Raw genomic sequence first — 197160 nt, forward strand, 5'->3', positions numbered from 1 at the left:
AAGATCACCGAACAGGGCGACCACCACACCCTGATGTCCCTCAACGGCCTCTACGCCGACCTCTACACCCTCCAGGCCACCGCCTACCGCTGACCTTCATCGCAGGGCGGCCTCGATGACCGCGCGGGCGATCGCCGTCACGGTGTCGGCCCGCGTCCCGGGGTGCTCCAGCACGACCCCGACCGCCACCTCGGGCGCGTCCGCGGGCGCGAAGGCGGTGACGAGCGCGTGGTCGTCCGTCCCCGGGACGATCTCCGACATGACGATCGCGGCGGCCGCCCTGGGATGAGTTGCCGTTGGGTGGGCCGTTTTGGGGCGATTTGTAATAGAGCGGCCCGTTTTGGGGTGGCCCGCCTTGGGGCCGGCGCGCGGCGCCATCGTCATCATCGACGCCAGGCTCTTGGCCAGCGTCGGCGACACGGCCTTGCGGTACACGGAGGGTCCGGCGCGGTCGATGACCGACCCGTCCGCCAGCCGTACCTCCTCGACCAGGTACGGCTTCATCAAGATCCCGTTGTTGGCCACGGCGGCCGACAGCATGGCCACCATCAGCGGCGTCACCCGGCTGTCATAGTGCCCGATGGCCGACAGCGCGGTCTGCGCCCGGTCCATGGCCAGCGGATACCGGCTGGCCGTGGCGACGAGCGGGATCGACAGGTTCGGCGCGTTGAACCCGAACGCCTCCGCCTGATCCCTGAGCAGGTCCTGCCCGAGCTGCAGCCCGAGGTTGGCGAACACGGTGTTGCAGGACACATGGAACGCGTCCGTCAGCGTCGGCCGCTCCTTCCCGCACCCGCCGCCGCCCGCGTTCTGCAGGACCATGGGCGTCCCGGGCAGCCGCAGCCGGACGGGCGCGTCCACCAGGGTGGTCGGGGTGTACTCGCCGGAGGCCAGCGCCGCGGCCGCCGTCACCAGCTTGAACGTGGACCCGGGCGGATAGAGCCGGTTCAGCGCGCGGTTCAGCAGGGGCCGCGACGGATCCCGCCTGAGCAGGCGCGAGGTCTCGATGAGCCGCCCGGAGTCGAAGGTGGTGAGGGTGTTCGGGTCGTAGGTCGGATAGGTGGCCAGCGCCTGGATCGCCCCGGTCGCCGGATTGATGGCCACCACCGCTCCCGGGAGCCCCGTCGTCCTGAGCTCCTGGTACGCGGCCCGCTGCACCCGTTCGCTGATCGTCAGCCGGACGTCGGCCCCCTCCACGGCGCCGTCCCTGACCAGCGAGCGCACCTTGACCTTCGGGTCCTCCCCGGACAGCACCTCGTCCTGCGCCTGCTCGATCCCGGTGGAGCGGTAGAGCGACATGTGCCCGGTGACCGCGGCGTACAACTCGCCGGCCGGGTAGACCCGCCGGTAGACGTACGGGCCGCCGCCGGTGGAGCGGCTCACGGCGATCGGGGTGCCCTCATAGGTGAGGATGTCGCCGCGCGGATGCTCGAACCTGGCGATCAGCGGCCGCACGTTCCGATGGTCGGCGTTGAGCTCCCGCGAGCCGAACGCCTGGACGACCGTGACATGCGCCAGCAGCAGGAACAGCATCGCCGCGCACAACCTGGCGACGCGGAGCAGCGGCTCGTCGATCCGCTCCGCCCTCGTTCCGGCCATGGATCTTGGTTTAACAGCCGGAGCGCAAAGGCAAGGGTCTAACCCGTTCCTCATATTCGCTATGAAAACCTCAGTTGTGCCGTGATCCCTTATCAGCTTTGCTGAGTCTGAGGTTGGCGAGGACCGCTGAGCGTGTGGGGAGGCACCCGGCCGCGCTGCGGGTCGGCCGGGACCCAGGGGTACCGGGGTTACGAAGGTCCGCCATACGGTGTCCGGCGAGCGTGTTTCGCTCAAATGTTCTACCTAAGCACACAAACCATTGGTAGTGTTTCGGTCACACATTGTAGAGGCGGGTGGCCGAGACAGGAGGTGGGCGGGGTGCAGGTCGAGCGGCACACGCATCGATGCCGCCTCCGGGCAGGGGGCGGTGCATGAGCAAGCTCACCGCGACCGCGACCTGCATCACCCACTGCGCCACGGTGGAAGAGACCGGCGAGACCGTCTCTCACACCCTGCTGGTGCGGCGAGTCGCCTGGCTGTGCGGCCTGGCACGGGAGCTGGCCGCCCAACTGGTCACCGCCCGGTGGAACCCCGATGATCTGGACGCGCTCGTCTCCGGGGTCGGGCCGGACGGGCGCGCGCTGCCGTCAAAGGGATGGATGGCCCTGCGCCGACTCGGCTGGGGCGCGAGCCTGGAGCCAGGCGTGTACGCCTGCGATCGGGTGCTGCGGTGTGCGCAGGAGCAGGTCGCCCGCACCTTGCGGCTCGCGCTGCACCGGCGCCGCCTAGTGGCGGCGATCGTGGCGGCCTGGCCGCACAACCCGCGCGCCCGCACCCGCGCCGAATGGGACATGTTGCGCACGGCGCTGCCGGACGGGGTGAGCGCAGCGGCCATCCGCCACCGGACCCGGCAAATCCGCGCCTACCGCGACGAGCACGGCGGCGTGTTGCCGGGTGATCTGACCGAGTTGGAGGAGCCCCCGGACGTCGCGGCGCAGATCGTGCTGGCGGCGGCCGACCGGCAACTGGTCACCCTGGAGCGCACCGACCAGCGCAATGCCCACCTGCGGGTACGGCTCCCTCTGGTCGAAGCTCCTGCCTGCCGCAGGGACTGGGCCTGGCACCTGCTGCCGATCACGTTGCCACCCACCGTCCCACCGGAGGCGGCGCTGTGCACCCCCACCCTGCGGGTCAAAGGCGGCCAGGTGCGCGTCGATCTGCCGTTCCAGATCCCGATCGCCTTCGCGCCCGCCACCGGTCACGTGATCACATGCGGCTTCGACTGGGGCGTCAACACGCTACTGACCGGTACGGTCGCGCGGCTGGCCGATGGCCGGGTGCTCTCGGATGGGCGTCGGCTGGCCTACGACGCGAGCGGCGTGTCGGCCAAGCTACAGCGGCTGCGGGCCGAGCGCGAACACCTCGCCACCAAGCACAAGCATCAGGAAACGCTCCTGGCGGGCATCACCGTCGCCGATTCCCGCTACGCCCAGCTGGCCGCAGCCTGCCAGGTGATCAGGGTCGAACACGAGCGGCTGTGCACACGCATCCGTAACCTGAACAAGGCGCTGACCTGGTCGGCCGCACGCTGGGCGGTCGACCAGGCCGTCGCCGCAGGGGCGACGGTCATCTATCTGGAAGACCTGGCCACCCTGGAAGCACGCAGACGCCGCGGACGAGCGAACGCGCGGTTGTCGGGGCAGGTGCGCGGGCGGCTCTCTGAGGCGATCCGGCACCTGGCGGCCAAGCACACCATCGCCGTGGTCACCGTCCCGGCCCGCGGCACCTCCAAGTACTGCCCCCGCTGCGGCGAAGGCGCCTCGCCGCTAACGCATTGCCCGGCCCCGGACCGGCTCGCCGAGCGGGGCTGGACGTGGGCGTACTGCCCGGCCTGCGGCCTATCGTGTGACCGGGACCAGGCCGCGGCCGAGCGGATCGTCGCGCGCGGCCTGCTCGGCCAGCACGCCACCCGCACTCACCGCACCACCGGCACCCGCACCATCGGCAAGGGCGTAGAAGGCAACGTAGCCCGCGCCCGCCGACCACGCAAGGCGACCCGGGCCGCCCGGCGTTCCCGCCGCACCCGAACCGACCTGCACCCGCGACCGGCAGCACGGGACCGATCCAAGGACCGTCCCACCTCGAAACGGCTCACCCGCACCCCGAGGAACACGTTCATGATCTCCAGCCGTGTGCCCGACCGGCGTACGGTGCCCGCCCCACTCCCCCCACGGAGTGGCCAGCGTCCGGCGGGCCATGCACCCAAGCCGGGACGGCACCAGCCGAACCGGACAGGGCATGTCAGGAATTCTCACCATCGGACCGGCTTCCACCACGCCCAAGCCACTCCCGTACTCACGCTCACCGAGCGCGGGAGCAGCCCCGGCCACGCCACGCCCACCCGAGTTGCCTGACTCCTTCAGGAAACTACAGAGAATTCAAGACGCTAGAGCTGGCTGCGGTAGTAGGAGATCTTGTTGTGGATGTAGCTCTGCCGCTCGGCCAGCTTCTCGATCTGCGACCTGACCTGCTGGTCGTGCTCCTCCAGCAGCCTGATCCGGTCGGGGATCGTATCGTCTCCGGCGCGTACGAGCTCGGCGAAGCGGAGCATCTTGGCGATGGGCATTCCCGTGTCACGCAGGCAGCGCAACGTCCCGAGCCAGCCGACGTCCTCCTGGCTGAACCTGCGCTGCCCTGCCGCGTTCCGTCCGATGCGCTCCAGCAGGCCGATCTTCTCGTAGTAGCGCAGCGTGTCGATGCTGAAGCCGGTCTCCTCGACAACTTCCGCCGGTGTGTAAACGCTCACGCGCCCTCCTTCGTCGGTCGCATGAGCGTGACGCTGCTGTGTTCGATTGTTCGCTCGCTCTGCTCGCTCACGTTCTTCAGGATCCCACCTGGAGCCCACTCCAGGTCAATCGACTTGACATGGAGTGCGCTCCAGCTCCCAAAGTCGGCCCCATGAACATCGCACTCGGCACGATTCCGTTCGGCACGACCGTCGACCTGCGGGACACGTTCGCCATCCTGGACCGGTTCCACGAGGCCGGCGGCACGATGCTCGACACGGCCAACAACTACCCGTTCTGGGTGGAGGGCCGGTCGGGCGACGAGAGCGAGCAGGCCATCGGCGCGTGGCTGGCGGCCCGCGGCAACCGCGACGAGATCTTCATCAGCACGAAGGGCGGCGCCCGGCCCACCGTCCCCGGCGACACCACCCTGGCCTCCGCCGAGGGCCTGTCGGCCTCCGCGATCGCCAAGGCCGCCGAGGGCAGCCTGCGGCGACTGGGCACGGACCACATCGACCTGTACTGGTCGCACATCGAAGACCGCTCCGTGCCGCTGGAGGAGACTCTGGGGGCACTGAACGCGCTCGCCGAGGCCGGCAAGATCCGCAGCGCGGGGGCGAGCAACATGGCGACCTGGCGCCTCGAACGGGCCAGGAACGTCTCGGCCGCCCACGGCTGGGTCCCTTATACCTACCTCCAGCTCCGCCACACCTACCTGCGCCCGCGCCCGCTCACCGAGCTCGCGGAGTCCGGGCACACGCTCGCCACGGACGAGACCTTCGACTACCTGGCCGCTGAGCCGGATCTGACGCTGTGGGCGTACAACACGCTGATGTTCGGCAGCTACACGCGCCCTGACCGGCCCGTCCCCGAGATCTACGACCACCCGGGAACCACGCGGCGGCTCACGGTGCTGCGGGAGGTCGCGAACGAGCTGGGCGCCACGCCGAACCAGGTGGTGCTGGCCTGGCTGCTGGCCGACGGCATCGTCCCGATCGTGGGCGTCTCGACGCAGGCCCAGTTGGAGGAGGCCATCGCCGCCACCGACCTCAAACTGGACCCAGACCTCCACACCCGCCTCACCACCACCACCTGAACTTCGGACTCGCACCCCCAACCAGAAGGTCAGGGCGAGGCAGGCCGCCGGGAGGGCCAGGCCGAGTAAGGGGGTGGGAGGGGCGGTCAGGCGAGGTGGTCGGCCAGGTAGCGGCGGACGAGGTGTTTGCATTCGGCGATCAGCGCCGCATCGCCCGAAGGGTTGACGCGGAACGCCAGCTTGAGCACCGCGTCCGTAGCCTCCACCGCCACCACCAGCGCGCGATCCAGCCCCGGCCCCACCGGCGCGTCCAGGAGTTCGAGGGTGAGGGTGCGCAGCCGATCCGCCACCACCGTGTTGTTCTCCTGCGTCCCGTCCAGCGCCGTCTTGCTCCCGCCGACCGCCGGGCCGCCCGGGGCGAGGAGGACCTCGCCGAAGTCCAGCACCGCGAACCCCGGCGTCGTGCGCTTCATGGCGACGAACTCGTCGATGGCCAGGTCCACCAGGTCCGTCCAGTGCCCGAGGTCGGCCTTGGGGATGCGGTCGATGACGCGGGACAGGAACGCCTCGAGGTTGCGCCGGGCCAGCGCCCGCACCAACCCTTGCTTGTCGCGGAAGAACTGGTAGAAGGTGCCGATCGGGACCTCGGCCCGGCGGGCGACCTCTTTGGTGGTCATGGCCTCGTAGCCGACCTCATCGAGCAGGAGCGCGCACTCGTCGAGCATCCGCTCCACCCGCTCCACGCTCCGGCGCTGGGCGGGACGGCGGCGCAAGGTACTCGTCATGACCCCATCCTGACTTATTACCGCCAGTAAAGTTCCCGTAGATGAAAGGAGCCCGGGATGTTCCTGTGGGGGACGGCCACGGCCGCGTACCAGATCGAGGGGGCGGTCGAGGAGGACGGCAGGGGCGTCTCCATCTGGGACACCTTCGCCCACGAGCCGGGCCGCGTCAGGGACGGGCACACCGGGGACGTCGCGTGCGACCACTATCACCGGTGGCGCGAGGACGTCGATCTCATGTCCGGCCTCGGCGTGAACGCCTACCGTTTCTCCATAGCGTGGCCGCGCGTCCAGCCGCAGGGGGACGGGCGGGTCAACGCGGAAGGGCTCGACTTCTACGAGCGGCTGGTGGACGCGCTGCTGGAGAAGGGCATCCAGCCGGTGCCGACGCTGTTCCACTGGGATCTGCCGCAGGCGCTGCAAGATCGCGGCGGGTGGATTAATCGCGATATTTCGGGAAATTTCGCCGAGTACGCCGCCACCGTCGCCGACCGCCTGGCCGACCGCGTCCCCCTCTGGATCACCCTGAACGAGCCGTTCGTCCACATGGCCTTCGGGTACGCCATGGGCATCCACGCCCCGGGCCAGGTCCTCCTCACCGACGCGCTCCCCGCCGCCCACCACCAGTTCCTGGCCCACGGTCTGGCCGTGGAGGCCCTGAGGGCGGCCGGCGCCCGCCAGGTCGCCATCACCAACAACTGCACCCCGGTCTGGCCCGCGTCCCAGGAAGAGGCCGATCTGAAGGCGGTGGAGGCGTACGACATCCTGCACAACCGCCTCTTCAACGACCCCATACTTATCGGCAAATATCCGGACCTGTCGGCGTATACCCAGAGCCTCGACTTCATCCGGGACGGCGACCTCGACGTCATCGCGGCCCCGCTGGACGCCCTGGGCATCAACTACTACAACCCCACCCGCATAGCCGCCCCCATCGACGAGGGGCTCCCCTTCACGGACGCGGGCGTCACCGGCTACCCCACCACCGCGTTCGGCTGGCCGGTCGTCCCCAACGGCCTGCGCGAGCTCCTGACCGGCCTCAAGTCCAGGTACGGCAGCGCGCTCCCGCCCATCCTCATCACGGAGAACGGCTGCTCGACCGACGACACGCTCGAAGACGGGCCGCGCATCGAGTTCCTGGAGGGCCACATCGCGGCGATGCGCCGGGCCATGGCCGAGGGCGTGGACGTACGGGGCTACTTCGTCTGGTCCCTGCTGGACAACTTCGAGTGGGCCGAGGGCTACCACCAGCGCTTCGGCCTCGTACACGTGGACTTCGAGACCCAGCGCCGCACCCCGAAGGCCTCCTACCGCTGGCTGCGGGAGCACCTCCGGGCTCAGAACACCGACACGTGAACGTGGTCGTAATGGTTGGCCGTGACCCCGCCGCGGTCCGACATAGGGTCCCAGCCGCCGCCTGAGCGGATGTCGTAGTAGCGCTGCTTCCAGATGATGTACATGACGCCGATCCGGGCGCCGTTCTTGATCAGGTAGTCGGCCAGCGCGTCTCCGCGGGCCTCGTCGGACCCGCCGGCCATGGTGCCGCCACGCGACATCATGAAGTCGCAGGCCCGGCCCTTGCCGTGCTCGCCGGGGTCGCCGGGGCGCAGGCAGCCCACGCCGTACTTCATGGGGAAGTTCCGCATGATGTCGGCGCGTACGTCGATCATGCGCTGGGTCAGGCCCTCGGCGCCGCCGGGCTGCTGGAAGCCGTACTTGGCGAGCAGCTTGTCGATGTCTCGCTGCTTGCTCTGGAGGTTCTTGATCTCCTTGCGCAGCTTCTCGATCCTGTCGTTGGCGGCGAGCTTCGCCTCCTTGGACTTCGCGATCAGCTTCTGGACGCTCTGGACGCGCCTGGTGCGCTCGTCGGCCATGTAGGTCATGTTGGCCGCCTGCCCCAGCATCACGTGCGGGTCTACGTTGGGGGTCAGGAGCTGGAAGGTGTCGAGGGGGCCCACCATGTAGGCGGTCTGCGCGATGTTCGCCACGTCCGCCTGCGCGGCCTTCAGCTGGGCCTGCAGGGCGCCGGAGGTGGTGGCGGTCCGTTTCACCTGGAGCTTGATCTCCTCCAGGCTCTGGATCTGGCCGCGGTAGCGCTTTTCGAGCAGCTCAGCCTGCTTGGTGAGTTTGCGCAGGTCACCAGGGCTGGGATCGGCCACGGCCGGGGACGGCCCGGGGAGGCCGAGCAGCCCGGCGAGGACGGCGACAAGAACGGCGATCCGCCCGATTCTCACACCCGCCCCCTCCCCTCATAGACGGACCGAAACTATAGAAGATGATCTTGATCCCTGTCATCCGAACGGCCGAACTGCCGCACCATTGGCGACTTTTCTGATGATTTGTCCGAATTAAGGCGGACCTAAAGATTGGGCCTTGTCTAGATCGCTCCAACGGTCTGAGATGGCGATCGAACTCGTCTCTGCGAAGGGGCAGATCGTGTCTCGAACGTTGACTTTCGCCACCGCCGTCATCCTCGCCTTAGGCACCTCCATCGTGGCCACGACCGCGCGGGCGTCCGTGGATCCGTTACCGCCCCGGGACCGCATCGAGCTCTACCAGCTCGACAGCGCCCCGGGCACCGCGCAGACGCTCAGGGAAAAGGGCTTCGACGTCGTCCAGCAGCAGAACAAGGGCGCCCAGGAACACATCGAGCTCACCGCCGCGCAGGCCGACCTCGACGCGCTGCGCAAGCTCGGCCACAAACCCGAGCCCGTACGCAACCCGCAGGGCCAGACCCAGCTGGAGGCCGCCAAGGCGCAGGCGGCCGGCGGCTACACCGTGTGGAAGTCCTATTCCGCGCCGGGCGGCATCGCCGACCAGCTCAAGGCCATCGCGAACGCCAACAAGGACCTCGTCAAGCTCCAGTCGATCGGCAGGACGCTGAAGGGCCAGGACATCCTGGCCGTCAAGGTCACCACGGGCGCCCGGCTGCTGCCCGACGGCATCAAGCCCTCGACGCTCTACTCCGCCACGCAGCACGCCCGCGAGTGGATCGCCACCGAGGTGGACCTGCGGCTGCTGAAGCACGTGATCGCGAACAGGGCCGCGCTGAAGGACCTGCTCAACAAGACCGAGCTGTGGTTCGTGCCGGTGGCCAACCCCGACGGGTACGACTTCACGTTCACCGAGGGCAACCGCCTGTGGCGCAAGAACCTGCGCGACGTCAACGGCGACGGCAAGATCACGGTCGGTGACGGCGTCGACCCGAACCGGAACTTCCCGACGAACTTCCACTACGACGAGGAAGGCTCGTCGAGCATCCCGAGCAGCGAGACCTACCGCGGCACGGGCCCGGCCAGCGAGCCGGAGACCAGGGCCATGGACGGCCTGCTCAGACGCATCGGGTTCGAGATGCAGCTCAACTACCACTCCTACGGCCCGCTGCTGCTCTACCCGAGCGGCTTCCAGATCGCCACGGAGACGGCCGACAACCCGATCTACGAGGCCATCACCGGCAACGACGCCAAGCCGGCCGTCCCCGGCTTCGACCCCGACCTCGGGGCCGAGCTGTACACCACGAACGGCGACACCAACGACCACGCCCACCGCCAGTACGGCACGCTGTCGTGGACGCCGGAGCTGGACGAGGGCTGCGACGGCTGCGGGTTCGTCTTCCCCGACGACGAGGCGCTGGTGCAGGGCGAGTTCGAGAAGGGCCTGCCGTTCGCGCTCGACGTGGCCAAGTCCGCGGTCAACCCCGCCGAGCCGGTGAACCACCTGGGCAACACGGCCCCGGACTTCGAGATCGACCCGTTCGAGGTCAGCTGCGGCAAGGACCAGGTCGTCCAGGTCAACGCCAAGCGCAAGCTCGGCCCGGTCCTCCTGAACTACCAGGTCAACGGCGGCCGTACCAAGACCGTCCCGACGGGCGAGTGGAAGGGCGGCGAGCGGTACGGCAGCGGCTACGACCGCTACTACCACCGGCTGCGCGGCAAGATCACCGGTACCAAACCCGGCGACAAGGTGAAGGTCTGGTTCGCCTCGATCGGCAGGAAGAGCGCCGACTTCACCTACACCGTGGCGGCCGACATCGGCGGCAAGGTGCTGATCCTGGCCACGGAGGACGTCACGGGCCTCAGCCCGGCGCAGGGCGTGACCGAGGCCAAGTACGCCGACGAGTACGCCGCGGCGCTCACGGCGGCCGGCTACACCTCGGACGTGTACGACATGGACAAGATGGGCCGCAGGGCCCCGCACCCGCTGGGCGTGCTCAGCCACTACAAGGCCGTCGTGTGGGAGACCGGCGACGACATCATCCCGAGGTCGCCCGGCCAGGTGGGCGGCACGACCTCCAAGGGCGGCGTGGACACCGAGCTGGCGGTCCGCAACTACCTGAACGAGGGCGGCAAGCTACTGCACGCCGGCAAGTACCCGTCGTTCGCGGCCAACAACAACGGCGCCTACTACTACCAGCCCGACCAGCCGGCGCAGCCGGAGTGCACGGTCCCGGACGACCCGCCGTGCATCCCGGTGTTCAACGACTTCCAGCAGTACTGGCTGGGCGCGTACGTCTTCTTCGACGACGCCGGCACCGACCAGAACACCGGTCAGCCGTTCGCGCTGACCGGCAACGGCGGCAGGTTCCAGGGCTTCAACGCGACGATCGAGCCGGGTCACACCAACTCGTTCGTGGCCACCTCGGCCATCCTGCCCGCGCAGCAGTTCCCGCTGTTCGCGAGCTCGGCGCAGGTCAAGTGGGCGCGTCCTGGCGGCCCGTTCGACCCGCACTCCGGGGCGTGGGACGTCTACAGCGGCATCGCCGACGTCTCGTGGAAGCGGCTGACCAAGACGATCGACCTGACCGGCAGGACCGGCGGCGAGCTGACGTTCTGGACGTCGTACGACACCGAGAACACCTGGGACTACCTGGCGGTCGAGGCGCACACGGCGGGCGGCGACGACTGGACCACGCTGCCGGACGCCAACGGGCACACCACCCAGGAGACCGGCAGCAGCTGCGACCCGCCCAGCGGCGGCGACGGCTGGCGGACGATCCACCCGTTCACCGAGCGCTACCAGGGGCCCAACTGCGAGTCCACCGGCACCACCGGCGCCTGGAACGCCGCCACCGGCAACTCGGCCGGCTGGCAGCAGTGGAAGATCGACCTGACCCCGTACGCGGGCAAGCAGGTCGAGCTGTCGGTCTCCTACATCAGCGACTGGGGCACCCAGGGCGCGGGCGTCTTCCTGGACGACTTCGCGGTCACCCTGGACGGCGTGACGACGGAGCAGACCTCGTTCGAGTCGGACCTGGGCGGCTGGACCGTCGGGGCGCCTCCAGAGGGCACCTCGCCGTCGATCAACAACTGGTTCAGGACGGACCAGGTCTTCGAGGAGGGTGCGGGAATCGTCACCAAGGACACCGTCTACCTGGGCTTCGGCGCTGAGAGCGTGACCGACGCGGCCACGCGTGCCGACCTCGTCAAGAGATCCATGAAGCACCTGCTCGGGTAGGCCCGCGGAGGGGTGCGGCCGCGCGTGCCGCGCCCCTCTTGCGTGTCCGGACAGAACATGGTTCGGTCACCTTGAGGAAGTCCGGAAACAAGCAAGCATTCGGTCAAACAGGAGGGTCACGACATGCGCCGGCACGACACGCTGTTCATCGGGGGCGAATGGGTGGCCCCCGCGGGCACCGGAACGATAGACGTCGTCTCCCCGCACACCGAGGAGGTGGTCGGCCAGGTGCCCGACGGCACGGCCGAGGACATGGAGCGCGCGGTCGCGGCCGCCAGGGAGGCGTTCGACCACGGGCCGTGGCCGCGGATGACGTTCGCCGAGCGGGCCGAGGTCATCGGCCGGCTGGCCGCGATCTACAACGAGCGGCAGGGCGAGATGGCCCAGCTCATCACGGAGGAGATGGGCTCGCCGATCACGTTCTCGAACCTCGCCCAGGCGCCCCAGCCGCTGGGCATGCTGCAGTACTACGCCGAGCTGGGCAAGACGTTCGCGCAGGAGGAGCAGCGGCCGGGGCTGTTCGGCCCGCTGACCGTGCGCAGGGAGCCGGTGGGCGTGGTGGCGGCCGTGGTGCCGTGGAACGTGCCCCAGTTCGTCACGATGACCAAGGTCGCGCCCGCGCTGCTGGCCGGTTGCACGATCGTGCTCAAGCCGGCGCCGGAGACGCCGCTGGACGCGTACCTGCTGGCCGAGTGGGCGATCGAGGCGGGCATCCCCGCGGGCGTGCTCAACATCGTGGCCGCGGGCCGCGAGGCCGGCGAGTACCTGGTCTCCCACCCCGGCGTGGACAAGGTGGCCTTCACCGGCTCGACGGCGGCCGGCCGGCGCATCGGCTCCATCTGCGGCGAGCAGCTCAAGAGGGTCAGCCTGGAGCTGGGCGGCAAGTCCGCCGCGATCGTCCTGGACGACGCCGACCTGGCCGCCAGCATGGGCTTCCTGTCCATCGCCTCGCTCATGAACAACGGCCAGGCCTGCGTGGCGCAGACCCGCATCCTGGCCTCGCGCAACCGCTACGACGAGGTCGTCGAGGCCGTCGCGAACATGGTCAACTCCCAGCCCGTCGGCGACCCCGCCGACCCGGCGACCGGCATCGGCCCGCTGGTGGCCAAGCGGCAGCAGGACCGGGTGGAGGGCTACATCAAGATCGGCATGGACGAGGGGGCCAAGATCGTCGTCGGCGGCCTCGACCGTCCCTTCGACCGCGGCTGGTACGTCTCCCCCACCGTCTTCGCCGGCGTCACCAACGAGATGCGCATCGCCCGCGAGGAGATCTTCGGCCCGGTCCTGGCCGTGATCCCGTACGAGGACGAGGCGGACGCCGTCCGCATCGCCAACGACAGCGACTACGGGCTGGCCGGCACGGTGTGGACGGCCGACGCCGAGCACGGCATGGACGTGGCCCGCCAGGTCCGCACCGGCACGTACGGCGTCAACTGCTTCATGCTGGAGACCAACGCGCCCTTCGGCGGCTACAAGGCCAGCGGCATCGGCCGCGAGCTGGGCCCCGAGGGCCTGAACGGCTACCTGGAGTACAAGACGATCGCGCGGCTCGGCTAGCACCGGCGAGAAGGGCCTCGCGGCGTTCCGCGAGGCCCTTCGTCGTGCCACGGGACGTGCACCCAGCGCGCCCCCGCAACGCTAGGTACAGATCCCGCTACCAGCAGTATGTCCCACGTCCACCGCAACGGCGGTTTCCTTCCCCAGGGACTTTCTCCCGGCGGTTTCTTTCCTTACGCCCTAGGTAGACGTGAATTACTCACGAAAAGTTCGAGGAGATCCATTTGCCGATTCGTCGGATGAGTTCGGGGGTCGCGGCGGTCTCCGCGTGGCCGTACCCGGGCTCGACCCAGAGCTCCTTGGGCTCGCGGGCCCCGGCGTAGAGCTGGTGCGCGTGGTCGAGCGGGAAGAACGTGTCGCGGTCGCCGTGCACGATCAGCAGCGGGGTCGGCGAGATGAGCGCGGCGGCCTCGTGGGGCGGCATCGGGATCGGGTCCCACTCGCCGCGGGCGATCCTCGTCCGCTTGACCACCCGCGCCGCCAGGCGCCCGAACGGCCGCTCGATGGCCCAGTGGACCTGCCGCATCGGCTTGGTGCCGCGGTAGTACCAGCGTGCCGGGGCGCTCACCGCCACCACGGCGTCCACGCCGCCGCGCAGGGCCGCGTGCCGTACGGCCACCGCCGCCCCCATGGAGAAGCCCACGACCGCGATCTTGGAGTAGCCGACCACGCGGGCGTGCCGGACGGCGGCCTCCAGGTCGAGGACCTCCAGGTCGCCCACCGTGGACTCGCCGCCGGAGCGCCCGTGGCCGCGGAAGTCGAAGGCGATCACGCCGCCGTACCCGCTCAGCACGTGCACGATCCGCCGCGCGGTCCGATCCCGCCACGACCCGGTAAACCCGTGCGCCATCACTATCCCTAGGTCGGTGCGGGTGGAGGGGGTGTGGGCGGCGTTGATGCGTACCCCGTCGTCGGTTCTGAGCATGACGGGGAAATGAGGCGCGTAGGGCATGAAGACGAGCTTATGTTCGCGATGTGCTGAGGTCTGCGACGCTCATCACGATCCGTACGCGTGATTCGTCCGCCGCGTCGAGCGCCATCGGCACGTTGGAGATCATCACGCGGGCCCCGCTGGCGTGGATCCGATCCCTGAAGGCGCCCACGTCGAGGTCGCACGGCAGCGGCCAGGCCACGCCGCCCGCGGCGATCACCGCGTCGGTCGCCACCAGCAGGTCGGCGCCCACGGGCAGGCAGATGAGCACGGTGTCGCCCGCGCGCACGCCTCTGCGCCGCAGCTGGACGGCCGCGACGGCGGACCTCTCGTCCAGCTGCTCCTCGGTGAGCCTCAGGCCGGTGCCCGAGTCCACCATGACGATGCGCTCATCCATGTGGCCCACGGTAGGGAGGGCCCCTCATGCGTACATGGGGCGGAATATGCAGATCCCTATGCAGAACCGCGCAGCGCTCAGGGGGCGACCGCCGGGTGCTCGGCGGCCCAGACCGCGATCTGGGCCCGTGACGTGTAGCCCAGTTTCTCCATGATGTTGGCGATATGCCGGGCGACCGTGGCGGGGCTGATCACCAGCTCCGTCGCGATGGCGCGGTTGGACAGCCCGCGGGTGAGCAGGCCCGCGATCTCCTGCTCGCGGGCCGTCAGCAGCGAGTGTTTGACCCGTTCGGCCGCCACCGGCGCCCGCTGCGCCAGCCGCTCGCCCTCCAGCACGTGCCGGGCGGCGTCGTCGGGGCTCATCGCCTGCCCCCGCGACCACAGCGAGGTGGCGCGGCCGTCGCCCAGCTTGGTGCGGGCCCGGCCGAGCAGCTCCTCGGCCTTGATCGCGGGCAGATGTTGCCCGATCGACTCGCGCAGCCGGGTCGCCGCGCCCGCGGCCAGCACCGCGCCCTCCAGGTCGCCCTCGCACTCCGCCAGCACCGACAGCCCCACCAGGCACAGGGCCACACCGTGGCGCTGCCCGGTCTCCCTGCCCAGGGCGAGGCTGGCGGCCAGCCACTCCCGCGACACGGTGAACTCGTGCAGCATCGCCGTCACCCTGCCGACCCTGGCCAGGGCGCGCGACAGATCGAGGTCGCTGCCCAGCTCGCGCAGCCACGGGACGACCATCTCGTACTGGGCCTTGGCGGTCTCCAGGTCGCCGCGGAACTCGGCCACCGCGCCGAGCTGGGTGGCGGTCCTGGCCATGATCCACCGGTGGCCGTGCTCGCGGGCCCGGGCGAGCGCCTCCTCGCCGTGCCGCTGGGCCTCGCGCAGCCGCCCGCGCGTCAGCGCCACGGCCGACAGCCCGGCCAGCGCCGCCGCCTGGTTCCACGCGTCGCCCGAGCGCAGGGCCTGGGCCAGGCCCTCCTCCGCGTGGTGCACCGCGTCCTCGGGCCGGCCCATGCGCAGCAGCACGACGACGATGAGGCTGTGGATGACGCAGCGCGCGAACATGTTGGTCGCGGGGAGCCCGGCCAGGCTCTCCTCGGCCAGCGCCAGGGAGCGGCTCAGCTCGTCCCTGGCCTCCAGGCCGTAGGCGAGGTATCCCTTGGCCTGCGCGATCTGCTCGTCGGGCACCTGGCTCAGGTCGAGCGAGAGCAGCCGCTCGATCCAGGTGACGGTCTCCGTCAGGTTTCCGCAGAGCGGCAGCAGGCCGCTGCTGGCGGTGCAGAGGCGCAGGCCCAGCGGCACGTTGCCGGACTCCACGGACCAGTCGAGCGCCATCCGCTGGTCGACGACGAGGTGCTTGCTCATGGTCAGCGCACCGAGGCGGCGCGCCCACGGGACGCCGCGCTCGACCAGCTCGGTGGTGAAGTGGCGCTCCTGCAGCTCGCAGACCACGCGCAGGTGACGCTCGCGCAGGACCTCGCGCTCGCCGGCCTGCCGGAGGCACCCCACCGCGTAGCGCTTGATGGTCTCCAGCAGCCAGTAGCGCCTGCGGCTCTCGTCGCACAGCACGAGGGACTTGTCGACCAGCCCGCCGAGCAGGTCGACGATCTCCGCCTCCGAGATGGGCCGCTCGGCGCAGACCTGCTCGGCCAGGTCGAGGTCGAAGTCTCCGGCGAACACCGACAGCCGGCGAAGCAGCACCTGCTCCTTCGCCGACAGCAGGTCATAGCTCCACTCGACGGCCGCGAGCAGCGTGCGCTGCCTGGCGGGGGCGGTGCGGCCGCCGGTGGTGAGCAGCGAGAACCGGTCGTCGATGCGGTCGGCGATCTGCCCCGGGCTGAGCAGGCTGGTGCGGGCCGCGGCCAGCTCCAGCGCCAGCGGCAGCCCGTCGAGCGCCCGGCACAGCCGCACCACGTCGGGCAGGCTGCCGGGGCCCAGCTTGGTGCCGGCGGCCGCCGCCCGGTCGACGAAGAGCTGCACGGAATCGGCCTCGGGGCTGCCCTCGTGGGGCACGTCGAGCGGCGGGACCCGCCAGATCAGCTCGCCGGCGATGCGCAGCGGCTCCCGGCTGGTGGCCAGGACGCTCAGGCGCGGGCAGGCCGCGATCAGCGCCGCGGCGACCTCGGCGCACCTGTCGATGAGGTGCTCGCAGTTGTCGAACAGCAGCAGGCAGTGCAGGCGGCGCAGCCGGTCGAGGACGGTGCCGAGCACCGGGCGGCCCGCCTCCTCCCGCACGCCGAGCACCCGGCCGATCTCCTGATCGACCAGCTCGGGGTGGCTCAGCCGGGCCAGCTCGACCAGCCAGACGCCATCGGGGTACGCGGACACCAGCCCGGCCGCGACGCGCAGGGCCAGCCGGGTCTTGCCGATGCCGCCCACCCCGCACAACGTGACGACGCGCGTCTCGCGGAACAGCCCGCGCAGCTCGTCGAGATCGCGCTCGCGACCCACGAATCGGTTGGGCTCCGCCGGAAGGTTGTGCCTGGGGGGATCTGGCATGTGGTCACCCTGCGTCGCTGAAGGATCACACTCTCCCACAGTGTCGCACTTTTCACAGCCCAAGCGAGCTCACGATCGCCCTTTCGTCGACGACACGCAGGATGGGGTCGCCGAGCAGCCGTCTGGCCAGGTCGTACGGCGCGACGACCATGGTGGCCCGGCGCTCGTGGGCCAGCACGCGGCAGCCCACCAGGCTCGGCTCGTGGGCGATGACGACGTGCGCCCCCACCGTCATCGCCAGGTCGATCACCCGCAGGCCCCGGAACGGCTCGCTCACCGCGCTGATCACCACGTCGTCCTTGCCGATCACCAGCCGGGTCGCGAGCCTGCGCAGGTCGCCCGCCAGCGAATGGTTGTCGAACACCTGCCCGCCGTAGACGGCGACCGCGGGCCCGGCCAGCGGACCGTACTCGAGGGCGCGGTCGCCGATCAGCGCGGTGAACGGCTTGGCCCCCGGGACGGACTCGAAGGAGAAGACCCGGTCGACCTTCACCGCGGCGGGGTCGTAGCGGCGCTGGGTGATCATGAAGCGCCCCGTGCCCGAGGCCGCGAGCACCGCCACCCCGCCCGCCCAGGCCACGGCATGGACCGCGACGGGCAACGTCGTGCCCTGCGGGACGTCGACGATCACCTCGTCGCCGAAACGCAGGCCCTGGCGCTGCAGACCGGCCGCGGCGCGGGTGACGCGCCGGGCGAACGCGGCGTATGACAGCACCTCGCCGGTCCTGACTTCGCTGACCGCCGGTTGGTCCCCCTGGGTCGGCGCCGCGGCCATAACCAGCTCTGTCCAGGTCATGCCGACAATCTAGGGACGCGGGCCCCGGTTGCCATGCGCACAATTGTGCAACCGGCTATGTACGTAAGGTTTTCCCCGCGCGAGACGTCCGGTTACGCAAGCGTTCCCTCTATGTAGGCGAAGCTTTCACCTCGCCTCGCGCCCGTTCCTCGGGAGATCCGCTCAGGTCGCGCTTGTCATCAGAGGGGATCAACTAGACTTATAAGGCCGCGACTTCGCGCGGCCGCCCCCACGACACAGAGCGAGACGTCATCATGCCTTTGAACAGCCGCGACGACCTGCGGAACATCGCGATCATCGCGCACGTCGACCATGGCAAGACCACGCTGGTCGACGCCATGCTCTGGCAGTCCGGGGCCTTCCGCGCGAACCAGGACGTCGACGACCGGGTCATGGACTCCAACGACCTCGAGCGCGAGAAGGGCATCACCATTCTCGCGAAGAACACCGCGGTCCAGCACGGCGGCATGACCATCAACATCATCGACACCCCCGGCCACGCCGACTTCGGCGGTGAGGTCGAGCGCGGCCTGTCGATGGTCGACGGCGTGGTGCTGCTGGTCGACGCCTCCGAGGGCCCGCTGCCGCAGACCCGCTTCGTGCTGCGCAAGGCGCTGTCCGCCAAGATGCCGGTCATCCTGTGCATCAACAAGGTCGACCGCCCCGACGCCCGCATCAAGGACGTGGTGGACGAGGTCTACGAGCTGTTCATGGACCTCGACGCCACGGAGGAGCAGATCGACTTCCCGATCGTGTACGCCTCCGCCAAGGCGGGCCGGGCCTCCATGGAGCGCCCCGAGGACGGTGGCATGCCCGACTCGACGGACCTCGAGCCACTGTTCGACATCATCAAGTCGACCATCCCCGCGCCGACGTACGACCCCAACGCGCCGCTCCAGGCCCACGTCACCAACCTCGACGCCTCCTCCTACCTCGGCCGCATCGCTCTGTGCCGCATCCACCAGGGCATCATGCGCAAGGGCCAGCAGGTGGCCTGGTGCCGCACCGACGGCACGATCCAGCGCGTCAAGGTGACCGAGCTGCTCATGACCGAGGCCCTGGAGCGCAAGCCGGCCGAGGAGGCGGGCCCCGGCGACATCATCGCCATCGCCGGCATCCCCGAGATCATGATCGGTGAGACGCTGGCCGACCCCGAGGACCCGCGCCCGCTGCCGCTGATCACGGTCGACGAGCCGGCCATCTCGATGACCATCGGCACCAACACCTCGCCCCTGGTCGGCAAGGTCAAGGGGGCCAAGGTCACCGCCCGCATGGTGAAGGACCGCCTCGAGAAGGAGCTGGTCGGCAACGTGTCGCTGCGCGTGCTGCCCACCGACCGGCCCGACGCCTGGGAGGTGCAGGGCCGCGGCGAGCTGGCGCTGGCCATCCTGGTCGAGCAGATGCGCCGCGAGGGCTACGAGCTGACCGTCGGCAAGCCGCAGGTCGTCACCAAGACCGTCGACGGCAAGGTGCACGAGCCGGTCGAGCGGCTGACGGTCGACTGCCCCGAGGAGTACCTCGGCGCGGTCACCCAGCTCCTGGCCGTGCGCAAGGGCCGCATGGAGCACATGACCAACCACGGCACCGGCTGGATCCGGATGGAGTTCGTGGTCCCGGCGCGCGGCCTGATCGGCTTCCGCACGGAGTTCCTCACCGAGACGCGCGGCACCGGCCTGGTGCACCACGTGTTCGACTCGTACGAGCCCTGGTTCGGCGAGCTGCGCACCCGTAACAACGGCTCCCTGGTGGCCGACAGGTCCGGCCCCGTGACCGCGTTCGCGATGCTCAACCTGCAGGAGCGCGGCACGCTGTTCGTCTCGCCGACGACCGAGGTCTACGAAGGCATGATCGTCGGCGAGAACTCCCGGTCCGACGACATGGACGTGAACATCACCAAGGAGAAGAAGCTCACCAACATGCGCTCCTCCACCAGCGAGGAGACGGAAAAGGTGATCCCGCCGCGCGTCCTTTCGCTGGAGCAGGCGCTGGAGTTCATCCGCGAGGACGAGTGCGTGGAGATCACTCCGGAACACGTGCGCATCCGCAAGGTCGTGCTCGACGCCGCCACGCGCGGCCGCGCCGCGGCCCGCGCCAAGCGCGCCTGAGGTATTCCTGACGGCTTTTTCCGGCGTAAGCGCGCATGGTAAGGCTTCCGGCCCTGCCATGGGCGATGAATGAGCCCGCCGGTCAAGAAATGGGGTCATGGGGAAAAGCTGTAATCACACCGTGACCCCGTGACATAGAACATTCCGCCATTCCGGAGAATCATCCAATTTGTGGGATGGCTCCGGATGGCAACTGCGTTCGGGCTGGCTCTGGTGTCGTTGGGGGCGATCGTTTGGTGCACCGTCGCAGCCAGACCGGTGGCGGGACCCGCGCCGCTCAAAAGCACCGCGGTTCCCAACCCGTGGGTGGCGGCCGCCGCCCGCGCCGACCCCACCGTCGGCTGGGCCCGCAAGGCCACCAGCGAGGTGCTGATCACCAGGGCGACTAGGAGCGACCTGGAACCGGTGCCCGAGGGGCGGCTCGATCCCCGCCAGCGGCAGGTCAAGGTGACCGTCGTGCACCGGCTCCAGATGGCACCCAAGGACCCGCTCACGGAGTCGCTGCGCCAGGGCAGCGGGTTCCCCGGCACGCTTCAGCAGGTCACCGACGCCGCGTTCGGCGCCATCAAGGTGGAAGGGCCCGGGCTGGCGCCCACGACGCGCCTGGCGCCGATCCTGACCTCCGACTCCGGCGGCACCACGGCCAGGTTCACCGTGACGCTGCTGCGGCAGGTCAAGAGGGACGAACTGCTCAAGCTCGACTTCACCGCGCCCAGCGCGCTCCCGCTGATCGTCACCTCTCGCTCGATCGCGGTGCTGCCCGGCGAATGGACGGTGCTGCGGCTGGCGGGGATCACGCCGGATCGGGAGCAGGAGGAGCGGCTGGAGTTCACCATCGGGGCGTATCCGGTGAGCATGACGCTGGCGCCGGACTCGTTCGGGTTCGCCGACACGGTCGTGGAGGACGACTTCTCGTGGGCCACCGCGCTCGGCGTGCTCACCGCGCTCGCGCTCGTCGCCTTCCTGGCGCGCTCGCTCGGGCGCGGGTGGTGGGATCGGCTGCCCAACAGGGAGCTGTTCGTCGGGCTCGCCGTGGCGGCCCCCACGCTGCTGATCCCGCTGGTCGCCGAGGACTGGTCGGCGGTGGCGTACGTGATCCTGTTCGTCGCGGTGCCCGCGCTCGCGCTGCGGCACGCGGGACGGGTGCTGCCCACCAGCCCTCCGTGGAACACGCGCGACCTGCTGGTCGTGACCGGGCTGGGCGTGGTGGTCGGGGTCGGCATGCTGGCCTGGTCGTGGTTGCACGGGCAGCTGGCGGGGCAGACGCTGCTGGCCGGAGGGGCGGTGGCGGCCGTGGCCGCGGCCGGGTCCGCGGTGGCGTTCAGCGTGGACCTGGGGGTCAGGCCGGTGATCGTACGGCTGGCCGTGCTGTCGGCCGAGGCCGCGATCGGGCTGCTGGCGCTGGCGCTGTGGATGCGGGCGCTGCTGGCCGGGGTCTATCCGCCGGACAGCATCCGGCTGGTGCTGGCGCTGAGCTGGGCCATGATCCCGGTCGCCGCCATCGCCGTGGCCACCAAGCAGTGGACGCGCGGCGCGGTGATCGGCGCGGTCGTCGTGAGCCTGCTGGTCCAGGGCTGGCCGACCGAATGGCTGGACTCCGGGTCGTGGAGCCTGGCGGCGTCGCAACCCGAGCCGCGGATCGGCAGCCTGGTGCTCACCCCGCTCGTGCGCGGGGTGCTCGGGTTGCTGCTGCTGGGGTTCCTGATGCTGGTGCTGCGGCTGCGGCGGCTCGGTGACGAACTCGCCGCGATCGACAACCCGGTCGCCGAGTCGACCATGTTCGCCGTACTGATGGTGCTTTACATCACGCCCGGCGGCAGCACGACCCTCGCGGACATCGACGTGCCGCTGCCGCTGCTGGCGATCACCTCGATCGTCGCCTGGGCGAGCGCGCGCTGGCTGCTCTCCGGGCCGCGACCCGTACTCACCGAGCCCGCTTCGCCGGAGGAGCACCGCCTGCTCATCAGGGCCGCCCTGCACAAGCGGCTGCTGCTCGTCGCCGAGCAGGAGCTGTACCGCATCGGACGGGGCAGCATCGGCTCCGGCGAGATGTCGATGGCCGACTTCGACGAGCGGCGGGACGCCCTGGAGAAGGCGATGCGGCAGCACGGCCGCCACCCCGAGACCGCCTTCGCCACCTCCGCCGGATGCACGCCCTGGCACAACGGCGTGCACGCCTTCGCCGTGAGCCTGCTGCTGAGCCTGCCCTTCGCGATCGTGTACGGGTGGCCGGACGGGGCCGACCTGACCAGCTTCATCTTCGACGCGCGCTACCTGATCACGCTGCCGGCCTTCGGCTTCCTGTACGGCTACTTCTACCCACGCCTGCGCGGCACCCAGCCGATGACCAAGGCCCTCCAGCTGACCGCCGCGGCCCTGCTCACCGAGCTGTCGGGCTACCTGTCCACCCTGGTGGAGCCGGACATCGGGGCCGTCGACAAGGTGCAGGTGGTGGGGATCGTGGTGGGGCAGGTGACGATGGTGTGCGTGGGGCTGGGGCTGTACTGGGAGTGGCGGCTCATGCACCTGGCCGGGGAGCCGTGGGCCCGGGTCCGCAACCTGCGCAGCATCCGCAGCCTGGCCGCCCCCGCCCTGGCCATCCTCGTGGCCGCCGGCACCACCGCCGCCACCTCAGCGGCCGGCCAAACCGTCGACCGCATCCTCAAGGGCGACCAGATCACCACCACCGCCCCCCGCTGACCACCCCCACCTGCGGAACCGGGGCCTGAGCACCGACCGCGTTGCGCCGAGCACCACCGGACAACGCCTCGCCGACCCGGCGCCGGGTGACCAGCGCTCAACGCGGGGGCGGCGAGCGCCTGGCCGGTGCCGCGTCGACCGGGAGCACGCCGCGCCGCCAACGCCCGCCACGGGGCGCACGACGCCTGGGGGCCAAGGTTGGGGTTAGCGGCGGGGGAGTTCGCTGGCGCGGACGTGGGCGCAGAGCCAGTCGAGCAAGGGCCCGTAGGCGCGCCACGTACGGGACACCCGCTCCCGCACCTCCGCCGTGTGCACCCACGGCTCCGGCTCCCAGCGCACCCCCGCGTACAGCGACTTGTGCCGCAGCAGCTCGATCCGCGGGTGGTCCTCCGAGAAGCCCCGCGGTTTGGTCTTGAGGCGCTCCCCGCCCAGCGCGTAGCCATCGCCCACGAGCGCCCCCGTGATCGACTCCAGAGGCTTGCCCGTCAGGTCCTCGTCCACCGCCGCCCGGTAGCGGGCCACCTGGTCGGGAGCCTGCGTGTAGAAGCCTCCGGCCGTGAACAACCCGGCCGCGCTCAGCTCCACGTAGAGCCCGATCCCCGGCTGGAGGTCCACGAAGGCACCCTGATGGGTCTTGTACGGCGACTTGTCCTTGGCGAAGCGCACGTCGCGATAGGGCCGGAAGAGCTGCGCCGCCCCGAACTCGGAAGCCAGCTCGTCCGTGAGCGCGAGCATCGGCTCCCGCACCGCCTCCTCGTAGAGGTGCTTGTGCCGCGTGAAGTAGGTCTTCGAGTTGTCCGCCTCGAGCCCCTCGTAGAACAGGAACGCCTCATCAGGGAAGCCGCTGAAACCCATGCCCCAAGGGTGCCACGCCGCACCGACAGCTCGGTCACCGCTCCGTGTACGTGCGCCCCGGCGACGGCGTCCTGCCGTAGAGCTCCGAAACCGTGACGAACGTGAAGCCCTTCCGCCCCAGGATGTCGAGAATGGCCGGCACGGCCTCCACCGTCGTGCGGTGGATGTCGTGCATGAGGATGATCGATCCGGGTTTGGCCTCACCGGCCCGCCGGGCCACGATCGTGGGGACCCGGTTCAGCCAGTCGAGGGTGTCGACGTTCCAGAGGATCTGCGCCAGCCCTTCGCGGCGCGACTCCTCGGCGACGGCCTCGTTGGTCGACCCGTACGGCGGCCGCATGACGTGCATCCGCACCCCGGTCAGCTTGAACACGAGGTCGTCGGTGTGCCTGAGCTGCCGTTCGACCCCGTCGCGCGACAGCCCGGTGAGGGCGGGGTGGCTCCAGGAGTGGTTGCCGATCTCGTGGCCGTCCTCGACGATGCGCCGGACGAGGTGGCCGCCCTTGTCGGCCGCCACCATCTGCCCGATGACGAAGAACGTGGCCTTGACGTCACGCCTGTGCAGCAGGTCGAGCAGCCGCGCGGTGTACTCGCCGGGCCCGTCGTCGAAGGTCAGGGCCACGCACTTGAGCTTCGAGCAGTCGAACTTGCGGCTGCGTGGCCAGCCGGACCCGTACTGCATCGACACCAGCCGCTTGGCCAGCGCCGCCGGATCGACGACGGCCGCCTTGTACGGCACGATCGGCGTCGCAGGCGGCGCGGTCTGATGGCGGCGCGCCACCGAATAGGTGACACAGATCGCCAAAGCGAGCAGGGCCAGCGGCAAAGCCCATACGCGCATGGTTCCCCCCGAAACGCCGCGCGCGGGGGCCTATGGATAGTCCTGGACCGGTTTCCCCCGCAATTCCCTGGCCAGGTCGTCCCACCAGAGTGGGATATCGGCCTGCAGTTCCTTGTAGCGGCGCGCCACGCGCATGGCACATCCGACCGGATCCGTACCCAGATGCCGACGTTTCACCGCTCCTTCCTGCCAACGGTAAAAACCATCTCTATACCGAACGACCAGGCCTATCCATACCGAGATTGTCGCTCCGTCCCCTACCTCGTACGCGCTGGTGACGCCCAGAGCGCGAAGCTCCGCCTGGAGCTTCTCTGTCGCCGCGGGGGCCTCACTCACACGCCACTCCCTGCCCACATTCCGCCACACCAAGGATGTACCCAACAACGGGCAACAGCCGTCCAACGCATGGATTGACCTGCTCCCGCCCGGATGAACGGGGATTCCCGTGCCTCTTACGCGGCAGCTCGCGGCGCGGAGCGCGCGGCGAGCCTTGGAACGGGGTGCTTGACGCTTCACGGACCCGGCCGGAGCACCTAGATTACTGGCTGTTACCGATCTTTTCCACAGTGTTCCAAGGTCATTGGTCGTGGGCCTCGTGCGGCTCCGCGACCACCATCACGAACCTGAGGTCCTCGGTGCCCCGGTTGGCATAACGATGGGGCCGATCGGCGGTGAAGAGCACCGCGTCGTCCTTGCCGATCACGTGGCTCTTGCCGTACACGGTGAGCGTCAGCTCCCCGTCCAGGACGGTCAGCATCTCGCGGGTGCCCGGCGGGTGGGCGTCGCCGTCGTGGTGGCCGCCGGGCGGCAGCAGCCAGTCCCACAGCTCCAGGATCATCGGCACGTCGGCGCCGACCAGCAGCCGCGCCCGCACGTCCCCCTGGTCGAACGTGACCACGTCGGCCTTGCTCACGATCCGCACCGTCGGCACGTCGGCGACCTCGACGAGCCGGGCCACGGTGACGCCCAGGGCCGAGGCGATCCGGGTGAGCGTGGAGACGCTCGGGTTGGTCCTGCCCTGCTCCACCTGCACCAGCATGCCCCTGCTCACCCCCGACCTGGCGGCGAGGGCGTCCAGCGTCAGCCCCCGGTGCGCCCGCTGGGCCCGGACGTTGTTCGCGATGGCCTGGTTGATCAGATCGGGATCTTCCACGCAGTGCAGTCTAGTGAATCCCATTTGCAGTGGAATGTACTCTATGTGTTGTACTAACAGTGCAACCTGTTGAACCGAAGGAGGTGCACCGGTGACGGTGATCCTGGCGACCGCCTGCGCCGTGGTCTACGGCACGGCCGACTTCTTCGGCGGCCTGGCCACCCGGCGCTCCCAAGTGCTGTCGGTCGTCGTGCTGTCGCAGATCGCGGGCCTGGTGCTGATCCTCGCCCTGCTTCCGCTGCTGCCCGGCACGCCGAGCGCCGCCGCCCTGTCGTGGGGCCTGGCGGCGGGGCTGTCGGGCGCGGCCGGGCTGGTGCTGTTCTACCGGGCGCTGGCCACGGGGGTCATGTCGGTGGTCGCCCCGACGACCGCGGTCACCTCGGCGGCGCTGCCCGTGGTGTTCGGGCTGGCGACGGGCGAGCGGCCCGAGTTCTGGGCGCTGGTGGGCGTGGCGCTGGCGCTCTGCGCGGTGCTGCTGATCAGCCAGGACAGGTCCACGGACCGGCGGGGCTCGCTCGCGTCCGTGCTGACCGCGCTGGCCGCCGGGGCCGGGTTCGGCGGCTTCTTCATCCTGCTGGCCATGGCCCCGGACGAGGCGGGCCTGTGGCCGCTGGTCGGCGCCAGAGTGTCGTCCATCACGACGGTGGCGCTGCTGGCCCTGGTCACGCGGCGCGCTCTCAGGCCGGCCCCGGGCTCCCTGCACATCATCGTGGCGGCGGGCGTGCTCGACATGGCGGCCAACGTGCTCTACCTGCTGGCCCAGCGGGACGGCCTGCTCAGCCTGGTCGCCGTGCTCGTCTCGCTCTACCCCGCGAGCACCCTGCTGCTGGCCAGGCAGGTGCTGGGAGAGCGCCTGCGGGCCATCCAGGTGACCGGTGTGGCCTGCGCGCTCGGGGCGGTGGCGTTGATAGCCGTTGCGCAGCACCTCTAGCGCTTGCTACGTTTCGCCCGTGCGCCCCGACCGGGCACGTTCCGACGGCGAGTCGCTGCGCCACATCGCGGTGCCGCACGACTCGGACGAGGCCTTTGTGAGGCTCGCCACGCCGCGCGTGCGCTCCGCCCTCGACGAGGGCAGGCACGTGCTGGTGATCACGTGCGCGGACAAGCTCGACCTGCTGCACGACGCCCTCGGCCGCGACGCCGGGCGCATCGACAGCCGGGTCTCCACCGGCTGGTACGCGCACCCGTACCGCACCCTGGCCGCCTATCACGAGTACACCCGCGACCGCCGCACCCTCGTCATCGGCGAACCCGACTGGGAGGGCCGGAGCGAGCGCGACATCAGGGAGCTGATCCGCTACGAGTCCCTGGTCAACGCCGCGCTCCGCCCGGCCGCGACGATCATGCTCTGCCTGTACGACGCGCGCCGCGCCCCCGCGACGGCGCTCGACTTCGGCCCCGTCAGCCACCCCTACCTGCTGGGCGCGGACGGCGAGACGGCCAGCACCCGCTTCGTCGAGCCCCACGAGCTGGTCCTGAACGGCGACCTCGCGCCCCTGCCCGCGCCGCCCGACGACGCCGAGGCCATCCCCTTCACCGCCCGCGAGCTGAAGCGGCTGCGCCAGAGCGTGGGCGACTACGCCAGAGCGGCCGGCATGGACCGCAACCTGATCACTTCGCTCGTGATCAGCGTGTCCGAGATCGCCGCGAACAGCATCGAGCACGGCGCCGGGCACGGCCTGGTCACGATGTGGGTGAGCGAAGGGGAGGTGGTCTGCGAGATCGCCGACCCCGGCGGCGCCCTGGACGACCCGTTACCCGGCTACATACCACCTGAGCCCGAATCCCCACGGGGATACGGGCTCTGGATCAGCCGGCAGCTCTGCGATCTCGTGCAGCTGCGCAATGAAGGCGGCGTGTTACGCGTCCGCCTTCATCTCATGATGGGGTCGTAGGGGTCTTCAGGCGGCCCGCTGGGCGGGGAGCCGTACGGCGCCTTCCTCGCGGGCGTACTCCTCCAGCATGCCGCGCAGCTGGCGGCGGCCACGGTGGAGGCGGGACATGACGGTGCCGATGGGCGTGCCCATGCGGTCGGCGATCTCCTTGTACGCGAACCCCTCCACGTCGGCCAGGTAGACCGCGACGCGGAAGTCCTCGGGCAGCGAGCGCAGGGCGTTCATCACCACGTTGTCGGGCAGCCGGTCGAGCGCCTCGGTCTCGGCCGAGCGCAGGCCGGTCGAGCTGTGCGACTCGGCGGCGTGCAGCTGCCAGTCCTCGATGTCCTCGGCGGCCGACAGCTTGGGCGAACGCTGCTTCTTGCGGTAGTCGTTGATGAAGTTGTTGGTGAGGATCCGGTGCAGCCACGCCTTGAGGTTGGTGCCCTCCCGGAACTGGTGGTACGACGTGTACGCCTTCGCCACCGTCTCCTGCACCAGATCCTCCGCGTCAGCGGCGTTGCGGGTCAGGCGCATGGCGGAGGCGAACAGCTGCGACGTCACGGGCACGACATCGCGCTCGAACCAGTCCTGACGCTGCTCATCGGTCATAGTGATCAATTCATTCCCCCTTGCGCTATCCCCCGTTTCGGCACAAGCCGCCTGCGGGCGGTTTCCATCATGGCAAGTCCCAAGTAAGGGACGCGTTAGAGGTTCCGCCTTGGTCAGAGGGGGGTTCCGTCCATCTGCTCGCGGCGTGTGTGGTCACGTCCACGGCCGGACAAGTCTCAGTATCATAACACTAACCACCCAATTTCGCAGTAATAGTGGCAAGAGTCACATGGGATAGCGTATGGCCATGAGTTTCGTGGACCGTCACGACCCTGCCGCGCGCCGCTGGGTGACAGACGCCATACGCAAGGTCGAGGCCGATGCCAACCGTAGTTGCGACACACATCTGCACGTCTTTCCGCTTCCCTCGCACTGGGGTGTAAACCTCTACTTGAAAGACGAGTCGGTGCACCCGACAGGTTCACTGAAACATCGACTTGCCCGGTCCTTGTTCCTCTACGGCCTGGCCAACGGCTGGATCGGACCCACCACGACGATCGTGGAGGCGTCGAGCGGATCCACGGCCGTGAGCGAGGCGTACTTCGCCCGGCTGCTGGGCCTGCCGTTCATCGCGGTCATGCCCGCGTCCACGTCGCCGGAGAAGTGTCATCTCATCGAGTTCTACGGCGGGAAGTGTCACCTCGTGACCGACCCGGGCGCGATCTATGACGAATCTCACCGTCTGGCCACCGAGACCGGCGGCCACTTCATGGACCAGTTCACCTACGCGGAGCGGGCGACCGACTGGCGTGGGAACAACAACATCGCCGAGTCCATCTATTCCCAGATGTCCATGGAGCCCCATCCGGAGCCGTCGTGGATCGTGGTGGGCGCCGGCACCGGCGGCACGTCCTCGACCATCGGCCGCTACATCCGCTACCGCCGCCACCCCACCCGCCTGGCCGTCGTCGACCCGGAGGGCTCGGCCTTCTACCCGAGCTGGGTCTACGGCGACGCGTCGGTCACCGCGCGGGGCTCCCGCATCGAGGGCATCGGCCGCCCGCGCGTGGAGCCCTCGTTCCAGCCGTCCGTCATCGACCGCATGATCGCTGTCCCCGACGCCCGCTCGATCGCCGCCATGCACTGGACCCGCGAGGTCACGGGTCTGGACGTCGGCGGCTCCACCGGCACGAACCTGGCGGCCTGCGCGGACCTCATCCAGGAGATGCGCTCGGCGGGCGAGCGGGGCAGCATCGTCACGCTGATCTGCGACAGCGGCGACCGCTATCGGGGCACGTACGGCAACCCGAACTGGCTCGCGGACCAGGGCCTGGACGTCGATCCCCACCTGGCGGAGCTCCGCGCGTTCCTCAGCGCCCCGTAGCCGGATCAGGCCCTCGCCGGGTCCACGGAGAAGAGCTTGGCCACGTCGTCCAGGATCGCGTGAGCCCCCTGGATGCCCACCGCGGTCATCCAGGTCAGGTCGCTGACGTCGTGCTTCTCGCCCTTGAGCTTGCCCCAGAGCGGGTTGTTCACGAACTTCTCCTTGGGCCCCTCGGCCGACGCGTCCTGATATGTCGAGACGAAGATGTGGTCGGCGTCCAGGTCCGCGATCCGCTCCTGGCTGACGTCCACCGCGATGGCGTCCTGCTCGGTCGGCTGCCCCTCCGGCCGCGGGAACCCGACGTCCTTCAGCACCAGCCCGGAATAGGACCTCTCAACATAAAGCCGGACCGTGGGCTCGCCGGCGAACCGCACGACCGAGATCGTCGGCAGCTCGCCGTCCTTCGCTTTGACGGCCGCGCCGATCTTGGCCGCCCGTCCCTCGTACTCCTTGATCCTGGTGTCGGCGAGCTCCTCCTTGCCCAGGGCCTGTCCCATGAGCCGGATGTTCTCCTTCCAGATGGCCCCGGTGGTCTCGCTGAAGACGGTCGGCGCGATCTTGGACAGCTTGTCGTACAGGGCCTCGTGCCGGACCTTCGCCGAGACGATCAGGTCGGGCTTGAGCGCCATGATCTTCTCCAGGCTCGGCTGCTCCAGCGAGCCGACCGGGGTGGCCTCCTTGCCGTACTGCTCGGCGACGGCCCCCAGGTAGGCGGGCAGCTTGTCGTCGAGCGACCGGTACGTCGTGTACCCCACCACCGGCGTCTCCAGCGTGAGCACCGCGTCGACGAAGCTCTGGTCGAGCGCCACCACCCGCTTCGGCTGGGCCGGGATCACGGTCTCGCCCATCGCGTGCTTGACCGTTCTGAACGGAGCGCCGGAGGCGGGAGCGGCCCCGGCGCCCCCGCCGGAAGAGCCGGAAGTCCCGCAGGCCGCGAGCCCTGCCACGAGCAGAGCGCCGACCAGCACGCGCAACGGTCTCATCAGATCCCTTTCCCGAATCCCAAAATAAGGTAACCCTAAATTAGGTTAGCCCTGCCTAAGCTGGCATACTTCAGCGAGATCGGGCAACGTTGAGGAGGACGTGGGTGAGTACGACCGCCGTGGCCCCGCGTCTCCATGGCATCCGGCACAGGCGGCTCACGGCTCTCCTCGTCCTGCTGGCCGCCGTGCTGGTCGCGATCGTGCTGAGCATCACGATCGGCTCCAAGTCCGTGCCGCTGACGGACGCCTGGCACGCCCTCACCGCCCCTACCGGCACCGACAACGACATCGTCATCCGCTCGCTCCGCGTCCCCAGGACCGTTCTGGGCGTCCTCGCCGGGGTCGCGCTCGGCGTGGCGGGCGCGCTCATGCAGGGTCACACCCGCAACCCGCTCGCCGACCCGGGCCTGCTCGGCGTCACGCAGGGGGCGGCGTTCGCGATGGTGTCCTCGATCATCCTGCTGGGCACGTCGAGCCTGCTCGCCTACATCTGGTTCGGCCTGGCGGGCGCGCTCATCGCCAGCGTCGGGGTGTTCGCGCTGGGCATGGTGGGCGGCAGGGGCGGCCCGACCCCGGTCACGCTGGCGCTGGCGGGCACCGCCGTGAGCGCCCTGCTGTACGCGCTGACCTCGGCCATCGTGCTGCTGGACGAGCAGGCGATGGACGTCTTCCGGTTCTGGCAGGCCGGCTCGATCGCGGCCAGGGGCGCGGACGTGGTCTGGCAGGTGCTGCCCTTCATCCTCGTGGGCCTGGTGCTCGCGATGGCCAACGCGACGGGCCTGAACGCGCTCTCCCTCGGCGAGGACGTGGCCAGGAGCCTCGGCCAGAACATCTCCAGGACCCGCGTCATCGGCGTCGCCGCGGTCACCCTGCTGACGGGCGCGTCCGTCGCGGCCTGCGGCTCGCTGGCGTTCGTGGGCCTGATCGTGCCCCACCTGGTCCGCCCGCTGTCGGGCACCGACCATCGGTGGCTGCTGCCGTTCTCGGGGCTGGTCGGCGCGGCGCTGCTGCTGTTCGCCGACGTGATCGGCCGCGTGGTGGCCCCGCCGGGAGAGCTGGAGGTGGGCGTGGTGCTCGCGCTGCTCGGCGCGCCGTTCTTCGTCGCGCTCGTCAGGCGCAGGAAGCCGGTGCGACTGTGATGACCGCCCTCTCCCTCCGCGTCGGCACCGTGTCCTGGCGGGTACGGCTGCGCGGCGTCGCCGTCACCCTGACCGGCCTCGTCCTGATCGCCCTGCTCATGGCCATGAACATGCGCATCGGCGAGATCCGGATGACGCTGTCGGAGGTGATCTCGGGCACGTTCGACGTCGACAGCGCCGCCCACTTCGTCATCATGGAGCTGCGCCTGCCGCGCGCCCTCACCGGCGCCCTCGTCGGCGCCGCGCTCGCGCTGTCCGGCGCGATCATCCAGTCGATCGCGCGCAACCCGCTGGCCAGCCCCGAGATCCTCGGCGTCACCACCGGCGCCTCCGTCACGGTCGTGGCCGGCGTCGTGGCCAGCGGCACCGCGTACGGCGGCACCAGCGGCCTGCTGGCCACCGTCGGCATCCCCGCGCTGGCCCTGCTCGGCGGCCTGGTCGGCGCGGCGGTCGTGTACGGGCTGGCGTGGCGGCGCGGCCTGGACGGCTACCGGCTGGTCCTGGTCGGCATCGGCGTGGCCGCCGTGTTCACGAACGTCAAGTTCTGGCTGCTGACCGTCGGCGACGTCAACGACACCGGCCGCGCCATGGTCTGGATCAGCGGCTCGCTCAACGGCCGCGGCTGGGAGCACGTGCTGCCCACCGCTCTGGCCCTGGCCGTGCTGGTGCCGCTGACCCTGCTCGGCACCCGCTCCCTCGACGCCCTGCGCTTCGGTGACGACACGGTCGCCGCGCTCGGCGTCCGCACCAACCTGGCCCGCGCCCTGATGATCCTGGCGGCCGTGCTGCTGGCCGCCGTGGCCACCGCCTCCGCCGGCCCGATCGCGTTCGTGGCCCTGGCCTCGCCGCAGATCGCGCTCCGGCTCACCCGCTCCGCCCAGCCGCCGCTGCTGTGCTCGGCGGTCGTGGGCGCCGTGCTCACCACCGCCGCCGACCTGATCGCCAGGACCGCGTTCTCCCCGCTGGAGCTCCCGGTCGGCATCGTCACGGCGGTGCTGGGCGCCCCTTACCTGATCCACCTGATCTGGAGGTCACGCAAATGAGGCTGCAGGCCGCCGGCGTCAAGCTCGGATACGGCGAACGGCTGGTGGTCGACGGGCTCGACCTCGGCATCGAGGCGGGCACGGTGACCACGATCATCGGCCCCAACGGCTGCGGCAAGTCCACGCTGCTGCGCGCGCTCGGCCGCCTGCTCAAGCCCCAGGGCGGCGAGGTGCTGCTGGACGGCAAGCGCATCGACAAGATCCCCACCCGCGAGGTGGCCAAGATCCTCGGCGTGCTCCCCCAGGCGCCCAGCGCCCCCGAAGGGCTGACCGTGGCCGACCTGGTGGCCAGGGGCAGGCATCCGCACCAGACCTGGTACCGGCAGTGGTCCTCCGACGACGAGGGTGCGGTGGCCGCCGCCCTGGACATGACGGGCCTGGCCGACCTGGCCGAACGGCCGCTGGACGAGCTGTCGGGCGGGCAGCGGCAGCGGGCGTGGATCTCCATGGCCCTGGCCCAGGGCACAGACCTGCTGCTGCTCGACGAGCCGACCACGTTCCTGGACCTGGCGCACCAGGTGGAGGTGCTGGAGCTCGTACGGCACCTGCACCAGGAGGCGGGCCGCACGGTCGTCATGGTCCTGCACGACCTCAACCTGGCCGCCCGCTACGCCGACCGGCTGGTGGCCATGCGCGCCGGGCGGGTTGTCGCCGCGGGCGCCCCGCACGAGGTGCTGACCGAGGACCTGCTGGGCGAGGTGTTCGAGCTGGACGCCAAGGTCATCGAGGACCCGGTGGCGGGGACTCCGCTGGTGGTGCCGATCCGGCCGCGTTCGCATCCCGCGCAACCGCGCGCCTGAGTCACAGCGTCTGAGTCACAGCTCAGCCAGCGCGCGCCCGACCTCCTCGTCCCCGGGAGCCAGCTCCGCGGCCCGGAGCAGGTCGTCCCTGGCCTGGTCCGCCCGCCCCGCGGCCCGGTAGACCACGGACCTGTTGAACAGCAGCTCGGCCGTCTCCCCCAGCTTGAGCGCGTGCGTCAGGTCGGCCAGGGCCGCGTCGTGCTCGCCGCGCTCGAAGGCCAGCTCGGCCCGGCCCGCCCAGGCCGCCACCAGCTCGGGGGCGGCTTCCAGCGCCCCGTCGAACGCGGTCCGCGCCTCCGGGTGCCTGCCCTCGGCCAGCTCCACCTGCCCGAGCACGCACATCAGGTGGGGGTCGCGCGGCGTCAGCCCCAGCCCGTGCAGCACGTCGTCCCTGGCCCGCGCGTAGTCCCCCATCGCCACGTCGATCCCGCTGCGGTTCACGTACGCGGGCGCGAACTCGGGGTCCAGCTCCAGCGTGTGGTCCAGGTCGGCGCGGGCCCCTTCGAGGTCGCCCGCCGCGAACCGGACCTCGGCCCGGTTGTAGTACGCCTCGGGGAAGGGCGGGCTGAGCCGCATGACCGCCTCGTAGTCGGCCAGCGCCTCGTCCGAACGGCCGAGCCGGTGCAGGAGGTTGCCGCGTTCGAGGTAGTAGTCGGGATAGCCGGGATCCGCCTCGACGGCCCGCGTGTAGCCGGCCAGCGCCTCCTCGGTCCTGCCCGCCATGGCCAGGAGCTGGGCCCTGTTGGCGTGCAGCACGAGCCGGTGGATCGGGTGCTCGCCGGCCAGATCCGTCTCGGCCAGGTCGACGGCCTGCCGGACCAGCTCCGCCGCCGCCTCGTAGCGCCCCCTGCGCACCTCGACCAGGGCCTTGCCGTTGAGGTCGAACCCGAGGTGGAAGGCCCGCTCGCGGCGGTCCGGCAGCAGCGACGTGATCGTGATCGCCTCGTTGATCCAGGCCAGGGCCTGCTCGGGGTCGCGCCGGGCGGGGTCGTGGTGGCGGACGAGGATCATGGCGGTGGCGTACGCGACGGTCGCGCGGTGCTTGGGGTCGGTGCTCACGCGCCTGGCCCGGTCGTAGAGCTCGCGGGCCTCGTCCTCGCGCTCGATGGCCTCCAGAGCGCCGGCGACGCGCTGCAGGAGCTGCTGCCAGCCCTCCGGGTCGTCCTCGTACGCCATCCCGCGCAGCACCGCCAGGCCCGACTCGGCCATGGCGTGGTGGAAGCCCTCGTCGCGGTATCGGTCGAAGTCGGTGCGCAGCGGCCCGGCGCTCGGGGCCGACGGGCCCTCGTCGATGCGGAGCAGCCCTGGGTCGAGCCTGCGCCGCAGCACGGCCACCAGCTCGGCGTCGGTGTGGTCGGCCTCGCCCAGGTTCGTCACGGTGAGCGCGAGCGGGCCCGCGTCCCGCAGGTGGTCGCGGACGAACTCGGCCAGCCCGTTCGCGATCCGGAGACTGCGCCGGGCGCCGGGCACGAGGATGCGCTGCCCCATGGGCAGGCTGCCGGCCAGCGAGATCCTGCGCTCGGGGACGGACTCGCGTAACCGCGGCGCGGCGGCGCGGATCTCGATGTCATGCGCGGCGACCAGCTCGGGCCGGCGCTCCAGCGCCTGGGGGACGAGGTGGCCGAGGAGCCCGGCCGCGAAAGTGTAGGGGCCGCCGATCCGGCGGTCGGCGTCAACGGAGATCGTGTCCACGAAAGAGCCTTTCCGTGCTGGCCGGCGCCCCACGAGACGCCGGCCGTGCGGCTCAGGCGCTGTGCCTCGGCGCGGCCGCGGCGGTCGGCTTCACGGTTCCTGGCCGATGAACGACGATCTTCTTCATGGCGCCCCTTTGCGCGGAACGAGCGATCACTGATGACCGCTACATGTCAGCACATAGAAAAGCCTTCGAACAATTGTTTATCTGGTAAGGGCTATTTCTCGAACAATTACCGCGTGCCCGGAATCATCAGTCGCCCAGGATCGCGTCCACGAACACCTCGGGGTCGAACGGCGCCAGGTCGTCGGGCCCCTCGCCCAGCCCCGCGAGCTTGACCGGCACCCCCAGCTCCCGCTGCACGGAGATCACGATGCCGCCCTTGGCGGTGCCGTCGAGCTTGGTCAGCGCGATGCCGGTGATGTTGACCACCTCGGCGAACACCTGGGCCTGGCGCATGCCGTTCTGGCCCGTGGTGGCGTCGAGGACGAGCAGCACCTCGTCGACCGTGGCCTTCTTCTCGATGACCCGCTTGACCTTGCCCAGCTCGTCCATGAGGCCGGTCTTGGTGTGGAGGCGGCCCGCGGTGTCGACGATGACGACGTCGACCTTCTCCTCGATGCCCCTGGCGACGGCGTCGAACGCCACCGAGGCGGGGTCGCCGCCCTCGGGGCCGCGCACGACGTCGGCGCCCACCCGCTCGCCCCAGGTCTGGAGCTGGTCGGCCGCGGCGGCGCGGAACGTGTCGGCCGCGCCGAGCACGACCTTCTTCCCGTCGCCGACGAGCGAACGGGCGAGCTTGCCGGTGGTGGTGGTCTTGCCGGTGCCGTTGACGCCCACGATGAGGGCCACCGCGGGCCGCTCGCCGTGCTTCTGGATCTGGAGCGTGCGGTCGAGGTCGGGGTTGATCTGGGCCAGCAGCTCCGCGCGCAGCAGACCGCGCAGCTCCTCGGGGGTGCGGCTGCCCAGCACCTTGACCTTGGTGCGCAGGTCGTCGACGATCACGCGGGTCGGCGCGACGCCGACGTCGGCGGTGATCAGCTTCTCCTCGACCTCGTCCCACACGTCGTCGTCGAGGCGGTCGCGGGACAGCAGCTCCAGCAGCCCGCGCCCGAGGGCGCTCTGCGAGCGCGCCAGCCGCGAGCGCAGCCGCACCATCCGGCCCGCGGACGGCGGCGGCACCTCGATCTCCGGCTTGACGACGGCCGGCTCGGCGGGCTTGACCGGTGGCGGCAGCGTGGTGGTCGCGCCCTCGCCCTCCTCGCCCGCCGCTCCCGCGGGCCGTTCCTCCTGCTCGGGAAGCACGGGCGTCTCTGGCGGGGCGACCGGCGGGGCCGCTCCGCGACCCGGCTTGAAGTACAGCAGAAGGCCGCCGGCCGCCAGCAGGGCGACGACGGCCACGATCACTATGACGCCGAGGTAACCATCCACAAGATGTCAGTTTTCCAGATCGACCGGCATGGTCATGCCCAAGGCGCGCCCTGACCCGGTCCTTTGGGGCGGGAGGAGGGCAAATACGGCCGAACCGCGCGCCCCCTTGGCGGGTTCAGGCCGGTTCGCGTTCGCGGAGGCGCTGGCTGACCACCTGCGTCACGCCGTCGCCGCGCATCGAGACGCCGTAGAGCGCGTCGGCGATCTCCATCGTGCGCTTGTTGTGCGTGATGACGATCAGCTGCGAGCTCTGCCGCAACTCCTCGAACAACATCAGCAACCGCTGCGTGTTGGTGTCGTCGAGCGCCGCCTCGACCTCGTCCATCACGTAGAACGGCGACGGCCGCGCCTTGAAGATGGAGATCAGGAACGCCACGGCGGTCAGCGACCGCTCCCCGCCCGACAGCAGCGACAGCCGCTTGACCTTCTTACCCGGCGGCCTGGCCTCCACCTCGATGCCGGTGGTCAGCATGTCGGCCGGCTCGGTCAGCACCAGCCGCCCGTCGCCGCCAGGGAACACCCTGCCGAAGATCTGCTCGAACTCCCGGGCCACGTCCTCGTACGCCGAGGCGAACATCTGCTCCACCCGGTCGTCGACCTCCTTGACCACGGTCAGCAGGTCGCGCCTGGTCTTCTTGAGGTCCTCTAGCTGCGAGGTGAGGAACGCGTGCCGCTCCTCCAGCGCCGCGAACTCCTCCAGGGCAAGGGGGTTGACCTTGCCGAGCTGGTTCATCTGCCGCTCGGCGGCCCTGGCCCGCTTCTCCTGCTCCTCGCGCACGAACGGCACGGGCGGGTCGCCGGGGACCGGGGCCTCGGGCCCGTACTCGGAGATCAGGGTCTCGGTCTCGACCCCGAACTCCTCCAGCGCCCGCTGCTCCATCTGCTCCAGCCGCAGCCGCTGCTCGGTGCGGGCGACCTCGCTGCCGTGCACGCGGTTGACCAGCTTGTCCAGCTCCTGGCCGAGCTCGCGGACGCGCAGGCGTACCTGCTTGAGCTCGGCGTCGACGGCGACCCTGGCGAGGTCGGCCTCGTCGCGCTCCCGCTGCGCGAGCCGGATGGAGGACTCCAGCGCCCCGAGCACCTGCTTGGCGCCCTTGCTGACGGCCTCGGCCACGACGGCCTGCTGGCGGCGCCTGGCGCGCTGGGCGGCGGCCTGGGCGCGCTCCTGGCGCTCGCGCTGGGCGGCCCGGACGAGCCCGTCAGCGCGGCCCTCGATGCCCTTGACGCGTTCCTCGGCGGTGCGGACCTGGAGCCGGGTGTCCATCTCGCGCTGCCTGGCGGCCTCGCAGGCGCCGGCCAGGTCGTCGCGCAGGTCGGTGGTGGGCTCGGACTCCAGCTCCTGGGCGTATTCGGCCTCGGCCAGGCGGATCTCCAGCTCGGCCAGCTCCTCCAGCCCTTCCGCGCGGGACTCCTCCGCCCTGGTGACGCTCCCGGCCAGGCGCTCGGCCTCGTCGTGGGCGGCGTTGGCGGCGGCCTCCAGCTGGGCCAGGCGCTTGGCGGCGGCGGCGTTACGCTGGTCGGCCTCCCGCTGGCGGCCCCTGACCTGGTCGAGGGTCCCCTGGGCCGCGCTCACGCCCGCCTGGGCGGTGGTGACGGCGGTCTGGGCCTCGTTGACCTTCGCCTGGGCGGCCTCCAGCGCCGCCTGGGCCGCCTGCTCCTGCTCGATCGCCTGGTCGAGGGCGGCGGCGGTCTCCTCCGCGCGGCTCTCGGCCGCCTCCAGGTCTCGTACGGCCTCGTCGAACGCGGCCCGCACCTGGAGCACGGAGGTGCCGCCCTCGGAGCCGCCGCTGGCCAGGTGCGCGCCCACCAGGTCGCCCGCCTTGGTGACCGCTCTCAGCTCGGGGTGGCTCTCGACGACCGCTCGGGCGGCCTCGAGGTCCTCCACGACCACGACGTCCGCGAGCACGTGATCGAGGGCGGGCCGCAGGTGGTCGGGGACCGTGACGAGGTCGGCGGCCCATCTGCCGCCCTCGGGAGCCGTCGAGCGGGAGCGCCGGGCCCCGTCCTCCGTCCCGACCAAGAGGGTCGCCCGGCCCGAGCCCTGGGTGCGCAGCAGGTCGAGGGCCTCGACGGCCGAGTCGAGGGTCTTGACCGCGACGGCCTCGGCGACCGGGCCCAGCACGGCCGCCACCGCCGGCTCCGCGCCGGGCGTGACCTGCATCGAGGCGGCCAGCGGCCCCAGCACCCCGGCCAGGTCCGCGTCCAGCAGGGCCGCGCCTCCGTCGCCCTTGGCCAGCCCCAGCTCCAGGGCGTCCCGGCGGGCGATCAGGGCGGCCACGGACCGCTGGGCGTCCTGGTCGGCGGCGCGCGCGGTGGACATCCCGGACTTGGCGGCCTGCAGGGCGGCGCGCGGCGCGTCGAGGGACGACTTGGCCTCATCGGCCGCCGCCCGCGCCTCGTCGGCGACCGCCTTGGCCTCCTCCACCACGGCCTGCGCCGTGGCCAGCTCCTCCGCGAGCGCCGGATCGACCGCGGGCTCCTCCAGCCGCTGCGCCTCCAGGTCCTCCCTGGCCCGCCGCTCGCGGTCGGCCGCGCCGGCCACGGACTGCTGGAGCCGCCCGATCTCCTCCTCGGCGGCCCGCGTCCGGCTCCGTACGGAATCGACCTGACCGCGCAGCTTGGCCAGCCCTTCACGGCGGTCGGCGGCGGCGCGGGCGGCCAGGGCGAGGCGATGCTCCTCGGCGCTCAGCTCGGCCTCGGCCTCCGCCCGCCGCTGGACGGCGTCCTCCAGCAGCTCCTGAGCCTGCTCCAGCTCGGCACTGAGGATCAGCTCCCGCTCGCGCACCTCGGCCGCCTCGCGTTCGAGGTCTTCGGGGTCGCGGCCGCGGCGGTCGATGGCGGCGGCGTCGAGCGCGTGCCGGTGGCGCTCGGCGGCGAGCTGCGCCAGGCCGGTGATGCGCTCGCGCAGCGACGAGAGCCGGAAGTACGTCTCCTGCGCCGCGCTCAGCCGGGGCTGCGTCTCGGCCTCGGCCGTCTCCAGGGCCGCCTCGCGCTGCTGGCCCTCGGCCAGCTCGGACTCGACCTGGTTGCGCCTGGCCGTGATCGCGGCCTCGTCGGCGGCCTCGCGCGCCAGCGTCGTACGCAGGACGCACACGTCGTCGGCCAGCAGCCGCAGCCGGGCGTCACGCAGGTCGGCCTGGATCACGGCGGCCTTGCGGGCGATCTCCGCCTGCCGGCCCAGCGGCTTGAGCTGGCGGCGCAGCTCGGTGGTGAGGTCTTGCACGCGGGTCAGGTTGGCCTGCATGGAGTCGAGCTTGCGCAGCGCCTTTTCCTTGCGCTTGCGGTGCTTGAGCACGCCGGCGGCCTCTTCGATGAAGGCCCGCCGGTCCTCGGGCCCCGCGTGCAGGACGGCGTCGAGCTGGCCCTGGCCGACGATCACGTGCATCTCGCGGCCGATGCCGGAGTCGGACAGCAGCTCCTGGATGTCGAGCAGGCGGCAGGTGTCGCCGTTGATCGCGTATTCGCTCTGCCCCGACCTGAACATCAGCCGGCTGATCGTGACCTCGGTGTAGTCGATCGGCAGCGCGCCGTCGGTGTTGTCGATGGTCAGCGTCACCTCGGCGCGCCCGAGCGGCGCCCTGGAGGAGGTGCCGGCGAAGATGACGTCCTCCATCTTGCCGCCGCGCAGCGACTTGGCGCTGTGCTCGCCCATGACCCAGGCCAGGGCGTCGACGACGTTGGACTTTCCCGAGCCGTTGGGGCCGACGACGCAGGTGATGCCCGGCTCGAAACGCAGAGCGGTCGCGGAGGCGAAAGACTTGAAGCCGCGCAGGGTGAGGGTCTTCAAATACAAGCGCGACCCCCTTCTCCCTGATGCGGACTCCGGAAAGCCTACTGGTCCTCACTGCCCCATGCGGGGCCGTACAGTCCGGATAGAGCCGACCTGGGCAAAGGAAGCTTTCCGAAAGTGCGCAAATAACAAGGGACGCCTCTCCGAGACGTCCCTGGGGTCTTGCGCTCCGATCACTCTCAGGTGAGTGCCGGCTCGCGCTCTTGCATGCGGCTTAGCGCCTCGTCGCGGGTTTGCGCCGCAAGAGCGTCATTGGTGGCCTGAAGTCGGATGAGTTCTGCCTCAAGATCCCGGATACGCTGCTGCAGGCGGCGCATCTCCGAGACCATTCGAGGGTCAGGACCGCCGACGTGGCCGAGTAGAGCCTTCGCCATGGTAAAGGGTCCTCCACGCTGAGTGACCAGACTGGTTCGCGCACTTCTATTCCGCGGGAGGGGTGCGCGTGGTACCTAACAAGAGTCGCACCGGCAGTGTGGGCGGTCAAGTCGAACGAACCGCTGAGCCCTACTGATGGGCACTCCCGACATACAACTATACCCTATTTGGGCGGTTTAACGGAAGTCGCTAGCGCTCCACAAACCCACCCAAACTACCTCGGGGTTCACTCCAACGTTCTACTACTCCATCGACCCTGCCCGGCGTGTCGCAACCTCTGAGCAGCGCCAGCAGCTTGACGCACGCCTCGCGCGGGCCCTCTGCGACCACCTCCACCCTCCCGTCCTCGGTGTTGCGCGCCCATCCCTCGAGCCCCAGCTCGAGTGCGCGTGCCCGGGTCCACCAGCGGAACCCCACACCTTGGACCCTGCCCCGTACCCAGGCGGTCAGCCGTGATTTCTCACTGTTTTCCTGCATTTCCTCTCCCGTTAGGCCACGAGGGACTCCACCCCGTGCGCGTGCCCGACGGCCGCCTCGTTGAACGCCAGGACGGCCGCGGTCTCTGCCGCCTTCACCCAGGTCAGACCCATGATCGACGGGCTCAGGCCGGCGACGGGGACGAAGCTGACGTCGGGCCGCCGGTGGTGGGCCGCCGTGGGCGTGCAGAACAGCATGCCACCCCGGTCGAGCGCCACCTGGGTCAGGCCCTCCTGGCTGGTGGCCACCGTAGCGGCCAGGGGAATCGGACGTCCGGAAGGGGTTACGGACGGTGCGATCCGCTCACGCCAGGCGCGCGGAGCGGGGCCGTCCAGGCCGATGAGGGGGACGCCGGCCAGCTCCTCCGCGGCGATGCCCGCGCGGGCGGCCAGCGGGTGGCGGACGGAGACGCCCAGCTGGTAGGAGACCTCGTTCAGCCCTTCGCCTGTCGCCAGGTCCGGCTCGCTCACCGGGAGTAGCGTGAACGCGAGATCCACCTGCCCGGCCCGCAGCTTGCCGAACGGGTCGGAGAGCGGGATCTCGACCAGCTCCACCTCGCACCCCGGATACCGGCGCTCGAAGGCGAGCACGCTGCCGGTGACGACCTCCGTGGGCGTGGCCAAAAAGCCGACCCTGAGCTCGCCGGTCACCTCGCGGGCGGCCGCCTTGGCCCGGTGCACCGCGTTCGCCAGGCCGTCGTACGAGGGGCGCAGGTCGGCCAGGAAGCGCTCGCCCAGGGGCGTGAGGCGCACCCTGCGGCTGGTGCGCTCGAACAGCCTGCCGCCGATCCTGGTCTCCAGCGAGCGCATGAGCTGGCTCACCCTGCCCGGCGAGAGATAGAGGCGCTCGGCCGTACGCGCGAAGTGCAACTCCTCGCTGAGCACCACGAAGCACTCCAGCTCCCTGAACTCCATCCTCATCACCCCGGATCGCTTAGCCTGCCTAAACCAAGCCTTCGGACTTCGTCATTGTTCCCGCCCGCGGCGGAACCCGAGGCTGGGTGGCATGACCATGACTGATGTCTCCCCCGCCACCCGGGCGCGCTGGCTCGCCGTGTCGTCGGTGGCCGTGGGCACCTTCACCGTCGTGACCAGCGAGATGCTGCCCGTCGGACTGCTGACCTCGATCGCCGACACCCTTGAGGTGTCCGACGGGACGGCCGGGCTGATGATGTCGGCGCCGGGGCTGGTCGCCGCGGTGTCCGCGCCGGTGCTGGCGGTCACCGCCCGCCGGCTCGACCGGCGGGCCATCCTGATCGGGCTGATGGCGCTGCTGGCGGTGGCCAACCTGGCGGGCGCCCTGGCGCCGGGCTACCCCGTCATCCTGGCCGCCCGGGTGCTGACGGGGGTGAGCATCGGCGGGTTCTGGGCGTTCGCGGCCGGTCTCGGGACGCGGCTGGTGCCGGAACGGTCCGTCGGGCGGGCCACGTCGATCATCCTGGCCGGGGTCTCGGTGGCGTCGGTGCTGGGGGTGCCCGCGGCGACAATCGTGTCGTCGTTCGCGGGATGGCGCAGCGCGTTCGCCGCGATGGGGGCGGTGGCGCTGGTCCTGGCCGTCGTCCTGTACGCGACCCTGCCGCCCCTGCCGGGCGAGGCCCCTGCCCGCACACCGGGAGCCCGGCGCGGATGGCTCTCGGGGCCGCTCAAGACCGTCCTCGTCATGACCGTGCTCGTCGTGTCCGGCCACTTCGCGGCCTACACCTACGTCCGGCCGTTCCTGGAGCAGGTCTCGCACGCCGGCCCGGCCCTCGTCAGCACCGTCCTGCTCCTGTACGGCGCCGCGGGCGTCGCGGGCAACTTCGCCGCCGGGGCATGGGCGGCCAGGAACCCCAGGCCGGTCCTGATCGCGCTGGCCGCCCTCATCGCGCTCGCCACGGCGGCCCTGGCCTCGATCGGCCTCCCGCCGGTCGTGCTGCTGGTGTGGGGCTTCGGCTACGGGGGCGTCGGGGTGACCCTGCAGCTGTGGATCATGCGCGCGGGCGGCGGGGAGCTCGGCACGGCGCTGTTCGTCGGCGCCTTCAACGTCTCCATCGCGCTCGGCGCGTTCGCCGGCGGCCGGATCGTGGACGGGGTCTCGACCTCCGCGGTGATGTGGCTGGGCTCCGGGCTCGCCGTGCTCACCGCGGTCGTCGCTGGCACCTGGGGCAGGAGTAGGACGAGCGGTTCATGAACGGCTCCCGCCTGATCGCGGTGCCGCAGCGGGAGCAGGGCAGGTCGCGCCGGCCGTACGCCTCCAGCGAGCGCTCGAAGTAGCCGCTCTCGCCGTTGACGTTCACGTACAGGCTGTCGAACGAGGTGCCGCCCTGCTCCAGCGCGGAGGCCATGACGGTGCGCACCGCGGCCAGCAGCTCGGCGATCTTGGGGCGCGTGAGCGTCTGCGTCTGCCGGGCCCAGTGCAGCCGGGCGATCCACAGGGCCTCGTCGGCGTAGATGTTGCCGACGCCGCTGATCAGTGACTGGTCGAGCAGGGCGCGCTTGATCTCCGTGTGCTTGGCCCTGAGCCTGAGGGCGAACTCCTCGTCGTCGAAGGCCGGCTCGAACGGGTCGGGGGCGATGTGGGCGATCGGCTCGGGCACGCCTTCGGCCAGGCCGGTCAGCATGACGTGGCCGAACGTGCGCTGGTCGACGAAGCGCAGGTCGGGGCCGCCGTCCTCGAAGCGGACGCGTACCCGCAGATGCTTCTCCGGCGGCGAGTCGGGGGCGACGACCAGCAGCTGGCCGCTCATCCCCAGGTGGGCCAGGAGGGCTTCTTCGGCGCCCGACAGCGGGAGCCACAGATATTTGCCGCGCCGCTCGGCGGACAGCACCGAACGGCCCTTGAGGCGCGCGGTGAACTCGTCGGCGCCGGGCTCGTGCCGCCTGATGGCGCGGGGGTGCAGCACCTCCGCCGAGGCGATCTCGCGGCCGGTGACCCACTGCGCGAGGCCGCGCCTGACGACCTCGACCTCCGGTAGCTCAGGCACCTCAGAACCTTTCCGGCAGCAACCTAAATCTCGCCCTCCGGATACATCCGGAGGGCCTTTCAGCCCGCTGGCTGGCTCTCGCGCTGCTCGCGCCGGGCCCGGATCCGGGTCCAGGCCGCCTCGGCCGCCTGCTGCTCGGCCTCCTTCTTGCTGCGCCCGGTGCCCGACCCGTACGACTCGCCGCCGACCCGCACCATGGCGGTGAACGACTTGGCGTGGTCGGGGCCGCTCTCCTCGACGTGGTATTCGGGCACGCCGAGCGCCTCGGAGGCCGTCAGCTCCTGCAGGGAGGTCTTCCAGTCGAGCCCGGCGCCGAGCGAGGCCGAGCGGACGATCAGCGGGTCGAACAGCAGGTGCACCACCCGGAACGCCTCGTCGAGGCCCTTGTCGACGTAGATCGCGCCGATCAGCGCCTCGAGGGTGTCGGCCAGGATGGACGACTTGTCGCGCCCGCCGGTGCCCTCCTCGCCCCGGCCGAGCCGCAGGAACCGGCCCAGGCCCAGGTTGCGGGCCACGTCGGCCAGCGCGCGCATGTTGACCACCGCGGCACGCAGCTTCGCCAGCTGGCCCTCGGGCAGGTCGGGGTGGTTGCGATAGAGCGTGTCGGTGACCACCAGGCCCAGCACCGAGTCGCCCAGGAACTCCAGGCGCTCGTTGGTGGGCAGGCCACCGTTCTCGTACGCGTAGGAGCGGTGGGTCAGCGCCCGCTCCAGGATGTCGGGGTCGAGGCCGACCGCCAGAACCCGCTCCAGCTCGTCTCGCGCGACCTCTACTGCCACCGGCTTAGGACCTGTGCCCACGTGCTTTCCTCCTCGGACATCTTCGCATGGTGCGCGGACTGCGGAAGATGCCCGAAAACGTGGTGGGCGTCGGGGTAACACGTAGCCCCGGCGTCCACCACGACCGCGGGCGGACCGCCGCCGCACGCATCATCTGAGACGGTAACGCCGACCGAGGCACAATGGCACCCGGTCGGCATCACGTCAAGAATCAGGCGGACGGCTCGATGACCTGACGACGGTTGTAGGTGCCGCAGGTGGGGCACGCGATGTGCGGCTGCTTGGGCGAACGGCACTGCGGGCAGCTCACCAGGGCGACAGCAGTCGTCTTCCACTGGGAGCGACGGTGGCGGGTGTTACTCCGCGACATCTTTCGCTTCGGGACGGCCACGTCACTTCTCCTGATCGTTATCTTTGTCGGTAATCAGACCTTGCAACGACGCCCAGCGGGCATCGACCTTCTCGTGCCGGTGATCCTCGCCGGCCTCGGCCAGCTTGATCCCGCACTCCGTGCAGAGCCCCTCGCAGTCCTCGCTGCAGACGGGGCTCAACGGCAGTGCGAGCACCACCGCGTCGCGGAACGTCGGCTCGAGGTCGAGCAGCTCGCCGTCGAGCAGCGAGTCCTCCTCCGAGGCGTCCTCGTCGGAGTAGAAGAACAGCTCCTGCAGGTCGACCTCGATGTCCGAGGTGACCTGGTCGAGACAGCGCGAGCACTCCCCGGCGAGCGGGGCCTGCGCCGTGCCCGACACGAGCACGCCTTCCATCACTGCTTCAAGCCGGAGGTCCAGCTCGACTTCGGCGTCTTTGGGGACACCGATCATGTCGACGCCGAGATTCGCCGGTGCCGGGAGGGTCAGAGTCATCTGCCGCATCGAGCCCGGCCGCCTTCCCAGGTCGTGGGTCGAGATCACCCACGGGGAGCGGGGGTCGAGGTGCTGAGTCATCCTGCTCTCGCTAGGCATGGCGACACGATCGCCGTCGTACAAGGCCGAAATGAAAGGATAGCAGGTCGCGCTCAGCCCCTGAGCCGCTCGATGAGCAGCTTGTGCACCAGATCGGGTACGAGGCCCGAGACGTCCCCACCGTACCTGGCGATCTCCTTCACCCGGCTGGAGGACAGGAACGAGTATTCGGGGTTCGTCGGCATGAACAGCGTCTCGACCCCCGACAGGCGGTAGTTGAGCTGCGCCATCTGCAACTCGTAGTCGAAGTCGCTGACCACCCTGATGCCTTTGACGATGGCGGGGATGTCGTTGTGCTTGCAGAAGTCGACCAGCAGCCCGTGGAATTTCCGCACCTTGACGTTCGGATAATCCTTCGTCACTGTCTGCAGGGTCTCAATTCGCTCGTCGACCGTGAACAGGCTGCTTTTCTCGACGTTGATGAGGACTGCCACGGTCACCTCGTCATAGAGCCGGACAGCCCGGCCGATGATGTCGAGGTGACCGTTGGTGATGGGGTCGAACGACCCCGGGCAGACTACGCGGCGCAAGACGCCTCCCAGGTTTACGGGTTCCCGGCGGCGCGACCGTACCAAACGGACGCTTCGCCATATCGACGGACCCTCTCCTCCACGTAGCCTTCCGGCCACATAAGGGCCTTTCCCCTGCTTTCCCTCTCAAATGCCACCAACGCCTCATCCAGCAGCCAGCCGTTGTCGCGCAACGACGCGAGCGTCCGCTGGACCTCTTCGTCGGACACGGCGTAGGGCGGGTCGGCGAAGACGATGTCGTACGGCTCGTCGGGCGCCTTGCCGAGCACGCGCTCGACCTTGTCCGCGATCACCTGGGCGCCTGCGAGGCCCAGTGCCTGGACGTTCGCCTTGATCGTCCTGACGGCCTTGGGGTCGGACTCCACCAGGACGGCCTCCTTGGCGCCCCTGGACAGCGCCTCCAGGCCGATCGCCCCGGACCCGGCGTACAGGTCGAGCACGCGGGCGCCGGTGAGGCCGTACAGCGAGTCGAGCGTCAAGAAGATGCCTTCTCTGGCCCTGTCGCTGGTCGGTCTCGTCCCCCGCCCCGGCGGCACCGCCAACTGCCTGCCACCTGCGCTGCCTGCGATGATCCGCGTCATGTGACCCATTGTTCCGCATGTTCGCGCAGGTCAAGAGTGGACAAGTGTCTGCCTCGAGTACGCAAGGGTGATTCACATCGGTGCGGCGGGCCCGCATGATGAGTTCTGCGGCCTTCAAGGTGACCCACATGAAGGCCGACCGGCGTGATCGTGAGCCCTTCCGCACGCCGGTTCCCTCGGCACCTGACCCGAGGGTGGGCCCAGCCGGGGACGGCATTCGGGGGGAGGCCGTCCCCGCGGCTGGGCCTTTTACTTCTCCACTCCCCTTCCGCGCTGCGTTATCGCCCCGCGACCCACCGCTCCGGGTACACGCCACACGACCCCGCGCCCACCCCACCCGCCGCACGCGTCGCGCCGAACACCACCGCACACCACCTCGCCGCACCGTCGGATGGCCGCAACCGTCCCGTTCTCCCCGGTCCCGCGATCGCGCCACGCGGCCCCGGGTGGGGTGGTCAGGTTTTTTCCAAGTACTCCGCGCGTTCGTCCTCCAAGAGCCGGGCGATCTCCGCCCGCAGGCCGTCGTGCGACCTCAGGTCAGGGTCGGACGCCAGGAGGGCGGCGGCCTCGTCGCGGGCCGTGGCGATCACGTCCTCGTCCCGCAGAAGCTGCAGCAGCTTCAGCGACGACCGCTTGCCCGACTGCGCCGCCCCCAGCACGTCGCCCTCCCGCCGTTGCTCCAGGTCCACGCGCGACAGCTCGAAGCCGTCCAGGGTGGCGGCCACCGCGTCGAGGCGCCCACGGGCCGGGGTGCCCTCGGCGAAGTCGGAGACCAGGAGGCACAGCCCCGGGAGGCCGCCGCGGCCGACGCGGCCGCGGAGCTGGTGGAGCTGGGAGACGCCGAAGCGGTCGGCGTCCATGATGATCATGACGGAGGAGTTGGGGACGTCGACCCCGACCTCGATGACCGTGGTGGCCACCAGGACGTCGAGCTCGCCCCGCGTGAAGGAGCGCATGATCGCGTCCTTCTCCTCGGGCGGGAGCTTGCCGTGGAGGGTGCCGACCCGCAGGTCGTGGAAGGGGCCGCCCTTCAGGAGCTCGGCCACGTCGAGGACCGCCAGCGGCGGGCGGCGGTCGTCGTCGCCGGCCGCAGCCAGATCGCCCTCGTCGCCCTCCAGATCGCCGATGCGCGGGCACACGATGTACGCCTGCCGCCCCAGCCCCACCTCCTCCCGCACCCGCTCCCAGGTGCGTTCGAGGTAGTGGGGCTTCTCGGCGGCCGGGACGACGTGCGTGGTGATCGGGGCGCGGCCGGACGGGAGCTGGGACAGCGTCGAGACCTCCAGGTCGCCGAAGACGGTCATGGCGACCGTGCGCGGGATCGGGGTGGCCGTCATGACCAGGACGTGCGGCCGGCCGCCGCCCGCCTTCTCGCGCAGGGCGTCGCGCTGCTCCACCCCGAACCGGTGCTGCTCGTCCACCACGACCAGCCCCAGGTCGGCGAACTGCACGTGCTCCTGCAGCAGCGCGTGCGTGCCCACGACGATCCCCGCCGTGCCGGAGGCGGCGTCCAGCAGGGCCGCGCGGCGGGCGGCGGCGCCCATGGAGCCGGTCAGCAGCGTCACCGCCGTGCCCCCGAACATGCCCCCCTGCGCCAGATCCCCGAGCATGCCGGTGATCGAGCGGTGGTGCTGCTGGGCCAGCACCTCCGTGGGGGCCAGCAGCGCCGCCTGGCCGCCCGCGTCGACCACCTGGAGCATCGCCCGCAGCGCCACCACCGTCTTGCCCGCGCCGACCTCGCCCTGCAGCAGCCGGTGCATCGGGTGCTCGAGCGCGAGGTCGGCGGCGATCTCCTCGCCGACCTTGGCCTGCCCCTCCGTCAGCGAGAACGGCAGCCGCGCGTCGAAGTCGGTCAGCAGGCCGTCGCTGCGCCCGGGCCTGGCCTTGGCGGGCAGCGCCATGGCGGCCTGGCGCCGCCGCAGCAGCACGGCCTGCAGCACGAACGCCTCGTCGAACTTCAGCCGCTTGCGCGCCCGCCCCACCTCGGCGAAGTCCTTCGGCCGGTGGATGGCCTCCAGCGCCTCGCCCAGATCCTGCAGCCCGTGGCGGGCCCGCAGGTCGGCGGGCAGCGGGTCGTCGAGGGGGCCCAGCGTGTCGAGCACGACGCCGATCGCGCGCCTGATCGCCCACGGCGTGACGTCCTTGCCCGCGGGATAGATCGGCACCGGCGCCGCCGCGAACTCCTCCGCGCTCGCCTCGCCCTCCTCGAACAGCTCGAACTCCGGGTGCGCGAGCTGCCAGCGCGGCTTCGAACGCGCCCCGAACAGCCCCACCTTGCCCGCGAACATGCCCCGCAGCCCCGGCTTGAGCCGCGACTCGGCCACGTGGGAGCCCTTGCCGAAGAACGACAGGTAGAGCTTGTTGCCGTTTCCGTCGACGACCTCGACCTCCAGCCAGGTGCCGCCGCGGTTGCGCATGGGCTTGCGCATCAGCCTGGTCACCTCGCCGACCACGGTGGCGTGCTCGTCGACCTCCAGCGCGTCGAGCGTGGTCAGCTCGCCGCGCTCGGCGTAGCGCCGGGGATAGTGGCGCAGCAGGTCGCCGACCGTCTCCAGGTCGAGCACGCTGTGCAGCAACTTGGCGGTCTTCGGGTCGAGCGCCTTCGTCAGAGGCTCGTCGAAACGGCTCACGGCATTAAGTTCTACCGCTTCCGCCCGACAAGAATCCCGTCTGACGCCAGTTCACTCCACGCCGATCAGGAGCGGGTAGCCGCCCTGCTCGCCGTCGTACACGACCAGGTCCACGTCGGGCCGCGTACCCCGCAGCTGCTCCTCCAGCCGCGCGGCGAGCCCCGATGGCGCCTCCGCGCCCGTGACCAGGGTCACCAGCTCGCCGCCGCCCGCCACCATCCGGTCCACGACCAGGGTGGCCACGCGGTCGAGCGAGCCTCCGATCACCGCGACGTCCCCGTCGATCATGCCGAGCACGTCGCCGGGGCGGCACAGCCCCGCGCTCGTCATCGCCTCCCGGTCCGCCACCGTGACATGTCCGTACCGCGTGTGCCCCGCCGCGTCCGTCATCGCCACCACGTCGTCGTCGAAGCGGCGCAGCGGATCGTGTACGGCCAGCGCCGCCAGCCCCTGCACGGTCGCCTTCGTCGGCAGCACGCTGACCGCGACCCCGTCCTCGCGGGCGATCTCCGCGGCCGCGGCGGCGACCGACCTGACGCCCTCGTCGTTGGGCAGGACCGCGACCTCGCTGCCCGCCTGCCTGATCGCGGCCAGCATCGCGGGAAGGGCAGGGCGGGTGCCGGGCTCGCGCCGCACCACGACCGCGCCACTCTCCTCGAACAGCGCCGCGATCCCGTCCCCCGCGGCCACCGCCACCACGCCCCGGCCCGCGCTGCCGCGGTGGGTGCGTTCGGCCAGGTACGTGATCCTGATCCGGTGCGGCCGCCCGGCCCGCAGCCCGGCCTCGACGGCGGGACCGGCCTCGGCCACGTGGACGTGCACGTTCCACAGCCCGCCGCCGCCGACCACGACCAGCGAGTCGCCCATGGCGTCGAGCTCCTCGCGCAGCGCGGCCACCGCGGCGTCGCCGGCGTCCAGCAGGTACATCACCTCGTACCCCGCCCCCACCTCGGCCATCGGCGCGACCCGCGAGGTCGGCGCGGGCACGTCGTAGTGGTCGCTGTAGGAGTCGGTGATCACGGAGGCCAGCGTCTCCAGCACGATCGCCGCGCCCGCGCCGCCCGCGTCCACCACGCCGCTGCGGGCCAGCACGTCCAGCTGGGACGGCGTACGGCGCAGCGCCGCACGGGCCTCGCCCGCCGCCTGCCGCGCCACCTCCCGCAGATCGCCCCCGTCGACCTCCTGCACGGCCCGCGCGGCGGACTCCAGCACGCTCAGCACCGTGCCCTCCACCGGCCTGGCCACCGCCTCCCTGGCGAGCACGGCGGCCCTGAGCAGCCCGGCCCGCAGGTCGGGGCCGTCCTTCAGCACCTCGGCGAGGCCGCGTAACGCCTGGCTGACGATCACCCCGGAGTTGCCCCGGGCCCCGACGAGCGCGCCGTACGAGAGCGTCTGCCACACCACGGCCGCGTCCACGTCGTCGGGCAGCGACTCGACGGCCTCGGCCGCGGACAGCATGGTCAGGTGCAGGTTCGTGCCGGTGTCGCCGTCGGCCACGGGGAACACGTTCAGCGCGTCGATCTCCGTCCGGGCCCGGCCGAGCGCGTCGGCGGCCAGGCGGGCCCAGCGGCGCACCGCGGGCGGGTCGAGGATCTTCATCTGCACCCTCCCGGCTCCCGGCGTGGCCCGGATGCGCTACGGTTGTCGATGGAGAATATCGCCGCCGGACCTCCGGTCCAGTGCTCCAGTTCGCGCCCATAGGTGTGGATCGGATATTCTCGTCTGGCTGGCCGGTTGTCCCGGCATGCCCTCCGCCCGGAAAGCATCCGCGGACAGGGCTACATCGACTGTTTTAAGGAGCGAACCGTGGCTTCCGTCTGCGATGTCTGCCGCAAGGGCCCGACCTTCGGCAACAACGTGTCCCACTCCCACCGCCGTACCCGTCGTCGTTGGAACCCCAACATCCAGACGGTGCGCGCGGTCGTCGGCGGCACGCCGAAGAAGCTGAACGTGTGCACCTCGTGCATCAAGGCGGGCAAGGTCACCCGCTAGTCCCACGCTTTCGCGCAAGCCCGTCGCTCCCGAGGGAGCCGCGGGCTTGCGTGTTTTCCGGCCCCTGAGGTCAGCGCCAGCGCCAGGCGTGGTCCACCGGGCCGATGCCGCTGCCCAGGGGGAAGCCGCGGGCGATCGCGCCCGTCACGTACTCCTTCGCCTTCCCCACCGCCTCCGGCACGTCGTCGCCCAGCGCGAGCCGGGAGGCGATGGCCGAGGCCAGCGTGCAGCCCGTGCCGTGGGTGTGGCGGTTGTCGAGGCGCTCGGCGGCGAAGCGGTATTCGTCCGTGCCGTCCGTGAGCAGGTCGACGGGCGCGCCCGGCAGATGGCCGCCCTTGATCAGCGCCCAGGTGGGCCCGAGCTCCAGAATTGCCTCGGCCGCCGTCCGCAGCCCGTCCTCGTCCTCCACCTTGACGGAGGTGAGCTGCTCCACCTCCCACAGGTTGGGCGTCACCACGGTGGCCACCGGCAGCAGCCGCGTCCGCAGCGTGTCGACTGCCTCGGGCGCGAGCAGGGAGTCGCCGTGCTTCGAGACCCCCACGGGATCCACGATCACCGGCGCGGCGTACGAGCCGAGCGCGTCCGCCACGACCTCGACCAGCGCGGGCGAGGCCAGCATGCCGGTCTTCACCGCCTGGGCGCCGATGTCGCCCAGGACCGAGTCGAGCTGCGCGCGCACGGCCTCGGGCGGCAGCTCCCAGTAGCCCTGGACGCCCAGGGAGTTCTGGGCGGTCACCGCCGCGATGACGCTCATGCCGTGGACGCCCATGGCCAGCATGGTCTTCAGGTCGGCCTGGATGCCCGCGCCGCCTCCGGAGTCGGAGCCGGCGACGGTCAGGACGCGTGGAGGGGTCATAGCCCCATCCAACCACTCAGCTGACGGCGCAATCCCCGCTGACCAGCCCGCAGTTCGCGGCCTTCTCACCCTTGCCCGTGGCGGTGAACGTGACGTTCACCGAGTCACCGGCCGTCAGCGACGCCGACAGGTCGAGGATCAGCAGGTCGCCGTCCTGCGTCCACTGGGCGCCGGTCACGGTCATGACCTCGCCCTCGACGGGGACGGAGACCGTCGGGTTCTCCAGCGTCTCGCGGGAGGCGTTCGAGAGCGTCATGTCGGCCTGGTAGCTGAGCAGGCGCTGCTTGATGGTCTGCTTGATGTTCATCGCGCCGCCCTGGCCGGACCCGAAGGTTCCCGTGCCGGTCGGGAGCGGGGTGCTGCCGCCGCTGGTCGGCGCGCCACCGGTGTCGGAGTCGTCCAGCGTCGAGGGCTCCTCCTCCGCGGTCGGCGTCTCGGAGGCGAGCTCCTCGACGGGCGGCGTCGGATCCTTCGTCGGCTTCGCGGACGTCTTCACCTTGGTCTTGCTGGGCGTCGGCGTCGCGGACGCGGTACGTCGCGGCGTACGGGCGCTGTAGGAGGCCGTCGGCGACGGGGTCTGGGACGTCGTCGGCTCGTCCGCCGACTCCTCCTCGGACGGCTCCTCCTCCGGCGTGCTCTCCTCCTCGGTCGGCTGGGAGGCCTCCGGGCCCGGCCGGTTGGTCGACGCCTGTACGGCGGCGCAGGTCGCGCCCGAGCACTTGGCGGGCTCGCCCGAGCTCATGAACTTGACGCCCGCCACAGTGCCGCCGAGCACGACGGCGACCGCCGCGACCGACAGCAGCGCGACCCGGCCCTTGCCGGCGCCCGACGGGGCCGGGGCGAGCATGTCGTCGCCGCCACCACCACCGCCACGGCCGCCCTTACGGCGCCCACGGCGGCCCTTGGGCTCGTCCGGCTCGTCGATGCCGGAGTCGGCGGCCCAGTCGGAGGCGAGGAAGCCGGTCTCGGCGTTCGCCCAGGCGGGCGCATGCACGGCCGTGGGCTCGCCGGCCACCTTGATGTCCCCGGGCTCGGGCGGAACGGACGGCGGCATGGGTGGCATGGGCGGCCTGCCGGTGCCGTCGAACGGCCCGTTGTCGGCAGGCGGTCCGCCGAAGGCGCCGCCCGGCACGTCGGGGCCGTCGAAGAAGGCCGTACGCTCCATGGGCCCGTCAAAGGGCCCAGGCGTCTCGAACGGGCCTCGACCCGGGCCTCCCGGGCCGGGCGGCCCGTCAGGGCCGCCGAAGAAAGCCGTGCGCTCGGCGGGACCCGGCGTGTCGAAAGGGCCCCGCCCGGGGGGCGGGCCCGGATTGCCGGGGCCGCCGAACCCGTCGGAAGGCCCCGGACCGCCGAAAACGGCCGTCCGGTCGGCAGGCCCGTCAAAGGGACGATCGGCGGGCCCGTCGAAAGGGCCGGGACGATCGGCGTCAAAAGGGCGGTCGCCCGCTGGGCCCCACTCCGGCGGCCGGGCGAAGGCGCCCGTCGTCTCGAACGGCCCGGCCTCCCCTGGACCCGGCTGCGGGAAGCCACGCGCGGTGTCGTTGGCCGGGGGGAAGCCGCCGACGGGGTCCTTGGGCAGCGCGAAGGCACCGGTGGTCTCGAACGGCTCGGACTGCGGCCCGCGCGGAGGCGGTCCGTCAGTGCGCCGCGGCATGGGAGCCCACTGGCCTGTCACCTCGGGTTCGTCCGGCAGCGAGGGCCAGCCCGGCGGCTCGGCCTGCTCGTCAGGACCCCAGAATGCGCTGTTGCTCCCCCCTTCATCCCCGTCTTCGGATCCACCTGTGCCGTGGCGGCCCATGGCTGCCCTTTCTCGCGGTTACAGTGGCCGCCAATCTTCATAACACCTTCGCCACACCCTTGTCACAGCAATCCCCGGAGTCCCACCACAAATCCGGAAAATGTCACTCAAATCGTGACAAGTCGTCACCGAAAGTGATCCCAGCCGCGCCGGCCTATCTCGCGCCCCCGCACCACTACACCTTCACCCGCCGTCACCTGGCCCACGACCTGCCACGACGGCGGCAGACGCACCTCCGCGGGGAAGACCGCGGCGAGCGCGTGATCCTCGCCGCCCGTGAGCACCCACTCCAACGGATCGACCCCCAGCTCCTTGGCCGCGACCGCCACCGGCTCCCCCACGGCGAACGCCCGCGGGTCCAGCTCGATCCGCACGCCGCTGGCCTCGGCGACGTGGCCGAGGTCCTGCAGCAGCCCGTCGCTGACGTCCAGCATGGCGCTTGCGCCCAGCCCGGCCGCCCGCGGCCCCATCGCGTACGGAGGGCTGGGCCGCCGATGCGCGACCACGACCTCCTCCAGTACGGGGTTCTCCGGCACGCCCGCCTCCAGCAGCGCCCACCCGGCGGCGGCGTACCCCAGCCGCCCGGCCACCGCCACCACCTGCCCCGGCCGGGCGCCCGAACGCGTCACGGGAGCCCGCCCGCCCAGGTCGCCCAGCGCGGTCACGCCGATGACCACCAGGTCGCACCTGGTGATGTCGCCCCCGGCGACGCTCGCCCCGACCACCGCGCACTCGTCGCGGAACCCGTCGGTCAGCGCGTCCAGCCACTCCAGAGGCAGGTCGGCGGGCACGCCCAGACCGACCACCAGAGCCGTCGGCTCGGCGCCCATGGCGGCCACGTCGGCCAGATTTTGGGCGGCGGCCTTACGGCCCACGTCGTAACCGGTGGACCAATCCCGGCGAAAATGTCTACCCTCGATCAGCAAATCCGTTGAAACCACGACCCGGCCGTCAGGCGCGCCGACCACGGCGGCGTCGTCACCCGGGCCGAGCATTACCGCCGCACCCTGGGGCAGACGTCCGGTAATCCGATTTATCACTCCGAATTCGCCGAGATCTCCGACTGTGATGACGCACCTCCTGACGCACACAGGGTACGGTGGCCCTTCGGCGTGATCCAATCGCCCGGGAGGACGTGATGGTGCAGGCCTACATCCTTATTCAGACCGAGGTCGGCAAGGCCGCTGCCGTGGCTCGCGAGATTGCCGGGATTCCCGGGGTCACTCAGGCGGAAGACGTGACGGGGCCCTACGACGTGATCGTGCGCGCGGAGGCCAACAACGTCGACGAGCTGGGCAAGCTCGTCGTGGCGCAGATTCAGGCGGTGGAAGGGATCACGCGTACCCTTACGTGTCCGATCGTCCACATCTGAAGGTAGTCGTCGCATGCGTGCCGCCGCCGTCCTGCTCGTTCTCCTAGCGCTCGCCGGTTGCGGCGGCACCGTACAGGTCGAGCCGCCCAAGCCGACGGGTGAGGCGGTCGCGGCCTGCGGCAAGCTGGCGACGTTGCTGCCCGAGACGCTCGACGGCGACCGGCGTGGCACGTCCACGCCCGAGTCGCCGTACGTGGCCGTCTGGGGCGAGGGGGTCATCGCGCTGCGCTGCGGCGTGCCCAGGCCCGCCAGGATGGCGGCCACGGACCAGCTCCAGGTGATCGGCGGGGTGGGCTGGTTCGCCGATCCGGACCGGCCCACCCTGTTCACGGCGGTCACGGACCTGGCCTACGTGGAGGTCACGGTCGGCGGCGAGCACGTGGCCGCCGAGGTGCTCGCGGACCTGTCGAAGCCGATCGCCCAGGTCGCGCCCTCGTCCGGATGACCGTCTCTCAACGCAGGCCCGTTTCTCAACACAGGCCCGCTTCTCAACGCAGGCCCGCGGACCGCGCCAGCGCGAGCTGGATGAGCCGGTCGACCAGCGCCGGGTAGTCCAGCCCCGAGGCGGCCCAGAGCTGCGGCGCCACCGACAGGGACGTGAACCCGGGCATGGTGTTGATCTCGTTGAAGATCAGCTCGCCGTCGGGCGTGTAGAAGAAGTCGACCCGCGCGAGCCCCTCGCAGTCGAGCGCCTCGAACGCGCGCACCGCCATGGCCCGCAGCTGCTCGGCCGTCTCCTCGGGGAGGTCGGCGGGCACGGTGAGCGACATCTGGTCCGGGTAGTACTTCGCCGCGAAGTCGAAGAACTCCTGGCCGCCCTCGACCTTCACCTCGCCGGGCTGCGACGCGACCGCGGGCTCGTCGCCGAACGACTCCAGCACCGCGCACTCGATCTCGCGGCCCATGATGGCGGCCTCGATGATCACCTTGGGGTCGTGCTGCCTGGCGAGCTCCACGGCCGCCTCCAGCTCGCCCGGATCGTGGGCCTTGGAGATGCCTTGGGAGGACCCGGCCCTGGCGGGCTTGACGAACACCGGCCAGCCGAGCGACTCGGCCTCCTTCAGCACGCGGTCGCGGTCGAGCCGCCAGTCGCGGTCGCGTACGACGACGTGGCGGCCGGTCGGCAGCCCGGCGGCGGCCATCACGGTCTTCATGTGGGCCTTGTCCATGCCCACGGCGCTGGCCAGCACGCCGGAGCCGACATAGCGCACCCCGGCCATCTCGAGCAGGCCCTGGATGGTGCCGTCCTCGGCGAACGGCCCGTGCATCACGGGGAACACCACGTCCACGGCGCCGAGCTCCACGGGGATGCTGCCGGGGTCGTACGCCACCAGCGAACTCCCGCCGGACGGCAGCGCCAGCGCCGCGCCCGTGGTGTCGACGACCGGCAGCTCGCCAGACTCGATGGCGAACCGCTGGTCGGAAGCTGCCAGCACCCACCGGCCGTCCTGGGCGATCCCGATGGGGATCACCTCGTACTTGCTCCTGTCGATCGCATCCAGGACACTGCCCGCGCCCATCAGGGACACGGCGTGCTCAGAATTGCGGCCTCCGAAAACAACGGCGACGCGTGGCTTGCTCATGGTGTCCGAATCTACCGGGGTGTCCGGGGCACAGCGAGCCAAGCACGCCGTAATCAGGTCTTTCTCACTCACGTCTTACACGCCGTAACGCTCCGGTTTGGGGGAGCGTGACATGAGCAGCGTGCCCGCCTCGGCCGGTGACATGCCGTCGTGCACCACCCCGACCACGACCTCGGTGATCGGCATCTCGACGTCGTGTTTCCTGGCCAGCTCCAGCACCGACTCGCAGGACTTCACGCCCTCGGCGGTCTGCTTAGTGGCGGCCACGACCTCGGCGAAGGTCATGCCCCTGCCCAGGTTCTCGCCGAAGGTGCGGTTGCGCGACAGCGGCGACGTGCAGGTCGCCACGAGGTCTCCCATGCCCGCGAGCCCCGCGAACGTGTGCTGGTCGGCCCCCAGGGCCGCGCCCAGGCGGGAGATCTCGGCCAGCCCCCTGGTGATGAGCATGGCGCTGACGTTGTCGCCCATGCCCATGCCCGCGGAGACGCCCACGGCCAGCGCGATCACGTTCTTCACCGCGCCGCCCAGCTCGACGCCGACCACGTCGGTGTTGGTGTACGGGCGGAACCACGGCGGCAGGTGGCAGATCGACTGCAGCCGGGCGGCGACCGACTCGTCGGTGCAGGCGACGACGGTGGCGGCGGGCTGGCGGTGGGCGATCTCGGGGGCCAGGTTGGGCCCGGAGACGACCGCGACCCGCTCCTCGGGCACCTCGGCGACCTCGCGGATCACCTCGCTCATGCGCTTGGACGTGCCCAGCTCGATGCCCTTCATCAGGCTCACCAGGACCGCGTTCGGGGGGATGTGCTCGCGCCAGACGGCCAGGTTGGGCCGCAGCTGCTGCGACGGGACGGCCAGCACCACGAACTCGGCCCCGTCGAGCGCCCGGGCCGGGTCGGTCGTGGCGCGCAGCTTCTCCGGGAGGGGGATGCCCGGCAGATAGTCGGGGTTGACGTGGTCGCGGTCGATCGCGTCGACCAGCTCCCGCCTGCGCCCCCAGAGCGTGACCTCGTTGCCGGCCTCCGCCAGGATCATCGCGAACGTGGTGCCCCATGAGCCCGTCCCGAAAACGGCCACCTTTGTCATGCCATCACCGCCTGGTCGGATCGTAAGGGGTCTCGGGGGCCTTCTCGCCACGCAGCTCGGCGAGCTGCTGGGTGATCGCGGCCGTGATGTCGGCCGTCGCCTCACGCAACACGTCCGCCTGGATCGGCAGGCCCGCGTACTTCGACAGGTCCACCGGCGGGCCCACCGCCACGTGGAACGTCTTGCGCGGGAACAGCCGGAGCTTCTTCTCCCCGTACGGCAGCAGCTCGTGCGCGCCCCAGTGGGCCACCGGGATGACCGGCGCGCCGCTCTCCAGCGCCAGCCGGGCCGCGCCCGTCTTGCCCACCATCGGCCACAGGTCGGGATCGCGGGTGCAGGTGCCCTCGGGGTAGAACAGGATCGCGCCACCGTCCTTGAGCCGCTGAGCCGAAATGTGCAGAGACTTGGCCGCCTCGGCGCTGCCCCGGTCGACGGGGACGGCCAGCAGCCCCGTCACCGCCTTCCCCAGAACTGGCACTTTGAACAGAGCGGCCTTGGCCAGGATTACCGGCCAGCGCCCGTTGTTGTAGAGGAAGTGCGAGAGCAGGACCGGATCAGTCCAGGAGAGATGGTTTGTCGCGATGATCACGCCGCCGGTGCGCGGGATGCGCTCCCCACGACGCCAGTCCCTCTTGACCAGGAGCCAGGACAGCGGTTTCACGACGACGACTGCCAGGGTTTCCCAGAAACGCGACGGTCGCGCGGGGCGGCTCATGGTCTCCTCCAACACATGCGGGATGCGCCCCAAGTCTCCCGGTTGGCCGCGCGGGATGTCGAGGCGGGATGCTTAAGACTATGAGCATCCGCTGGTCACTCGTGGTCCCGGTGAAGACGCTGGTCGCGGCGAAGACGAGGCTGGCGGCGGCCACGGGCCCGCACCGGACCAGACTGGCCGTGGCGGTGGCCAGTGACACGGTGTCGGCGGCGCTCGCGTGCGCGTGGGTCGCCCGGGTGATCGTGGTGACGGCCGACCCCGCCGCCGCCGGCCCCCTCGGCGCGCTGGGGGCCGAGGTGGTGCCCGACCCGGACCGCGGCCTGAACACCGCCCTGCGCACCGGGGCCGCCCATGCCGTACGCGTCGCGCCCGGCGACCCGGTGGGGGCGCTCCAGGCGGACCTGCCCGCCCTGCGGCCGGCGGAGCTGGGGACGGTGCTGGCGGCCGCCGCCGAGTTCGACCAGGCCTTCGTGCCGGACGCGCTCGACGTCGGGACGACCTTCTACGGGGTGCGGCCGGGGATGCCGTTCACGCCGAGGTTCGGCGGGGAGTCGCGGGCCAAGCACCTGGCGGGCGGGGCGAAGGAGCTGTGCGTGCCGGGGATCGACTCGGTGCGGCGGGACGTGGACACGCCCGACGACCTGCGCGCGGCCGTGGCTCTGGGCCTGGGCCGCCACACGGCCGCGGTGGTCGCCGAGCTGTGGCCCGGCTCATGAGCTCGTGGGCGGGGCTCATGAGACGGTCGCGGGTGTCTTCATGATGGCGGGCGCGGTCGCCACCGCCAGGTGCGACAGGCCCATCAGTGCCACGCCCGCGGCGAAGGCGGCGTAGCCGCCGAGCCACTCCCCCAGTGCGCCGCCGGCCACCCCGCCCAGCGGGTACGCCCCCCACATCAGGAAGCGCATGCTGGCGTTGACCCGGCCCATCAGGTGGTCGGGCGTGATGCGCTGGCGGTAGCTGAGCTGGGCCACACCGAAGATCGAAGTCACCACGCCGAACAACGACGAGGCCACCGGGAAGATCAGCAGCCCCCAGCCGGGGCCGGTCGCCAGCGCGGGCAGGTAGAGCACGGTCGCCAGGACGGCGGAGCCGTACAGGGTGGGGCCGCTGCCGAAGCGCGCGGTGACGCGGGCCACCAGCGCGGCGCCCACGAGGGAGCCGGCGGCGGCGGCCGACAGCAGCAGCCCGTACTGGGCGGAGCCGACTCCCAGCTCCTTGACCAGGTAGAGCGGCAAGCCGACCGTGGAGATGCCGTTGGCCGTCATGACGAGCGCGCCCCCGACCGCGACCCTGCGCAGCACCCGCTCTCCCGCGACGAACCTGATGCCCTCCGCCACCTCCTGGCGCAGCCTCCGTTCGCTTCGCCGCGGGCTCTCCTCGGCCCGCACGCGTGACAGCAGGAGCGCGGAGAGGAGATAGCTGACGGCGTCGGCGAGCAGCGCGATCGGCGCGGTGAACACGGCCACCGCCCAGCCTCCGACGCCCGGTCCCGCGAGCAGCGAGGTGTTCCTGGTGACCTCCAGAACGCCGTTGCCGCGTTCGAGGCGCTCTTTGGTCACGATGGCGGGCAGGAAACTCAAGTGGGCGACGTCGAAGAAGACCGTGCCCACGCCCAGCACGAGGGCGACCGCGTACAGCTGCGGCAGCGTCAGCACGTCGAACCAGGCCGCCACCGGGACGGAGAGCAGCGCCACGCCACGCGCGACGTCGGACCAGATGAGGATCGGGCGGCGCCGCGACCGGTCCACCCACACGCCCGCGGGCAGCCCGATCAGCAGGAAGGCGAGCATCTGGGCCGCCGACAGCAGGCCGAGCTGGAAGGCCCCGGCGTCCAGGGCGAGGAGCGCCGTCAGGGGAAGGGCCACCACCGTGACCTGCGTGCCCAGTTGCGTGATGGCGTTCGCCCATGCAAACCGCCAGAAGTCGCCCATACGCCCCATATCTCTCGATCTTTACGGCCTGGCCGGGCATGGGGCAAACGAATTACGCTGATCAGTGTGCAGGGAACGGTACGCAGCTTCGACGAGGCCACGCGCTCGGGGACGGTGTTCCTCGACGACGGGACCGTGCTGGAGTTCGGCACGCCCGCCTTCGACGCGGGGCCGCTGCGGTTGTTGCGCACGGGGCAGCGGGTCAATCTCGGGATGTCCGGCGGGCAGATCGCCTACGTCACGCTCTCGACCTTCCCGGTCCCCGACGCCTTCGGCGGCCGGCCGCCGGCGGGCGATTCCGAGTAACGGGATTGCCGGCTGAAAATGCAAACGCCCGGGCCGACGGCCCGGGCGTGCTCGTGCTATGGGTTTACCTCTTCTTGCCGATTTTCTTGCCGCCCTGGTTGACCAGCTCCTTGAAGTCGGAGCCCGGACGGAACTTCGGTCCCCAGCTCTCCGCGACGTTGATTTCCGCGCCCGTCGACGGGTTCCTGGCCGTGCGGGCGGGCTTGTTCACCATCTCGAATGCGCCGAAGCCCGTGATCGAGACCTTGTCGCCGCTGGCCACGGCCTTCTGGATGGTGTCGATGACCGCGTTCACGGCCTCGGTGGCCGTCTTCCTGTCGCCCACCCGATCAGAGATGGCCTCGACGAGTTCTCGCTTGTTCATGAAAGTCCTGCTCCCCCAGTTACGGCTCGGGGTTCCAGCTCACGAGTTCGCCGTAGAAACCCCTTACGGGCTTTGAAAGTAGGCGGGATCGCGGATGAACTCAATCACCTAGCGCGTTTTCCTCACTACGTGGCGTGTCGAGAGAGGCCAGAAAGGCGTCGAGCCGGGCGGCGGCCCTTTCCGGATCCCGCTTCGCCAGGTCGCAAATCGCGAGGTAGCGGCGGGCCAGCCGGTCCTTCTCGGCGGCGGGAAGCATGCGGACGCGGCGGTGCGCCTCGCGCAACCGCCGCGCCAGTTCGTCGTCTTCTAGACGGTCGTCGGCAGCCATGGCTGCCGACCATTCTCGTACGCCGCCACTTCGTCGGCGTGACGCAGGGTCAGCCCGATGTCGTCGAGGCCCTCCATCAGCCGCCAGCGGGTGTAGTCGTCGATCTCGAACGCGACGACCTCATCGGCCCAGCGGACCTGGCGTTCGGCCAGGTCGACGGTGATCTCGAGCTTCGGGTCCGCCTCGACGGCCGCCTGCAGCGCCTCGACCTTGTCGCCCGGCAGGATGACCGGCAGCAGGCCCATCTTCGTGGAGTTGTTGCGGAAGATGTCGCCGAAGCGGGCGGCGATCACGACGCGGAACCCGTACTGCTGCAGCGCCCAGACCGCGTGCTCACGCGAGGAGCCGGTGCCGAAGTCGGGGCCGGAGACGAGGATCGAGCCGCCCTCGTAGGACGGGTCGTTCAGCACGAACGTCGGGTCCTCGCGCCAGGCCGCGAACAGGCCCCTCTCGAAGCCGGTGCGGCTGACCTGCTTGAGCCAGACGGCCGGGATGATCTGGTCGGTGTCGACGTTGCTGCGGCGCAGCGGCACCGCCGTACCGGTGTGGGTGGTGAATGCTTCCATCGGTCCAGGTCTCCTTTACAGGTCGGCGGGCGCGGTGAGACGGCCGGTGACGGCGGTCGCGGCGGCGACCTGCGGCGACACCAGGTGGGTGCGGCCACCCTTGCCCTGGCGGCCCTCGAAGTTGCGGTTGGAGGTGGAGGCGCTGCGCTCGCCGGGCTGGAGCGTGTCGGGGTTCATGCCCAGGCACATCGAGCAGCCGGCCTCGCGCCACTCGGCGCCGGCGGCCTTGAACACCTCGTGCAGGCCCTCCTGCTCGGCCTGCAGCTTGACCAGCATCGAGCCGGGGACGATCAGCGTGCGGGTCTTCACCTTGCGGCCGCGCAGGATCTCGGCGGCCGAGCGCAGGTCCTCGATGCGGCCGTTGGTGCACGAGCCGACGAAGACCGTGTCGACCTCGATCTCACGCAGCGGCGTGCCGGCGGTCAGGCCCATGTACTCCAGCGCCCGCTCGGCGGCGGAGCGCTCGACGGGGTCGGAGAAGCTCTCCGGGGACGGGACGGCCTCGCCCAGCGGCAGGCCCTGGCCCGGGTTGGTGCCCCACGTGACGTACGGGGTCAGCGTCGAGGCGTCGATCTCGACGACCTTGTCGAACACGGCGTCGTCGTCGGTGCGCAGCGTCTTCCAGTATTCGACGGCCTGGTCCCACGCCTCGCCCTCGGGCGCGTGCGGGCGGCCCTTCAGGTACTCGAACGTGGTCTCGTCCGGCGCGATCATGCCGGCGCGGGCGCCCGCCTCGATGGACATGTTGCAGACCGTCATGCGGCCCTCCATCGAGAGCTTGCGGACGGCCTCGCCGCGGTACTCGACGATGTAGCCCTGGCCGCCGCCGGTGCCGATCTTGGCGATGATGGCCAGGATCAGGTCCTTGGCGGTCACGCCCGCGGGCAGCTCGCCGGAGACCTCGATCGCCATCGTCTTCGGCCGGTAGGCGGGCAGCGTCTGCGTGGCCAGCACGTGCTCGACCTCGGAGGTGCCGATGCCGAACGCGATGCCGCCGAACGCGCCGTGCGTCGAGGTGTGGGAGTCGCCGCACACGATCGTCATGCCCGGCTGCGTCAGCCCGAACTGCGGGCCGATGATGTGCACCACGCCCTGACCGGCGTCGCCCATCGGATGGAGCCTGATGCCGAACTCGGCGGCGTTCTTGCGCAGCGTCTCGACCTGCGTCTTGGACACCGGGTCGGAGATCGGGCCGAGCACGGTCGGCACGTTGTGGTCCTCGGTGGCGATCGTGAGATCAGGCCGCCGCACCTTCCGGCCGGCGAGACGAAGCCCGTCGAACGCCTGCGGGCTGGTCACCTCGTGAATGAGGTGCAGGTCGATGTAGAGCAGGTCCGGTTCGCCCTCGGCGCGCCGGACTACGTGTTGCTCCCAGACCTTCTCGGCCAATGTGCGGCCCATGATCTCCTCCTGTTTGTTCGCGACGCGCCATCGCACCGCTTGCTCAGGCCCGGTCCCGCCGGTCGCCGCTCCGGGGGACCAGCGCTCCCACCTGCCTGTCGCTCGGGTCCGGTCTCTTCCCTCGTCACTCCGGTCGCTACGCTCCCATCGTTCCTCGGTCCCGAGACCGGCGCTCCTCGCGGCGGCGGGAGTTTGCCTCCGACTTGCCTTCTCATATGTCGAGACGGCAGTATCGGTGTATGGACAACTCTAGCGGAGTCGGAGTACTCGACAAGGCAGTTCTTGTACTCAATGCCCTCGAAGCGGGACCCGCTTCACTGGCGCAGCTCGTCCAGGCCACCGGTCTGGCCCGCCCCACGGCCCACCGGCTGGCCGTCGCACTTGAGCATCACCGCATTGTGAGTCGTGACACACAGGGCAGGTTCGTACTGGGCCCCCGGCTTTCCGAGTTGTCCACCGCAGCCGGCGAGGACCGGCTGCTGGCGGTGGCCGCCCCCGTGCTCATGCAACTCAGGGATCTCACCGGGGAGAGCGCGCAACTCTACCGCCGCCAGGGCGACGAACGCGTCTGCGTCGCCGCCGCCGAACGCGCGAGCGGCCTGCGGGACACCGTACCCGTGGGCTCCGCGCTGCCCATGACGGCGGGCTCGGCGGCGCAGATACTGCTGGCGTGGGAGGAGCCTGACCGGCTGCACCGCGGCCTGCGCGGCGCCAAGTTCAGCGCCGCCACCCTCGCCTCCGTACGGCGCCGTGGCTGGGCCCACAGCGTCGGCGAGCGCGAGCAGGGGGTGGCCAGCGTGTCGGCGCCCATAAGGGGCAGCGGCGGCAAGGTGATCGCGTCCGTTTCGGTCTCCGGCCCCATCGAACGCCTCACGAGGGCGCCGGGGCGGCTCCACGCGGTGCCCGTCATGGCCGCGGCCGAACGTATAACAGAGGCAATGCGTCGCACGTCATGATCGGCGAAACCAGGTATTTGGGGAGCCGAGTGCCTCGTGGGCGCACTAGCCTGAGTGCGTGACAGATCGCATCGAGGTAGCCGCCACTGAGCTGCGACCCCTGCTCGAAGAGTTCATCATGTGGGCGCGTGCGAACGCCCCCGGAAGCGACCCCGAGCTCGTGGGGCCCGCCGCACTGTGGCACCGTCTCGCCTTCTCGCAGGACCTCGGCACGTGGAAGCGCGCCGACCTGCGCAACCTGCTGCTCGACCGCATGCCCAAGGTCGTGGAGGATCCCGACGCAGCCGCCGACGGGATGCTCCCGGCCGTGGACGCGTACCTGACCTTCCTCTCCCAGACCGGCAGGCTGGGCAAGGACTCCGACTCCCTCGCCGATCTGCAGGAGGAGCTCGACGACGTCGAAGACGAGTTCGTCGACCTGATGGAAGAGCTGCTTGACGACACCGAGGGCGACGACGGGGAGGACGAGGTCGGCGATCTGGGCGATTTCGAGCCGTTCGCGGACGACCTCGCCGAGCTCGACACGATCCGGCTGCGGCCCGACTCGGAGCTCGCCGAGGCGGCCCGGCAGGCGCCGCTGGTGGCCAAGGCCCGCGACCTCGCCCTCTGGGTGGGATCCGGCCGCCGGGTGGGCGAGGACACGCTCCTCTCCGACACCGAGGTGGAGGAGGCGCTGGCCGCCGTCGGGCTGCCCAGGCCCGACGCCGACGGCCCCATCGCCGAGGCCGTCCCGCAGCTCTGGAACATCTGGAACCTGGCCGTGGACCTGGAGTTCCTCCAGCCCGGCGAGGGCAACACGGTCGCGGTGCAGGACGACACCTCGGAGTGGCCGTTCGACGACGACGAGGACGTGCTCGACGCCTGGATGCTCGGGCTCCACTCCGTCGACTACGGCGACCCGGAGCTGAGCGACGAAGACCTCACGATGGCGCTGGCGGGCCTGACCCGGGGCCTGCTGGTCAGGCTGCTGCTGGCGGGCGGCTCACGCGACCTCGAGGAGCTGGCCCAGGACCTGGCCGAGTCGGCCGCCGACCTCGACGAGCTGGGCTCCGACGCGTGGCAGGCGGCCGGCGACCCGCTGGCCCCCGCGATCGACTGGCTCGTCGGGTACGGCATGGTCGAGGTCGACGGCAGCACCCTCCGCCTCACGCCGCTCGGCACCGAGGGCGTCGTCCACCTGGTGGACGACGCCGACATCGAGGTGGACGCGCGGCCCGCGATCGAGTCCATGAGCGCCCACGAGCTGCTGGCCCTCAGCGCCGAGCTGCCCGAGGACGAGGCGGACGCGGAGTTCGCGGCCTGGATGCGGCTCCGGGAGCCGGGCAAGGCGGCCGAGGAGCTGCTGGACGCGGCGGCCGAGGACGAGAGCGACGCGCTGATCAGGGTGCAGGCGGCCAGCGTGGTCGGCACCCTCGGCGAGGCCGCCATCCCGGCCTGGCAGGCGGCGCTCAAACAGCCCTCGCTCCGGCCGTACGCGGCCACGCACCTGAGCCAGCTGGAGGTCCCGGGGGCACCCGAGCCCACCCAGGACGACACCCACTGGCTGATCCTGGACATGTGGACGATCTCGGCCGGGCTGGGGCGCTCGGAGTTCGTGAGCAGCCTGCGGGACATCGGGCCCGAGATGGTCAACAGCCTGCTCGAGGTGATCTGGCGGATTCCGCACGCGCACGTGGAGGAGCTGCTGGACCTGATCTCCCAGGTCCACCCGGACAAGCAGGTCGCCAAGGCGGCCCGCCGCGCCCTCTTCAAGGCCCGCTCGGTGTGACATCCCGCTCTTCGGAGGCCCCCGCCGCGAACTGCGACGGGGGCCTCCGCCGTTCCTGGCACCCCCACGCCCGACACCCGGGTCCTGTCACATCCCGGGCCACGGCCAAGCTCCTCGGGGCGTGCACACTCACAGCGAGCAACCCACCCACCGCCGCAGAGCCGAACCCCTCAGGCCCCCGCACACACCACGCCGAGCCAGACATCTCAGGGCCCACATACACCGCGTAGACCCAAGCACCCCAGCGGCCCGCACACACCACGCCAAGCCAGACGCCTCAGGAACCACCCGAAAGCACCGCACCTCGCCCCCACCTCAAGGACCCGCACAAACCGCGCAGCCCCCCACCTCAGGGACCCACACGCGCCGCGCAACGCCAGACACCTCAGGGAGCCGCACGCATCACGCAGGGCCGACCCCTTGGGGCCTCACGACGTCACGGGCAGGCAACCCACCACGCGCGGCCCAGCCCCTCGGAGCCCTCCACGCCCGCAGCAAGCACCACCGCCGCAGAGGACCTGCCACCTCGGGACCAGCAGACCTCGGGACCAGCAGAGCTCGGGCGAGCGTCTCAGCGCTTGTGGCCGGGCCTGTTGAGTCTCGCGCGCTCACGGCGGGCAGCCCCCACACGCCCGGGGCCGGACATCTCGGGTATCGCGGGTATCTCGGGTCTCTCCGGTCCTTCGCTCCCCGGGCCGACCCACCGCACGTGGCGGGGCTCCTTCGGGCTCACGCTTTCGTGCGTCGACCACTCGCCGCAAACGGCAAGGCTCTCTGATCGGAGAGACGACCGTGAGGTGCGGTCGGCTGCCGCCGGTACGGGTGCCCGCTTGCGAGGTCGTCAGCCGTCGGAAAAGCAAAACGCCCCGGGGCTGTGCGCTCCGGAGCGAGTGGGGTGAACGTAGTCCCGACCGGATTCGAACCGGCGCTACCGCCTTGAGAGGGCGGCGTCCTGGGCCACTAGACGACGGGACCTTCGTGGGCTTGTAACAGTGGTAGTCCCGACCGGATTCGAACCGGCGCTACCGCCTTGAGAGGGCGGCGTCCTGGGCCACTAGACGACGGGACCCTGTCCACAAGCTGCTGGTGCCGGGATCTCCCCCGGCAACGCAGGTAACTCTACCGCACCCCGGAGACCACTCCAAACTGCTTAACGGCCCATCAGATCGGGCCTGTGGCGGCGAACCCAGTCCCCCATCGCCCCGCCTTCCCAAAGCGGGTCGAACTCCCCAAGCGGGATCGCCACCTCCGGCCGACCGGTGACCGGGTCCACGGGAACCCGGGCCAGCCGCTCGCGCATCCAGCCCGGCGCACGCGGCGGCAGTGTCCGCTCGCCCCACCCGACGAGCCCCACCGAACGCAACGGCTCCACCCGTACCCGCACACCGCCCGGACGCCCGAGGCGCCTGGGGCTGCCCAGCTGGGTGTCCACGACGTCGATCCTGGTGAGGTCGGGCCAGCGGAGGCGGACACGGAAGCCGTACGAGTCGGTCAGCTCCACGCCGTCGGCGGAGAAGCGGACGACGGTGCCCGTGGTCAGGCGGCGGTGCTTGGCCACGAGCACGGCCAGCAGGGCAGCGGTGGCCAGCGCCCCGATGACGGCGCCCAGCGGGGTGCTGCCGGTGAAGATGGCGCCGAGGAGGAGGCAGACGGCGAAGAAGAGGGCGAGGGGAGCGACGAACGGGGCGACGAAGCGCGGGAAGTTGCCCGCGCGAATGCGAAACTCATCCATAAGTCGGGCGGACTCTACCCAAACCACTGCCACGACTCCACCCCATCACCACCACACGCCCCTCACCCACCAACTCGGGTAAGGCGAGTGGGTCAGCCGGTGAGGAGGCCGCGGCGGTAGGCCTCGGCCACGGCTGAGGCGCGGTCGCGGACGTCGAGTTTGGCGTAGATGTGCAGAAGGTGGGTCTTGACGCTGGCCTCGCTGATGAACAGGCTGGCCGCCGCCTCCTTGTTCGTGGATCCTCCCGCCACCAGGCGTAGGACCTCCAACTCCCGCTTGCTGAGCTTCCCCCTGGCGGGCCTGCGAAGGGCCTCCGCGAGGCGTCCGGCCACAGCGGGGGCGAGGACGGTCTCGCCTCGGTGGGTGGCGCGGACGGCGCGTACGAGTTCCTCCGGCGGAGCGTCCTTCAGCAGGTAGCCGGTGGCGCCCGCTTCGAGGGCGGGCACTACGTCGGTGTCGAACGTGGTCAGGACCAGCACCCGCGGACCCGTGCCGCTGAGGCGGCGGATCGCGGTGACGCCGTCCATCCCCGGCATGCGCAGGTCCATGAGGACGATGTCGGGCCCGAGCTCGGCGGCCAGGCGTACGGCCTCCGCGCCGTCGGCCGCCTCACCGACGATCTCCAGGTCGGGCTCACCACCGAGTGCGGCGCGCAGGCCGTCGCGCACGATGGGGTGATCGTCCGCTATCAGCAGCCTCAGCCGCATCTCTCCCCCTCCGGCCGACACTCGTCCCTCCCCCGTCAGCGTCTCATCCATCGCCCCTCCAGGTCGGCTCGGGCCAAGGCCGATCGACCACGTGTCAGGCACGCCCCCACCGAAGACCCCGCCACCGGCTCACCGATCAAACCGGCCCAGCCGTCCCATGCCACGGCACTCCAGCGCCCCATGCTGCGCCACAAGGGTGCCTTCATGGCTTGCCGCCTCAGCGCAGCGCCGGGTCCTCGTGCAACATCCCGTGCCACGTCGCAAGGGCACCGCGGCGCTGCTGCCCACCGGCGCGTCTGCGCGGGTGGAGGAAGCCTCGTGAGTGGCTTCCGTCGAGGGGCGGGATGGGCGGGCGTTGAGACGACGCACGGCTGGAGCGGCCTCGCTGATGGCCTCGGTCGAGGGGCGGGGTGAGCGGGGCGTTGAGGGGACACGCAGCGGGGGCGGCCTCGTGGGGCTCCGATCAGGGGAGGGCGTTGAGAGGGCGTGTGGCGGGGGTGGCCTCAGTGGTGGCTTCGGTCAAGGGGTGTTGAGGGCGGGGGTGGGGTTTGCTGGTCGTCTCGCGGGTCGCCTTCGGCGGGGATGGCGGGGATCTCGGCGGCGATGGTGGTGCCTTGGTTCGGGGCGGCTTCGAGGTGGAGGGTGCCGCCGACGGCGTGGGTGCGCTGGCGCATGCCGTCCAGGCCGAAGCCGTCAGCGGGCTTCTGCGGGTCGAAACCGGCGCCGTCGTCGCGAATGTCGAGGAGGATGGTTTCGTCCGTGTACGACAGAGTCAGGCCCGTCCTGGTGGCTCTGGCGTGCTTGGCGACGTTCGCCAGTGCCTCCTGGGCCACGCGGTACAGGGTGTCCTCGATGGGGGCGGCCAGGGCGACCGGGGTGCCGGTGATCTCGAGGGTCAGGTGTACGCCGGCCGACCGCGACCACGACTCGGCCAGGTCCGTGATCGCGTCGGGGAGCCTTGAAGTCTCCAGCGGCTCCGGGCGCAGGGCGCGTACGGATCGGCGGGCCTCGGAGAGGCTGCGGCGGGCCAGCTCGGCGGCCTGGTCGAGGTGGCGGCGGCGGGACTCGGTCTGGGAGGCGCGGTCGGCGGCGTTGAGCTGGCCGATCAGGGCGACGAGGTCCTGGGCGACCGTGTCGTGGATCTCGCCCGCCACGCGGTGCCGCTCGTCGCGCACGCCCGCCCGCCTGGCCTGGTCGAGGAGCCGGGTGTTGAGGGAGGCGTTCTCGGCCATGGCGGCGCGCAGGCGCTCGACCAGGCGGCGGCGCTTGTCGTGCTCGCCGGAGACGTACCAGCCGGCCGCGACCAGCGGCAGCGCCACGCCCGCGATCACGGTGAACAGGGTGCCCTGGGCGCCCGGGCCCGCCTGGGCCGTCACGACGACGACGGCGGTGAGCGTCACGCCCGCCATGATCAGCCGGGGCGGGAGCAGGGCGATGGCCAGCGGGTAGCCGATCGAGGCGAAGACGACGAAGACGGGGCTCGCGGCCGTCAGCGCGCAGGCGAGGGCGATCAGCACGAGGTAGTGACCCACGACGAGCGCGCGGTGCGTGTCGCGGCGGGGGTGGAGCCAGCCGATCGGCGCCAGCCACACCGCGGCGGCCAGCGCGACCGCCGGCCACCACGGCGCGTACGACGCCGGGCCGGAGCCCAAGTCCGCGACCGACCCGCCAAGCCACGAACCGCCCGTCGCGAGACCGGCACTGGACCACGGGCCGTCCGTCGCGAAACCACCGCCGAACCACGAACCAGCCGTCGCGAAGCCGTCACCGGACCACGGACCGGCGGTCGCGAGAGCGTCGGTGGTCGCCGCCCAGCCTGGGCCCGCTGTTTCGGCGAGCCAGACCGCGAAGGGGCCGGCCAGCCAGCGCAGGAGCGGCCAGGGTGCGCCGCTGGACGGCGCGTCCGCGAGGGCGGCCGCGGTCGAGGAGATCCCGAGCAGCCCGTAGGCCAGGCACAGGAAGGCCCAGCGTTCGCGCCCGTCGAGCCAGCTCATGAGATCGGGCCCGGGCACGTCGTCAACCGATCGGTGGATGCCGGGCGTCCACCGCACGACGAGCCGGCCAGGCGATGCGCATCCGCTCTGAGCTGGGCGAACATCGAGACATGAGTATTCCGACCCGTAGGGACATGTTCCAGTACGCCGCCGTCGCGGGCGCGGGCGCCGTGGGCGTCTCGGCCGCCGGGCGCAAGAGGGAAGTGACCACGTACGTCTTCGTGACCGGCTCGAACGGCGTGGCCAGCGGCGACTCCGAGCTGACGCTGCGCGGCCACCGCACCGTCGGCGTGAACCTGCCGGGGCACGGCCCCGAGGAGCAGTTTCACCTCGCCTACCAGGCCCCGCAGGACCTGGGGAAGCTGGCCACGCTGCCGTCGCCGGTGGCGGGCATCACGCTGGACGACTATGTCGAGGCCACGGTGGACGTCGTGCGCCGGGTCGCCAAGCACGGCCCGGTGATCCTGGTGGGCGGCAGCCTGGGCGGCGCGACCATCACGAAGGCGGCCGACGCGGTGCCCGACCTGATCGACCTGCTCGTCTACGACACCGCGTTCTGCTGCACGAAGCTGAGCTCGCCCAACGACTATCTGGCGACGCCGGAGGGCAAGGAGAGCCTGGCGGCCGGCGTGGCGTCGGGCATCATCGCCGACCCGAGGGTGATCGGCGCGATCCGCATGAACTGGCGCACGAACGACAGGAAGTTCTTGGACGCGGTGAGGGCGGCGTTCATGGCGGAGGCGAGCGAGGGCGAGCTCCTGGCCATGCTGAACACGTTGCTGCCGGATGAGAGTCTCCAGGTGGGGAGCGCCGACGCCCGGGGGCGCAAGGAAGCGTGGGGGCGGGTGCCGCGCGTCTACATCAGGCACACGCGGGACAAGGTGATCCCGCTCGCACTGCAGGACCGGATGATCAAGGAAGCGGACGCGACCACGCCAGGCAACAAGTTCAAGGTTTACTCGGTGGAGGCTTCGCATGCGCCGACGGCTAGAACGTACCGGCTGATTACCGACATCCTGCACAAAGTGGCGAAATGATAATGCTGGGGTACCAGGACTCGAACCTAGACTAACTGAACCAGAATCAGTCGTGCTGCCAATTACACCATACCCCACCGCTTGCGAACCTCTGGGAGGTGCGCTTCGGCGACGTCCGAAAGAATAGCCCAGCTCCGGGGTTAAGACCAAAACGAATAGCCAACGTGCCGTCCACCGCCCACAGCACAGGCCCTCACGTGCCAAGCTGAAGAGGACAAAACACCACGTGGAGGAGCCCCACCGTTGGCCGGTAACCCGTTCTTCACCGCTAGCAACCTGCCGTACGAGCTGCCGCCCTTCGCCGACGTCCGCGAGGAGCACTACCTGCCCGCGTTCAAGCGCGGCATGGCGGAGCAGCTGGCGGAGGTCGGCGCCATCGCAGACAGCAGCGAGACGCCGACGTTCGACAACACGATCGCCGCGCTCGAGCGGTCGGGACGGATTCTCGACCGCACGGCCACGGTCTTCTTCACCATCGCCGCCTCCAACACCTCCGACGGCGTCATGGAGATCGAGAAGGCGATCTCTCCCCAGCTGACCAGACACGGCGACGCGATCCGGCTCAACCGGGCACTGTGGGCGCGCATCAAACAGGTGACCACGGAGGACCCCGAGGAGGCCTGGCTGCTGGAGAAGTACCGGGAGGACTTCATCAGGGCCGGCGCCGACCTGTCGGAGCCGGACCAGGACCGGCTCCGGCAGCTCAACGAGGAGCTGTCGAAGCTCTCGACGGAGTTCGCGCAGACGCTGCTGAAGGCCTCGACGGAGTCGGCGCTGGTGGTGGCGGACCCCAAGGAGCTCGACGGCTTCGACCAGGCCAAGATCGAGTCGCTGCTCAAGGACGGCGAGTACGTCCTGCCGCTGCTCAACTTCACCGCGCAGCCGGGCCTGGCCCAGCTCACCGACCGCGACGTGCGCCGCAGGCTGTACGAGCTGAGCGTCGGCCGGGCGCCGGGCAACTTCGGGCTGGCGGCCACGATGGCGGGGCTGCGGGCCGAGCGGGCGGCGCTGCTGGGCTTCCCCAGCCACGCGGCGTACGTGGTGGCCGACCAGACGGCCAAGACCGTCGAGGCGGTCGAGGAGATGCTCGGCCAGCTCGTCGCCCCCGCCGTGCGCAACGCGCGGAAGGAGGCCGAGGCGCTGTCGGAGCAGGCCGGGTTCGACATCGAGCCGTGGGACTGGTCGTACTACTCCGAGAAGGTGCGCCAGGCCCGCTACGACTTCGACGCCGACGAGATGCGGCCGTACTTCGAGCTCGACCGGGTCTACCGTGACGGCATCTACTTCGCGGCGGAGAAGCTGTACGGCCTCACCTTCGCCGAGCGGCCCGACCTGGGCGGATACCACTCCGACGTGACGGTGTACGAGGTGTCCAACGAGGACGGGAGCCGGTTGGGGCTGTTCGTGCTCGACCCGTACGCGCGGGCGACCAAGCGCGGCGGCGCGTGGATGAACAACCTGGTCGACCAGTCGTTCCTGTTCGGGCAGCTGCCGGTGGTCATCAACAACCTCAACGTCACCAAGCCGGCCTCGGGGCCGACGCTGCTGACGTACGACGAGGTGAACACGGCCTTCCACGAGTTCGGGCACGCGCTGCACGGGCTGTTCTCCCAGGTGCGCTTCCCGCGCGTGTCGGGCACCCACGTGCCGCGCGACTTCGTCGAGTACCCGTCACAGGTCAACGAGATGTGGGCGACCTGGCCCGAGGTGCTGGCCAACTACGCCAGGCACCACGAGACGGGCGAGCCGATGCCCGCCGAGCTGGTGGAGAAGCTGACGGCGGCGGAGAAGTTCAACCAGGGCTTCAAGACCGTCGAATATCTCGCCGCCACCCTGCTCGACTGGGCCTGGCACAAGCTGGCGCCCGGGGAGACGGTGGCCGACGCCGAGGCGTTCGAGTCCGCGGCCCTGGAGGCCGCCCAGATCGCCATGCCACAGGTCGGGCCGCGCTACCGGACCAACTACTTCGCGCACATCTTCTCCGGCGGCTACAGCGCCGGCTACTACTCCTACATCTGGAGCGAGGTGCTCGACGCGGAGAGCGTGGAGTGGTTCAAGGAGAACGGCGGTCTCACCCGGGCCAACGGCGACCACTTCCGCCGCGAGTTGCTCTCCCGCGGCGGCAGCCTCGACCCGCTGACCGCGTTCCGCAATTTCCGCGGGCGCGAGCCCAGCATCCAGCCGCTGCTCGTCCGCCGCGGCCTCGACTGAGCCTGTGCTCCGGCGGCCCGCCCTGCGGGCCGCCGGGCATCAGATCAGCCCTTCAGCCGCTCCAGGGCGGCGCGCAGGCGCTCCTGCACCCGCGCACGGCCGAGCACCTCGATCGACTCGAACAGCGGCAGGCCCACCGTCCGGCCGGTGATCGCCACGCGGACCGGCGCCTGCGCCTTGCCGAGCTTGAGCCCGTACGCGGTGCCGACCTCCTCCAGCGCCTCCTTGAGCGACTCGGGGTCCCAGCTGACCGTCTCCAGCCGCGCCAGGTAGTCGGTGAGGATCTCCACCGGGGAGTTCTTCATCGCCTTGTCCCAGGACGCCTGGTCGAAGACCGGCTCCTCGAGGAAGAGGAAGTCGACGTTCTGCCGGATCTCCGACAGCACCCCGATGCGGGTCTGGGCCAGCGCCGCGACCTTGCTGAACAGCTCGCGGTCCCAGGAGAGGTCGAGGTAGGGCGCGCAGCGCTCCTCGAACGTCTCCAGCGGCAGCGCCCGGATGTACTCGCCGTTGAACGCGCGCAGCTTCTTCTCGTCGAAGAACGCGCTGGCGGAGTTGACGTCCTCCAGCTTGAACAGCGGCATCATCTCGGACCACGGCATGATCTCGCGGTCCTCGCCCGGCCCCCAGCCCAGCAGCATCAGGTAGTTGACCATGGCCTCCGCGAGGTAGCCCTCCGCGCGGTAGTCCTCCAGGGCCACCTTGTCGCGGCGCTTGGACAGCTTCTTGCGCTGCTCGTTGACGATCACCGGCAGGTGCGCCCAGACCGGCGGCGTGGCGCCCAGCGCCGGCCACAGCAGCATCTGCTTGGCCGCGTTGCCCAGGTGCTCCTCGCCGCGGACGACGTGGGTGACGTTCTGGGTGATGTCGTCGACCGCGTTGGCCAGCACGTAGAGGGGCGAGCCGTCGGTGCGGGCGATGACGAAGTCCTCCTGCGCCTCGTTGGGGAACTCCACGTTGCCCCGGATGAGGTCCTCGACGACCGTGACGCCCTCGTCGGGGGTGCGGAAGCGGACCGCGCCCTCGGTCAGGCCCCGGCCGCGGCAGTGGCCGTCGTAGCCCCGGTGCTCGGAGCCGGTGCGGGCCACCAGCGACTCGCGCGTGCAGTCGCAGTAGTAGGCCCGGCCGTCGGCCAGCAGCTTCGCCACCGCCTCGCGGTGCTGCGCCTCGTACGCCGACTGGAAGTAGGGGCCCTCGAACGCCGGGTTGCCGCCGTTGATGCCGATCCAGTCGAGGGCGGAGATGATGCCCTCGGTCCACTCCGGACGGTTTCGCGACGCGTCGGTGTCTTCGATGCGCAGCACGAAGCGGCCGCCGGACTGCTCGGCCAGCGCCCAGTTGAACAGCGCCGTGCGGGCGCCGCCCACATGGAACATGCCGGTTGGGGACGGGGCGAACCGCACCCGTACTTCAGTCACGGGAGACCACCTTGTTCGTGAGTGTGCCGATGCCTTCGATGCCGATGCTGACCTCGTCGCCGATCTCGAGCGGGCCGACGCCCGCCGGGGTGCCGGTCAGGATGACGTCACCGGGGATCAGGGTCATGACCGCGCTGACGTAGGCCACCAGCGCGGGGATGTCGTTGATGAGCTGGCTGGTGCGGCCGCTCTGCCGGATCTCGCCGTTGACCGTGGTGGTCAGCGCCAGGTCGCTCGCGTCGAGGTCGGTCTGGATCCACGGCCCCAGCGGGCAGAACGTGTCGAACCCCTTGGCCCGGGTGAACTGCACGTCCTTCTTCTGCAGGTCGCGGGCGGTGACGTCGTTGGCGCAGGTGTAGCCGAAGATGACGTCCTTGACCCGCTCGACCGGCACCTCGCGGCACAGCCTGCCGATCACCACGGCCAGCTCCCCCTCGTAGTCGACGCGGTCGGACAGCGTCGTGGGGTACGCGATGTTCTCGCCGTGGCCGATCACCGACGTCGACGGCTTCATGAAGATCAGCGGCTCCTCGGGCACCTCGTTGCCCAGCTCGGCCGCGTGCTCGGCGTAGTTTCTGCCGATGGCGATCACCTTGCTCGGCAGCATCGGGGCCAGCAGCTTCACCTGGGACAGCGGGTGTCGCTCGCCGGTGAACTGCACCTGGCCGAACGGGTGACCGGCGACCGCGGAGACGAACTCCTCGCCCGGGCCGCCCTCGACCACGCCGAACGACACGCCTTCGCCTGTGGAGAACCTCGCTATACGCACCTGACAAGGCTATCGCCGCCACCGCCAGGCTCCGCCCAACACGTACCCCGTGCCGCGCCGACGGGATCATGCCCGCGTTAGCCTGGACCTTTCACCTGCTCCGCACCGGGTGGTGCGCCGACGAGAGGGGTCCCGTTGTCCGTCGTGAAGATCAACGTCCTGAACGTGCCCGCCGACATGCGCGAAGAGCTCGAACGGCGCTTCGCCAACCGGGCGGGGATGGTGGAGTCGGCCGACGGATTCGAGTGGTTCGAGCTGCTCAGGCCGGTGGAGGGCACCGAGCGTTACCTCGTCTACACGCGCTGGCGCAGCGAGGAGGACTTCCAGAACTGGCAGCAGGGTGAGGCCTTCCGGCGCGGGCACGCCCAGGCGGCGCAGGCCGCCCAGGAGCAGGGCCACGGGCAGGGTCACGGCCACGGGCAGGGGCCTGCGGCGACCGGCTCGGAGGTGTGGACCTTCGAGGTCGCCGAGAGCACCGGCCCCAAGTCGTAGCGGCACCGGCCCCCGCGGCCCGGCTCTTCGGGGCCGGGCCTCTTGGATCGGGCTTTTCGGGCCGCGCTTTTCGGGCCGCGTTTTGGCCCGGCTTTGGGGCCTGGCTTTTGGGGCCGGGGACCGGGCGGGACCGTCAGGCGTCCAGCGGGTTGCGGGCGATGCGGTCCACGATGCCGGCGCGGACGAACTGGCCGGCGAGGCTGGACGGCTTGCGCGCGCCCTGCTCCGAGACGCACGCCCCGAACTCCTTGGCGATCTCCAGCCTCGGGTGGCGCTCCAGGACCTCGCGCCGGATCGCCTCGGGGATCTCCTCCGTACGGCGGCCCGAGATGTCCATGCCGGTCGAGAGCTCCAGCAGGTGCCCCTCCGGGTCCTCCTCCACCGGCACCTCGTCCCACATGTGCCGGATGATCACCTCGCGGGCACGCGTCCGACGCTCGGGCGACCAGCCGGCGCCGGCGCAGAAGACCCAGGCCACGTCGCCGCCCGCCTCCTCGAACGGCACCGAGTGGCTGTCGAACTCGGCCACCAGCCCCAGGTCGTGCAGCATGGCCGACACGTAGAGCAGCTCCGCGTCGAACGCGATGCCGTGCCCGCGCGCGTACGCCGCCGCCCACAGGTAGGCCCGGATCGAGTGGTTGAGCAGCGAGGGCGTGTGGTAGCGGGTGGCCACCTCAAGCGCCCCGCGGCAGGCGGGTGTGTCCGGGATCACGAGGTCGTCGAATGTCACCGCACCAGCATGTCGCGCCAGGTACGGCTTTGCCATCCGGGACACCGGGGGCGCATCGAGCATCTAACGAATCCGCCACTCAACTTGACCCATTGATCGCGATTCGGAAAGCATGTTCCGCCCTCACTTTTTGTCCCGAAAGGAACTGGCGTGCGCCGCCTCGCGATACCTCTTGCCCTTTTTCTGGCGCTCGGCGGGTTATCGAGCCCCGCGCATGCCGACAAAGTGACCAGGACCGCGGAGTGTCAGGGCGACTGGCTGCCCGGCACGCCCACGGCCGACGACGTCATGAAGGGCGAGATCTCGCTGGTCGGGCTGCCCGCGTACAAGCTCGGCAAGAAGATCAACTGGGGTGCGAGCCCGTACCGGAACCGTTCGTGGGAGTTCGTGTTCCAGTCGCTGCGCTGGATGGGCGGGCTGGTCGTCGCGTACGAGAACAGCGGTGACAAGGACTACCTGAACCGGGCCACCGAGATCGCCAAGGACTGGGTCGCGAACAACAAGCCCGGAGCGCGCGGCACCAAGCCGTACGTGTGGAAGGACCACCCCGTCTCGCTGCGCACGCAGCCGCTGCTCTGCCTGAGCATGCACGTCAAGGAGAGCTGGCTGAAGGACAGCCTGGCCGACCACGCCAAGCTCCTGTCGGACTCGCGGCTCTACAAGAAGGGCCACAACCACGGCATCGACCAGGACATCGCGCTCATGGGCATCGGCTGCAGGTACGGCCGCAAGGACTGGGCGGCCCTGGCCTCCCGCCGGCTGACCGGCACGGTGAAGCTCGACGTCGACGCGCAGGGCGCGCTGATGGAGCAGGCGCCCCGCTACGCGGTGTACGTCTACAGCCGGCTGCAGGTCGCGATGACCAACATGAAGGCGTGCGGCAGGACGGTGCCCGGCGAGATCGCCAAGCGGGCCGACGCGATGAAGGACTTCATCGCCCACGCCACCATGCCGACCGGCTACATGGTGCCCATCGGCGACGGCACCGCCGAGACCGAGCCGAAGATCGAGACGGGGACGCCCAAGCAGGAGGTCAAGGCGTACCGGGCCGGCTACGTCTTCGGCCGCACGGCCTGGGGCAAGCCCGAGTCGGCGTACTACTCGATCAGGTACGGGCCCGGGCTGAAGTTCCACGGCCACGAGGACCACCTGGGCGTCACGTACTATGCCGAGGGCCGCAACCTGCTGGTGGACGGCGGCTTCCACTCCTACGAGAAGAGCGCCTACCGCTACTGGACGCTCTCGCCCGAGGCGCACAACGTGCCGACCGTGGTCGGGTCCCGCTTCAAGCCGCGTACCCCCTCCAAGCTCGTGGCGGCGAAGTACGGCAAGGACCGGCAGTCGTTCAAGCTGACCGACAAGGCGTACGGGGTGAGCCGCACCAGGTCGGTCCTGGTGAACCACGGCGAGGACCTGATGGCGGTGCTGGACACGGCGTCGGGCGGCAAGAAGATCAAGAACCTCTGGCGGTTCGACCCGTCGCTCAAGCTCGTGTCCAACGGCGGGGGCAAGGTCGTGCTCGGTGACGGCAAGTTCAAGGTCACCCTGCTGCAGTTCTCGTCGTCGTGCGACCGGGTCGGCGGGCAGAAGGTCGAGCGTGGGGGCAAGGTGGGCTGGGTCTCGCCCACGTACCTGTCGAAGCTCCCGACCAACGTGGTGGTGTCGCCGGCGGCGCAGTCGCTGCTGACGGTGATCGTGCCGGGGACGGACTCGCCCAAGGTGTCCTGCTCGGGCGGGAAGGTCACGGTGGACGGAGTCTCGTTCTCCGCCAAGGCGTTCTAGCGATGAGGGACGGGCACCGGCCGGTGCCCGTCCACCCGTCAGCCCAGGAAAGAACCGCCGCCGTCCACCATGATCGAGCAGCCGGTGATGAACGAGGCGTCCGGCCCGGCCAGGAAGACGGCCGCGCGGCCGATGTCGGCCTCCGCGTCACCGGTGCGCCGCAGTGACAGACCGGACAGCGCCGCGTCCAGCTCGTCCGGCCGCGTGTCGAAGTAGGACTTCGCCCCTTCGCTCAGCGCGAAGGGGCAGATCGCGTTCACCGTGATGTCGTGGGCGCCCCACTCGCGGGCCGCGGTCCTGGTGAGCCCGCCGACGGCGGCCTTCGCCGAGACGTACGCGCCGTAGCCGACCAGCCCCTGGATCTCCGATCCCGACCGCAGGTTGATCACCCGGCCCCCGCCCTTGAGGTGGGGGAAGCAGGCCCGCATGAAGTACACGGAGGCCATGGGGCCGGTGCGGAACGCCAGCTCGAGATCCTCGTCGGTGATCTCCTCCAGCGGCACCCCGACGCGTGCGGCCATCGCGTTGTTGACCAGGATGTCCACGGTGCCGAACCGCTCGATCCCGCGGACATCCCTCATGACGTTCCGGCGGCGTTCATCGCGGGAGCGCTGCTGTCGGTGGCCGCGGACTGGGTGCGGCGAGGTTGCCCCGGCACGCCCGAGGAGCTCGCGGCGACGGTCTGGCCCCTGCTGGTCGGCGCCTCGTCGTGAGCCGTACCCGGATCAGGGTGAGCCCGCGTCGAAGTTCCAGCGTTCGGGGAGCTCCCCCTCGCATATGGCGCAGAAGAAGTGGTCGTCCCTGACCACGTTGCGCTCCCCGCACCGCGGACAGCGGCGGAAGACGATCTCGACCGTGAACCGGCCGGGATGGGGCACACCGGCCCGGTCCAGCGCGGCGCCGACCGCCGGCCAGGAGCCGCCCTCCGGGCAGTAGCCCGTCGACTGGTTACTGGCCTCCTCGACCGCCCAGCCGGTCGGCCCCTCGGCGAAAAGGATCTCCCCCGCGCTCAGGACCGGCTCACCACCGGCGCACGCCACGTGCTCGCTGCGGCGCGGCGCCAGTCTGAGGTCGCCCTCCAGGTCGACGACGAACGTGAAGGGCTCGCCCAGCTCGGCGCGCCCGCGTTCGCCCAGCCAGGCGGCGAGGCCCTCCCGCGTCCTGATCACCTGGCCGACGGTATCCGCGCGTACCGCCGCCAGCACCTCGGCCGGGCCGACATAGCGACAGCGCCGCACTCCCTCCGCCACCACGCGACGGTAGCACCGCGTCAGAACATCCCGTTCGGGATCTCGCCGGGGTCGGGCACCGGCTGCACCACGTCCCAGTGCTCGGCGATCTGCCCGTCCACCATCCGCCAGATGTCCACGACCGCGATCCCGTGCCCCTCTCCCTGCGGGACCATGTGATAGTGCAGCACCACGTGGTCGCCCTCGGCGACGACCCGCTTGAGGTCGAGCCTCGCCCCGGCCACCGGGGAGCTCTTGATGAACTCGACGAACGCGTCCCTGCCTGACGGGTTCCCCGGGCTGTGCTCGACGAAGTCCTCCCGGAGCAGGCCGCGAAGTATCTCCACGTTGCCCGCCGCGAACTCCGAGAAGCCGCGCAGGACGATTTCCTTGTTGCGTTCGGCGATGTCGTTCTCACTCATGCGAACCACCATCCCGGCCCCCGGCCAGGACGGTCGATTACATCCCTGGTAATTGCCACCCGATAGAACTGGAGGATGGATGGGGATCGCGCCGTCGGCGAGTTGTTGCGGGAATGGCGCCGGCGTCGCCGCCTGAGTCAGCTCGACCTGGCCATCCGGGCGGACGTGTCCAGCCGGCACGTCAGCTTCGTCGAGACAGGGCGTACGATCCCCAGCCGCCGGATGCTCCTGCACCTGGCCCAGCACCTGGACGTCCCCCTGCGTGAGCGCAACCGGCTGCTGGTCGCCGCCGGGTACGCCCCCGCCTACCGGCGGCGTCCGCTGGAGGACCCGGAGCTGGCCCAGGCGTACGAGGCCATCCAGGGGGTGCTGCGCGGGCACGAGCCGTTCCCGGCCGTCGCCGTGGACCACCACTGGAACGTGCTGCTCAGCAACTCGGCCATGGAGATCTTCCTGGACGGCGTCGACCCGGCGCTCCTGAGGTCGCCGGTCAACATGATGCGGCTGGGCCTGGACCCGCGCGGGTTCGCGCCACGGCTGCGGAACCTGGGGCAGGTGCGGGCGTACCTGCTGCCCCGCCTCGCCCGCCAGGCCGCCCGCACGGGGGATCCCGAGCTGAGCTCGCTGTACGAGGAGCTGCGGTCCTACGGCACCGAGGACGACCCGCCCACCGCCGGGCCCGCCGACATCGCCATGCCCATCCGGCTCGGGCACGACGGGGTCGAGTTGTCGTTCTTCAGCACGATCACGACGTTCGGCGCGGCATTCGACATCACGCTCGAAGAGATCGCCATCGAGACCCTCTTCCCCGCCGACGCCACGACCGCCGCCTACCTGCGGCGCTCGGCTCTGCCCGAGATGAACAGGTAGTTGCGCCGGCGCGGGCTCACCCGGTCGGCCCGGTTCCAGCGGCCGTGGCGCCAGACGTGCATGCGGTAGCCGCGCGCGAGCAGCGAGCCCGCGACCTCGGCGGAGTCCCTGCCGTACTTGCCGAGGTGGCGGTCCTCGATCTCCAGCAGCAGCGCGGGCCGGTGCTGCTCGATGGTCCGCTCCGCACCCTTCAGCACCTCCGCCTCGCACCCCTCGACGTCCATCTTGATGAAGTCGACGCGCGGGAGCTCGCGCAGCTCGCACACCCGATCCACGGTGTACACGGGGACCTCGAACGTCCTGGTGCCGGCGAAGCGGCCGGGATGCTTCAGCCCCTCCTCCAGGTGTGCCCAGCCGTGGATGGGCAGGCCGAACCGGTACGGCAGCCGCAGCCGCCGGTATCCGGTGGACGAGCTCAGCGCGGCGTTGGTCACCCGCACGTTGCGCGCCCCGGTCGCCCGCCACCCGGCCTCCAGGATCCGGTACGGCACCGGCAGCGGCTCGAAACTGTGCACCTGCCCGGCCGGCCCGGCGAGCCTGGCCAGCGGATAGGTGTACATCCCGTAGGCGGCCCCGACGTCGAAGCAGACCGCACCCGGCCGGACGAACTCGGCCAGGCCCAGCAGCTCCGGCTCGCCGAGCGAGACCGCCGCCCCCGCCCGCAGCATCGTGGCCACGGCTTCCACTCTCCTCATGCCGGCGACGGTAGGGACCGTACGGGGAGCGGCGAATCCCTCTCAGGAGCGCAGTCGCGGGCCCCTGCGTGCCCCCGGAGTGGGATTGCCGGGCACGACCAGGCCGCTCTCGTAGGCGAGCACGACCGCCTGCGCCCGATCGCGCAGGCCCAGCTTGGTGAAGATCCGGCCGACGTGCGACTTCACGGTCTCCTCCGCGATCGTCAGCTCTCCGGCGATCTCGGTGTTGGCCAGCCCGGACGCCACCAGCCTGAGCACGTCCAGCTCGCGCGGGGTCAGCGCGTTCAGCCGCAGCGCCTCCCGCTCGTCGATGGGCAGCCGGGCCGCGAACTCCTCGATGAGCCTGCGGGTGACCGAGGGCGCGAGCAGCGCCTCGCCGGCGGCGATCACGCGTACGGCGGTGATGAGGTCGGCCGGCGGCGCGTCCTTGAGCAGGAAGCCGCTGGCCCCGCCGCGCAGGGCGGCGTAGACGTAGTCGTCGATGTCGAAGGTGGTGAGGATGATCACCTTGGAGTCGCCGCCCGCTCCGGTGATGCGCCGGGTCGCCTCCAGGCCGTCGAGGTTGGGCATGCGCACGTCCATGAGGACGACGTCCGGTCGCAGGTCGCGCGCCGCCGCCACCGCCTGCAGGCCGTCCGCGGCCTCTCCCACCACCTGCAGGTCGGGCTGCGCGGCGAGCAGGGCCGCGAACCCGGCCCTGATCATCGCCTGGTCGTCGGCGACCAGCACCGTGATCATTCGGCTCCTCCTTCGGCAATGTCGTGGGTCACTCGTCCACCCGCCGTGGCAGCCGCGCCCGTACGGCGAAGCCGCCCGCGTCCGTCGCCGCCGCAGTGAGGTCGCCGCCGAGCACCGCCACGCGTTCGCGCATCCCGATCAGCCCGAGTCCCGAGCCCGGCTGCGCCGTGCCGGACGGGCTCGCGGGGGGTTCGTTGTCCACGGCGAGCGACACCGCCTCCGCCCCGGCGCGCACCGACACGGTGGTCCTGGCTCCCGGCGCGTGCCGTACGACGTTGCTCAGCGCCTCCTGGACGATCCGGTAGACGGTGACGGACTCGACGGGAGAAAGGGGCGGGGCGGGATCGGGGACGGTGAGCTCGACGGGCACGCCCGCCCGGCGCACCGATTCGGCGAGCGCGCCGAGATCCTCCAGCCCGGGTTGCGGGGCGGTCCCCGGTTCGACGTCCGAGCCCCGCAGCGCGCCGAGCAGGTGCCGCATGTCGCGCAGGGACTCGCGGGCGGCCGCGTTGATGGCCGCGAACTCCTCCGCGACCTCCTCGCTCACCCCGTCGCCGACCCGGTAGGGCGCGCTGGCGGCCTGTACGGCGATCACCGACATGTGGTGGGCCACCACGTCGTGCAGTTCCCTGGCGATCCGCGCCCGCTCCTCGAGGATCCGGCGCCGCCCGAGCTCGTCGGCGACGCGTAAGGTGGCCAGCCGCCTCAGCTGCCTCGCGCGGCCGAGGACCACGGCCAGCAGCAGCGCCAGTGTCCAGGCCAGCAGCCCTCTGGACACGCGGTCCGGCGCCATGTCCTGCGGCACGGACGTGGCGACCCCGACCGCGAGCATGACGACGACGGCGACGATCGTCACGCGCCGGGAGGACGACAACGCCAGTGCGTACATGACGGGGAGCTGGGCCAGCGTCTGATCGAGCAGCCACGGCTGCGGCACGATCGGGCTGTGCAGCGCGAGCCCGAGGCCGGTGATCACCGGCATGGCCGCCACCATGGCCGTCCAGGCGGGCAGCGGCCGGTACCACGCCATGAACACCGGTCCGGCGAGCAGGACGGCGGCCGGGACGGCGAGCACCCCGAACCCGGCGCTCACGACGAAGAACAGCAGGCTGAAGATCAGCAGCGCCCCGGTCAGCACGACGAAAGGCAGGCGGCGGAGCATCGGCCGGCTCGTACCGGGTGATGGGGGCACCCGGGCGTACCACGCGTCCCGGAGCACCCCCATGAATCCCACCTTATGAGGTATCGGTGGCCGTGGCCCGTCTTAGTCCTGCGGCGCGGGCTCGGTCGCCGGCTTCCCGTGCGGGCTGAACAGGAAGCAGAACAGGGCGGCGGCCACCAGGACCACGGCGCACGCCACGAGGGTGGTGTGCATGGCCTGGACGAAGCCGCTGGCGAACGTGTCGGCGGTGACGCGTTCGTACAGGCCGGCCGTGGCGAGGTCCAGGCCGTCGGGCGGCGCGGGCGGGCTGTAGTGCCGCGCGGCGGCGGCGCTGCCGTCGACGAACTGCCTGCGCAGACTCTCCGGCAGCTGACCGGCGCGCCGCTCGGCCTCGACCCGCAGGGCCGACGACAGGCGGGCCGACAGCAGGGCGCCCAGCACGGCGGTGCCGAGGACGCCGCCGATCTGCCGGATGGTGCCGGAGACGCCGGAGGCCGCCCCGGCCAGCCGTGGGTCGACGCCGTCCATGGTGGCCTGCTGCAGCGGTGCGAACGTGGCGCCGCCGGCGATCCCGACGATGGTCAGACCGGGCAGCAGGCTCCACGCGCCGCCGTCGGGGCCGACCATGGCCACGAGCACCAGCAGGCCGGCGGCCAGCGACGTCAGGCTGACCACCAACACGTACTTGCCGCCGAACCTGTCCGACAGCCGTCCGGCGTACGCCGAGCCGGCCATGGTGAGCACGGCGCCCGGCAGCACCACCAGCCCGGTCTCCAGCGCCGAGTATCCCCGCGCCAGCTGCAGGTACAGCACGACCACGAACATGATGCCGATCATGCCGAGCTGGAAGACGAACCCGACCCAGTTGCCGACCGCGAAGTTGCGCGCGCGGAACAGGGCGGGCGGCATCAGGGGCTCCTCGCGCCGCCGGTGCTGCCAGAGGACGAACACGACCAGCAGCGCGACGCCCGCCACGATGACCGAGGTGATGTCGATCGGGCCGGCGATCGTGCCCCAGTCGTAGCGTTCGCCCTCGATCAGGCCGAACACGACGCCGCTCAGCCCGGCGGTGGCCAGCGCGACGCCGACCAGGTCGAGCCGGTGGGTACGGCCCGAGCGCATGGGCGGCACGAAGGTCAGCGCCAGCACGGCGGCGATGATCCCGATCGGGACGTTGACGAAGAAGATCCAGCGCCAGCTGAGATGGGCGAGCAGGAAGCCGCCGACGACCGGGCCGGCGACCGGCGCGAAGCCGACGATCGCGCCGAACAGGCCGAACGCGCGGCCGCGCAGTCGCGGCGGGAAGATCGTCAGGATCGACGAGATGACCTGCGGGAACAGCAGTGCCCCGCCCAGGCCCTGCAAAGCCCGGGCGGCCAGGAGCTGGGTCGCCGAGCCGGCCAGCCCGCACAGCGCCGAGGCGACGGTGAAGACGACGATGCCGATCACGTACAGCCGGCGGTATCCGTAGATGTCCCCCAGCCGCCCCGTGGTGATCAGCAGCACCGAGAAGACGAGCAGGTAGCCGTCGATGACCCACAGCACCTGGTCGTACGAGGCGCCGATGCCGTGGATCAGCGTGGGGACGGCGACGTTGACGATGGATCCGTCGAGCAGCGACATGAAGAAGCCGATGCACATGATCGCGAGAACCGGCCACGGACGTCGCGTGGCCTGTCGTTCGGTGGATTTGACTTCCGGCACTCCGGAGACCTCCCTGCGGGAATCCGGCGCTGCTGGGCGGTGACGCGGATCGGGCCGCAGCCGACAGAGCGGCGCCGACGCAGGAAGACGGTCCCGGGCAGACCCTCCGGACTCGGGGAGAACACGCTTCGCCACCACAACAGAACACCCTTTTCCCAGGATGCGTTGAGTGGCTTCCACCTTCCCCGCGTCATCTGGACCCGGGTGAAGCTGGTTGGCGAGGCGGAAAGCCCAACGGTGAGAAGCCGAATCTGAGATTAGCACGGTGTGCCGGAGATCCTTATGATCCTCTAACATGTAGGTATCTATAGTGCTAGCAAGCTAGATAAATGGAGAAGCTGGTGATCGAGTTCCATCTGGATGCCAAGTCCGGCCTCTCGCCGTACCAGCAGCTGGTCCAGCAGGTACGGCACGCGCTACGGCTCGGGCTCCTGCGCGAGGGCGACCAGCTGCCGACCGTCAAGGAGGTCGTGGCGCATCTGGCGATCAACGCCAACACCGTCCTGAAGGCCTACCGGGAGCTCGAACACGAGGGCCTGGTCGCCGCCCGGCCGGGGGTGGGGACGTTCGTGACGGCGACGCTGACCGACACCTCGCTGGCCGCGCACGGTCCGCTGCGGCTGGAGCTGCGGCGCTGGCTGACCAAGGCCCGCAGGGCCGGCCTCGACGACGAGAGCATCGAGGCCCTGTTCATGGCCACCTTTCGGACCACCGCACAGGAGGACATAGCGTGAGCTCTGTCTTGGAGGCCCAGGCACTGGGCAAGAAGTACGGCAGGCGCTGGGCGCTGCGCGAGTGCACCATCGACATCCCGGCGGGCCACGTCGTGGGGTTGGTGGGTCCCAACGGGGCCGGCAAGACCACGCTGCTGAAGCTGGCCGGCGGCCAGCTGGAGCCCACGGCGGGCGGCATCACCGTGCTGGGCGGCCGGCCGGGGAGCACGCCCGCGCAGCTGGCCAGGGTCGGGTTCGTCGCCCAGGACACGCCCGTCTACGCGGGCCTGACCGTCGCCGATCACCTGCGGTTGGGAGCCCGGCTCAACCCCCGCTGGGACTCCGTGGTGGCGCGGGAGCGCATCGCGCGACTCGGACTCCTCCCCGCCCAGCGGGCGGGCAAGCTGTCGGGCGGCCAGCGCGCCCAGCTCGCCCTCACCCTCGGCCTGGCCAAACGGCCCGAGCTGCTGATCCTGGACGAGCCGGTCGCCTCGCTCGACCCGCTGGCCCGCCGCGAGTTCCTGCAAGGGCTGATGGAGGCCACGGTCGAGCACAAGCTGAGCGTGCTGCTCTCCTCCCACCTGGTCTCCGACCTGGAACGGGTCTGCGACTTCCTGATCGTGCTCGTGGACTCCCGCGTCCAGGTCGCCGGGGAGGTCGACCAGTTGCTGGCCACCCATCACCGGCTCACCGGCCCGCGCCGCGATCCCGACCGGCTCCCCGCCGACCAGCAGGTGATCTCCGCGCGGCACACCGAGCGGCAGAGCACGTTCGTGATCCGTACGGACGGCCCGATCCACGACCCAGCCTGGACGGTCAGCCGGCTCAGCCTGGAGGACGTCGTCCTGGCCTACATGGACAAGCGCACCGCCGAGAACCGGGTCGCCCTGGAGGTGCAGCGATGATCTGGCTGACCTGGCGCCAGCTCCGCGGCTCGGCCGCGATGACGGCCGCCCTGCTCGTCATCCTCGCCACCGCCCTGGCCCTGACCGGCCCGGACCTGGCCTCCGACTACTCCACCGGCATCGCCGCCTGCACTCAGGACGACACCTGCGGCCGCTTCTACGACCGGTTCTTCGGCGCGCACGACATGCCCTTCATGGCCGTCAGCCTCATCGTGCTGCTCCTGCCCGCTGTCGTCGGGCTCTTCTGGGGAGCACCGTTGATCACCCGCGAGCTGGAGACCGGCACGCACCTGCTGGTGTGGAACCAGAGCATCACCCGCGGCCGCTGGCTGGCGGTCAAGCTCGGGTTCACCGGCCTGGTCGCCATGGCCGCCGCCGGCCTGTGCGGCCTCGTGGTGACCTGGTGGTCCGATCCCCTGGACAAGTCGGCCCCTGGCGACCTGGCCCTGATGGCTCCCCTGGTGTTCGGCGCGCGCGGCATCGCCCCGATGGGGTATGCGGCGTTCGCCTTCGTCCTTGGCGTGACCGTGGGCATGCTGGTGCGCCGCACCCTGCCCGCCATGGCCCTCACGCTGGCCGTCTTCGCCGCGATCCAGCTCGCCATGCCGCTGCTGGTCCGGCCCCACCTGATGGCCCCGGTCACCTCGGCCTTCGAGCTCAGCGAGACGAACGTGGACGGTATCGGCATAAACCGGGACCAAGGCGGACGCGTGGAGATTCGCCTGAATGCGGCTGTTCCCGGCGACGCGGGCGCCTGGGTCCTGTCCAACGACCTCGTCGATCCGTCCGGACGTCCGGTCGCCGGCCCCGAGCCCGGAATCGGGATCGTCCAGATCTCGACGACGTCGGGGCCCTGCGCACCGTCGCCGTCGGCGGCGATGGGCGCGTGCCCGGCGGAGATCAACCGGCTCGGCTACCGGCAGAAGGCGACCTACCAGCCCCTTGAGCGATTCTGGCCCTTCCAGTGGATCGAGACCGGGATCTACGCCCTGCTCACCCTCGGCCTCACGTGGTTGTCCTTCTGGTGGATCCGGAGGCGCCTGTCATGACCGTGATCAGGACCGCGGCCGCCGGGCTCACCCTCCTCCTCGTGGCCGCCTGCACGGCGCCGACCCCGCCGCGCAGCCAGGCGAGCACGGCGGCCAGCACGGCCTGCGCACGGCCCCAAGGAGCGCCCGGGGCGGAGACTCCCACCACGATCGACGTCATCGAGCAGGCGTACTTCTGCATCCTCGGCAACTACTACAGCGGCGCCACCCTGGACGCCCGCGCCCTGCTGTCCACCGGATTCACCGCCCTGACCCAGGAGCTCAACCGCGACGGGCGCGACGTGCCCGAGGCGACCATGCCGGCGCTGACCGGCGACCGGAAGGCCGACTGGGCCGCCTTCGAGGCGGTCTATCGCAAGACCACCGACCAGGTCCCCGACCTTCGGGACAAGCTGGCCGTCGTCACCCTCGAAGCGATGGTGGCCGCCCTCGGTGACAACCACGCCCGCTGGGCGCACGACGTCAAGCGACCCCCCGACTACTACGACGGCGACGGCTACGGTCTGGGGCTCCAGGCGAACGTCAACGGCCCGCAGGTCGAGGGCAACCCCGGCGTCGCCCTCGCCCCGCTGTTCGTCACCACCGTGCCGGGCGGCGCGGCGCAGGCCGCCGGGCTGCGACCGGGCGACGTCATCGAATCGGTCAACGGATCGGCGCCCTTCATCGACGGGCAGGCCACCCCCGCGATCGCCGCCCTCTACCCGCAGTATCCGGAGGCGCACCCGGTCCGGCTGCGGCTGCTGCGGCAGAGCACCGGCCGCCGCTGGAGCGTGACGCTCAAACCCGGCCTCTACCAGCAGGACCTGGCCACCCTGCAAGTAGTGCAGTCGAAGCTGCTCGACGACGACATCGCCTACGTACGGCTGCGCGGCTTCGCCCCCGACTCCGCGGACCGGGCCCTGCGGGCGATCTCCAGGCTGCGCACCGGCCGGACGCTCACCGGCATCGTGCTGGACCTGCGCGGCAACGGCGGCGGCAGCCCCACGGAGGCGATCCGGCTGGTGAGCGCGTTCGGCCACGGCAAGATCACCGCCTACCAGTGCACCGCGGACAACAGATGCGAGGCCATGCGGACCGACGACACCGTCGAACTGCTCGGCCTGCCGCTGATGGTGCTCACCGACCGCAGCTGCGCCTCGGCCTGCGAACACTTCAGCTCCGCGGTCAAGGACCTGCGCCTCGGCCGGCTGATCGGCACCAGGACCGCCGGGGTCATCTCCGGCCCGGCGCAGGCGTACCTGCTCGGCAACAACACCCTCCTCAGCTTCCCGACGAGGCACCACCTGGGGCCCGACCGCGAGGTGATCGACCGGATCGGCGTGCCACCCGACCACTACGTGCCCCTGACCCCCGAGGACGCGGCCACCGGGCGTGACCCCGCCCTGGCCAAGGCCCTGACCCTGCTGCACAAGTGAGGTTGGACGCTCATGAGACAGATCCTGGCAGTCGCCGCGGGACTGGCCGTCCTCGTCGCATCCGCCTGCTCCGCACCCACGCCGCCCCGGTCCGCGGCTCCGTCACCCACCCCCGCCGGCCCGGCCGCCCTGCCCGCCCCGACGGGCGCCCACCCGGTCGGCACCACCGCTCTGTACCTGAAGGACACCTCCCGCCCCGACCCCTGGAACCTCGACGTCGACGCCAGGGAGCTCAAGGTCACCCTGTGGTACCCGACCAAGCAGAAGGACGGTGAGCGGGCGCCGTACATGACGCCGAAGGAATCGGAGCTCCTGCTGAAGGGCTTGAGGATCGCGGGCGTCCCGTACGACACGCTGAGCAGGACCCGTACGAACGCCGTCAAGGACGCCGAACCCACAGGCGAGAAGCTGCCGCTGGTGGTGCTCTCCCCCGGCTTCACCAAGCCGATGAGCACGCTCACCTCCCTGGCCGAGGACCTGGCCGGCCGCGGGTACGTCGTGGCCGGGATCGACCACACCTACGAGAGCTACGTCACGGCCTTCCCCGACGGTCGGGTCGCCGAATGCCTCGCCTGCGACAGCGACACCGACCCCGGCTTCGGCACGGGGGTGGTCGCGGGCCGGGCGGCCGACGTCTCCTTCGTGCTCGACCAACTGCCCTCGAAATGGGATGGTTCCGACCGGATCGACCGCTCCCGCATCGCCATGGTCGGCCAGTCGATCGGCGGGGCCGGCGCCATGGCGACCATGGTGAAGGACCCCCGGGTGCGAGCCGGGATCGACCTGGACGGCACCACCTACGCCCGGATCCCCAAGAGCGGGTTCTCCCGGCCGTTCATGTTCCTGGGCTCGGCGGAGCACGTCCCCGGAGGCCGCGACACTTCGTGGGACCGCGACTGGAAACTGCTCACCGGGTGGAAGCGCTGGCTCGTGGTGTCAGGCGCGGACCACCAGTCCTTCACCGACGGCCCGCTGCTGACAGGTTCGCTCGGCATCAAGCCCGCCTACGGCGTCCTGCCCGCGGCGCGCGGCGCCGAGCTCACCCGCACGTACGTGGCGGCCTTCCTCGACCAGCACCTGAAAGGGCAGCGGCAGCCCCTTCTGGACAAGCCGTCATCACGCTACCCCGAGGTCGAATTCTGCTCCGCGACCTGCGGTCGATCCTGACGTGCAGCTCGGTACACCACGGAAGTGGGTCTAGCTCCACCCACCTGTACGTCCTGCCCCATACCGCGCCCGTCGTCCGCTTCCTAACGTCGACACCACGACCGACGACGTGAAGGAAGAGCGAGACATGGCAACCACCGATCACCCGGCCGCAGCGGCGCATTCCGGCGCGTCGCCCGGCCAGAGCACCGGGTCGCCGCCGCGGCTGTGGTTCGTGGACAACCTGCGGATCCTGCTGACCGCGCTGGTGGTCCTGCACCACACCGCGATCATCTACAGCGGCCTCCCGCTCTGGTACTACACCGAACAGCCGACCAGCGGAGCCGTCGGGCTCGGGCTGCTGGTCTTCCTGCAGATCGACCAGGCGTGGTTCATGGGCGCGTTCTTCCTGCTCTCCGGCTACTTCGCGCCCGGGTCGTACGACCGCAAGGGCCCGCGCGCCTTCCTCCGCGACCGGCTGATCCGCCTGGGGATCCCGCTGCTGGTGTTCTACTTCGTGCTCAACCCGATCCTGGGCCTGGCCTCCTACCAGGGCGGCTCGCCGCTCGACACCTACCTGAACACCATCGGCACCGGGCCCCTGTGGTTCGTGCTCGCGCTGCTCGTCTTCGACGGGACCTACGCCGCCTGGCGCCTGGCGACCCGGAGGCGTGTGCCGCGCGGCCGGGACCCCCGGTCGCCCGCGTTCCCGGCGGTGATCGGGTTCGTGCTGGTGCTGGCCCTGGCGACGTACGCGCTGCGGATCGTGATCCCGCAGGGCTTCTGGGTGCCGGTCGTCGACTTCCCGACCAGCGCCTACCTTCCGCAGTACGTCAGCTTCTTCATCCTGGGGACCGTGGCGTACCGGCGCGGCTGGTTCCACGCCACCACCGCCCGCATGGGCTGGGCCGGGCTCGCCATGGCCGTCGGCGCCACCGTGGTGTTCCTCCCGCTCGCGCTGGCCGGCGGGGCGGACGCGTGGCTCGGGCACGGGACCGCGAGCTCGCTGTTCTTCGCGCTGTGGGACTCCACGTTCGCGGTCGGCGTCGTTCTCGCGCTGCTCACCCTGTTCCGGAGCCGGCTGAACGCCCAGGGGCGGCTGCGCCGGTACCTGTCCGGTCACGCGTTCACCGTGTACGTGATCCACGCGTTCGTGGTGACGGCGGCGGGTTACGCCCTCGGCGCACTGGCCCTGCCGACCCTGGCGAAGTTCGCGATCGCGGCCGTCGTGGCGCTCCCTGCGTGTTTCGCCCTCGCCGGCCCGATCCGCCGGCTCCCCGGCGTCCGCCGCGTGCTCTGAGACCTGGGGCGAGGGGATGGGGCGAAGCTTGTCAGCCGGGACGCCCTCGGGGAAGTACGCGTGGAGCATCGCGCGCCGCAAACCGGGCTCACGCAGCTCCATCCTGGCCAGGTCCAGCCATGGGCCGGCGGCGGCGACAGGGTCAAGCCGATCCGCCGGCCCCGCCCATGACCCCTCACCGGCGCACGGCGGTGAGCTGGACGCCTCCTTGAAAAAGCCCGCCTCCTCGACGGGAACGGCGCGCACAGCGCGCAGCAGCCGTCCCACCTCGGCCGCCGCCTTGAGCGTCGCGACCCCCGGCTCACCCGAGACGAGTCGCGTCACCAGGTACGGGATCTCCGCGTCCGGCGCTCCGGCGATGAGCTCGGGGACCGGAATGCCCCTCTCCGACATGGACCGCAGGGCCCACAGCTCCACCTCGACCGCACGCGCGGCGGCGGCCTTGAAGACAACGCGCGAACCGGACTCCAGGGTCACTACGGCGACCGTGTTGGCCGCGAACCCGGACAGCGGCTCATACCCCGTCACGCGTCGGGACAGCAGTCACTGGACCACCTCTCCATCGATGCGCCCGGCATCGCTCACGCCTGTCGGGACGTCTTCGTCGCGGCCATCGATGAGTGGCTGTGACCAGCGTCATCGAGAGCGATCCAATAGCGGCGCTTGATCCCGATCTCGGTGCCGCGCACATCTTCCAGGACGCCGCCGTTGCTTTCGATGGTGCGCGCCGAACCGACGTTGCCCTCGTCACAGGTGAGAAGGACTCGGTCCAGGCCAAGCGCCGGCGCCTTGACCAGAACCGCTCCCAGCGCCCACGTGGCCAGCCCTCGTCTTCTGGCGGAGGGACGAATGCTGTAGCCGATATGTCCGCCGCCTTCCAGCAGAAAGGCGTTCAGATAGTGTCGGAGGTCGATGGCTCCGAGATAGGTCTCGCCGTCGACGATCCACCAGTGGGTGGCGTGGACGCGTCCTTCCCCGACGGGCAGCGACCGGTCTGACTGCCGGCGCAGTCGCTCGACCCACGAGGCGAACCCTTCCGGGCTGTTGAGGTCATCGTCGGCAACCAGCCGCAGGCCGGCACCGTCCTGGTGAGCACCGGGCGGCCACTCGTCACGGGCTGCGAGCCACGAGGAATGCAGCCGTGCCGCGGGGGCGATCAGTTCGGTCATGCGATGGACGATAACACCCGCATCTCCTACGTGATCAGGCACTTTGTGCTGGATCGTCGGGTGCGAGGCAGCAGGCGTGGATCTCCATACCGAGGATGAACGACAGGCCCGCCTCCTCGATGGCCGCTTTGGGTCGGTTTTGTTAGGGTGCCGAGATGCCTTCTCAGCGCGCCCTGCTGCCGCGGTCGACACCGGCCGCGTCAGGGATGTCGTCCCGCGCGGTTGCCGCGCTGCTGGACCGGCTCGAAGCTCAATCCGTCGAGTGTCACTCCATCATGGTCGTACGCCACGGTCACGTCGTCGCCGAAGGCTGGTGGGCACCGTACTCGGCCGAACGCCCGCACCTTCTCTACTCGCTGACCAAGTCGTTCACCTCGGTCGCCGTGGGGCTCGCGATCGCCGACGGGCTGCTTTCGCTGGACGATCGGGTGGTGGACGTGTTGCCCGACCACGTTCCGGCCGACATCTCGGAGCAGGGACGCCGCCTCACCGTTCACCACTTGCTGTCCATGACGGCCGGACACCGTACGGACAGCCTCGCCGAGGCCTGGCAGCTGGAACCGGACGACCTGGTGAAGGGCTTCCTGCGCGTACCGTTTCCCGAGGCCGAGGGAACACGGCACGCCTACGACAATCCGACCACCTTCGTCCTGGCCCGGATGGTGGAACGAGTCACGGGCCGCGGCCTCCCGGAGCTGCTCGACGAGCGCCTCCTCAAGCCGATGGGCGTCGACCACGCCGAATGGGACCGGGTGGCCAGCGGTGCCGCCTTCGGATTCCACGGACTGCACCTCACGACCGAGGCCGTCGCCGCCTTCGGTGAGCTGCTGCTGCGCGAAGGCCGTTGGGGCGACCGGCGGCTCGTCCCGCGCGAATGGGTGGAGCTCGCGACCAGACGGCACATCGATACCCTGCCGTTCGAGGACGGATCGGGGGACGCCGACTACCTTTGCGGTTACGGTTACCAGTTCTGGATGTCGCGTCACGGTTACCACGGTAACGGCGCCTTCGGCCAGCAATGCGTGGTCGTCCCGTCGCACGATCTCGTGGTCGCCGTGACCGGCGCCCATTCGCAGGCACAGGCAATGCTCGACGCAATATGGGAGTGCCTGCTGCCCGGTATGGACCACGCGGGAAGCACCCGGGACGACGAGATCCTCGCCGATCGGCTGCGGCGGCTGTCATTCGCGCCGGTGCCGGGTTCGGCCGCCCCGGGGCGTTCCACCAAGGCGAGACTCGCCGCCGCCGCCGAGGATTCGGCTCTGCCCGACGGCACCACGGTGATCGTCGATCCCGTGGACGGTGGGTGGCTCCTGCGATTCGGGTCGTTCCTCAACGTCGAGGTCGGCCATGGCGAATGGCGGGAAAGTTCGCCGCTCGGCCGCCCTGTCGTCGCGGCCGGCGCCTGGCAGGGCAGCACGTTCGTCGCCGAGCTTTACGTCATCACCACCCCGCACCGGGTTCGGCTGGTGGTCGACGCCGAGGCGGGGACAGCGGTGGCGACGTGGAACACCGTGCCCCTGACCAGCCCCAGTCTGGCGTTGCATGTGCGGTCGCCGCTGATGACACGGCCCGACGTCGCGTAGGTGTCGGCTACGGGATGTCCCGTCACCCGACGTGGCGGTGACACCGTCGCCGACGGCCGACCGGGACGCCTGTGGGCACTCATCCGAGTTGGCCCAATGTGGTGCGCACCTGCGCGGGTTTGGGGTGGGCTCCAGCGAACCCACCGGGTAACCGGGCAACGGACGGGGGTTTCGGGGGGTCGAAGGGGGGCGCGAGCCCCCCTGGGAAACGCTGTCTGGAACCCCTTGGCGCGGAGCGCCCCCATCGTGGAAGGCCATGCCTTTCGGGGGTCGGGAAACCCCGCTCAGGCGGTTTCGTGGCCGGCGCGGAGGAGGCCGTACGTGACCGCCTGCTCGAGTGCCTGCCAGGACGCGTCGATGATGTTCTCCGCCACCCCGACCGTGGCCCACTCGGACGTGTCGTCGCTGGAGGTGATGAGGACGCGGGTGATGGCGCCCGTCCCGTGGGTGCCCTCGAGGATGCGGACCTTGTAGTCCACCAGCTCCAGCTTGGCCAGCTCGGGGTACAGCTTCTCAAGGGCCAGCCGCACGGCCTTGTCCAGGGCGTTGACGGGGCCGTTGCCCTCGCCCGTGGCGACGATGCGCTCGCCCTTGGCGTGGAGCTTGACGGTGGCCTCGCTGACCAGTTCGCCGCCCTTCGTGCGCTCCACGATCACGCGCCACGACTCGACCTCGAAGTGGCGCTTGCGCTCCCCGTGCACGGTGTCGCGCAGCAGCAGCTCGAACGACGCGTCCGCGGCCTCGAAGGTGAACCCGCGCGACTCCAGGTCCTTGACCCGCGAGACCAGGGTCTTGGTGTGGTCGGGGGTGAGGTCGTAGCCGAGTTCGCGGCCCTTGAGCTCGACCGAGGCGCGGCCGGCCATGTCGGAGACGAGCATGCGCATGTCGTTGCCGACGGCTGCGGGGTCGATGTGCTGGTAGAGGTTGGGGTCGACCTTGATGGCGCTGGCGTGCAGGCCGGCCTTGTGGGCGAAGGCGGAGGTGCCGACGTACGGGGCGTGGGAGTTGGGGGTGACGTTGGTGACCTCGGTGATCGCGTGGGCGATGCGGGTCATGTCGGCCAGCGCCGCCTCGGGGACGAGGTCGAAGCCGCGCTTGAGCTGGAGGTTCGCCACGACCGTGAAGAGGTTGGCGTTGCCGGAGCGCTCACCGTAGCCGTTCGCGCAGCCCTGGACGTGCGTGGCCCCGGCCCTGACGGCGGCCAGGGTGTTGGCGACGGCGCAGCCGGTGTCGTCGTGGCAGTGGATGCCGACGCGGGCGCTGGTCTGGACGGCCTCGTGGACGATCTCGGCGAGTTCGTCGGGGAGCATGCCGCCGTTCGTGTCGCACAGGGCGATGACGTCGGCCCCGGCCTCGGCGGCGGTCCGCAGGACTTCGAGCGCGTAGGCTGGGTTGGACTTGTAACCGTCGAAGAAGTGCTCGGCGTCGAGGAAGACTCGCTGTCCCCCCGCACGAAGGTGAGAGACCGTGTCGCGGATCATCGCGAGGTTCTCCTGGAGAGTCGTGCGGAGGGCCAGCTCCACGTGCCGGTCGTGACTCTTGGCGACAAGGGTCACGACCGGCGCGCCGGATTCGCGCAATGCGGCCACCAATGGGTCGTCGGCTGCCTTCACACCGGCCCGGCGGGTCGCACCGAACGCGGCGAGTTGCGCATGCTTCAGGTCGAGCTCCGTTCGAGCACGCCTGAAGAACTCTGTGTCCTTGGGGTTGGCGCCCGGCCAGCCCCCCTCGATGAAACCGACGCCCAGGCCGTCCAAGTGACGCGCGACAGCGAGCTTGTCGGCGACGGTGAGGTTGAGCCCCTCCTGCTGAGCGCCGTCACGCAGCGTCGTGTCGTATACGTGGAAGCGGTCGTCGGCCATGAGTCTCTCTTCTCTGGAAGTCCTCTGGAAAGCAAAAAGACCCCTCACGGACGTGAGAGGTCTGCGCGCTGGCGGTGTCCTTTGTCAGCCAGCGCGCCTGCTGATAATGAGCAGACCGTAGAACATGGTGCCGCCCAGTCTGCCACATGCTTTCACCATCTGGCACATCGATCTCAGCTTCTGGGACAAGCCTTTACACGGTGACACCGTCTCCACCTGTGATGACGCGCTCGAGCGTGGCCGGGTCGAACACCTCGTCGCCCAGCAGCTGCCCGTTGAGCAGCACCGTGGGCGTGCCCTGGAGCCGTACCTTCGCGGTCTCCTCCAGATGGGCCTGAGCGTACGACTGCGACCTGACGCACTCGTCCACCGACGCCCCCGCCTGCCGGGCGGCCTTGACCAGGTCCTCGACGGCGAATCCGGACGCCTTGCCGTGCGGCGCGGGCTGCATGGCGTACAGCTCGTCCCTGAAGGTGAGCCAGTTCTCCTCGGGGACGCAGCGGGCGGCAGCGGCGGCGCGGACGGAGTTCGAGCGCATGGGCTCGTCCTGGAAGATCGTCACCGGGTGGAAGACGACCTTGACCTTGCCCTCCATGGCGAGTTTCCTGATGGTGCCGTCTACCTTGGCGTGCAGGTCCCTGCAGACCGGGCAGTCGAAGTCCTCGTACAGGTCCAGCACGGGGGCGTCGCCGCCCCGGTCGGCGAGGACCATCGAACCGTCCACCTGCCGGGTCAGCCGCACCCCCTCGGACGACCGGCCCGGCTCCGAGAACGACAGCACCCCGAGTACGGCGATGGCCACGCACGCGAGCGCCACCGCCAGCAACCGCTTCATCATCAGCCCACTCTCACCTCGTTGATCGCGCAGACCCTATCCGATGTCGGAAGAATGGACATATGAAGGCATACCTCCTCGATCCCGCTGTAGCACGATACGTCTCTGCCCACACCACGCCGCCCGACCCCCTGCTGGACGAGCTGGCCAAGGAGACGGCCCAGGCCACCGGGGACGCCGCCGGGATGCAGATCTCCCCCGACCAGGGCACCTTCCTGACCATGATCACCCAGCTCGTGGCGCCGCAGGTGGTCGTCGAGGTGGGGACGTTCACCGGCTACTCGTCCGTCTGCATCGCCAGGGGCCTGTCCGGCGGGCGGCTGCACTGCTTCGACGTGAGCGAGGAGTGGACCTCCATCGCCCGCCGCTACTGGCGCGCGGCCGGGGTGGACGACCGCGTGACGCTCACGCTCGGGCCCGCGCTGGAGACGCTCGCCGCCTTCGACCAGACCGTCGACCTGGCCTTCCTCGACGCCGACAAGGGCAACTACCCCGGCTACTACGAGCTGCTCATGGAGCGCCTGCGGCCCGGCGGGCTGATCGTGGCGGACAACACCCTGCGCAGGGGCCACGTGGCGGACCCGGCGCACGAGGAGCAGACCACCGTGGAGATCCGGCAGTTCAACGACCTGGTGATGGACGATCCGCGGGTGACCGTGCTCATGCTGCCGGTCGCGGACGGGATGACCCTGATCAGGAAGAACTAGGCGGGGCGGCCGGGCCCTCGCGGACCCGGCCGGCCCTACTAGACGATCTTGTGGATCCAGTTGTGGGTGTCGGGGCGGGCGCCGTACTGGATGCCCACCAGCTCCTCGCGCACCCGCAGCGTCACCGGGCCGGGGTTGCCGTCGGCGACGCTCCAGGCGCGGTCGGCGCCCTTCACCGTGCCCACCGGCGTGACCACGGCCGCCGTCCCGCACGCGAACACCTCGGTGAGCTCCCCGGACTCGCACCCGGCCTGCCACTCGTCGACCGAGATGAGGCGCTCCTCGGCCTCCAGGCCCAGGTCACCGGCCAGCGCCAGGATGGAGTCCCTGGTGATGCCGGGCAGCAGGGTGCCGGTCAGCGCGGGGGTGACGAGCTTGTCGCCGAAGACGAAGAACAGGTTCATCCCGCCCATCTCCTCGACGTACTTGTGCTCGTGGGCGTCCAGCCACACCACCTGGTCGCAGCCGTTCTCCACCGCCTGCCGCTGCGCGACGAACGCGGCCGCGTAGTTCCCGCCGCACTTGGCGAAGCCCGTGCCGCCGGGGGCGGCCCGCGTGTACTCGGTGGACAGCCAGACGGAGACGGGCTTGAGCCCACCCGTGAAGTACGAGGCCGCCGGGGAGGCGATGACCATGTACTTGTACGACTTCGACGGGTAGTTGACCCCGAGCCCCGCCTGGGTGGCGATCATGAAGGGGCGCAGGTAGAGGCTGTGCCCCTCGGTCGTGGGCACCCAGTCCTTGTCGGTCTCCACGAGGAGTTCGAGCGACTCGACGAACGCCTCCTCCGGCAGCTCCGGCATGGCCATCCGGGCCGCGGACTGGTTGAAGCGGGCGGCGTTCGCGTACGGGCGGAACGTCACGATCGAGCCGTTGGTCTGGCGATAGGCCTTCAGCCCCTCGAACAGCTCCTGCGCGTAGTGGAAGACCGAGGTGGCCGGGTCGAGCGAGAGCGGGCCGTACGGCACCAGCCTGGCGTCGTGCCAGCCCTGCCCGTCGGTGTAGTCGATCGAGATCATGTGATCCGTGAAGGTCTGCCCGAAGCCGGGGTTCGCCAGTACCTGCTCCCGCTCGGCCGCGGTGCGAGCGTGGTCGGATAGCTGCACGTCGAAGCTGAGCTTCTGAGCGATGGTCATGACGTCGGTCCTTCTCTCTGCGAATCTGCCCAAATCTACAGAAATCTGTGGATCGGTGCTGATGGGCGGGACTGCCCGGAGGACAGTCCCGTACTTCCTATTGTCTCGCCATATGGGATGGCAAGCGGCCAATGGGGCGGTCGGCCCTTTTGGGCGCAAAAAAGCGCCTGGCGGCCCTCTTCGGACCACCAGGCGCGCAGGAGGCTAGGCGGTCCTAGCCGGATACTCGCGCGGTGATGTCGTCACCGATCTCGTGAGTGGTGCGACCCGCCCAGCCGGCCAGCCGCTCGAGGATGTCCTCGGCGACCGCCTGCTCGACCTTGGCCGCCTCGGCGTGCAGGCCGAGGTGGTCGAGGAGCATGGCGACGGACAGGATGGTCGCGGTCGGGTCGGCCTTGCCCTGGCCGGCGATGTCGGGCGCGCTGCCGTGCACCGGCTCGAACATGCTCGGCGCGGACCGCTCGGGGTTGATGTTGCCGCTGGCGGCCAGGCCGATGCCGCCGGCGATGGCGGCGCCCAGGTCGGTGATGATGTCGCCGAACAGGTTGTCGGTGACGACCACGTCGAACCGCTCCGGCTGGGACACGAAGAACATCGAGGCCGCGTCGATGTGGCAGTAGTCGGTCGTGACGTCGGGGTATTCCGCCGCGAGGCGGTTGACCGTGCGCTGCCACAGGTCACCGGCGTAGGTGAGGACGTTGGTCTTGTGGACGAGCGTCAGCTTCTTGCGCGGCCGCGCGGCGGCCTTCTCGAACGCGTACCGCACCACGCGCTCGACGCCGTAGGCGGTGTTGAGCGACTCCTGGGTGGCGATCTCATGCGGCGTGCCGCGCCGCATGGCGCCGCCGGTGCCCGCGTAGAGGCCCTCGGTGCCCTCGCGGACGACGATCATGTCGATGTCGTCGGCCGTCGTGTCGGCCAGCGGGGTGGCCACGCCGGGGAACAGCTTGACCGGGCGCAGGTTGACGTAGTGGTCGAACTCGAAGCGGATCCGGAGCAGCAGGTCGCGCTCCAGGATGCCCGGCGGCACACTGGGGTCGCCCACGGCGCCGAGCAGGATCGCGTCGTAGCCGCGCAGCTCTTCGAGCACGCTGTCGGGCAGCGTCTCACCGGTACGGTGATAGCGTGCGGCGCCCAGGTCGTAGTGGGTGGGCTCGAACTTCGTGCCAACTGCCTCCAGGACCTTGAGCCCTTCGGCCACGACCTCGGTGCCGATCCCATCGCCGGGGATGACGGCCAGACGGATGTTACGCGACTCCATGGGCGGTACCTTACCGCGTCGTCTCGCCTGACGAACACTTCATCTCATTTTTCGGACGCCCACTTTGTCCGTATTGCGGTTTTTTGACCGTTTCGTTAAAGTCACCGACCAGCCTAATCCGCGCAACCGTTGCGTGGAGTCGGGGACCCACTTCCCCCTGGGGCGAGTCGGCATCCCCATGCCGTAGGGCTACTTCCAGGCCCGAGCCCGTCAGCTAACCCGGCCGGCCGCATGGAAGGACAGTCCCCTGTCTCGAATCGCCATCGTCCTGGCGGCGGGCACCGCCGGGCTCATTCTGGCCACCCCAGCCCACGCCACAGCCGCCCCCGAGAACCCCACCACTCTGACCGGCGCCGAGATCAAGAAGATCCAGGAGAAGCAGGCGCCGAAGCCCGCCTGGAAGATCGCCCTCAAGTTCGCCATGAGCAAGCGCGGCACACCGTACGTGTGGGGCGGCGCCAGCCCGAGCGGATACGACTGCTCCGGGCTCATGCTCAGGGCGTACGAGCACGCCGGGATCGAACTGCCCCGCACCGCGGCCGAACAGTACTCCGCGTTCGGCCGGAAGATCTCCTGGAAGCACCTCAAACCCGGCGATCTCGTCTTCTTCCACGACCTCGGGCACGTCGGGATGATCTCCCGGCCCGGCTACATGGTCCACTCGCCGCACACGGGTGACGTGGTCAAGGAAGAACGCCTGAGTCAATGGCGCCGGGACTCCTTCGTGGGCGGCGTCCGCCCCGACCCCAAGGGCGTACGGCTCTGGTCCAAGCTCCAGAAGCAGCGCGAAGACACGCCCACCACGCTCACGGCCACCCTGTAGCGGGCGCCGGCGTCCGCCTCCCCACGGGCGGTCAGGGGAGGCGGGCGTCGAAGATGAGGTCCCAGGCGCGGGTCCTGGCGTGGGCCACCGCGCCCAGCAGGACGCCGCTGTCGCCCAGCGTGCTGGCCACCACCGACGGCCGCAGCGGGCCGAGCTCGGCGATGCGGCTCTCGATGGCCGCCCCCAGGAGGTCGAGGTTGCGGCCCACGCCGCCGCTGAGCACGATCACCTCCGGATCCAGCACGGCCGCGACCGCCACCAGCAGGCCGCCGATGCGACGCCCCTCGGCCTCCACCACCGAGCGGGCCACGCGGTCGCCGGAGGCCGCCGCGGCGAAGACCTCCTTGGCCGTGCCCAGGGTCAGGCCGGCGGCACGGGCGGCGCGGACCACGCCGGGCGCGGCGGCCACCGCCTCCGTGGCGCCGTGGGCCAGGGCGTCGTCGGCCGGTGGCGCCGGGTCCTCGGCCGCGGGCACGTACGAGACCTCCCCCGCCGCTCCCCTGGCGCCCACGTACAGCTCGCCGTTGATCACGATGCCCATCCCGACGCCGGTCCCGATGGACACCAGCGCGAAGTTCGACTTGCCGCGCCCCTCCCCGTGCACGTGCTCGCCGACGGCGGCCAGGTTGATGTCGTTCTCGATGACGAGGTCGACCTCCAGCGCGGCGCGCAGGCGCTCGGCCAGGTCGGGGCCGGGCAGGTTGGGGGCGAACTCCAGGCGGCCGAGCGCCGGGTCGTACACGCCGGGCGACCCGACGACGGCGCAGGCGATGGCGGGCCAGTCGGCCTCGGCCTCGCGGGCGGCGGCCCGGCACAGCTCCCCGACCAGGACGGCCAGCTCGGCGGAGGTGCGGGCGGTGTTGCGCAGGTCCGTACGGCCGGCGAAGGTCCCGCGCAGGTCGGCGACGGCGACCCGGATCCAGTCGCGCCCGATGTCGACGCCGGCGACGTGGGTGGCGGCGGCGTTGACGTCGTACAGGGACGTGACCGGCCCTGGGCGGCCGGAGACCTCGCCGACGAGGTGAACCAGCCCGTCCTCCTCCAGCCCGGCCAGGGCCGCGGACACCGTGGGCTTCGACAGGCCGGTGATCTTGGCGAGGTCGGCGCGCGAGGCGGGGCCGTGCTCCTGAAGATGGTCGAGCAGGCGGCGCTCGTTCAGCACTCGCAGCAGCCGCGGATTACCCAGGTCGCCCCGCATCTCACCCTCCCTTGAAGAAGCAAACCCTAGCCAACTCGCCTGATAGTAAATTACCTTTCTTACCAAGCACAGGGGCGGCACATCCGGAAGGACGAAGTGCGATGCACCGAGCATGGCGATCAATCCCTGTCGCGGCGGTCCTCCTGACCGCCGCCTGTGGGAACACCGGCGGCAGCACCGGCGCCACCACCACGACCACGCAGGGCCAGGGCCAGGGCGGCAAGACGATCGCGCTGTTCCTGCCCGAGTCCAAGACCACCCGGTACGAGGCGTTCGACCGCCCGCTGTTCGAGGCGAAGGTCAAGTCGCTCTGCCCCGACTGCAAGATCCTCTACAGCAACGCCGAGCAGGACGCCCCCAAGCAGCAGCAACAGGTCGAGGCCGCGCTCACCCAGCAGGCCGACGTGCTGGTGCTCGACGCCGTGGACGCCAACGCCGTGGCCCCGCTGGTGAACCAGGCCAAGCAGAAGAAGGTCCCGGTCATCGCCTACGACCGGCTGATCTCGGGCATCGACTACGCGTACTACGTCTCGTTCAACAACGTACGGGTGGGCGAGATGCAGGGCCAGGCGCTGCTCGACGCCATGACCGCCAGGGGCACGGCGGCCAAGGGCCAGATCGTGATGATCCACGGCTCCCCCACCGACCCCAGCTCCGCCGACTACAAGAAGGGCGCCAAGAGCGTGCTGGACGGGAAGGTGAAGGTCGGCAGGGAGTTCGACACGCCGGACTGGAGCCCCGACAAGGCGCAGCAGGAGATGGAGCAGGCCATCACCGCGCTGGGCAAGGACACCGTCACGGGCGTGCTGTCCGCGAACGACGGCATGGCGGGCGGCGCGATCGCGGCCATGAAGCGCGCGGGCTACAAGCAGCTCCCGCCGATCACCGGCCAGGACGCCGAGCTGGCCGCCGTGCAGCGCATCCTCACCGGCGAGCAGTACATGACCATATATCTGGACATCAGGGCGGAGGCGGAGAAGTCCGCCGAACTCGCCGTCGCCGTCGCCAAGGGCGAGCAGCCCGTCGCCCCCGTCAAGGTCAACAACGGCGCGGCCGACATCCCGGCGTTCCTCCTCGATCCCATCCCCGTCACGGCGGACAAGGTCAAGGACACGATCGTGAAGGACGGCTTCTACACCGCCGCCCAGCTCTGCACGGGCGAGGTCAAGGCCGCCTGCGAGAAGCAGGGCATCCAGTAGATGCTCTCGGCGACAGGGATCTCCAAACGGTACGGCGCGGTCCAGGCCCTCGACGGGGCCGGCCTGGACCTGCGCGCCAGCGAGGTCGTGGCCCTCATGGGCGACAACGGCGCCGGCAAGTCCACGCTGGTCAAGGCCATCTCGGGGGTCGTGACGCCGGACACCGGCACGATCACCGTGGACGGCTCGCCGGTCAGGATCGCCAACCCGCACGACGCGCAGGCCCTCGGCGTCTCGACCGTCTACCAGGACCTCGCGCTCTGCGAGAACCTCGACGTCGTGGCCAACCTCTTCCTGGGCACCGAGCGCCGCCGCGGCTCGCTGCTGCGCCACATCGCCATGGAACGCGCGACCCGCGACCTCCTCGGCCAGCTCGACGTGCGCATCAGGGACATCAGGGTGCCGGTCGCCATGCTGTCGGGCGGCCAGCGGCAGTCGGTGGCCATCGCGAGAGCGCTCATCGGCGAGCCCCGGCTGGTCATCCTCGACGAGCCCACGGCGGCCCTGGGGGTCGAGCAGACGGCGCAGGTGCTGGCGCTGATCGGGCGGCTGCGCGAGCGCGGGCTCGCGGTGCTGGTCATCTCGCACAACCTCGCCGACGTGCGCGCGGTGAGCGACCGCGTGGTGGTGCTGCGGCTGGGCCGCAACGCCGGTGAGTTCCGTACGGCCGACGCCTCCCAGGAGGAGATCGTGGCCGCGATCACGGGGGCAGGGGCATGACCGACACGCTGGTACGCAGGCCGTACACGCCGAAGGTCGCGGTCGAGCGGCTGCGGCAGGGGGACGTCGGCGCGTGGCCGGTCGTCGGCGGGCTGATCGCGATCGCGATCGTGTTCAGCACGCTCAACGACCGCTTCCTGTCCCCCGAGAACCTCACCAACCTCGTGCTCCAGATGGCCGCCACCGGCACGATCGCGCTCGGCATCATCATGGTGCTGCTGCTCGGCGAGATCGACCTGTCGGCGGGCTCGGTCAGCGGCCTGTGCGCCACGATCATGACGATCGTCCACGTCAAGCAGGGCTGGAACCCGCTGCTCGCCATCCTCCTGGCGCTCGCCGTCGGGGCGGCGATCGGGTTCCTGCACGGCGTGATGCTGACCAAGCTGCGGATGCCGTCGTTCGTCGTGACGCTGGCCGGGCTGATGGGCTGGCTCGGCCTGCTGCTCTACCTGCTGCGCCAGGGCGGGACGATCAACCTGCCGTTCACCGGGTTCATCTCGAAGCTGAGCGACACCTGGCTGCCGGGCTGGCTGGCGTGGACGGTCGCGGCGGGCCTGGTGGCCGTGTCGGCGGGCGCGTCGCTCGCGGTCAGGAGGCTGCGGCTGGCCGCCGGGCTGCCGGTGGGGCCGCTGTGGTGGTCGCTGGCGAAGGCGGGCGGGCTCGCGGTGCTGCTCGCCGCGGCGGTGCTCGTCATGTCGGCGGACCGCGGCGTGCCGCTCCTGCTGATCATCTTCGGGGCGCTGGTGGTGCTGCTCGACCTCATGCTGAGGCACACCACGTTCGGCCGGCACCTGTACGCCGTCGGCGGCAACGCCGAGGCCGCCAGGCGTGCCGGCATCAACGTCACCAGGATCAGGATCCTCGCGTTCATGCTGGCCTCCACGCTGGCGACGGCCGGGGGCATCCTGGCCGCCAGCCGCCTGTCCGCCGTCAACCAGGGCTCGGGCGGCAGCGACATCCTCCTCATGGCGATCGCCACCGCGGTCATCGGCGGCACCTCGCTGTTCGGCGGGCGCGGCCGGGCCTACGACGCGCTGCTCGGCGTCCTGGTCATCCAGGCCATCTCCAACGGCATGTACCTGCTCAGCGTGGACTCCTCCGTGCGGTTCATGGTGACCGCCGCGGTGCTGGCGCTGGCCGTGGCCATCGACTCGCTCGCCCGCAGGGGCGCGGCCCGATGACCCGGGTCCTGGGCATCGACGTGGGCGGGACGAAGGTGGCCATCGGGGTGTCCACGGCCGACGGACCCTCGCTGTCCGCCCACGTCCGCCTGGACACCGGCCCCGAAACGCTGGCGCGGGCGCTGGCCGCGGCCCGGGCCCTGGACGGCGCGCCCGCCGCGGTGGGCTTCTCGACGTGCGGGGTGGTCCGCGACGGCGTGGTCCGGCTCGCCCCGAACGTCCCCGGCTGGGAGGGCCTCGAACTGCCGCGGCTGCTGGAGGAGGCGTACGGCGCCACCCCGGTGACCATCGACAACGACGTGAACGCGGCGGCGGCGGCCGAGCTGCGCTGGGGCGCCCTGCGCGGGGTCACCACGGGCCTCTACCTGAACCTGGGCACCGGCCTGGCGGCGGCCCTTATCGTGGACGGCCGGGTGGTGCCGGGCGCCCACGGCGCGGCCGGCGAGATCGGCTACCTGCAGGTGACGCCGGGCGAACCCGCCTTCGCCGACGGCCGGGTGCCCCTGGAGGAGCGCGTCTCGGGCGGCGCGCTGGCCGCCCGCGGCGCCGCCGTCCTGGGCCGCCCCGTCACGGCGGCCGAGCTCCTGGGCGAGGGTCAGGCGCGGGAGCTGGTGGACGAGGCGCTGCGGACGCTGGCCATGAGCGTGGCGAACCTGTGCGTGATGCTCGATCCCGAGCGCCTGGTGGTCGGCGGCGGCATGATGGGCGCGGCGGACCTGATCCTGCCGAGGCTGGCGGCCGAGATAGGCCGGGCGGTGCCGTTCCCGCCGGAGGTGCGCCCGGCCCACTTCACCGACGACGCGCCGCTGCTGGGCGCGCTGGCGCTGGCCCGCGCGGCGGTAGCGTAGAGGTATGGCACCGGAGAAGGTGCACCTCACCGGGGAGAAGGCCACACTGCTCGCCACCCTGTACGGGCGGGCGCTGGACGCGCGGTCCCCGCGGCCGATCCTCGGCGACGACCTGGCCGCCGAGACGGTCGGGCGCATCGACCACGACTTCACCCGGACCGGGATGAACGCCGTCCTCGCGACCTCCGTCGCGCTCAGGGCGCGTTTCATCGACCGCTGGGCGGCCGAATACCTGGCCACCCATCCCGAGGCCACCGTGCTCCACCTGGGCTGCGGCCTCGACACCCGCGTCCACCGGCTGGACCCGCCGCCCACCGTCCGCTGGTACGACGTGGACTACCCCGACGTCATCGAGCTGCGGCGACGACTGTTCCCCGAGCGGCCCGGATATCGCCTGATCGGCTCGTCGGTCACCGACCTGGGGTGGCTGGAGCAGGTCCCGGGCCACGCCCCTGTGCTGGTCGTGGCCGAGGGCCTGCTCTACTATCTCGACCCCGGCGAGGGCCGGGCCCTCATCAGGGCGATCGTCGAGCGCTTCCCCGGCGGCCAGTTCGTCTTCGACGCGGTGAGCCCGCTCGGGCTCAGGACGCAGAAGTTCAACGGGCCGGTACGCAAGGCCGACGCCAGGCTGGTCTGGGGCATCGACGGCACCCGCGAGCTACTGGCGATCCATCCGGATCTGCGCTGCCTGAGCGCGGTGAGCGCCTTCGACATCGAGGGGTTCGACCGCCTGCCGGCGCCGTACCGCGTCGCGGCCCGGGTCGCCGGGCTGCTGCCGGGGGTGAAGCGGGCGGCGGTGTTCTACCGGCTCGGGTTCTGAGGGGCGCCGCCGTTGTCCCTGCGGTCCAGGGCGGTCTGCAGGGCCTGCGCGGCCTCGTCCTCATGCTCCTCGGCACGGTTCCAGGCATACATCTCGTACATGTGACTCATCTCTTTTCGCGAGCGCGTTCCAGAGGGGGCCGGATCCCGGTCGCGAACCCGACCGGGCCTGTCTCTCGTGGGGTCCGGGTCACGGACCGGACGAACGGGACTTATTGGCCGACACACCACGACGCACCGCGGCGAGTCGTCGACCTGCCCTAACAGGCCCCGCCGCGGCAGGTAATAAGTACGAGCACCTGGCGCATTACCAGCAACAGTACCCCAGCAATCTCATTGGATGTCCTACTATCTCGCATGCTAAGACGAGAAAGGCCGCCACCCGAATCCGGGTGGCGGCCTTCAGACGGGGCAGGAGGCTCAGCCCTCCAGGTCCACGGAGCGGCCGCTCTCGGCGCCGATCTCGTTCCCGATCTGGTCGATCACGTCGGCCGGGATCGCCGAGTCGACGGTCAGCGCGATGAGCGCGTTGCCGCCCTTGGTGGAACGGGCCACCTGCATCGAGGCGATGTTGACGCTGTGCTCGCCGAGGAGGCGGCCGACCACGCCGACGATGCCGGGACGGTCGGTGTAGGTGAAGAACGCCAGGTGGGCCGTCGGCTCGATCTCCATCTCGTAGCCGTTGACCTCGACGATCTTCGTGATCTGCCGCGGGCCGGAGAGCGTGCCGGACACCGAGACCTGGCGGCCGTCGGCGAGCACGCCGCGCACGGTCACCACGTTGCGCCAGTCGGGGCTCTCCGAGCTGGTCACCAGCTCCACGTTGAGACCGCGGTCCTTGGCCAGCAGCGGCGCGTTGACGTAGGTGACCTGCTCCTCGATCACGTCGGTGAACACGCCCTTGAGGGCGGCCAGCTCGATCACCCGCACGTCCTCGGAGGCGATCTCGCCGCGCACCTCGACGTCGAGCTTGGTGGCCACCTCGCCGGCCAGCGCGGTGAACACGCGGCCGAGCTTCTCGGCCAGCGGCAGGCCCGGCTTGACGTCCTCGGCCACCACGCCGCCCTGGACGTTGACCGCGTCCGGCACGAACTCGCCCGCGAGCGCCAGCTTCACGCTCCGCGCGACCTGGGTGCCGGCCTTCTCCTGGGCCTCGTGCGTGGAGGCGCCCAGGTGCGGCGTGATGACGACCTGGTCGAGCTCGAACAGCGGGCTGTCGGTGCAGGGCTCCTTGGAGAACACGTCAAGGCCGGCGCCGGCGACGCGGCCCTCCTTGATCGCGGCGTACAGCGCGCCCTCGTCGATGATGCCGCCGCGGGCGACGTTGATGATGCGCACGGACGGCTTGACCTGGTGCAGCTCCCGCTCACCGATGAGACCGACGGTCTCCTTGGTCTTCGGCGGGTGCAGCGTGATGAAGTCGGACCGCTTGAGCAGGTCCTCGAAGCTGACCAGCTGGGCGCCGAGCTGGGCGGCGCGGGCCGGAGGCAGGTACGGGTCGAAGGCGATGATCTCGACGCCGAACGGCTGCAGCCGCTGGGCCACGAGCTGACCGATCTTGCCGAAGCCGACGATGCCGACGACCTTCTCGTCGAGCTCGACGCCGGTGTACTTGGAGCGCTTCCACTCACCGTTCTTCAGCGCGGAGTGGGCCTGGGCCGTGTTGCGGGCGCTGGCCAGGATCAGGGCGACCGTCTGCTCGGCGGCGCTGGTGATGTTGGACGTCGGCGCGTTGACGACCATGACGCCCGCCTTGGTGGCGGCTTCGACGTCGACGTTGTCGAGGCCGACCCCGGCCCGGGCGACCACGCGCAGCTTCGGCGCAGCGGCGATGGCCTCGGCGTCGACCTGCGTGGCGGAGCGGACGATCAGGGCGTCCACCCCGGCGAGGGCGGGCAGCAGCTGGGAACGGTCGGCGCCGTCGGTGTGGCGGACCTCGAAATCAGCGCCGAGTACGGCGAGGCCAGCCTCGGACAGCTCCTCTGCGACCAGAACGACGGGCTTGTTCACTGGTGTGGATCCTTAGCAGCACGGCGGGCACTCGGGGGACACGTCCACGGATCCCCCGACGGTCCCACTGAGTCTATCCGGGGCTTGTGAACGCGTTCACGAGGCACCCACGATGTGAGACAGCTCCGCCCTACCCCCAGGGGAAGAAACTCATCCACTTCGCGTACATCTTTGTCTTGATCGGGAGATTTATTCGCCATTAGCCTGATAAGCCGTGGCCGAGTACCTAGGGTTCGTCTTATGAGCATCGGGAATCCTGCGCTTGCCGACGTGCTCGCTCAGCATGGCAATCCGCATCGCCTGCTGGGCGCTCTCGCCGACGGTGGAGTCCTGGTGGCAGTCCGTCCAGACCGCTCGGTCGTCCTCGGGACGACCCAGGCCGGAGACCGGGTGTTGCTCGGTTACACCGGCGCTGCCACCTATGCCAGGCACCGCGGCAGTCATTCCCTGTCGGCGTGCGACGCCGACACCATCCTGGACATCCAGCGCGTCACCGGCGTGCGGGAGATCGTGATCGACGCGGCCGGACCAGCCGCCGCGGCTGTGCCCATCGACGACCTCCAGCGCTTCATGTCCTCCACGCGCACGGGGCCCACGCCCGTCCTCTCGGGGACGGTGCCGGCCGCGTACGCGACGGGGGCGATGGCGACCGTGTCACGCGGTGCCGCGCTGGCCCAGGTGGCACCTCCGAGTCCGCACGCGCCCACGCTGCCGTGGGTGCCCGCGCCCCGGCCGCACCTGTCGGGGCCCATGCAGCAGGTGGACCCCGGTTACCGGCGGTGCACGCATCCGATCCTGCCCGCGCTGCGGCAGGCCATCGGGATGCTGCTCATGGACTTCCCGCTCGTGCATCACGTCTGGATCTCCGAGGCGCGCACGGCGTCCGGGGCTCCGGGGATCATGCTGCACGTGAAGGTGCACATGTCGGCCGCCGAGGACGTCGTACGCGACCTGCACCGCCTGGTACGCGCCCGGCTGCCGCAGTTCGCGGCCTCCGGGGCGCCGATCCTCATGGCCAGGGTGGCGGACTCGCGCAGCGAGCGCAGGATGATCGAGATCGGCGCGCACGTGGTGTGCGCGAACGTCATCGACTGACGCGTCCGTACCCGCCGGGGCCCGGGTGACCGGGCCCTGTGGCATGGGGAAAGTGGGCCCTCCCGAACAAGCTCTCGCTCGGCTTCAATGAGAGCATGATCACACCGACGGTGAACGCGCCCACGGTCTCCAGGCGCGTGCGCCTCGGCTACGGCGTGGGGTCGTTCTGCACGGCCACGGTCAGCACCGTGCCCGGCCTGCTCCTGCTGTACTACATGACCAATTTCCTGGCCGTGCCCGCCTGGCTGGCCGGGGTCGTGGTGACCGCGCCCAAGGTCTGGGATCTGATCATCAACCCGATGATCGGCCGCTGGTCGGACCGGACCCGGTCTCGGCTGGGCCCCCGTCGTCCCTGGCTGCTGGCGGGCGCGTGCACGCTGCCGGTCATGTTCTTCCTGGTGTTCGCGGGGCCGCCGCTGACGGGCGTGCCCGCCGCCCTGTACGTGGGGGCGTGCTTCCTCGCCACGGCGACGGCGTACGCGCTGTTCGAGGTGCCGTACAAGGCGATGCCCGGCGAGATGACCCACGACTACCACGAGCGCACCTCGCTGCTGCAGTGGCGCATGATCTTCATCGGCGCGGCCACCGCGGTCAGCGGCGTGCTCGCCCCGGCCGTCGTCACGAGCCAGGGCGAGCACGGCACGCTGGACAGCTACCGGCTGATGGCCACGATGATCGCGGTCATCCTGTTCGTCTCCATGCTGGGCTCCTTCTTCGGCACGGCCCGCGCTCCCATGACCGGCGCGCCGGAGGCGGACCGGGGAGGGTTGCGCGAGCAGCTCGCCGCGATCAAGGGGAACCGGCCCTTCCTGTGGCTGACCGTGCTGTCCTGCACGCAGATGCTGGCCGTGAGCATGATGCTGGCCGCCGCGCCGTACTTCGCCGCGTACACGATCGGCTCGCCGAAGGCCACGCAGACGCTCTTCGCCGCGCTGGTCGGCCCGATCCTGCTGACGATGCCGCTGTGGGTGCGCCTGGCCAAGCGCTTCGACAAGCGGGGCGCCATGATCCTGGCGGCGATCCTGTACGGGGGCGGCACCACGGCGGCCATCGCCACGCCGATCTTCGGCTCCGTGTGGGCGCACGTGACGATCCTGCTGGTCGGCGTCGGCTACGCGGGCGTGCAGCTGCTGCAGTTCTCGATGCTGGCGGACGTGATCGCGGCGGACGCCGCCCAGACCGGCAAGCGGCGGGCGGGCGTGCTGACCGGGCTGTGGACGGCCATCGAGAGCGGCGTCAGCGCGTTCGGCGCGCTGATCTTCGGGGTGATCCTGTCGATCGGCGGCTTCATCGAGTCCGAGCCGAGCAGGCCGGTCGAGCAGCCCGACAGCGCGGTGACCGCGGTCCTGATCGGGCAGACCGCGGTCCCCGCGCTGATCATCTTCCTGTCGGTGCTGATGACGCTGAAGTACCGGCTCACGCCACCCGTCGGGCCGGCACCAGACGCGTCCGCGTGAACAGCCCGGCCGCCAGCGCGGCCAGCAGGGGCAGCCCCACCACGACCCCGGCCAGGAAGAGCCAGGGCACGGAGATCGTCGTGGCTCCCGGGTTGAGGAGTTCCAGGTTCCCGTGATTCCGGCGGGTCAGCGGCCAGGTCAGCGCCAGGCCGCTGACGGTGCCCGCCACCAGGCCCACGAGCGCGCCGAGGCCGGAGATGTAGGCGGCCTGGGCCGCCACCACGAGCCTGCGGACCCGCGCGGTCCCGCCGACGGCGGACAGGGTGTCCAGGTCCTGGCGCATGTCGGCGGCGGCCAGGCCCGTGGCCGCGAACGTGCCGCCGAGCACCAGGACCAGCGCGGACGCGAGCAGGATGACCAGGGTCACGAAGAGGTCCTTGGCGCGGCCCTCCTCCACCATGACGGAGGCCTTCTCCCCGATCACGGCCCTGATCTCGGTGGACAGACGCTGCTCGTCGACAGATGTGTCCGCCGCGTAGAGAACCCGCTGCGCGACCTTGAGCCCCGCCGCGGCCAGCGCGGCCGGCGAGATCACCACGCCCCCTTGACCGGGCTCGGCTGCCGCCGCCACGGCGGGAACCTGGAAGGTCTTGGCCGGCTTCTCCCCCCCGTCTTCGATCCGCAACGTGATCATGCCGTCGCGGACCAGGCCGGGATTGAACGCCACGGCCTTGCCGGCCGCCAGTGCCGCCACCGCCTGCGGATCCCTGCGTTTCTGGAGGAAGGCGAGCACCTCTTCGTCCGCCACGGGCACGGGGCTGAACAGGTAGTCGGGAGGGGTGCACCTGCCCTCGCAGTCCCCCTGCCAGTCGACCAGCAGAGGCTGGGGCCTGCCCCGCGCGTCCGTCGCCTCCAGACCGTCGACCAGGCGCACCCCCGGCAGCTTCTGCTGGACGAGCGCCCGCACCCGCGCCCACCCCTGATCGTCCAGCTCCCAGGCGCGGACCACCGTGGTGCCCGCGGGGATGATCGAGCCGCGTCTCGCCTCCTGGCTGACAAAGGCGCTGTTGACACCGATGCCCAGCGTGACGGCGCCCATGGTGGCCGCCATGACCGCGGCGGTGGCGGAGGCCGTACGGACGCGGTGGCGGGAGGCGTCGCGCACGGACAGTCGCAGCGGGAGCGGCAGCCGGCCGGCGAGCCGTCCCGTGGCCTGGACCAGCCACGGCATCAGCGCGACGAGCCCGAGCACCACCGACGTCGCGGCCAGCGCGATCGACAGCGTGCCCCGGTGCAGGGCGAACCCCGTCGCGGCCAGCCCGAGCAGCACCAGCGCGGCCCCGAGCACGGGACGGCCCGCGCGGCCGGGCGTGTCCACCGCGGCGCGCCCGGCCAGCACGTGCACGGGGCTCTGCCGGCTCGCCTGGATCGCGGGCACGATCGCCGCGGTCAGCGCGCTCACCACGCCCAACACGGCCACCCCGAGCACCTGCGCCCACGGCACATCCGCCGGACCGTGCGTCCAGTCCAGCAGGCGGGCCGCGAACCACTCCGCCACCAGCCCGGCCCCGATGCCCAGCCCGGCTCCGAGCAGGGCCGCCACGCCGCCGAGCACCAGGCCGTCGGCCAGCACGATCGTCTTGAGGTGCCGCCCGGAGCCGCCCTGCGCGGCGATCACGGCGAGCTCCCTGCGCCTGCGGCGCAGCCCGACCGCGAACGCGGGGCCCGCGAGCAGGACGGTCTCGGTCACGACGAGCACGACGGCGACACCCAGCTCGAGCAGCCCGTGCAGGTCCCGTGACCCGAAGTCGTCGGCGCCGGAGCGCTCGATCAGGACCCGGGACTTGACGGCCAGGCCCGCCTTGTTGAGCCTCTGCACGTCCGTCCACTGGACGGGGGCGGCGGTGTCGATGAGCCAGCCGCTGTCGTTGCCGTCGTTCTGGTGCGGGAGCAGCCCTTCCGGCAGGGCGAGCATCTCGCGCATGCCGGGCCGGTTCGGGTGCTCGGCGACCCCGACCACCCGCACGATGCGGTCCGGCCGCCACGTCTTGATCGTGTCGCCGATCCGCACACCCCTGTCGACCAGCGCGGGGGACACGGCGACCTCGCCGGGCGCGGCGGCGAACCTGCCCTCGACCAGGCGGCGCATCCCGCTCGTCAAGGGGTCGCGCAGGTCGGTTTCGAACACGTCCACCCGGTCGTAGCCGTCCCGCAGGCGGGCCTCCACGATGCTCGCCTGGTAGCGGAGCAGGCGTCCCTGGAGCAGCGTGCCGATCTCGGCGGGCGTCCACGGCCGCTCGGACCGCGGCACCTCGCGCTGATCGGCGATCTCTCCGTCCGTGCTCTGCTCGATCGGGGTGCGGAACGGACGCGTGTCGATGCGGGCGTCGGCCGCCCCCAACACCGAGTCCAGCTTGTCGCGGGCGGTGATGCTCGTGGTGGCGGCGGCGGTGAGCGCCGCCGTGATGACCAGGACGGGCAGGCCGATCATCACCATGATCAGCGCGGTCCGGCCCTTGAAGCGCAGGGCGTCCCTGCGGGAGATGCGCAGCGCGGCGCGGAACGCGCTCATCGCGCGCTTTCCAGCCGTACGGCGCTCGACTCCACGACCGCGCCGTCACGCAGGTAGACCACCCGGTCGGCCCAGCCCGCGTAGCGCGGTTCGTGGGTGACCAGCAGGACCGCCGCGCCCGCGTCGCAGCGGGTGCGCAGCAGTTGCAGGATCTCGTCCCCGGTGGCGGTGTCGAGCGCGCCGGTCGGCTCGTCGGCCAGCAGCAGCCGCCGCTCGCCGACCAGCGCCCTGGCGATGGCCACGCGCTGGCGCTGCCCGCCGGACAGCTCCTCGGGGAAACGGTCGGCGACCTCGCCTGCCCCCACCTCGGCGAGCACGGCCAGCGCCTCATCGCGGGCCTTCCCGAAGCGGACGCCGTCGAGTTCCCTCGGCAGCATCACGTTCTCGGCGGCCGTCAGGGACGGGATCAGGTTCAGGTCCTGGAAGACGTACCCGACGCTGGTGCGCCGGAGCGCGGCCAGGTCCTTCACCCTGGCCAGGTCCTCGCCCTCGATGGTCACGGTCCCCGACGTGGGGCGGTCGAGACCGCCCGCCACGTTGAGCAACGTCGACTTGCCCGAGCCCGATGGGCCCATCACCGCGACCAGTTCCCCCGCCGCGACCTCCAGGCTCACCCCCTTCAGGGCGTGCACCTGGCCGTGCTCGCGGGTCACGTCCCGCAAACTCACCACAGTCATTGCTCTTGCTCCTTGGACATCTGCTTGGAAACGGCCTCGCAGTGGTCCAGCCAGCGCTGCTCCGCCTCGGCCTTGAAAATCAGCGAATCGAGGACCAGCCGCTGTGCGAACCCGCCTGCCGCGGCCCGCTTGGCCCGGGTCAGCTCCTGCAGCCCGCGCATGGTGGCCACGCGCTGGGTCTGGATGACCTCGGCCACGTCCAGGCCGCCGGCCACGGCCATCGCGATCTTGATGGCCAGCTCGTCCCGAGGCCGGTCGGTCTGGGCGACGGGGGTGCTGAACCATCGCTCCAGCTCCTCCCGACCGGCCTCGGTGATCGTGTAGACCGCGCGGCCCTGCTCGTCGGCTCCCCCTGGGGCCACCAGGCCGTCGCGCTCAAGCCGGGAGAGCGTCGTGTAGACCTGGCCGATGTTCAACGGCCAGGTCGCCCCCGTCGACGCCTCGAACTCCACCCTGAGCTGGTAGCCGTAGCGCGGTCCGCTGCTCAGCAACGCGAGCAGTCCGTGTCTGATCGACATGGATACTGAGTATGCATACCGAGTATGCCCATTGCAAGCGATCGGCGTTTTCTGGACAGCGAGCGCCCTTCGGTCCGATACTCGCTCTATGAGCTCGACGCAGCCGCCTTTTCGCGCATCAGACGGGGAACGGGACCGCGCGATCGACGAGCTCAGGGACCAGGCCGCGGAGGGCCGGATCTCCCACGACACGTTCGTGGGCCGGGTGGACCAGGCGCTGCGCGCGCGCAGCCAGCACGAGCTCGACGAACTGGTCGCCGACCTGCCGCGCAAGGCGACGATCAGGCAGCGGCTGACCGACGCCGTCGCGTCGGTGTCCGAGTTCACCACCCGGCTGCAGTCGGCGTGGCGGCGCCCCCGGCTGCCCCGGCTGGCGCTGCCCGACGACGACCGGCTGCGTTACGTGGTGGGGCGCGGGTCGGCGTGCGACCTCGTCCTGTCGGACTTAACCGTCTCCCGGGTCCACGCCGAGCTGCGCCGGGAGGGCGACGGCGGGTGGATGCTGGTGGATCTCGGCTCGCTCAACGGCACCCGGCTCAACGGGTGGCGGCTGGTGGGGCCGGCGCGGGTGCGGTCGGGTGACGAGATCTCGTTCGGCGACTGCGGCTTCATGGTGACCGCGGGCCAGCCGTCCGTCTGACGCGCCCGCCGAAAGCCGCCCGACATATACGGATATTTGCGGATTGCAGAAGGTTTGCGGCGGTCAATGCTGGCAGGGCGACTCCCCAGTCATTTGGAGACCCCCCATGCGGCGTACCTCAGCATCCCTCGTCGCGGGCGCGCTCGTCGCGGCCCTCGCGTGGGCGTCCAGCCCCTCTTCCCCGGCCGTCGCCCTGGAGCCCTCCGCGGGCGTGGCGGACCTCACCCAGGACATCAACCAGATCCTCAGCGACTCCCGGCTCACGATCGCCAGGGCGGGCGTGGTCGTCAAGAGCGCCACCACCGGCGAGGAGCTGTACGCCACCGACGCGGGCAAGCTCCTGACCCCCGCCTCCAACACCAAGCTCTTCACCTCCGCCGCGGCCGCTGAGACCCTCGGCCTCGACTACCGCTTCCCCACCACCGTGCTGCACTCGGGCCGCCAGGCCGGATCGGCGCTGACCGGCGACCTGGTGCTGCGCGGGACCGGCGACCCGACCATGCTCGCCGAGGACTACGACGCGCTGGCCGCCAAGGTCGCCGCCGCGGGCGTCAAGGTCGTGGCGGGCAAGCTGGTGGCCGACGACACCTGGTTCGACTCGCAGCGGCTCGGCAACGACTGGTCGTGGGACGACGAGACCGCGTACTACGCGGCGCCCATCTCCGCCCTGACCGCCTCGCCCGACCGGGACTACGACGCCGGCTCGGTGATCGTCTCCGTGGCGGCTGACGGTGACAAGGTCAAGGTGTCCACCACCCCGGAGACCGGCTACCTGAAGATCGTCAACAAGGCCACCGTCGGCTCGGCGACCGACGTGCTCATCGAGCGGCAGCACGGCACGCGTACCGTCGTGATCACCGGCACGGTGAAGGACCCGTACCAGGAGTGGGTGGCCGTGGACGACCCCACGGCGTACGCCGCGTCGCTGTTCCGCACGTCGCTGGCCAAGCACGGCGTCAAGGTGCTCGGGCCGACCGTCGCGGGCGCGGCCCCGGCCGGGGCCAAGGAGCTGGCCCGGCACGAGTCGATGACGCTGGGCGAGCTGCTGGTCCCGTTCCTGAAGCTGAGCAACAACATCCACGCCGAGATCCTCACCAAGGCGATGGGCCGCAAGGTCGCCGACCAGGGCACGTGGTCGGCCGGGCTCAAGGTCAGCACCGACTTCGCCAAGGCCAACGGGGTGCAGGTGATCAACATGCGGGACGGCTCCGGGCTGTCGCGCCGCGACGGCTTCTCGCCGGGCTCGATCGTGCAGTTGCTGACGGCGGTGCGGAGCAAGCCCTGGTTCGACACCTGGTACCAGGCCCTGCCCATCGCGGGCAACGCCGAGCGCTTCGTGGGCGGCACCCTGCGCAGCCGGATGCGGAACACGCCGGCCGCGAACAACGTCCACGCCAAGACGGGCTCGCTGACCGGGGTGACCTCGCTGTCCGGGTACGTCACGAGCGCCGAGGGCGAGCCGCTGATCTTCTCGATCATGCTGAACCAGTACCTGTCCGGCTCCCCCAAGGACATCGAGGACAAGATCGCCGTCCGGCTCGCCCAGTTCACGCGGGCCACCGCGACCGCCGACGCCACGCAGCTGCGCGCCACGGAGCAGGGCCCGGCGGGCGACCTCGAATGCTCGTGGCTGAAGCCCGTCCAGTGCTAACCGTCGCATGAAACCCCGCGGCCCCCTGACGCTCAGGGGGCCGCTGTGGTTTACCGGGATTGAGCTGGCTGGATCACGATTTGGCCACTTGGAACTCCAGGTTAGGTCTGAAATTTCCGTACATAGCCGACCTGGGAGCGCCAGAATGCGGGTTCGACGCAAAGTCGACCCCTGAACCGGAGGAATGAAATGCGCGGACAGCTCCAGGCACTCGTCTGCCTCGGGAGTCTGGCGCCGTTGAGTTTCCCCGCGCCCGCCGCGCAGGCCGCCACCCAGGTCGCCTCGGCGCAGGCATGCCGCGTGATCGCGGCCAAGCCGGTCGTGGCCAAGGGCGTGGTCCGGGGCACCGCCACCAGGACGGGCTGCTCCGACCAGGCCCGGCTCAGGGTACGCATCCAGGTCGTCGCGCCGGGCCCCGACCGGGTACTCAAGAGCGGTTCGAGGCTGGTCGGCACCGGGCGGATCACGGCAGGCGTGCAGTGCTCCGTCACCCCGCGCAGCTACTACGTGGTCGCGGTCGATTCGAAGGGGCGCGGCAGCCGGTCGCGCCCGGTGAAGCTGTCGTGCGCGTCGGGCGGCGGCTTCGCGTCCTCGATCGAGACAGAGGTCGTCAAGCTGACCAACCGGGCCAGGGCGAAGAAGGGCTGCCGTCCCCTCGTTCACGACCCCAGGCTGCACCTCGCCGCCGAGCGCCACTCGGCGGACATGGCGGCCAACAACTACTTCTCGCACGACTCACGCGACGGCCGCACGTTCGACCAGCGCATCAGGGCCGCCGGTTTCTCCTTCACCTCAGTCGCCGAGAACATCGCCATGGGCCAGCCCACCGCGGCCTCCGTGATGAGCGGCTGGCTCAAGAGCTCAGGAAACCGGGCCGGCATCCTCAACTGCTCCTTCACCCACATCGGTGTCGGACACAACGCCAAGGGACCCACCTGGACCCAGGTCTTCGCCACCCACTGAGCCGACCCCACCGAGCCGCACCCACTGAGCCGCACCCACTGAGCCAAGGGAGCGTCGGGCCTTCACCGGCCACACCCGCCGGTATCCCACCGCACGCCCAGACGCTCCCCTCCGAGCGGGCCCGGCCGCGTCTCCCCCGCACACGGGACCGCGGCCGGGCCCGCGAACTCCCCGCTTACGAGCGGTCGGAGAAACGGGCCAGGACCAGCGACTCGACCACGCCGACGACCGCGTACGCCAGGATCGACACGGCGGTGACCACCACGATGTCGGCCCACACCTCGTCGTAGCGGAAACCGCCGATCGCCCGCAGGATCTCGGCGCCGATCCCCCGCCCCGTGGCCAGCCACTCGGCGATGAGCGCCCCGATGATCGAGGCGGGCACGGAGATCCGGGCCGAGGCGAAGACGGAGGGCATCGCCGTCGGCACGGCCACCTTGCGCAGGACGGTCAGGCGCGTCCCGCCGTACGCCATGACCAGGTCGGTGGCCTGCGGGGAGGCGGAGCGCAGCCCGAAGGCGATGTTCACCAGCGCGGGGAAGAAGACCACGATGCCGCCGATCACGGCCACGCCCAGCAGGTCACGGCCGAAGATCAGGGTGATCAGCGGCGTCATCACCACGAGCGGCACCGAGCGCAGCAGCATCGCGACCGGCATGAACGTCTGCTCGACGGTCCTGAACAGCACGAACGCGACCGCCACGGCCATGGCGGCGATCATCCCGCTGGCGAACCCGATGGCCGCGTCCCTGATCGTGATGCCCAGCGCGCCGAACACGGCCTCGCGGTGGGCGGCCGACGCGGTCAGGTACTCCCAGACCTGCGGCGGGCGCTTGCCGACGAGCGGGCTGATCCCGAACGCCTCCAGAGCCAGCCACCACGCGGCCACGACGATGACCACCGAGGGGACCAGCGGGCCGACGATCCTCAGCACGGTGCGGCCGATCACTGTGATTCGCCTCTCGACCAGGGGGTGACCACGCGGGCGACGAGGGCGACGATCGCGTACCCGAGCCCGGCGATCAGGCCGGACACGAGCGCGAGCCCCCACGTGCGCGGCACCTGGAACTGCTGCTGGGAGATCATCAGGGAGACGCCCAGCCCGGCGTCGTTGCTGCCGAGGTACTCGCCGATGATCGCGCCGAGCAGCGCGGAGGGGGCGGAGATCTTCAGGCCCGCGAACGTGCTGGGCAGGGCGGAGATGATCTGCACGTAGCGGAGCCTGGCCAGCCGGCCGCCGCCGTACACGGTGACGACGTCCAGGCTGGCCCGGTCGGCGGAGCGCAGCCCGAGCAGGGCGCCGATGAGCGTGGTGAAGAAGACGGAGATGGCGGCGAGGAACACCACGGTGGCGTCGCCGCCGAAGACCACCAGCACGATGGGACCGATGGCGAGCAGCGGGATGCAGTAGCTGATGACCGCGAGTTGGGTGGCGACGGCCTCCAGCCGGGGCACGAGCAGCACCAGCAGCGCCACGCCGATGGCCAGCCCGTTGCCCCACAGGAAGCCCTGGACCGCCGCGCCGAGCGTGGCCGAGACGTTCGGGCCGTAGAAGGCCCAGCCGTCGGCGCCCATGGCGGCCAGCACCGCCCACGGGGTGGGCACCGCGCCGCCGCCGGCGAACACGGTCACGGCGAGCAGCCACCACAGCGCGACGAGCGCGACGACGCCGAGCAGTCCCTGGACTCGCCTCATGCGCCGTGCCCGAACAGCAGGTCGCTGAGGTGGTCGTGGATCGCATGGAACTCGGGCGTACGCATCATGTCGGGGGTGCGGGGCCGGGGCAGGCCGATCTCCACCATCTCGATGACCCGCCCGGGGCGGGGGCTCATGACGGCGACCACGTCCGACAGGAAGATGGCCTCGCCAATGCCGTGGGTGACCATGAGCGTCGTGGCGGGCTTCTCGGTCCAGATGCGCAGCAGCTCCAGGTTGAGCCGCTGCCTGGTCATGTCGTCGAGCGCGCCGAACGGCTCGTCCAGCAGCAGCACGCTGGGCTTGACCACCAGCGCGCGGGCGATGGACACGCGCTGCCGCATGCCGCCGGACAGCTCGGCGGGCCGGGCCTTCTCGAACCCCTCCAGCCCGACCAGCTTGATCAGGTCCTCGATCACGCCGGGCTCCGGCTTGAGCCCGGCGACCTCCAGCGGCAACCGGATGTTGGTCGCGACGCTGCGCCAGGGCAGCAGCGCGGAGTCCTGGAAGGCGATGCCGAGGTGGTGGCTCCTGCGCAGCTCCTCGGGGGTCTCGCCGTTCACCCGGAGCTCGCCCGAGGTGGGCTGCTCCAGCCCGGCGAGGATGCGCAGCACCGTGGACTTGCCGCAGCCGGAGGGGCCGAGCAGCGACAGGAACGAGCCCTTCGGCGTCTGGATGTCGACCCCTTGGAGCGCGGTCACTCCCTTGCCGAAGGACTTGCTCAGCCCCGCGATGCTGATCCCCGTCATGACAGCTTCAGGCTCGGGTCGGCCTTGTAGACCTCGTCCAGGATCGTCAGGTCGAAGAGCTGCTCGGCCTTGATGTTCAGGCCGGCCTTGGCGAGCGAGGCGATGTTCTGCTCGATCAGCTCCGGCGTCATCGTGAACAGGCCGTTGGCCTTGACGTCGGAGGTGATCACGAGCTCGTTCTGCATCTTGGCCTCCTCGGTCTGCTCCTTGACGTCGAGGTTCTGGTCCTTGCCGTAGACGGTGGCGGCCAGCTCGGCGGACTTGGCCGGGTCGGCGACGGCGTCCTTCCAGCCCTTGATCTCGGCGGTCAGGAACGCCTTGAGCTTGTCGCGCTCCTTGTCGATGGTGTCCTGCGTCACCGTGAACGTCTCGGCGACCAGCGGCAGGCCGGCGTCGGCGAACAGCAGGTAGGCGGGGTCGTGGCCCTGCATCCGCAGCCGTACGGGGCCGCTGGTGACGTAGCCGACATAGCCGTCGAGCTGCCCGGAGGTGAGCATCGACGGGTCCGACTGGAACGGCACGCGGGTCACGCTCGACGGGTCGAGGTCGTTGGCCTTGAGCAGCGCGTTCCAGACCAGCTCGTTGGAGTCCTGGACGCCGATCTTCTTGCCGGCGAGGTCCTTGGCCTCCTTGATCGGGTTCTTGTTGAGCGAGACGATCGCGAACGGGTTCTTCTGGAACGTCGCGCCGACGATCTTCAGCTGGGCGCCCTGCAGGACGGCCGGGGCGGTGATCGTGGGCGCGGACAGACCGGCCCAGCAGCGGCCCGTGGCCAGGCCCGACTCGACCGAGGTGCCCGATCCGCCGCCCGACAGCAGCTCGACCTGCGAGAATCCGGCGGCCTTGAAGTAGCCCTTGCTGTCCGCGAAGTACTCGCCGGCGAACTCGACGTTCTTCTTCCAGGAGAGCTGGAGCTTGACCGAGCCCAGCCCGCTGGCGCCGCCGCCGCCGGCGGCCGTGGTCTCGCCACAGGCGGCCAAGCCGAGCGCAAGACCGGCAAGACCTGTTGTCCGCAGGAAAGCGCGGCGATCGAGAGAAATAGCCATAATTCTTCCTTGAGCGGCGGTGAACGTGCAGGTCAGGACGGTATCCATTGATTATTACCATCGTGTGACGGTGGTTTTGGACGGCCGGGCAACAGGAGCTGTCCCGCGGGAAGAATCCGGGAAAACCGCTGGCGAACCCTGTAGGTCCCTACGAGAGCGCCGCCGGAGGACCGTAGATCCCTCCAGCCGCCCGCAGGCTCAGGTAGCGTCGGGCCTGAAATGAGACTCGACGGAATCCCCCTTTGGGACGGTACCGAATATCGCGGCCCAGTCGATCTGAGCTGGGAGCCGGACCGGATCATCAGCGTGCAGCCTGACGCCGAGCCGGGCCACGCCGGTCTGTGCGTGCTGCCCGGCCTGGTGGACACGCACGTGCACCTGATCGGCTACGCGGGCCCCGGCGACCCGCCGGACTTCGCGACCTGGCCGCTGGTCACCACCCGGGACGAGCAGGTGCTGCACGGCGTGGCCCATGCCCAGCGGGCCATGCGGCACGGCGTGACGACCCTGCGCGACCTGGCCGGCGACGAGGCTCAGATCGCGCTGCGCCGGGTGTTCGACGCCGGGGTGCTGCCCGGGCCGCGCATCCAGGTGCACGGCGTGGTGGGGATGACGGCCGGGCACAACGACCTGTTCGTGCCGCCCGCGTTCCCCGTGCGCAAGCCCACGGCGGACGGCCCCGACGAGTGCCGCAAGCTCGTACGCGCCTGGGCCCGCGCCGGCATGGACGGCATCAAGCTCACGACCAGCGGCGGCGTGCTGTCGATCGGCGACAAGAACGCCTGGCGCAACTACACGCCCGACGAGATCAGAGCGGTCGTGGACGAGGCGCACGCGCTCGGCATGCTGGTGGCCTCGCACGCCCACTCCGAGGACGGCATCCGGGTGGCCGTCGAGGAGGGCGTCGACTCGATCGAGCACGGCACGCTCATGAGCAAGGACCTGGCCGAGACGCTCGCCGCCCGGGGCACGCCGGTCGCGCCCACGCTGCTGATCAACGAGGCCATCGCCGAGGGCCGCGTCCCCGTCACGTCCGAGGCCAGCGCCAAGGCCGCCGAGCTGGTCGCCCGCCGCGACGTGCTGCTGGCCCAGGCCGCCGCGCTGGGCGTGCGGTTCGTGCTCGGCACCGACGCGAACGGCCACCACGTGCAGTTCGGCGACCAGTTCGCCGAGGTCGTCCACATGACGCGGGTGCTCGGCATGGACGCCGGGACGGCGCTGCGCGCGGCCACCTCCGACGCGGCCGACTCGATCGGCATGCCCGTGGGCCGGATCGCGCCGGGGCTGGGCGCCGACTTCATCGTGCTGCGCGGCCGCCCGTGGGAGCGCATCGAGGACCTGGCCACGGAGAACATCGTGGCCGTGGTCTCACGGGGCCGCGTCGTCGCGGGCCGCCTGCCCGTCTCTGCCTGACCGCAGCGCCAGGTAGAGGTCGGTACGGTCGCGCATCGACGACATGCGCCGCCCGGTCAGCTCCTCGATCCGCTGCATCCGGTAGCGCAACGTGTTGACGTGCACGTACAGCTCGTCGGCGGTGCGCTGCCACGAGCCGCAGGTCTCCAGGAAGATGTCGAGCGTGCGCAGCAGCTCGGAGCCGTGCCGCGCGTCGTACTCCTCCACCGGCCCCAGCAGGTGGTCGCGGAAGGACCGGCGCACGCTCGCCGGCAGCGTGGCCAGCAGCAGGTCGAAGCTGTCGATGTCGGCCACCGACATGATCGACACCGGCCCCGGCCCGCCCCGCGCGGACTCCATGCCCCGCCTGGCCGTCTCCAGCGCCTCACCGAGCTGCGACACGCTGGCCGCCATCTCGCTGATCCCGGCCGCGATGCTCAGCCCGGGGCGCTCCGCCACCAGGCCGCGCAGCTCGTCGGCCAGGCTCTTGCGCGACGCCCGACCGTTGACCAGCACGATCGCCTCGTGCGGGGTGCCGCCGACGATCAGGTGCCGGCCCTTCCTGGCCAGGCCCTCGTGCAGGACCTCGGGCAGGTCGTGCTCGTCGTTCGCCGGACCCGTCAGCGTGACCGCCATGGCGGCGGTCGGCAGGCCCGGGTCGGCGCCGAGCAGCCGCAGGTGCGCGGAGACCTCACCCGGCGGGATGTGGCCCAGCACGTCGAGCAGCGTCTGCGCCCGCACCCGTTCGGCCCTGCGCTGCTCGGCCGCGAACCCCTCGGCGGTCACGACCTGGGTGATCGCGCCGAACGACTGGTCGGGGGCCGCCAGCAGCAGCGGCACCCGGCGCCGTTCGCACGCCTTGACCAGCTCCTCGGGCAGCTCTCCGAGCACGATCAGCCCCACGACCAGGCCGGCGGCGTCGGTCGCCCACAGCGCGTCGGCGAACCGCTCGCAGTCGGCCGGCTCGCCGTACCAGACGCCGCTGGTGAGCACGAGGTCGCCGGACTGCAGGTAGCGTCGGGGGTCGGGCAGGTCCGTCGGGTACGCGCGCCGGATCTCGCGGTCGACCTCCTCGTGGCCCGTCACGAGCGTCAGCCGCAGGTCGTCGCGCGCGAGCAGGTCCGACAGCCTCATGAAATCTGATGTTATGCCAGCTCAAAACCCCAGACTTCAGAGGTTCGCACAATGCTCCCATCAGCCGGGGTCCGGTTTACTCGTTGCCATGCGTCCCAAAGCAGAGCTCCATCTGCACATCGAAGGCACCCTCGAACCCGAGCTCGTCGTCGAGCTGGCCAGGCGTAACCGGATCGACCTGCCGACCTTCGACGTGGACGCCATCCGCTCCCGCTACTCCTTCACCGACCTGCAGTCGTTCCTGGACCTCTACTACGAGCACATGGCGGTCCTGCGCACCGAGGAGGACTTCTACGACCTCGCCGCCGCCTACCTGCGGCGGGCCGGCGAGCAGGGTGTGCGGCACGCGGAGATCTTCTTCGACCCGCAGGCGCACCTGAGCCGGGGCGTGCCGCTGGAGGTGGTGTTCGGCGGGCTGTCGGCGGCCCTGAAGGACGGCGACGTGTCGGCCGCGCTGATCCTGTGCTTCCTGCGGGACCGGGGGGCGGACGAGGCCGAGCAGGTGCTGCGGGCGGCGCTGCCGTACCGGGACTCGTTCATCGGGGTGGGGCTGGACTCGGCGGAGGTGGGCTACCCGCCGTCGCTGTTCAGGCGGGTCTTCGAGATCGCGGCGAGCGAAGGGCTGCACCGGGTCGCGCACGCGGGCGAGGAGGGCGGGCCCGACTACGTGTGGGAGGCGCTGGACATCCTGCGGGTCGAGCGGGTGGACCACGGGATCAGGGCGATGGAGGACCCGCAGCTCGTGGCCAGGCTCCGGGACGAGCGCATCCCGCTGACGGTGTGCCCGCTGTCGAACGTTCGGCTGCGTGCAGTGCCGTCCCTGCGTGACCACATCCTGCCCGCGATGCTGGACGAAGGGCTCGTCGTGACCGTCAACTCGGACGATCCCGCGTACTTCGGGGGCTATGTCGACGATAACTACACCGCGCTCCAGCGGGAGCTGGGCATGACGGACGAGCAGCTCGACCGGATCGCCCGCAACTCCTTCGACGCGTCATTCGTGTACGAAGGGTGAACAGACGAATCTGCCCCTCGACGGTGACCGTCGAGGGGCAGATTCAGCAGCGGCGTTCGTTGCTCTGGCGAGGTGTTCGAGACCGCCGCTCCGAAAAGCTGCGTAGGGTGGCGGACGCGGACGTGCGGACCCGACCACCTGCGCAATGCCTCTCTCACGAACGAGATCGAGCGATACCGAGGGGCCCGACCCTGCAGGTGGGCCCCTTGGTTGTGCAATCTACGCCGCTGAGGACCGACTTCAGGTGGACGAGCACTTCCGGTTGTCGTCCTCGCTGTGCTTCTCGAGGATGCCGAGGATGTCGCCGGTCTCGACCTTGATCAGCGAGAATTCGTTCTCGTTGTTGTTGATGCTCCCGCCCGCGATCTGGTTCTCATCACCACAGACGAAGAGGATCTTCCTGTTGTCCTCGTTCTCGTCCTTCTTCGGCCAGGCGGCGACGGTCTGCTCCATGGCCTGCTCCGCGGCCTGAGGCCACAGGGACACCTTCGCCTCGAGGAGGGTGTCGGGCGTCGCCGCGAACGCGGAGCCGCTGAACACGGTCATCCCGGCGACGAGACCGGCGAGAACGAGCCCACTTCTGTACATATCGATTCCTCTCTGGTACATGTCGACTACTCTCCGTAGCTGCCGTCAGGAGATTTCCCCTCCCCCCAACTTCGACAAACGCCCACAATTTTGGCCTTGGCCCGGCTTAACACCGCGCTTGGGCGAATCGATACTCAAATCAGTGTTCTTGACCAAGCACTGTCTTCCCGCGGGTGTCCTGCGCGCCTTTCCTGGCCTGGCCATCACCGTGGCGGAGGGCCGTTCGAGGGCCCAGACTGGTATGCGCAGGGATGGATCATGACCGCGCGTATCGAATCGGCCCTAAAGGTCACTCCGAATGGGGCCTACGGGAGGGTGAGGATGACCGGGCCGTTCTCGGTGATGGCGACCGTGTGCTCGACGTGCACGCTCCTGCTGCCGTCGCCGGAGCACACCGACCAGCCGTCCTCGGCCATGTAGTAGTCGTCGCCGCCCCCGGCCATCAGGCTCGGCTCGATCGCGATCACCAGGCCGGGGCGCAGCCGCATCCCGCGTCCCGCGCGGGCCTCGTTGGGCACGAAGGGGGACTCGTGCATGGCCCGCCCGATGCCGTGGCCGCCGAAGTCGTTCTGCATGCCGTATCCCGCACCCCGGCCGACCGTGGACATGGCGTGGCCGATGTCCCCCATCCGGCCGCCGGGCAGCGCCGCCTCGATGCCGGCGGCCAGCGTCTCCTCGGCGACCCTGATGAGCTTGAGGTCCTCCGCGCGCGGCTCGCCGACCGCGAAGCTGACCGTGCCGTCGGCGTGCCAGCCGTCGACGTACGCGCCGCAGTCGATGCTGATCAGGTCGCCGTCGCGCAGCCGGTACGGGGTCGGCAGGCCGTGCAGCATGGCCCCGTTCACGGAGGTGCAGATCACCCCCGGGTACGGGGTGGCGCCGAACGAGGGGTGGTAGCCGAGGAACGACGCCCCGGCCTTCGCCTCCTCGATGACCGTCCGGGCCACCTCGTCGAGCTTCTTCAGCGAGACGCCGACGGCGGCACGCTCGCGCACCGCGGCGTGCACGGCGGCGACGACCCGCCCCGCCTCCCGCATCGCGTCGATCTCCCCGGCACTCTTCAGCTCGATCACAGACCTCTCCTCACCCGCTCGCGAATAACTATACCGGTATTATTATCACGCGAGGAGAGCCGGACGCATTCGGGCTAGTCGAGCCCCTTTCTGCCGGGCGTCCAGAAGGGCTTCGTACGGACGTCCCTGCGCTGCCAGCCGCGCTCGTTAACCAGGTGGGCCCGGATGGCCTGGATCGTGCGCGCCTCCCCGGCCAGGTAGGCCACGCCGGGCTCGTCCGGCAGGTCCAGCTCCCTGACCGCGTTCACCAGGACCTCCGACCTGGCCGCCGGCTTGCCTCCCCGGCACACCTTGACCAGCTCCTCGGGCAGGTCCAGATGATCGCCCGGCCCCTCGGCCTCCACCGCACCGTACGCCGCGGCGCCCGCCGGGAGCGCCCGCAGCATCGCGCCGAACGCCACCGAGGCCGTCTCCTCACCAGCGAACACATGGTAGCCAGCCTCCCGGACGACGAAACCGCCGTCTGGCCTGGTGAAGGAGATCTCCATGCCGGGCTCGGCGGCCCTGACCCAGGAGGCGCCCGGGGAGTCGCCGCCGTGGTCGTACCCGATCAGGTCGAGGGCCTCCCACGCGGGGTCGTACCGCCAGATCGAGTACGTGCGCAGGACCCCGCCCAGCAGGCCGCCACCGTCGCCGATGAACAGGCGCACGTGCTGGCCCGGCGTCCATTCCAGGCCCGCGAGCGCCTCTCCCCCAATCCTGATCCGCCGCATGCGGGCGGTCAGCTGCTCGACCTCGACCACCTCGCCCGCGAGGAACATCCGGTCGAGTAACCGTCGTGCGACGCTCCGCCTCATGGTGTCTCCTTCCACGGCCGCCTCCTGGTGTCCAGCTCCTCGATCCTGCGGCGCGCGTCCACGAAGACCTCCTGGATGCGCTCGACCACGGCCGGATCGTGGTGCGCGTGGGCGAGCGCCTTCACGGCCGCCTTGACCAGGCGCAACGCCGGCCCGACGATCTCCGCGGCCTCGGGCTCGCGGAACATCCCCCACTCGCTCCTGCTGGCCGCCCGCCCCCACAGCCGCTCGATCCCGTCGGCCTGCTCCTCGGTCGCCCGGCTGCCGTCCTCGGTGACGTGGTAGACCTTGCGGCTGTCCGTCTGCTCGACGCGTACGAGCCCTTCGTCCTCCAGCAGCTGGAGGGTGGGGTAGATGGAGCCGGCGCTGGGCTCGTAGGTGCCGTTGAAGCGGTCGGCGAGGCGGCCCATGATCTCGTAGCCGTGACCGGGGCGCTCGGCGACCAGGGCCAGGACGGCCAGGCGAAGCTCACCCGGGCCGAAGAAGCGCCCGGTGGGGCCCCGCTCGGGGCTGCGACGCGCATTCATCATGGCTCGGATGCTATATCGAACGATATAGCTAAGCAAGTATCGATCGTGGCCATCGATGTAATCGCTCGCTCTCCGGAGCTGATCAATCACGGTTGGTGATGCCACTGTCGGGGGTATGGAGGCTAGCGGTGCCGTTGTGGAGGGTGTGGAGTTGCTGGTGCCGAGGGTGCGTGCGCGCACCGTACGCCCCGCTTCCGTCCACGCTCGCCATGACGGATGCCCGAAAACAACGCTATGGCCTGTCCTATTGCCCGACTCCTCGGCGAACATGGCAAAAACCACGGAAGGCATCCGCGCTTCGTCACAGGAGTGCGACCGTCGTGGCGCTGTACTCATCAAGGTCCCGGGTAGGCGGGGCGAGCCATCCAACACAGGGGGATCGATGAGTACACCAGAGAACGACAGGCGATCGAGGATCACCGGTCTGCGCAGGCATGGCGTGCGGGCACTGGCCGTGGGAGCGGCGATGACCGCCTCGCTGGCGGTCGTCGCCGGTCCGGCGCAGGCCACGACCGACGTGGGCATGTCCGGTTCGGAGCTGCAGATCTACGGGGGCGTCGCGTCCGACAACATCGACCTGTCCGTGTCCGGCAGCTGGGTGATCGTCTCGAACACCGGCGACGCGATCGACGCGTCCCTGCCGTGCAAGCAGGTGAGCGTCACCCGGGTGGCCTGCCCCGGCGAGCCGATCGAGTCGATCGCGGTGATCACCGGGGAGGGCGACGACACAGTGCGGAACCGTACGCGCTTCCCGATTCGGGCGAACCTGAAGCCGGGGAGGGACAACCTCATAGCGGGGAACGGGTCCGCCACCGTCAGCGGCTCCGGCAACGTGGTCCAGATGTAGTCAGGTAACGACGTGCTTGCCGGCGACGCGGGCACCTACCTGGCCGGCGGCGGCGATGGCACGGCCAGGCGGAACGCCGAGCTCGGGGAGCTCGGCGAAAACTGATCAACGAGTGAGCGCCCTGCCGCCTCAAGGGGGAGGCGGCGGGGCGCTGACCGGCCCCGGCTCACCTTCAGGGTCGGCGCCCCGCCGGTCCCAGCGACGGCGGACGAGATCACGATCATCAGGCGTCGCCCTCGAACAGGCGGTAGAGCAGCGCGCCCTGACCGGACTGCAGCACGTGGCCGTGTTCGAGCGGGATCCAGAAGCACTCGAACCGCGTGGGCGGTCCGACGCCGTCGTGGTCCTCGCTGCTCATCCACCGGTCGGGGGTCTCTTCGTGCAGGGCCAGCTGGAAGACATGGCGGCGCTGGAGCTCGGCGCGGTAGGGGGTGGTGTCGTACTCGGCCACACCGAGTTTCCGCACGACGCTGAAATCGTGGAGCCCGGTCTCCTCCCGCGCCTCCCTGAGCGCGGCGTCCCGGGGGTCCTCCCCTTCCCTTACGGTCCCCGCGGGGATCTGTACGCCCACTTCCTCGAAGCTGTGGTCAAGATGGCGGAACACGAGCAGTTCGCCCTCGCGGACGACGTAACAGAGGGCCTTGTCGCTGATCGGTCTGTCAGGCATAGGCGATGATCGCATAGCGTTCGTCGTGCACGGGGCCGCCCCAAAGGTCGGCGTCGTCGCTGAGCGGCTCGACGCGCAGGTCGGAGACGAGCGGGCGTACGGCGGCGGCCAGGTCGGCGGCGCTGAGACCGCCGTTCCAGGGCAGCGACCCGGCCCCCTCCACATAGGGCGCCCCGGTCTCCCGCCAGCGCCCTTCCACGAGCACGAGCCGGCCGGACGGGCGGAGGCGGCCCGTCCACTCGCGCAGCGCCGCCTCGGGGGCGGGCAGGGTCCACACCAGATGGCGGCAGAGCACCACGTCGAAGCGGTCCTCGCCGGTGGGCGGGGCGGCGGCGTCGCCGACCAGGAAACGCCCCGCGAGCCCGGCGGACGACAGCTTGGCGCGGGCCTGCTCGATCATCCGCGGCGCCACGTCCACGCCGGTCACCCGGTGCCCGGCGGCGGCCAGCAGCCCGGACAGGGAGCCGGTGCCGCAGCCGACGTCGAGGACGTCGACCGGGTCAGGCGAGATCCAGGCGCGCAGGCGGCGGTCCCAGGCCGCGCGCGTGCGCTCGGCACGCAGGCCGTGGTCGGGCTCCTCGTCGAAGGTGGGGGCGGCGGTGTCCCAGTAGCCGGTGATCGCGGTGGTGAGGTCGGACATGGTGCCGATCCTCTCAACCGCCACCGACAGTCCCGCCCTCATTCCATGGTGATGACGACCTTGCCCCGGGCGTGCCCTCGCTCGATGTACGCGATGGCCTCGGGGACCTCGCTCAGCGGATGGGTCCTGTCGACGACCGGCCTGATCTTTCCCGCTTCGAGCAGGTCGCGCAGGACCGCGAGATCGTCCGTGTTCTCGTCGGCCACGTATCCGGCGACCAGGCTCTGCCGTACGAACAGGGAGGACAGCATCACGTGGACGATGCGGGTCATGACCCCCACCCAGCGCCCGCCCTTGTCGCCGCTGTTGTGCAGGTAGATCCCCCGAGGGGCGAGTACGCGCCGGCAGTCCCGCAGGGAGCGGTTCGCGACGTTGTCGAGAATGACGTCGTAGCGCTCCCCGCTCCGGGTGAAGTCCTCCTTGGTGTAGTCGACGACGTGGTCGGCCCCGATCGAGCGCACCATCTCCACGTTCCCGGCGCCGCACACGGCGGTCACCTCGGCGCCCAGCGCCTTGGCGATCTGCACCGCGAACGGCCCCACCCCGCCCCCGGCCCCGTTGACCAGTACCTTCTGCCCGGCCCTGACCCGCCCTTTGTCGCGGAGCGCCTGTAACGCGGTGACGGCCGCCACCGGCACCGCCGCCGCCTCCTCGAACGTCAGCCCGGCCGGTTTGCGCACCACGAACCCCTCCGCAGGAAGGGCCACGTACTCGGCGAACGAGCCGCGGCAGAAGCCGTACACCTCGTCGCCGGGCCGCAGCGCGGTGACGCTCCTGCCCACCGCCACGACCTCCCCGGCCAGGTCGTTGCCCAGCACGTGGGACTTGGGCCGGGTCAGCCCGGCCTGCGCCCGGAAGATGTACGGCAGGCCGCGCAGCAGGTGCCAGTCCCCCGCGTTGACGGAGGCCGCCCGTACGCGGACCAGCACTTCCCCGTCGCCGACCTCGGGTTTGTCGACGTCCTGGAGCTGGATGACGGCGGGCGGGCCGTAGGAGTAGTAGCGGATGGCCTTCATGGCGACGCTCCTGTGGTCAGGGATTTCGGTCATGTGTAAGATTCTTCTTACACATGAAAGACGGTAACACCCACTGATCCTCTTCGACAATGCTCACCAATCGGTAGCAATTGCTAATCTATGGACATGGAGCCATGGCCCCAGAAGGATCAGATAGCGGCGGCGCTACGCCAGATCAGCGCCGGATTCGCGGCACTGGCCGATGCGATCTCGGCCGATCCGGCCCAACCCCCCGCAGACAGCCGGCATCGGGCGCTCATCACCGAATGGGGGCACAAGGGCCTGACCAGGGCGGAGGCCAGCATGTTGTTCCGCAAGCACGGCTTCTCCCCCCAGGCCGCCGGCGGCTGGGCCCGTGGCGACTGGCTGGAGGTCCGCGATGACGGCCGCCGCTACCTGACCGATCGTTCCCTGCGCTGGTTGACCGAACAGGAGTCCCTCGATGACTGAGCCGTTCAGCGTCCGCTTTGAGGTCCGCATCTACGAGGTCGACCCCCAGCTTCACCTCAACGGCGGCTTCTACATCCAGTACGCCGACCAGGCCCGCTACGCCTGCGTCCAAGCCGCCGGAGTCTCCGTCGAAGACCTCATCGGCGGCGGGCTCGGCCCCGTCAACCTCGAGACCGTCATCAAATACCACCGCGAGCTACGCGCCGGCGACCAGGTGGACGTCACCTGCGACTGGGAATGGGGCACCGGCAAGACCTACCGCGTGCACCATCTCTTCCGGCACCGGGACGGCGGCCTGGCGGCCGAGGTCAGCCACGTGAGCGGCCTGCTCGACCTGAAGACCCGCCGCCTGGTCCCCGATCCCGACCGCGAGTGGCACACCAGGGCCACCAAACCCGAACTCCTCGGCCTCACGCCGCCCCGAACCCCCGAAAAGGAGCTGTGAGCCAGATCACGGTTGAGGTTGACCTTGGGTCAAGGTGGAAGCTCCTCGCAGCGGCACGACGCCGCCGGACATAACGGATTCATAGGAGCAGACCACCATGCCCATCACCCTTTCCGACCAGGACAAGAGCACCCTGCGGACCGCCGCGTACGGTGCCGTGTCGCTGATGGCCGCCGCCACCGGCTCGCCCCACCAGGCCGCCACGAACGCGACCATCGCCCTGACGTCGGCGACCGGTCTGGTCGGGCACGTGCTCACCGCGAAGGCCAAGGACATCGAACTGAAGGGCAGGACCGTCGCCGAGCTCGCCGACCGGGTGCTGCCGGCCCTGACCGCGGCCATGAAGCTGCTCGGCGAGCAGGCTCCGGCAGAAGCCGGCAACTTCCGCAGCACCATCCTCCTCGCCGTCGAAGCCGCCCAGACCCACCCTGACAGGCCCAGCACCACCACGGCCGCCATGGCCCGCAAGATCACCGCCGCCCTCGACGCGGAGGTCGCCGCCGGGCAGGATCGCCTGGAGCTGCGGAAGGCGATCGAGGAGATCGTCGAGTCCGGTTTCGTCGGGGTGTCGCTGCGCGTGCACGACGAGCGGGGCGAGTGGGCCGGCAGCGCCGGGGCGGCCGAGCTCGGCGGTGCCACAAAACCGCCGATCAACGGACATATCAGGATCGGCAGCAACACCAAGACCTTCACCGCGACCCTGGTGCTGCAGCTGGTGGCCGAGGGCAGGATCGAGCTGGACACCCCGGCGGCGGACTACCTGCCCGAGTTCGGGCTGAACGAGCGGATCACCGTGCGGATGCTGCTGCAGCACACCAGCGGGCTGTTCAACTTCAGCGGCGAGGTCTACGACGACGGGACGGTCGTGCTGGGGATCCCCGTCCCCTACAGCACCACGGGCAAGGAGTGGCTGGACAACCGGCTCAAGACCTACCGGCCGCAGGAGCTGGTGGAGCTGGCGTTGTCCAGGCCGGCGCGGTTCGAGCCGGGGACGGGCTGGAGCTATTCCAACACCAACTACGTGCTGGCCAGGCTGCTGATCGAGAAGGTCACCGGCCGTCCGGTCGCCGAGGAGATGCGGCGGCTGATCCTGGAGCCGCTCGGGCTGTCGGGCACCGTCGTGCCGGACGCCTCGCCGGAGATCCCCGAGCCGCACGCCCACGCCTACTACCGGTACGAGGAGCAGACGATCGACGTCACCCGCCAGAACCCCTCCTGGATCTCCAGCGGCGGCGACATGATCTCGACCACCCAGGACCTCCACACGTTCATCTCCGCGCTGATGGGCGGCAGGCTCCTGCCGGCCCCGCTGCTGGCCGAGATGTGCACCCCGCACCCGACGGGCATCCCGAACATGGACTACGGCCTGGGGGTGTTCGTGCTGACCACGGACGGCGGCGGCACCGTCATCTCCCACAACGGCGCCGCCGTGGGCCACGCGGCGCTGATGTACAGCACGCCCGACGGCAGCAAGACCCTGACCGCCGCGCTGAACTGCGTCGACGACGCCGACCTGGCCATCGCGACAGCATTCAGGAACGCCCAGCAGCGGCTCGTCAACGAGGTGTTCTGTGATGGGCGGGCCGAGCACCTGTGACCCGTACGCCCCAACGGCCCGCGTAGCCACCGAGCCCGACCACAAGGCAGGCTGAGCAGATGAGGAACGGAGTCACGATCGGGCAGGCGGCGGCATTCGTCGGCGTCACGGTGAAGACGGTGCGGCACTACCACAAGCTCGGCCTGGTCGAGGAGCCGGAACGCGACAGCTCCGGCTACCGGCGGTACGGATCGGCCGAGCTGTTGCGGCTGGTGCAGGCTCGTACGCTGGCTGCCGCCGGGGTGCCGCTGGCCGAGATCGGGCCCCTGCTCGACGCCGATGCCGCGCTGTTCGCCGCCGCGCTCGCCGACGTCGAGCGGCAGCTCACCGAACGGATCGCGGAGTTGATCGCGCAGCGTGACACGCTGCATCGGCTCGCCGACGGTGACCGGGCGCTGCTGCCCGACCGCGCCGTGGCGCTGCTGGAGCGGATGCCCGGCCTCGGATTCCCCGCGGACGAGGTGGCGGCCACCAGGGAGGGCTGGGTGCTGGCCAGGGCTCTGGTCCCAGAGGGATTCGACGACTACCTCACCCATTTCGAGCAGGCCCTCGAAGACACCCGGCTCATCGCCTTGGGCAAGCGCGCGGCCGAAGCCGCGGCCTGGGATCCGGACGACCCCCGCATCGCCGAGCTCGCCACCGCCGCGGCCGAGCACTATCTCGCCAACCCCGCGCTGCTGAAGACCGTGACCGCCCTGCAGGCCCGCACCGAGACCGCGGCCCGGTACACGCTGATAGCCCACCACGGCGAGGAGCAGACGCCGGCCGCGGCGCGGCTGGCCGCGCTCTTCGAGGCCGAGCTCCGCGCCGCCGGCGTCCGCATCCCCAGACCGGACTCCCGCTGACAGCGCGACGGGTGGGTGCGACCGGCTCACCTGCGCCGACGCCCCCACCCGTGCACCTGAAAGAACTGGTTACGCCTTCAGCCAGCTCATCATCGGACGCAGCTTGGCGCCCGTCTTCTCGATCGGGTTCTCGGCCAGCTCGTCCCGGTGACGCTGGAACTCCTTCTGGCCGCCGTCGAACTCCTCGACGAGCTGCCGCGCGAAGGTGCCGTCCTGGATCTCGCCCAGGATCCGGCGCATCTCCTGACGGGTCTCGTCCGTGATGACGCGCGGGCCACGGGTGTAGCCGCCGTACTCGGCCGTGTCGGAGACCGACCAGTACATCTTCGAGATGCCGCCCTCGTACATGAGGTCGACGATCAGCTTCATCTCGTGCAGGCACTCGAAGTAGGCGACCTCGGGCTGGTAGCCCGCCTCGATGAGCGTCTCGAAGCCGGCCTTGATCAGCTCGGAGACGCCGCCGCACAGCACGGCCTGCTCGCCGAACAGGTCGGTCTCCGTCTCCTCGGTGAAGGTCGTCCTGAGCGCCCCTGCGCGGGTGCCGCCGATGCCCTTGGCGTACGAGAGCGCCAGGTCCAGTGCCTTGCCCGAGGCGTCCTTCTCGACGGCCACGAGACACGGCACGCCGCGCCCGGCCTCGAACTGGCGGCGGACGAGGTGGCCGGGGCCCTTGGGGGCGACCATGCACACGTCGACGCCCTCGGGGGCCTCGATGAGGCCGTAGCGGATGTTCAGGCCGTGGCCGAAGAACAGCGCGTCACCCTCGACCAGGTTGGGGGCGACGTGGTCGGCGTACAGGTGACGCTGGATGTGGTCCGGCGCGAGGATCATGGTGAGGTTGGCCTCCTCCACCGCCTCCGCCGGGGTGACGACCCGCAGTCCGTCGTTCTCCGCCTTCTCGCGGCTCTTGGAGCCCTCCGGCAGGCCGACCCGCACGTCCACGCCGGAGTCACGCAGAGAGAGCGCGTGGGCGTGGCCCTGGCTGCCGTACCCCAGCACGGCCACGTGGCGTCCCTGGATGATCGACAGGTCGGCCTGGTCGTCGTAGTAAATCTCGGTCACTTGCTCAAAACCTTTCAGGCGGTACGGTCCAATGCCCTGAGGGACCGGTCGGTTATGGAACGGGCTCCGCGGCCGATGGCCACCATGCCCGACTGGACGAGTTCTTTGATCCCGAATGGTTCGAGGACCTTGACGAACGCCTCAAGCTTGTCGGGAGTGCCCGTGACCTCGATGGTCACGGCGTCGGAGGCCACGTCGACGCAGCGGGCGCGGAAGAGGTTGACCAGCTCCAGCACGTGGGAACGGCTGTCGGCGTCGGCCTTGACCTTGATCAGCATCAGCTCGCGCTGGACGGACTGCGACGGGTCGAGCTCGACGATCTTCAGGACGTTAACCAGCTTGTTGAGCTGCTTGGTGACCTGCTCGAGCGGTAGCTCCTCGACGCTGACCACGATGGTCATGCGCGAGATGTCGTCGTGTTCGGTCGGCCCCACTGCCAGCGAGTCTATGTTGAAGCCCCTTCGGCTGAACAACGCGGACACGCGAGCCAGTACGCCCGGCTTGTTCTCGACAAGCACCGACAGAGTATGCCTACTCATCCTCGTTCTCCCACTTGGGCGCCATGTCACGGGCGATCTTGATGTCGTCGTTGCTGGTGCCCGCCGGGACCATGGGCCAGACCATGGCGTCCTGGTGGACGACGAAGTCGACCACCACGGGCACGTCGTTGATCTCCATGGCCTTCTTGATCACGGCGTCCACGTCCTCGGGGCGCTCGCATCGCAGGCCCACACAACCATAGGCCTCGGCCAGCTTGACGAAGTCCGGGATGCGGCGCACCGTCTGCAGGTCGGTGTTGGAGTATCGCTGGTCGTAGAAGAGCGTCTGCCACTGGCGGACCATGCCGAGGTTGCCGTTGTTGATGACGGCGATCTTGACCGGCACGCCCTCCAGGGCGCAGGTGGCCAGCTCCTGGTTGGTCATCTGGAAGCAGCCGTCGCCGTCGATGGCCCACACCGTGGATTCGGGGCGGCCCATCTTGGCGCCCATCGCGGCCGGGACGGCGAAGCCCATCGTGCCGAGGCCGCCGGAGTTGATGAACGTGCCGGGGTTCTCATAGTCGATGAACTGCGCGGCCCACATCTGGTGCTGCCCGACCCCGGCCACGTAGTACGTGTCGGGCCCGGCGATCGCGCTCAGCCGCTCCATGACGTACTGGGGGGCCAGCGTGCCGTCCTCCCACGTCTCGTAGCCCAGCGGGTAGGTCTGCTTGTAGCCGTTGAGCGTCGTCCACCATTCGGTGTAGTCGCCCTTCTGCTCGGACGCCTGGATCACCGTGACCAGGTCGCCGATGACCTCCTTGCAGTCGCCCACGATCGGCACGTCGGCGTGGCGGTTCTTGGAGATCTCCGCCGGGTCGATGTCGGCGTGCACGACCTTGGCGTACGGGGCGAACGACGCCAGGTCGCCGGTCACCCGGTCGTCGAAGCGCACGCCCAGCCCGATGAGCAGGTCGGCCTGCTGCAGCGCGCCCACGGCCGACACGCTGCCGTGCATGCCCGGCATGCCCATGTGCTGCGGGTGACTGTCGGGGAACGTGCCGCGCGCCATCAGGGTGGTGATGACCGGGATGCCGGTCAGCTCGGCCAGCTGCAGCAGCTCGGCGGAGGCACGCGCCTTGTGGACGCCACCGCCGACGTACAGGACCGGCCGCTTGGACTCGGCGATCAGCTTGGCGGCCTCGCGGATCTGCTTGGAGTGCGGCCTGGTGACCGGGCGGTAGCCCGGGAGCTGCATGGTCGGCGGCCAGCTGAAGGTGGTGTCGGCCTGCAACGCGTCCTTGGAGATGTCCACGAGAACCGGGCCGGGACGGCCGGTGGAGGCGATGTGGAAGGCCTCCATGATCGTGCGGGGGATGTCCGCCGGGTCCGTGATCAGGAAGTTGTGCTTCGTGATCGGCATGGTGATGCCGCAGATGTCGGCTTCCTGGAACGCGTCCGTGCCGATGGCCGCGCTGGCCACCTGGCCGGTGATCGCCACGATCGGCACCGAGTCCATGTACGCGTCGGCAATCGGCGTCACCAGGTTCGTGGCACCGGGGCCGCTGGTGGCCATGCACACCCCGACCTTGCCGGTGGCCTGCGCGTAGCCCTCGGCCGCGTGACCGGCGCCCTGCTCGTGGCGTACGAGCACGTGCCGGACCTTGGTCGAGTCGTAGAGAGGATCGTAGGCCGGCAGAATGGCACCGCCCGGGATCCCGAACACTGTGTCGACTCCAACGTGCTCCAGCGCCCTCACCAGGGCCTGTGCACCTGTCATCCGTTCGGTCATCGGCTCGTTCCTTGCGTGGCTACTCGCTTAAGGACATAAAAAATGCCCCTTCCCACCGGACGGCGGGTCTGGGGCGGCGCGCAGGTCGTCGTGCTTCGCTATCGGCCTGCGCGCCGGCGAAGTACTACGAGAATCTCACTGCGAAGCATGACCTACACCATAGCCGCACTGAATGCCCTGGTGCCAACTTCGTGGACACATGTCTCAAACAGTGAGACTCGTACGCATCAACGAGTCGACTCCGCGCGCCGCCATCGGCCGTGCGACCAGGAAGCCCTGACCCTTCGTGCACCCCATCCGCTTGAGCAGATCGAGCTGCTCGGGACGCTCTATCCCCTCTGCCACCACGATAAGCCCGAGGTCGTGGCCGAGCCGGACGATGGTCCGGGTGAGCAGGGTCAGCGTGTCGTCCTTGCCCAGCCCGGACACGAACGACGGATCGATCTTGATCATGTCGACCGGGAGCTGCCGCAGGAACGCGAGCGAGGCGTAACCCGTGCCGAAGTCGTCGATGGCCAGCCTGACCCCGAGCGCCCGCAGCTCCGACAGCCGCTTGATCGTCTCCTCGGCGTCCTCGACCAGCATCTCCTCGATCACCTCAAGGGTGAGCGCGGAGGCGGGCAGCCCGCTCTCGGTCAGCGCCTCCTCGACCGTCTCGACGAAGCGCGGCGCGGTGATCTGGCGGGCCGAGAGGTTGAGCGACAGGCCGATGTCCCAGGACGAGGCCCGCCAGGCGGCCACCTCGCGGCACGCCTCGCGCAGGATCCACTCCCCCAGCGGCACGATCAGCCCGGTGTCCTCGGCCGGGCCCAGGAACTGCTCGGGCGGCACGAACACCGACCCGCGCCACCACCGCACCAGCGCCTCGACCGCGGTGACCCGCGACGTGGCCAGGTCGACGATCGGCTGGTATTCGATCGCGAACTGCTGCTCGATCAGCGCCCGCTGCAGGTCGGCAGCCAGCTCCAGCCTGCGCACCACGTCGGCGTGCATCTGCGCGGCGAACACCTCCACCCGCCGCCCGCCCAGCTCTTTGGAGCGCGCCATCGCGACATCCGCGTTACGGATCAGGTCGCCGGCCGGCATGTCGTCCTCGGTGAAGGCCACGCCGACGCTCGCGGTCAGCGCCACGTCGCGGTCGGCGACGCGGAACGGCTCCTGCGAGACCGCGCGGACGAGCCGCTCGGCCAGATCGACCGCGACCTGCGCCTCGCCGCCCGTCTCCACGAGCACCGCGAACTCGTCGCCGCCCCACCGGGCGAGCGTGTCGTCGGCGCGTACGGCGCCGCGCAGCCTGCGCGCGGCCTGCCCGAGCAGGTAGTCACCGCTGGCGTGGCCCACCGAGTCGTTGACCGAGGTGAACCCGTCGAGGTCGAGGAAGATGACCGCGACGTTCGCCCCCGGGCCGGAGGTGCGCCCGGAGAGCACCTCACGGGTGCGCTCCTCGAAGTAGGCCCGGTTGGGCAGGCCGGTGACGCCGTCGTGGAAGGTCAGGTGGGCGACCTGGTTGCGCAGGGCCTCCTCGTCGCTGACGTCTCTGGTGGTCACCAGCAGCAGCTCGTCGCCGCCGACGTGGCGGGTGGCGACCGACTCTGTGGGGCGCCACGTGCCGTCGGCCGCGCGCACCCGGCAGGCGATCAGGCAGGCGCCGGGCGCGGTGTTGTCCTCGTCGAGGTGCATGGCGCGCAGCGCGACCTGGATGCCAGGGACGTCCTCCGGGTGGATGTAGTCGAAGATCGACCCGCCGACCACGTCTTGGGGGCGGTAGCCGTACGTGACCTCGACCCCGGCGTCGATCTCGCTCACGACGCCCTCGTAGTCGCACAGGAACACCACGTCGCCGGTGCTCTGGGCGAGCTCCCTGAGCTGCCGCTCGCCGAGCTTGACCAGGCCGCGCAGGCGCATGTTGGTCGCCGAGACGAAGAACAGGCGCACGAGCAGGAGCAGCACTACGGAGACCGCGACCACCACGACGCCGGTCACGGGCCGCTCGGCCCCTCCGCCCACCAGGTGGGCGAGCAGCGTGCAGGCGGCCACGGCGACCAGCCCCAGCGGCACGAGCGCGACCACGCCGCCGACGGCGGACCTGCCCGCCGTGCCCGGATCCGGGCCCCACGGGACGGCGGCCATCAGCAGGAACGCGACGGGCGCGAGCATGACGGCCCAGATCTGCGGATCGCCGCCGTCGAGCCTGGCCACCCCGGCCGCCAGGCCCGCCACGGTCGTGGTGGCGAGCACGCCGACGCCCGCCAGGGCGAGCGGCCAGGAGGAGGCCCGGCTCGTCAGCACCGACGGGACCACGGCGCACGTCACCAGCAGCGCGATCATCGGCGGCAGCATGACCAGCGTGAACGCCGCCGGATCCGCCGCGTCGTCGTAGACGTGCCGCAGCGCGGCGACCCAGCCGATCAGGAAGAGCGAGGCGGCGCACAGGTAGGCGTCGGTGACATGCCGTAAAACGACCCTGGCCGGGAATTTGCGGTCGGCGGCGATCAGCGCGCCGCCCGCGGTCACCACGGTGCCCAGCAGCATGAACAGGTCGGCGAAGCTGACCAGGAAACTCTCGGCGAACGGGCGCAGCGCCACGCCGGCGGCCCAGATGACGGCTCCGCCGCTCATCCAGCGCGCGCCCAGCGCCGCCGGACGGTTCGCGGCCGACTTCACCGAGGCGTACAGCAGCGAACCGGCGGCGATCAGCGCCGCCAGCCCGCCGGCGACAGCGCCGGTGAGCAGGCCCGGACCGCGTACGCCGAGCGCTGCGGCGAAGGCCACCGCGCTCGCCGCCGCCGCGGCGGTCAGCGGCACCCGTGGATCACGCCAGCGGATCACAGTCGTTGCCCATCCCGTCTCGAACCCTGCACCTGTGACCGCCGAAGCCCGGACGGCCACTTCGCCAGTGTGTGCGGTCGTGGGTGCGCGGGTGGTGACAACGCCGATGTCGTCACCGATCTGATAACCACACAGACCAATTTCCGCCAAGAGATCCTTGACAGCGAGTCAGGACCTCCCTGCAAAGGCCACCGTACGCACCGAAGGTCACGGACCAGCCACGTTCCGGGATCCTCTCAGTACGTGTCGGTAATGACGTTGACCAGCGGTTCGCCTGCGAGATAGCGCAGCAGCTGGGCGCGGATCAGGCGCTGCACGCGCCGCCCGGACGCGGGGGTGCTGCCCGCGACGTGCGGAGTGATCAGTACGCCCGGAGCGCCCCAGAGGGGGTGGCCCTCGGGCAGCGGCTCGGGCGCGGTCACATCCAGCGCGGCGCGTAGCCTACCGTTTTTGAGCTCCGCGATCAGTGCGTCCGTGTCGACGATCCCGCCCCTGGCGGCGTTGACCAGGACGGCGCCGTCCTTCATCCGCGCCAGGAAGGCCGCGTCGACCATGCCCGCGGTGTCGGCCGTGGAGGGCACGAGCAGCACCACGACGTCCGCCTCCGGCAGCAGGGCGGGCAGCTCGTCCATGGCGTGCACGCCGTCGCGGGCGCTCCTGGCCACGCGTACGACCTCGACCTCGAACCCCTCCAGCCGCCTTTCGAGCGCGGCGCCGATGGAGCCGTAGCCGACGATGAGCACGGTCGAGTCGGCCAGCACGTCGGTGTGGTGGTAGGTCCACTCGCCCCTGCGCTGCGCGTCCACGAACCCGGGGAACTCCCGCAGCACCGCGACCATCGCCCCGACGGCCCACTCGGCGGTCCCTGCGTCGTGCACACCGCGGGCGTTGCACAGCACCGCGCCGTCCGGCATGTGCGGCTGGTACGGCTCCACGCCCGCGGTGACGGTCTGCACCAGCCGCAGGGAGCTCATCCTGGCCAGCGTCCCCGGCACATCCGGCACCGTGACGAGCGGCGGGATCCAGACCTCCACCTCGTCGACCCCTTCCGGCATCGGGGCCGTGCCATCGTAAACGGCACATTCAACCCCAGGCAGGTCGGACAGAACATCGGCCACCAAATCGGACGGAACCCAGGTCTTCATGCCGAGAACCTTAAGGCTCCAAGGGAAGTATGGAACACATGAGAAAGCTCTGGACGATCATGCTCATGGCCGTTCTCACGGCGTGTTCCAGCGGTCTGGCCAGCGACGGGGAGGTGACGCCGACCGCCACCGTGCCGGCCGGGGCCGGGCCGGGACAGCCCAAGGACGTGGTGACGGGGCTGGCGGTGCCGTGGGCGATCACGTTCCTGCCCGGAGGCGACGCGCTGGTCACCGAGCGTGACACGGCCAGGCTGCTGCGCGTGACCCCGGACGGGAAGGCGACCTCTCTGGGAACGATCCCGGGGGTGAGCGCGGCCGGCGAGGGCGGGCTGATGGGGGTGGCGGCAAAGGATCAGCAAATATTCCTTTACTACACCGCGGAACAGGACAACCGGATCGTCCGCTACCAGCTCACCGGCGACCGCCTCGACGACGAGCGCGTCCTGGTCCGGGGCATCCCCAAGGGCGGGATCCACAACGGGGGGCGGCTCGCGTTCGGTCCCGACGGGTTCCTGTACGCCTCCACGGGCGAGACCGGTGACGACCAGCTGGCCCAGCAGCGCGACTCGCTGGCCGGCAAGATCCTCCGCATGACCGTGGACGGGACCCCCGCCCCTGGGAACCCGTTCGGCACGCTCGTCTACAGCTACGGCCACCGCAACGTCCAGGGGCTCGCCTGGGACACCTCCGGCCGCCTGTACGCGTCGGAGTTCGGCCAGAACACCTATGACGAGGTGAACCTCATCAAGGCGGGCGGCAACTACGGGTGGCCGGAGGTCGAAGGGCGCAGCGACGACTCGCGCTACGTGAACCCCATCGTCACCTGGTCCACCGACGAGGCCTCCCCGTCGGGGATGGCGTACGCGAACGGCTCCCTGTGGGTGGGGGCGCTGCGCGGGGCCCGGCTCTGGCAGGTCCCGCTGGGTGCGGACGGGTCGGCAGGCACGCCCGTCGCCCACTTCACCGGCCGCTACGGCCGCCTCCGCGCCGTCACGGCGGCCCCGGACGGCACGCTGTGGGTCGGGACCAGCAACAAGGACGGCCGCGGCTCTCCCCGGCCGGGCGACGACCGCATCCTCTCGGTCCCCCTCTCATAACCCACCCAGACGCCCCCAGACCCACCCACACGCCCTCGGGGGTACCCAAGTGCCCCGCCAACCCCCAACCGTGCGAGAGCGCCCGCTCTGGGGCGTGAGTGTGCCCGCACGGCGGGCGGCGCGTCTCGGTGCGCCGCGGCCCGGGGGCGGGGCTGGGCGCGGCGGCGAACGAAACGCCAACCTCACCCGCCGCGCCCCGCCACCCACGCGACGCGAGCCCAGCGCCCGGCGCCTCGGGGCCGTCGCGTGGCTCAGCGGGGAAGGTGGGGCCGCCCCGTCCCGAAGAAGGGCGCCGGGGCCGCTTCGAGGCGGCCCCGGGCGGGCGTCAGCCGGTCGGCGCGCAGGTGGTCTGGGTTTGGGGACGGTACTTGGTGGTCTCCTTCTTGTCCTTCTTGACCACCTTGCCGTCCTGGTGGAACACCCGGGTCACGTCAATCGTGAACCCCTGCTCCCCAATGGTCGGCAGACACCCGGGCGCCGAGCTGCTCTCCGTCCGGAACGGCCGGATGTCCCGCTTCTCGGACGCCACCGCCTCCACCTCGTCGTACCGCTTGGTGCTCCACAGGGTGACCGTCACCGACGTGTCCGTGAAGGCCGCCTTGACCAGCACCCCGAACTCGGAGTCGTTGCGCCACTTCAGGTCCGTCTGCGGGTAGAGCAGCGCCACGTCCCGCCCAGGCGGATAGCGGGGCGCGTAGTAGTCCATCGCCTGGTGCTCGACCAGGTCGAACCCGCCGAAGAAAGCGGCGTTGTACATGGTCGTGGCGAACTGCGAGACCCCGCCGCCGACGATGCTCACCATGCGCCCGCCGACGATCTGGCCCGCCTCGACGTACCCGTCCTCGACGGTCCGCTCGCCCACGACCTCGTTGATCGAGAACGTCTCACCGGGCTTGACCAGGTGCCCGTCGAGCTCCTGCGCCATGCGCTGGATGTTCTTGACGCGAGCCTGGCAGCAGTCGAACGACGTCGAGAACGTGGCCACGCTCTCCTTGATCCCGAGGTCGGTCACCTGCTCCGTCGTGACGGACGGGGCCACGGCGCCCAGCCGGACCGGGATCGTCCGGGCGCCGCCCTCGTCGAACACCTTCTCGGCGTCCCTGGCCAGCAGCTTGTCGCTCACGCCCCGCCCCGTGCGGGCGGGCACCAGGACGGGCTTGCCGTTGACGATGTCGTACGTGGCGTCGCGCGGCTGCTGGGCCGCGTCCACCAGTCGGCTCTCCAGGGCCGCCAGCACCGCCGTGGTGTCGAACTGGGGCGTGAGGTTGCCGGAGCCGTCGGAGTTGTAGGTCAGGTTGGCGGCGATCATGGCCGGGGGGATCTGCGCCTGCTTGTCGCCGAGGGTCAGCGTGACGGGCGCGGAGACGGCCTTCTTCGCCTTGACGAGGGCGGTCGCGACGGCCTCGGCGGTGGTGACGGGCTTGGCCGGCCTGAGGGTGAGCACGACGCTGCCGCCGCCCTGCAGGAAGGCGTCGCCGATCCGGCGTACGGCGTCCTCGCGGTCGAGCAGCACGCCGTCCTGGGGCTCGCGGGCCTTGGGCTCCAGCCCGGAGAAGGCCACCCGGCCCTCGCGCGGCTTCTTGTCCGCGGCCTCGGCCAGACCCTCGATGGTCCTGGAGAGCTGCGAGGAGTCGAGGTTCACCTTCGGCTCGAGCTCCGTCTTACCGGTGAGGCCCCGCCACACCTCCTGCGGGCCGGGGAACCCGCTGGGCGCCTGGCCGATCGTGCCGACCACGTCGAGTTCGAGACCGGCCTCGTCGGACTGGATGGTCTCCTTGCGGCCGCCGACGTCGACGACGACCGGGCGGCTCAGCCTGGAGGCGAGCTCGTTCCGGAGCTTGTCGGCCGCCTGGGTGACGGTCAGCCCGCCGATGTCCACGCCCGCGACGTGGGTGCCGCGCAGGACGGAGCCCGACATCAGCACGGCGGGCACCACGTACGCCAGCGCCGCCAGCACCACGACGACCGCCAGCAGTCCCGGCAGGAGGCGGCGTTTGCGCGGCGGCTCCGGCTCGTAGGAGGCCGGCCGCTCCGAGGGGGCGCCGAACACGGGCGCGGGCGGCGGCTGGTTGCCGTTCACCGGCCAGGGTTGCGCCGGCGGCGCAACTGGGGGCAGCGCGCCGCCCGAAGGACCGCCCGGGGTGCTCGGGCCTTGGGCCTGCCGGGGTTCCTGCCTGTCCGTGGGGCCGAAGATGTCCCGGGAGACACCCGGGGGCAGCCCCTCGATCCGCGGCTTCTTGGAGACGCCCGACGTGGGTAATGGCACCGAGGCGAACGGGTCGGTCGGTGATTCGATCGGTCCGGCGTTACGCACGCCTCAATCTCCTCCCGGTCCGCAGCCAAGTCTCAGGCAACAGTAAGGCACGCGGATCCGCATATGTCACGGGAAATGGCTACGGAAGTGTGTCAACCTAGCCACCGGTAGCGATGTTCCGGTCGGCCGGCGGTGCCGTAACGGGGCCGGAACTCGGCCTGCCCGGCCACGCACAGGTATTCGAGGTAGCGGCGCACGCTCACCCTCGACAGGCCCGTGAGCTCGGCTGTTTCGGTCGCGGACAGGTCGCGGCCGGCCTCCCGGAGGGTGTCCGCGACCAGTTCGCACGTGGCCGCCGACAACCCCTTCGGCATAGGGGCGGAAGTCTTGGGGCTCCCGAAGAGGCGATCCACGTCGTCCTGCCGCGCCTCGGGCCCGATCGCGGTCAGGCGCCTGCGGGTGTCGGCGTACTGCTGGAGGCGGTCGGTCAGGGCGGCGGCGGTGAAGGGCTTGATGAGGTAGTTGACGGCGCCGCCGCGCATGGCCTCCCTGACCGTGGGCACGTCGCGGGCGGCGCTGATCATGAGGACGTCCACGTTGTGGAGCTGCTTGAGCACCTCAAGTCCCGACATGTCGGGCAGGTAGATGTCGAGCAGCACGAGGTCGGGCCGCAGCTCGTGCGCCGCGGCGAGCGCGTCGGCCCCGCTGTGCACGACGGACACGACCCGGAACCCGGGCACGCGCGCCACATAGCCGCTGTGGATGCGGGCGACCATGAAGTCGTCGTCCACCACCAGCACCCGGATGTCGTTCATGACCACGCCTCCGCCAGGAGCCCCGGCACCCGGATCACCTGCGGGCCTTCGCCGGGAGCAGGGCCGTGAAGACCGCGCCGCCCGAGTTCCGTACACGTACCCAGCCGCCCCGCCGCAGACACGCCTGCCGGGTCAGCGCCAGCCCGAGCCCGCGCGGCCCCGACTGGGCGGCCTTGGTGGTGAACCCCTCCCTGAACACCTCTTCCACCAGGTCGGGCGCGATGCCGGGGCCGGAGTCCCCCACCCGTACGCGCAGCCCGGCGGCGTCGGCCTGCACCGACACCTCGATCGTGCCCTCGGCGCCGTCGAGCGCGTCGATGGCGTTGGCGACCAGGTTGCCGACCACGAGGACCGCGTCCTGCGGGTCGCCGATCAGGCCCTCGGGCACGGCGGAGTCCTCCGACAGCACCAGCCGGGCGCCCCGCTCGGCCGCCTCGGCGGACTTGGCCAGCAGCAGGGCGGCCAGGGTGGGGTCCTGGACGCGTTCGCGCAGGTCGGTGACGTACGTGCCGCCGCTGGCGTGGGTGATGAAGCTGATGGCCGCGTCGTGCTCGCCCAGCTCCAGCAGCCCGACGATCGTGTGCATGCGGTTGGCGAACTCGTGTGCCTGGGCCCGCAGCGCGTCCGTCGCGCTGCTGGTGTCGTGGAGCTCGCGGGCCAGCCGGGTCAGCTCGGTCCGGTCCCGCAGGGTGACGACCCAGCCGCGGTGCTGGCCGCGTACCGAGACCGGGGTGCGGTTGAGCACCAGCACGCGCTCGCCGTGCAGCACGACGCGGTCCTCGCCCGGGTCGGCGCCCCCGAGCACGTCGCGCATGCGCTCGGAGACCGGCATCTGGGTCAGGTCCTCGCCGACGTTGCCCAGGAGGTCGCGGGCGGCGTCGTTGACCAGCGTGACGCGTCCGTTGAGGTCGAGCGCGAGCACGCCCTCCTTGACGCCGTGCAGCACGCCCTCGCGCTGCTCCAGCAGCGCGGCGATCTCGCGCGGCTCCAGCCCGAACGTCTGCCTGCGCACCCGCGCGGTGATCACCGCGGCCAGGATGAGGCCCGCCAGCAGCACCGCCAGCGCCGTCCAGACCAGCGGCGGGAGCGCGGCGCCGAGCTGGCCCACGACCGTGGTCTCCAGCACGCCGACCGACACCAGCCCGATCACGCTGCCGTATTCGTCGCGGATGGGGGCCTTGCCCCTGACCGTGGTGCCGATCGTGCCGGTCTCGGTGCCGACCCAGCTCCTGCCCGTCTTGAGGACGGTGGCGCCGTCGGTGGACAGCTGCTTGCCGATCAGCAGGGTGTTGGGGTGGGCGTAGCGCTTCTGCTCGGCGTTGGCGATCACGACATAGTCGGCGCCGGTCTCATGCTGCACGCTCATCGCCAGCGGCTGCAGGACCGACTCCGGATTCTTCAGCTTGAACGCTTCCCTGACCTGTGGGAGCCCGGCCACGGACTGCGCGATAGCGAGCGCCCGCTGCTGGTGCAGCGAGTCGAGCTGATCGCGCGTGTGCTCGGCCCACACACCTGCGGTGCCCCCGACGGCGAGGATCACGATCACCATCTGGAGCACGAACAACTGGGTCCCAAGGGAGGCGTCACGGACGCGTCTCACGTTGCACATGGAAACAAACGCAGGTCACGGCCAGGTTGCGACCAATACGACCACTATGACGGCAAGCGTGCAAAGCCTCGACGTGGGCGAGCAGGGGCTTCACGATCCCAGTTTTACAAACGTGAAACACCCCCTGGAGTGATCATGCGCTTGCGCGTATTCGCCGCCCTCGCGGCATTCTCCCTCGCCGCGCTTACCGGCTGCGGCGAATCAGGCACCGGCACGTCCGCCAGCGGCTCCCTGAGGATCATGGCTCCGGCCTCCCCCGGCGGCGGCTGGGACCAGACCTCCCGCATCGCGGAGCAGGCGATCAAGGCCGCCGACTCCAAGCGCAAGGTCGAGGTGTACAACGTGCCCGGCGCGGGCGGCACGATCGGCCTGGCGCAGCTCGCGGGCGAGAAGGGCAACGGCAACCTGCTGATGACCATGGGCCTGGTCATGGTGGGCGCCATCGAGCAGAACAAGTCCAAGGTCACGCTGGCCGAGACCACGCCGATCGCCAAGCTGACCGAGGAGTACGAGATCGTCGTCGTCCCGGCCGAGTCCCCGTACAAGTCGCTCGCCGACATGGTGGCGGCCTGGAAGGCCGACCCGAAGAAGGTGTCGATCTCGGGCGGGTCCGCGGGCGGCACCGACCACATCGTGGCCGGCCTGATGGCCAAGGCCGCGGGCGTGGACCCCAAGCAGGTCAACTACATCGCCCACTCCGGCGGCGGCGAGGCGCTCAACGAGCTGCTCGGCAACAAGGTCAGCGCGGGCATCTCGGGCGTGGCCGAGTTCGCGGAGCACGTGAAGTCCGGCAAGCTGCGCGCCCTCGGCGTGACCTCCGCCGAGCGGATCCCCGGCCTGGACGCGCCCACGCTGAAGGAGGGCGGCCTGGACGTCGCGCTGTCCAACTGGCGCGGCTTCGTCGCCCCCGGCGGCCTGTCCGACGCCGACAAGAAGGCGCTGACCGACCTGGTCACCAAGATGCACGACTCGCAGCCGTGGAAGGACGCGGTGGCCAAGAACGGCTGGATCGACTCGTTCCAGACCGGGCAGCAGTTCACCGACTTCCTGAGCTCCGAGCAGACCCGGGTCAAGGGCATCATCGCCGAGATGGGGCTCGTTTCCTGATGGCTCGCTGGTGGCGGCCCGAGCTCGGGCTGGCGGTCGTGGTGCTGGGCCTGGGCGTGCTCGTCGTGATCGGGACGCTGGACGTCTCCGCGGCGGCCTCCCAGCTCGGCATCGGGCCCCGTTTCTTCCCCATGCTGGTGGGCGGCGCCATGGTGCTCATCGGCCTGTTCTACGTGGTCGACGTCATCCGCGGCGGCCACGGCGACCCCGAGGAGAGCGAGGACGTGGACGTGGACGCGTCCACGGACTGGCGCAGCGTCGGGCTGGTCAGCGGGATCTTCCTGGCGTTCACGGCACTCCTCAACGTGCTCGGCTGGATCATCGGCGCGAGCCTGCTGTTCTTCGGGCTCTCGCTGGCGCTCGGGGCCGAGCACAAGGCGCGCACCGCTGTGATCTCGGTGGTCGTGGGGCTCGCCACGTACCTGCTGTTCGTCAAGGGCCTCGGCGTGGCGCTGCCCGGCGGGCTGCTGGCGGGGGTGATCTAGGTGGACTCGCTCCAGCTCCTGCTCGACGGCTTCGCCGCCGCGCTCACCCCCGTCAACCTCCTGTACGCGCTCGTCGGCGTCACGCTCGGCACCCTGGTCGGCGTGCTGCCCGGCATCGGTCCCGCGATGACCGTGGCGCTGCTGCTGCCGATCACGTTCACGGTGCCGCCGGCCAGCGCGTTCATCATGTTCGCGGGCATCTACTACGGCGGCATGTACGGCGGTTCGACCACGTCCATCCTGCTCAACACGCCCGGCGAGTCCTCGTCGATGATCACCGCGCTGGAGGGCAACAAGATGGCCCGGCGCGGGCGGGCGGCGCAGGCGCTGGCCACGGCGGCCATCGGCTCGTTCGTGGCCGGGACGATCGCCACGGCGCTGCTGGTCGTGGCTGCGCCCGCCGTGGTGAGCTTCGCGATCTCGTTCGGCCCCGAGGACTACTTCGCGCTGGCGATCATGGCCTTCACCGCCGTGTCGTCCGTGCTGTCCCGCTCGGTCGTGCGCGGACTGGCCTCCCTGGGCCTCGGGCTGGTGATCGGGCTCGTCGGCATCGACCAGCAGACCGGCCAGGCCCGCCTCACCATGGGCATCCCGCAGTTGCTGGACGGCATCGACGTCGTGATCGTCGCGGTCGGGCTCTTCGCGCTCGGCGAGGCCCTCTACGTGGCCTCGCGGCTGCGCCATGCGGCACCCGAGGTGGTGCCCGTCGGACGGGCGTGGATGGGGCGCGCGGACTGGCGGCGCTCGTGGTTCCCGTGGCTGCGCGGCACGGCACTGGGCTTCCCGTTCGGCGCGCTGCCCGGCGGCGGGGCGGAGATCCCCACCTTCCTGTCGTACGCGGCCGAGAGGCGGCTGGCGCGCGGGGAGGCCCGCGAGGAGTTCGGCAAGGGCGCCATCGAGGGTGTGGCCGGGCCCGAGGCGGCCAACAACGCCTCCGCGGCGGGCACCCTGGTCCCCCTGCTCACGCTGGGCCTGCCCACGTCGGCGACGGCCGCGATCCTGCTCGCCGCCTTCCAGCAGTACGGGCTCCAGCCCGGGCCGCAGCTCTTCGACCACAACCCGGCGCTGGTGTGGGCCATGATCGCGTCGCTGTTCATCGGCAACACGATGCTGCTGGTGCTCAACCTGCCCCTCGCGCCCCTGTGGGCCCGCGTCCTGCGGATCCCCCGCCCGTACCTGTACGCCGGGATCGTGCTGTTCGCCGCCCTCGGCGTCTACGCCCTGAACGGCACCGTCGTGGACCTCGTGGTCCTGTACGTGCTGGGTCTCCTGGGCTACGCCATGCGCCGCTTCGGCCTGCCGGTCGCCCCCGCGGTGATCGGCATGATCCTGGGCCCGATGGCGGAGATCCAGCTCCGTCGGGCCCTGGCCATCGGTGCCGGCGACGTGACGGTCCTGGTGCGCAGCCCGGTCGCCGTGGTGCTACTGGTCCTGGCCGCCCTGGCGCTGCTCATGCCGGTGTTCAGGAAGCTGTCGGCCCGGCGGCGCCAGAGCGAGGTCACACCGGCCGAGTGACCGGCTCACGAGCCGGTTCCGCCGATGCGGCCTCATCGGCGGAACCGCTCGTGGCCGGTTGGCCGAAATCCCGCGGCCCCGAAGACCGGGAGACGAAGGACCGGGGCGCGATCGCCAGCCCGGCCAGCGCCATGACCAGCGTGGCCGCGTACACCGTCCAGTAGCCCGAGTGGGCCGCCGTGAACAGCGCGCTGGTGACGGCCACCGCCACCACCGAGAACACCGACTCGCCCACCTGCAGCGCCGAGCTGTTCCTGCCCTGCTCGCCGGGCGCCGACAGCTCCAGCGTCAGCACCGACAGCGTCGGGTAGAGCAGGCCGATCCCGAACCCGGTGATGATCCACGCCGGGAAGGCCAGCGCCACCGGCACCGCGGTGAACGTCACCGCGCCCATGACCAGGATGCCCAGCGCGAGCATGGCCGAGCCCAGCCGCAGGTTCGTCACCTGGCTGAAGGTCTCGCGGCCCTGCAGCCACGAGGCGAACGACCAGGTCAGCGAGCCTCCCATGAGCACCAACCCAGCCATCAGCGTCGACAGGCCGCGCGCCTGGATCAGCATGAGCGGCACGATCACCTCGGCCGCGAAGAACGCTCCGGAGGCCAGGCCACGCAGCCCGACCACGGACGGCAGCCCCCGGACGGCGCGCAGCGTACCGGTGGGCAGCAGCCTGGGCAGCGCCACGAACAGCACCGCCAGGCCCGCGACCAGCAGCACGAGCCGCCCGTCGCTGCCGTACTGCATGAGCCCGGCGCCCACGGCCGTCACGACCGCCCAGCCGACCTTCCCCAGCAGGCCGGGCTCGGACTCGCTCTGCCCGCCGGCCAGGGGCTGGCCCGCCAGCCCGCGCAGCAGCACCAGGCCGCCCACCACGGTCATGAACGGCACCAGCAGGAACACCCAGCGCCAGCCGAGCGTCTCGGTCACCACTCCCACGATCGCCGGCCCTGCCATCGAGGGCACCACCCACGCGGTCGCGAAGAGGGAGAAGATCCGCGGATGCAGCTCCTCGGGGTAGACCCGGGCCACCACGACATAGAGCGCCACGCTGACCAGCGCGCCGCCGAACCCCTGCAGGAACCGGCCCGCGATCAGCATCTCCATGCTCGGCGCCAGCCCCGCCACCGTCAGCCCGCCGACGAACCCCGCCACCCCGGTCCACAGGGGCGCCAGCGGGCCGCGTACGTCCGCCCACCGGCCGCCGAGGACGGTGCCCACCACGCTGGCGGCCATCGCCCCGCTGAACGCCAGACCGTAGAGCTCCAGCCCGCCGAGCTCCTTGGCCACGACCGGCATCGCGATCGCGACCGCCATGTACTCGAAGGCCACCAGTGACACCATCGCCACGAGGCCCGCCGTCAATGCTTTTCTCTTCATGCTGCGAACCTACGGAGACCCGCGTCCCGGCACCTCCAGCGCCGGTCCTAACCGGCCCCGGCCATTAGGCCTAGGACCGGCGACATAGCGAAGGGCCCCGCCGCCGGAACGGCGAGGCCCTCAGCGGTTTATTCGGAGACGCCCAGCTTCTCCAGGATCAGCTGGCGGGCGCGGGCCGCGTCGGCCTTGCCCCTGCTCGCCTTCATGACGCCGCCCACCAGGGCGCCGGCCGCGGCGATCTTGCCGGACCTGACCTTCTCGGCCGCGTCGGCGTTGTCGGCCAGCACCTGGTCGATGATGGCCAGCAGCTCGCCCTCGTCGCTGACGATCTGCAGGCCGCGCTTCTCGACCACCTCGTCCGGCGCGCCCTCACCGGCCAGCACGCCTTCGAGGACCTCGCGCGCCAGCTTGTCGTTGAGCGCGCCGGAGGCCACCAGCTCGGTCACCCTGGCGATCTGCGCCGGGGTGATGGGCAGGTCGGCCAGCGCGGTGCCGGTCTCGTTGGACCGCCTGGCCAGCTCGCCCATCCACCACTTGCGCGCGTCCGCCGCCGGGGCACCCGCCGCGACCGTGGCCTCGACCAGGTCGATCGCGTCGGCGTTGTGCATGGCCTGCATGTCGAGGTCGGACAACCCCCACTCGGCCTGCAGCCGCTTGCGCTTGACCGACGGCAGCTCGGGCAGGGCCGCCTTCAGCTCCGCCACCCACGCGGTGTCGGGCGCGATCGGCACCAGGTCGGGCTCGGGGAAGTAGCGGTAGTCCTGCGCCTCCTCCTTGGACCTGCCGGACGTGGTGGTGCCGGTGTCCTCGTGGAAGTGCCGGGTCTCCTGGATGATCTTCCCGCCGTCGGCCAGGACGCCGGCCTGGCGCTCGATCTCGCTCCGCACGGACCGCTCGACGCTGCGCAGCGAGTTGACGTTCTTGGTCTCCGTACGGGTGCCCCACTCGTGGGAGCCACGCGGCATGAGCGACACGTTGACGTCGCAGCGCAGCGAGCCCTCCTCCATGCGCACGTCGGAGACGCCGAGGGAGCGCATGATCTCCCGCAGCTCGGTGACGTACGCCTTGGCCACCTCGGGCGCGAGCCGGTCGGTGCCCGGGATGGGCTTGGTCACGATCTCGACCAGCGGGATGCCGGCGCGGTTGTAGTCGACGATCGAGTAGTCGGCCCCCTGGATGCGGCCGGTCGCGCCGCCCACGTGGGTGGACTTGCCGGTGTCCTCCTCCAGGTGCACCCGCTCGATCTCGATCCGCACGGTCCGCCCCTCGATCTCGACGTCGACGTAGCCGTCGAAGCAGAGCGGCTCGTCGTACTGCGAGATCTGGTAGTTCTTCGGCATGTCCGGATAGAAGTAGTTCTTCCGGGCGAAGCGGCACCACTCGGCGATCGAGCAGTTCAGCGCCAGGCCGATGCGGATGGTCGACTCGATGGCCTGGGCGTTGGCCACCGGCAGCGACCCGGGGAGCGCCAGGCAGGTCGGGCAGACCTGCGTGTTGGGCGGGGCGCCGAAGGCGGTCTTGCAGCCGCAGAACATCTTCGACCTGGTGCCCAGCTCGACATGCGTCTCCAGGCCGAGCACCGGCTCGAACCGGTCGAGCGCTTCGTCATAGACCATGGTCATAGCGACGGGGCCTCCTTCAGCAGCGGGCCGCCCCAGCGGCTCTCCAGGGCCTTCTCGACGGCCGCACCGACGCGGTAGCAGCGGTCGTCGGCCAGGACCGGCGCCATGATCTGCAGGCCGACCGGCAGGTTGTCCTCGTCGGCCAGGCCGACCGGCACGGACATGGCCGCGTTGCCCGCCAGGTTGGACGGGATGGTGCACAGGTCGGCGAGGTACATCGAGATCGGGTCGTCGGCGCGCTCGCCGATCGAGAACGCCGTGGTCGGCGTGGTCGGCGACACCAGCACGTCTACCTGGTGGTAGGCGGCCTCGAACTCGCGGGAGATGACCGTGCGCACCTTCTGCGCCTGGCCGTAGTAGGCGTCGTAGTAGCCGCTCGACAGCGCGTACGTGCCGAGCATGATGCGCCGCTTGACCTCGGGACCGAACCCGGCGGCCCTGGTCAGCGCCATGACCTCCTCGGCGCTGCGGGTGCCGTCGTCGCCGACGCGCAGGCCGTAGCGCATGGCGTCGAAGCGCGCCAGGTTGGACGAGCACTCCGACGGCGCGATCAGGTAGTAGGCGGGCAGCGCGGTCGTGAACGACGGGCAGGAGACCTCGACGACCTTGGCCCCGAGCGACTCCAGGAGCTGCACGGCCTCGTGGTAGCGGGCCAGCACGCCGGCCTGGTAGCCCTCGCCGGAGAACTCCTTGACGACGCCGATCCGCATGCCGGCGATGTCGGGGTTCTTCGCGGCCTCGACCACGCTCGGCACGGGCGCGTCGATCGAGGTGGAGTCCATCGGGTCGTGCCCGGAGAACGCCTCGTGCAGCAGCGCCGCGTCGAGCACGTTGCGGGCGAACGGGCCCGGCGTGTCGAGCGAGCTGGCGAACGCGATGAGCCCGTAACGGGACGAGCCACCATAAGTCGGCTTCATCCCCACGATGCCGGTCACCGAGGCCGGCTGCCGGATGGAGCCGCCCGTGTCGGTGCCCGTGGACAGCGGCGCCTCGTACGCGGCCACGGCGGCGCTGGAGCCGCCCGACGAGCCGCCCGGGATCTTCGTCAGGTCCCACGGGTTGCGGGTGATCTGGTAGGCCGAGTTTTCCGTGGAGGAGCCCATGGCGAACTCGTCGAGGTTGGTCTTGCCGAGGAAGACCAGCCCCGCCTCGCGCAGCCGCGCGGTGACCGTCGCGTCGTACGGCGGGCGCCAGCCCTCAAGGATCTTGGACGCGGCCGTGGTCGGCATGTCACGCGTGGTGAAGATGTCCTTGTGCGCGATCGGCACACCGGCCAGCGGGCCGAGCTTCTCGCCCGCCCTCAGCCGGGCGTCGACGGCCCGCGCCTGCTCCAGCGTCGTCTCGCGATCGATGTGGAGGAACGCCTGGACCTTGGGCTCCACCTCGGCCATGCGGTCGAGATGCGCCTCGGCCACCTCGACGGCCGACACCTCGCCGCCGGCGATCATCGATCCCAGCTCGGCGGCGGTCTTTCTGATCAGACTCATGCCTCCTCCCCGAGGATGCGCGGCACCCGGAAGCGGTCGTCCTCAACGGCGGGCGCGCCGGAGAGCGCCTGCTCGGGCGTCAGGCACTGTCGTACCTCGTCGGCACGGAAGACATTGGTCAGCGGAAGCGCGTGCGACGATGGCGGCACGTCCTCGGCGGCGACCTCGGCCACCTTCGCGACCGACTCGATGATGGCATCGAGCTGGGTGGCGTAGTGGTCGAGTTCGTCGTCGGTGAGCGCCAGCCTGGACAACCGGGCCAGGTGTGCGACCTCGTCGCGGGTTATGGCGGACATGAGTCGTTGAACCCGTTTCGTGGATGGAGTCTTTGGACACTGCCATCCTAGGGGGCTTGACGTGGCACCCCCGAACCGTTTAACCGCCCCGAAACGAACCTTCCCCTGCGCCCGCTCGTTATCCGGTCGGGAACAGGGGGTCGGCTGTGGAGCGGAACGGCTGCGGCGCGGGATGCCTCGTGGTGCTCATCGTGGTGACGATGCCTCTGGTGCTCCTCGCCGGAGTGTTGCTGGCGGCCGCCACCGTGTCCGCCGCCCGGCTGGAATATCGCGCCGCGCACGGCGAGGGCACGATGGGCACCTTCACGGCGACGGACCTGGACTGCTCGGGCCGCGGCCCCTGCCGCTGGGAGGGCGTCTTCGAGTCCGCCGCGCGAATCCGGCAGGACGCCTGGATCTACGGGTACGAGCCCCTCGACCTGTCCAAGGGCGACCGGGTGCCCGCCCTGGACGCGGGCCACGACGTCAAGGTGTTCCGTCCGGGGCATTACGACTGGCCGGGCGTGCTGCTGCTGTCCGGCCTCTCGCTCGCCGCCCTGCTCCTGCCCGCCTACCTGCTCCGGCGTGTGCTGCGCAAGCGCCCGCCGTCGCCGCCCGGCCGGTGGCCGGGTCAGGCCGAGCGGCTGACCTCGGGCTGGTAGCCGTACTCGATCCCGGGCCCCGCGCCGGTGTGCTCCCTGAGCCAGACCGTGGCGTCGGCGGCGGGCATCGGCCGCCCGAACAGCCACCCCTGCCCCATGTCACACCCCATCTCGTCCAGCCGCATGGCCACCTCGTCCGACTCCACGCCCTCCGCGACCGAGCGCAGGCCGAGCGAGCGGACCAGGTCCACGATCGAACGTACGATCCGGTAGTCGTCCTCCGACTCGGCGATCCGGCGGACGAACGAGGCGTCGATCTTGACCTCGGACACCGCCAGGCGCTGGAGCCTGATCAGCGAGGAGTAGCCGGTGCCGAAGTCGTCGAGCGCCAGCGGCACGCCCAGCGCGGCCAGCGCCTTGATGGTCTCCTGCGTGTACGCCTGGTCGCCCGTCAGGATGCGCTCGGTCACCTCCAGCTGGATGGCCCCCGGCGGGAGCCCCGAGTCGGCCAGGCCGACCTCCAGCTGCTCCGGCAGGGCCGAGTCGAGCAGGTCGCGGGCCGAGATGTTGACGGAGATCTGCACCTGCAACCCCGTGTGCCACCAGCGGGCCGCCTGCTCCAGCGCCGCCTCGATGACGTACGCCGTGAGGGGCCGCATCAGGTACGACTGCTCCGCCAGCGGGACGAACTCCGACGGCGGGATCACCCCGTGCACCGGATGCCGCCAGCGCAGCAGCGCCTCGACGCCCTGGACCGCTCCCGTGCCGAGGCTGACCTTGGGCTGGAAGTGCAGGCGCAACTCGCGGCTGTCGATGGCGCGGCGCAGGTCGCCGAGGAGGTTGAGGCGTTCGGGAGAGTTGCGGTCCTTGTCGGGCTGGTAGAGCTCGACCCCGGTGCGCCCCTCCTTCGCCAGGTACATGGCCACGTCGGCCCGCTGCAGGAGCAGCTCGAAATCGGGGGCGTGGTCCGGATAGAGCGCGATCCCGACCGAACCGTCGACGTCGAAGGTCATGCCCTCCAGCCGGACCGGCTCGGACAGCGCCGCCCGCAGCCGGGCCGCGACCTCCCTGGCCGCGTGGGCGTCCCTGATCGAGGGCAGCAGCACGGCGAACTCGTCACCGCCCAGCCGCGCCACGACGTCGCCGGGCCGTACGGAATGGGTGAGCCGGTGCGCCACCATCTGCAGCAGCCGGTCGCCCACCGGATGCCCCATCGTGTCGTTGACCTCCTTGAACCGGTCGAGGTCGAGGAGGAACAGGCCCACCCGCTCGTCCTGCCGGGCCTCGGCCAGCGCCTCCTCCGTGCTGACGATGAGCATCTTGCGGTTGGGCAGGCCGGTCAGCTCGTCGTGCAGGGCCTGATGGTCGCGGCGCATCGAGAGCGAGGCGGTGAAGTAGACGGCGGCCAGCGGGGCCACGAACAGGGGCACCATGCCGGGCGAATGCTCCATGGCCACGACGACCAGGGGCGCCAGGCCGAGCAGCCCGACGTACACGAGGCTCTGCGGGACGACCGTGACCTTGAACACCCGCGTGATCGAGCGCCGCTCGTGCAGCGCGACCGCGCCGCACACGAGAGCCGCCCTGGTGACGAAGTACGCGACCCCGGCCAGCGCGATCGCCGGCAGGTCCGACCCGTTCGGCATCCAGGGCACGGCCGGGCTCGGCGCGATCCCGAACACCCCCAGCACCACGGCCGCCGCGGTGAGCGCGAGCGTCGACTGCGCGATGTTGAACATGACCCGATGCCACGCCTTACGCGTCACCACCCCGTTCATGGCGACGCCGACGGCCTGCATGAGCACCGCGATGGGCAGCCCGAAGTGCAGGAGCACGGCGAAGGTGAACATGGTGGAGGGGTACGTGCCACCCACCGAGGTGGCGGACGACACCATCACGGGCCGCAGCTCGCCCAGGATCACCAGCACCGACAGCGCCCAGAACAGCGGCGTGCGGGCCAGCTCCACCAGCCCGTCAACGTCCAGCCTCAGCATGGCCACCACGAGCGCGGTGAAGCCGATCACGGTTACGCCCGCGAGAAACGCCCAGAGCGGCGTGCCGACGCGTGGTCCGGTGTCGCGGGTGTCGGTTGGGTCAGTCATCGGTAACAGAACCCCCATTAGGTCACTATGGGAGGGTACGGCCTTCACCCCACTTCGCGAAACCAAGCGCGTACGTTCCGTCACTTCTCCTTTCCGACATATACCCAAAAACCACCCTAGGTAGCAAACCGCCTACAGTCCCCACACAACCCCACGCCCACACCGGCTGACCGCCACACACGAGCGCCGGGCTCCACCGCACCCCACCCCGCCGACACGGCAGACCCGAGGTTGCCCCGCCCATCCAGCCCGGCACCACCACGAGCAGGTCCACCCCACCACCGCGCCCCGGGCAGCGGCCGCGCGAGGGTGGGAGGGGTCAGGCTTCCGGGGTTAGCGCGGCCTCCGCGGCCGCGTCCGGGCCGTTAGTCAGCAGGACCTCGAAGCCGGTTCCGTCCAGGATCGGCACCCCAAGGCTCACCGCCTTGTCGTACTTCGACCCCGCGTTCTCCCCCACCACCAGGAACGACGTCTTCTTCGACACCGACCCCGACACCTTCCCGCCCCGGCTGGTGATCGCGTCGGCCGCCGAGTCGCGGGTGTAGCCCTCCAGCGTCCCCGTCACCACGAACGTCAGCCCTTCAAGCGTCTGCGGCCCCTTCTCCGGCGCGGGCTCGTCCTCCATCCGCACCCCGGCGGCCCGCCACCGCTCGATGATCTCCCGGTGCCAGTCGACCGAGAACCACTCCCGGATCGTGGCCGCCACCCGGGACCCGATGCCCTCGACGGCGGCCAGCTCCTCCTCCGAGGCGTTCATGATGCGGTCGATCGAGCGCATCTCGTCGGCCAGCGCGCGGGCGGTCGGCGGGCCGATGTGCCGGATCGACAGGGCGACCAGCAGGTTCGCGAGCGGCGTCTGCTTGGCCCGCTCCAGCTCCTCGATGAGCTGCAGCGCGTTCTGGCTGGCCTCGCCGTCGATGTTGGAGAAGAAGGTGACGACCTTGTCCTCACCGGTCTTGGGGTCGATCTTGGGCAGGCCGAAGTCCTGGTCGCGGACGACCGACTTGATGGGCAGCAGCTGCTCCAGCGTCAGGTCGAACAGGTCGGCCTCGGTGCGCACCACGGGCTGCTGCGGCGGCAGCGGCTGGGTCAGCGCGGTGGCCGCGACGTAGCCGAGCCCGTCGATGTCGAGCGCGCGCCGCCCGGCCGCGAAGTAGATGCGCTCGCGGATCTGGGCGGGGCAGCCGCGCGCGTTGGGGCAGCGCAGGTCGGCGTCGCCCTCCTTCTCGTACGCCAACTCGGTGCCGCACTCCGGGCAGTGGGTCGGCATGACGAACTCGCGCTCCGACCCGTCGCGCAGCGCCGTAACCGGCCCGACGATCTCGGGGATGACGTCGCCCGCCTTGCGCAGCACCACGGTGTCGCCGATGAGCACGCCCTTCTTGACCACGATGGCGGCGTTGTGGAGGGTGGCCCGCTCGACGGTCGAGCCCGACACCACGATGGGCTCCATCACCGCGTACGGCGTCACGCGCCCCGTGCGGCCGACGCCCACCTGGATGTCGAGCAGCTTGGTGTTGACCTCTTCCGGCGGGTATTTGTACGCCATCGCCCAGCGCGGCGCCCGCGACGTGGAGCCCAGCTCCCGCTGCGTGCGGAAGTCGTCGACCTTCACGACCACCCCGTCGATCTCGTACGGGGGATCGTGCCGGTGCACGCGGTAGTGCTCGATGAACTCGTTGACCTCGGTGAGCCCCGGCACCACCCGGTAGAGATCGCTGACCGGCAGCCCGAACTCCCGCAGCCGGTCGTAGACGTCGGACTGCGCGCGCGGCACGGCCGAGCCCTCCCAGATGCCGATGCCGTGCACCAGCATCCGCAGCGGCCGCTGAGCCGTGACGCGCGGGTCCTTCTGCCGCAGGGTGCCGGCCGCGGAGTTGCGCGGGTTGGCGAACGGCGTCTTGCCCTGCTCGACGAGCTGCTCGTTGAGCTTCTTGAAGTCCTCGACCGGGATGTAGACCTCGCCGCGCACCTCGACCAGGCTGGGGACGTCGTCGCCCGTGAGCCGGTGGGGGACGCCCTTGATCGTGCGTACGTTGGCCGTCACGTCGTCGCCCGTGCGCCCGTCGCCGCGGGTCGCCCCGCGCTCCAGCTTGCCGTCGCGATAGACCAGCGCGATCGCCAGCCCGTCGATCTTGAGCTCGCAGAGGTAAGGCCCCGGATCGCCCTCGGCCAGCCGCTCGGCCCGCTGCATCCAGGCGGCCATGTCGGCTTCGTTGAAGGCGTTGTCGAGGCTCTCCATCCGGTTGAGGTGCTGGACCTTGGCGAAGTCGCCCGACACGGGGGCGCCGACCTTCTGCGTCGGCGAGTCGGGCGTCTGGAGCGACGGATGCGCCTCCTCCAGCGTGAGCAGCTCCTTGAACCACCCGTCGAACTGGGCGTCGCTGACCGTCGGCTGGTCGAGCACGTAGTAGCGCCAGCGAGCGTCCTCGACCAGCTCGCTCAGCTCGGCATGCCGCTTGAGCGCGGCCACGGGCACACCCGCCACCTCGGCGCCTGCCTCACTCACCGTCTGCTCCCCTTCCGAACCCGAGCCCGAACCCGAACCCGTACGTCAACCTGTGCAAACGCTACCGCTGGGCACCGACAATCAGCACACGCGGCTCACCCGGCTTTCGGCCCGCTCTCCGGGTCCTCCCTCAGCACCTGGGCCGCCTTCCGGCAGGCCGCCAGGGCCGCGCGGGCGTACGCGGGCGACGCCCCGGCCAGCCCGCACGCCGGGGTCAGCACAACCTGCTCGGCCAGCCGGTCGGGCGCGAACCCGAGCCGCCGCCACAGGTCCAGCGCCGGTTTGGCGACGGCCCCGACGCCCGGCAGCCGGACGTCCCTGCCGGGCACGACCCCCAGCAGGAACCGCAGACCCGCCTCGACGGCATCCCCGACGGAGTCCTCGTCCCTGCGCCGCAGCAGCGAGGCGTCCACCGACACGCCGCGCACCCCGGCCCTGCGCAGCAGGTCGAAGGGCACGGACGGCGCGCAGCAGTGCACGATCGGGGCGTCGAAGGCACGCATGGACTCCTCCACCCGCCACTCCTCGACCGCCGGCAGCCGCCCGAACCCCGACGCCGTCGGCACCGTCCCGGCCAGCACGCCGGGCAGCCCCGGCTCGTCGAGCTGCAGCACGATCTCCGTCACCCCGGGCAGCCGCCGCCGCACGTCGGCGCAGTGGTCGGCGACCCCCTGCGCCAGCGAGGCGGTCAGATCGCGGACGGCCCCCGGGTCGGAGAGCACCTTGTCCCCGTGCTTCAGCTCGATCGACCCGGCCAGCGTCCACGGGCCGCAGACCTGCAGTTTGAGCGGCCCGGAGTAGTCGTGGCCGATCTCCTCCAGCCCGTCGAGATCCCGCCGCAGATGATCGACGGCCCGCTGGTGGTCACGCCCCGGCCGATCGGTCAGCCGCCACCCGGAGGGCTGCACCTCGACGGGCAGCTCGACGAGCAGCCCGGCCGTCCTGCCGATCATGTCGGCTCCGACGCCCCTGCCCGGCAGCTCGGGCAGGTACGGCAGTCCGGGCACCTCTCCGAACACGACCCTGATCGCCTCGAGATGGTCCTCGCCCGGGTGCGAGCCGACTCCGGTGGCTTCCCACGTAGACATGGGCACAAGCGTAGGCTCTGCGGAATGGAGCTGACGAAATACGACCACGCCTGTGTACGCGTGGAGAAGAACGGCAAGGTCCTGGTCATCGACCCCGGGACGTTCAGCAAGGGACCGGTGCTCGACGGCGCCGACGCGGTCCTGATCACCCATGAGCACTTCGACCACGTGGACGTCGACAAGCTGAAGGCCGCGCCGCCCACCCTGGAGATCTACACCTGCGAGGGCGTGGCCGCGGATCTGACGGACGTTCCGCAGAAGGTCCAGGTGGTACGGCACGGTGACGCGTTCGAGACGGCCGGTTTCCGCGTGCGGGCCTTCGGCGAGTGGCACGCCAAGAACCACCCCGACATGCCCGTCGTCCAGAATGTCGGCTTCCTCGTCGACGACGAGGTCTTTTACCCGGGTGACGCCTTGACGGTCCCGGGAGTGGACGTGCCCACCCTGCTGGTCCCGACCGGCGGGCCCTGGCTGAAGCTCGGCGACATGATCGGATATCTCCGCGAGATCCGCCCGGCGAGGGCGTTCTCCACCCATGACGGCCTTTACAACGACATCGGCCTTGGCCTGGTGGACAGCTGGCTGAAGATGGAGTCGGAGCACCAGAGCGCCGACATCCGCCGCCTGGCGGTCGGCGAGTCGGCCACGCTCAGCTAGCGGCGACGATCGTCGCCGACCCGATCACGGTGTCGCCGGAGTAGAGCACCGCCGCCTGGCCCGCCGCCACCCCGGTGGCCGGGCGGTCGAGGTCGATGCGGACGCCGCCGCCGATCTCCGCGAAGCGGCACGCGTACACCTCTCCGTGCGCCCGCAGCTGCACGGTCAGGTCCTCGGCCGTGGCCGGGCCGTTCCACACCGGGCTGCCGCAGGTGATCGAGGTGACCTCCAGGGCGGAACGCGGGCCGACCGTGACCGTGTTGGAGACCGGCTCGATCGACAGCACGTAGCGGGGCCGGCCGTCGGCCGCCGGGCGGTCCATGTGCAGGCCCTTGCGCTGGCCGACCGTGAAACCGTGGGCGCCCTGGTGGCTGCCGACGACCTCCCCGCTCTGGTCGACGATGGGGCCCTCGGCCGCGCCGAGCCGCTGGGCCAGGAAGCCGCGGGTGTCGCCGTCGGCGATGAAGCAGATGTCGTGGCTGTCGGGCTTGTCGGCGACGGTCAGGCCGCGTCTGGCGGCCTCCTCGCGCACCTGGGCCTTGGTCGAGTCGCCCAGCGGGAAGATCGCGTGGCTGAGCTGCTCCCGGGTGAGCACCCCGAGCACGTACGACTGGTCCTTGCCCTGGTCGGGGCTCCTGGACAGCACACCGTCGACCAGCTTGGCGTGGTGGCCGGTGGCGACGGCGTCGAAGCCCAGGGCCAGCGCCCGGTCGAGCACCGCCGAGAACTTGATCTTCTCGTTGCACCGCAGGCAGGGGTTGGGCGTGCGGCCTGCGGCGTATTCGGACACGAAGTCCTCCACCACGTCGCGCTGGAAGCGCTCGGCCATGTCCCAGATGTAGAAGGGGATGCCGATCACGTCCGCGGCGCGTCGCGCGTCGCGCGAGTCCTCGACCGTGCAGCAGCCCCGCGCACCCGTGCGGTGGGATTGGGGATTGGCCGACAGGGCGAGATGCACACCAGTGACGTCGTGACCGGCCTCGGCGATCCGAGCGGCGGCCACGGCGGAGTCGACGCCGCCCGACATGGCGGCAAGCACACGCAGTCCCATGACCGTTCCAGCGTACTGTCCGCGAGGGAGTGCGCGACCATGGCCGGGGTCTGCGAGTATTCAGGCCATGCGACTGTTCGGGCGCAAGGGCGCAGACGAAGAGGCCGGCGACGGGATCGCCGAATTCTGGGCGTGGTGGCAGGAGTCCAGGCCGGGGCTCGACTCCCTGGTCGCAAAGGGCGACGTCGAAGGGCTGGAGGAGCGGCTCGCCCCGGCGGTCGCCGAGATCCACCCGAGCCTGGTCTGGGAGGTGGCCCCGGGCAAGGAGGCCGCGCACGCCCTGGTGGTGACCGCGGCGGGCGACCCCGAGCTGCGCTCGCTCGCCCACCGCTGGGCCAAGGCCGCGCCGCCGTCCGACATGCTGTGGGAATACCACCCGTCGCGGCAGGCCAATCCGCAGGCCATGGATCTGACGCTGGACGTCGGGGGCTTCGAGTTCGCGCTCGACAAGCTGATGCTGGGGCTGCGGGTGCCGAGGGACCAGCCGCGGGTCGACGTGTCCGCGTACCACCCGATCTTCGGCGAGCTGGACGAGGACACCAGGATGGAGGCCACGCTGCTGGCCCTCGACTGGCTGCTCGGCGAGGACGACGTGGCCAGGTGGGTCGGGGAGATCACGCCCGCCACGTTCCAGCCGATCGACTCCGTGGCCGCCGCCCACCTACCGGCCGTGGTCGCCGACGTGGCCTCGGGCTACACCGAGGAGGAGTGGGTGCTGCTCGAAGGGCAGACCGGCGGCGGCGCGGCGCTGGTCGCCACGGCCCGCCACCCGCTGCGGCCGGTGGACTATCCGCTGTTCGACCAGCACATCGCGATCACGCTGCCGTACACGCACCGCGACGAGAACGGCCTGCCGGTCGGCGACTCGCTGACGGCGCTGCGCGACTTCGAGGAGCGGCTGGCCGCGCGGCTGCTCAAGCTGCGCGACGACGCGGTGCTGGCCGCGCACATGAGCGCCGAGGGGCATCGGATCATCCACGTGTACGCCGACCCGACCGGCGACGCGGCGATCCACGCCAAGGAGCTGATCGTGAGCTGGGAGGAGGGCGAGCCCCGGGTGGACGTGGCCGCCGACCCGTCCTGGTCCGCCGTGGTGGCCTTCCTGACCTGACGTCAGCTGAGACCGGCCCGGCGGGCCCGCTCGACCGCGGCCGGGAGCACCTCGATCAGGCGGTCGACGTCGTCGCGGGTCGAGGTGTGGCCCAGCGTGAACCTGAGCGAGCCCCGCGCCGCCGCCGCCTCGGCCCCCATGGCCAGCAGCACGTGGGACGGCTGCGCCACGCCCGCCGAACACGCCGACCCCGTGGAGCACTCCACCCCCTTGGCATCGAGCAGCATGAGCAGCGCGTCTCCCTCGCAGCCGGGGAAGGAGAAGTGGGCGTTGCCGGGCAGCCGGCCGGCCGGATCGCCGTTGAGCACCACGTCGGGGACGGCCTGGCGGACGCGCTGGATGAGCTCGTCGCGCAGCGACGTCAGGCGGCGGGCCAGGGCCTCCTGCTCCTTGACGGCGGCGCCGACGGCGGCGGCCAGCCCGGCGATGGCGGGCGCGTCGAGCGTGCCGGAGCGCACGTCGCGCTCCTGGCCTCCGCCGTGCTGCACGGAGACCGGCGTCAGCCCCCTGGCCAGCAGCAGCGCGCCGGCCCCCATCGGGCCGCCGACCTTGTGGCCGGTCAGCGTGAGCGCGTCGACCCCCGAGCCCGAGAACGACACGGGCAACTGCCCCACCGCCTGCACCGCGTCGGTGTGGAACGGGATGCCGTGGTCGTGGGCGATGGCCGCCAGCACGTGGATCGGCTGGACCGTGCCGACCTCGTTGTTGGCCCACATGATGCTGATCATGGCCACGTCGTCGGGGTCGCGCTCGATGGCCGCGCGCAGCGTCTCGGGGTGGACCCGGCCGTAGGCGTCGACGTCGAGCAGGTCGACCTCGGCACCCTGGCTGTCGGCCAGCCAGTGGGCGGGGTCGAGCGCGGCGTGATGCTCCACGGAGCTGATCAGCACGCGCCGCCGGGGGCGGCGCGACCAGTAGAGGCCCTTGATCGCGAGGTTGTCGGCCTCGGTGCCGCCCGAGGTGAACACGACCTCGCTGGGCCGCGCGCCGAGCGCGTCGGCGATCGTCTCGCGCGCCTCCTCGACCACCCGCCGCGTCCGGCGGCCCGCCGCGTGCAGCGAGGAGGCGTTGCCGACGCGTTTCAACTGCTCCGTCATGGCCTCGATCGCCTCGGGCAGCATGGGCGTGGTCGCCGCATGATCAAGATAGGCCGACGGTGTGGTCACCCGATCAGCGTATCTCGTTTGCTACTGTACCGTCCGGACGGTACAGTAGCGGCATGCGAAGAGACGAGCTATTGGACGCGGCGGAGGACCTCCTCTGCGATCAGGGCTCGTCCGCGCTCACCCTGGCCGCCGTGGCGGACCGGGCGGGCGTCAGCAAGGGCGGGCTGCTCTACCACTACGGCACCAAAGAGGCCCTGATCAAGGGCATGGTGGAGCGCCTGATCGAGGACTTCGACCAGCTCATGGCCGCGCAGCCCGGCGAGACCTACACCGAGCGCTACCTGCACGCCACGCTGGCAGCCGTCCGCTCCGGGCGGCTGCGACGATGGGCCGTGGTCACGGGCGCTTCGGGCAACCTCTTCCTGCTCGCGCCGCTGCGCGAGGCGATGGCCCGCTGGCATCGCGAGGGGCTGGGCGAGGAGCCGGATCCGCGGGCCTCGCAGATCGTCCGGCTGGCGTGTGAGGGGCTCTGGGACGTGGCCAGCCACGACCCGGAGCTGAACACCGAGGACGACCTCCGGGCTCTTGAGACCCGGATGAAAGCCCTGCTCCTACCCCCTTCCTGAGCCCCCGCCCCTTCGGCGCGCGCCCGGTGCGCGGCGCCCTGCGACCACGTCTTCCGGCCTGCTGGACCACCTGCCCCTGCCCGACGTACGCCGTCGAGGGCAGGATCCTGCGCGCGCCGCTCGGGCAGAACGGCCGAGCGTGCCCACTCCCCGGTCGAGCCGTGGCGGCGAGACATGAATATGGCGAAATAGTGCGGAAATTTGTGAGGTGTTAAGTCATGACCCGCGCGCTGAGAGGCGCCCGCTACGGGGCGGTCCTGACGTTTGTACTGGCCGGACTGATGGTGGGCACCATGACGGTGCGTATTCCGGCGATGACCGACAAGCTCGGCCTGTCCGAGTCGACGATCGGCGCGGTCCTGCTCGTGTGGGGTCTGGGCGCGCTGCTGACCATGCAGTCCATGCGCCGGATCATGGCCCGTGCGGGCAGCAGGGCGGTGCTGCGGATCGGCGGGCCGCTCACCGCGCTGGGACTCGTGGCCGTGGCCTTCGCCCCGAACCTCCCGTTGCTCCTGGTGGCCGTGGCGTTCTTCGGCATGGCGTTCGGCACCGTGGACGTGGCCATGAACGCCCAGGGCTCCACGGTCGAGCAGGCGTACGGGCGGCCGCTGATGAACGGCATGCACGCGGGCTGGTGCGTGGGCGCCATCTCGGCGGGCGCGCTGGGCAGCCTGGCGATCGCCGTGGGGCTGCCGTTCACCGCCAACGTGGCGCTGATCGGCCTGGTCTCGCTGCCCGTCATGGTCGTGATCGGCCGTACGTACCTGCCCGAGCCCCCGGTGGCCGAGGCCGCGACGGCGGCGCGCCGGCGCATGCCGCCGATCGTCTACCTGCTGGGCACGATCATGTTCTTCGCGTTCATGGTCGAGGGCACGGTCGCCGACTGGAACGGTCTCTACATGCGTGACGAACTGGGCGCTCCCGAGGCGCTGGCCGCCCTCGGCTACCCGGTGTTCGAGGCGGGCATGCTGATCGCCAGGCTCACCGGTGACCGGCTGCGGACCAGGTTCGGCGTCCGGGGGATGCTGACCGTCTCCGGGGTGGCGACGGCCGGGTTCTTCGCGGTGGTGCTGCTGGCGCCGGCGGCGCTGGTGGCGGTGTTCGCGATGTTCTTCGTCGGGCTCGGCGTGGCGACGATCTCGCCGCTGACGCTGTCGCTGGCGGGCACCGCGACCGACGCCCCGGGACCGGCGATCGCCCAGGCCGGCGCCATGGGGTACGCCGGTCTGCTGCTCGGGCCCGTCGTGATCGGCTTCATGTCGGACGCCACGTCGCTGCGTACCGCGCTCGGCATCGGGGTCGTCCTGGGCGTGCTGATCGCCGCCGCCTCCCGCCTCCTCCCCCGCGGCGAGCCGGCCGCGATCGCCCCGGCCGTCCCGCTCGCGGACCGCGAGCCCGCCGAGGTCGCGGCCTGACATTTGTCACCGTTCCGGTGGGTGGCATCATCGTGGGATGGATCTTGAAAGGAACGTGCCCTTCGACGTCCAGGCGTACGAGGCCCGCGTGAAGTCGAGCCCGTGCTTCATCTGCGCCATAGTCGCCGGTGACCCGGCCTACACCCACGAGCAGATCGTCTATGAGGACGAGCACCACCTCGCCTTCCTCTCGGGTTACCCCACTCTGCCCGGCTACCTCCTGGTGAGCCCGAAGCGGCACGTCGAGCACGTCGTACGCGACCTCGACGAGGACGCCTACCTCGCCCTCATGCGCGTGGTCAGGAAGGTGGCGCTGGCCGTCGAGGCGGTCGTGCCGTCGGAGCGCACGTACCTGCTCTCCCTCGGCAGCCAGCAGGGCAACGCGCACCTGCACTGGCACGTGGCCCCGCTCCCGCCGGGCACCCCGTACGAGAAGCAGCAGTACCACGCGCTCATGTCCGAGAACGGCCTCATCCCCTGGACGCGGGCGCAGGCGGAGGAGCTGGCCGCCCGCGTCAGGCGGGCGCTCTCCTAAGAGTTCTCTGTGGATCTGCCGCGGGCGACACCGCACAGGCCCACGTGGGGCCGCCCCGGCTCACAGAGAACTCACAGACTCCTCAGAACTCCTCCAACCGCCCGCCGCACGCTGGGCCCATGATCCAGCTCGACGGACTGACCAAACGCCACGGCGACGTGCTCGCCGTGGACGATCTCACCTTCACGGTACGGCCGGGCCTCGTCACGGGCTTCCTGGGCCCGAACGGCGCCGGCAAGACCACCACGATGCGCATGATCCTCGGCCTCGACCTGCCCACCTCCGGCACCGCCACGATCAACGGTCGCGCCCACCACGAGCTGCGCCACCCGCTGCGCGAGATCGGCTCGGTGCTGGAGGCGCAGGCCGTGCACCCGAGGCGCAGCGCGTACAAGCACCTGCTCTACCTCGCCCAGACGAACGCCATCCCCGACCTCCGCGTCGCCGAGGTGCTCGACCTGGTCGGGCTCACGGCGGTGGCGGGCAGGAGGCGGGCGGGTTCTCGCTGGGCATGGGGCAGCGGCTGGGCATCGCCGCGGCCCTGCTGGGGGACCCGCCGGTGCTGATGCTCGACGAGCCGGTCAACGGCCTGGACCCCGAAGGCGTCCGGTGGATCCGCACGCTCATCCGCGGGCTGGCCGCGGAAGGGCGCACGGTGCTGGTGTCCAGCCACCTGATGAGCGAGATGGCGCTGACGGCGGACCGCCTCGTGGTGATCGGCAAGGGCCGGCTCATCGCGGAGGGCGACATCGGCGACTTCACCGAGGGCGGGGCGGCGGTGGTCGTACGCACGCCTGACGCCGCCTCCTTCGCCCGGCGCCTGGAGCTGTCCGGGGCCCACGTCCAGCCCGGCGGCGGCGACGAACTGCTGGTCACCGGCATGACGGCGCCCGACGTCGGGCGGCTGGCGGCGGCCGAGGGCGTGCCGCTGTTCGAGCTGGCCCCGCGCCGTGCGTCACTGGAGGAGACGTTCATGGAGCTCACCCGGGAGAGCGTCGAGTACGGGGTGGCGCGATGATCGACGCGGGGGTGCTGAGGGCGGAGTGGACCAAGTTCAGCAGCATCCGGTCCACCATGGTGCTGTCACTGGCGACCGCCGGCGTCGCGGCGCTGCTGGGGTGGCTGTTCAGCAGCACGGCCGCCAAGGAGTACGCCACGGCCACGGCGCAGGAGCGGCTGGACTTCCAGCCGCTGGACCTGGGCATGCGCGGGATGTTCATCGTGCAGCTCCTGGTGGCGGCGCTGGGCGTGCTGGTGGCCTCCTCCGAGTACGGTTCCGGCACGATGCGGGCCAGCCTGGCCGCCGTGAGCGGCCGCGGCCGGCTGCTGGCGGCCAAGTGCGGGATGACCGTGCTGGCCGCGCTGCCGGTGAGCGTGGCCGCGGTGTGGCTGATGTTCGTGACGAGCCAGCTGACGCTGTCCGCGGGCGGGGCGCCGTCCGTCATGCCGGCCGATCCCGCCGCGCTGCGGCTGCTGCTGCTCGGGCCGCTCGTGCTGACGCTCCTGGCGCTGTTCGGCCTGTCGCTGGGCGTCCTCCTGCGCGGCACCGCCCCCGCCGTTAACGTCAGCACCGCCTTCCTCCTGCTTCCCGTCATGGCCGGGGCCTCGCCCGGCTTCCTGCGCGATCTCATCGGCGTCTACTGGCCGAGCATGGCCGCGCTTCAGGCCGTCTCCGGGAAGTCCGAGCTGCCGGAGGCAGTGGGGTTCGGGCTGCTGGCCGGGTTCGTGACGGTCCTGCTGACAGGCGCGTACGTCCAGCTCAAGAACCGCGACGCCTGACTACGCTGGATCGGGGAGGTGCCTCTCGTGGGAGAACGGCTGCTCGTGGTCGACGACGAGCCCACCGTCAAGGAGCTGCTCTCCGCGACGCTGAGGTTCGCCGGCTTCACGGTGAGCTCGGCGGACAGCGGCGCGCAGGCGCTGGAGTCGGCCAGGCGCGACCCGCCGGACCTGGTCCTCCTCGATGTCATGCTGCCCGATCTCGATGGGTTCGAGGTGATCCGTCGGCTGCGGAGCCTGCCCAGGGGCGGCGGGCGGCCCGGTCCGGTGCCGGTGCTGTTCCTCACGGCACGCGACGCCACGGCCGACAAGATCAACGGGCTGCGGCTGGGCGGCGACGACTACGTGACCAAGCCGTTCGACCTGGAGGAGCTGCTGGCCCGCATCAGGGCCATCCTCCGCCGCACGGGCGCGACCCCCGACGAGTCCACGCTGGTGGTCGGGGACCTCGAAGTCGATCCCGACGGCCACCAGGTCAGCAGGGCGGGACGGCCGGTACGGCTGTCGCCCACGGAGTTCCGGCTCCTGCTCCACCTGGTGCTCAACGCCGGGCGGGTGCTGCCCAAGTCCCAGATCCTGGAGCAGGTGTGGCGCTACGACTTCGCCGGCGACACGAGCATCGTGGACACGTACGTGAGCTACCTGCGGCGCAAGCTCGACACCGGCGAGCCCAAGCTGATCCACACCGTCCACGGCGTCGGCTACGTCCTGCGCAGGCCCAAGCCATGATCGGCCGGCTGTCGCTGGCCGCCCGCCTGCTGGCCATCGCGGTCGCGCTGCTGGCAGTCGGCCTGGTAGTGATCAGCTCGGTGGTGCTGCAACAGTTGGAGACCCAGCTCATGACGCGCATCGACGCCCAGCTGGAGCCGATGGGCAAGGCGGCGTCCGCCATCCCGCCGGACCTGGTCGTCAAGCTGTCGCGCGCCCCGATCCCGGCCGGGCAGTTCGACCTGATGGGGAAGGGGTTCGTGGCCTACCTGGCGGCGGACGGGTCCGTCCTGCGCGAACTCGGGGACCTCGCCGGGCCCGCGCTGCCCAAACTCGACGGCGCCGCGGTGGCGACCCGCGCCGGGCAGCCGTTCACGGTGAGCGGCACGAACGGCGAGGAGTGGCGGGCGGTGGCGCTCCCCCGCGTCGGCACGAACGGCCTCGGCCCGGCCGAACACACCGCGATCGTGGCGGCGGTCTCGCTCGACGAGATGCGGTCCACGGTCGACCGCCTCCGGGTGGCCTGCCTCCTCACCGGCGCCGTCCTGCTCGGCGTGCTCGCGCTCGTGGGCGGGGTCGCCATCAGGGCCGGGCTGTCGCCGCTGCGCCGGGTGGAGGAGACGGCGGCGGCCATCGCCGACGGCGACCTGACCAGGCGCGTGCCCGAACCGGCCGGCCGGTCCACCGAGGTGGGCAGGCTGGCCCGTTCGCTGAACAAGATGCTGGCCCAGATCGAGCAGGGCGTCGCGGCGAAGGTGGAGTCGGAGGCCAGGATGCGCACGTTCGTGGCGGACGTCAGCCACGAGCTGCGCACCCCGCTGTTCGGCATCAAGGGCTTCTCGGAGCTTTACCGCATGGGCGGCACCGAGGCGGGGCCCGCGCTGGCCCGCATCGAGAGCGAGTCGGGCCGCCTGGCCCGGCTGGTGGAGGATCTGCTGCTGCTCGCCGGCCTCGACGAGAGCGACGGGCCCGGACTCGACCTCACCCCCATGGACCTGCGTACGCTGGCCGCCGACGCCCGCCACGACTTCGCCGCGCTCGCCCCGTCCAGGCCCGTCACCTTCACCGGCCCTTCCGGCGGCCCGGCGGCGTCCGCGCCCGTGCTGGGGGACGAGGCCCGCCTTCGGCAGGTGGTCAGCAATCTCGTCGGCAACGCCATCACCCACACTCCGCCGAGCACGCCGGTACGCATCGGCGTCGGAACGGAGGGGGCGGAGGCGGTGCTCGTGATAGAGGACGAGGGGCCGGGACTCGATGCCGAGGAGGCGGCCAGGGTGTTCGACCGGTTCTACCGGGCGGACAGTTCTCGCACCCGGACGACGGGGGGTGCCGGGCTCGGCCTGGCGATCGTCCGCTCCATCGTCACGGCCCACGGGGGCCGGGTGGAGGTCCGCTCCTCGCCGGGCCGGGGCGCGGCCTTCCAGGTCCGACTCCCGGCCGCCGACTCCAGCTGATGCCCGGCTGAGCCCCGAGTAGCGTTGTGGCATGCGGACGGTGACGCACATCGCGGCAGGAGACGGGTTCTCACTGGAGCGGGTCAAGATCCGGGCCGAGAGCGCGGCGTGGTCACCGCCCGAGGTGACGGCGGCGTACCGGGTGGTGCTGGTGCGAAGTGGCACCTTCCGGGCCCGGGTGGACGATCAGCTCCTGCTGGCCGATCCCGCGCTGGCCTACCTCGGCGGCGCGGGCCAGGAGCTGAGCATCGCCCACCGTCCCGGGATCGACGACAGCTGCACGGCCGTGACCTGCTCACCCGGCCTGATGCGCGAGCTGACGGGTGACGAGCCACCGAACACCACCGCGTTGCCGGTCAACGGCAGGCTCGCCCTCGCACATCGGCTGCTGGTGTCACGAGCCGGGCAGGGCGCGGAGTCCCCGGAACTCGCCGAGCTGGTGATCGACCTCGTGGGCGACCTGCTCACGGCCCAGGCCGGCACGCACCAGACCCAGGCCCGCGGCCGGGCGGCCACGCTGGCGCGGCGGAGGGCCATGGTCGAGTCGGTACGCGCGCTCATCGCCGACGATCTGACCGCCTCCCTGCGCGAACTGGCCCAGACCGTCGCCTGGTCGCCCTATCGCCTGAGCCGCGCCTTCCACCAGGAGACGGGGATGACCCTGACGGCGTACCGCAACCGCCTCCGCACCATGCGCGCGCTCCAGGCCATCGAGGCGGGCCACGACGATCTGGCCGCCCTCGCCGCCGACCTCGGCTTCGCCGATCACGCCCATCTGACGCGCACGGTCCGCGAGGAATGCGGCATGCCACCGGTGGCCGTGCGCCGCCTGCTCGCGGTGCCGCCGCGCTGACGACGTGCCCCCGTTCGGGCAAGAATCTTCAAGCGGCGACCGTACGACGGAGTCAAGACTCGGTGACGTCCGATCCTCGTACGGCGAAGGAGAACGAGCCGATCATGATCGCCCGAGTATGGCGCGCCAGGACCACCGGCACCGCGGCGACCGGCAGATATCAGCAGGTGTTCGAGTCGGAGGTGATCCACGACCTGCGCGGGCTGCCCGGCTTCCGCGGTGCGTGCCTCCTGGCCCGCCATGATGTGGAAGCCATGGAGCTGACGACCATCACGTTGTTCGACTCCCTGGACACGGTTGAGATGTTCGCGGGCGCGGACCACGCCCGCGAACGCGTCACCCCGTCCGCCCGCGCGACCCTGCTGGACTCGGACCCCCGTGTCCTGCACTTCGACGTGCGCGTTTGGGTGCCGGGACATCCGATCCGCTGACGCGCCGCACTCAGGGACTGGCAGGATCTCCCGCATGTTCGAAGAGAAGCTCGACGCGCTCTCGCGGATGATGGCCGAGCACATGGCCAGGCCGTTCCCACCCGGTTTCCGCGGCCTGGACATCGAGGACCAGGACATGGTGATGCTCGATGCGGACGCCTACGGCTACGCCGCAGGCGTCCTCGAAGGCTCGCTCAGCGAACGGCACCGCGCGGGCCTGACGCGGCTGACGTCGGTGTTCGAGAAGGTCCTCCCGGCAATCGACGACGAGTACGCGACCAAGTACTACACGCACGTGCGCGACATGGCCGTGCTGGCCGCCGAAATCGAGAGCCTGCACGAGAAGTAGTCCTCTGACGCGCCACCCAGGCGCAGCTCCTCGTGAAAGGCTGGGAGCATAATGCAACCGTCTGAGTACCCAGAACTCTGGGCGTTCCTGGAATCACTGCACCTCGGCGAAATCCTTTCCGGCACCGTCACAGCGATCGAACCGTTCGGCGTGTTCGTGGCGTTGGACGACGGCCCCGACCACCCGTTCTTCTCTGGTGTCGGATTCATCACCATTCCCGAACTGTCCTGGCGGCACGTCGAAGCGGTCTCCGACGTCGTGCATGTCGGACAGCGCGTCTCATGCGAGTTCCTCCAGTTCGACACCTGGAATCTGGAAGCCAGGTTGTCCTTGCGGGCGACTCAGCCGGATCCCTTCCAGGCACTCGCCGACGGCATCGCTGTGGGAGAGAAGCTGTACGGCCGGGTTACCAAGCTGGTCCCGTTCGGCGTCTTCGTCCAGATCGCCGACGGACTCGTGGGACTGGTCCACCTGAGAGAGCTCGCCTGGACGCCCGTGGAGGCCCCGTCAGATGTCGTCCAGGTCGGCGACGAGATCACGGTCGTCGTCACCGAAATCGACCGAGAACGGCGCAGGATCTCCCTCTCCCGACGACAAGGCCTATCCGACCAGCGATGATTCCTCCGCGTCCCGTGATAGTTCCCTTGCGTCAGCGTTCCTGAATGCCTGCTCGGCAAAGGGAGACATACCCCCCAACCCGGTCAAAGCACTAGATGATCAATTCCAAGGGATGCCTGCGGAGGGTGTGGGGTGGGCGGCGGCCGAAGCCACCGCGAGACGGTCAGGCGGCGGGCTGCCGGCCCTGGTTGTCGAGGTGGCAGCGGGCGGTCAGGCGTCAGGGTCGACTTCGGGGTGCGTGAACCGCACGGGCTTGCCCAGCGACCGGGCGTAGGCGATTTCGGCTCGGGTGCTGTCTCCGATGTAGTCGCCGACTACGAGCACCTCATCAGCGAGCCGGATCTTCGCCCGGTGCAGATCGTCGAGTCGAACCTTCAGCGCCTCGGCCTCGACAGGATCGGACCAAAGTTCGTGCGGCGACTTCATGTCACAGCCCGGTTTGACGACAATCTTTCCGGCTTTGGTCTCTCGCAGATCGGCCTCGTTCATCTCGGTCATGAAGCGGGTGGAGCCGCAGATCACGACGATACGCGGGAGGCTCAACAGCTTCTTCGCGTCGGCGAGCTTCTCCTCGGGGGTGAGCAGTTGCGGGTATGACACCGGTTCCTCCTGGTGGTGTGGTCCAAGGGGTGCCTGCGGAGACGAGAACGAGGGTGTCCAAGATCGTTTTGTGACGAACGACGTGGACACCCTCGCGACAGCACTCTATGTGACGATCGACGACATGCTGGAGGAGCATCCCGACCTGGCGCCGTGGCGCCCGCTGGTCGGCATTACGCCCCGCCTGAGCGATGCCGAACTGGTCACCCTCGCCACCACCACCTCGGTGTGGAGCGACGACGTATGGGGCGTGGACTCCACCCCGGTGGAATGCGCCGCTCCCGCGAGACCGTCAAACGCTCCGACCTGGCAGGTTGGGCCGAATACGGCTACTGCGCCAGCCACAGCCGCTTCTTCTGGGACCTGCGCCTGCACCTGGTCTGCACCCTTCAGGACCTGCCCATCGCCTTCGCCCTGACCGGAGCCAAGGCCGACGAACGCGAGACCCTCCTTGACCTCCTGGCAGCCGAATGCGAGCTTCTGCGAGAGCGCCCCCGACAGACTCTCATCGGCGACAAGAACTACTTCGGCCGTGGTTTCGAACGTGAACTGTCCGAGCATGGAGTCCAGTTGCTGCGGCCTGCCCGTAAAGGTGAACGGGAACGGCCTGGCGCAGCCCTGTTCAAGCCGCTGCGACAGGTCATCGAATCGATCAACGAGACCTTCAAGGGACAGCTTGACCTCGAACGGCACCGAGGGCGCACACCCGGAGGTGTCATGGCCCGCGTCATGCAACGCATTCTCGCGCTGACCGCCGCGATCTGGCACAACAACGCCACCGGACAAACCGTCCTACGCTCACTGATCGCCTACGATCACTGACCCCATGGAATAGATCATCTAGTGGCGATCGTCACGTCACTCTGGGCAGACCGGCCACGAGGCCATGCTTCAGCCTCCACGGGGATAGGCCTGCGCATCGCCTGCCAAAGTCACTGCCCTAGCCCCGGGCGCGAAGCGCCCCCACCGCGAGGACCGCGCCTTGACGCCGAAGACTTAAGGCCGCACCCCAGTGTCACAGCTTGATGACCTCGACGCCCGGCATCTCGTCGTAGTCCGAATCCTGCGTGACGACAGGAACCTGGTGTGCGATGGCCGTGGCGGCGATCCAGCTGTCATTGATGGGCACCTTGCGTCCAGCGGCCCGGAGGTGGGAAACCAACAAGGCCCACGCGTTGGAGACCGCCTCGTCGATCGCGATCGGCTCGAAGCGTTCGGCGAGTTGGTATGTGTTGAGGCGGCGGGCGGAAGTGTCGGGATCGCGAGACTGGAGTACCCCAAGCCTGAGCTCACCGAGCGTCACCACCGACACCCCCCACGCATAGTCCGCGAACCGACTGGCATCGAAGCGCGCTGCTTCCAATCCGATGAAGATCGACGTGTCAGCCAACGCTCGCTTGCGTTCTACCACGGCAGATCGTCCGTCGTCTCGATGAGAGTGTCGCGTAGTTCATCCGCCAGACCGGTCGTATCGGCACCGAGTCGAGTCAGTTCGGCACCGATTTCCACCGCAGAAATCCAGCGGCGACGACGAGAGATCGGAATGATCTTCGCAACCGGTCGATTGTCTCGGAGAACTTCAATCTCCTCACCGGACTCAACGCGCCGCAGCACGTCAGCGGTGTTGTTGCGCAGCTCCCGGGCAGGGATGGCGGTCATGCCACAACTGTAGGTGACTAGCTACGACCGTAGCAACCTTCTCCATCTGTGCCTGCCCCAGAGAACGCAATCAGCTGACGAATCGGCGAAGCAGGTTTTGGGCGGGGGTTTGGGGGGCCGCGCCCCCCAATGTCACAGCCCGAGCCCCGGCGCGAAGCGCCCCCACCGCGAGGACCATGCCTTTGAAACCGGGGGTTTGGGGGGCCGCGCCCCCCAATGTCACAGCCTGAGCGCTACAGCGCGCAGACCATGCCTTCCCCTCGGCACCTACTTGCGCTTGTTGATCTCCTCGGTGAGCTGCGGCACGACCTGGTGGAGGTCGCCCACCACGCCGTAGTCGGCCAGCTCGAAGATCGGGGCCTCCGGGTCCTTGTTGATCGCGACGATCGTCTTGGCCGTCTGCATGCCGGCCCGGTGCTGGATGGCGCCCGAGATGCCCGCCGCGATGTAGAGCTGCGGCGACACCGTCTTACCGGTCTGACCCACCTGGAACTGGTGCGGGTACCAGCCAGCGTCCGTGGCGGCGCGGGAGGCGCCGACGGCGGCGCCGAGCGAGTCGGCCAGGCCCTCGATGATCGAGAAGTTCTCGGCGGACCCGACGCCGCGACCGCCGGAGACCACGATCGCGGCCTCGGTCAGCTCCGGGCGGGCGCCCTTCTCCTGCTTGACCCGCTCGACGATGCGGGCCGCCTTGGCGGCGTCGGACAGGGTGACCGACACCTCCTCCTCGGCGCCGGCGGCGGGGGAAGGCTCGGGGGCGGTCGAGTTGGGGCGTACGGCGACGATCGGCGTGCCCTTGCTCACCTTGGACTGCACGTTGACGCCGCCACCGAAGATGGACTGGTCGGCCACGAAGCCGTCGCCCAGACCCACGGCGTCGGTGATGACGCCGGAGTCGGTCTTGACGGCCAGGCGCCCGGCGACCTCCTTGCCCTCCGAGGTGGCGGCCACGAGCACGGCGGCCGGGGACTTGGCGGCGACGAGCTGGGCGAGCAGTTCGGCCTTGGGCGCGACCACGTACTCGACGATGTCGCTCGACGGGGCGACGTAGATCTTGTCAGCGCCGTACTCGGCGAGCCTGGCCTTGGCCTCGGCGGTGAGGCCGGGGCCCGCCCAGACGGCGGACGGGGTGCCGAGCGAGCGGGCCAGGGTCAGCAGCTCCAGCGTGACCTTCTTGACCTCGCCTTCGACCTGCTCGACGAGAACGAGAATCTCCGACATTTCAGCAAAACTCCCGTTCTCAGATGAACTTCTTGGACGCGAGGTAGTCGGCGGCCTTCGCGCCACCGTCGCCCTCGTCCTTGACGATCGTGCCGGCCGCGCGCGGCGGGGCGGCGGCGAAGTCGACGACCGAGGACCACGCGGCGGCCAGGCCCACCTGGGCTGCGTCGATGGAGGCGTCGCCGATGGCCAGCGTCTCGACCGGCTTCTTCTTCGCGGCCATGATGCCCTTGAACGACGGGTAGCGCGGCTCGTTGATCTTCTCGACGACGGAGACGACGGCCGGCAGCGTGGCCTCGACCTTGTCGAAGCCGTAGTCGGTGATGCGCTGGATCGCGATCGAGGAGCCCTCGACGTCGACCTTGTTGGCCAGCGTGAGCTGCGGGGTGCCGAGGCGCTCGGCCAGCATCGCCGCGAGCACGCCGGTGCGCGCGTCGGTGGACTCGGAGCCCAGGATGACCAGGTCGAACCCGATCTTCTTGAGCACCTGCGCCATCGCGTACGAGGTGGACAGCGCGTCCGAGCCGTGCAGCGCGTCGTCACTGAGGTGGACGGCCTTGTCGGCGCCCATGGCCAGGGCCTTGCGGATGGTCTCGGTGGCCTTGCCCGGGCCCATGGTGAGCACGGTCACCTCACCACCGTGAGCCTCCTTGAGCCGCAGCGCCTCCTCGACCGCGTACTCGTCAAGCTCGTTGACCACGCCGTCGACGGCGTCGCGGTCGAGCGTCTTGTCATCGGACCGCAGCTTGCGCTCGGTCGCAGTGTCGGGGACCTGCTTCACGCAGACGACGATGTTCATGGCCGGTGGCCGACCTCCCGTGTTCGCGTGCGCCACCGCCTCGTTGCGGCGGGCGCCGAATGCAATGCTGTCCAGACTGCCAGGTGCCCACCCGGGCCACTGACAGAGGGTCTGCCCTAGCTTTCGCGAGTCATGTTACCCGTGGGTAGCTTAACTGCAAACCCGCAGCTACCCACTATACAGAACTATGTTCGGTCTAGGCTGACAGCAGGAACACGATCCCCACCACGAGTGCCGTACCCGCGAACAGCGCCAGCGTGAACGTGCTGAACACCGCCGCCAGCCCGAAGCACAGTCCCACGGCCCCCGCCACACTGACCAGGTCCGCGATCATGCGGCTGCGCCGGAACAGGCCTTTCGAGAACAGCGCCACCCCTGCGTCGGCCACCACGGCCAGCGCGTACGCCGCCAGCAGGAACAGCGCCACCTCGGGCAGCGGCTCCCGGGCGGCGGCGGCCAGCAGCGACACGAACAGCCCCGAGCCGATCAGCCAGCGCCTGCGTACCTTCTCCCGGTGCCTGGCCCTGGACTCCTCCACCGACCTGCGCGGCCCCCGCTTGCCCAGTCGCCACTCCCTCGTGGCCGTGTCGTCGGCAAGGCTCACCGCCCGGGGCCGGACGTCGCGTACGTGGGAGACCGGCTCGACCCCCAGCCTGGCGCAGAGCTGTGCGGCCGTCGGCCGCGCGGCCGGGTCGGTGGACAGGCACTCGCGTAACAGCGGCGCCAGCCACTCGGGGACGTCCTCCAGATCGGGCGAATGGTGCACGACCCGGTACGCCACCGCGGACGCGGGCCCCTGCCCGTACGGCTGCCGCCCGGTCGCCGCGTACGCCAGCGTCGCCCCGAAGGAGAACACGTCGGCCTCCATGCCCGCGCTCTTGCCCTCCAGCACCTCGGGGGCCAGATAGCCGGGCGTGCCCACGACGGCGCCGGAGGCCGTGACCGACAGCGAGTCGAGCGCGCTGGCGATGCCGAAGTCGATGACGACGGGCTCGCCCTCGGTCATCATCACGTTGGCCGGTTTGAGATCGCGGTGCACCACGCCGGCCTCGTGCATGGCGAGCAGCGCGTCGGCCAGCCCGGCGGCCAGCCTGCGCAGGTCGGCGACGGGCACGGGCACGGCGCTGAGCGGGCGGCCCTGGACGTAGCGGGTCACGAGATAGGGCCGGGCGCCGTCGAGCGAGGCGTCGAGCACCTCCGCCACGTGCGGCCCGCCGACCCGGCGCATGGTCTCCACCTCGCGCCCCAGCCGGGCCAGCGCCCCGCCGTCGGCGGTGACGTGGGGGTGGAGCACCTTGACCGCGACCGTACGGCCCTCGGCGTCGAGGGCCAGATGCACCTCGCCGAACCCGCCCGCCCCGAGCTTGGAAAGAAGCTCATACGGGCCGAGGCGCTCGCTCATATCTCATCTCTCCCCCCGAGAGCCCATGCGGACACTCAGGACCAGGGAGTCAGGAACCCCAGCCCGAGGTCGCTGAGCAGGCTGTCGATCATTCCGGTGATCAGGCCGATCGTGCTCTGCTGGGCGTTGCTCGCCAGCTCGTTGATGACCGACTTCGGCGCGCGCCACGGGTACCACGAGGGGTCCTGCCCCAGCGCGAACATCACCGCGAACAGCGCCGCCGTGCCCACCAGCACGACCGCGACCAGCGCCGCACCGGGGCTGCGCAGCACGCCGGTGAGCGTACGGGTGACGGCCATGCGCGGCGCGCCGCCGCCCGGCAGCACGAACAGGCCCGCCGCGAAGGCGCCCGCCGCGAACGAGGCCGCCTCGTTGACGTCCATCCCGCCCACCCAGTAGAGCAGGCCCCAGACGCACAGGCCGAACAGCAGTGCCAGCGGCACGTGCACGGCCGTCACGAGAGCCGACTTGACCAGCGCCCAGGGCGTGCCGACCACCGCCAGCAGCGGGTCCGCCGAGCTGCTCCCGCGCATCTGGCGCCGCTTGACCAGGTCGCCGAACAGGTATTCGCCGAGCCGCAGCACCAGCGCGAGCGCGACGGCGATCGCGCCGAACATGACCGGCATCATGACGGTCAGCGCCACCAGCGTGACCAGCAGGAGCAGGCCCACGATCTGGCTGCCGAACAGGTATCTCTTCCGCTCGGACGGCGGGGTGTACTGGGGCGGCGGCGTATAGGGCCTGACCTGCGACGGCGATGTGGGCGGCGGCGCCGGGTAGCCCGCGACCCGCTGGTCGGTGCGCGGCACCGGCGGCCCGGCCGCGACGGGCGCGGGCACATAGGGCGGCGGCCGCTCCTCCCGGTATGGCCGCTCCTCCCTGCGCGGCGGCGGCCGTTCCTCCCGGTACGGTCGTTCCTCCCTGGGCGGGGGCGGCGCGGTCTTGCCGTACTCGACCGGCGGCAGCAGGTCGGAGTACGAGTCCATGACCCGCGTGCCGCCGCCCAAGCGCTTGGTGCCGGTCGGCCCGTCGAAGGAGGTCTCGTTGAAGGTGGTCACCGCCGGGTCGAGCGCCCTGGCCATCCGCAGCAGCTCGTGCGCGCCGGGCCGGGAGGCGGGATCGACCTGCAGCGCCCTGCCGAGCCAGCCGCGCAACCACGCGGGCGCCTTGTCGATCTGCGCCCGCCCTTCCATGATGTTGAAGCAGACCGCCTCGAACGTCCCCGTGCCGAACGGCGGCGCCCCCGTCGCGGCGAAGAACACCGTCGAGGCCAGCGCGTGCACGTCGGCCGCCTGGGTGATCTCGGAGTCGCGGATGATCTCGGGAGCCAGATAGCCCGGCGTGCCGACGAACATGCCCGTCTGGGTCAGCCTGGTCGCGTTCACCAGGTGGGCGATGCCGAAGTCGATGACCAGTGGCTCGCCGTTGACCAGCATGACGTTGGACGGCTTGAAGTCGCGGTGGATCACGTCGGCCGCGTGGATGGCCACCAGCGCCTGGCAGAGGCCCTGGGTGAGCCTGATGACCTCGCGCGCCTCCAGGGGACCGTCGGCCAGGACGGTGTCCTCCAGCGTGCGCCCTGGGGCGAAGCGGGTCACGACGTACGGCTGGCCGCCCACGAGCTCGGCGTCGATCACCTCGGCGACGTGCGGGCTGCGGACCCGCCGCATCGTCTCGACCTCGCGGGTCAGGCGGTCGCGCGCCTTGAGGTCGGCGGCCACGTGCGGGTGCAGCACCTTGATGGCGACCTCGCGGCCCTCGCCGTCGAGACCGAGGTGGACGACCCCCATGCCGCCTTCGCCGATCTTCCTGACCAGCCGGTAAGGGCCGAGGCGCTCTGGTGCTTGGGTGCTCATCGCCACCTTCCCCGCGTCATCCCCCGGGATTCCCCCTTAGCCCGTCTAGCAACCTGACCACTGGATTGACGTTCAGCGGAGTCCATACGGCCCCCCTAGGCTTGTCCCCGAACGTGCCGGCGGCGAGGATCAGCGAGAGCCCGGCGGCCACCGCCAGAGCCCCCGCCATCACCATCGCCGCTGCCCTCGAGGGTACGAGCGATGAGAGAGTTCTGCGCATTTGTTTGCCAGGACCCTCCACTCCGGGGCCCGCGCAGACGGTCCACAGCGCGACCGCGGCGCCCCAGGCCAGGGCGTTGGTCGGGTCCATCCTGGCCACCACGGTGAGCAGCAGCGTCACCGGCAGGCCCAGGATGAGCGCGTACAGCACGAGTGCGAGCGTGATGCCCACCGACTTGGCCAGCGCCTGCGGGAAGGCGAGCACCCTGACCACGTCGAGCGCGGCGGCCCCCGCGGCCCTGCGGGCCGTCAGCTGGGGCTGGGCCAGGTCGGCCGCGCGCAGCAGGATCGCGGCCGGGACCGCCACGACCGCGACCAGCACGGGCGCGATCACGGCCGCCACGATCATCAGGATGAGCAGCATCGCGCCGGCCACGCCGTACGCCTTGGAGCGCTGCAGCATCTTGCCCGGCGGGACCGACGGGATGTACGGCTCCCGCTTGGTGCTCGCGTCGGGCTGCGGGTACTGCGGCGGGATGTACGGGGGCGGCTGGACCGGGTTCGGCGCGGGCCGGGCGTAGTCGGGCACGTCGGGACCCGCGTTCGGCACCTGGGCGTTCGGAACCGGCGTGTGGATCCGCCCGTAGTCGGGCGAGTCCGGGCGAACCCGTCGGGTGGGCACGTCGCCCTCGCCCGGCGGGGCCACGTGGCCGTGGTTGTTGACCGGCTGCTGCGGCTGCCAAGGCGGCGGGGTCAGGCCGCTCTCGCGCTGGATGCGCCGCAGCTCCTCCGGCGTCACCCTGCGGGTCGGCCACGGGTCCGGCTGGTTGGGCAGGAGCGAGACGTACTGCTGGTCCTGCGGCGGCGGGGCCGGCTGCTCCTGGGACTCCAGCAGCCGCTTGGGCGTCACCGGCGGCGTGGACACGTCGTACGGCGGCCTGTCCTGCACATGCGGAGGCTCGGTCGGGCGCGGAGGCTCGGCCGGGCGCTCGGTGGGGCGCGGAGGCTCGGTCGGCCGGGGAACGGTCGAGATCTCGTCGGGCGAGGCGCTCGGCGTCTTCGGCAGCATCCGGGCGGTCTGCTCGGCCAGCTCGGCCGCCTTGGGCCGCTTGTTGGGGTTGCGCTGGAACGCGGCCTTCAGCAGCGGCTGCAACGTCGCCGGCGCGGCGCTCACGTCGGCCTTGCCCGCGGTGATGTTGTAGAAGATCATCTCCAGCGTGCCCTTGCCGAAGGGCGGCAGGCCGGTGGCGGCGAACAGCAGCGTGCCCGCCCACGCGTGGACGTCGACCTCCGGCCCCGCCTCCTGGCCCTCGATGATCTCGGGCGCGAGGTAGCCGGGCGTGCCGATGAACATGCCGGTCTGCGTCAGCCGCGTCGCGTCGACCGCCTGGGCGATGCCGAAGTCGATCAGGACGGGCTCGCCGTCGAGGATCAGCACGTTGCCCGGCTTGAGGTCGCGGTGGATCACGCCCACCGAGTGCACGGAGGACAGCGCGGCGGCCACCCCGTGCGCGACCTTGACCAGCGAGGGCAGATCGAGGGGCCCGTCGTCCTTGACGATCTCGTCGAGCGGACGGCCGGGCACGTATCGGGTGACGATGTAGGGCCGATGACCGGTGACATCGGCGTCGAGCACCTCGGCGATGTATTTGCTGCGCACCCGCCGCATCGTCTCGACCTCGCGCGAAAGCCGCCGCCTGGCGACCTCGTCGCCGGCGACCTCTCCGCGCAGGACCTTGACCGCCACCTGCCGACCCTGCGGGTCGACAGCGAGGTGGACAACGCCCATCCCGCCTTCACCGAGCCGCCTGAGCAGCCGGTAAGGGCCTAGTCGGTCATCGTTCATGGCATGAAGCACCATACCGGCTTAATCCCCGCCCACGAGATGAACCATGAGGCCACATTCCCACTCGTACAACGTCCAGAAAGGGCCCATCGGTTTCCCATCCAACGGTCTCGAATCGGCTTCAGTTTGCCCTCAGCCGGCCAGCGGCAGCACCTCGGCGCCTTTCAGCCCGGCCAGCGCGGCCCCGGACACGGCCAGTTTCGACCTGCGCACACCGCTGCCGATCACCACTCTGGGGTGCTCCGCGACGTGCGTGTCCACCAGGATCGGCCAGTCGGCGGGCAGGCCCAGCGGGGTGATGCCGCCGTATTCCATCCCGGTCAGCTCGACCGCGTCGGCCATCGGCGCGAAGCTCGCCTTCCGGGCCTCCAGGTGGCGGCGTACCACCCCGTTCACGTCCACCCGCATCGTCGCGAGCACCATGCAGGCGGCGTAGCGCGTCTCGCCGCCCCGCTTGGCCGCCACGACCACGCAGTTGGCCGACTCGTCGAGTGTCACGCCGTACCGCTCGCAGAACTCCGCCGTGTCGGCCAGCCCGGGGTCGATCTCGGTCACCTCGACGCCCTCCAGCTCCGGCACGGCCTGCGCGACCGGGTCGGCCAGCAGGTCGATCCGGTCGGTGGCGGGCACCCAGTGCAATGTCATCCCATCTCCTCGATCGCTCCTCCTTCGAGCCTACGGTGGCCGCGGGAGCAGCGTGCGGCGTCACGCGGACTGCAGCACTCGCTGGTGCAGTTGGGTGACGGCGGCGCGGGCGGACTCCATGGCCCCCGCCTGCCAAGCGATCAGGTGGGTGAGCCAGTCACCCGCGAAGTAAACCCTTCCGGCGGGGCGTTGCAGAAAAGTGAAGGACGAATCAAAGTCGGGCCAGCGCACCCAGCCTCCCTGGATGTGCTGCTGGCGTTCCCAGGCGATGGAGACGCTGGACAGGACGTTCTGGCGGTACTTGTCGCCGTGGATCTTCTTGCCCTGGGTGAGCGCTCTGCGCCTTCTGTCCTCGGGGGTGAGGGCTCCGTACAGCTCGGCGTTCCGCTCGGTGTTGTAGTAGCCGACGAGCAGGCCGCGTTCGGAGTGGTAGCCGTGGGAGGGGTACCAGATGTGGGTGATGTCCAGGTCGGTCTCGGTCACGCCGCCGTAGATGCGGTCCTCCAGCTCCCACCAGCGCCGGCCGTACTCCAGGCCGATCTTGCCGGCGGCGACCGGGATCGGGGTGCTGAGCGCGGTGGTGACCTGGGCGCCGAGGTTGTGCGGGATCTTGGCGAGGATGTGGGGCGGCAGGGCGGCGATGCAGTAGTCGGCCCTGATGCTGCCGCCCTCCCATACGACCTCGACGCCGTCCGCCAAGCTGGTGATCTTGGTGACCTTGGCGCCGGTCCTGATCCGGTCCCGGCCGACCGCCTCCGTCAGCTTGGCGACGATGGCGTCCATGCCGCCGACGGGCTGGAACATGGGGGTGGCCTGGTCGTAGCCGAAGTCGTTGGTGATGGCCCGGCCGGTGCCGGCGGCGAGGACCTGGTGGAGGGTGCCCGGGGCGCTCAGAGGGGTCCCGGTGTCGATTGCCGGATATTTCGTGAAACCGCGGCGCATGGACCCTTCGTACTCATGCTTCGGGCCCAGGTCGCCGAATCTCCGGAGAAAGTCGAGCAGCGTTTCCTGGTCGGCTTTACTGACGGCTTTGTCCAGCGCACCGACATTTGTCGCTTTTGCCAGTAATTCTGCGACATATCCATACATGTCGGCGCGGGCAGTGCGCGCCCGCACCGTCCGGTCGTTCGTGTGCACATAGGCGGCGGCGTTGTTGTTGACGAAGGTCTCGATGGGGATGCCCAGCTCGCGGCAGTAGTCGAGGGTGACCATCCAGGGGGCGATCCGGCCGGGGCCCGCGTTGAAGTAGAGGCCCTCGCCGAACTTCACGTCCTGGGCGGGGCCGTTCAGCTCGGCCAGCCGGTCGCCGCGGCGCAACGTGAGGTTCCGTCCGCCCGCCTTGTCCCTGGCCTCCAGGAGCGTGCAGTCGTACCCGGCCTTGCCCAGCTCGTACGCGGCCGTCAGCCCCGCCACCCCGGCCCCGAGGATCACGACCTTCGCCGCCCCCTTGCCGCTCAGGCCGAAGTCGCCGGGCCTGGGGGCGACGAACCGCTTGTCCTGCTCGGCCGGCGCCAGGCCGAGGGCGCCCATGGCGGCGTACATGGCGCCCGCGCCGCCCGCCGCCCCGATCCCGACGAGCAACCCCCGCCGGGTCAGCGCCGCACCCTCCACGCCGCCGTCCCTCCCTGCTCCGTAAAACCGCTCCGCACCGTACGCCCGGCTCGCTGTCAGCCGTACGGGCCGCTGCCGCAGGCGATCTGGCCGCCGATGGAGGCGAAGATGCCGAACAGGGCCATGACCTGCGTGAAGTCGTCCGTCGTGAACTCGATGTGCCGCGACCCCACCGACTTCACACCGGGGACCAGCGCCACGGCCGCCGCGATGGCGGTGGAGTTCCACTCCACCCCGAGCGTGTACGGCGCATCCAACACGTAAGGCGTGAAGTCGCTCAACCGGTTGAGCGCCCGCGCCATCCCCTCACGGATCCTGGCCTGGGCGACGCTCGGCGGCAGCAACTCGGCGGAGAACTTGTCGATCCCCTTCTTCACCGCGACCGTCTCGACGTCGCCGAGCACGTCGCGCGCCTCCTCGCCGACCGCCTCGTCCCCGGCCACCAGCACGACCGGCACCCCGTGGAACCCGGCGCACGCCGCCACGAGCCTGGTCTCGCCGCACAGCTCGCCGTTGAGGTAGACGTTCTGGATCTCCTTGCCCATCCACGTGTGGTTGAGCACGCCGTGCTGCACGCCCGCGCGGGCGTGGTACCCGACGAAGCCCGCCGCCTGGAACGAGCCGTCGAGCCCCTGGGCCATCCGCTGCGCCTTGCCCGGACCGCGGATGAGGCTGGCACGCGGGTCGAGCAGGTCGATCCGGAGGTTCTTCGTGGAGCCGTGGGCGTCGTTGACCAGCACACTGGCCGCCCCGGCGTCGAAGGCCCCCTCGATGGCGGCGTTCGCGTCGGCGGTCATCAGCTCGCAGCCGCGCTCGTACCCGCGCTTGCCGGCGTGCATCTCCTCGGGGTCGGTCAGCCCCGTCACGCCCTCCATGTCGACGGACAGATAAACCTTCACGCGTTCCCACTCCTCATCAGGCGCCCCATGTCTCCACCCGGCGGACCTCGTCCTCCGTCATGAGCCCCACGTGCTTCTCGACGAACGCCGTGGCCTCCTCGCGCCACTGGGCCGGGATCTCGGCCAGGGCCCGCGGGTAGCAGCGGTCCAGCCAGGCCGTCGACTCCTCCGAGACGTCGAAGTAGTCGAGCGCCTTGGCGAACAGCGTCTTCTCGATGCCGGGTACGCGGGCGAAGCCGTACTCGATCATCTCCTGCCCCCCGTACGGCGGCTTCTTGAGGTACTTCTGCGCGACGGGGCGGTCGGCGGTGATGGGGGTGTCGAGGGGGCGGCGCTCGACGGCGGCCTGGATGAGCTCCTTGTAGAGGCACTTCCCGCACGTACGGCACGGGCCGTCGGTGCCGCGCAGGCACCAGCGCACGCAGTCCTTGAGGTCGGACCCGAGGGCCAGGCGCATCGTGGTCGCCTCGCTCACCCCGCCGACGGGGAGCACGATGTGCACGCCGGCGGCGGCGAACAGCCGGCCCCACCTGCCGTGCGGCGACCACATGGGGTTGTCGGGCGTGTAGCGCCACAGGTAGCGGCCCCCGCCGAGCCAGCGCGAGCCGAGCTCGTAGCCGAAGCCCAGGCCGCCGAGGTCCAGCTGGTCGGCCAGCAGCAGCGCGCCGGACGCGACCGCGTGGTGCTCCGGATAGCCGGGACGGGGCTCGGCCAGGGTGAACTCGAGGTCGGAGGTGACCGTGCTCAGCTCGCGCCCGGTCTTGGCGGCCAGCTTGGCCAGCACGTCCGACCGGTAGTGGGACCAGCGGTTGGGCACGCGCGGGTGCGGCACCCGCCGGAAATGCACGAACGGCGCCTGCGGAAAGACGGTGGCCGCCGCCACGGAGTCCGCGCCGCCGCTGTACGAGATCGCCAGCCGGGCCCCGGGGCGGCGGGGCTCGGCCCCCACCGGCCCGGCCTCGACGCCCCATCCGGAGTGCAGGGCGTCGGCGAGGTCCGCCGAGATGGCGCGGTCGAAGGAGACGCGCTTCCTGGTCCACGGCGCCACGACCGTCCAGGCGGCGACGGCGAAGAGGTCGGGGTGGGCGTCGCCGGGGACGCCGCCGATGGAGCACGAGTTGGTGGCCAGCTTGATGGGATGCTCGTCGGAGGCCTTGCCCGTGATCTCGTCCTCCGTGTCGAGGCGGAAGGTCAGGCTCGTGCCGGTCCAGGTCACGCGCACGGCTGCTCCCCCGGCTGCCCGGAAGCGCGCCCGGCGCGGAGGTCGTCGATGGCCTGCCAGACCAGGACCTCGTTCTGGAGCACGCCGTCCAGCGCCTTCGCCGTCTCCTGGGCGAGCCGGTGGGCGTCGTCGAGCCGCGCCTTGTCGGCCTTCCCGATCCCGGGGCCGCCCGCGGGCGGTCGGGCGTTCCTGAGCCGCTCCACCTCGCTCTGGAGGGTGGCCATCTCCCGGCGGAGCGTCTGCACCTCCCAGAGCGCGTCCCTGATGTCCTGACGGTGGTCGGAAATGGAGATGTAGCGGGAGTCGAACCACGTACGCACGGCCTTCCGGAGCCGCGCAGGGACCAGGACGCGCATCATGAAACGCCACCATACTGGCAAACCCCAGCGCGATAGGACGAGCCGTTCGAATGGGTTTACTTTCCCTTTTCAGCGGCCGGTGAACTTGGGCTTGGCCTTCTCCGCGAACGCCCGCATACCGGTCTTGGCGTCGTCCGTGGCGAACAGTCCGGAGAACTGCAGCCGCTCGATCTCAAGCCCCGTTTCGAGGTCGACCTCCAAGCCCTGATCAACCGCTTGCTTGGCGGCCCGGAGCGCGACCGAGGGACCGCCGACGAACGTGGCGGCCCACTCCAGAGCGGCCGTGTAGACCTGCTCGTCGGGCACCACCCGGTCCACCAGGCCCATCTCCAGGGCCTCGGCGGCGGGCACGTGGCGGCCGGTGAAGATCAGGTCCTTCGCCCGCGCCGGGCCGATCAGGCGGGGCAGGCGCTGGGTGCCGCCCGCGCCGGGGATGATGCCGAGCAGGATCTCCGGCTGGCCCAGCTTGGCCGACTCCCCCGCGACCCTGAAGTCGGCGCAGAGGGTGAGCTCGCAGCCGCCGCCCAGCGCGTAGCCGGCGATGGCGGCGATGACCGGCTTGCCGATCCGCGCGACCGCGGTGAAACAGGCCTGGAGCGTACGGGAGTGGGCGGCCATGTCGGCGTACGACATGTCGGCCATTTCCTTGATGTCGGCGCCCGCGGCGAAGACCTTCTCGCCGCCGTAGAGGATCACGGCCTGCACCTGCGGGTCGGCGTCCACCTCGCGGGACGCCTCGGCGATCTCCCTCTGAACCTGCCCGTTGAGGGCGTTCATCTTCGGACGGTCAAGACGGATCGTGGCGATCTGGTCGGCCACCTCGACGCTCACAAACTCACCCATGAGGCGAACCTAACAGAGTGATCGCGCCCGTCCAGGGCAGCCACGGTCAGCGGGCGGCGGAGATCACCTCGTCCACCGCCTTGCTGCTCCGGGACGCCCGGACGAGCGCCGCCGACAGCCGGGCCAGCTCGTCGCCGGAACGGGTCAGCTCGGCCAGCCGGCGCTCCTGGCGCGGCAGCCCGAGCTTGCCCGCGCCGTCCAGCACCCGCTGGTCCAGGTGCGGCGCGACCTGGGGCCACACGGCCTGGACCTCGCGCAGGAAGATGTCGGCCCCGGTCGGGCCGATGCCCGGGAACTCCGTCAGCAGCCCCGCGATCCTGCGGTCGTCGCCCCCGGCCTCGTCGCGCAGGCGGCGCAGATCGCCCTTCCAGCGGTCGAGGAGCAGCTCGGCGCCCTTGCCCAGCATCGTCGAGGTGCGCTCGTCGTAACGGACGTAGTGGCCGCGGTCCAGCGCGTCGACCCGGTCCTGCCGGCTCGCCTCCCGCATGGCCCTGGGCGTGCCGTACCCGGCCTCGAACAGCTCTCTGGCCGCCGCCACGGCGACCTCGGCCGAGATGCGCGCGCTGAGCAGCGTGGCCAGGACGAGCAGCTGGTACAGGGGCTTGGGCTGGTCGGCCAGCCTGATCCCGGCCTCGCGGGCGAACGTCCGGCCGTATCGGTCGAGCAGCACGTCCAGAACGGCCCTGCCGGTCTTACCCATGCCCGCCCGCTACCCGCGGCGTGTCGTGACATGCCGGGTTTGGGGTGGAGGTCGATGGGGAGGCGGAGGGTTGGCGACTGCGAAGGAGTTAGCCGTGCTGACCTTGACAGACAACGCCGTCGAGGCGATCCGTGATCTGATGATCGGAGAGGACGTGCCCGCCGACGCGGGCCTGCGCATCTCCCCGAAACCCGACGAGGCCGGGACGCTCGAACTCTCGCTGGCGAGCACGCCGGAGGCGGGTGACCAGGTCGTCGAGAAGGAGGACGTACGCGTCTTCGTCGCTGAGGACGTGGTCCAGGTCCTGGACGACAAGGCGCTCGACGCGCAGCCGGGCGCGCCGGGGCAGCCGACGTTCCGGCTGGGCCGCCGTTCCTGACAGGTCCTAACCGAAGTCGGGCCCGGTCTCGGGCGGGCGCACGTCGCCCAGCCCGAACAGGCCCACCAGCGTCCCATCCACCCGGGTGACGACGACGTGGTCCGCCTTGGCGCGATCCATGCGCCGGACCAGCGGTTCGAGCTCCTCGCTCGGCCGCACCGTGGGCACGCCGACCCGCATGACCCGCTCGGCGACGCCGTCCAGGTCGGCGCCCTTGAGCTCACGCGAGCCGATCACGCCCTGGACCACGCCGTCGTCGTCCACGACCACCGCCAGCCCGGCCGGGTCGGCGATGATGCGCTCGGTGATCTCGTCCATGGGGTCGTCGAGGGCTGCCCGTACGGGGTCGCGGCGCAGGTTCCGCGACACCAGCGCGGCCGTGCCCTCGTAGGGCAGGTCCGCGGAGAGCCAGTCCATCTTGCCAAGCCTGTAGTCGTACACGTCCTCGAACCCGAGGTGTCCGAGCCGGGCGGCGGCCCGCGGGCTCAGGTCGCAGACCCAGTCGTGGCAGTAGACGACGACCGGACGCCCCGGATCCAGCTCGCCGGCGGACGTACGCATGGCGGCGAGCGGCACGTTCACGGCCTCGGGCAGGTGCGCCCACGCGTACTCCTTCTCCGGCAGCACCTCCACGAGCTGGGCCCGCCGGCCGGCGACCAGGTCCCGCACGGCTTCGCGATCGATGATGTTCGTCATGGCGTCCCCGTACCCTCAGACGGCGATTCGTGTCACGATGGCGAGGCGTCCTATTCAGGGAGTGCCCGATGTGTGACGATCCGTTGCTGCCCGGCTCCGTGGCCCGCGCGGTGGCCGGCTACCGCGAGCTGCGTGACGCGCACGGCCCCTGCTGGGGCGAGCCACCCATCACCTACGTCGTCCAGGCCTGGGCCACCGTCTTCCTCGACCGCCGTCACAGCTACTGGAACGCGGCGCTGCGGCAGCTCGCCGGGCGCTATCCCCCGGAGGAGGCCGAGGACCATCTCGACGAGGTGGACCCCGAGCGGGCCGTGCGCGACGCGCTGGCGGGCGACGTGCCGGACAACCTGGCCGCGCTGCGCCTCACCCCCGAGGGGTTCGCGCTGGAGGCCGTCACGCGGGTCGTGCTGGACGAGCGGCCCTCGCGTACGTCGCTGCTGCTGGACTCCAGCGTGGACGCGCCGGTCACGGTCGTCGTGGACGGCGTCCCGTACGAGGTGCCTGCCCGCGGCGCCCGGGTGGCCGGCCTGGAGCGGGACGTCAGCGTGGACGGGCGGCCCGTGGACCTGTCGCCGCTGCGCAGGCGGGCGGAGGCGGCCACGATCAGGGTGCGGGCGGGATTTCCGTGCCGGTGGAGCGTGACGGGCGCGAACGGGCAGGGCTGGTACCCCAAGGGCGCCCCGCCCAAGCTGGATGCCCACCGCAGACCTTACTTCCACGGCGACGACCTCGTGATCGCCGTGCCCGCCGAGCCGGTCACGGTGGCGGTGGCCAGGGGCATGGAGTACACCTCGTCCGAGATCGTGATCACCCCGGAGGCGGGCGCGGAGACGCTGGTCGAGCTGGCCCCCGAGCGCCTGTACGACGCGGCGGCCCGCGGCTGGTACGGCGGCGACCTGCACGTGCACCTCAACTGGATGGGCGAGGAGCCCGCCGGGCCCGAGCTGGCCGCGGCCGCGCAGCACGGCGAGGACCTGCACGTGCTCAACCTCGTCGCGGGCAACGTCGCGAGCGGGCGCGTCTACGACGTCGAGGCCCTGGAGCACTGGGTGGGCGAGGACCTGCCCTGGTCCGACGACAGGCACCTGGCCAGGCTCGGCGTCGAATACCGCAACGACGTCGTCGGCCACCTGACCGCGTTCGGCCTGCGGGAGCCGCCGCGGCGCTACCACACGGGGTTCGAGGGCACGGTCGACTGGCCGCCCAACGCGGCCGCGCTGGAGGAGCTGCGCGGGCTCGGCGGGGTGACGAGCTACGGGCACCCGTTCCACACGGCGTTCTCCGACGACGACCCGCCCGACGTGGTGCTCGACAGCGGGCGCGACTGCTCGGCCAGGGAGATCGTCGCCGACGCCGCGCTCGGCCTGATCGACACGCTCGACGTGCTCAACCACTCCTCGATCGCCGGCACCGCCGCCGTCTACCGCCGCCTGATCGGCGCGGGCAACCGGCTCACGGTCACCGCGGGCACCGACGCCGTGCTGTCCTTCTGCCGCCGCGGCACCGCATCCAGCCCGCCCGGGTGGGAGCGGGTGTACGCGAACGTCGCGGGCCCGCTCACCGCCGAGTCCTACGCCGAGGCGATCCTGCTCGGCCGCACGTTCGCCACCACCGGGCCGTGGCTGGAGCTGACCGTGAACGGCCACGGGCCGGGCGACACGCTGGAGCTGGCGCCCGGGCAGCGGGTGGAGATCGTGGTCTCCTCGATCGGGCCGGAGGTCGAATCGCTGGAGATCCGCACCGCCGAGGGCGTCCTGGCGCAGGGGCCGCCGGGGCGGCTGGTCGCGTCGATGACGGCGGGCGAGCCGACGTACGTGGTCGCGGTGGCCTCGGGCGGGCCGCACCCGCGCAGCGCGCACCGGTCGGGGGCGTACGCGCACACCAGCCCGGTCTACGTGGACGTCGCGGGCGGGCACGTGGCCAGGGAGGCGGACGTGCGCTGGTGCCTGGCGTGGCTGGACCGGCTGGAGGTCCTGCTGCGGGAGTACGGCACGTTCGAGACGCCCGCCCAGTTGGAGGACCACCTGGACCTGTACGAGCGCGCCAGGGCCGTCTACCGCAAGCGGCTCCCCTAGGCGTTCGTCAGCCGCGGCGGCTGTCGGGACGTGCCCGGCGCGTTCGACGACGCGTAGTAGGGACACGCCCCGGGCGCAGGCCGCCGGCATCTCGACCGCGGGGCGACACGCGCGTGTCGGAGGAGTGGCTTCGTGAAGTCGTGGCGGGTCTATGATGTTGGAAACTGAAGCGGCTCCGGTCTCCGGTCGCCGCCGGGCAAAGCGTTCGGAGGTCGGCGCATGCTGGAGTCGCAGTGGGCCCGCGACATGTTCGGGCAGCGTGTGCCGTTGATCAGACAGGCGATCGCCGAGGCGCTGTCGGTCGCGCTCGACAACGCCCGCGAGGCGCAGACGGCGGCGCAGACCGTGCACACGCACCCGTTCGGGTTCACGCTCATGTCGCGTAAGTTCGAGGCGCTGGCCGAGGCGTTCGAGGACATGGGCGACGTGCGCATCATCAAGCCCGCCGGCTCCCCCCACGAGCTGGTGTTGCTCGACGGCAAGCTGCTGTTCCCGTTCCGCTACGCCAAGGATCGCTCGATCAGCGTGATGAGCGCGCGCGTCGGCGAGGGCCGGCCGTCGGCGCTGGTGCAGGCGCTGTTCAACCGGTTCGGGCCCGAGCCCCGGATGCGGCAGCTCGCGCTGCACGACCTCGCGCCGCAGGCGGCGCCGGTGGCCGAGGCGCTGTCCGGCCTGCCCGAGGACACGGGCCTGGTGCTGATCGCCTACGCCTGCAACGCGCACGCGGGGCTGCTCGACGCCTGGTGGGGCGAGGCCGAGCTGCTCGACCGCACCGGCAGCCTGCGCTGGCACGTGTGCGAGCCGATCCCCCTGGCCCACGACGCGACGACGGCCGGGCAGCCCGGGGCGCAGACCGCCGCGTTCGACCAGGGCGCCCTGCCCACCCCGTCGCTCAACCCCCGCACCAAGGCCGAGCGGCTGTCGGCGCCCGTCAGCGAAGCCGTGCCGATCAGGGCAGAAGCCGCCGGCGGTGAGTGAGTTCAAGACCGGCGCGCCCACCCCGCAGGCCGTCGCCGACGCGTTCGACGCCACCCGCCTCACCCAGGCCCGCCACCTGGCCGCGCTCACCAAGAAGGAGGTGGCCGAGCTTCTCGGCGTCTCCCCCGCCGCGGTCGGGCAGTACGAATCGGGGGTCACCCGCCCGCGCCCCGACCTGGTCCCGCTGCTGGCCGACGTGCTGGCCGTGCCGATGGCGTTCTTCCTGCCCGGTCGGCCGCACGGCAAGCTCGACGGCTCCATGGCCCACTTCCGCAGCCTGCGCTCCACCCGCGCCTACCAGCGGGCCAAGGCCGTGGCCTTCGTCGAGCAGGTGTGGGAGCTGACGTACGCGCTGGAGAAGCGGGTCCAGCTGCCGGCCGTCGACCTGCCCGGGTTCGCGGGCGGGGAGATGCACTCGGCGCTGCCGCGCGACCCGGCGGGCGCGGCCCGCGCGCTGCGGGCGCACTGGGGGCTGGGCACCGGCCCGGTCAGCCACCTCGTCCGCCACATGGAGTCCCACGGCATCGTCGTCGCCTTCCCCCGCCACGACCCCGACGCGGTCACCGTGGACGCGTTCTCCACCTCCAGCCTGCCGCGGCCGATCGTCGTGCTGACCCCCAACCGGTTCGACGACATCTACCGCCACCGCTTCACCGCCGCCCACGAGCTGGGCCACCTCGTCCTGCACGGCGACACCGCGGCCGGTGACAGCCATCAGGAGCGCGAGGCCGACGCGTTCGCCGCCGAGTTCCTCACGCCGCGCGACAGCATCCTGCCGCAGCTGCCGCAGCGGGCCGACCTGCGCAAGCTCGCCGAGCTGCGGCGCACGTGGGGCGTGTCGGTCGACTCGCTGCTCTACCGGTGCCGCGAGACCGGGCTGATCTCCGACTCCGCCGCCGGCCGCGCCTACCAGCGCCTGGCCGCCCTGCGCGACCAGCCCGGCTTCACCAACGAGCCCGTCTCCGGCTACCCCGGCGAGCAGCCGGTCCTGCTCGCCCACGCCTTCGACCTGGCCACCCGCGAGAGCGACCTGACCGCCGCCACCCTCGCCAGGGAGCTGGCCTGGCCCATCACCCGCGTACGCGAGCTGATCGGCCTGCCCGACCAGCGGCCCTCGCTGAAGCTCGTCCTCTAGCCCCAACGCCGTTCAGTTAAGGGAGAGGGCTGTTCGTCAAGAACAGTGAACAAAGCAGCGGAGCCGCTGTAGAAGAGGTCTGTCACTCCA

The 197160-nt window shown here is 70.7% G+C and carries 180 protein-coding genes, 3 tRNA genes, 1 pseudogene and 1 riboswitch; of the genes and pseudogenes, 75 read left to right on the forward strand and 109 right to left on the reverse strand.

The window, feature by feature from the left end; genetic code table 11:
- Nucleotides 1–96: 96 nt before the first annotated feature.
- Entirely contained in the window at nucleotides 97–1599 is a 1503-nt protein-coding gene (locus ABZS69_RS37280) for a penicillin-binding transpeptidase domain-containing protein (protein ID WP_355380391.1), read from the reverse strand.
- A gap of 371 nt (nucleotides 1600–1970) precedes the next feature.
- Here ABZS69_RS37280 and ABZS69_RS37285 point away from each other — a divergent pair, with 371 nt between their 5' ends.
- A complete protein-coding gene (locus ABZS69_RS37285; RefSeq protein WP_355380393.1) occupies nucleotides 1971–3953 on the forward strand; it encodes a zinc ribbon domain-containing protein in 1983 nt (660 codons plus the stop codon).
- A 32-nt stretch (nucleotides 3954–3985) separates the two neighbouring features.
- Here the strand turns inward: ABZS69_RS37285 and ABZS69_RS37290 are convergent, their stop codons facing one another.
- A complete protein-coding gene (locus tag ABZS69_RS37290) occupies nucleotides 3986–4345 on the reverse strand; it encodes a MerR family transcriptional regulator (RefSeq protein ID WP_355380395.1) in 360 nt (119 codons plus the stop codon).
- 152 nt (nucleotides 4346–4497) lie between these two features.
- Between ABZS69_RS37290 and ABZS69_RS37295 the strand changes: the two genes are divergently transcribed.
- Nucleotides 4498–5421 (forward strand): aldo/keto reductase, encoded by a 924-nt coding sequence (locus ABZS69_RS37295; protein ID WP_355380398.1) that lies wholly within the window; start codon nucleotides 4498–4500, stop codon nucleotides 5419–5421.
- An 86-nt stretch (nucleotides 5422–5507) separates the two neighbouring features.
- On the opposite strand, the gene ABZS69_RS37300 is transcribed toward ABZS69_RS37295, so the two are convergent.
- The gene (locus ABZS69_RS37300) at nucleotides 5508–6146 is read right to left on the reverse strand and encodes a TetR family transcriptional regulator (protein ID WP_355380400.1); all 639 of its coding nucleotides are present in this window, start codon (nucleotides 6144–6146) and stop codon (nucleotides 5508–5510) included.
- A 57-nt stretch (nucleotides 6147–6203) separates the two neighbouring features.
- On the opposite strand from ABZS69_RS37300, the gene ABZS69_RS37305 reads away from it, so the two are divergent.
- On the forward strand, nucleotides 6204–7499 hold the full coding sequence (locus ABZS69_RS37305) for a GH1 family beta-glucosidase (protein WP_355380402.1): 1296 nt from the start codon (nucleotides 6204–6206) through the stop codon (nucleotides 7497–7499).
- On the opposite strand, the gene ABZS69_RS37310 is transcribed toward ABZS69_RS37305, so the two are convergent.
- The gene (locus tag ABZS69_RS37310) at nucleotides 7481–8377 is read right to left on the reverse strand and encodes a hypothetical protein (RefSeq protein ID WP_355380404.1); all 897 of its coding nucleotides are present in this window, start codon (nucleotides 8375–8377) and stop codon (nucleotides 7481–7483) included. The genes ABZS69_RS37305 and ABZS69_RS37310 overlap by 19 nt on opposite strands.
- A 202-nt stretch (nucleotides 8378–8579) precedes the next feature.
- Here ABZS69_RS37310 and ABZS69_RS37315 point away from each other — a divergent pair, with 202 nt between their 5' ends.
- On the forward strand, nucleotides 8580–11597 hold the full coding sequence (locus tag ABZS69_RS37315; protein ID WP_355380406.1) for a M14 family zinc carboxypeptidase: 3018 nt from the start codon (nucleotides 8580–8582) through the stop codon (nucleotides 11595–11597).
- 123 nt (nucleotides 11598–11720) lie between these two features.
- Nucleotides 11721–13154, forward strand: coding sequence for an aldehyde dehydrogenase (locus ABZS69_RS37320; RefSeq protein WP_355380408.1), 1434 nt, complete (start codon nucleotides 11721–11723; stop codon nucleotides 13152–13154).
- 199 nt (nucleotides 13155–13353) lie between these two features.
- Here ABZS69_RS37320 and ABZS69_RS37325 read toward each other — a convergent pair whose 3' ends face one another.
- The 4 genes from ABZS69_RS37325 to ABZS69_RS37340 all read right to left on the reverse strand — a co-directional run bounded on the left by ABZS69_RS37325 (nucleotide 13354) and on the right by ABZS69_RS37340 (nucleotide 17770).
- Nucleotides 13354–14106, reverse strand: coding sequence for an alpha/beta fold hydrolase (locus tag ABZS69_RS37325; protein WP_355380410.1), 753 nt, complete (start codon nucleotides 14104–14106; stop codon nucleotides 13354–13356).
- 10 nt (nucleotides 14107–14116) lie between these two features.
- A complete protein-coding gene (locus ABZS69_RS37330; protein WP_355380412.1) occupies nucleotides 14117–14482 on the reverse strand; it encodes an AMP-binding protein in 366 nt (121 codons plus the stop codon).
- A 77-nt stretch (nucleotides 14483–14559) separates the two neighbouring features.
- Nucleotides 14560–16974, reverse strand: a complete 2415-nt coding sequence (locus tag ABZS69_RS37335) for a LuxR C-terminal-related transcriptional regulator (RefSeq protein ID WP_355380414.1) — start codon at nucleotides 16972–16974, stop codon at nucleotides 14560–14562.
- Nucleotides 16975–17026: 52 nt separating this feature from the next.
- A complete protein-coding gene (locus tag ABZS69_RS37340; protein WP_355380416.1) occupies nucleotides 17027–17770 on the reverse strand; it encodes an AMP-binding protein in 744 nt (247 codons plus the stop codon).
- Nucleotides 17771–18024: 254 nt separating this feature from the next.
- On the opposite strand from ABZS69_RS37340, the gene typA reads away from it, so the two are divergent.
- Both typA and ABZS69_RS37350 read left to right on the forward strand, forming a co-directional pair.
- On the forward strand, nucleotides 18025–19875 hold the full coding sequence (gene typA / locus ABZS69_RS37345; RefSeq protein WP_355380418.1) for a translational GTPase TypA: 1851 nt from the start codon (nucleotides 18025–18027) through the stop codon (nucleotides 19873–19875).
- Between the two features lie 186 nt (nucleotides 19876–20061).
- A complete protein-coding gene (locus ABZS69_RS37350; protein ID WP_355380420.1) occupies nucleotides 20062–22575 on the forward strand; it encodes a hypothetical protein in 2514 nt (837 codons plus the stop codon).
- 204 nt (nucleotides 22576–22779) lie between these two features.
- Here ABZS69_RS37350 and ABZS69_RS37355 read toward each other — a convergent pair whose 3' ends face one another.
- From ABZS69_RS37355 to ABZS69_RS37365, 3 genes are all read right to left on the reverse strand, one after another.
- On the reverse strand, nucleotides 22780–23430 hold the full coding sequence (locus ABZS69_RS37355) for a DUF2461 domain-containing protein (RefSeq protein ID WP_355380422.1): 651 nt from the start codon (nucleotides 23428–23430) through the stop codon (nucleotides 22780–22782).
- 34 nt (nucleotides 23431–23464) lie between these two features.
- Complete coding sequence (locus ABZS69_RS37360) at nucleotides 23465–24271, reverse strand: polysaccharide deacetylase family protein (protein WP_355380424.1); 807 nt, start codon at nucleotides 24269–24271, stop codon at nucleotides 23465–23467.
- 577 nt (nucleotides 24272–24848) lie between these two features.
- A complete protein-coding gene (locus ABZS69_RS37365; RefSeq protein WP_355380426.1) occupies nucleotides 24849–25424 on the reverse strand; it encodes an XRE family transcriptional regulator in 576 nt (191 codons plus the stop codon).
- 91 nt (nucleotides 25425–25515) lie between these two features.
- Here ABZS69_RS37365 and ABZS69_RS37370 point away from each other — a divergent pair, with 91 nt between their 5' ends.
- Together ABZS69_RS37370 and ABZS69_RS37375 are read left to right on the forward strand one after the other, a co-directional pair.
- On the forward strand, nucleotides 25516–26355 hold the full coding sequence (locus ABZS69_RS37370; RefSeq protein WP_355380428.1) for a DMT family transporter: 840 nt from the start codon (nucleotides 25516–25518) through the stop codon (nucleotides 26353–26355).
- 19 nt (nucleotides 26356–26374) lie between these two features.
- Nucleotides 26375–27319, forward strand: a complete 945-nt coding sequence (locus ABZS69_RS37375) for a sensor histidine kinase (protein WP_355380430.1) — start codon at nucleotides 26375–26377, stop codon at nucleotides 27317–27319.
- Between the two features lie 6 nt (nucleotides 27320–27325).
- Here ABZS69_RS37375 and ABZS69_RS37380 read toward each other — a convergent pair whose 3' ends face one another.
- Nucleotides 27326–27910, reverse strand: a complete 585-nt coding sequence (locus tag ABZS69_RS37380) for a sigma-70 family RNA polymerase sigma factor (RefSeq protein WP_350729756.1) — start codon at nucleotides 27908–27910, stop codon at nucleotides 27326–27328.
- Between the two features lie 247 nt (nucleotides 27911–28157).
- On the opposite strand from ABZS69_RS37380, the gene ABZS69_RS37385 reads away from it, so the two are divergent.
- Nucleotides 28158–29234: a PLP-dependent cysteine synthase family protein gene (locus tag ABZS69_RS37385; RefSeq protein WP_355380431.1), complete on the forward strand. Its 1077-nt coding sequence runs from the start codon at nucleotides 28158–28160 to the stop codon at nucleotides 29232–29234.
- A gap of 5 nt (nucleotides 29235–29239) precedes the next feature.
- Here ABZS69_RS37385 and ABZS69_RS37390 read toward each other — a convergent pair whose 3' ends face one another.
- Nucleotides 29240–30217, reverse strand: a complete 978-nt coding sequence (locus ABZS69_RS37390) for an iron-siderophore ABC transporter substrate-binding protein (RefSeq protein ID WP_355380433.1) — start codon at nucleotides 30215–30217, stop codon at nucleotides 29240–29242.
- A gap of 104 nt (nucleotides 30218–30321) precedes the next feature.
- On the opposite strand from ABZS69_RS37390, the gene ABZS69_RS37395 reads away from it, so the two are divergent.
- The 3 genes from ABZS69_RS37395 to ABZS69_RS37405 are packed head-to-tail and all read left to right on the forward strand — an operon-like array spanning nucleotide 30322 to nucleotide 33199.
- On the forward strand, nucleotides 30322–31356 hold the full coding sequence (locus ABZS69_RS37395) for an iron ABC transporter permease (RefSeq protein ID WP_355380435.1): 1035 nt from the start codon (nucleotides 30322–30324) through the stop codon (nucleotides 31354–31356).
- A complete protein-coding gene (locus tag ABZS69_RS37400; RefSeq protein WP_355380437.1) occupies nucleotides 31356–32399 on the forward strand; it encodes an iron chelate uptake ABC transporter family permease subunit in 1044 nt (347 codons plus the stop codon). The genes ABZS69_RS37395 and ABZS69_RS37400 overlap by 1 nt, the downstream gene beginning before the upstream one ends.
- Nucleotides 32396–33199 carry an ABC transporter ATP-binding protein gene (locus ABZS69_RS37405; protein ID WP_355380439.1) on the forward strand — a complete coding sequence of 268 codons (804 nt, stop codon included), beginning with the start codon at nucleotides 32396–32398 and terminating at the stop codon, nucleotides 33197–33199. The genes ABZS69_RS37400 and ABZS69_RS37405 overlap by 4 nt, the downstream gene beginning before the upstream one ends.
- 15 nt (nucleotides 33200–33214) lie before the next feature.
- Here ABZS69_RS37405 and ABZS69_RS37410 read toward each other — a convergent pair whose 3' ends face one another.
- The 6 genes from ABZS69_RS37410 to ABZS69_RS37435 all read right to left on the reverse strand — a co-directional run bounded on the left by ABZS69_RS37410 (nucleotide 33215) and on the right by ABZS69_RS37435 (nucleotide 41879).
- Nucleotides 33215–34891 (reverse strand): tetratricopeptide repeat protein, encoded by a 1677-nt coding sequence (locus ABZS69_RS37410; protein WP_355380441.1) that lies wholly within the window; start codon nucleotides 34889–34891, stop codon nucleotides 33215–33217.
- 253 nt (nucleotides 34892–35144) lie between these two features.
- On the reverse strand, nucleotides 35145–36323 hold the full coding sequence (gene ftsY, locus ABZS69_RS37415; protein WP_355380443.1) for a signal recognition particle-docking protein FtsY: 1179 nt from the start codon (nucleotides 36321–36323) through the stop codon (nucleotides 35145–35147).
- A gap of 115 nt (nucleotides 36324–36438) precedes the next feature.
- Nucleotides 36439–40116, reverse strand: a complete 3678-nt coding sequence (gene smc, locus ABZS69_RS37420; RefSeq protein ID WP_355380445.1) for a chromosome segregation protein SMC — start codon at nucleotides 40114–40116, stop codon at nucleotides 36439–36441.
- Between the two features lie 176 nt (nucleotides 40117–40292).
- The gene (locus ABZS69_RS37425) at nucleotides 40293–40487 is read right to left on the reverse strand and encodes a hypothetical protein (protein ID WP_090938435.1); all 195 of its coding nucleotides are present in this window, start codon (nucleotides 40485–40487) and stop codon (nucleotides 40293–40295) included.
- A 190-nt stretch (nucleotides 40488–40677) separates the two neighbouring features.
- Nucleotides 40678–40965: an acylphosphatase gene (locus ABZS69_RS37430; RefSeq protein ID WP_355380447.1), complete on the reverse strand. Its 288-nt coding sequence runs from the start codon at nucleotides 40963–40965 to the stop codon at nucleotides 40678–40680.
- Nucleotides 40966–40976: 11 nt separating this feature from the next.
- Nucleotides 40977–41879, reverse strand: coding sequence for a LysR family transcriptional regulator (locus ABZS69_RS37435; RefSeq protein ID WP_355380449.1), 903 nt, complete (start codon nucleotides 41877–41879; stop codon nucleotides 40977–40979).
- A gap of 91 nt (nucleotides 41880–41970) precedes the next feature.
- Here ABZS69_RS37435 and ABZS69_RS37440 point away from each other — a divergent pair, with 91 nt between their 5' ends.
- Nucleotides 41971–43134: an MFS transporter gene (locus tag ABZS69_RS37440; RefSeq protein WP_355380451.1), complete on the forward strand. Its 1164-nt coding sequence runs from the start codon at nucleotides 41971–41973 to the stop codon at nucleotides 43132–43134.
- On the opposite strand, the gene mutM is transcribed toward ABZS69_RS37440, so the two are convergent.
- From mutM to ABZS69_RS37480, 8 genes are all read right to left on the reverse strand, one after another.
- Nucleotides 43082–43927, reverse strand: coding sequence for a bifunctional DNA-formamidopyrimidine glycosylase/DNA-(apurinic or apyrimidinic site) lyase (gene mutM, locus ABZS69_RS37445; RefSeq protein ID WP_355380453.1), 846 nt, complete (start codon nucleotides 43925–43927; stop codon nucleotides 43082–43084). The genes ABZS69_RS37440 and mutM overlap by 53 nt on opposite strands.
- Before the next feature lie 59 nt (nucleotides 43928–43986).
- Nucleotides 43987–44706: a ribonuclease III gene (rnc, locus tag ABZS69_RS37450; RefSeq protein WP_347696609.1), complete on the reverse strand. Its 720-nt coding sequence runs from the start codon at nucleotides 44704–44706 to the stop codon at nucleotides 43987–43989.
- A 211-nt stretch (nucleotides 44707–44917) separates the two neighbouring features.
- Nucleotides 44918–45097, reverse strand: a complete 180-nt coding sequence (gene rpmF, locus ABZS69_RS37455) for a 50S ribosomal protein L32 (RefSeq protein WP_139632166.1) — start codon at nucleotides 45095–45097, stop codon at nucleotides 44918–44920.
- Nucleotide 45098: 1 nt separating this feature from the next.
- Complete coding sequence (locus ABZS69_RS37460; RefSeq protein WP_355380731.1) at nucleotides 45099–45650, reverse strand: YceD family protein; 552 nt, start codon at nucleotides 45648–45650, stop codon at nucleotides 45099–45101.
- A 71-nt stretch (nucleotides 45651–45721) separates the two neighbouring features.
- Nucleotides 45722–46198, reverse strand: coding sequence for a pantetheine-phosphate adenylyltransferase (coaD, locus tag ABZS69_RS37465; RefSeq protein WP_355380455.1), 477 nt, complete (start codon nucleotides 46196–46198; stop codon nucleotides 45722–45724).
- Nucleotides 46199–46212: 14 nt separating this feature from the next.
- On the reverse strand, nucleotides 46213–46734 hold the full coding sequence (gene rsmD, locus ABZS69_RS37470) for a 16S rRNA (guanine(966)-N(2))-methyltransferase RsmD (protein WP_355380733.1): 522 nt from the start codon (nucleotides 46732–46734) through the stop codon (nucleotides 46213–46215).
- Nucleotides 46735–47234: 500 nt separating this feature from the next.
- A complete protein-coding gene (recG, locus tag ABZS69_RS37475) occupies nucleotides 47235–49409 on the reverse strand; it encodes an ATP-dependent DNA helicase RecG (protein WP_355380457.1) in 2175 nt (724 codons plus the stop codon).
- A gap of 51 nt (nucleotides 49410–49460) precedes the next feature.
- Nucleotides 49461–51008 (reverse strand): DAK2 domain-containing protein, encoded by a 1548-nt coding sequence (locus tag ABZS69_RS37480; protein WP_355380460.1) that lies wholly within the window; start codon nucleotides 51006–51008, stop codon nucleotides 49461–49463.
- A gap of 207 nt (nucleotides 51009–51215) precedes the next feature.
- On the opposite strand from ABZS69_RS37480, the gene rpmB reads away from it, so the two are divergent.
- Nucleotides 51216–51401: a 50S ribosomal protein L28 gene (gene rpmB, locus ABZS69_RS37485; protein ID WP_043618345.1), complete on the forward strand. Its 186-nt coding sequence runs from the start codon at nucleotides 51216–51218 to the stop codon at nucleotides 51399–51401.
- Between the two features lie 70 nt (nucleotides 51402–51471).
- Here rpmB and thiD read toward each other — a convergent pair whose 3' ends face one another.
- From thiD to ABZS69_RS37500, 3 genes are all read right to left on the reverse strand, one after another.
- On the reverse strand, nucleotides 51472–52257 hold the full coding sequence (gene thiD / locus ABZS69_RS37490) for a bifunctional hydroxymethylpyrimidine kinase/phosphomethylpyrimidine kinase (RefSeq protein WP_355380462.1): 786 nt from the start codon (nucleotides 52255–52257) through the stop codon (nucleotides 51472–51474).
- Between the two features lie 16 nt (nucleotides 52258–52273).
- The gene (locus ABZS69_RS37495; protein WP_355380464.1) at nucleotides 52274–53911 is read right to left on the reverse strand and encodes a hypothetical protein; all 1638 of its coding nucleotides are present in this window, start codon (nucleotides 53909–53911) and stop codon (nucleotides 52274–52276) included.
- A gap of 269 nt (nucleotides 53912–54180) precedes the next feature.
- On the reverse strand, nucleotides 54181–55146 hold the full coding sequence (locus tag ABZS69_RS37500; protein ID WP_355380466.1) for a thiamine-phosphate kinase: 966 nt from the start codon (nucleotides 55144–55146) through the stop codon (nucleotides 54181–54183).
- 47 nt (nucleotides 55147–55193) lie between these two features.
- Here ABZS69_RS37500 and ABZS69_RS37505 point away from each other — a divergent pair, with 47 nt between their 5' ends.
- Together ABZS69_RS37505 and ABZS69_RS37510 are read left to right on the forward strand one after the other, a co-directional pair.
- A complete protein-coding gene (locus ABZS69_RS37505; protein ID WP_103959051.1) occupies nucleotides 55194–55427 on the forward strand; it encodes an Lrp/AsnC ligand binding domain-containing protein in 234 nt (77 codons plus the stop codon).
- 13 nt (nucleotides 55428–55440) lie between these two features.
- Nucleotides 55441–55872, forward strand: a complete 432-nt coding sequence (locus tag ABZS69_RS37510; protein ID WP_355380468.1) for a DUF3515 family protein — start codon at nucleotides 55441–55443, stop codon at nucleotides 55870–55872.
- A gap of 43 nt (nucleotides 55873–55915) precedes the next feature.
- On the opposite strand, the gene ABZS69_RS37515 is transcribed toward ABZS69_RS37510, so the two are convergent.
- The 3 genes from ABZS69_RS37515 to ABZS69_RS37525 form a co-directional block, all read right to left on the reverse strand.
- Nucleotides 55916–57010 carry a D-alanine--D-alanine ligase family protein gene (locus ABZS69_RS37515; protein ID WP_355380470.1) on the reverse strand — a complete coding sequence of 365 codons (1095 nt, stop codon included), beginning with the start codon at nucleotides 57008–57010 and terminating at the stop codon, nucleotides 55916–55918.
- A gap of 75 nt (nucleotides 57011–57085) precedes the next feature.
- Entirely contained in the window at nucleotides 57086–58096 is a 1011-nt protein-coding gene (locus ABZS69_RS37520) for an NAD(P)H-dependent glycerol-3-phosphate dehydrogenase (protein WP_355380472.1), read from the reverse strand.
- A gap of 4 nt (nucleotides 58097–58100) precedes the next feature.
- The gene (locus ABZS69_RS37525) at nucleotides 58101–58811 is read right to left on the reverse strand and encodes a lysophospholipid acyltransferase family protein (RefSeq protein ID WP_355380474.1); all 711 of its coding nucleotides are present in this window, start codon (nucleotides 58809–58811) and stop codon (nucleotides 58101–58103) included.
- Between the two features lie 80 nt (nucleotides 58812–58891).
- On the opposite strand from ABZS69_RS37525, the gene cofC reads away from it, so the two are divergent.
- A complete protein-coding gene (cofC, locus tag ABZS69_RS37530) occupies nucleotides 58892–59527 on the forward strand; it encodes a 2-phospho-L-lactate guanylyltransferase (RefSeq protein WP_355380476.1) in 636 nt (211 codons plus the stop codon).
- A 15-nt stretch (nucleotides 59528–59542) separates the two neighbouring features.
- Here the strand turns inward: cofC and ABZS69_RS37535 are convergent, their stop codons facing one another.
- On the reverse strand, nucleotides 59543–60751 hold the full coding sequence (locus ABZS69_RS37535) for an MFS transporter (protein ID WP_355380478.1): 1209 nt from the start codon (nucleotides 60749–60751) through the stop codon (nucleotides 59543–59545).
- A gap of 57 nt (nucleotides 60752–60808) precedes the next feature.
- On the opposite strand from ABZS69_RS37535, the gene ABZS69_RS37540 reads away from it, so the two are divergent.
- The gene (locus ABZS69_RS37540; RefSeq protein WP_355380480.1) at nucleotides 60809–61048 is read left to right on the forward strand and encodes a hypothetical protein; all 240 of its coding nucleotides are present in this window, start codon (nucleotides 60809–60811) and stop codon (nucleotides 61046–61048) included.
- Nucleotides 61049–61112: 64 nt separating this feature from the next.
- On the opposite strand, the gene ABZS69_RS37545 is transcribed toward ABZS69_RS37540, so the two are convergent.
- From ABZS69_RS37545 to leuC, 4 genes are all read right to left on the reverse strand, one after another.
- Nucleotides 61113–61412: an HU family DNA-binding protein gene (locus ABZS69_RS37545; RefSeq protein ID WP_355380482.1), complete on the reverse strand. Its 300-nt coding sequence runs from the start codon at nucleotides 61410–61412 to the stop codon at nucleotides 61113–61115.
- A gap of 100 nt (nucleotides 61413–61512) precedes the next feature.
- The gene (locus tag ABZS69_RS37550; RefSeq protein ID WP_355380484.1) at nucleotides 61513–61740 is read right to left on the reverse strand and encodes a hypothetical protein; all 228 of its coding nucleotides are present in this window, start codon (nucleotides 61738–61740) and stop codon (nucleotides 61513–61515) included.
- Nucleotides 61719–62306 (reverse strand): 3-isopropylmalate dehydratase small subunit, encoded by a 588-nt coding sequence (leuD, locus tag ABZS69_RS37555; protein ID WP_355380486.1) that lies wholly within the window; start codon nucleotides 62304–62306, stop codon nucleotides 61719–61721. Before leuD ends, ABZS69_RS37550 begins: the two co-directional genes overlap by 22 nt.
- A 15-nt stretch (nucleotides 62307–62321) precedes the next feature.
- Nucleotides 62322–63707, reverse strand: coding sequence for a 3-isopropylmalate dehydratase large subunit (leuC, locus tag ABZS69_RS37560; protein ID WP_355380488.1), 1386 nt, complete (start codon nucleotides 63705–63707; stop codon nucleotides 62322–62324).
- A 239-nt stretch (nucleotides 63708–63946) separates the two neighbouring features.
- Between leuC and ABZS69_RS37565 the strand changes: the two genes are divergently transcribed.
- Nucleotides 63947–64663 carry an IclR family transcriptional regulator gene (locus ABZS69_RS37565; protein ID WP_355380490.1) on the forward strand — a complete coding sequence of 239 codons (717 nt, stop codon included), beginning with the start codon at nucleotides 63947–63949 and terminating at the stop codon, nucleotides 64661–64663.
- A gap of 58 nt (nucleotides 64664–64721) precedes the next feature.
- On the forward strand, nucleotides 64722–66431 hold the full coding sequence (locus ABZS69_RS37570) for a hypothetical protein (protein WP_355380492.1): 1710 nt from the start codon (nucleotides 64722–64724) through the stop codon (nucleotides 66429–66431).
- Between the two features lie 902 nt (nucleotides 66432–67333).
- Here ABZS69_RS37570 and ABZS69_RS37575 read toward each other — a convergent pair.
- The 5 genes from ABZS69_RS37575 to ABZS69_RS37595 all read right to left on the reverse strand — a co-directional run bounded on the left by ABZS69_RS37575 (nucleotide 67334) and on the right by ABZS69_RS37595 (nucleotide 70882).
- Nucleotides 67334–67406, reverse strand: a tRNA-Glu gene (locus ABZS69_RS37575).
- 18 nt (nucleotides 67407–67424) lie between these two features.
- A tRNA-Glu gene (locus ABZS69_RS37580) sits at nucleotides 67425–67500 on the reverse strand.
- Between the two features lie 81 nt (nucleotides 67501–67581).
- Nucleotides 67582–68163, reverse strand: coding sequence for a hypothetical protein (locus tag ABZS69_RS37585; RefSeq protein WP_355380494.1), 582 nt, complete (start codon nucleotides 68161–68163; stop codon nucleotides 67582–67584).
- A gap of 92 nt (nucleotides 68164–68255) precedes the next feature.
- Nucleotides 68256–68921, reverse strand: coding sequence for a response regulator transcription factor (locus ABZS69_RS37590; protein WP_355380496.1), 666 nt, complete (start codon nucleotides 68919–68921; stop codon nucleotides 68256–68258).
- A gap of 452 nt (nucleotides 68922–69373) precedes the next feature.
- Complete coding sequence (locus ABZS69_RS37595; RefSeq protein WP_355380498.1) at nucleotides 69374–70882, reverse strand: sensor histidine kinase; 1509 nt, start codon at nucleotides 70880–70882, stop codon at nucleotides 69374–69376.
- 92 nt (nucleotides 70883–70974) lie between these two features.
- On the opposite strand from ABZS69_RS37595, the gene ABZS69_RS37600 reads away from it, so the two are divergent.
- Entirely contained in the window at nucleotides 70975–71901 is a 927-nt protein-coding gene (locus tag ABZS69_RS37600) for an alpha/beta fold hydrolase (protein ID WP_355380500.1), read from the forward strand.
- Between the two features lie 5 nt (nucleotides 71902–71906).
- Here the strand turns inward: ABZS69_RS37600 and ABZS69_RS37605 are convergent.
- Nucleotides 71907–71978: transfer RNA gene (locus ABZS69_RS37605), tRNA-Gln, on the reverse strand.
- 166 nt (nucleotides 71979–72144) lie between these two features.
- Between ABZS69_RS37605 and ABZS69_RS37610 the strand changes: the two genes are divergently transcribed.
- Nucleotides 72145–74112: a M3 family metallopeptidase gene (locus tag ABZS69_RS37610; RefSeq protein ID WP_355380502.1), complete on the forward strand. Its 1968-nt coding sequence runs from the start codon at nucleotides 72145–72147 to the stop codon at nucleotides 74110–74112.
- A 44-nt stretch (nucleotides 74113–74156) separates the two neighbouring features.
- On the opposite strand, the gene gltX is transcribed toward ABZS69_RS37610, so the two are convergent.
- Both gltX and ABZS69_RS37620 read right to left on the reverse strand, forming a co-directional pair.
- Entirely contained in the window at nucleotides 74157–75530 is a 1374-nt protein-coding gene (gene gltX / locus ABZS69_RS37615; protein ID WP_355380504.1) for a glutamate--tRNA ligase, read from the reverse strand.
- Nucleotides 75523–76299 carry a fumarylacetoacetate hydrolase family protein gene (locus tag ABZS69_RS37620; RefSeq protein ID WP_355380506.1) on the reverse strand — a complete coding sequence of 259 codons (777 nt, stop codon included), beginning with the start codon at nucleotides 76297–76299 and terminating at the stop codon, nucleotides 75523–75525. The genes gltX and ABZS69_RS37620 overlap by 8 nt, the downstream gene beginning before the upstream one ends.
- Nucleotides 76300–76434: 135 nt before the next feature.
- On the opposite strand from ABZS69_RS37620, the gene ABZS69_RS37625 reads away from it, so the two are divergent.
- Nucleotides 76435–76791, forward strand: coding sequence for an antibiotic biosynthesis monooxygenase (locus ABZS69_RS37625; protein WP_355380508.1), 357 nt, complete (start codon nucleotides 76435–76437; stop codon nucleotides 76789–76791).
- 133 nt (nucleotides 76792–76924) lie between these two features.
- Here the strand turns inward: ABZS69_RS37625 and ABZS69_RS37630 are convergent, their stop codons facing one another.
- Nucleotides 76925–77521, reverse strand: a complete 597-nt coding sequence (locus ABZS69_RS37630) for an HD domain-containing protein (RefSeq protein WP_355380510.1) — start codon at nucleotides 77519–77521, stop codon at nucleotides 76925–76927.
- Nucleotides 77522–77746: 225 nt separating this feature from the next.
- Between ABZS69_RS37630 and ABZS69_RS37635 the strand changes: the two genes are divergently transcribed.
- Nucleotides 77747–79303, forward strand: coding sequence for a heparinase II/III family protein (locus ABZS69_RS37635; RefSeq protein ID WP_355380512.1), 1557 nt, complete (start codon nucleotides 77747–77749; stop codon nucleotides 79301–79303).
- A gap of 38 nt (nucleotides 79304–79341) precedes the next feature.
- Here the strand turns inward: ABZS69_RS37635 and ABZS69_RS37640 are convergent, their stop codons facing one another.
- The 3 genes from ABZS69_RS37640 to ABZS69_RS37650 form a co-directional block, all read right to left on the reverse strand.
- Complete coding sequence (locus ABZS69_RS37640; protein WP_355380514.1) at nucleotides 79342–79884, reverse strand: SDR family oxidoreductase; 543 nt, start codon at nucleotides 79882–79884, stop codon at nucleotides 79342–79344.
- A 144-nt stretch (nucleotides 79885–80028) separates the two neighbouring features.
- Nucleotides 80029–80553: a hypothetical protein gene (locus tag ABZS69_RS37645; protein WP_355380516.1), complete on the reverse strand. Its 525-nt coding sequence runs from the start codon at nucleotides 80551–80553 to the stop codon at nucleotides 80029–80031.
- Nucleotides 80554–80573: 20 nt separating this feature from the next.
- Nucleotides 80574–80954 carry a nuclear transport factor 2 family protein gene (locus ABZS69_RS37650; RefSeq protein ID WP_355380518.1) on the reverse strand — a complete coding sequence of 127 codons (381 nt, stop codon included), beginning with the start codon at nucleotides 80952–80954 and terminating at the stop codon, nucleotides 80574–80576.
- 75 nt (nucleotides 80955–81029) lie between these two features.
- On the opposite strand from ABZS69_RS37650, the gene ABZS69_RS37655 reads away from it, so the two are divergent.
- A complete protein-coding gene (locus ABZS69_RS37655) occupies nucleotides 81030–81824 on the forward strand; it encodes a helix-turn-helix transcriptional regulator (protein ID WP_355380520.1) in 795 nt (264 codons plus the stop codon).
- Here the strand turns inward: ABZS69_RS37655 and ABZS69_RS37660 are convergent.
- The 4 genes from ABZS69_RS37660 to ABZS69_RS37675 are packed head-to-tail and all read right to left on the reverse strand — an operon-like array spanning nucleotide 81785 to nucleotide 86123.
- Nucleotides 81785–82519, reverse strand: a complete 735-nt coding sequence (locus tag ABZS69_RS37660; protein ID WP_355380522.1) for an FkbM family methyltransferase — start codon at nucleotides 82517–82519, stop codon at nucleotides 81785–81787. The two genes, ABZS69_RS37655 and ABZS69_RS37660, sit on opposite strands and share 40 nt — an antisense overlap.
- A 42-nt stretch (nucleotides 82520–82561) precedes the next feature.
- The gene (locus ABZS69_RS37665) at nucleotides 82562–83257 is read right to left on the reverse strand and encodes a response regulator transcription factor (protein WP_355380524.1); all 696 of its coding nucleotides are present in this window, start codon (nucleotides 83255–83257) and stop codon (nucleotides 82562–82564) included.
- Nucleotides 83258–83285: 28 nt separating this feature from the next.
- Nucleotides 83286–84482 (reverse strand): sensor histidine kinase, encoded by a 1197-nt coding sequence (locus tag ABZS69_RS37670; RefSeq protein WP_355380526.1) that lies wholly within the window; start codon nucleotides 84480–84482, stop codon nucleotides 83286–83288.
- 39 nt (nucleotides 84483–84521) lie between these two features.
- Nucleotides 84522–86123 carry a DHA2 family efflux MFS transporter permease subunit gene (locus ABZS69_RS37675; protein ID WP_355380528.1) on the reverse strand — a complete coding sequence of 534 codons (1602 nt, stop codon included), beginning with the start codon at nucleotides 86121–86123 and terminating at the stop codon, nucleotides 84522–84524.
- A 329-nt stretch (nucleotides 86124–86452) separates the two neighbouring features.
- On the opposite strand from ABZS69_RS37675, the gene ABZS69_RS37680 reads away from it, so the two are divergent.
- The 6 genes from ABZS69_RS37680 (at nucleotide 86453) to ABZS69_RS37705 (ending at nucleotide 92651) form a co-directional block, all read left to right on the forward strand.
- Nucleotides 86453–86857, forward strand: a complete 405-nt coding sequence (locus ABZS69_RS37680) for a GntR family transcriptional regulator (RefSeq protein ID WP_355380530.1) — start codon at nucleotides 86453–86455, stop codon at nucleotides 86855–86857.
- Nucleotides 86854–87741: an ABC transporter ATP-binding protein gene (locus tag ABZS69_RS37685; RefSeq protein ID WP_355380532.1), complete on the forward strand. Its 888-nt coding sequence runs from the start codon at nucleotides 86854–86856 to the stop codon at nucleotides 87739–87741. Before ABZS69_RS37680 ends, ABZS69_RS37685 begins: the two co-directional genes overlap by 4 nt.
- On the forward strand, nucleotides 87738–88790 hold the full coding sequence (locus tag ABZS69_RS37690) for an ABC transporter permease (RefSeq protein WP_355380534.1): 1053 nt from the start codon (nucleotides 87738–87740) through the stop codon (nucleotides 88788–88790). The genes ABZS69_RS37685 and ABZS69_RS37690 overlap by 4 nt, the downstream gene beginning before the upstream one ends.
- Nucleotides 88787–90205: a S41 family peptidase gene (locus ABZS69_RS37695; RefSeq protein ID WP_355380536.1), complete on the forward strand. Its 1419-nt coding sequence runs from the start codon at nucleotides 88787–88789 to the stop codon at nucleotides 90203–90205. Before ABZS69_RS37690 ends, ABZS69_RS37695 begins: the two co-directional genes overlap by 4 nt.
- A 12-nt stretch (nucleotides 90206–90217) precedes the next feature.
- On the forward strand, nucleotides 90218–91372 hold the full coding sequence (locus ABZS69_RS37700; protein ID WP_355380538.1) for an alpha/beta hydrolase: 1155 nt from the start codon (nucleotides 90218–90220) through the stop codon (nucleotides 91370–91372).
- A 127-nt stretch (nucleotides 91373–91499) separates the two neighbouring features.
- Nucleotides 91500–92651: an acyltransferase family protein gene (locus ABZS69_RS37705; RefSeq protein WP_355380540.1), complete on the forward strand. Its 1152-nt coding sequence runs from the start codon at nucleotides 91500–91502 to the stop codon at nucleotides 92649–92651.
- A gap of 581 nt (nucleotides 92652–93232) precedes the next feature.
- Here the strand turns inward: ABZS69_RS37705 and ABZS69_RS37710 are convergent.
- A complete protein-coding gene (locus ABZS69_RS37710; protein ID WP_355380542.1) occupies nucleotides 93233–93820 on the reverse strand; it encodes a GNAT family N-acetyltransferase in 588 nt (195 codons plus the stop codon).
- A 206-nt stretch (nucleotides 93821–94026) separates the two neighbouring features.
- On the opposite strand from ABZS69_RS37710, the gene ABZS69_RS37715 reads away from it, so the two are divergent.
- Entirely contained in the window at nucleotides 94027–95406 is a 1380-nt protein-coding gene (locus tag ABZS69_RS37715; protein WP_355380544.1) for a serine hydrolase domain-containing protein, read from the forward strand.
- A 284-nt stretch (nucleotides 95407–95690) separates the two neighbouring features.
- On the opposite strand, the gene cimA is transcribed toward ABZS69_RS37715, so the two are convergent.
- Together cimA and ABZS69_RS37725 are read right to left on the reverse strand one after the other, a co-directional pair.
- Nucleotides 95691–97268 (reverse strand): citramalate synthase, encoded by a 1578-nt coding sequence (gene cimA / locus ABZS69_RS37720; RefSeq protein ID WP_355380546.1) that lies wholly within the window; start codon nucleotides 97266–97268, stop codon nucleotides 95691–95693.
- Nucleotides 97269–97461: 193 nt separating this feature from the next.
- Nucleotides 97462–98106 carry a thioredoxin domain-containing protein gene (locus ABZS69_RS37725; protein WP_355380548.1) on the reverse strand — a complete coding sequence of 215 codons (645 nt, stop codon included), beginning with the start codon at nucleotides 98104–98106 and terminating at the stop codon, nucleotides 97462–97464.
- A 59-nt stretch (nucleotides 98107–98165) separates the two neighbouring features.
- On the opposite strand from ABZS69_RS37725, the gene ABZS69_RS37730 reads away from it, so the two are divergent.
- On the forward strand, nucleotides 98166–98810 hold the full coding sequence (locus tag ABZS69_RS37730) for an O-methyltransferase (protein WP_355380550.1): 645 nt from the start codon (nucleotides 98166–98168) through the stop codon (nucleotides 98808–98810).
- Nucleotides 98811–98848: 38 nt separating this feature from the next.
- Here the strand turns inward: ABZS69_RS37730 and ABZS69_RS37735 are convergent, their stop codons facing one another.
- Together ABZS69_RS37735 and ABZS69_RS37740 are read right to left on the reverse strand one after the other, a co-directional pair.
- Nucleotides 98849–99946: a branched-chain amino acid aminotransferase gene (locus ABZS69_RS37735; protein ID WP_355380552.1), complete on the reverse strand. Its 1098-nt coding sequence runs from the start codon at nucleotides 99944–99946 to the stop codon at nucleotides 98849–98851.
- Nucleotides 99947–100160: 214 nt separating this feature from the next.
- The gene (locus tag ABZS69_RS37740; protein WP_355380554.1) at nucleotides 100161–101207 is read right to left on the reverse strand and encodes a 3-isopropylmalate dehydrogenase; all 1047 of its coding nucleotides are present in this window, start codon (nucleotides 101205–101207) and stop codon (nucleotides 100161–100163) included.
- A 100-nt stretch (nucleotides 101208–101307) separates the two neighbouring features.
- Nucleotides 101308–101451: riboswitch (cyclic di-AMP (ydaO/yuaA leader) on the forward strand.
- A gap of 177 nt (nucleotides 101452–101628) precedes the next feature.
- On the opposite strand from ABZS69_RS37740, the gene ABZS69_RS37745 reads away from it, so the two are divergent.
- A complete protein-coding gene (locus ABZS69_RS37745) occupies nucleotides 101629–102030 on the forward strand; it encodes a C40 family peptidase (RefSeq protein WP_355380556.1) in 402 nt (133 codons plus the stop codon).
- 31 nt (nucleotides 102031–102061) lie between these two features.
- Here ABZS69_RS37745 and ABZS69_RS37750 read toward each other — a convergent pair whose 3' ends face one another.
- Nucleotides 102062–103228 (reverse strand): ROK family transcriptional regulator, encoded by a 1167-nt coding sequence (locus tag ABZS69_RS37750; RefSeq protein ID WP_355380558.1) that lies wholly within the window; start codon nucleotides 103226–103228, stop codon nucleotides 102062–102064.
- 101 nt (nucleotides 103229–103329) lie between these two features.
- On the opposite strand from ABZS69_RS37750, the gene ABZS69_RS37755 reads away from it, so the two are divergent.
- Genes ABZS69_RS37755 through ABZS69_RS37775 form a run of 5 tightly spaced genes read left to right on the forward strand, consistent with a single transcriptional unit; the run spans nucleotide 103330 to nucleotide 107996 of the window.
- Nucleotides 103330–104427 carry a sugar ABC transporter substrate-binding protein gene (locus ABZS69_RS37755; RefSeq protein WP_355380560.1) on the forward strand — a complete coding sequence of 366 codons (1098 nt, stop codon included), beginning with the start codon at nucleotides 103330–103332 and terminating at the stop codon, nucleotides 104425–104427.
- Complete coding sequence (locus ABZS69_RS37760) at nucleotides 104428–105147, forward strand: ATP-binding cassette domain-containing protein (RefSeq protein ID WP_355380562.1); 720 nt, start codon at nucleotides 104428–104430, stop codon at nucleotides 105145–105147. It begins immediately after the preceding gene.
- Complete coding sequence (locus ABZS69_RS37765) at nucleotides 105144–106328, forward strand: sugar ABC transporter permease (protein WP_355380564.1); 1185 nt, start codon at nucleotides 105144–105146, stop codon at nucleotides 106326–106328. Before ABZS69_RS37760 ends, ABZS69_RS37765 begins: the two co-directional genes overlap by 4 nt.
- Nucleotides 106325–107176 carry an ROK family protein gene (locus ABZS69_RS37770; RefSeq protein WP_355380566.1) on the forward strand — a complete coding sequence of 284 codons (852 nt, stop codon included), beginning with the start codon at nucleotides 106325–106327 and terminating at the stop codon, nucleotides 107174–107176. The genes ABZS69_RS37765 and ABZS69_RS37770 overlap by 4 nt, the downstream gene beginning before the upstream one ends.
- Before the next feature lie 4 nt (nucleotides 107177–107180).
- Complete coding sequence (locus tag ABZS69_RS37775; protein ID WP_355380568.1) at nucleotides 107181–107996, forward strand: class I SAM-dependent methyltransferase; 816 nt, start codon at nucleotides 107181–107183, stop codon at nucleotides 107994–107996.
- Between the two features lie 419 nt (nucleotides 107997–108415).
- On the opposite strand, the gene serA is transcribed toward ABZS69_RS37775, so the two are convergent.
- The gene (gene serA / locus ABZS69_RS37780; RefSeq protein WP_355380570.1) at nucleotides 108416–110005 is read right to left on the reverse strand and encodes a phosphoglycerate dehydrogenase; all 1590 of its coding nucleotides are present in this window, start codon (nucleotides 110003–110005) and stop codon (nucleotides 108416–108418) included.
- 333 nt (nucleotides 110006–110338) lie between these two features.
- Here serA and ABZS69_RS37785 point away from each other — a divergent pair, with 333 nt between their 5' ends.
- Entirely contained in the window at nucleotides 110339–111100 is a 762-nt protein-coding gene (locus ABZS69_RS37785; protein WP_355380572.1) for a hypothetical protein, read from the forward strand.
- Between the two features lie 95 nt (nucleotides 111101–111195).
- Nucleotides 111196–112557 (forward strand): MFS transporter, encoded by a 1362-nt coding sequence (locus tag ABZS69_RS37790; protein ID WP_355380574.1) that lies wholly within the window; start codon nucleotides 111196–111198, stop codon nucleotides 112555–112557.
- Here the strand turns inward: ABZS69_RS37790 and ABZS69_RS37795 are convergent.
- From ABZS69_RS37795 to ABZS69_RS37805, 3 genes are read right to left on the reverse strand one after another with little or no spacing between them, the layout of a single operon-like run.
- On the reverse strand, nucleotides 112517–115069 hold the full coding sequence (locus ABZS69_RS37795) for an FtsX-like permease family protein (protein WP_355380576.1): 2553 nt from the start codon (nucleotides 115067–115069) through the stop codon (nucleotides 112517–112519). The genes ABZS69_RS37790 and ABZS69_RS37795 overlap by 41 nt on opposite strands.
- Nucleotides 115066–115746 carry an ABC transporter ATP-binding protein gene (locus ABZS69_RS37800; RefSeq protein WP_355380578.1) on the reverse strand — a complete coding sequence of 227 codons (681 nt, stop codon included), beginning with the start codon at nucleotides 115744–115746 and terminating at the stop codon, nucleotides 115066–115068. The genes ABZS69_RS37795 and ABZS69_RS37800 overlap by 4 nt, the downstream gene beginning before the upstream one ends.
- Nucleotides 115743–116264, reverse strand: coding sequence for a PadR family transcriptional regulator (locus ABZS69_RS37805; protein ID WP_355380581.1), 522 nt, complete (start codon nucleotides 116262–116264; stop codon nucleotides 115743–115745). Before ABZS69_RS37805 ends, ABZS69_RS37800 begins: the two co-directional genes overlap by 4 nt.
- An 88-nt stretch (nucleotides 116265–116352) precedes the next feature.
- Here ABZS69_RS37805 and ABZS69_RS37810 point away from each other — a divergent pair, with 88 nt between their 5' ends.
- From ABZS69_RS37810 to ABZS69_RS37820, 3 genes are all read left to right on the forward strand, one after another.
- Complete coding sequence (locus ABZS69_RS37810) at nucleotides 116353–116904, forward strand: DUF1707 and FHA domain-containing protein (protein ID WP_355380583.1); 552 nt, start codon at nucleotides 116353–116355, stop codon at nucleotides 116902–116904.
- Nucleotides 116905–117010: 106 nt separating this feature from the next.
- Complete coding sequence (gene dacB, locus ABZS69_RS37815; protein WP_355380585.1) at nucleotides 117011–118555, forward strand: D-alanyl-D-alanine carboxypeptidase/D-alanyl-D-alanine-endopeptidase; 1545 nt, start codon at nucleotides 117011–117013, stop codon at nucleotides 118553–118555.
- Nucleotides 118556–118744: 189 nt separating this feature from the next.
- On the forward strand, nucleotides 118745–119518 hold the full coding sequence (locus tag ABZS69_RS37820; protein WP_355380587.1) for a CAP domain-containing protein: 774 nt from the start codon (nucleotides 118745–118747) through the stop codon (nucleotides 119516–119518).
- Between the two features lie 175 nt (nucleotides 119519–119693).
- On the opposite strand, the gene ABZS69_RS37825 is transcribed toward ABZS69_RS37820, so the two are convergent.
- Genes ABZS69_RS37825 through ABZS69_RS37840 form a run of 4 tightly spaced genes read right to left on the reverse strand, consistent with a single transcriptional unit; the run spans nucleotide 119694 to nucleotide 123008 of the window.
- A complete protein-coding gene (locus ABZS69_RS37825) occupies nucleotides 119694–120467 on the reverse strand; it encodes an ABC transporter permease subunit (RefSeq protein ID WP_355380589.1) in 774 nt (257 codons plus the stop codon).
- Nucleotides 120464–121213: an ABC transporter permease subunit gene (locus ABZS69_RS37830; RefSeq protein ID WP_355380591.1), complete on the reverse strand. Its 750-nt coding sequence runs from the start codon at nucleotides 121211–121213 to the stop codon at nucleotides 120464–120466. Before ABZS69_RS37830 ends, ABZS69_RS37825 begins: the two co-directional genes overlap by 4 nt.
- Nucleotides 121210–121962 (reverse strand): ABC transporter ATP-binding protein, encoded by a 753-nt coding sequence (locus ABZS69_RS37835; protein ID WP_355380593.1) that lies wholly within the window; start codon nucleotides 121960–121962, stop codon nucleotides 121210–121212. Before ABZS69_RS37835 ends, ABZS69_RS37830 begins: the two co-directional genes overlap by 4 nt.
- The gene (locus tag ABZS69_RS37840; protein ID WP_355380595.1) at nucleotides 121959–123008 is read right to left on the reverse strand and encodes an ABC transporter substrate-binding protein; all 1050 of its coding nucleotides are present in this window, start codon (nucleotides 123006–123008) and stop codon (nucleotides 121959–121961) included. Before ABZS69_RS37840 ends, ABZS69_RS37835 begins: the two co-directional genes overlap by 4 nt.
- Nucleotides 123009–123227: 219 nt before the next feature.
- Between ABZS69_RS37840 and ABZS69_RS37845 the strand changes: the two genes are divergently transcribed.
- Complete coding sequence (locus ABZS69_RS37845) at nucleotides 123228–124421, forward strand: amidohydrolase family protein (RefSeq protein WP_355380597.1); 1194 nt, start codon at nucleotides 123228–123230, stop codon at nucleotides 124419–124421.
- Here the strand turns inward: ABZS69_RS37845 and ABZS69_RS37850 are convergent.
- Nucleotides 124377–125534, reverse strand: a complete 1158-nt coding sequence (locus ABZS69_RS37850; protein WP_355380599.1) for a helix-turn-helix domain-containing protein — start codon at nucleotides 125532–125534, stop codon at nucleotides 124377–124379. The two genes, ABZS69_RS37845 and ABZS69_RS37850, sit on opposite strands and share 45 nt — an antisense overlap.
- An 88-nt stretch (nucleotides 125535–125622) precedes the next feature.
- On the opposite strand from ABZS69_RS37850, the gene ABZS69_RS37855 reads away from it, so the two are divergent.
- Nucleotides 125623–126549, forward strand: coding sequence for an adenosine deaminase (locus tag ABZS69_RS37855; protein ID WP_355380601.1), 927 nt, complete (start codon nucleotides 125623–125625; stop codon nucleotides 126547–126549).
- 240 nt (nucleotides 126550–126789) lie between these two features.
- On the opposite strand, the gene ABZS69_RS37860 is transcribed toward ABZS69_RS37855, so the two are convergent.
- The 4 genes from ABZS69_RS37860 to ABZS69_RS37875 form a co-directional block, all read right to left on the reverse strand.
- On the reverse strand, nucleotides 126790–127137 hold the full coding sequence (locus ABZS69_RS37860) for a hypothetical protein (RefSeq protein WP_355380603.1): 348 nt from the start codon (nucleotides 127135–127137) through the stop codon (nucleotides 126790–126792).
- 305 nt (nucleotides 127138–127442) lie between these two features.
- On the reverse strand, nucleotides 127443–128210 hold the full coding sequence (gene map, locus ABZS69_RS37865; protein ID WP_355380605.1) for a type I methionyl aminopeptidase: 768 nt from the start codon (nucleotides 128208–128210) through the stop codon (nucleotides 127443–127445).
- 74 nt (nucleotides 128211–128284) lie between these two features.
- Nucleotides 128285–129007 (reverse strand): siderophore-interacting protein, encoded by a 723-nt coding sequence (locus ABZS69_RS37870; protein WP_355380607.1) that lies wholly within the window; start codon nucleotides 129005–129007, stop codon nucleotides 128285–128287.
- A complete protein-coding gene (locus ABZS69_RS37875; protein ID WP_355380609.1) occupies nucleotides 129004–129537 on the reverse strand; it encodes a PadR family transcriptional regulator in 534 nt (177 codons plus the stop codon). Before ABZS69_RS37875 ends, ABZS69_RS37870 begins: the two co-directional genes overlap by 4 nt.
- Nucleotides 129538–129919: 382 nt before the next feature.
- Here ABZS69_RS37875 and ABZS69_RS37880 point away from each other — a divergent pair, with 382 nt between their 5' ends.
- The gene (locus ABZS69_RS37880) at nucleotides 129920–130384 is read left to right on the forward strand and encodes a hypothetical protein (RefSeq protein WP_355380611.1); all 465 of its coding nucleotides are present in this window, start codon (nucleotides 129920–129922) and stop codon (nucleotides 130382–130384) included.
- A gap of 223 nt (nucleotides 130385–130607) precedes the next feature.
- Here the strand turns inward: ABZS69_RS37880 and ABZS69_RS37885 are convergent, their stop codons facing one another.
- From ABZS69_RS37885 to ABZS69_RS37895, 3 genes are read right to left on the reverse strand one after another with little or no spacing between them, the layout of a single operon-like run.
- Nucleotides 130608–131051 carry an NUDIX domain-containing protein gene (locus ABZS69_RS37885; RefSeq protein ID WP_355380613.1) on the reverse strand — a complete coding sequence of 148 codons (444 nt, stop codon included), beginning with the start codon at nucleotides 131049–131051 and terminating at the stop codon, nucleotides 130608–130610.
- Nucleotides 131044–131691, reverse strand: coding sequence for a class I SAM-dependent methyltransferase (locus tag ABZS69_RS37890; RefSeq protein WP_355380615.1), 648 nt, complete (start codon nucleotides 131689–131691; stop codon nucleotides 131044–131046). The genes ABZS69_RS37885 and ABZS69_RS37890 overlap by 8 nt, the downstream gene beginning before the upstream one ends.
- A gap of 38 nt (nucleotides 131692–131729) precedes the next feature.
- Nucleotides 131730–132740, reverse strand: a complete 1011-nt coding sequence (locus ABZS69_RS37895) for an NAD(P)-dependent alcohol dehydrogenase (RefSeq protein WP_355380617.1) — start codon at nucleotides 132738–132740, stop codon at nucleotides 131730–131732.
- Between the two features lie 93 nt (nucleotides 132741–132833).
- Between ABZS69_RS37895 and ABZS69_RS37900 the strand changes: the two genes are divergently transcribed.
- The 4 genes from ABZS69_RS37900 to ABZS69_RS37915 all read left to right on the forward strand — a co-directional run bounded on the left by ABZS69_RS37900 (nucleotide 132834) and on the right by ABZS69_RS37915 (nucleotide 136044).
- Nucleotides 132834–133157, forward strand: coding sequence for a hypothetical protein (locus tag ABZS69_RS37900; protein ID WP_355380619.1), 324 nt, complete (start codon nucleotides 132834–132836; stop codon nucleotides 133155–133157).
- Nucleotides 133150–133602 (forward strand): thioesterase family protein, encoded by a 453-nt coding sequence (locus ABZS69_RS37905; protein WP_355380621.1) that lies wholly within the window; start codon nucleotides 133150–133152, stop codon nucleotides 133600–133602. The genes ABZS69_RS37900 and ABZS69_RS37905 overlap by 8 nt, the downstream gene beginning before the upstream one ends.
- 97 nt (nucleotides 133603–133699) lie before the next feature.
- The gene (locus tag ABZS69_RS37910) at nucleotides 133700–135199 is read left to right on the forward strand and encodes a serine hydrolase domain-containing protein (RefSeq protein ID WP_355380623.1); all 1500 of its coding nucleotides are present in this window, start codon (nucleotides 133700–133702) and stop codon (nucleotides 135197–135199) included.
- Nucleotides 135200–135258: 59 nt separating this feature from the next.
- A complete protein-coding gene (locus ABZS69_RS37915) occupies nucleotides 135259–136044 on the forward strand; it encodes a MerR family transcriptional regulator (protein ID WP_355380625.1) in 786 nt (261 codons plus the stop codon).
- 69 nt (nucleotides 136045–136113) lie between these two features.
- Here ABZS69_RS37915 and ilvC read toward each other — a convergent pair whose 3' ends face one another.
- The 5 genes from ilvC to ABZS69_RS37940 all read right to left on the reverse strand — a co-directional run bounded on the left by ilvC (nucleotide 136114) and on the right by ABZS69_RS37940 (nucleotide 143261).
- The gene (ilvC, locus tag ABZS69_RS37920; protein ID WP_355380735.1) at nucleotides 136114–137097 is read right to left on the reverse strand and encodes a ketol-acid reductoisomerase; all 984 of its coding nucleotides are present in this window, start codon (nucleotides 137095–137097) and stop codon (nucleotides 136114–136116) included.
- A 23-nt stretch (nucleotides 137098–137120) separates the two neighbouring features.
- On the reverse strand, nucleotides 137121–137645 hold the full coding sequence (ilvN, locus tag ABZS69_RS37925; RefSeq protein ID WP_355380627.1) for an acetolactate synthase small subunit: 525 nt from the start codon (nucleotides 137643–137645) through the stop codon (nucleotides 137121–137123).
- A complete protein-coding gene (locus ABZS69_RS37930; RefSeq protein WP_355380629.1) occupies nucleotides 137638–139377 on the reverse strand; it encodes an acetolactate synthase large subunit in 1740 nt (579 codons plus the stop codon). The genes ilvN and ABZS69_RS37930 overlap by 8 nt, the downstream gene beginning before the upstream one ends.
- Nucleotides 139378–139581: 204 nt before the next feature.
- Nucleotides 139582–142206 carry a sensor domain-containing phosphodiesterase gene (locus ABZS69_RS37935; protein WP_355380631.1) on the reverse strand — a complete coding sequence of 875 codons (2625 nt, stop codon included), beginning with the start codon at nucleotides 142204–142206 and terminating at the stop codon, nucleotides 139582–139584.
- 236 nt (nucleotides 142207–142442) lie between these two features.
- Entirely contained in the window at nucleotides 142443–143261 is an 819-nt protein-coding gene (locus ABZS69_RS37940) for a 2-hydroxyacid dehydrogenase (RefSeq protein ID WP_355380633.1), read from the reverse strand.
- Between the two features lie 128 nt (nucleotides 143262–143389).
- On the opposite strand from ABZS69_RS37940, the gene ABZS69_RS37945 reads away from it, so the two are divergent.
- Complete coding sequence (locus tag ABZS69_RS37945; RefSeq protein WP_355380635.1) at nucleotides 143390–144448, forward strand: PQQ-dependent sugar dehydrogenase; 1059 nt, start codon at nucleotides 143390–143392, stop codon at nucleotides 144446–144448.
- Between the two features lie 325 nt (nucleotides 144449–144773).
- Here ABZS69_RS37945 and ABZS69_RS37950 read toward each other — a convergent pair whose 3' ends face one another.
- The 3 genes from ABZS69_RS37950 to ABZS69_RS37960 form a co-directional block, all read right to left on the reverse strand.
- Entirely contained in the window at nucleotides 144774–146762 is a 1989-nt protein-coding gene (locus tag ABZS69_RS37950) for a VanW family protein (RefSeq protein ID WP_355380637.1), read from the reverse strand.
- Nucleotides 146763–146854: 92 nt separating this feature from the next.
- A complete protein-coding gene (locus ABZS69_RS37955) occupies nucleotides 146855–147517 on the reverse strand; it encodes a response regulator (protein WP_355380639.1) in 663 nt (220 codons plus the stop codon).
- A 34-nt stretch (nucleotides 147518–147551) separates the two neighbouring features.
- Nucleotides 147552–149126 carry a sensor histidine kinase gene (locus ABZS69_RS37960; RefSeq protein ID WP_355380642.1) on the reverse strand — a complete coding sequence of 525 codons (1575 nt, stop codon included), beginning with the start codon at nucleotides 149124–149126 and terminating at the stop codon, nucleotides 147552–147554.
- Between the two features lie 135 nt (nucleotides 149127–149261).
- On the opposite strand from ABZS69_RS37960, the gene ABZS69_RS37965 reads away from it, so the two are divergent.
- From ABZS69_RS37965 to ABZS69_RS37975, 3 genes are read left to right on the forward strand one after another with little or no spacing between them, the layout of a single operon-like run.
- A complete protein-coding gene (locus ABZS69_RS37965; RefSeq protein ID WP_355380645.1) occupies nucleotides 149262–150233 on the forward strand; it encodes a tripartite tricarboxylate transporter substrate binding protein in 972 nt (323 codons plus the stop codon).
- The gene (locus ABZS69_RS37970) at nucleotides 150233–150718 is read left to right on the forward strand and encodes a tripartite tricarboxylate transporter TctB family protein (RefSeq protein WP_355380647.1); all 486 of its coding nucleotides are present in this window, start codon (nucleotides 150233–150235) and stop codon (nucleotides 150716–150718) included. Before ABZS69_RS37965 ends, ABZS69_RS37970 begins: the two co-directional genes overlap by 1 nt.
- Nucleotides 150719–152233, forward strand: a complete 1515-nt coding sequence (locus ABZS69_RS37975; protein WP_355380649.1) for a tripartite tricarboxylate transporter permease — start codon at nucleotides 150719–150721, stop codon at nucleotides 152231–152233.
- Here the strand turns inward: ABZS69_RS37975 and ABZS69_RS37980 are convergent.
- From ABZS69_RS37980 to gatC, 4 genes are all read right to left on the reverse strand, one after another.
- Entirely contained in the window at nucleotides 152217–153608 is a 1392-nt protein-coding gene (locus ABZS69_RS37980) for an MFS transporter (protein ID WP_355380651.1), read from the reverse strand. The genes ABZS69_RS37975 and ABZS69_RS37980 overlap by 17 nt on opposite strands.
- Before the next feature lie 128 nt (nucleotides 153609–153736).
- The gene (gene gatB / locus ABZS69_RS37985) at nucleotides 153737–155224 is read right to left on the reverse strand and encodes an Asp-tRNA(Asn)/Glu-tRNA(Gln) amidotransferase subunit GatB (RefSeq protein ID WP_355380737.1); all 1488 of its coding nucleotides are present in this window, start codon (nucleotides 155222–155224) and stop codon (nucleotides 153737–153739) included.
- Between the two features lie 2 nt (nucleotides 155225–155226).
- Nucleotides 155227–156717 carry an Asp-tRNA(Asn)/Glu-tRNA(Gln) amidotransferase subunit GatA gene (gatA, locus tag ABZS69_RS37990; protein WP_355380653.1) on the reverse strand — a complete coding sequence of 497 codons (1491 nt, stop codon included), beginning with the start codon at nucleotides 156715–156717 and terminating at the stop codon, nucleotides 155227–155229.
- Nucleotides 156714–157013: an Asp-tRNA(Asn)/Glu-tRNA(Gln) amidotransferase subunit GatC gene (gene gatC, locus ABZS69_RS37995; protein WP_355380655.1), complete on the reverse strand. Its 300-nt coding sequence runs from the start codon at nucleotides 157011–157013 to the stop codon at nucleotides 156714–156716. The genes gatA and gatC overlap by 4 nt, the downstream gene beginning before the upstream one ends.
- 200 nt (nucleotides 157014–157213) lie before the next feature.
- Between gatC and ABZS69_RS38000 the strand changes: the two genes are divergently transcribed.
- The gene (locus tag ABZS69_RS38000) at nucleotides 157214–157654 is read left to right on the forward strand and encodes a hypothetical protein (RefSeq protein ID WP_355380657.1); all 441 of its coding nucleotides are present in this window, start codon (nucleotides 157214–157216) and stop codon (nucleotides 157652–157654) included.
- Here the strand turns inward: ABZS69_RS38000 and ABZS69_RS38005 are convergent.
- The 3 genes from ABZS69_RS38005 to ABZS69_RS38015 all read right to left on the reverse strand — a co-directional run bounded on the left by ABZS69_RS38005 (nucleotide 157624) and on the right by ABZS69_RS38015 (nucleotide 163293).
- Complete coding sequence (locus tag ABZS69_RS38005; protein WP_355380659.1) at nucleotides 157624–159696, reverse strand: EAL domain-containing protein; 2073 nt, start codon at nucleotides 159694–159696, stop codon at nucleotides 157624–157626. The genes ABZS69_RS38000 and ABZS69_RS38005 overlap by 31 nt on opposite strands.
- A 319-nt stretch (nucleotides 159697–160015) precedes the next feature.
- Nucleotides 160016–162205, reverse strand: coding sequence for an NAD-dependent DNA ligase LigA (ligA, locus tag ABZS69_RS38010; protein ID WP_355380661.1), 2190 nt, complete (start codon nucleotides 162203–162205; stop codon nucleotides 160016–160018).
- 95 nt (nucleotides 162206–162300) lie between these two features.
- A complete protein-coding gene (locus tag ABZS69_RS38015; RefSeq protein ID WP_355380663.1) occupies nucleotides 162301–163293 on the reverse strand; it encodes a methionine synthase in 993 nt (330 codons plus the stop codon).
- Nucleotides 163294–163317: 24 nt separating this feature from the next.
- Here ABZS69_RS38015 and ABZS69_RS38020 point away from each other — a divergent pair, with 24 nt between their 5' ends.
- Nucleotides 163318–163950 (forward strand): MBL fold metallo-hydrolase, encoded by a 633-nt coding sequence (locus tag ABZS69_RS38020; protein WP_355380665.1) that lies wholly within the window; start codon nucleotides 163318–163320, stop codon nucleotides 163948–163950.
- Here the strand turns inward: ABZS69_RS38020 and mnmA are convergent.
- Nucleotides 163943–165001, reverse strand: a complete 1059-nt coding sequence (gene mnmA / locus ABZS69_RS38025; protein WP_355380666.1) for a tRNA 2-thiouridine(34) synthase MnmA — start codon at nucleotides 164999–165001, stop codon at nucleotides 163943–163945. The genes ABZS69_RS38020 and mnmA overlap by 8 nt on opposite strands.
- A 67-nt stretch (nucleotides 165002–165068) precedes the next feature.
- On the opposite strand from mnmA, the gene ABZS69_RS38030 reads away from it, so the two are divergent.
- On the forward strand, nucleotides 165069–166112 hold the full coding sequence (locus ABZS69_RS38030; RefSeq protein WP_355380668.1) for a DUF695 domain-containing protein: 1044 nt from the start codon (nucleotides 165069–165071) through the stop codon (nucleotides 166110–166112).
- 2 nt (nucleotides 166113–166114) lie between these two features.
- Here ABZS69_RS38030 and ABZS69_RS38035 read toward each other — a convergent pair whose 3' ends face one another.
- The gene (locus tag ABZS69_RS38035; RefSeq protein ID WP_355380670.1) at nucleotides 166115–167278 is read right to left on the reverse strand and encodes a cysteine desulfurase family protein; all 1164 of its coding nucleotides are present in this window, start codon (nucleotides 167276–167278) and stop codon (nucleotides 166115–166117) included.
- 53 nt (nucleotides 167279–167331) lie between these two features.
- On the opposite strand from ABZS69_RS38035, the gene ABZS69_RS38040 reads away from it, so the two are divergent.
- The 11 genes and pseudogenes from ABZS69_RS38040 (at nucleotide 167332) to ABZS69_RS38090 (ending at nucleotide 175986) form a co-directional block, all read left to right on the forward strand.
- A complete protein-coding gene (locus ABZS69_RS38040) occupies nucleotides 167332–167844 on the forward strand; it encodes a TetR/AcrR family transcriptional regulator (RefSeq protein ID WP_355380672.1) in 513 nt (170 codons plus the stop codon).
- Nucleotides 167845–168062: 218 nt separating this feature from the next.
- Nucleotides 168063–169259 (forward strand): MFS transporter, encoded by a 1197-nt coding sequence (locus ABZS69_RS38045; protein ID WP_355380674.1) that lies wholly within the window; start codon nucleotides 168063–168065, stop codon nucleotides 169257–169259.
- Nucleotides 169260–169296: 37 nt separating this feature from the next.
- Entirely contained in the window at nucleotides 169297–169794 is a 498-nt protein-coding gene (locus tag ABZS69_RS38050) for an HIT family protein (protein ID WP_355380676.1), read from the forward strand.
- A 119-nt stretch (nucleotides 169795–169913) separates the two neighbouring features.
- Nucleotides 169914–170812, forward strand: a pseudogene (locus ABZS69_RS38055) (ATP-binding cassette domain-containing protein).
- Nucleotides 170809–171573: a hypothetical protein gene (locus tag ABZS69_RS38060; RefSeq protein WP_355380678.1), complete on the forward strand. Its 765-nt coding sequence runs from the start codon at nucleotides 170809–170811 to the stop codon at nucleotides 171571–171573. Before ABZS69_RS38055 ends, ABZS69_RS38060 begins: the two are co-directional and overlap by 4 nt.
- 27 nt (nucleotides 171574–171600) lie before the next feature.
- Nucleotides 171601–172302, forward strand: coding sequence for a response regulator transcription factor (locus tag ABZS69_RS38065; RefSeq protein WP_355380680.1), 702 nt, complete (start codon nucleotides 171601–171603; stop codon nucleotides 172300–172302).
- Nucleotides 172299–173735, forward strand: coding sequence for a HAMP domain-containing sensor histidine kinase (locus ABZS69_RS38070; RefSeq protein WP_355380682.1), 1437 nt, complete (start codon nucleotides 172299–172301; stop codon nucleotides 173733–173735). The genes ABZS69_RS38065 and ABZS69_RS38070 overlap by 4 nt, the downstream gene beginning before the upstream one ends.
- Before the next feature lie 31 nt (nucleotides 173736–173766).
- Entirely contained in the window at nucleotides 173767–174588 is an 822-nt protein-coding gene (locus ABZS69_RS38075; RefSeq protein WP_355380684.1) for an AraC family transcriptional regulator, read from the forward strand.
- Nucleotides 174589–174650: 62 nt separating this feature from the next.
- Nucleotides 174651–175019, forward strand: a complete 369-nt coding sequence (locus ABZS69_RS38080; RefSeq protein WP_355380686.1) for a hypothetical protein — start codon at nucleotides 174651–174653, stop codon at nucleotides 175017–175019.
- 34 nt (nucleotides 175020–175053) lie between these two features.
- Nucleotides 175054–175368, forward strand: a complete 315-nt coding sequence (locus ABZS69_RS38085) for a hypothetical protein (protein ID WP_355380688.1) — start codon at nucleotides 175054–175056, stop codon at nucleotides 175366–175368.
- Between the two features lie 51 nt (nucleotides 175369–175419).
- Entirely contained in the window at nucleotides 175420–175986 is a 567-nt protein-coding gene (locus tag ABZS69_RS38090) for a S1 RNA-binding domain-containing protein (RefSeq protein WP_355380690.1), read from the forward strand.
- Between the two features lie 210 nt (nucleotides 175987–176196).
- Here ABZS69_RS38090 and ABZS69_RS38095 read toward each other — a convergent pair whose 3' ends face one another.
- Nucleotides 176197–176586 carry a hypothetical protein gene (locus ABZS69_RS38095; protein WP_037743720.1) on the reverse strand — a complete coding sequence of 130 codons (390 nt, stop codon included), beginning with the start codon at nucleotides 176584–176586 and terminating at the stop codon, nucleotides 176197–176199.
- Nucleotides 176587–176856: 270 nt separating this feature from the next.
- Here ABZS69_RS38095 and ABZS69_RS38100 point away from each other — a divergent pair, with 270 nt between their 5' ends.
- Entirely contained in the window at nucleotides 176857–177408 is a 552-nt protein-coding gene (locus ABZS69_RS38100; RefSeq protein ID WP_355380693.1) for a transposase, read from the forward strand.
- 193 nt (nucleotides 177409–177601) lie between these two features.
- Here the strand turns inward: ABZS69_RS38100 and ABZS69_RS38105 are convergent, their stop codons facing one another.
- The 14 genes from ABZS69_RS38105 to ABZS69_RS38170 all read right to left on the reverse strand — a co-directional run bounded on the left by ABZS69_RS38105 (nucleotide 177602) and on the right by ABZS69_RS38170 (nucleotide 191807).
- The gene (locus ABZS69_RS38105) at nucleotides 177602–177997 is read right to left on the reverse strand and encodes a type II toxin-antitoxin system VapC family toxin (RefSeq protein WP_355380695.1); all 396 of its coding nucleotides are present in this window, start codon (nucleotides 177995–177997) and stop codon (nucleotides 177602–177604) included.
- Nucleotides 177991–178245, reverse strand: coding sequence for a type II toxin-antitoxin system prevent-host-death family antitoxin (locus ABZS69_RS38110; RefSeq protein ID WP_355380697.1), 255 nt, complete (start codon nucleotides 178243–178245; stop codon nucleotides 177991–177993). Before ABZS69_RS38110 ends, ABZS69_RS38105 begins: the two co-directional genes overlap by 7 nt.
- Before the next feature lie 267 nt (nucleotides 178246–178512).
- Complete coding sequence (locus ABZS69_RS38115; protein ID WP_355380699.1) at nucleotides 178513–179466, reverse strand: electron transfer flavoprotein subunit alpha/FixB family protein; 954 nt, start codon at nucleotides 179464–179466, stop codon at nucleotides 178513–178515.
- A 19-nt stretch (nucleotides 179467–179485) separates the two neighbouring features.
- On the reverse strand, nucleotides 179486–180265 hold the full coding sequence (locus ABZS69_RS38120) for an electron transfer flavoprotein subunit beta/FixA family protein (RefSeq protein WP_319713589.1): 780 nt from the start codon (nucleotides 180263–180265) through the stop codon (nucleotides 179486–179488).
- Nucleotides 180266–180461: 196 nt separating this feature from the next.
- Nucleotides 180462–181667 (reverse strand): serine/threonine-protein kinase, encoded by a 1206-nt coding sequence (locus tag ABZS69_RS38125; RefSeq protein ID WP_355380701.1) that lies wholly within the window; start codon nucleotides 181665–181667, stop codon nucleotides 180462–180464.
- Between the two features lie 35 nt (nucleotides 181668–181702).
- Entirely contained in the window at nucleotides 181703–183523 is a 1821-nt protein-coding gene (locus tag ABZS69_RS38130) for a serine/threonine-protein kinase (protein WP_355380703.1), read from the reverse strand.
- Nucleotides 183524–183539: 16 nt separating this feature from the next.
- Nucleotides 183540–185528 carry a serine/threonine-protein kinase gene (locus ABZS69_RS38135; RefSeq protein ID WP_355380705.1) on the reverse strand — a complete coding sequence of 663 codons (1989 nt, stop codon included), beginning with the start codon at nucleotides 185526–185528 and terminating at the stop codon, nucleotides 183540–183542.
- A gap of 132 nt (nucleotides 185529–185660) precedes the next feature.
- Complete coding sequence (locus tag ABZS69_RS38140; protein ID WP_355380707.1) at nucleotides 185661–186173, reverse strand: YbaK/EbsC family protein; 513 nt, start codon at nucleotides 186171–186173, stop codon at nucleotides 185661–185663.
- Nucleotides 186174–186233: 60 nt separating this feature from the next.
- Nucleotides 186234–187784, reverse strand: a complete 1551-nt coding sequence (locus ABZS69_RS38145; RefSeq protein WP_355380709.1) for an FAD-dependent oxidoreductase — start codon at nucleotides 187782–187784, stop codon at nucleotides 186234–186236.
- Nucleotides 187785–187840: 56 nt separating this feature from the next.
- A complete protein-coding gene (locus ABZS69_RS38150) occupies nucleotides 187841–188683 on the reverse strand; it encodes a M55 family metallopeptidase (RefSeq protein ID WP_355380711.1) in 843 nt (280 codons plus the stop codon).
- Between the two features lie 16 nt (nucleotides 188684–188699).
- Nucleotides 188700–189905, reverse strand: coding sequence for a DUF6395 domain-containing protein (locus ABZS69_RS38155; RefSeq protein ID WP_355380713.1), 1206 nt, complete (start codon nucleotides 189903–189905; stop codon nucleotides 188700–188702).
- Nucleotides 189896–190264 (reverse strand): hypothetical protein, encoded by a 369-nt coding sequence (locus ABZS69_RS38160; protein WP_355380715.1) that lies wholly within the window; start codon nucleotides 190262–190264, stop codon nucleotides 189896–189898. The genes ABZS69_RS38155 and ABZS69_RS38160 overlap by 10 nt, the downstream gene beginning before the upstream one ends.
- 69 nt (nucleotides 190265–190333) lie before the next feature.
- On the reverse strand, nucleotides 190334–191107 hold the full coding sequence (locus ABZS69_RS38165; protein WP_355380717.1) for an enoyl-CoA hydratase-related protein: 774 nt from the start codon (nucleotides 191105–191107) through the stop codon (nucleotides 190334–190336).
- Nucleotides 191108–191153: 46 nt separating this feature from the next.
- Entirely contained in the window at nucleotides 191154–191807 is a 654-nt protein-coding gene (locus ABZS69_RS38170; protein WP_355380719.1) for an endonuclease, read from the reverse strand.
- Nucleotides 191808–191901: 94 nt separating this feature from the next.
- Between ABZS69_RS38170 and ABZS69_RS38175 the strand changes: the two genes are divergently transcribed.
- On the forward strand, nucleotides 191902–192186 hold the full coding sequence (locus tag ABZS69_RS38175; RefSeq protein ID WP_355380721.1) for a Fe-S cluster assembly protein HesB: 285 nt from the start codon (nucleotides 191902–191904) through the stop codon (nucleotides 192184–192186).
- 6 nt (nucleotides 192187–192192) lie between these two features.
- Here the strand turns inward: ABZS69_RS38175 and ABZS69_RS38180 are convergent, their stop codons facing one another.
- On the reverse strand, nucleotides 192193–192882 hold the full coding sequence (locus tag ABZS69_RS38180) for a rhodanese-like domain-containing protein (protein WP_355380723.1): 690 nt from the start codon (nucleotides 192880–192882) through the stop codon (nucleotides 192193–192195).
- A 68-nt stretch (nucleotides 192883–192950) separates the two neighbouring features.
- Between ABZS69_RS38180 and ABZS69_RS38185 the strand changes: the two genes are divergently transcribed.
- From ABZS69_RS38185 to ABZS69_RS38195, 3 genes are all read left to right on the forward strand, one after another.
- Nucleotides 192951–194957 carry a CehA/McbA family metallohydrolase gene (locus ABZS69_RS38185; RefSeq protein ID WP_355380724.1) on the forward strand — a complete coding sequence of 669 codons (2007 nt, stop codon included), beginning with the start codon at nucleotides 192951–192953 and terminating at the stop codon, nucleotides 194955–194957.
- Nucleotides 194958–195176: 219 nt separating this feature from the next.
- Nucleotides 195177–195935: a hypothetical protein gene (locus tag ABZS69_RS38190; protein ID WP_355380727.1), complete on the forward strand. Its 759-nt coding sequence runs from the start codon at nucleotides 195177–195179 to the stop codon at nucleotides 195933–195935.
- Entirely contained in the window at nucleotides 195928–197070 is a 1143-nt protein-coding gene (locus ABZS69_RS38195) for an XRE family transcriptional regulator (RefSeq protein ID WP_355380729.1), read from the forward strand. The genes ABZS69_RS38190 and ABZS69_RS38195 overlap by 8 nt, the downstream gene beginning before the upstream one ends.
- Nucleotides 197071–197160 lie beyond the last annotated feature (90 nt).

It is taken from the genome of Nonomuraea sp. NPDC005650, assembly GCF_040605375.1.
GTDB lineage: Bacteria > Actinomycetota > Actinomycetes > Streptosporangiales > Streptosporangiaceae > Nonomuraea.

Excerpts from the sequence above, each read along its gene's own strand:
- ABZS69_RS37280 (WP_355380391.1), bottom strand. The coding sequence starts at position 1,599 with ATGGCCGGAACGAGGGCGGAGCGGATCGACGAGCCGCTGCTCCGCGTC.
- ABZS69_RS37285 (WP_355380393.1), top strand. The coding sequence starts at position 1,971 with ATGAGCAAGCTCACCGCGACCGCGACCTGCATCACCCACTGCGCCACG.
- ABZS69_RS37295 (WP_355380398.1), top strand. The coding sequence starts at position 4,498 with ATGAACATCGCACTCGGCACGATTCCGTTCGGCACGACCGTCGACCTG.
- ABZS69_RS37300 (WP_355380400.1), bottom strand. The coding sequence starts at position 6,146 with ATGACGAGTACCTTGCGCCGCCGTCCCGCCCAGCGCCGGAGCGTGGAG.
- ABZS69_RS37305 (WP_355380402.1), top strand. The coding sequence starts at position 6,204 with ATGTTCCTGTGGGGGACGGCCACGGCCGCGTACCAGATCGAGGGGGCG.
- ABZS69_RS37320 (WP_355380408.1), top strand. The coding sequence starts at position 11,721 with ATGCGCCGGCACGACACGCTGTTCATCGGGGGCGAATGGGTGGCCCCC.
- ABZS69_RS37325 (WP_355380410.1), bottom strand. The coding sequence starts at position 14,106 with ATGCCCTACGCGCCTCATTTCCCCGTCATGCTCAGAACCGACGACGGG.
- ABZS69_RS37330 (WP_355380412.1), bottom strand. The coding sequence starts at position 14,482 with ATGGATGAGCGCATCGTCATGGTGGACTCGGGCACCGGCCTGAGGCTC.
- ABZS69_RS37335 (WP_355380414.1), bottom strand. The coding sequence starts at position 16,974 with ATGCCAGATCCCCCCAGGCACAACCTTCCGGCGGAGCCCAACCGATTC.
- ABZS69_RS37340 (WP_355380416.1), bottom strand. The coding sequence starts at position 17,770 with ATGACCTGGACAGAGCTGGTTATGGCCGCGGCGCCGACCCAGGGGGAC.
- typA (WP_355380418.1), top strand. The coding sequence starts at position 18,025 with ATGCCTTTGAACAGCCGCGACGACCTGCGGAACATCGCGATCATCGCG.
- ABZS69_RS37350 (WP_355380420.1), top strand. The coding sequence starts at position 20,062 with ATGGCAACTGCGTTCGGGCTGGCTCTGGTGTCGTTGGGGGCGATCGTT.
- ABZS69_RS37355 (WP_355380422.1), bottom strand. The coding sequence starts at position 23,430 with ATGGGTTTCAGCGGCTTCCCTGATGAGGCGTTCCTGTTCTACGAGGGG.
- ABZS69_RS37360 (WP_355380424.1), bottom strand. The coding sequence starts at position 24,271 with ATGCGCGTATGGGCTTTGCCGCTGGCCCTGCTCGCTTTGGCGATCTGT.
- ABZS69_RS37380 (WP_350729756.1), bottom strand. The coding sequence starts at position 27,910 with ATGACCGATGAGCAGCGTCAGGACTGGTTCGAGCGCGATGTCGTGCCC.
- ABZS69_RS37385 (WP_355380431.1), top strand. The coding sequence starts at position 28,158 with ATGAGTTTCGTGGACCGTCACGACCCTGCCGCGCGCCGCTGGGTGACA.
- ABZS69_RS37390 (WP_355380433.1), bottom strand. The coding sequence starts at position 30,217 with ATGAGACCGTTGCGCGTGCTGGTCGGCGCTCTGCTCGTGGCAGGGCTC.
- ABZS69_RS37400 (WP_355380437.1), top strand. The coding sequence starts at position 31,356 with ATGACCGCCCTCTCCCTCCGCGTCGGCACCGTGTCCTGGCGGGTACGG.
- ABZS69_RS37405 (WP_355380439.1), top strand. The coding sequence starts at position 32,396 with ATGAGGCTGCAGGCCGCCGGCGTCAAGCTCGGATACGGCGAACGGCTG.
- ABZS69_RS37425 (WP_090938435.1), bottom strand. The coding sequence starts at position 40,487 with ATGGCGAAGGCTCTACTCGGCCACGTCGGCGGTCCTGACCCTCGAATG.
- ABZS69_RS37430 (WP_355380447.1), bottom strand. The coding sequence starts at position 40,965 with ATGCAGGAAAACAGTGAGAAATCACGGCTGACCGCCTGGGTACGGGGC.
- ABZS69_RS37435 (WP_355380449.1), bottom strand. The coding sequence starts at position 41,879 with ATGGAGTTCAGGGAGCTGGAGTGCTTCGTGGTGCTCAGCGAGGAGTTG.
- ABZS69_RS37440 (WP_355380451.1), top strand. The coding sequence starts at position 41,971 with ATGACCATGACTGATGTCTCCCCCGCCACCCGGGCGCGCTGGCTCGCC.
- ABZS69_RS37460 (WP_355380731.1), bottom strand. The coding sequence starts at position 45,650 with ATGACTCAGCACCTCGACCCCCGCTCCCCGTGGGTGATCTCGACCCAC.
- ABZS69_RS37480 (WP_355380460.1), bottom strand. The coding sequence starts at position 51,008 with ATGAAGATCCTCGACCCGCCCGCGGTGCGCCGCTGGGCCCGCCTGGCC.
- thiD (WP_355380462.1), bottom strand. The coding sequence starts at position 52,257 with ATGACCCCTCCACGCGTCCTGACCGTCGCCGGCTCCGACTCCGGAGGC.
- ABZS69_RS37495 (WP_355380464.1), bottom strand. The coding sequence starts at position 53,911 with ATGCCGCGGCGCACTGACGGACCGCCTCCGCGCGGGCCGCAGTCCGAG.
- ABZS69_RS37505 (WP_103959051.1), top strand. The coding sequence starts at position 55,194 with ATGGTGCAGGCCTACATCCTTATTCAGACCGAGGTCGGCAAGGCCGCT.
- ABZS69_RS37510 (WP_355380468.1), top strand. The coding sequence starts at position 55,441 with ATGCGTGCCGCCGCCGTCCTGCTCGTTCTCCTAGCGCTCGCCGGTTGC.
- ABZS69_RS37515 (WP_355380470.1), bottom strand. The coding sequence starts at position 57,010 with ATGAGCAAGCCACGCGTCGCCGTTGTTTTCGGAGGCCGCAATTCTGAG.
- ABZS69_RS37520 (WP_355380472.1), bottom strand. The coding sequence starts at position 58,096 with ATGACAAAGGTGGCCGTTTTCGGGACGGGCTCATGGGGCACCACGTTC.
- ABZS69_RS37525 (WP_355380474.1), bottom strand. The coding sequence starts at position 58,811 with ATGAGCCGCCCCGCGCGACCGTCGCGTTTCTGGGAAACCCTGGCAGTC.
- cofC (WP_355380476.1), top strand. The coding sequence starts at position 58,892 with ATGAGCATCCGCTGGTCACTCGTGGTCCCGGTGAAGACGCTGGTCGCG.
- ABZS69_RS37535 (WP_355380478.1), bottom strand. The coding sequence starts at position 60,751 with ATGGGGCGTATGGGCGACTTCTGGCGGTTTGCATGGGCGAACGCCATC.
- ABZS69_RS37545 (WP_355380482.1), bottom strand. The coding sequence starts at position 61,412 with ATGAACAAGCGAGAACTCGTCGAGGCCATCTCTGATCGGGTGGGCGAC.
- ABZS69_RS37550 (WP_355380484.1), bottom strand. The coding sequence starts at position 61,740 with ATGGCTGCCGACGACCGTCTAGAAGACGACGAACTGGCGCGGCGGTTG.
- leuD (WP_355380486.1), bottom strand. The coding sequence starts at position 62,306 with ATGGAAGCATTCACCACCCACACCGGTACGGCGGTGCCGCTGCGCCGC.
- leuC (WP_355380488.1), bottom strand. The coding sequence starts at position 63,707 with ATGGGCCGCACATTGGCCGAGAAGGTCTGGGAGCAACACGTAGTCCGG.
- ABZS69_RS37565 (WP_355380490.1), top strand. The coding sequence starts at position 63,947 with ATGGACAACTCTAGCGGAGTCGGAGTACTCGACAAGGCAGTTCTTGTA.
- ABZS69_RS37585 (WP_355380494.1), bottom strand. The coding sequence starts at position 68,163 with ATGGATGAGTTTCGCATTCGCGCGGGCAACTTCCCGCGCTTCGTCGCC.
- ABZS69_RS37590 (WP_355380496.1), bottom strand. The coding sequence starts at position 68,921 with ATGGATGAGACGCTGACGGGGGAGGGACGAGTGTCGGCCGGAGGGGGA.
- ABZS69_RS37600 (WP_355380500.1), top strand. The coding sequence starts at position 70,975 with ATGAGTATTCCGACCCGTAGGGACATGTTCCAGTACGCCGCCGTCGCG.
- ABZS69_RS37640 (WP_355380514.1), bottom strand. The coding sequence starts at position 79,884 with ATGAGGGATGTCCGCGGGATCGAGCGGTTCGGCACCGTGGACATCCTG.
- ABZS69_RS37650 (WP_355380518.1), bottom strand. The coding sequence starts at position 80,954 with ATGAGTGAGAACGACATCGCCGAACGCAACAAGGAAATCGTCCTGCGC.
- ABZS69_RS37655 (WP_355380520.1), top strand. The coding sequence starts at position 81,030 with ATGGATGGGGATCGCGCCGTCGGCGAGTTGTTGCGGGAATGGCGCCGG.
- ABZS69_RS37660 (WP_355380522.1), bottom strand. The coding sequence starts at position 82,519 with ATGAGGAGAGTGGAAGCCGTGGCCACGATGCTGCGGGCGGGGGCGGCG.
- ABZS69_RS37665 (WP_355380524.1), bottom strand. The coding sequence starts at position 83,257 with ATGATCACGGTGCTGGTCGCCGACGACCAGGCGATGATCAGGGCCGGG.
- ABZS69_RS37670 (WP_355380526.1), bottom strand. The coding sequence starts at position 84,482 with ATGGGGGTGCTCCGGGACGCGTGGTACGCCCGGGTGCCCCCATCACCC.
- ABZS69_RS37680 (WP_355380530.1), top strand. The coding sequence starts at position 86,453 with ATGGAGAAGCTGGTGATCGAGTTCCATCTGGATGCCAAGTCCGGCCTC.
- ABZS69_RS37690 (WP_355380534.1), top strand. The coding sequence starts at position 87,738 with ATGATCTGGCTGACCTGGCGCCAGCTCCGCGGCTCGGCCGCGATGACG.
- ABZS69_RS37695 (WP_355380536.1), top strand. The coding sequence starts at position 88,787 with ATGACCGTGATCAGGACCGCGGCCGCCGGGCTCACCCTCCTCCTCGTG.
- ABZS69_RS37700 (WP_355380538.1), top strand. The coding sequence starts at position 90,218 with ATGAGACAGATCCTGGCAGTCGCCGCGGGACTGGCCGTCCTCGTCGCA.
- ABZS69_RS37705 (WP_355380540.1), top strand. The coding sequence starts at position 91,500 with ATGGCAACCACCGATCACCCGGCCGCAGCGGCGCATTCCGGCGCGTCG.
- ABZS69_RS37710 (WP_355380542.1), bottom strand. The coding sequence starts at position 93,820 with ATGACCGAACTGATCGCCCCCGCGGCACGGCTGCATTCCTCGTGGCTC.
- ABZS69_RS37715 (WP_355380544.1), top strand. The coding sequence starts at position 94,027 with ATGTCGTCCCGCGCGGTTGCCGCGCTGCTGGACCGGCTCGAAGCTCAA.
- cimA (WP_355380546.1), bottom strand. The coding sequence starts at position 97,268 with ATGGCCGACGACCGCTTCCACGTATACGACACGACGCTGCGTGACGGC.
- ABZS69_RS37725 (WP_355380548.1), bottom strand. The coding sequence starts at position 98,106 with ATGATGAAGCGGTTGCTGGCGGTGGCGCTCGCGTGCGTGGCCATCGCC.
- ABZS69_RS37730 (WP_355380550.1), top strand. The coding sequence starts at position 98,166 with ATGAAGGCATACCTCCTCGATCCCGCTGTAGCACGATACGTCTCTGCC.
- ABZS69_RS37735 (WP_355380552.1), bottom strand. The coding sequence starts at position 99,946 with ATGACCATCGCTCAGAAGCTCAGCTTCGACGTGCAGCTATCCGACCAC.
- ABZS69_RS37740 (WP_355380554.1), bottom strand. The coding sequence starts at position 101,207 with ATGGAGTCGCGTAACATCCGTCTGGCCGTCATCCCCGGCGATGGGATC.
- ABZS69_RS37745 (WP_355380556.1), top strand. The coding sequence starts at position 101,629 with ATGAGCAAGCGCGGCACACCGTACGTGTGGGGCGGCGCCAGCCCGAGC.
- ABZS69_RS37750 (WP_355380558.1), bottom strand. The coding sequence starts at position 103,228 with ATGCGGGGCGACCTGGGTAATCCGCGGCTGCTGCGAGTGCTGAACGAG.
- ABZS69_RS37755 (WP_355380560.1), top strand. The coding sequence starts at position 103,330 with ATGCACCGAGCATGGCGATCAATCCCTGTCGCGGCGGTCCTCCTGACC.
- ABZS69_RS37760 (WP_355380562.1), top strand. The coding sequence starts at position 104,428 with ATGCTCTCGGCGACAGGGATCTCCAAACGGTACGGCGCGGTCCAGGCC.
- ABZS69_RS37765 (WP_355380564.1), top strand. The coding sequence starts at position 105,144 with ATGACCGACACGCTGGTACGCAGGCCGTACACGCCGAAGGTCGCGGTC.
- ABZS69_RS37770 (WP_355380566.1), top strand. The coding sequence starts at position 106,325 with ATGACCCGGGTCCTGGGCATCGACGTGGGCGGGACGAAGGTGGCCATC.
- ABZS69_RS37775 (WP_355380568.1), top strand. The coding sequence starts at position 107,181 with ATGGCACCGGAGAAGGTGCACCTCACCGGGGAGAAGGCCACACTGCTC.
- ABZS69_RS37790 (WP_355380574.1), top strand. The coding sequence starts at position 111,196 with ATGATCACACCGACGGTGAACGCGCCCACGGTCTCCAGGCGCGTGCGC.
- ABZS69_RS37795 (WP_355380576.1), bottom strand. The coding sequence starts at position 115,069 with ATGAGCGCGTTCCGCGCCGCGCTGCGCATCTCCCGCAGGGACGCCCTG.
- ABZS69_RS37800 (WP_355380578.1), bottom strand. The coding sequence starts at position 115,746 with ATGACTGTGGTGAGTTTGCGGGACGTGACCCGCGAGCACGGCCAGGTG.
- ABZS69_RS37805 (WP_355380581.1), bottom strand. The coding sequence starts at position 116,264 with ATGTCGATCAGACACGGACTGCTCGCGTTGCTGAGCAGCGGACCGCGC.
- ABZS69_RS37810 (WP_355380583.1), top strand. The coding sequence starts at position 116,353 with ATGAGCTCGACGCAGCCGCCTTTTCGCGCATCAGACGGGGAACGGGAC.
- dacB (WP_355380585.1), top strand. The coding sequence starts at position 117,011 with ATGCGGCGTACCTCAGCATCCCTCGTCGCGGGCGCGCTCGTCGCGGCC.
- ABZS69_RS37820 (WP_355380587.1), top strand. The coding sequence starts at position 118,745 with ATGCGCGGACAGCTCCAGGCACTCGTCTGCCTCGGGAGTCTGGCGCCG.
- ABZS69_RS37830 (WP_355380591.1), bottom strand. The coding sequence starts at position 121,213 with ATGAGGCGAGTCCAGGGACTGCTCGGCGTCGTCGCGCTCGTCGCGCTG.
- ABZS69_RS37835 (WP_355380593.1), bottom strand. The coding sequence starts at position 121,962 with ATGACGGGGATCAGCATCGCGGGGCTGAGCAAGTCCTTCGGCAAGGGA.
- ABZS69_RS37840 (WP_355380595.1), bottom strand. The coding sequence starts at position 123,008 with ATGGCTATTTCTCTCGATCGCCGCGCTTTCCTGCGGACAACAGGTCTT.
- ABZS69_RS37845 (WP_355380597.1), top strand. The coding sequence starts at position 123,228 with ATGAGACTCGACGGAATCCCCCTTTGGGACGGTACCGAATATCGCGGC.
- ABZS69_RS37850 (WP_355380599.1), bottom strand. The coding sequence starts at position 125,534 with ATGAGGCTGTCGGACCTGCTCGCGCGCGACGACCTGCGGCTGACGCTC.
- ABZS69_RS37855 (WP_355380601.1), top strand. The coding sequence starts at position 125,623 with ATGCGTCCCAAAGCAGAGCTCCATCTGCACATCGAAGGCACCCTCGAA.
- ABZS69_RS37860 (WP_355380603.1), bottom strand. The coding sequence starts at position 127,137 with ATGTACAGAAGTGGGCTCGTTCTCGCCGGTCTCGTCGCCGGGATGACC.
- ABZS69_RS37870 (WP_355380607.1), bottom strand. The coding sequence starts at position 129,007 with ATGAGGCGGAGCGTCGCACGACGGTTACTCGACCGGATGTTCCTCGCG.
- ABZS69_RS37875 (WP_355380609.1), bottom strand. The coding sequence starts at position 129,537 with ATGATGAATGCGCGTCGCAGCCCCGAGCGGGGCCCCACCGGGCGCTTC.
- ABZS69_RS37880 (WP_355380611.1), top strand. The coding sequence starts at position 129,920 with ATGAGTACACCAGAGAACGACAGGCGATCGAGGATCACCGGTCTGCGC.
- ABZS69_RS37885 (WP_355380613.1), bottom strand. The coding sequence starts at position 131,051 with ATGCCTGACAGACCGATCAGCGACAAGGCCCTCTGTTACGTCGTCCGC.
- ABZS69_RS37890 (WP_355380615.1), bottom strand. The coding sequence starts at position 131,691 with ATGTCCGACCTCACCACCGCGATCACCGGCTACTGGGACACCGCCGCC.
- ABZS69_RS37895 (WP_355380617.1), bottom strand. The coding sequence starts at position 132,740 with ATGACCGAAATCCCTGACCACAGGAGCGTCGCCATGAAGGCCATCCGC.
- ABZS69_RS37900 (WP_355380619.1), top strand. The coding sequence starts at position 132,834 with ATGGAGCCATGGCCCCAGAAGGATCAGATAGCGGCGGCGCTACGCCAG.
- ABZS69_RS37905 (WP_355380621.1), top strand. The coding sequence starts at position 133,150 with ATGACTGAGCCGTTCAGCGTCCGCTTTGAGGTCCGCATCTACGAGGTC.
- ABZS69_RS37910 (WP_355380623.1), top strand. The coding sequence starts at position 133,700 with ATGCCCATCACCCTTTCCGACCAGGACAAGAGCACCCTGCGGACCGCC.
- ABZS69_RS37915 (WP_355380625.1), top strand. The coding sequence starts at position 135,259 with ATGAGGAACGGAGTCACGATCGGGCAGGCGGCGGCATTCGTCGGCGTC.
- ilvN (WP_355380627.1), bottom strand. The coding sequence starts at position 137,645 with ATGAGTAGGCATACTCTGTCGGTGCTTGTCGAGAACAAGCCGGGCGTA.
- ABZS69_RS37930 (WP_355380629.1), bottom strand. The coding sequence starts at position 139,377 with ATGACCGAACGGATGACAGGTGCACAGGCCCTGGTGAGGGCGCTGGAG.
- ABZS69_RS37940 (WP_355380633.1), bottom strand. The coding sequence starts at position 143,261 with ATGCCGGAAGGGGTCGACGAGGTGGAGGTCTGGATCCCGCCGCTCGTC.
- ABZS69_RS37945 (WP_355380635.1), top strand. The coding sequence starts at position 143,390 with ATGAGAAAGCTCTGGACGATCATGCTCATGGCCGTTCTCACGGCGTGT.
- ABZS69_RS37955 (WP_355380639.1), bottom strand. The coding sequence starts at position 147,517 with ATGAACGACATCCGGGTGCTGGTGGTGGACGACGACTTCATGGTCGCC.
- ABZS69_RS37960 (WP_355380642.1), bottom strand. The coding sequence starts at position 149,126 with ATGTGCAACGTGAGACGCGTCCGTGACGCCTCCCTTGGGACCCAGTTG.
- ABZS69_RS37965 (WP_355380645.1), top strand. The coding sequence starts at position 149,262 with ATGCGCTTGCGCGTATTCGCCGCCCTCGCGGCATTCTCCCTCGCCGCG.
- ABZS69_RS37970 (WP_355380647.1), top strand. The coding sequence starts at position 150,233 with ATGGCTCGCTGGTGGCGGCCCGAGCTCGGGCTGGCGGTCGTGGTGCTG.
- ABZS69_RS37980 (WP_355380651.1), bottom strand. The coding sequence starts at position 153,608 with ATGAAGAGAAAAGCATTGACGGCGGGCCTCGTGGCGATGGTGTCACTG.
- gatB (WP_355380737.1), bottom strand. The coding sequence starts at position 155,224 with ATGGTCTATGACGAAGCGCTCGACCGGTTCGAGCCGGTGCTCGGCCTG.
- gatA (WP_355380653.1), bottom strand. The coding sequence starts at position 156,717 with ATGAGTCTGATCAGAAAGACCGCCGCCGAGCTGGGATCGATGATCGCC.
- gatC (WP_355380655.1), bottom strand. The coding sequence starts at position 157,013 with ATGTCCGCCATAACCCGCGACGAGGTCGCACACCTGGCCCGGTTGTCC.
- ABZS69_RS38000 (WP_355380657.1), top strand. The coding sequence starts at position 157,214 with ATGCCTCTGGTGCTCCTCGCCGGAGTGTTGCTGGCGGCCGCCACCGTG.
- ABZS69_RS38005 (WP_355380659.1), bottom strand. The coding sequence starts at position 159,696 with ATGACTGACCCAACCGACACCCGCGACACCGGACCACGCGTCGGCACG.
- ABZS69_RS38015 (WP_355380663.1), bottom strand. The coding sequence starts at position 163,293 with ATGTCTACGTGGGAAGCCACCGGAGTCGGCTCGCACCCGGGCGAGGAC.
- ABZS69_RS38020 (WP_355380665.1), top strand. The coding sequence starts at position 163,318 with ATGGAGCTGACGAAATACGACCACGCCTGTGTACGCGTGGAGAAGAAC.
- mnmA (WP_355380666.1), bottom strand. The coding sequence starts at position 165,001 with ATGGGACTGCGTGTGCTTGCCGCCATGTCGGGCGGCGTCGACTCCGCC.
- ABZS69_RS38030 (WP_355380668.1), top strand. The coding sequence starts at position 165,069 with ATGCGACTGTTCGGGCGCAAGGGCGCAGACGAAGAGGCCGGCGACGGG.
- ABZS69_RS38040 (WP_355380672.1), top strand. The coding sequence starts at position 167,332 with ATGCGAAGAGACGAGCTATTGGACGCGGCGGAGGACCTCCTCTGCGAT.
- ABZS69_RS38045 (WP_355380674.1), top strand. The coding sequence starts at position 168,063 with ATGACCCGCGCGCTGAGAGGCGCCCGCTACGGGGCGGTCCTGACGTTT.
- ABZS69_RS38050 (WP_355380676.1), top strand. The coding sequence starts at position 169,297 with ATGGATCTTGAAAGGAACGTGCCCTTCGACGTCCAGGCGTACGAGGCC.
- ABZS69_RS38060 (WP_355380678.1), top strand. The coding sequence starts at position 170,809 with ATGATCGACGCGGGGGTGCTGAGGGCGGAGTGGACCAAGTTCAGCAGC.
- ABZS69_RS38070 (WP_355380682.1), top strand. The coding sequence starts at position 172,299 with ATGATCGGCCGGCTGTCGCTGGCCGCCCGCCTGCTGGCCATCGCGGTC.
- ABZS69_RS38075 (WP_355380684.1), top strand. The coding sequence starts at position 173,767 with ATGCGGACGGTGACGCACATCGCGGCAGGAGACGGGTTCTCACTGGAG.
- ABZS69_RS38085 (WP_355380688.1), top strand. The coding sequence starts at position 175,054 with ATGTTCGAAGAGAAGCTCGACGCGCTCTCGCGGATGATGGCCGAGCAC.
- ABZS69_RS38090 (WP_355380690.1), top strand. The coding sequence starts at position 175,420 with ATGCAACCGTCTGAGTACCCAGAACTCTGGGCGTTCCTGGAATCACTG.
- ABZS69_RS38100 (WP_355380693.1), top strand. The coding sequence starts at position 176,857 with ATGCGCCGCTCCCGCGAGACCGTCAAACGCTCCGACCTGGCAGGTTGG.
- ABZS69_RS38110 (WP_355380697.1), bottom strand. The coding sequence starts at position 178,245 with ATGACCGCCATCCCTGCCCGGGAGCTGCGCAACAACACCGCTGACGTG.
- ABZS69_RS38115 (WP_355380699.1), bottom strand. The coding sequence starts at position 179,466 with ATGTCGGAGATTCTCGTTCTCGTCGAGCAGGTCGAAGGCGAGGTCAAG.
- ABZS69_RS38120 (WP_319713589.1), bottom strand. The coding sequence starts at position 180,265 with ATGAACATCGTCGTCTGCGTGAAGCAGGTCCCCGACACTGCGACCGAG.
- ABZS69_RS38125 (WP_355380701.1), bottom strand. The coding sequence starts at position 181,667 with ATGAGCGAGCGCCTCGGCCCGTATGAGCTTCTTTCCAAGCTCGGGGCG.
- ABZS69_RS38130 (WP_355380703.1), bottom strand. The coding sequence starts at position 183,523 with ATGAGCACCCAAGCACCAGAGCGCCTCGGCCCTTACCGGCTGGTCAGG.
- ABZS69_RS38135 (WP_355380705.1), bottom strand. The coding sequence starts at position 185,528 with ATGAACGATGACCGACTAGGCCCTTACCGGCTGCTCAGGCGGCTCGGT.
- ABZS69_RS38140 (WP_355380707.1), bottom strand. The coding sequence starts at position 186,173 with ATGACATTGCACTGGGTGCCCGCCACCGACCGGATCGACCTGCTGGCC.
- ABZS69_RS38160 (WP_355380715.1), bottom strand. The coding sequence starts at position 190,264 with ATGATGCGCGTCCTGGTCCCTGCGCGGCTCCGGAAGGCCGTGCGTACG.
- ABZS69_RS38165 (WP_355380717.1), bottom strand. The coding sequence starts at position 191,107 with ATGGGTGAGTTTGTGAGCGTCGAGGTGGCCGACCAGATCGCCACGATC.
- ABZS69_RS38170 (WP_355380719.1), bottom strand. The coding sequence starts at position 191,807 with ATGGGTAAGACCGGCAGGGCCGTTCTGGACGTGCTGCTCGACCGATAC.
- ABZS69_RS38180 (WP_355380723.1), bottom strand. The coding sequence starts at position 192,882 with ATGACGAACATCATCGATCGCGAAGCCGTGCGGGACCTGGTCGCCGGC.
- ABZS69_RS38185 (WP_355380724.1), top strand. The coding sequence starts at position 192,951 with ATGTGTGACGATCCGTTGCTGCCCGGCTCCGTGGCCCGCGCGGTGGCC.
- ABZS69_RS38190 (WP_355380727.1), top strand. The coding sequence starts at position 195,177 with ATGCTGGAGTCGCAGTGGGCCCGCGACATGTTCGGGCAGCGTGTGCCG.